The following is a 230,686-nucleotide window of genomic DNA, read 5'->3' on the forward strand; positions in this document are numbered from 1 at the left end:
TCCCAGGGCGGCGCGCTGGGCGCTCCCGTCACCATCAAGGGCGTGGCGGGGCGGCCCGTGTTCCAGTCCACCTTCCAGGCCTCCACTCGCGCGAAGACGGGGCCCGTGGCCTTCACCGTCAAGGCCAGCAACCTCGTGTTCCACAACCTGGAGTTCAGCCACGTGGGCACTTGCTTCAGCTTCAAGGCCGCGACGTCCGTGGCTCACGTCACGCTCAGCCAGTTCCGCGCGGAGAACGTGGCCACCTGCGTGGACGTGGAGCGCTCCAGTCCCACCGCCTTCACCGACCTCACCATCCGCGACGCGATGATCCTCCAGTTCACTCGCGGTGGCATCTTCCTCGCGTCCGGGACGAACCAGTCGCTCGTGGAGGATGTCTACATCGACATGGAGCCGGACCAGATTGGCGGGCAGGGGAGTGATTACCCCGCGGGCATCGCCCTCTACGACACCACCAACAACGTCACCCTGCGCCGGGCCACCGTGATGAACGTCACCGGCATGCAGACCGGCTACACGCAAGGGGACGGCATCGACGGGGAGAGCTCCGCCAGCGACGTCGTCCTGGAGGACAGCTACTTCCGCGGCAGCGAGGACGGCTGCGTCGACACCAAGGTGCGCAACATGCTCATCCGAAACACCGTCGCCGCCGAGTGCAAGCGCAACTTCCGCCTGTGGCAGTCCGTCACCTCGGGCCCTCGCGTCGAAAACGTGAGCAGCTACCAGCCTCGCGACGGCCACTTCTTCATGCACTCCGGCACCACGACGGCCAAGGACATCGCCGTGTACTCCAGCAACGGCGCGAAGCTCGTGGCCTATGACTGCTCGTCTTCATCCCCGTGCACGTTCAACGCGCAGAACATCCGGGGGACCCTGCTGGACGCGACGAAGCTCAACGCCACCGGCACCGTGACGGGCAACACGCTGGTGTACGGCCAGGCCGTCACCATCCCACCTGTGCCCAACACCACTTCGTTCACGCCGTAGAAACGACAAGGCCCCCGGATCCGCTCAGGGATCCGGGGGCCTTTCTCGTGGCCGTTGCATCAGGCCAGGTCGAACAGCAGGGCCTCCAGCGGCTCGGAGGCGGTGAGCACGAGGCTCGACTCGTCGGACACGGCGACTCCGTCACCGGCCTTCAGGGCCACGCCGTTGAGCGTGCCCGTGCCGCGGGCGATCTGCACCCAGGCGTGGCGCCCCTTGGCCAGCGTGTACTCCGCCTTCTCCCCCGGGCTCAGCAGCGTGCTGTTGAGCACCACGTCCTGGTGCACCGTGAGGCTGCCGTCCCGGGCGTCGGGGCTGGCCACCACGCGCCAGCGTCCCTGCCGGTCCTTCTCCGGGAAGAACTTCTGCTCATACTCGGGCTTCAGGCCCTTCTTCTCCGGGATGATCCAGATCTGCAGGAAGTGGACGTCCTCGTTGGAGCCGTTCATCTCACTGTGCATCACGCCCGTGCCGGCCGTCATGCGCTGGACCTCACCGGCGCGCAGGAGCCCCTGGCCTCCCGTGCTGTCACGGTGCGCGATGGCGCCGCTCAGCGGGTAGGTGATGATCTCCATGTCCCGGTGCGGGTGCGTGTCGAAGCCCTCGCCAGCCTGCACGCGGTCCTCGTTGATGACGCGCAGGGCGCGGAAGCCCATGTTCTCCGGGTCGAAGTAGCTCGCGAACGAGAAGGTGTGATGCGAATCCAGCCAGCCGTGGTTGGCGTGACCGCGTGCTTCGGAAGGGCGAACGTTCATCATGGTGTGTGCTTCCTTTCGAGACACAACATGCGCTTGTGAACGCCCCCTGGCCAGACACGAACCTCGGGACACATCGTTCCATCCGCGGAACGAAACGCCGGCACTGTCTCAGCGCTTCGCCCGCTTGAGTGCTTCCGGGTTCTGGGGCCAGTGCTCGCGCAGCACCTCCACGAAGGCCATCACCTTGGGTACATGGTGGCGCGTGGGCGGGTAGACGGCATGCACCGGCGCGCCCGTGGAGCTCCAGTCCGGCAGCACGCGCTGGAGCCGCCCGGACGCCAGGTCCTCGATGCACTGCTGGCCCGGGATGAGCGCCACCCCGGCGCCCAGCGTCGTCACCGCGCGCAGCATGTCCGGCTCGTTCACCACCAGCCGCCCGGAGACCTTCACGTCGACGGAGCGCCCGCCCGCGTGCAGCGTCCAGACGTTGCCCTGCACCGCCTTGCCGAAGAAGAGGCAGTCGTGCTTCGCCAGGTCCGCCGGCGTCCTCGGCGCGCCCCGCGCCTGGAGATACCCGGGCGAAGCCACCACGAGCCACTCGATGTCCCCCAGCCGCCGCGCCATCAGCGAGGAGTCCGGCAGCTTCCCGGCGCGCACCGCCAGGTCGAAGCCCTCCTCCATCAGGTCCACCGCGCGGTCCGTGCACAAGAGCTCCACCTGCACGTCCGGGTACTGCTCCATGAAGCGCGCCACCAGGGGCGCCAGGAAGTGCACGGACAGGGGCGTCGTCACGCGCAGCAGGCCCTGGGGCCCCGCCTGCATGCGCGTCACCGCCAGCTCCGCGGCCTCGGCCTCCGCGACGATGCGCTCGCAGTGCGCGTAGTACGCGCGGCCCACCTCCGTCAGGTGCAGCGTGCGCGTGGTGCGCTGGAGCAGCTGCGCTCCGACGCGCTCCTCCAGCTCCGACACCTTCCGGCTCACGGTGGACTTGGGCATGCGCAGCGCCTTCGCCGCCGCCGTGAAGCTGCCCGCCTGGACCACCCGGGCGAAGACGAGGAGTTCGTTGAGGTCCATGGCCCTTGCCTCGCGCGGGAAGAGGACTGTTCCAGCCGTGGAACAGTGCTTCCTGTCCGTCCCGTCTAATCCGGAACGTGGGGGGCCGCTACCTTACGCCTCGTTGAAACACACCGCCGCCCACGCGGCGCTCACGACAAGGAAGACGACCATGGCCACCACCACCTGGAACATCGACACCACGCACACGGGCATCCACTTCAGCGTCCGCCACATGGTCGTGGCGAAGGTGCGCGGCAACTTCACGAAGTTCAGCGGCACCCTCACGCTGGACGACGCGAACCCGGCGGCGTCGGCGGTGTCCGTCTCCATCGAGGCGGCGAGCATCCACACCGGCGTCGAGCAGCGCGACAACCACCTGCGCTCGCCGGACTTCTTCGACGTGGAGAAGTTCCCGGCGCTCACCTTCCAGAGCACGAAGGTGGAGCCCTCCGGCAAGCACCTGAAGGTGACGGGGCAGCTCACCATCCGCGGCATCAGCCGCGAGGTCGTCCTGGAGGCCGAGCAGCTGGGCATCGCCAAGGACCCGTGGGGCAACACCAAGGCCGCGTTCGAGGCCAAGACGTCCATCAACCGCAGCGACTTCGGCCTGACGTGGAACCAGGCCCTGGAGGCGGGTGGCGTGCTCGTCGGCGAGAAGATCGAAATCGCCCTCGAGGTCCAGGCCGCCCAGGCGCAGTCGGGCGAGAAGGCGGCCTGAACCCCGAAGAGGGACTACTCGACGTCGAAGGACGTCAGCACGAAGTGCACGTCGGACTCCGCGCCCGAGCTGACCGTCGCGGTCGCCGGGCGGGCGATGTCCGTGGTGAAGGACGCGCCCTCCGGTCCCACCAGGTCCACCTGGTAGGTGCCGGGCAGCAGGTACTTGAAGTCCGCCACGTAGGTGGTGGCCGTGCTGGCGGTGAAGGCCATCGTCTCACGGCTGCCGTCGGCGTTGATGAGCACCGCGGAGAAGCTGCCCAGCATCGGCAGGCCCATGGGCAGCGACACGCTGCCGGCCTCCAGCGTCACCTCCACGTTGCCGGAGAACTCCATGTCCGCGCCCTTGATGACGGGACGCATGACCCACTTGCCGGAGTTGCCCGCCTCCTTGCCGAAGCTCTGCGCCACGTCGAAGTCCACCAGGATGACCTTCTGGCCGTCATCGCTGGTGATGGTGACCTCCGCGTCCTTGTCGAACTTCACCTTGAGGCCGGAGCTGCTGGCGCTCGGCATGTGCAGGTCGCCGTCCACCTGGGCGCCCTCGGGCAGGCCCTCGTAGTTGGCGGAGGTGGCGAAGATGCGGCTGACGCCGTCCTGCTTCACCTGGATGTAGCCGCCGGTGATGACGAAGCGCAGCTCCTTGTAGGTGCCCGCCGGAACCTCCGCGTCCTTCACCAGGTCCGAGGTGTCGTTGGCCAGCGTGAGCAGGTCGGTGGTGACGGGCTCGCTCAGGAGCACCACGTCTCCCTTGCCGTCCTTGTCTCCGTCCACGCTGCCCTTCAGGTAGACCTTCGAGATGGTGACGACGGCCTTCTCGATGCCGTCGCCCGGCGCGTCGGTCAGCTTCAGGGTGACGCGGGCGGTGTCGTTGCCGCAGGCCGCGAGGAACAGCAGCCCCGTGGCCATCAGCAGGGTGGAGGTCAGGTGTCGCAGGGTCTTCATGGGTCAGCCTTTGTTGGAATCAGGGAAGAACGCGGGAGGAGACCCTCCCGCGTCCGGACCGGCCACGGCGTTGGCTCAGCCGATGACCGGCCAGCAGCCGCCTTCCTGGCACGACAGTGAATTGCAGCAGGTGTCATCGCCCTCGGTGGAGCACTCGCCGCCTTCGGGGATGCACTGGGGACCGGCGTCGATGCCGCCGCCCGAGCCGCCGTCCGTCGTGCCCGCGTCGGGCTCGCTGGTGCCGCCATCCGTGGGCGTCTCGCCCCCGTCGTCGCAGGGGCCCACCGTGTCGCCGTGGCGAAGGTGCGCGGGCAGCGCGGCCACGCCCACCGTGATGGTGTGCGCGTTGGCGGGGTTGCCGGGCGGGATGTGGCAGAGCGTGATGCCCGAATTGCCGTCCGGCGCGGTGCCGCCATCCGTGGCGGGCGCCTCTCCGGCGGCGCCACCCAGGTTGTCACCGCCCGAGACGAGCGACGGATCCTCCGACTCCGTGGGGCCGCCGCAGCCCAGGGACAGCATCGTCGCGCACAACACCATCCATGCCGCGGAAGCGCGAGCGGTCGGGATACGCATGGTCATCCTCCTGTGTGACGAGGCGGTGGGGGGCCGCTCGGGGAGCGGAGTGCCTCGTTGTCAGGAAGACCCGGGGGCTCGCGAGGTGGCCACAACTCCAGACGGGCCGCGAAGTGTGAGGCGACGGACGGTCTGGATATGTGTGGCTTTGCGGAAAGCTCTCTTCACAGCGGAAGCCGCCGTGAAGGGGCGACGCATTTCAATGGCTGTCTTCAGGGCCCTTCACGCCGGGGCCCTCCATCGCGGAGCGGCTGTCACCGCCACAGCCCGCGAACGCGCAGCGCTCCTCGGCGGAGGAGCCGTTCGGGACGAGCTCCACGTTCAGCACCGTCTGCCTGCCCGCGCCCACGCAGTCCTGCACGGACGTGGGGCTGAAGCCGGGCGCGGAGATGCTGAGGCCGTAGCAGCCTTCCGGCAGCGGCCCCAGGTGCCGGGGGGAATCGTCATCCAGCCCGGACGCCTGGATGGGGGTGCCGTCCACGATGGCCGTCGCCTCGGACACCTTCCGGTTGCCCCGGGTGTGGAGCTTCACGAAGAAGCTGCCGCCCGCGCGCGGCGAGACGTTCGCGACCTCCACGGACTGGCCGCCCTGCACGATGAGCGGCACGCGCGCGGCCTTGTCCGCGGTGGCCAGGACGAAGAGCTCCGCGGGGCCCGAGGGCACGTCCTCCAGCGTGAAGCGGCCCTGCGCGTCCACGCCGCTGCGCACGGTGGGCGCGCCCAGCACGGTCACCAGCGCGACGGCGGGGTCGAACTCCGTGAGCCGGCCGCGCACGGTGCCCGCGCGGAAGGGCTCGTTGTCCAGGCTTCCGCACGCGCCCAGGCCCAGGCCGAGCGACGACAGCAGGATCAGGCTTTGGCGGCGCATCAGAAGCGGTACCCCACGCCGGCGTTTCCGCCGATGAAGCCCACGGCCTGTCCCCGCCCGTCCACCACCACGTACGTCAGCATCCCGTGGCCCTGGGCGGTGAGCTCCAACCGCTCTCCCAGGCGCCACGCCAGTCCGCCCACCACACCGGGGCTGACGGTGAAGTAGCGCTGGCCTCCCGAATAGGCTTCCACGTCGAAAGACCTGCCCAGGTACAGCGCGGCCACACGCGGACCCGCGAACAGCGTCAGCCGCTCCCAGCGCCACAGGTACGGCACCGCCGCGCCCAGCGTGAATGTGGTGTAGCCAAAGGGCACCTCGCTCCCGGGGGCCACCTGGAGCTTCTGGCGCCCGCGTCCCAGCCCCAGGTCCAGCATCAGGCCCAGGTCCTGGAGGGGCAGGTCCTCCAGCCGCAGCACCACGCCCACCTGGGGAGACGCGGGCAGCAGCTCGCGCCGGCTCCGGCCGTCCGCGAAGGACATCATCCCGCCCACGAGCGACAGCGCGCGGCGTGGGATGGCGTCCGACAGCAGGCGCTCCAGCGGCAGGCGCTCGCCCCGGGCCACGTCCACTTCGCGCCGCACGAGGACGGCGTCGCCCTTGGTGAGCTCCACCGTGCGCCGGCCCGGGCCCACCGCGGCGCCTCCCGGCAGCTCCAGGCGCGGCTCGCCGTCCACCTTGAGCAGGAAGCCGTCCAGGCGCGGGTTGTAGGAAAAGAGCTCCGGCTGGCCCGTGCGGTCGATGCGGCCGGCGAGGATGACCGGATCCGCGCCCACCTCCATGATTTCGGCGGACGGGCGCTGGCGGCCTTCGGTGAAGGTGAAGGTGCGGCGGCGCGAATAGTCGTGCGCCTCCGTGGCGGTGACGGCGCCGTCCGCGTTGCGGTCCGCCGCGCCGCCCAGGCCCTCGATGAGGAAGTACGTGTAGATGTCGTTGCGCAGGCCCTCGTCCTCGCGCGCCGTCTCGCCCCAGTCGCTGGCGGCGAACACCATGGAGGCCCGGGAGGACTCCTCCAGAGGGCGCGCGTAGAAGCCGGACTTGATGCCCGCGAGCTCCACCTCCAACTCGCGGGGCAAGAGCGACTTGCCGCTGCCGCTGTGGCAGGTGGCGAGCACCAGGAGCCGCCTGCGGCTGGGCAACTGTTCGAACTCCGCCTTCAGCGCGTCCATGGAGAGCGCCGTCTGCGGGATGGCGCGGTAGGACGCGTCGCGCGTGACGAGGTAGCGCGTGAGTTCCCCGCGGCCGTCGCGCGCGAGCGTGCCGTGCGCGGACAGGTACACCATCACCACGTCGTCGGGCCGGGTGGCTTCACGCCGCAGCTGGCGCAGCGCCGCGAGGATGGCGTCGCGAGTGGTCTCCTCCGGGCGCGTGAGGACGCGCACCTGGTCGAAGTGGCCCCGCGCGGGGTCCTTCAGCGCCGCCGCCAGGTCCGTGGCGTCCTTGGAGGAGAAGCGCAGGGAGCGCCACTGCGGATCATCGAACGACGACACGCCCACGAGCAGCGCGAGCCGCCGGGGAGTGTACGCGCGCGACAGGTCCGCGGCGTCGAGCCGCAGCGGCACGAGCCCGCCCTTGTCTCCGGCCGTGGCGGACGGGCCCGCGCAGGCGCAGAGGAGGACGAGCAGCAGGGGAAGGAGGCGCCTCACGGGGCCAGAGTCTGACCGGATTGGACCCGCACGTCGAACCTCACCACGGTTCCCGGGCGTGCATCCGGGCTGCCGTCCGCGGTGAGCGCGGCGAGTGCGTCCTGCTCCGAGGCGGCCTCACCGGGAGCGAAGGCCACCAGCGCCACCGACAGCAGGCCTTCGTCCGAGTCCAGGCTCACGCCCGCGAGGCCGTCCGGTCCCTCCAGGTCATGGGTGCCCGCCGTCAGGGGGAAGCGGCCCAGCAGCTCCGGCGCCTGCTGCTCCCGCTGCTGGTAGAGCAGCGCGGTGCCGGACTCCGTGGCGTGGTAGCGCAAGAGCAGCACCTCGTCGCTGGTGACGTCCCCGCCGGAGTCCAGCCGGCGCAGGGCTCCGTCGGTGCCGCGCGCGACCACGGCCAGTTCCAGGGAGATGCGGCCCGGGCCCTTCTCACCGGTCCACGCGTTGGCGCCTCGCGCGGGCCCCTTCACCAGCGGCACCAGCACCACCATCAGCACGGAGGCCGCGATGGCGCCGGCCATCCATCCCAGGTACCGGCCGGGCGGCGGGGCGAAGCGGCGGGCGCGGGGCGGGGGGCGCAGCGGGATGACGTCCGCTTCGGCCTTCCTTTCGGGCGCGAGCGCCAGGAGCAGCGCGTCCGTCCGCCCGTCGAGCGCGTCCGTGTGGGTGGCGAGGAACGTCTCACAGACCTCGCAGGGCGAGGCCAGGTGCTCGCGGAACCAGGCAACGGCCGCGGGGTCGCGCCCGGCGAGCTCGGCCATCGCGGTGGCATCCAGGTGTCTCATGGCTTCAATCCCACCGTCCGGCGAGCACCCGCTGGAGGAGCTCGCGCTTGATGCGCCCGCGAAACCGCTCCAGCCGCATGGTGACCGTGCTCTTTCCCACGCCGAGCTGCTCGGCGATCTCCCGCGCTGAGAGCTGACCCTCGATGTAGAAGAGCTGCACGGTCTTCTTCTCCTCGCCTTCGGGCAGCTCCGCGATGAGCTGCCGCACCACCTCGATGTCCCGCTCCACCTGGAGCGTGGGTGGCAGGGCAGGCACCGTCTCCGGCGTAGGGTCCGCCAGTTCCTCCTCCATCCGCTGGAGCAGGCCGCGGCGCTCCAGCCGCGTGCGCGCCCGGTTGCGCGCGATGGTCAACAACCACGGGGTGAAGGCCCCCGCCGACTTCAGCTGGGCCAACCCCCGGAACGCCCGCACGTAGGACTCCTGTAGGACGTCCTCCGCCTCGTCGGGATCCAATGTGCCGAAACCCGCGACCAGCCGGGCCACCAAGGGGCGGGTGCGACGGTAGAGCTCGCTGAAGGCGGACGACTCCCCCCTCGTCGCGCGCCGAACCGCGTCCGTGACATCGTCCGTCTCACCCACCTGCTCAGAAGACCTCCTGTTGGGCGAATCGGCCACGGGCCCGGATTCTTCCACGGCTTTCGCGGCTAGAGTGAGGCCTTCCGCGTCCAGCCGGAGAGGTGGCTCATGCAGCGCAAGTGGATGATGACGCTGGCCGCGGTGGGAGTGTTCCTGACGGCCTGTGGTCCCGCGGACGCTCCGTTGGCGGACACTCCTCCCGGAGACGTGCTGGACCCCTCCGGGGAGGAGCCCGGCACGGCGGAGCATGAGCTCACGCCGTGCCTGAGCCAGTGCTACACGACCTGCGTGGGCAACACGCCCGAGGTCGTCGCGTGCCGGCAGGACTGCCGCGACGCGTGCGCCGGCGGTTGATGCCGGAGCAGGCCTCCTCAGGTCGCGAGCTTCGCCTTCAGCGTGATGTTCACGCCCCCGAGCGCCTTGGAGACGGGGCAGCCCTTCTTGGTCTCCTCGGCGATCTTCTGGAACTGGGCGTCGTCGGCGCCGGGGATGGTGGCCTCGGTGGTGAGGTCGATGGTGGTGATGGCGAAGCCTTCCCCCTGCTTGTCCAGGTGCACGTCCGCGTTCGTCTGGATGCGCGTGGGCTTCAGGCCCGCCTTCTCCAGCCCCACCGACAGGGCCATGGAGAAGCACCCGGAGAGTGCCGCGCCGATGAGCTCCTCCGGGTTGCTGCCCTGCTGCCCCTCGAAGCGGGTGCCGAGCGAGAAGGGCACCTCCGCCGCATGGCCAGGCTTCATCGCGCCCTTGCCGTCCTTGAACCCGCCGTTCCACTGCGCACTGCCCTTGCTGATGCCCATGGCGTTTCCGTCTCCCCATGCGCGGCGCGGCTCCGTGCCGCGCCCGTCTGCTTTCGCGCGGCGCGAAGGGTAGGGCGCTCCCCGGAGCGCGGCGGCCCTGTCGGCGGACAGGGGCCAGGGACTGCCGGGGAGTGGACGCTCGCGCGCGCGAAGGCCTGGGTTCTGGACGGTTGGGGCCGCCGTCAGGGACTCACCGCGGGCCGCAGGAAGAGCAGGTAGTGGTCCGGCAGGTCGTTGTGCTCGGAGACGATGACGTAGCCCGCGGCCTGCGCGGCGGCGGCGAGCGGGGGACGCATGGCCCTCAGGTGTGTCACCGCGATGCGCCCCTGCGGCGTGAGCGCGGGACGCAGCCGGGTGAGGTAGTCCACCCGGTCACCGAAGAAGTGATCCACCTCCGAGAGGAGGATCAAATCGTACGCGCCCGCTTCGAGCCCCGGCGCGTCCGGGGCCACCTTGCGCACCTCGACGTTCTTGCGTCCGAGCACCCGCGCGCGGAGCTGCCGGATGGCTTCGTCGTTGATGTCGGTGGCCACCACCTGGCCCGTGGGACCCACCGCCTCCGCGAGCCGCTGCGTGAAGTACCCCAGGCCCGCACCGACGTCCGCGACCCGCTGCCCCGGGGAGAGCCCCAACGCGGTGATGAACCGGGCGGGCTGACGGGAGCGGTCATACGCGGCATCCACGCCTTCGACGCCCCCCACACCATGCAGCTCCACGGGCGGCTCCGGCGCTTCGGCCTTGCTCTCGGAGCGGCAGGCGCCAGCCGTCGTGACCAGGGCGAGACACAGACTCCACCGCGCCAGGAAAGGGAACACTGTCAGCGGACGAAAGCGTGTCATTGCGGGCACCAGGGCAGGAAAGGAACAGCGAGGTCAAAGTCAAACGTCCCGGTTGCGCAGGATATCGCTTTCTGCCGGACTGCGGGACGCGAGGCATTTCCGCCTCCGTCACCTGGAGCCTCCAGCATGCGAAACATTGTCCGTGGTTTGGTTTTGGCGACCTTCTCCGTGGGCCTCCTCTCCGCCTGCGGCCCGGCCTCGGAGCAGGACGCGCCGCGGCCGGCCGGTGAGGCCGCGCAGGTGGAGCAGGGCATTGGCCGAACGCCCGACTGTGCCATGGGCGAATACGTGGCGGATCAGGTCATCTGGTCGGAGACCTGCGGCGCGTGTCGCGAGGTGGGCGGTGACGGCAGCTGGCCGAATGGCTCCTACGGTCGCGGCGGCACGCTCTACCAGACGTGCTGCGGCGACAACGGCTGCGGTCAGTGGCAGGTCATCCGCCCGGTCTGCATGGGCTGCTAGGCATTGCCCATCAGCGCTTCGCGGTCACCTTCCACAGCGTGTTGCTGGCGTCATCCGCGACCAGCAACGCGCCGTCCGGCAGCACCGTGACGCCCACCGGCCGGCCATGCACCCGGGCCTCGTCCTTGTCGGCGATGAAGCCCGTGAGGAAGTCCTCCGGCGGGCCGGACGGCTTTCCGTCCTTGAACGGCACGAACACGACCTTGTAGCCGGACAGCTCCGCGCGGTTCCACGAGCCGTGCTGCCCGATGAACGCGCCGCCCCGGTACTTCTCCGGGAACGCCTGGGCCTCGTAGAACGCCAGGCCCAGGGACGCGGTGTGGGAGCCCAGGGGCACGTCCGGCACCAGGGTCTTCGCCACCAGGTCCGGCCGCTGTCCCGCCATGCGCGGGTCCTCGTTCGCGCCGAAGTACGCGTAGGGCCAGCCGTAGAACCCGCCGTCCTCCACGTGCGTGAGGTAGTCCGGCACCAGGTCCTCGCCCAGCTCGTCGCGCTCGTTCACGGCCGTCCACAGCGTGCGCGTACCCGGGGCCCAGCCCATGCCCACGGGGTTTCGCAGGCCGCTCGCGTAGATGCGCTCGCCGGTGCCGTCCGGGTTGATCTCCAGGATGTTGGCGCGGCGCTCCTCCTCCTTCAGGCCGTGCTCGGCCACGTTGCTCGCGGAGCCCACGGACACGTAGAGCTTCGAACCGTCCGCGTTTGCCAGCAGGTTGCGCGTCCAGTGGTTGTTGTAGCCGCCCGCCGGCAGCTCCAGGAGCTTCTCCCCGGAGGCCTTCAGCGACGTCTCGCCGGCCGTGTACGGGTAGCGCCAGACGCCGTCCGTGCCGGCCACGTAGAAGCGGTCGCCCAACAGCAGCATGCCCAGCGGCTGCTTCACACCCTCCAGGAACACCTCGCGGACCTCGGGCGTGCCGTCGCGGTCCGCGTCGCGCAGCAGGGTGATGCGGTTGGCGCTGTGGCCCAGGTTCTGCGAGCGCACCTTGCCGGACTCGATGGCGTCCTCCTTGTCCTCCTCGCTCTTGAACTCGGAGCTGGCCTCGGCCACCAGGATGTCGCCGTTGGGCAGCACGTAGGTCCAGCGCGGGTTGCGCAGGCCGTCCGCGTAGCGCGTCACCTCGAAGCCCTCCGGGGCCGTGGGGCGCTTGCCTTCCGGCCAGCCGATGACCGTGCTGTACCGCTTCACCTTGAAGCTGGGGTCGGGCGCGGGCAGCGCGGGTGCCTTCGCGGCGGAGGTGCCGGGGGCGGAGCGGTGCGCGCAGTTCGTCAGGAGGAGCGCGGCACCCAGGCAGAGGGAGGCTCGGAGGATGAGGGGCATTCCCTCTCTCTAGGAGGCCCCTCGCCGTCCGGCGATGACGGACGGATCCGCCCCTCGCACGGTGTTGAGTTGTGGGAAGGGCGCGACGCCCGCGGCTCAAGAAGTGAACACGGCTCGCTTGTAGCCATTCACCTTCTGCTTGATGAGCTCGTAGCCCTTCGGCGTGTCCTCCGTGGAGATCTCCCCGGTCTCCGCCAGGCTCTTGAAGCGGCGCAGCACCTTCGCCACCTGCGTGGCGGGGATGCCGCGCATCCGCTGCGCCAGCGCCTCGGCCAGCGCGCCGCCCGGGGGCTGGAAGGCCAGGTGCAACGTCACCTCCGTGCCACCGCTTTCCGGAGCGGGCCTCAGGCGCACCCAGCCGCTCGACTTCATGGGGCTGTCCTCCGTGGACTCCCAGCTGTGGAACTCCGGCGCGCGCTCCTCCACGAGGCGCGAGTCCCAGCTCACCTCGCGTCCCAGCGGCCCGTGGATCCGGAAGTGGCGGCCCTCGCCGACCGTGGGCGTCACGTCCGCGAAGTGCTCCATCAGGCGGCTCAGCGTGGAGGGTTCACGCCACAGGCGGTAGAGCTCCCTGATCGGACGTCTCACGATGAGCGTGTGCTCCACCTCGACGAGCTGGCCGTGCCGCGTCTCCTCGCCTGTCACCGCGCGGCGGGCCGCCCGGGCGACCGCGGCGAGCGCACGCCGCTGGGATTGCAGGCCCCGGTAGAGCAGGGCACCGCCGGCCAGGGCCACCACCGTGCCCCCGAGCGAGCGGCGCTTCAACCCCACGGACATCATCGTCCCCGCGGCCACCACCGTGCCGGTGAGCTTCCATTGCTCCGCGCGGAGCTGCTCCCGGGCCTCGGCTGTCTGGGCGCGGATGTCCCGCAGGGCCGTCGTTCGTGAACTCGCCATGGTTCCTCCTGGCCTGACGCGCAGGAGGGTGATGCGCGGGCGTCAGGCACTCCCCGCGAAGCTTTAGGCCGCGACGCGTTGAGACAACCGTGCCTGGAGCCGGGGCGGAGGAACTGGCGGTCCCGCGATCCTCAGTGAAGGGGTGGAGCGGCCGGCGTGTGGATGTGTTCGGGGCGGACGCCCAGGCCGATCAGTCGCGCGGGGATGCGGCGCAGGGCAGGGAAGCGCTTCACCAGCCGGAGGCTCAAGGGCAGCCGGCCGTTCATGAAGGCGCGCTTCCGGAGCGCCGGGTCCACCACCCGGTTCTGGATGAGCACCTGCGCTCGCTGGGTGAGGCGCGTGGGGAGCTCCCGGCGCTGCTGGACGCGGCGCAGGTCCTCGGCCGTGACACGCCGGGCGAGCAGGGGGCCCGCGAGCAGGTTGGCGGTGGCCACGGCGTCCTGCACCGCCAGGTTGATGCCCACGCCGCCCACGGGCGACATCGCGTGCGCCGCGTCGCCAATGCACAGCAGACCGGGCTGGTACCAGGTGCGCAGCCGATCCACCCGCACGGTCAGCAGCTTCACGTCGTCCCAGCTCCGGATTTCACCGGCGCGGCCGGCGAGGAACGGCGCCTGCTTCACGAGTTCGGCCCGGAAGGACTCCAGGCCTCGCGCCTGGAGGGACGCGATGCCGCCCTTGGGGATGACCCGGCCGCACTGCCATTGGCCGCCCCGGTTGATGAGGAGGAAGAGCTGGCCGTTCTCGAAGTGGCCCAGGGGCGGGCTGGGGTCGTCGGGCCTGCGCGTCACGCGGAACCAGAGCACGTCCATGGGGGCGCCCAGGTTCTGGACCTCCAATCCGGACCGCTGACGCAGCGTGGACGTCCGGCCGTCCGCCGCCACCACCAGCGACGCGCGCACCTCCAGCGGGCCCTCGGGCGTCCGCGCGCGGATCCCGACGACCTGGCCCGGGTCGCGCACGAGGTCCGTCACCTCCGTGCGGCGGAGCAGCTGGAAGGTCGGGTACATCGCGGCCTTGCGCGCGAGGAAGTCGAGCAGGTCCCACTGCGGCATGAAGGCCAGGTAGCGCGCGTGCGTGGGGAGGTGGCGGAAGTCCCCCACGGTGACGTCGTGTTCTCCGACCTGGAAGCGCAGGTCCAACATCTTCGAGTGGGGGAGGGCGAGCAGCTCGTCCAGCCAGCCGAGCTCGTGCATCAGCTCCAGCGTGGAGGGGTGGAGGGTGTCGCCCCGGAAGTCGCGGAGGAAGTCCGCGTGCTTCTCCAGCACCTTCACCTCCACGCCGGCCCGGGCGAGCAGGAGCCCCAGCATCATTCCCGCCGGACCTCCGCCCGCGATGCAGCACTGCGTGGTGAGCGTGGGCGTGGCCATGGTGGAAAGGATTCAACCCGCCGCGTGCCGCGGCACCTGGAGTGGCGGCCGATGCGCCGTGCGGTGTCCGACACTCATTGCGCGTGTCGTGGACCAGGCCGGACGAACCGTGCGCACTCCACGCGGTTCAAGGCACCCCGCGCCCGCCGATTTCGGGGAAGCGCTCATAGGCCCGTTTGAGCGCTTCCAGGTGGGCGGGGTCGTCCAGGTCCAGCGGGGCCTCCGTCAGCTGGACGATCCACCCCGTCGCCGTGCGCCGGGAGCGTGAGAGCAGTTCGGAGTCGCGAGCAGGGTCGGGGAACCCGATGGCCCGTGCGGCGGCATCCGACCAGTAGTTCAGCCAGCCGAGATAGTAGGGAATCTCGGGCGAGCGGATGTGCTCGAAGAGCTTCAGGGCCGGTAGCCCCCGGGGTGGGGACGGCGGTCCTTCCCGTGTGGGTGCGGTCTGATACGCGATGTCCGTCGCAGCATCCTCTGGCGACGCACGTCCCCAGAACGCGCGCGCGCCCTCCGCAACTGCTTCAAGCAGAGCTGCCGTTGCCGCGAAGATGGCCGCGTCCTGTGGAAGCCTGGCATTTATTTGGAGTTGCGGCTGGTACCCAGCGCTTGCACTTGCAAGGCGTTGCATCCCGGAAACGGTCACGGGGTAGCTCTCGTCGCCGTTGCATAGCAGAGGGATTCTTCCGCGCGTTGCTGCCTCGGTGAGCCAGACTTCGCGGTGCGGTAACAGGATGGGATGCCCTTCCTTGTTGACCTCCCACTCCAGGCGCAAGCCGGGCAGCGCCAGTTCCATGCCACGGACGACAGCGAGTGCACGGCTGCCGTCCCCCGCGAGTGGCGGGGCGTAGACGGTCAGTTCGAGGCGCTTCCGCATGGTCATCGTGTACACCCCGTGACAACGACGTTGAGGCGGGGATCTTGTCGAATCAGCGCCGCTTTGTGTGCGGCACTGCTTACTCCAACAATGAAGTCATACCCACATGCCGCCGCGATGGCGCGATCCTTCTGGAGTTCTTCCATCTGATCTTCAATCACCCGATCCCGCAGGAAGTCACTGTACGTGTCGAACTGATGGGTCTTGATCTCCCACAGCACACGCGCGCCGATTTGTAATGCATCAAAGCGCTTGCCGTTCACGAGTACGTCGTGGCCAGGGTAGCGGTTCGGCGGAAACACATCGGCGCACTCGTTATGCAGGCGATCCTCGCCAGCGTGAGGTACCGGAATTGGCTCGCAGCTGGCGCGACGCGTTCGACTCACGGGTACGGGTGGCACAGGAGGCTGTCTGCCCTGGCCGGCTGGCTCCGGTTCCAACTCAGTCTTCGGCTTCGCCACAGCATCTCGGGACGCAGTCTTCGTTCCTCGCGAAGCCCCTGCTTCCTCGGGATAGTGGTGGCGGAGTTCATATGCTTCCAGTGCCTCGTTGATGACGACGCCGACCACCACCACGCCCAGGACGATGACGGCCCCCACGGCGATTTCAGGAGCCGCCAGCACGCAGAACCCGAGTCCGAGGGTCGCGGCCTCAGCGGAGGCGACCGTGCATCTGCCCGTCGTGTCGTGGAACTCGACCCGGTCATGGTCGAGCGCCGGATAGCACCGCTCCACCAGCTCGGGCCACGGCTGGGACGCTTCGCGAACGACGCACCGGCCACCGTCCTTCCAGGGCAGCGCCGCCGCACGCTGGAGGTTGGCCATCCGCCGTTCGCGGGCCGTGGGCTCCCTCACGATGGGCCCTGTCGAAGCACAGGCCGACAGGAACAGCAGGATTGCGATGCACGCTCGCGAACGCATGGCCACGGTCACCGCCCCACGAAGTCCAGCAGGACAGCGTAGTGCGTGGCGGCCGCGGCGACGACCATGACGTGGAACACCTCGTGGTAGCCGAAGACGTGGGGGATGGGATCCGGCCAGCGGCGCGCGTACACCACCGCGCCCACGGCGTAGAGCATGGCTCCGAAGAAGAGCCAGCCCACGCGGCCCTGGCCCATCACCCCGGGCAGGTTCCAGAACACCGGGGCCGCCACGCAGCCCAGCGCCACGTAGAGCCCCGAGCGCAGGCCTCGCGACGCGGAGATGCCCGCGAGCGTCAGCGTGGCGCCCGTCAGCGCCGCGCCCCACATCACCCAGAGCAGCCGCTGGCTCAGGCCCCCCATGGCGTCCAGCGTCGCCAGCGGCGTGAAGCTCCCCGCGATGAGGATGAAGATGGCCGCGTGGTCGAACCGGCGGATCCGCTGGTAGGTCGCCGCGCTCCAGGTGGGCCAGTGATAGCCGCCGCTCACCCCGAACATCAGCACCAGGCTGCCGCCGAACACCAGGTTCGCCGCGTACTGCACGCCGTGCACCGGCAGCCGCGCAAGCCACACGCAGCCCACCAGCGCCGCCACGAACGCGATGACGTGGGACAGGCCGCGCAACCGGGGCTTCAGACTCTCTTCCATGGGGGTGCTCGTACTTCCCGCACGTCATGGCTTCGTCAGCGCCGTCGCGCCTTCGCGCCCCGGACGTCGCGTTCTCCACGCATCCCCCCGGCCGAGTGTCGCCAGGACGTCAGCGCGCGGCCCGGGATGGCATCCGGCATGCGGCGTGGCCCAGCACGACGTCCCCGTCGACGGTGCTCGTCGGCGTGGGCGTCCAGCCGGCGCGCAGCCTCGCGTCCAGCAGCTCATCCGCGGTAGGGCAGTGGTCCCACACGGAGACCGAGTTCACCCCGCCCAGTCAGGTGGTGTCGAAGACGAGGTAGCGCTCCTCTTCCCAGGGCAGCACCACGTCGTGGGTGAACTCGTCCTGGACCACCACCGCCGCCACGTCGCGCGGCGGCCGGCTCGCGAAGCCCCAGCGGACCACGTCCTGCAGCAGCGTGAGCGGCGCGAGCTGCCGCTCCAGGGCGGCTCTCCGTTCAGGGGACAGCCCGCAGTGGTCGGTCAGGGGCACCATGGCCCGGAAGTGTAGCCGGGCCGGCCCCGGGGTTCACGCCGCCGCGGGCTTCTGCTGGTCGTCCAGCGTGCCGGAGCGCAGCGCCTTGCTCGCGGCCCCCGACATGACCTCCGCCAGCGTCTGCACGGAGTGCGTGACGGTGCGCGTCTCCTCCACGGCTTGGAGCGTGCGCTGCATCTGGCCGGACAACTCCTGGATGGCCTGGGCAATCTGATGCGTGCCCGAGTCCTGCTGCGCCACCGCCTGGGTGATCTGCCGCACGCTGCCCGTGGTGTCGCCGATGATGCTCGTCAGCTTCTGCAGCTTCTCGCCGGAGCCGCGGACCGCGTCCAGGCTCACCTGCACGCGCGCCTCGCCCTGTTCGCTCATCTGCGCGGCCTCGCGCATGCTCATGCTCACGCCGTCGAGCACGTCGCGGATGCGCTCGGTGGCGCGGATGGACTGGTCCGCCAGCCGGCGCATCTCCTTGGCCACCACGCCAAAGCCCTTGCCGCTGTCGCCGTTGCGCACCGCCTCGATGGCCGCGTTGATGGCCAGCATGTTGGACTGGTCCGCCAGCGTCTTCACGTCATCGACGATGCTGGACACCTCGCGGGTGCGCTCGTCGAGCGCGAGGATGCGCGAGGCCATCCCCGACACCTCCGTGCGGATGGCGGCCAGGTCCGTCAGCGTGCGCTCCAGGGCGGCGCCACCCTCGCGCCCCACCGCCTCCGCGCTCTCCGCGGACGCCGCGAGCGCCCGCGCCTTGTCCGCCGTCACGTGCGAGCCCTGGCGGATCTCCTCCACCGTCGTCTCCAGCTCGCGCAGCGCGGCGGCCTGGCGGCTGATGCCCACGGTCTGCTCCTCGCTGGAGGTGTGCAGTTGCTGCACGACGGCGGCCAGCTCGTCCGCGCCACGGCCCATGCCCTCGGCCAGCAGGCGCACGTCCTTGCGGCGCGCGTCCAAGAGGTGCGTGTACTCCGCCAGCGAGCGCACCACCTCCGCGGAGCGCCGCCCCACGATGGCCACGAGCGACAGCGTGAGCGCGAAGAAGCCCCAGTGCACCTGGCTGTCGGTGACTTCCATCACGCCCAGCATCGGCAGGGTGCTCAGCAGGAGCACGACGGTGAGGACGCCCAGGCCCGCGACGAAGATGCGCGCGTCCTTGTTCCCCTTCAAGGCCTCCACCACCGCGACCCCCACGCACACCAGCAGCCCGGGCAGCGAATAGAGGATGAAGGCGGACAGGAGCCGCCACGCGCTCCCCAGGTCGATCACCACGAGGATCGCCTGGAGGATGGCCGGCACGGTGACGACCGCCGCGCCCCGGCGGAACCAGCGCAGCTTGTCCGTGCCCACGGTATCGGAGATGAACCACCCCAATGCGGGCAGGATGGCGTACGAGCCCAGCAGCGTGAGGACGCTGCCGGTGGCCGCCTTGCCCCAGAGCGCGGGGAACAGGCCGCTGGAGCCGAGCAGCAGCGCGCCCGAGCCCGCGGAGAACACCGTCAGGGCGGCGAGCATCCGCCACTGGCGGCGCAGGAGGGCGGCGCCCAGCGCCACCGCGCCAATGCCCACCAGCAGCGTCCCCATGACGAAGGGCGCCAGGCCCACGCGCGTCACCTCCGCGAGCAGCTCCGGGTGCGAGCCCACCTTCGCGGCGCGCGTGACGCCGATGGCGGGCCCATGGGCCTGGATGCGCAGCAGCACCCGGTGGCCCATCGACGCGGGCGGCACGGGCACCAGGTGCCAGACCATGTTCTCCATGAGCTCCTGGCCGGCGGGGTCCACCGTCCCGCTGGCGTAGACGCGCTGGCCGTCCGCGTAGAGCTCGAAGGCGTTGGCGACGTTGCCCAGGAAGAGGGCGGGCTCCAGCCACGGCCCCTGGGGAAGGGGGATGCTCAGCCAGAGGAACGTGTTCGTCCCACGGCCCGGCGGCTCCTGGAGCGCGGTGACGGCCTGCCAGCCCTCCGCGTCCTCCGGCTCCGTCGCCCACACGGGGACGCCGTCAGGGCCCTGCGGCGAGTCTCCCCAGCGGTAGCGCCACCCGTCGAGCGCGGGCTGGGCCGCCGCCGCCGTCGCCGCTCGTGCCACGGGCGCGAACGCGAGGAGCATCAGCAGCACGGAGCCCACGGCCGCGAGCCGCGAGGCGAGGGGCTTCCGGGAGCCGCGGAAGTCAGTGAGCCGGGTCTGCATGTCGAGAACGAAAACTCGGGAGCGACGCATTCGCGACACATGCTCCAGCGCGAGGGGGTCAAAAGTAAAATGGGTCCCTGATGCCTCCCCGCCGTGCCTCCAGCCACTGCGTTCACGCGCTGTTCAAAACACAGACGGAGTGGACCGGACAGCTTCGTAAAACATGAAATTGTTCTCAGGGTCGGCGTGATGCCGGTCCTGTCTGGGAACCCTACTCCGGAGGTCCACCGCTCCTCTGGAGCGCGCTGGCCTCCGGGTGTGGAGGGCCCGAGGATGCCGAAGGGGGCCGGGCTTGCGAGGGGCCGGCATGGCGCCGCCTCCGACGGGGCGAAGAGACACTCCTGGTCCGCCTGTACCCAGGTCCCATGCGTCACTTCAACACAGGACCTTGTCCGCCCCTCGGCGCCTCTTCACGGAGCGTGGCACGCCGGATGCTCTGTCCTCCCACTCAGGGGGAGCGCCGGCATGACGAAGATCCAGAGGGTCCTGACCACGGCGCTGCCGCTGTTGCTGCTGTGCGTGGCGGCGTACGTGCTGCACCGCGAGCTGTCGCACTACCGCCGCGAGGACGTGAGCGCGGGGCTCAAGGCCGTGACGGCGGGGCACATCCTGCTGGCCCTGGCCGTGACGGTCGTGAACTACGTGGCGCTCACGCTGTACGACGTGCTGGCGCTGGGGCACGCGGGGCACCGGATTCCCTATCCGCGCGTGGCGCTCACGTCCTTCGTCGGTTACGCCTTCGGGCACAACCTGGGCGCGTCGTTCCTGAGCGGCGGGTCGGTGCGCTACCGGCTGTATTCCGCGTGGGGGCTCAGCGCGCTGGATGTCGCGCGGGTGTCCGCGTTCAATGCGCTCACGTTCTGGCTGGGCCTGGCCGCCGTCACCGGCGTGTCGTTGCTCGTGGAGGGCGGGGGCGGGGTGCTGTCCCTGTCCACGCCCGTGGCGCACGGGGTGGGCGCCGCGCTGGGGTTGCTGCTCGTGGGCTACTTCGTGGCGTGCGCCACCGTGCGCGGGCCGCTGCGGGTTCGCGGCCTGGAGTGGACGCTGCCCACGCCCGCGCGTGCCCTGGCGCAGCTGGTGGTGTCATGCGGGGACTGGATGCTGGCGGCGGCGGTGCTGTGGGTGCTCTTGCCTCCGGGCAGCGTGTCGCTGCCGTCGCTCACCGCGCTGTTCGCGCTGGCGCAGCTGGCGGGCATCGCCAGCCAGGTGCCCGCGGGCCTGGGCGTCTTCGAGACGGTGATGCTCTCCGCACTCACGCCCCACGTGCCCGCGCCACGGGTCGTGGGCGTGCTGCTCGTGTACCGCTTCGTCTACTACCTGCTGCCCTTCACGGTGGCGGCGCTGCTGCTGGCGGGGCATGAGCTGCTCCAGCGCCGTCACCACCTCACGCGGCTGGCGAAGGTGGTGCACAGCTCGTTCGCGCCGCTGGTGCCGTGGGCCGCGTCGGCGGGGGCGTTCGTGGCGGGCACGGTGCTGCTGTTCTCCGGCGCGACGCCGGCCGTCGCCGAGCGCCTGGCGCTGCTCCGCCGGCTGGTGCCGCTGCCGCTCCTGGAGGTGTCTCATCTGCTGGGCAGCCTGGCGGGCGTGTCGCTGCTCCTGCTCGCGCGCGGGCTCCAGCGGCGCCTGGACGCGGCCTACGTGCTGACGCAGGTGCTGCTGGTGGCGGGCGCGGTGTTCTCCCTGGTGAAGGGCGTGGACTACGAGGAGGCCACGCTGCTGCTCGTCCTGGCCCTGGCGCTGGCGCCGTTCCATCAGCAGTTCTACCGGCACACGTCGCTGTTCGCGGAAGCCTTCAGCCCCGGGTGGTTCCTGGCCACGGCGGCGGTGGTGGGCGCGTCGGTGTGGCTGGGGTTCTTCTCCTACCGGCACGTCGAGTACCGCGACGACCTCTGGTGGCGCTTCGCCTTCTCTGGCAACGCGCCGCGCTTCCTGCGCGCCAGCGTGGGCGTGCTGGGGGCGACGGTCGTGGCGGGGCTGGCCGCGCTCCTGCGGCCGGCAGGGCCGCGCACGCACCCTCCGACGGCGGAGGAGCTGCGACGGGTGCGTCCCCTGGTGGCGCGCTCCCCGGAGTCCATGGCCTCGCTGGCGCTGGTGGGAGACAAGTCCCTGCTGCTCAACGACGCGGGCACCGCGTTCCTCATGTACGGCGTGTCGGGGCGCGCGTGGGTGTCCATGGGCGACCCGGTGGGGCCGCCGGACGCGGCGACGGAGCTGGCGTGGCGCTTCCTCGAACTGGCGGACCGGCACCATGGCTGGGCGTGCTTCTACCAGGTGGGGCCGGGCGCGCTGCCGCGCTACCTGGACCTGGGGCTCACGCTGCTCAAGCTGGGAGAAGAGGCCACCGTGCCGCTCCAGGACTTCACCCTGGAGGGGCCGGAGCGCCGGGGCCTGCGCCACGGCATGCGCCACATGGAGCGCGACGCGTGGACCTTCGAGGTCCAGCCGCGCGAGGCCGTGCCCCAACTGCTGCCCCAGTTGCGGGCCATCTCCGACGCGTGGCTGGCGGAGAAGCACACGCGGGAGAAGGGCTTCAGCCTGGGCGCGTTCTCCCCTCGCTACCTGGAGCAGGGGCCGGTGGCGCTGGTGCGCAGGAGCGGGGTGCTCATGGGCTTCGCCAACGTGTGGGCGCCGGACACGAAGGAGGAGCTGAGCGTGGACCTCATGCGCTATCAGCCGGGCAGTCCCCATGGCGCCATGGACTTCCTCTTCACGTCGCTGATGCTGTGGGGCCGCCAGCAGGGCTTCCAGCGCTTCAACCTGGGCATGGCGCCCTTCAGCGGCTTCGAGGCGCGCGCGCTCGCGCCCATGTGGAACCGGCTGGGCGCGCTGCTGTTCCGGCACGGCGAGCACTTCTACAACTTCCAGGGGCTGCGCCAGTACAAGGAGAAGTTCCGTCCGGACTGGGCGCCGCGCTACCTGGCCTCGCCGGGCGGGCTCGCGCTGCCGGGCGTGCTCGCGGGCGTGGCCTCGCTGGTGTCGCGCGGGCTGGGTGGGGTGGTGGCGAGATGAGGCGGCGCGCGAAGGGGGGCCTGCTGGGGGCCGTGCTGGTGCTGGCGCTCATCTCCGGGGCGCGCATGTGCGCGGCGCCCTCCGTCGCTCCAGCCCCCGTGGCGGTCCCCGTGCCCCCGCCCGCGGTCGCGCCGCGCGTGGAGACGCTGCGGCTGGGAGGCCGCTTCGGCCACGTCACGGTGGTGACGCCCCCGGCAAGGCCCGGGACGGTGGTGCTCCTGCTCGCGGAGGGGCCCGCTGACAGGGGCCGGGCGCTGGAGCTGTCCATGGCGCTGGCCTCGCACGGCGCGTTGGTGCTCGGGGTGGACGCCGGGGCCTACCTGCGCGCCCTGGAGAAGGGCACCCGGTGCGCGTACCCGGCGGGGGACCTGGAGGTCCTGAGTCAGGGCTACCAGCGGCACGCGGAGCTGCCCGAGTACCTGCACCCCGTCCTCGTGGGGGACGGCACCGGCGCGGCGCTGGCCTACGCGGCGCTGGCCCAGGCGCCGCCGGGCACGTTCCGGGGCGCGGTGAGCGTGGACTTCTCGCCGGAGGTGACGATGTCCGCGGCCTTCTGCCCGGGCGCGGGGCTCGTGCGCTCACGCGCGGACAAGGGCAGACAGGAGCGGCTGGAGCCGCCGCGGGAGCTGAGTCAGCCGTGGGTGCTGCTTGGCGCGGAGCAGGATCCGGTTCATCCGGTGAAGGCGGCGCGCGACTTCACCCGCTCCCTGACGACGGCCCGCGTGCTGACGGTGCCGGGGCCGGGGTTGGCCCGCATGCCCGTGGACACGTGGCGGGGGGCGCTGCTGGCCGCGCATGATGCCGCCGCCGCGCCGCTCTCCTCGGAGGTGCTGCCGCCGGTCTCCACGTCCGCGTCGCCTCCAGACGCAGGCACCCGGGCGCTCTTGGGGGACGCGTCGGTGGAGGGCCTGCCGCTGGTGGAGGTCCCCGCGACGTCGCAGCCCCCGGGCGACACGCTGGCGCTCTTCGTCACCGGCGATGGCGGCTGGGCCAGCCTGGACCAGAAGGTCTCCGAGTCGCTCGCCGCGCAGGGCCTCCCCGTCGTGGGCTTCAACTCGCTGCGCTACTTCTGGAAGCGCCGCACGCCGGAGGAGACGTCCGCGGACGTGGCCCGCGCGCTGCGCCACTACCTGGCCGCGTGGGGCAAGCAGCGCGTGGTGTTGCTGGGCTATTCGCGCGGCGCGGACGTGGTGCCGGCCATCGCCGCGCGCCTGCCGGAGGACCTGCGCGGGCGCGTGCGGCTGGCCGTGCTGCTCGCGCCCGGCAAGGAGGCGGAGTTCGAGGTGCACGTCACGGACCTCTTCGGTGGCAGGGGCCGGCCCACGGCGGCGGTGCTCCCGGACGTGCAGGCGCTGAAGGGGACGCCCGTGCTCTGCGTCTACGGTGACGAGGAGCTGTCCGACAGCCTCTGCCCCACGCTGTCCGGCGTGCCCGGCGCTCGCGCCGTGCTGCTCAAGGGTGGACACCACTTCGACGGGGACTACGACGCCATCGTTCGGGTCGTCCTGCGGGAACTCGGTATGGCATTGCCCTGATGCTCCGCGGTCGGGGTCCGCGTCGGCTGGCGGACGGGTGATTGCCTTTGAGGGTCCATGCATTGACTTGCATGGATGAAACCTCTACTTCGCACCGGCCCGGCCCTGGCGCCGGGTCTCGTGGGGGGTTCCAAACATGGTCCAGCAGTCGGCTCCTGTCGTCAGCACCGTCGAAGGACAGCTCCAAGGCCTCGTCGAGGAAGGGGTGTATGCCTTCAAGGGCATTCCCTACGCCCAGCCTCCCGTGGGCGCGCTGCGGTGGCGGCCTCCCGCTCCGGTCGTTCCCTGGAAGCACATCCGGCAGGCGTCAACGTTCGGCAAGTCCTCGCTCCAGTCGCGTGAGGGCTGCATCGCGGGCGGCGGCGGTGACCCGTTCCCGATGGACGAGGATTGTCTCTACCTCAACGTCTGGACGCCTCGCGTAGACCCCCAGGCGAAGCTGCCCGTCATCGTGTGGATCCACGGCGGCGCGTATGTGATTGGCGCGAGCGGCCTGCCCCCGTACGACGGCGTGCCCCTGGCGTCCCGGGACGCTGTCTTCGTCACGCTCAACTACCGCCTGGGGCACCTGGGCTTCCTGGCCCACCCGGCGCTCCTGAAGGAGCCGGGGGGCGGCGCGGCCAACTTCGGCCTGATGGATCAGCTCGCCGCGCTCCAGTGGGTGAACCGCAACATCGCGAAGTTCGGCGGGGACGCGGGCAACGTCACCCTCATCGGCCAGTCCGCGGGCGCCAAGAGCGTGCTGTCCCTCTTCTGCATGGAGTCCGCCAAGCCCCTGTTCCACCGGGGCGTGGCGATGAGCGTGTACGGCCTGGACGAGATGCCGCTGGAGAAGGCGTGCCTCAAGGGCGAGGCGCTGATCCGCGACATGGGGGTGACGGACGCGACGCCGGAGCGCATGCGCGAGCTGCCCGCGGAGTCCTTCTGGCAGCAGGCGCCGGAGCACTCGCTGGCGCCCGTGGCCGTGTGCGGCGACACGGTGCTGCCCCAGTCCATCCTGTCCACCTTCAAGGCGCAGCAGCAGGCGCGCGTGCCGCTCATCCTGGGCAGCACCAGCGACGACGTGAGCGTGATGACCGCCATGGGCCGCGACCCCATGGAGATCCTCCAGGCGCTGCGGGACAACAACGTGCCCATCGGCCTGCTCTACCCGGGCGTGTCACCGGACGAGGAGCTGGCGCGGCAGGCGTGCCGCGACATCGTCTTCACGCTCATCCCCCGGCAGGTCGCGGACCTGCACCACAAGGTCTCCGACGCGTGGCGCTTCTACTTCGAGTACACCACCGCCGAGCTGCGCCCGGAGTACCCCGACGGCGTCCCCCACGGCGCGGACATCCCGTACTTCCTGGACACGGTGGCCCGCTGCCCGCCCCACCAGGACGTGCTCACCGACGAGGACCGCGCCTACGCACGCCAGGTGAGCGGCTGGCTGCTCCAGTTCGCCCGCTCCGGCGCGCCCGCGTCCGCGACGGAGTGGCCGAAGCACCAGCAGGGCGAGGACCGCACCCTGCGCATGCAGCAGCCGCCAAAGGTGGAGCACAACTTCATGCAGCTGCGCCTCAATGCCTTCCTGATCGCCAGCGCCATCATCAACAACCCGGACGGCCGCGCGAGCGGGAAGCCCGGCGCGCAGCGCAACGTCCGCCACACGGGGGCCACGCCCCAGAAGACGGGCCGGCCTGAAGGCGCGCCGTAGCCTCTGGAAGAGCGAAGGGCCCGGGCGCGAGCATCCGCGGCCGGGCCCCACCTGTGCTCTGCGTGCGCTTCTATGTGCTGAAGAGCACCAGCACGAAGGTGCTCGACTGGGGCAGCTGGAACACGGTGCCCTGGCGCAGCGAGCCCTTGAAGAAGGGGGCCGCGTCGTAGGCGGTGGCGCCCTTCAGGGCCTCCTTCGTGGCCTCTGGGAGCCACCCGCCGTCGTCCAGCTTCACCGTCAGCCGCGTGGGCTTCAGCGCGGCCTGGAGCGCCTGACCTTCCGCCGCCGGGTACTCCAGCACCGCGAGGAACTGCGTGTCCGTGGGGCCCAGGCCGCCCGGGACGCCGCGCGGAGACTGGCGCCACTGCACCGCCTGGGGGCGGCGCGGCAGCGTCACGGTCTTCTCCAGCGTCTCCAGGTCCGTCCCCGTCTTCGCCGCGGGCGCGGCCGTCTGTGTCGTCATGGATGCATTCCCCCCTGAGAGCTTGTCGCAGGCCAGCGAAACACACCCCGCGAGCAGGGTGGTAGCCAGCGTGCGCCTAACGGCCACCGATGGGACGCGACGTCGCATTCTCGGGGCTCCCCTGGTCCCACGTCACGTGCCGCTGGAGCGTGCCGTAGTTGGTGTACTGGTGCCCCAGGCCCGTCTGCTCCAGCCGGCCGTTGGCCGCGTCCGGCGTGCCGGTGTTGATGTCCGCCTGGCCCGGGTTGAAGTTGTAGCGGTCCTCCGCGTGGAGCGTCATGTCCATCTCGAAGCGGGGCTTCCCGCCCGGCGTCTCCGGCGGGTAGACCGTCACGGTCGCGCTGTTCCAGACGGAGTGGCCGCCAATCGCCTTCTGCCAGTTCTCCGTCTCCGGGTAGGGGAACTGCTCGCTGGAGCCGACGCCAATCTGCGAGCCGGTGATCTGGAACGTCACCGGCTTGCCCGCAAGCGACGGGTCCTGGGCGATCATCTGGTTGTAGGTCGCCTCCGCCGCCTGCTGCGTGTCACGCGTGGAGTTGGTGAGCACCGCCTGGCCGGCGGGGTCCGTGCTGACGAAGCGCTCGTAGTCGAAGTGCCGGTCCGCCCCGTTGCCGTGCAGGAAGTGGTCGTACGTGTCCAGGCCGTCCGGGATGTCGTTGTGCGGCACGCCCGGGATGCCCTGGATGGCGCGCGCGGCGTTGAGCTTCAACTCCCACTCGGCCCGCGCCGCGTAGTCGCTCAGCCCCGGGCTCTCCGTGGGCAGGGGCGTGGGGTCGTTGGGGTCGTTGGGGTTCTGCAGGAAGCCGTTGTCGTGGTGGATGTCCGGACGGCGGGGAGGACCCACCTGGTAGTCCGCCACCGTGGCGCCGTTCGTCTGCACCGCCGTTCCAGACGTGCCCACCGGGGTGGGCGTGGCCGCGGGCGCGGGCGTCCCCAGGGCGGGGCCTCCCCGGCGGGCGGCGGGCGCGGACTCGAAGGTGTCGGCGGGGCGCCGGGCCACGGGCGCGGCCGGGGGCTGCGGGGTGGGGCGGACCTGCGGGGTCAGCGCCTGCTGCACTCGCGCCGCGATGGCGCCGCCAATCGACTCACCGATTCTGGACATGTCGGGTCTTCCCCCTCGAACCACCGAGACGGTGGACGTTGATGGATTATCGACCCTTGTCACCGGGAGTTGCCGGGTTTTCCATGCCTACATTGGCGCCCAACGCCGGCCTTCAGCGCCGGGACCGGTAGCGGTCCACGGCGGCCAGGAGCACCTCCGTGCGCACCGGCTTGCCCAACAGGCCCACCGTCCCGGGCGGGGCCCCCTGGAGGTCCGGGTCCGCGGTGAGCGCCAGCACCGGCAGCCGCGACGTGAGGCCCAGGTTGCGCAGCCGGGTGAGGAAGCGCCGGTCCTCCGGGTTGCGCAGCATCAGGCTGAGCAACACCAGCGAGGGCATGTCCGGGATCCGGGACAGCACGTCCAGCGCCTGCGTGGACGTGGGCACGGACAGCACCGTGTAGCCCTCCAGCACGAGGAGGGCCACCAGCGCCTCGCGCAGGTCGTCGTAGCTTTCGACCACCAGCACGGTCGAGGGTGTGTCCAGGGCAACCACCGTCAAAACATATACCGCCCAGGCCCCGGGGCGTACGCGCCCTGGGGCCTGGACCTGGGGACAAGGCCCCTCAAGCGCGAGCCTTGGGGCTCAGCTGGGGCTTGAGGATGACCTTGGTGTAGCCGTCCCGGCGGGCGTCGAACTTCTTGTACGCGTCCGGGGCGTCCTGGAGCGGCAGGCGGTGGCTGACGATCATGCTCGGCCGGGCGCGGCCCGCGATGATGAGGTCGCGCAGGAAGTGGTTGTAGCGCTTCACCGGCGTCTGGCCGGTGCCCACGGTGATGCCCTTGTCGAACACCTTGGCCCACGGCAGCGGGTAGATGCCCTGCTTCGCGTTCTCGTCCGGCGCGCCGGGGTCCGGGGCGATGTAGACGCCGATGACGCCAATGGAGCCCGTGGGGTTCACCAGCTCCACCAGCTGCTCCAGCACCTGGGTGGGCTTCTCCTTGCCGCCGTGCGAGTCCGCGCCCTTGATGTCGCGCGACTGGTAGCCCACGGCGTCGATGCCGCACATCACGCCCAGGGCCTTCTCCTCACCGGGGCGCAGCGCGCCCATGATGAGCGGGTTGCCGCGGCGCAGGTCCAGGATCTGCTTCACCGGGTCGCCCTTCGTGAAGTCGATGGGGATGGCGCCCATCTCCTTCACCTTGGCCAGGCGCTCCGGGACGCTGTCCACCACGTAGACCTCCGAGGCGCCGCGCAAGAGCGCGCAGTAGCCCGCGAGCAGGCCCACCGGCCCCGCGCCGAAGACGGCCACGGTGGCGCCCGGCCGCACGTTCGCAAGCTCGGTGCCGTGGTACGCGGTCGGGAACACGTCCGACAGGAGCAGGAAGTCGTCCTCCAGGTCGTCGCCCGGCTGCCCAGGGAGCTTCAGGCAGTTGAAGTCCGCCCAGGGCACCCGGAGCAGCTCCGCCTGTCCTCCGCGGTACGGACCCATGCCCGCGTAGCCGTAGCCCGCGTGGGGCGCCTCCGGATTGGCGACGAGGCAGGCCTCGGTGCGGCCACGCACGCAATCGAAGCAGGTGCCGCAGGCGATGTTGAAGGGCAGCACCACGCGGTCGCCCTTCTGGATGCTCCTGACGCCGGGGCCCACCTGCTCCACGACGCCCATGTTCTCGTGGCCGAACACCTGTCCGGCCTTGGACGTGGTGCGGCCCTCGTACATGTGCAGGTCACTTCCACAGATGCCGGCGGAGGTGACGCGGATGACGCAGTCGGTGGGAGATTCCAGCTTCGGATCCTCGACCTCCTCCACCTTCACCTGGCTGTTCTCTTTGTAGACGACGGCGAGCATGCGCTCCTCCTGGATGGGCCTGTAACGCGGCTCACCAAAAGTGGGATGCGCCGGGGCCAGCGGAAGGGGCCTGGGATGCAACGCGCCCGGCCGCCCCGTGCAGGCGTGCAGGGCGGGCGCGCCTTCAAGCCCTCTTCAGTGCGCCATCACCACCGGCGCCTCCGCCGGGGACACCAGGGACTGGCGCTCCCAGGCGCGGCTCTTCCAGCGCATCCACATGGCCAGGCCGCGCGTCCATTCATCCGCGGCCACCGCCAGCCACACGCCCGCGAGCCCCAGGTGCAGGTGGAACACGAGGTAGTAGCCCAGGGGCAGGCTCATACAGACCATGGAGAGCACCGCCATGATGACCGGGAAGGTGGCGTCACCCGCGGCGCGCAGCGCGTTCACCAGCACCAGGTTGAACGAGCGCCCCGTCTCCAAGAGCAGGCTCAGCACCAACACCTGTGACGTCAGCCGCAGGATGTCGCCGTCATGCGTGAAGAGGCGGATGAGCGGCTCGCGGAAGAGGATGGCCGTCAGGTCCACCGCCACCGTGATGCCGATGCTCCACTTGAGGCTCTTGAGCACGCGCGCGTACGCGTCCTGGGAGCGCCTCGCGCCGACCAGCCGTCCCACGAGGATGGACGTGCCCATGCCGATGGCCAGGCTGCACAGGAAGACGTACTGGGACATGGCGTTGGCGTACTGCCGCGACGCCAGCGACACCGGGCCCAGGTACGTCACGTAGTACAGGAACACCGTCTGGCACGCGTGGTACGTCATCTGCTCCACTGCGGACGGCACGCCCACGCGCAGGATCTTGCGCACGTATTCGCGCGTGAGCGCCACGAAGTGCGTGGGCTTCATCTTCACGTCCATCACCCGCCAGAGCATCCACGCGAAGACGCCCACCGCCATCGCGCGGCTGAAGACGGTGGACATGGCCGCGCCCGCCACGCCGTGCGCCGGCATGCCGAAGTGCCCGAAGATGAGCACCCAGTTGCCCACCACGTGCACCACGTTCATGCCCAGGGCCACGTACATGGACTGTCGCGTGAAGCCGTACGTGCGGATGAGGCTGGAGAAGACGTTGATGAGCGCCTGCAGGAACAGGAAGCCGCCCGCGATGTGCCAGTAGGTGCTCGCGTACGCCAGCGTCCGGGGCTCCAGGTTCATTCGCCCCAGGATTGCGTCCGCGGACAACAAGAGCCCGCCGCTCACCGCCAGGCCCAGGAGGAAGTTCATCGTGATGGCCTGCGCCGCGATGCGCGCCGCCTCCGTGCTCCGCTTCGCGCCCAGATATTGCGACACGACGATGGACGCGCCGTGGCTCACGACCTCCATCACCAGGATGCAGATGAAGACGTACTGATTGACGACGCCCACCGCGGACACGGCGGCGTCCGACACACCGCTGAGCATCAGCGTGTCCGCCGTGCCCATCAGCATGAAGAGGAAGATTTCGAAGAAGATGGGCCAGGTGAGGCGGAACAGGCCCGGCTCGCGGGAGGGCGTCGTCTCGACTTCAGTGGGCATGGATGCGTCGCGTCAGGTGCACCCACTGTGCGCGCGCGATATTGCGATTTCAACCGGAAGCACCCGCGCCGGCTGCCTGCCCGCCGCGGGTGCTTTGAGCTGAAATCGTGAGACAGCCACCTACGACGGCGTCAGCCTCGCCACGGTGTCCACCAGGTCTCTCAGGGAGAAGGGCTTCTTGAGGAAGCCGGCCCACTGCTGTTCCTCCATCTTGGCCCTGGGCGGCTGGATGGCGCTCATGACGAGGATGGGGAAGTGGTGGGTGCCGTCCTTGCGGATGGCGTCGATGGTCTCGTAGCCGTTCATCACCGGCATCATCACGTCGATGATGGCCAGGTCGGGCTTCTCCTCCTTGAGCCTGGCCAGCGCCTCGCGGCCGTTGCCGCAGATGACGACGCGCAGTTGCTCCTCTTCCAGGATGGCCTGGATGGCTTCGGCGATGTCCAGCTCATCGTCCACGACGAGCACGGTCTTCATGAACGCCTCCGCCGGGACGCGCCCGCCGGAGCCTTCTTCGCGGCTGGCTTCTTCTTCGCGGGCGCCTTGCGGCCCTGCTTCTTCCTCGCGCCCAGGGGGGCCTTCACGCGGCCGGGCTGGGCGGCCTCTCCGCCGGACAGGCGCGCGTGGCCGGTGAGGATGCTCTCCGCGCTCTCGAAGGTCTCCGCGACCCGGATGCCCTTCTCGGAGATGGAGAACTCGCGGATGCCGCTGTCGTAGGCGCTCTCCCGCATCTTCATGATGGAGAGCAGCCGGTAGAGCTGCGAGCGCAGCTCCACGTAGCGCACCAGGATGACGTTCTCCACGGTGGACGCGGCCTCTGGCTGGGGCATGTCCACGCCGGGGCTGAACAGCGGCGTCTCATCCGAGTACAGCGTGGTGACGTCCATCATCCGCAGCTGGTGCGTGAGCGCGGAGAAGAAGCGGCTCAGGCGGTCCGGGTACACCGCCGCGGAGCGGAAGCCGGACACGCCGTCGATGAAGAGGCGCAGGCGGTCCACCTTGCGCTCCTCGATGCGCTCCAGGAGCTTCTCCGCCAGCGAGTCCATGTTGTGCTCCAGCGGCGGCTGCCACTGGATTTCGATGAGGCCCTCGTCCACGTACTTCTTGAGGTCCCCCATGCCGGTGCCCTCCGCCTTCTCGATGAGGCGGGGGGGCGTCTCGAAGAAGCCGAAGTAGACGCCCGGCTGGCCCTCGCGCGCGCCCTGGAGGAGGAAGTGCAGCCCCAGGAGCGTCTTGCCCGTGCCGGGCGCGCCCAGCAGCAGCGTGGTGGAGCCTGACAGCACGCCGCCCCGGAGCGCTTCGTCCAGGCGGGGGATGCCGAAGGGCATGCGGATGCGGTCCTCGCGCCCCTCCGCGGCGGGGTGGGCGAACTGCACCTCCGTGCGCGGGTGGATGACCATGCCCTGGTTGGAGATCTCCACCTCGTGGCGGCCCAGCAGGGACGGTCCGCCGCGGAACTTGATGGCGATGAGCTCGCGCACCGCGCGGGGGCCGTGCAGCCACAGCGACAGTTCGAAGATGCCGTCCACCGCGGTGTTCTCCGGGTGGATCTCCCCTTCATGGTGCGGGGCGAGCAGCAGCGTGGTGCAGCCCAGGATGCTGCTGAAGGTCTGCAGGTCCTGGAGGAAGCGCTTGAAGGAGAGGTCCGAGCGGGCGAACTCCTTCGCCGCGTCCATGCCGTCGATGATGAGCAGCGTGGTGCCGTGGGCCTGGGCGTTCTTGCGAAGCAGCTCCAGGAGGCCCTTGAGCCCGTCGCGCTCCAGGTCGCGGTAGCCGCTGAGGTACTGGAGCCGGTCCGGGATGACGCTGGCGTCGAAGAACGTCATCTGCGACAGGTTCTCCAGCATGCGCCCGTGCGACTCCGACAGCAGCGTCACGTAGAGCGCCTTGCCGCCGTTCTTCACGTGCTGGAAGGCGATCTGGTTGGCCAGCACCGTCTTGCCGGAGCCCGGGGGCCCGATGATGGCGTAGGACGAGCCCTGGATGAGGCCGCCCTTGGTGATGAAGTCCAGCCGGGGCACGTTGGTGACGAGGCGCTTCGCCGGGCTCTTGCCCTCGCCGGACGGTTTGCTCCCGTCCGCGTCTTCGGTGTTCGACACGAATCCTTCTCCTCTGGAGACGTCAGTACCTCTGGGTGCGATGCAGGGGGAGCCTCAACTCGAAACACGCGCCCTGGCCCAGGGCGCTCTTCACGGTCAAGGTGCCGTCGTGCGCGGCGGCGATCTCCTGGGCCAGGAAGAGCCCCAGCCCCAGCCCTTCGAAGCGGCCTCCGGAGGGCACGCGCTCGAAGCGGTGGAAGATGCGCGCGTGGTCCTCCGGCGCGATGCCCACGCCCTGGTCCTCCACGGCGAGCACCGCGTGGTCCTCGTGCGTGGACAGGCGCGCCTTCGCGGGCCGGTCCTCCCCGAACTTGATGGCGTTGGACAACAGGTGGCCCACGGCCTGCTCCAGCAGGCGCCGGTCTCCGAAGAGGAGGACGGGCGCGTCCGGCAGCTCCGCCGTCAGGGCCACGTTCGCGCTGCGGGCCGGGGCCTGGAAGCGCTCCACCTGTTCGCGCACCAGCTGGGACAGGTCCACCGTGTCCACCACGAGCGCCACGTCCTGCGTGGACAGGCGTGTCACGTCCGCCAGGCTCTCCACCAGGCCTTGGAGCCGGGTGAGCTGGCGCACCGCGGGGGCGAGCCGCTTCTGCATGGGGCTGCCCGCCTCCGCGTCGGCCGTCACCATCTCCACCGCGCGCTCCAGGTTGAGGCGGAGCACGGTGAGGGGCGTGCGCAGCTCGTGCCCGGCGACGCGGAGGAAGCGGTCGCGCGCGCGCACGGCATCCCGGGCGCGGGCCTGCAGGCGCAGGAGCGCTTCGATGTTGGCGAGCAGCTCGTCCTCCGCCAGTGGGCGCGTCCAGTACGCGTCCGCGCCCTGGGCCAGGCCCCGCACGCGGTCCTCGCGTTTGACGGACACGGACGACAGGTGGGCGATGAGCAGGTCGTGCGTGGCCTCGTCCGCGCGCAGGCGGCGGCAAACCTCGTAGCCGTCGATGTCCGGCATGTGCACGTCCAGCAGCACCAGGTCGGGCAGACCCCGGGCAAGCTGGAGCGCCTCGCGGCCCCCCGCGGCCTCGAGCACCTGGTAGCCGCCCTGCTTCAGGGTGAGGCTCAGCAGGTACCGCGTGGCCGCGTCGTCATTGACGTTGAGGACCGTGATAGCGGTGCGGCCGTGGGCGTTCTTCACGTCGGAGGAATTCACAGGCGTACGGCGGGAACAGTGGGGGCGCGGACGGCGAATGGAACCACCCGCATCGAAAAAGATTGGCGGGAGTGCGCCGGGCGGCCCCTCGGATGTTGCCCCCAGGACGGATCCTCCGCTGGAACCGTCAGCCTTTCCCCAGGCGGGCTGACGGACGCAGGGGGCCGGGCATCGGCGCGTGGCCGGCTTGCCGCCCGGAAGGTCAGGCGCCCTGATCAGGGCACGGCTTCCAGGCGGAACTGCTGGCAGTCGTTGTTGGACCAGACCCACTGCTGGACAGCGGCCCCGTCGCCGCTCGTCCAGCAGTTGCTGACATCCAGCACCTTGCCGCTGTGGCGGGCCTCGAAGCGGGTGTAGCCGCCAGGGGTGGCCACCGGCTTGAACTGCTGGTTGGCGCCGCCCGCCCAGGACCACTGCTGCACGCGCGCGCCGTCCGCGGGGCTCGCGTCCGCCACGTCCACCGCCTTGCCGCTGTAGCGAGACACCAGCCGCGAATAGCCGCTGTCCGTGGCCACCAGGGACCACTGCTGGCTCGAGCCGGTGTGGCACGCCCACTGGTGCAGCCCGGTGCCGTCCGCCGCGGACGGGCCCACGATGTCCACGCACCTGCCCGTGGCCTTGTTGACCAGCCGGTACCACGGCCCCTGCGGGCTGGACGTCCCGCCCCACTGGAAGGACGCCACCGAGCGCGGCGGCAGCGTGTACTCGAAGGCCTGGCCGTTCCAGCGGACCTTGAAGGACAGCGTGGCGCCGTCATTCGAGTTCAGCGCGATGAGCGCGCGCGAGCCGTCCGGGTTGCGGAAGGCGAGCGTCTCGATGTTGTTGTTGCCCAGGGACGTGGCGCCCACGCGCACCGCGCCCGGCCGCACCACCTTCGCCAGGTGTGCCCACGCGTAGTACTCCTCGTTGCGCGTGTACGTGCCGTTGGCGTTGTCCACGGTGAACATGCCCCGGCAGTCCGCGCAGCCGCCCACGCGCGGCCCGTGGTTCGGATCCAACGCCAGGTTCCAGTAGAAGGACGTGCGCGACCAGTGGCGCAGCGGCCCGAAGAGGTTGTTCTGCAGCGCCCACTCCAGGTTCGCCGCGGCGTTGGTGGCCCAGAAGCCGCCGGTGCACTCCGTGAAGTGCACCTCCTTGGTGGGGTACGCGTCGTGGAAGGCGGACTGGACGCTGTAGCTGCCCTCGGGGCTCTCGTAGCAGTGGTAGGCCACGCCCGCGACGGCGCTCTGCGCCTGACCGCCGTTGTAGGCCATCACCTCATGCGGGTAGCCCGCGGGGCCCGAGCCGTCGTACCAGTTGTGGTCCCACGCAATCACCTTCACGCCATTGAAGCCCGCGGCGTTGAGCGCGGGGCGCAGGTGCTGCGCCGCGAAGACGGATTGGTCGTTGGACTCCATCTGCATGGTCGCGTAGCCGCCGTTGGCGTTGTGCGGCTCGTTCTGGAGGCTCAGCGCGTGGATGGGCACGCCGTTGGCCTGGTAGGCCTGCACGAAGCGCACGAAGTAGTTCGCGTAGGTGCCGTACAAATCGTTGCGCAGGTAGCCGCCGCCGGTGAGCGAGTTGTTGAACTTCATCCACGCGGGCGCGCTCCACGGCAGCGCGAAGACCTTCACCTCCGGGTTGATGGCGCGCGCCTGCTTCAGCAGCGGCAGGATGTACGCCGTGTCGTGGCCCACGGAGAAGTCGTTCAGGTCGCAGCAGGTGTCGTCGTAGGTGTAGTGGTTGCGAGCGAAGTCGGACGCGCCCATGGGCAGGCGGATGGCGCTCTGGCCCGCGCCCGAGGCCACGCTGAACAGGTCGTTCATGATGGCCGTGCGCTGCGGCGAGTTGAAGATGAGCCACGCGGACGAGTCCGTGAGCGCGCCGCCGAACCCGTCGAGGGTCTGGTACGTCACGCCCTCGTTCACGTCGATGGCCGTCGCGCTGCCCGTCTCCGGGCCGAACGTCTTGTTCGCCTCCGCGTTGAGCTTCTTCGCCAGCGTGCCGCCAGACGTCGTCGTCAGCCACACCCGCACGGTCTCGTTCGCCGCGCTCGCGGAGGGCGGCAGGAGGGTGGAGGCGGTCAGCAGCAAACCCGGAAGGGAAACGCGGGACAACCAGGCAGACATGGGGGACTCCAGACGCCAAGGGGAGTCTCGCAGTCTATTCTGGCTGTTCTACTAAAGCTCATTAATCGCGGATGGCCTCCAGGCGGCGCATGGCGGCGGTGTGGAGCACGGTGAGCTGGCGCTTCAGCCGCTCCAACTGGGACTGGAGCAGGGGGGCCTCGGCGCCCAGCGCCGCGCCGGCCGCGTCCGGGGTGGGGATGTTCCAGCCGATGAGCGCGTCGAAGGCGGGCAGGGGCTTGGGGCGGCGGCCGTGGTGTACGGAGTCCGCCAGGTCCTCCATGCTCGCGTCCATGGCGCGCGCGAAGCGCGACAGGGCCTCCTGCACCGCCGGGGTGGTGGGCACGGAGCGCCGCGACGCGAGCAGGGTGCAGACGGCGGCGAAGCGGCGGGTGAAGGTGAGCAGCGTCATCAGCGGCTCCACCGCCTCCATGCGCCAGCGCGGTTCGGTGAGCAGGCGCTGGAAGGACGTCTCCGCGTTGATGGTGGCCAGCCCCAGCTTGCGGCGCGCCTCCGCCAGCGCCGCCGGGTCCGGTGGCCCGCCCTGCCTCCAGGCGCGGGCCAGCACGTCGAAGAACTCGCGGTCCGCTCTCAGCGCGTCCGCCATCTGCGCCGGGAAGCGCTGGTGCTCCGAGCGCTGCCACAGGAAGAAGGTGCCCGCGAGCGCCAGCGCGCCGCCGATGAGCGTGTTGACGATGCGCACCGGCGCCAGCGTCCAGTCCCCGCTGCCCATCTCCGCCAGCAGCACGAAGGTGAGCGTGGCGAAGATGGTGTACAGCCCGTAGTTGAGCGGGATGAGGCTCACGCACAGGGCCGCGGTGCAGAACAACAGGCCCATCATCGCGCGTGGGTCCTGGAGCCACGACGCGACGGCGATGGCCAACAGGCCGCCCACCACCGTGCCCAGCACGCGTTGGAGCGCCTTGAGGAAGGTGGGCCCGGTGTACGGCTGCATGATGGTGAGCACGGTGATGGTCACCCAGTAGCCGTGGTTCGGACGGAACACGCTGGCCACGTACACCGCCGCCGTGGTGGTGAGCCCCGCGCGCAGCGCGTGCCGCAGCACCTCTGAATCCAGCGTGAGGTGCGCGCGCACCGGATCCCACAGGGACGCGTGCGACTCCTCGGCCAGCTCGCGCGCGGGAGGCGGGGCGCTGGTGAGGGGGCCGGGCAGCCGGCACGCGGTGTCCAGCGCCACGTCCGCGCGCTCGCGCAGCTCCGTGAGCAGCCGCGCGATGTCCGACAGCCGCGCCCGCTCCAGCCGCGTGACGAGCCCGCGCGCGTCCAGGTCTCCCAGCGCGTCGCGCAGCGCGCGTCCGTCCCACTCCGGCTGGGGCCTGCGGCTGCGGCCCTCCTGCTCCACCAGCCGCACCAGGTCCCTGGCCGTGTTGGCGCAGTCCAGGAGCGCCACGGCCACCGCCGCGCGCGGGTCGCCCACGGGGCCGCTCACCGGTGGGCCCAGGCTTTCCAACTGTTCGCCCAGCGCGATGAGCCCCATGAACATGGCGTCCACGGACTCCAGCAGCACCAGCAGCCGCTCGCCCCGGCCTCGCTCGCCCCGGCCCTTGCGCGTGGCCGCGAGCGTGGTGCGCGCCAGCTCCAGCAGCTCGCGGATGCGCCCGTGCTGCTCCTGGATGAGCGCCTGCCAGGCGTCCTCGCGCGCGCCCTGGACCGTGCGCGACAGGCCCTCCGCGTAGTCCGCCACCGCGTCGAAGCACGCCGCCACCGCCTTGCGCGCGGGCCGGTAGGGGCGGATGGGCCAGAGCACCAGCGACAGCACCATGGCCCACGCGGAGCCGCCCAGCACCGCCAGGCCGGACTCCAGCGCCTGCACGGCGCTGTCCGCGGGCAGCCCCAGGGCGATGACGAAGGTGGTGGCGGCGATGTTGCCGGTGAGGTTCGCCGCCGCGCCGTACACGCCCGCGAAGCTGCACGCCGTCACCCACAGCAGCGTGGCGGGAATGGCCAGGGCCGGGTTCATTCCCGCCAGGCCCCCCAGCACCGCGGACACCGCCGCCGCGAGCGCCGTGCCGCCCATGGCGCGGAAGCGGGCATGGTAGGAGCCGCCCTTGTCCACGAAGGACGTGTTGAAGCCGCCAATCGCCAGCCACAGGGTCGCGGGCAGGTGCAGCGCGGTGCCCACGACGGTGGGGACGAAGAACGCGAGCGCGGCGCGCAGGCCCGCCTTCACCGCGGGCCGCACGGGCGCGAAGCGGGCCACGGCCTTCGCATGGTCCAGGAACTGACGGTGGAGCACGCCTCCCCCATAGAGCAACGCCCCTGGCCGGGCCACCGGAATCCGGGCCCGGTGCCGTGGGGGCGTCACTCCCGCGCGGGACGTCTGGCGCGGGCTTTCAGTGCGGGGCGGGAGCCGGCTCCCTCGGGGGCGCACCGGCCGTGGCCTTGGGCCCCACGCCCAGGCCGTAGCGCCGGGCCGCGGTGTCCACGATGCGCTGCACGAGCGCCTCGTAGCTCACGCCGCGCTCCTTCGCCCCCATGGCCACCTCGCACTGGGTCTCCAGGTAGGGGTTGGGGTTCACCTCCAGGAGGTAGGGCTCGTTGCTGCGGCTGGACACGCGGAAGTCGATGCGCGCGTAGTCGTGCAGCTTGAGCGCGCGGAACGCCGTGATGGCCGCGCGCTCCATGCGGCCCCGCAGCTCGTCCGACAGGTCCGTGGGCAGCACCAGGTGCGGGCTGCCCGGCGTCTCCGGGCCGAACTTCACCTCGCGGTTGGCGATCTTCATCCGCTTGCGGTTCCACCGGGAGCCGAAGTCCAGCTCCACCACCGGAAGGACCTCGGGCGCCGCCGTGTCCCCCACCACGCCCACGTACAGCTCGCGGCCCTCGATGTACTCCTCCGCCAGCGCCTCGTCGTCGTACTCCTGGCGGATCTTCTTCACCCGCCGGGCCAGCCCCTCCATGTCCTTCTCCACGCCCAGGCCCATGGAGGCATCCGAGCGCGCGGGCTTCACCACCAGCGGGAAGGACAGGTCGCCGCTCGTCTGGAACGACGTGCCGTCGAAGGTGGCGAAGCGGGGCGTGAGCACGCCGTGGAACTGGAGCAGCTGCTTGGTGAGCACCTTGTCCTGCGCGAGCAGCAGGCCCGCGGTGCCGGCGCCCGTGAAGGGCACGCGCGCCAGCTCCAGCACCGCCGCGACGTTGACCTCCAGCCGGTAGTCCTCCGCGAACGTCTCGCAAAGGTTGAACACCAGGTCCGCGCGGGTGCTGGTGACCTTGCGCACCAGGTCGGAGACGCTCTCGTCCACGCGCACCTCCGAAAGCTCATGGCCGGCCGCGCGCAGCGCGGCTCCCACCTGCTTCACCACCGGGTCGGGCGGATCCTCCTTGGACTGGTAGTGGAGGATGGCGATGCGAAGGGACTTCACGGGCATGGTCAGTCCTCGAAGAAGCGGTCGGTGTGCAGGTAGTTCATCGCGAGCACGGTGACGAGCGACGCGAGCTGCATCGCCGCCTCGCGGCTGTCGTCCGGGTGCAGGGTGAGGTTCAGCGCGGCGGTGCGCTCCGCCAGGTGGTCCACGAGCGCGCGCACCACGCCCCGGCTCACCCCCGCGTAGTGGCCCACGGTGGAGAGCAGCCGCTGGCGCTCCGCCTGCACCAGCGTCGACGCGCTCACCGGCGCCTCACCCGGGCCCCAGAAGATGTCCTCCAGCGCGTGGTCGAAGGCGTTTCTCAGCTCCACGTCCACCTTCTCGTCCAGCTCGCGCTGGCGGTAGTGGTCCTGGACGGTGCCTTCCATCTCCTCGGTGGTGAAGTCGGGCTCGGCCAACTGCACGGGCGGCGTCGTGCGGCCCAGGCGCTTCGCGGTGTCCTCCACGTACTGGAGCTTCTTGAGCGCGCCCCAGCCCTGGTAGCGCTTCGCCCAGTCGCTGTCCGGCGTGAGCCACACCGCGAAGGTCTCCGCGAAGTCCTCGTCCGGGTGCTTCTGCGCGTACCAGCCGGAGATGTGGAAGACGTACCGGCGCGAGAAGGGCCGGGGCTTGTAGTCGTCCTGGTACGGCCGACCGTAGTCGCCGAACACGCGGCGCCACTCGTCTGTGTCATAGAGGCGGTAGGCGTAGTTGAACGCGTGGCCCGCCTCGTGGCGCAGGTACATCAGGATTTCGGCCTCTGTCTCCGCGCTCCCACCCAGCTCCGCCTCGATGGACAGGAGCTCCGGATCCGCCAGGTAGAAGGGCAGGCCGATGACGGGCACCCCTGAGGGACAGCCCCACTCGTCGGACAGGTAGCACTGGGGCTTGAAGGAGATGCCCTTCGCCTCCAACTCGGCGTGGAGCTGCGCGATGTAGCGCTCCAGGGGCGTGCCCCCCAGCCGAAGGGACAGGTCCTTGATGCGCGCCTGGAGCAGCGCCTCCCGGCGGGGCGACAGCCGGCCTCGCTCCGCCCCCTCGGTGGGATGTTTCTCGCGCAGTACGCGGGACTCGGCCTGCGGGGATGTCATCATCCCCTCCAAGGTGGGACCGGTACCCGGCGGAGGACAGCCCGCCCGCCTTCCGGAGGCAGGCGGCCAGCCGGGCGCCCGGGAGGTGCTCCACTCCGAACGGATGGGCAAATTTCCAGTGGGAAGCCACCAGGACCCGGCATAGGGGAATGGCTCGCTGATGTGAGGAGCAACGCCCGCGATGAGCCAGGACGTTCCGCCGCAGACGCCGGAGACCCTCTTCACCGGCGGCAGCCAGATGCACGCGCTGGTGCGCACGCACGACTGGGCCGCGTCACCCGTGGGCCCCGTGGCCTCCTGGCCCACGAGCCTCAAGATGCTCGTGAAGACGCTGCTCGGGTCGCGCTACCCCATGATTTTGACCTGGGGACCGCGGCTCACCCAGTTCTACAACGACGCTTATTCGCTGGTGATTGGCGACAAGCACCCGGCCGCGCTGGGCACGGACATCCGGGACACGCTCGCGGAGGCGTGGGACTCGCTGGAGCCGCTGGTGCGCGAGGCGATGACGACGGGCGTCGCCAGCTGGGTGCCCGCGCTCCGGCTGCTGCTCAACCGCAGCGGCTACCGCGAGGAGTCCTACTTCGACGTGAGCCACGCGCCCGCCTACGACGACACGGGCGCCATCGGCGGCATGCTCGCGGTGTGCGCGGAGGTGACGCCCCAGGTGCTGAGCGAGCGGCGCACGCGGCTGCTGCGAGACCTGTCCGCCCAGGCGGCGGACACGCGCAGCGTGACGAAGACCTGCGGCGACGTGGTGACCGCCCTGGCGGACCATCCCCTGGACGTGCCGTGCGCGCTCCTCTACCTGCGCGAAGCGGACGGCAGGTCGCTGACGCTGTACGGGGCCGTGGGCATCGAACGCGGCGGTCCCCTGTGCCCGGAGTCCGTGCCGCTGGACGCCAGCTCCCGGATGGCGGCGCCGTTCCTGCGCGCGCTCGCGGGGGAGCGGGTGCTGCGCGACGGGCTGGAGGCGCTCCTGTCCCTGAAGGGCGGGCCGTTTGGTGACGCGGTGGGCACGTTGCTCCTCCAGCCGCTCGCGGGCTCCAGCACGGCCGCGCCGCTGGGGGTGCTCGTCACGGCGCTGTCCCCCAACCGCGCCTTCGATGAGGGCCATGCCTCCTTCAGCGAGCTGTTGAGCGCGCAGGTGGCCGCGTCGCTGCGCAACGCGCGGGCCTACGAGGAGGAGCGCCAGCGCGCGGAGGCGCTGGCGGAGCTGGACCGGGCGAAGACGGCCTTCTTCCACAACATCTCCCACGAGTTCCGCACGCCGCTCACGCTGATGCTGGGGCCGCTGGAGGACGTGCTCGCGCAGGTGCCGGTGACGGAAGGCGCGCGCAAGGACCTGGAGCTCGTCCACCGCAACGCGGGCCGGCTGCTGCGGCTGGTGAACACGCTGCTGGACTTCAGCCGGCTGGAGGCGGGCCGCATCGACTCCAGCTTCGAGCCCACCGACCTGGCCGCCTTCACCCGGGACCTCACGGGCCACTTCCGCTCCGCCATCGAGCGCACCGGCCTGTCCTTCAGCGTGGCGTGCGCCGAGCTGCCGGAGCCCGTCTGGGTGGACCGGCAGATGTGGGAGAAGGTTGTCTTCAACCTGCTCTCCAACGCCCTCAAATTCACCTTCGAGGGCGGCATCATCGTGCGGCAGGAGCACCGGGGCCACGACGTCCTCCTGCGCGTCACCGACACGGGCACGGGCATCCCCCAGGAGGAGCTGCCCCGCCTCTTCGAGCGCTTCCACCGCGTGCGCAACGCGCGAAGCCGCACCCACGAAGGCACCGGCATCGGGCTGGCGCTGGTGCGCGAGCTGGTGGCGCTGCACGGCGGCGACGTGAGCGTGGAGAGCGGGGAGGGCAGGGGCACCACCTTCACCGTGCGCCTCCCCCGGGGCCACGCGCACCTGCCCGCGGACCGCATCCAGGCCGCGCGCCAGCAGGACTCCACCGCCCTGGGCGCGCGCCCCTTCCTCCAGGAGGCCGAGCGCTGGTCGGAGGCGGAGCCCGTGCGCCGGGCGCTGGAGCCGGTGCCGGCGCCGAGGGATGAGGAGGCCCCGGGCGTGGAGGCCCCCAGGGCGCGCGTGCTGGTGGTGGACGACAACGCGGACATGCGCGAGTACGTGGAGCGCGTGCTGTCACCGTCGTTCGACGTGACGCTGGCGACGGACGGTCAGGCCGCGCTGGCCGCCGCGCGCGCGAGCCCGCCGGACCTGGTGCTGACGGACGTGATGATGCCCCGGCTGGGCGGCTTCGGGCTCTTGCGCGGCCTGCGCGAGCGGCCCTCCACGCGCGCCGTCCCCGTGGTGATGCTGTCCGCCCGCGCCGGAGAAGAAGCCGCGGTGGAGGGGCTGGAGGCGGGCGCGGACGACTACCTGGTGAAGCCCTTCAGCGCCCGGGAGCTGGTCGCGCGCGTGCGCTCCATGCTGGAGCTGTCGCGCACCCGCCGCGAGGTCCTGCGCCAGGAGCTGCTGTCCCAGTCGCTGCGCGAGAGCGTCCAGGCCCGGGACGACTTCCTCGCGGTGGCGAGCCACGAATTGAAGACGCCGCTGGCCGCCTTCCGCCTGCACCTGGAGCGGCTGGAGCGCAGCCTGGGCGAGGACGCGCTGGGCCGCGCGAAGAGCCCGCTGGAGTCCGCCGGCCGGCAGGTGCGGCGGCTGCACGCGCTGATGGAGACGCTGCTGGACGTGTCGCAGCTCACCACCGGCCGGCTCGCGCTGGACCTGAACGACGTGGACCTGAGCGCCGTGGTGGGCAACGCGGTGGCCCGGCTGCGCGAGGAGATGGCGCGGACGGGGGTGACGGTGACGCTGGACGCGGGCGCGCCGCTGGTGGGCCGGTACGACCGGCTGCGCATCGACCAGGTGGTGACGCACCTGCTGACGAACGCGGCGAAGTACGGCCAGGGCCGCCCCATCGCGGTGCGCGTGGCCGCCGGGGAAGGCACCGCGCGCCTCATCGTGCGCGACGAGGGCATTGGCATCAGCGAGGCGGACCGCGCGCGCATCTTCGAGCGCTTCGAGCGCGCGGTGCCCGGGCGCAACTACGGCGGCCTGGGCCTGGGGTTGTGGATCGCCCGGCAGGTGGTGGAGGCGCACGGCGGCCGCATCTCCGTGGACAGCCAGCCGGGCGCGGGCTCCACGTTCGTGGTGGAGCTGCCGCTCGAAGGGCTCGAGGCGGCCTGAAGCACGAAGGGGACCCGGGCATGGCGCCCCGGATCCCCTCCTGTGTCACTTCATGTCAGCCGCCGCCTACTGGACGGTGAACATCAGGTCGTCGCGGTCGTTGTACTCGCCGGAGACGCACGCGCTCGTCGGGCTGCCGGTGCCGTAGCGCATCTGCGCGCGCACGGCCTGGTTGGCGCCGGAGGGCAGCGTGTACGTGGCCGAGATGGTCTGCAGGTTCGCGGCCGACGGCGTGACGGAGGTGATGAGCGTCCAGGTGGGCGTCGTCGCGGTGGCGTTGGCCGTGTAGTACAGGTCCAACCGGTCCGACGCGGGGTTGGCGTAGGCCCAGATGGTGGCCTCCACCTTCACCTGCTTGCCGGCGGCGAAGTTGGAGCCGTCCACGGTGGACACCTTGAGGGCCTCCATGGACTCGTCGCTCTTGTAGGTGCCGGTGCTGCCGTCCTTGCAGGTGCCGCGCAGCGTGTTGGGCGTGTTCAGCTCCGGGCCCCGGGTGCCGCGGCCGTTGAAGAGCGTGCCGCTGTCGCAGGTGGCCGCCGCCGCGTTGCAGCGCAGCGTCTTGTACGTGCCGTCGTAGGTGCCGGTCGTGGACACGTTGGCCACCGTCACCGTGCGCGCCGTCGTGGTGGCGGTGTTGCCCGAACCGTCATGCGCCTTCGCCGCCACCGTGTGGCTGCCGTTGGCCACCGTGCGGCTGTCCCACGCGAAGGCGTAGGGCGAGGCGATGGCCGTGCCCTTCACCACGCCGTCCACCAGGAACTCCACCTTGCTGACGCCCACGTTGTCGCTGGCCGTCGCGGTGATGCTGGTGGTGCCGTTCACCGTCGCGCCGCTGGCCGGCGCGGTGAGCGACACGGTGGGGGGCGTGGTGTCCGTGGGCAGGCCCGGGATGGTGCCCTTGCCCAGCTCCGCCAGGTACGCGGCGCCAATGCGCGCGAACTTCAGCGCGTTGTTGGCGTTGCCGTCCGTGCTGTTGGCCAGGGTGTCGTTGGCCGTGTGGATGTTGGGGTTGTCGTTGTTCATCTGCGCTTCGAACGGCATGGACGCCGGGTAGCCCTGCGCGTTCCACGACGCGTGGTCCGAGCACCCGTAGCCGCACGTGATGTTGGTGCGCGAGTAGCCCGTGTACGTGTCGATGAGGTTGCCCAGGAACGCGTTCTGCGCCGCGTTGGTGTTGTCCGTGACGAGCGTCAGGTCCCACGTGGAGCCGCGGTAGTTGGTCATGTCCAGCTGGAGCACGCCCACCACGTTGGCGCCCGCGGACTTGTGCGCCTGCGCGATGGCCTGCGAGCCGTACAGGCCCACCTCCTCCGCCGCGTACGCCATGAACTTCACCGTGCGCGCCGGCTTGTAGCCCTTGGCCATCGCCACGCGGAAGACCTCCGACAGCGTGGCGACACCGGAGGCGTCGTCATCCGCGCCCGGCGCCGTCGCCGTGGGGCGGCTGGAGGAGCCCACCGTGATGTTGATGGAGTCCAGGTGGCCGCCAATCACCACCACCTCATCCGGGTAGACGGTGCCGGTGACGGTGGCGATGACGGACGGCTGCGTCCAGCCGGAGTGCGTGTACAGCTGCACGCTCACGTCGTCGCGTCCGCTGGCGTAGGACGTCCAGGTGTCGCGCAGCCAGCTGGCCGCCTGCGTGCCGCCGGTGGAGTTGTTGTAGTAGCGGTTCGTGTAGCTGGACAGCTGGATGATGGTGCCGCGCAGGCTGGCCTCCTGCAGGCCGGAGAACAGCGAGTTGACCACCGGCGCGTTGTCCAGCGTGTAGCTCACCAGCGACTGCATGGGCTGCGCGGGGCCGAGCGCCGCGAGCGCCGCCTCCTGCGTGTCGTGCGCCATGAAGCCCGCGCAGCGGTGATACTGGTCGTGCATGATGGCGGACACGTCGCCCAGTTGCGACTCGGTGAGCTTCAGCACGCTCACCCCGTTCGCCTCGCGCACCAGCGTGGGCGCGCTCCCGCCGCGGAACGATGAGCGCACCGTGTCCACCGTCTCCGAACCGAGGGTGATGAAGACCTCCTTGTCACGCGGCTCTTCGGCGGAAGCGGTGGCGCAACACAACGACACGACCACGGGGACCACTCTCTTCAAACGCATGTTCCGCTCCGATTCCTGGCGAGGGGCGCACTGACGGGAGGCACGGCCAAGGGACCCCCACGTTCAAGTCCAGGCCGGTCGGCCAGACTTCGTGGGTTGGGCGCATCCTGTGGAATTCAAGACACCGCCGTCAAGACGGAGAGCGGCGTGAAACAGGATGAGACAGCTTTTGCCGCCAACAGTGACGCACCCCGGCCACGCCTGGACGCGCCGCGGAAGGGCTCACGCGCGCGTCACGGGCAGATGATTGGAAAATGGGAAAGGCGAGGGGGGAGGCCGCGGGGGACGGGCGGCGCTCAGGTCTGCAGGTTCATGCTCAGCGAGCGGCCGGCCGCGAAGCGGGGCTCCGCCTGGAGCTTCTCCAGGACACGGTCCGAGGCGACGAGCGTCACCTGGAGCAGCAGGCCCGGCTCGCTCATCCACTTCACCGCGCCCAACAGGTGCTGGGCCTTGATGAACTCCAGCACGGCGCCATGGAAGGCCTTGCCCTCCTCGCGCCACGCCTGGGCCAGCTCCGCCCGGCCGCGCTTCTCCGGTGCCGGGGCCTTGGAGGCTTTCGCCCCACGCTGCCTCGGGGACTGCTCTTCACGGGGCAGGACGATAATTTCGATGAACATCGCGGCACCCTCCTGAAGGCAAGAACAGCGAAGTGGCGCGGACTATCGCACGAAGCTGCGTCGTCCCGCCGCCGCGCGCCCGCGCTTTTGTGGAAGTCGCTGCCGCTTTCACGACTTCCCGGGCGAAGGCGTCTTGACATACGTGAATTGCAGCTCTGATGGTGGCGCGACCGCGCGGTGTTGAACGACACCCGACACGCAAATCACGCGAGGCAGACCATGGAACTGCACCACGGCCGCATGTTCGACCACGTCCACCTCCAGGTGAAGGACCTGGAGGCAAGCAAGCGCTTCTACCGCGCGGTGCTGGAGGTGATGGGCATCCCGGTCTTCAACGAGAGCGAGCGGCACCTGGCCGCGGATGAGCTCTTCCTCAGCAACGACCGCGAGCCCACCGCGCGCGTGCACCTGGCCTTCCAGGCGAAGGACCGGGAGATGGTCCACCGCTTCCACCAGGCGGCGGTGGCCGCGGGCGGCCGTGACAACGGGGCCCCCGGGGAGCGCTCCTACCACCCGGGGTACTACGCGGCCTTCGTGTTGGATCCGGACGGCAACAACATCGAGATGGTCCACCACGGGCCCGCGAAGCGCTCGGCGCCGTCCGTCGTGTACACGTGGTAACGCCGTGAAAAGGCACGGGGGCCCCCGGCGTGGACCGGGAGCCCCCATGTCACTTCAGGGATGACTAGCGCGCCGTCACGGCCCGGCCGCGCACCTGCTTCGCGGACGGGGCGGTGGGGTTGGCGGCCACCGCGGACGCGACGTTGAAGACCAGGTCGTCGTGGTCGTTGTAGCTGCCCGTGACGCAAGCGCTGGAGGCGCTGCCGCCGAAGCGGAACTGCGCGCGCACGGCGTGGTTGCCGGTGGTGCCGCCCACGGTGACGGGGATGGAGAACGTCTTCAGCCCCACCGCGGTGCAGGCCTGGGCGGTGGCGACGGCCGTCCACGCGGGCGTGGTGGTGTTCGTCGTGTAGTACAGGTCCAGCTGGTCCGTGGTGCCGTAGCACCACACCGTCACGTCCACGGTGAGCTGCTTGCCCGGGGTGATGGTGCCCTGGTCCACCGTCTTGAGCACGATGCGGTCGATGCTCTCATCCGCGTGGTAGCTGCCGGAGGCGCCGTCCGTGCAGGTGGCGCCCAGGGTGTTGGGCTGGTTCGGCTCGATGCCGCCGGACATCGTGCCGCGCCCGTTGACGAGCGTGGGGCCGGTGTCGCAGCCGCACACGGAGCCGCAGGCCGGGGTGCGCAGGCTGGAGTTGTACGTGGCCACGGTGGGCGTGCACACGTTGGTGGTGGTGAAGCTGAAGGCCGTGCTGTACGCGCCCGCGCCGCAGCTGTCGGTGGCCCGCGCGCGCCAGTAGTAGGACGTGAGGTTGGACAGGCCCGGCGTCACGTTCCACGCGCTGGAGGACAGGCCGGTGGCGCTGCGCACCACGTTGGTGAACGCGCTGTCGGTGGCCACCTGCACGTCATAGCCGGCCGCGCTCGTCACGTCGGACCAGTCCAGCGCGGGCGTCAGGGCGACGCCCGTGGCGCCGTTGGCGGGGGCCGTCAGGGTGGGGGCCGCCAGGGTGACGCAGCCGCGCGTGGTGAAGCTGCGCGCCGCGCTCCAGGAGCTGGTGCCGCCGCACGAGTTGAGCGCCCGCACGCGCCAGTAGTAGGCGGTGTTCGCCGTCAGGCCCGGGGACACCGTCCAGTTGCTGGCCACGAGCGAGTTGGCGCTGCGCACCACGTTGGTGAACGCGCTGTCGGTGGCCACCTGGACCTCGTAGCCAGACACGCCCGTCACGTCCGCCCAGTCCAGCGCCGCGAGCAGCTCCACGCCGGTGGCGCCGGAGGCGGGGGTGGACAGCGTGGGAGCACCGGGCGCCGCGCAGGTGGGCGTGGTGCAGGTGCAGCTGGACGCCGGGCCGAAGCACGCGTTGCTGCTCGCGGGAACCACGGAGTAGCAGTACTGGCGGCCGTTGGCGACCTCCGGGTCCGTGTAGCTGGTGCCGGTGACGGTGGCCACGCGCGCCTTGCCGAAGTCACAGCCCGCGAAGCCCTCCGTCTTCATCACCCAGTACTGGCTGGCGCCCGAGGACGCCGTCCACGACAGGCTCACCTGGCTGTCGCCCGGGGTGGCCGTGGTGGTGGGGGCCGCCGTGGGCGCTGAAGCGCAGCCGCCGTTGGTGGGCGCGGGCGTGGAGCAGGCGATGTTGTGGCGGTTGTACGCGGCGTAGATGGCCGTCATGTGCGGCGTGCCGTCCGCCAGGTTGCCGTTGTCGTCATCCGCGGCCAGCCACTGCATGTAGCCGTTCGTCGCGCCGCAGCCGTCGGACGTGCCGGCGGTGCAGTTGCAGGCGTGCCACGTGCCGATGTTGCCGGAGCCCTGGTAGAAGAGCTTGTTGCCCAGGAGGAACGCGTCGTTGGAGTCGTAGTTGAAGGGCGCCGCCGTGAGGTCGCGCGTCACCAGGTCCCACGCCGCCTGGCGCACGGGGGACGCGGCGCAGTGCACCTGCTTGCTGCACGGGCCGGAGCCGGACGAGCACATCTTGCAGGTGAAGTTCTGCGGGGTGGCCGGGATGTTCGGCGCGCTCGCCGCCCAGTCCGCGTCACGCACGCCCGAGCAGCGCAGGTTGCACCAGGACTGGCCCGCCACCTGCGACTCCTGCTGGTTGTAGCCCGTGCCGTCCGGCGTGAGGCCGCAGCCCGTGTTCGTCGTCTGGAAGAAGCCGTAGCCCACGCAGGACGTCTGCAGGCGCAGGATGCCCGCGATGTCCGCGTAGCCCTCACTGGAGTTGGAGAGCGAGCCGTTGGCGTCGAAGTTGTCCATGCCGTGGCCCCACTCGTGGTCGAACACCGCGCCAATCTCACCGGTGTTCCGGCAGCCACCGCCGGACTTGTAGAAGTTCACGCTGCTGCCGTTCCAGAAGGCGTTGCAGGTGCTGTTCAAGTTCACGTTGGACGTGAGCTGGCCCTGCAGCCAGGTGTTGCTGGGCAGCCAGCCGCGGGCCACCTCTTTAATCTTGTTCAGCTCGTAGAAGCTGGAGCGCGCCGCCGGCGTGTTGCCCGCGGACGTGCCCGCGGGCACCGTGCAGTCGTGGTCGTTGTTCACGCCGCCCAGGTCCAGGCTGCCCGTGGCGGAGCTCACGTTGATGGCGCCGCAGCTGTCGGCGATCTTCACGTACTTGCCGGACAGCGTCGTGTTGAAGGTGCCGGCGCTGTAGTTGTAGATGCCCGCGCCGTCCGTGAAGTTGTTGGGCGACGCGAAGCCCGTGTTCGCCCACGGCATGGGCGTGTTGGGCTGCATGGTGCCGCACGTCTCCTTCGACGTGCAGGTCCCGATGTTGGTGGACGGGTACACGCCGCCCTTCACCTGCGCGTCGAAGTAGTGGTTGTCATCCTCCACGGCGAGCACCTCGCCGGAGTTGGCGTCCACCGTCACCTTCCAGCGCTCGTGCTCACCGGGGTTGGAGAAGCCGTAGGCCCACACCAGCGCGTGTCCGTAGCCCTGGCCAAAGGCCGCGCCCGTGCGCGCGTAGGGGGCCACCTCCAGCGTGGGCTGCTGCCACAGGCTGGTGGGCGTCAGCGTCTGGCCCAGGAACGTGCTGCCCGCGGCGAGCGCCTGGTTCGCGCTGAAGCGGGGCTTCGTGTCGATGCCCACGTTGGCCCACGCCTCCGTGCCCAGGAGGATGAGGTTGCCGTGGCTGATGGTGGCCGCCAGCCGGCCGTGCCGCACCGTGATGCCGTTCACCACCTGCGGGATGTGCACCTGCCACAGCGTGTCCGTCACCTGCGTCACGCGCGGCGAGCCCAGCTGCAACAGGTCCACCCCAATGGCGTCCTGGTGGTCCGCGACGAACTTGAAGACGAGCTCGCCCACCACGGACTCGTCCACGCTGCCCACGGAGCGGCCCAGCCCCTGGCGCACGGACTCCAGCGTGACGCTGTTGCGGAAGCCGTCACCCGGGATGAGGGGGAAGCTGCCCTGGATGCCCGTGGGCATGCCGGACAGCGGATCCAGGTACACCTGCACGTTGCCGCCAAAGCGGGTGACGAACCCCGCCCACCGGTCCGCGCCCGCGCGCGGCATCAGCGCCCGCGCCTTCTCCAGCGGCACGTTCTGGATGGGCAGGTACAGCTCCGGCTTGAAGAAGGCCTTCTTCGCCACCGCGCTCTGCTGCTCGGGCTGCGAGGGTTGGAATGCATACGTCGTGGAGGACACCAGGAGGGCAAGACAACACAACGCGGACCGCAGGGGGCGCATGACGTCTCCTCGGGTGATGCCGCCGGACGGGACCGGCGGGCTCCGGGGTGGAGCGCCCTCCTGCTTAGGTCATGCGCTTTTTAAGTTGGTATTGCGGTTATTCCTGATTAGGGCCGTATTCCAGAAAGTGGAGTGGATTCAATGCCTTGAAGTGTTCACTCGCTCAGGGGCGGGGCCAGAGCCGGACGCGGTCGTCCTGGATGAGCTTGCCATTCACGGCGTCGGTGGTGCCGCTGGCCATGAAGCGGCGGGGCGTCTCTTGCGTGGCGACGAGCGCGGCCTCCGCCCACACGAGCAGCAGCAGCGCCCCGGCGAGCGCGGGCAGCCTCCGGGCCACGGGGGCGTGGCGCTCGCCCAGGACCTTCAGGGGCAGCACCAGCAGCGGCAGGAGCGCGGGGAAGATGACGAGCAGCCCGCGCGCGTAGCCGAAGAAGGCGAGCGTGACGAGCACCCGGTGCAGCACCACCAGCGACAGCAGCCGGAAGGGCGCGTGCGCGGGCCTGAGTGACAGCAGCATCCCGGCGAGGAGCAGCGCCGCCAGCGGCCACTTGAGCCACGCGGCGTCGGGGATGAACACGTCCACCGGGGCGCGCTCGCCAATGAGGCCTCCGGGCACGTCCGACACGCCGACGCCCAGGCTCAGGCCGTCCAGCCACAGGCCCAGCTTCGTCCAGAAGAGCCGGGCCGCGTCGCCGGGCGAGGCGGCCATCCAGCGCAGCCCTTCCGCGTAGCCGTGCAACAGCAGGCGCCGGTGCTCCGGGCGGGAGGGGTCCAGCTGGCCGTTGCCGCCGCCCTGGTTGATGAGCGCGGGCGTGAAGCCCCCGGTGGCGCCGGCGTGGTTCGCCATGGCGAAGTTGAGCGGCCCATACACCGTGACGGGCACCCACTCCGGCAGCGGCTCCAGGTGCGGCGCCCGCGCGTTGAGCTCGCGCATCGTGTCCAGGTTGCGCAGCGCGGACGGGACGAGCAGCAGCAGGGACACGCCCATCGCCGCGCCCCAGCGCAGGGCCCACGGCCTCCAGGGCGCCCGCTCGCGCGCCGTCCACGCATACACCAGGAGGAAGGGCCACAGCCCCAGGTGCTCCGCGCGGGTGAGGGTGCCCCAGCCCATCACCGCGCCCAATCCCAGCACCGCGGGCCAGGACGGCACCGCGCTGGCCATGCGCAGGGCCAGCGCGCAGGTGAAACACAGCCACAGCGCGGACAGTGTTTCATTGCTGTACGTGGTGGAGAGCACCAGCCACCCGAAGCTCGTGGCGTACAGCCCCGCCGCGACGAAGCTCCACGGCGTCCCCAACAGGCGCCGCCAGAAGCCCTGACAGAAGGCCACCGTGGCCGCGCCCAGACCGGCGAGCGCCAGCTTGTATGGAAGCGCGCTGCCCTGGGGCTCTCCCAGCACCCGGTACAAGAGGCCCAGCAGCGCGGGGAACAGGGGCGGGTGGTAGGGCAGGGCGGCCGGGGCTTCGCGGCCCCGCGCCAGGTCCAGCGCGGCGGTGTGGAAGAAGCGCGCGTCGCCCGCGAAGAAGACGGAGAAGGGCCAGTCCCGGTCCGGCGCGCCCGCCAGGTACAGCCCGCGCAAGAGCAGGCTGGCGGCGAACGTGGCCGCCATGCCCCAGGCCGCCGGGTGCCGCCGGACGGCGTCTGGCAGGGAAGGGAAGGCCACGGGCTCCTCCAGGGCGGAAAGGCGCCGCACTCTACATTGGTCCGCGCACCGGCCCGGGGCTGGGATATGGACGGGGTGCGTCAAAACGGGAGGACATACATGAGCCGGGTGCTGGATGAGCTGTTGGGGCTCCTGAAGCTGGAGCCCATCGAGGAGAACCTGTTCCGTGGCGCGAGCCAGGACCTGGGCTTCCGGCAGCTCTTCGGAGGGCAGGTGCTGGGGCAGTCCGTGTCCGCTGCCAGCCAGACGGTGGAGGAGCAGCGCACGGTGCACTCGCTGCACGGCTACTTCCTGCGCCCCGGGGACGCGGGCCTGCCCGTCGTCTACACCGTGGACCGCGTGCGCGACGGTGGCAGCTTCACCACCCGGCGCGTGGTGGCCATCCAGAAGGGGCAGCCCATCTTCACGCTGATGGCGTCCTTCCAGGGGGAGGAGCCGGGCTTCACGCACCAGGCCACCATGCCGGACGTGCCGCCGCCGGAGTCGCTGCCCACGGACCTGGAGCTGCTGGGGCGCCACGCGGGCCGCATGTCCGAGCGGCACCGGGAGAAGTTCCTCTCCGCCAAGCCCATTGAAATGCGTCCGGTGACGTACGTGGACCCCTTCGAGCCCACCGCCGAGCCGCCCGTGAAGCACGTCTGGTTCCGCGCCGACGGCGCCATGCCCGACGAGCCCCAGGTGCACCGCTACGTGCTCGCGTACGCCAGCGACTTCAACCTGCTGGGCACGGCGCTCCAGCCGCACGCGCAGACGTTCCTCCAGCCGGGCTTCCAGATGGCCAGCCTGGACCACGCGCTGTGGTTCCACGGCGACCTGAAGGTCAACGACTGGCTGCTCTACACCATGGAAAGTCCCTGGGCCGGCAACGCCCGGGGCCTCGCGCGCGGGCACGTCTTCACCCGGGACGGGCGGCTCGTGGCCTCCGTGGCCCAGGAGGGGCTCTTGCGCCAGCGCAAGGACGCGCGCTAGCGGGAGGTCAGAACGCCAGGCCCTGGTACAGCCGGGGCTGGGGACCCAGCTCGATGACGCCGCCCGGGCGGTCGTCACCCGAGCCGGTGGTGGGCTTGAAGAGCTTGCTCACCAGGACCAGCGACCCCATCAGCGCGACGCCGATGGTGCCCGTCAGGATCAGCGTCTTGCCCAGGCTGAACTCGCGCAGCCGGGCGTGGTCCACCTCCGACAGCGCCACCACCGTCGCGGGCGCGGGGGCGCTGGAGGTGGAGCCCTCCAGCGGCACGCCCCGGAAGTGCTCGCCGTCCACGCCCACCTCGATGAAGCGCTGGAACTCCACGTCCGCCTGGGCGGAGACCCGCGCCAGCGCCAGCGGCGTTTCGGAGGTGAACGGGTGCGGCTGGCCCTCCACGTCCCGCACCGTGCGCTTGCGCTCCGTGACGCGGTTGAGCATCACGTCGCCCAGCTCCCGCATCAGCGCCGCGTTGTCGTCCCGGAAGCCATCCAGCCGCGTCAGCTCCGGCTTGGGAATGGCATAGGTCGTGGTGCAGGACGCCAGCAGGGACAGCGCGGTCAGCGCGGCGCACAGACGCATGGAACGGCTCCTCGGGGTGGGCTCGTGAAAGCCTATCCCGGAGCGTGCCCCGGCGCCTACCGGGGCACGCGGCCGGTGTCTCACTTCAACTGATAGTTGGCGTCCAGCACGTCCGCCTTCGAGCGGCCCATCACCCAGCCGTCGTGGTAGACGACGCCCACCGGCGCGATGGTGTCGTTCCGGTACAGGCCGATCTTCAGGTAGTTGAGCTGCCCGGAGTACTGCGTCGCGATGTAGCGCTTGGGCAGCACCAGGTTGCCGTCGTAGTACAGCTCCACGAAGCCCACGGAGGCGTTGGGCGACCACTTCACGTGGAAGATGAAGTCGTGCCAGGCGTTGCGCACCAGGGGCGTGCGCCAGACGATGGTGCCCGGGGACCCGCCGATGTTGAGCCGCATCTCCTCGCCGTAGACGTAGAACTCCACCGGCGGAGAGCCGCAGCAGCCGTCGTGGTGCCACTGGGTGAAGAGCTGCCAGGTGTTCACGCTGGGGAAGTCCGGCGCGAAGCGCGTGCTCCAGCGGTACCAGTACTCGGAGCCCGAGGCCTCCTTCGTCTGCTTGAAGATTTCGTTGCGGTTGCCGCTGGAGTTGATGGGGTCATCGCCCTGCTTCACCGTGGCCTTGAGCGCGTAGCCGCCCTCGCGCAGCGGTGACGAGACGACCTGGAGCCGGTCCGCGGACATCATCTGCGTGCCGTCCCACTGGCTGCGGTCACCGGACTCGAAGTCACCCCGCCACACGATGCCGCTGGGGCTGGTGGGCGGGGGCGTCGTCGCGGTGCCGGCGCAGGGGCGCGCCTCCGCGATGCTGGCCCAGTCGTTGAGGGTGTTGCCCTGCACCGTGACGCGCACCCGGCGCGCGCTCACCGGCGTGAAGGTGTACGTCTCCGACGCGGTGGTCGTGCCCAGGCTCTTGCCGCTGTACACCTGCGTATAGGTGTAGCCGTCCGGCGACACGGAGACGGTGAACGTGTTCGAGCGCTTGTTGCCCTCGTGCCAGGCCACCGCCATCGCGCCCACGCTCTTGGTGGAGCCCAGGTCGTAGTCGATCCACTGGCCCTTGCCCAGGCTGCTCCAGCGGGTGGTGAGCTGATCATCCAGCGTGTTCGCCGCGACGCTGCCGGTGCCATCGTCGCCGCTGGCCTTCACGCTGGCGGGGGTGAGCTGCGTGCAGCCCGTGGTGGTGAGGTCCTCGCCGGACGTCTCGACCGACGGCTGGCGGTCTTCCGCCGGAAGGGAACCATCCGGAGCGCCACAGCCAGCGGCGCCCAGGACGAACAACGTTTCAACCAGGAGGAGGGTTTTCTTCAAGGGGTTGGCCCAGGGGGAAAGGACAGGCAGTGAAAGGCCATGCTCCAACGACAGGAGACAGGGGCACGGCTGGGGGATGTCTGGCTTTACGGCGGGGCAATCCCCTCTCGTGCTCCCGGACCTGTTCGACAGGGCCGCGTCGACGGGAGGAGAAAGACAACGGGATGTGGGGTTCGGTGCTCCATCCGGCAGCAGGGAAAAAGCCTGCCGTACTCCAAGGTGATAAACCGAATACCGAAGTTCTATTTCGAACACAAGCGACGTTGAACCCGCCTGGATGCTGGGCAGGTTCGGAGCTGAAAGACAGACATCAATTTCAGACGGCCCGGTTGGAATCCTTCAACACACCGGCAGGGGCGATACGGCCCGTCGCGTGGGATGCGCACCGCCGGAGCACGGATGTTTCGCGTCGCGGGTTGTGGTGCGGTGTGGGGGGAGGGGGCGCCGCGTTCCAGACAGGGCGTTTTGGACCCGTGTCCACTTGCGACGTGCTGGGGGGACATCCCCTTTGCCGCCGACTTGCGATGACGGGAGAATCAGGCAGAAACCCCGTCCGCAATGTCCGTATTTTTCCAGGAAGCCCGCCGCGCGGCGGCCATGAGGCCGGTCGAGTGACGCACCCCATGTCGCGCTCCGCGTCCGAGCAGGTGCCCCGGAGCGAGCGCAAGCCGTTGTACGTGAAGGTGGTGACCCAGCCGGCGCTGCATGGCTGCTGGTCCGTGAACATCAGCGAGACGGGCATCGGGCTCATCGCCACGCCGCGCCGGCCCTCCGAAGGCCCGCACGAGAACGAGCCGGTGGAGATGGCCTTCTCGCTGCCGGACACGGGCGCGCACGTGCGGGTGCACGGCACGGTGCGCTGGCGCCACGACACGGCGGGCGCCGGAGGCACGGTCGCGGCGCTGGGCATCAGCTTTGGCGCGTTCGACGCCGCGGACGGCGTGAAGCTGGCGCGCTACCTGGCCACGTCCCACCTGCAGGTGGTGGCCGCCTTCGCGTCGGACGACGAGTCACGCGCGGTGCGCCAGGCCCTGGACGGCGTGGCCACGCCGCACTTCGCCGCCACCTCGGAGGACGTGCACGCGCTGCTCACGCGCGGTGACATGGCGGTGCTCCTGGTGTGCGGCCAGGACGAGTCGCGGGCGCTCGCGCTGGTGGAGTCCCTGGCGGAGCTGCGCGCGGAGGTGGACCCCACGGGGGCGGGGCCGCCCAGCGACCTGGCCTCGCGCATCGTCTACTGCGCCCCGGCGGCCCCGGAGCGGCTGGTGGCGCTCTTCAACACCGGCCGCATCTACCGGGCACTGGGGGCGTGGCCGGACCCGGACACCATGCGCGAGGCGGTGCTCCAGGCGGGGCGCGAGCACGGCTTCCGCACGGAGCAGTGGCGCATGGCGCTGGAATTGGAGCGCAACCTCCTGCGCGAGCGCGCGCTGGCCCAGACGCCGGTGGTGGGCGTGGGCCGCCACGGCGAGGACGTGGGCTTCCGCAGCCCGCCCATGCAGCGGGTGATGGAGATGGTGCGCCTGGTGGCCCCCCACCGGGTGGCGGTGCTGCTGCAGGGCGAGACGGGCACCGGCAAGGAGGTGCTGGCGCGCATCCTCCACCGGCTCTCCGGCCGCGGGGACCTGCCGCTCGTGGTCCAGGACTGCGGCGCGCTCACGGAGACGCTGCTGGAGAGCGAGCTGTTCGGCCACGTGAAGGGGGCCTTCACCGGCGCGGTGTCGGACCACCCGGGCCTCTTCGTGCTCGCCAACGGCGGCACCATCTTCCTGGACGAGATTGAAAACACCACGCCCAACCTCCAGGCGAAGCTGTTGCGCGTGCTGGAGACGGGCGACATCCGCCCGGTGGGCGGCACCCAGGTGCGCCACGTGGACGTGCGCGTGGTGGCCGCGAGCAACCGGGACCTGGGCGAGGAGGTGCGCGCCGGCCGCTTCCGTGCGGACCTCTTCTACCGGCTCAACAGCTTCACCATCGACATCCCACCCCTGCGCGAGCGCCCGGAGGACATCCCGGAGCTGGCCCGCGCCTTCGTGGAGCAGTTCAACCGCACCCTCAAGCGCTCCGCCACGGGCGTGGCCCCGGACGCGGACGAGGTGCTGCACGGCTACGGCTGGCCGGGCAACGTGCGGGAGCTGCGCAACGTGGTGGAGCGGGCGGTGCTCCTGTCCCGGCCCGGGGAGATGCTCACCCGGCGCCTGCTGCCGCCCGCGCTCCTCAGCAACACGCTGCCCCGGGCGGACCCCACCGGGGATGGGTCGCTGAGGGCCCGGCTCCAGCAGGTGGAGCGCGACCTCATCCGCGAGGCCCTGGAGCGCCATGGCGGCGTCCTGCGCCGCGCCGCCGTGGCCCTGGGCATGGACCCGGTGACGTTGGGCCGCCGGGCCCGCCGTCACGGGTTGTGGAAGGCGGAGTAGCCCTTTTAGCGCGCCCGCATCCACTGGAGGATGGGCTGCCACACGCGCACGCGCGCGTCCCGGGCGAGGAACAGGTCCGCGTGGCCGAAGTCCAGCGCGCGCTCCCCCTCCGGCCGGCTGCGCACGATGAGGTGGGTGACGTCCGTGCTGCCCAGGAGGCGCGTGGAGTACTCGCCGTAGCGCCCCACGCCGCCCCCCGCGCCCACGTACAGCACCGGCACCTTCACGTCCTTCAGGTGGTCATCGAAGGGGACGTCCAGGCCGCACAGCTGCTTCTCCGTCTCCACCACCTCGTTGAGGCTCTGGTAGGGCACCGCCAACTGGAGGTAGTCGAACAGGGTGGGCTCCGACGTGTAGGCCGTCCGGTCCGGGAGGCCGGTGATGTCCGGCACGCTGCCCGCCAGGTGGTAGCCCGGCGTCAGCGGCTGGAGCGGCGCCAGGAGCGCCCCGGTCCGCCCGGCGGCGATGACGGCGAACTTCCGGTTGGTCACGCCACTGAGTGACTCCGGCGCGCCAGGAGGGAACCCATTGGGATCCTGGTCCGCCCGCAGGCCAATGTCCTTCACCGGCATCCCCGGCGCGGGCCCCAGCAGGCCGCCCTCCGTGCGGCCCTGGTCACGCGCGGTCTGGAGCGCCTCGTACCGCTCGCACGCCCACTGGCGCTGCTGGACCGCGTCCGGCGCGAAGCGCAGCACCATGTCCATGGGCACGAAGCCATCCACCCGGCGCAGGGCGCGCGGACGCTGCGACTCCGCGTCCAGGTACGCGTACCCGATGGTCGCGCCCCGGCTCCAGCCCAGGAGGAACATCCGATCATTGCCGCCGTTGCCGCCCAGCCGCCGCACCACGTCCGCCAGCGCCAGGCCCGTGCCCACGTCCTTCACGTGCGACTGCATGTTCCAGTCCGCCATGAACCCGAAGTCCGTCTCCGACTCCGGCACCGCCACCCAGCGCAGGTCCAGGCCCCACACGTCCACGTCCTGGCTGGCCAGGTACGCCGCCAGGGAGCGGTCCTCCGGCATCGTCGTCACGCAGGTGTTGGTGAGGAACGCGGGCACGAAGCCCCACAGGTCCCCGTGCACCATGAACACCGCGCGGTGGGTGCGCGCCGGCAACCACGGGGCCGCCTCACGCACCACGCGGTGCACGGTGATGGCGTCGTACTTCCCCGCGCCCACCCGCACCTTCCAGCTGTAGTGCGCCAGCCCACCGCCCAGCACCTCGCGCTTCGTGCTGGAGGCCACCATGCCCGCCGCCACCAGCGGCCGCGTCCATGGATCCACCTGAATCGCCAACGTGTGCGCGTCCCCCGGATTCGCGCGCAGCGCCACGAACAACGCCACCATCACCCACAGGCTCGACGTCCTACGCATACCGACCTCGACTTGCATTGAGGGTCCCCCACGCAGACAAGCGCCAGGCTCTGACACCCGGTGCCTCCCGATGCAGGCCTTCCCAGAGCACCTTCCGCGCCAGGGCCCAAGTGGTTGATTTCATTGGTATTGCCCCGCAGGGCAAGCTTCACCGGTGAAGGCCACCGGACGCAGGCGCCGGCATCCTCCGAGTGAAGAAACGCAGGACTCCGCGTGCTTCAATGCTGAGACATGCGGACCACGGATGTCTCAGGTGCCTTGGGACTGAACGGACACCCCCGCCGGCCCCCGGGGGTGTGTTTGTTCATTCAATCCAACACATACATCTGAAACAGGCAAGTCCTGGATGGTAGGGGAAGACGGCGGGGCAATCGCTTGGGGGGCGGGGGACGGGGGACAACAACAGGTCTCACCCTGACTCCCCTTGGAGGGGGAGGACCCATGCCCGAGACCGTCTTCGTCGACAACATCTGGAATGACTTCGCGCACAGCTACGATCAGATGATCCCCGAGCTGCCGTGCTACCAGCGGCAGCGCGAGAAGATCCTCCGGGACACCCGGGAGCGCTCCTACGTCATCGACGCGGGGTGCGGCACGGGGCTCGTGAGCGAGCCCCTGGTGCGGCGGGGGCAGCGCGTGGTCGGCTTCGACAACAACCAGGCCATGCTGGCCCTGGCGGTGCGCCGCCGCGCGAAGGAGCCGGAGGCGGTGCGCGCCCGCTGGACGCTGTTGCCCGGAGACGTGGCGCAGTTCCCCCTGGAGGTGGAGGGGGCCGCGGACGCGGTGGTGATGAACAACGTCCTCTTCTACGTGAAGGACCCGGAGTCCGTGCTGCGCGAGGCCTGGACGCACCTGAAGCCCGGCGGCGTCCTGTGCATGACGAGCAACAAGCGGCCCCGGCCCGACCTGGAGAAGGTGCTGAAGAACTCCATCCGGGAATGGGAGGCGCAGGGACGGTGGACGGAGGCGCTCCAGCGCGCGGTGAACCACCACCGCACCTGCGCCCAGAAGCTCACCACGGACCCCAACGAGATGGTCACCTTCCTGGACACGGAGCAGGCGGTGAAGCTGCTGGAGAAGGTGGGCTTCAGCGAGGCGCTGGTGGCCGACGGCGACGACTACTACGGCGAGAACTTCTACGTCTGCATGCGCAAGTAGGGAGCCCTCCTCATGACGAACGTGAACCCCCGTTTCCAGCGCAACCTGGGCGTCCTCCACCCGCAGACCATGGACAAGCTCGCCAGCACCCACGTGCTCGTCGCCGGCGTGGGCGGCGCCGGAGGCCAGTGCGCGGTGGACCTGGCGCGCCTGGGCTTCGGCTGCCTGACGCTCGCGGACTTCGACGTCTACGAGCGCCACAACATCAACCGGCAGATCGGCTGCTTCGAAAGCACCCTGGGCCAGCACAAGGTGGACGTGGTGGAGCGCATGTGCCGGGACATCCACCCGGACCTGCGCGTGCAGAAGGTGAAGGAGGGCATCACCGACGACAACGTGGCGGACGTGCTCAAGGGCACCGGCGGCCTGCCGCCGGTGGACTACGTGGTGGAGGTCATCGACATCGCGGGGGCCCGCGCCAAGGAGTCGCTCCACCAGACGTGCCGGCAGCAGGGCATCCCCATCATGACCGGGCTGATGCTGGGCTTTGGCGCCGCGCTCCACGTCTTCCAGCCGGACGCGCCGCTCTACGAGGAGCTCTTCATCCTCCCGGACGGCCGCATCGACCTGCCGAAGATCATCCCGCACCTGGGCAGCTACATGCTCCAGGAGTACATGGATGCCTGCTACCAGGGCAGAGGCCACGCGCCCACGTGCGTGATTGGCGCCACCACCGCCGCGGGGCTGATGGTGAGTGAAATCATGCGGGGCGTGATGCTGGGGGCTCGCGCGATGGTGTCCTGGCCCGAGTACCTCTACGTGGACCTCTTCGACCACCGCTACGTGCGCGGCTCCGTCGGCGCCACCCGTCCGGCCCGCCCGGTGGGGCAGGGCGCGAGGGGCTGAAGGTCGCCCGCGCGAAACGCTTCTCTCTCCGGGGCCGGGGGCCCTTTAAAGGGCCCCCGAATCCCCCCGGGGACTACATCACCACGCCGCGCGACCGCGCTTCGTTCACCACCTGTGTGCCATCCACGCCCAGCCGCCGGGCGATGAAGCCCGCCGCCCCATCCGCCGTCTTGTGCACGCGGATGAACTGGTCGTCATACGTGCGCGTGACGATGAGCATCCCCGACACGATGACGCGCTGGAGGTTGTGCTGCAGTTCGTTGCCTTCGATGATGACGTGGATTTCGGAGAACAGCGCCCGCGCGTCCGACAGCATGTTGGACAAGTGCCGCCGCTGCTCGCTGTTGGGGACCGCGGACTTGGCTCCCGCGATGGTCACCAGCACCAGCGGCTGCTGCTGATGCTGCTGGTAGGCGGCCTGCATCTTCTGGAACACCGCCTGAATCTCTTCCGGCGTCGGTGGAGCATCCCAGCGCAGGAAGAACACCTTATCGATGACGTCTGTCTTGTAGACCGGAAGTGCCATGGCGTTCGCGACTCCTTCGTGTCGGACCCAGCGGACGTCCCGGTCGGTACGCGTCCGGGCTTCCTCCCTGGGCCTGAGGGACATCCTGCTCTTCAGCCGCGGTCAAGAAACTAGCCCTGAAGGCTGACATTGCCGGGACGACACATCCCCTCCGCCCTGACGGCGTCACAAACTGTGTGTTCGCCTCAAAGGTCCCCTGGGGTGTTCGTTAACGGATGTTGAACCCAGACGCCAGGGCCGGCGGCCCTGTCTGGTTATTCCGTTCCATGTGACAAGTTTCACCGGCGACTCCCCCTGAAAACAAGAAGGCCCCGGGAGCACGGTGGCTCCCGGGGCCCTCCAGAGGCTTTCAGCCTGTCAGACGGAAGCGGTTACCCGCCGGAGACGGTGGTCTCCACCAGGTTCGCGTCGCCATTGATCTGCGCGTCCGTGAAGAGGATGGGGCGCCACTGCTTCTGGGAGTACAGCTGGGTCTGGTCCGCGTAGTTCGCGGACTTGGGGTCGCCGGACTGGCTGTAGGTCAGCACGGCGTTGGCGCTGGGGCCCGCGTCGGTGAACTGGAGCGCCATGACGAAGGAGCTGCCGTTGTTGATGGGGTAGCCCTCCTTCGCCAGCAGGGTGTTGCTGTTGAACGTGGCCGTGTGGGGCTGGGCGAACTCGAACACCGTGGTGCGCGAGGCGCCGAAGGACATCACGTTGCTGACGCCCTCGCGGCTCATGCCGCCGTGCAGGGGGATGGGGCTGCCCGTGCGGGTGGTGAACTGCACCTCGCCCAGCGTCTTGTCCAGCGCGTTGCCGGAGCGGTTGATGGTGAAGACGGCCTGCGCCAGCTTCACGAGCACCGGGTCGTCACCCGTGGCCGGGGCCGGCGTCAGGGTGTTGGGCGTGGCGATGGGGTTGGCCGGGTCGAAGGCCACGTCGAACAGCGGGCCCTTGTTCGCCAGCTGCGCGCCGGTGTACGCGCCCAGGAACTCGCGGAAGATGAACGCGCCCTTCTGGTCCACGTCGTAGCGGCCATTCCAGCCGGCCAAGAGCGCGCAGGCCTGGCTGATGTCCACGGCGGTGCCGTTGTAGGTCACCGTCGTCTTGCCCGTGCAGCGCTCCACGACGGACGCGCGCAGCAGCTCCTCCAGGGAGCTGCGGTTGCTGAACACGGCCGTCTTCAGCTCGTCGAAGCTGAACTTGCCGTCCGCGCCGGAGGCGCCCGTCGCGCTCGTCTCCGTGAGGACCATGGCGTTCATGCGCGTGCGCGGCGTCTGGGGCACGTTCGCGAAGCCGTGCAGCGGGGAGAAGCCGGTGAGCGGCGCGGCGGGGTTGGCCAGCCAGTAGCTGTCGTTCGCGTTGAAGACGAAGTCCGTGCGGTCCAGCTGCGGCACCTTCGCGAAGGGCACCAGGCCGGGGCTGCGCGAGCCCGGCTCCACCTGCCACTCATTGGCGGGGTCGCTGCCGTTGAGCACCACGAAGCCCAGGGCCTGGTAGATGCCGTAGGTGACGTTGAGGGCGGGCGTGTTCGCCTCGGCCGCCCACTTCGTGTACGCGTCCTTCGTGAGGTTGGGCGTGGGCGTGGCGTCCGTGTACCAGGTGTTGCCCTCCTTGTCGGCGAACATGGTGTTCACCCAGGGCAGGCCCTGCTCGGTGGCGTAGACGGTCTTGAACTCGGCCAGGCTCTTGGCCTTGTTCATGCCGTGGAACTGGTCCAGGAACTTGGTGTTGTCGATGTTCGCGTCACGCAGCGTGAGCGCCGTCTGGCTGTTCCAGCCCAGCGCGCCCGGGGGGAAGCCCGCCGGGGCGGCCGAGTCCGGGAAGGCGATCATCGGGCCGTAGTGGCTGAACCAGACGGTCTGCGAGTAGTTCGTCAGCGACCCTTCCGACAGCTTCACCAGGATGGTGAAGGTCTTGGAGGTCATCTGGCGCTCTTCGGTGCCGTACTTGTAGACGGTCGGCTTCCCCGGCACGAGCTGCAGCTGGTAGATGGTCGCGCGCTGGCCGGAGGAGAACGTGTGCGTCCAGCCCACGTTCTCATTGAAGCCGATGAGCACCGCCGGCACGCCCATGAGGCCCACGCCGTAGACGTTCATCTGGCCCGGCACGGTCAGCTGGCTCTCCCACAGGCGCAGCTCGCCTTCCCAGGGGAAGTGCGGGTTGGCCATCACCATGCCCTTGCCGTTGTCCGTGCGCTCACGGCCAATGGCCCAGCCGTTGCTGCCGAAGTCGGACGTCTTCAGCTTGTTCAACTGGTCCAGGGTGGGCGGCTGCGGGCGCAGCGCCGCCTGCTCCGGGTCCACGGACTGCGCGCTCACCGCGGGGGGCGTGGCGGACGGGATGGTGAGCGCCAGCGCGTTGATGCCCGCCAGCAGCGTCAGGTCCGTGTTGTACGCCAGCAGGTCCACGGGGGTGATGGGGCGCACCCAGGCCGCGTTCGCGCACTCGGCGGGGCGGGCGTCCGCGGGCACGTCCTCCAGGTACTTGTTGTAGCCGGCCGCGTAGCCGGTGACCATGTCCTGCATCTCCTGGGACAGGGTGGGGAAGGCCGCCTCCGCGCGCCCCATCAGGTCCATGGCCAGGTACGCCAGGTCGCTTCCCACGTGCTTGTTGCCCGCGCCCTGGCCCAGGAAGCGCGCGCGCTCGCCGCGCACCTTGAGGATCTGATCCGCCAGGGTGCAGACGTGGTCCTGCGCGAAGGCATAGCCCTGGCCGAAGCCCAGGCTGCCGTAGTTGTCCGCGGTGATGTGCGGGATGCCGTAGGAGGTGCGCTTGATCTTCGCCGTGTACTTCGGCGTCGACGGGCCGGGGCCGGGGTCGACGGGCTTGGGATCGTCCTCACATCCGGTGCTGAACGCGGCGAGCGCCAGGGAAGCGAGGAGGGAGAAAGAAAGACGGCGGGTCCGGACAGAACGGAACCCACCGCGAGGAGGGAGATTATCGGGGATGTGCTCGGGCATGGCGGCCCGGAGACTAGGAAGGTGGCGATTCGCCGGTCAATGTTTCTGGGATTTGACTTTTCCACGGAGATGAAACGCGCGGATGCGTCGCGTCGTGGGTTTGGGAAAGCCGGAAAGACGGTGTGTGTTACATGTGAGCCATGACGCCCGAGCCCTCGTCGCCGCCCGCGGCCCGCCGCCAGCGCCGCCACTTCTCCATGATTCGCACCTTCGTGCTGGCGGACTTCGTCACGCTCGGCAACGGCTTCGCCGGCGCGGGGGCCATCCTGGCGGCCATGCAGTCGCTGGCCACGAACAACCCACGCTGGCTGTGGGTGGCGTTCTGCCTGATGCCGGTGGCGCTGGCCATGGACGTGGCGGACGGCCGCATCGCGCGGTGGCGCTTCCGCAAGTCACCGCTGGGCGCGGACCTGGACTCGCTGGCGGACGTCATCTCCTTTGGCATGGCGCCCGCGGCGCTGGCGTTCGCGGTGGGCCTGCGCGGCAACCTGGACGTGGCGGCGCTGCTCTACTTCGTCGCGTGCGGCATCAGCCGCCTGGCGCGCTTCAACGTCACGTCCGCGGAGCTGTCCGACGGAACCGGCAAGGTGAAGTACTTCGAGGGCACGCCCATCCCCACCAGCCTGCTGCTGGTGATGGTGCTGGCGGCGGCCACCTGGCAGGGCCGCATTGGCGAAGCGCTGTGGGGCGGGGTGTGGAACCTGGGACCGCTCACGCTGCACCCGCTGGCGCTGCTCTACGTGGCCAGCGGCAGCGCGATGATCAGCAAGACGTTGCGGATTCCGAAATTCTGAAGTCTTCCGCCGGGGCGGGCATGGAGGTGCCATCCAGTGGACGTTCTGGAGGGCAATTCCCCTGTTTTTCCCACGGTGAGGCGGTTGGCAGTCCCGGGGTGGGTGCCTAGCTTCGCCACCTGATCCGCGAGGGCCACACCCGGACGGTGTGGCCGCTGCCGCGGCTTCAAGGCTTTTGGGCGAGGCGGGAGGGAAGGGTGGGTGCCATGACGGGGCGCTGGGGCCTGCTGGGCTTGGTGGTGGTGGGACTGCTGTCGGGCTGCGCGGACCGGGAGCGCTCGTCGCTCGCGGATGGCCGGCTGACGGCGACGCCGGGCGGCGTCGACTTCGCGCGGGTGGCTGTTTTCGACGCTCGCGAATCCACGGTGACGTTGCGCAACGTGGGCCGCGCGCGCATCACGGTGGACGAGGCCTGGGTGGAGGGGCCGGAGGGCGCCTACAAGGCCGAGTTCACCCACGAGGGGCCTCACAGCCTGGTGCCGGGCAGCGAGTGCACGCTGAAGGTGCGCTTCGCGCCGCTGGCGCAAGGCGGCCTGCCCGCGGTGCTGGTGGTGCGCTCGGACACGCGCATCGAGCCCTTGATGCGCATCCCGCTCAACGGCGCCGGCGTGGACGCGTGGGCGCGGGTGACGCCGCGAGCGCTGGACTTCGGCCGCATCGAGGCGGACTCCACCAAGACGCTGGGCGTGACGCTGGACAACCCCACGGAGCTGCCCGTGGTGGTGACGCCCAAGCTGGTGGGCGCGGACAAGGATGAGTTCGTCGCGGCGCCGCTGACGGTGAACCCGGGCGAGCGCGTGGAATTGCCCCTCACCTTCAACCCGGTGAAGGTGGGCAAGAAGCAGGTCGCCCTGGCCATCTCGCCCTGCACCGGGTGCGCGGACGTGCCGGTGACGGTGACGGCGGAGTCGCTGGAGCGCGCGGTGGTGGCGGAGCCGGAGGTGGTGGACTTCGGCGCGGTGCCGGTGGACCGCGACGCCATCAAGGCCTCCAGCCTGCGCAACATCAGCACGGAGCCGGTGACGGTGACGTCGCTCGTGCTGGATGGCACGGACGCGTCCTTCAGCCAGAACAACACGGGCCTGCCGCTGGTGCTCCAGCCGGGCGAGGTGCGCGCCTTCGAGATCCGCTACAGCCCCGGCCACATGGGCGCGGCCACGGACCGCGCCGTCTACACCGTGGTGAGCAAGCGCCACCCCACGCTGCCCGTGCCGCTGCGCGGCTTTGGCGGCGCGTCCGAGCTGTGCGTGTCGCCGATGATGCACGACTTCGGCGAGCAGCCGCTGGGCTCCAAGGTGCGCGTGGTGGTCAACGTGAAGAACTGCGGCACGGACAACGCGGGGCCGCTGACCATCAACACGCTGGACTGGACGCCGGACGCCACGGGCGCCCAGCTCCAGTTCAACCACAAGCCGGTGGCGCTGCCGTTCACCCTGCCGGCCAACGGCGAGCTCAACCTGGAGGTCTTCTACGAGCCCATGCGCGAGGGCAGCGCGTCCGGCGCGCTGGTGATGACCACGAGCGCGTTCTCCGCGGCCACCGTGCAGCTGGACTTCTTCGGCAGCGCGAAGGCGCACGCGCCGTGTGACCTGACCGTCACGCCGGAGCTGGTGGACTTCGGCACCATTCAGCCGGGCCGCGGCGCGGTGCTGGGCGTGAAGCTGGAGAACAAGGGCACGGACCTGTGCCCCGTGAAGAACATCCGCGTCGCCAACGACGGCGGCGGCGTGTTCAAGATGCCCGGCGGCGAGCTCTTCGGCGGCATCATCTACCCGGGCGACTGGTTCAGCTTCCAGGTGGCGTTCCAGGCGCCCTTCACCGGCGGCAACTTCGCGGGGGAGCTGCAGGTGGAGCAGTACAACCCGGTGACGCCGGTGCGGCAGGTGCCGCTGCTGGCGAACTCGCAGGCGACGTGCCTGGTGGCCTCGCCCTGGTACCTGGACTTCGGCCTGGGCCGCAAGGACTGCCGCCCGGCGCCGCGCGAGGTGAACTACCTCAACGCGTGCACCACGCCCGTCACCATCTCCAACGTCTTCATCGGGCCGGGCACGACGGACACGGAGTTCGAGCTGCTGGACCACCCGGCGCCGCCCGCGTTCGAGCTTGCGCCGGGCGAGTCCTTCACGGTGGGCGTGGACTACCTGTCGCAGGTGACGGGCATGAACCTGTCGCCGCTCTACGTGGACTCCAGCGACCTGCCCATCCCGCTGATGGTGCCGCTCATCGGTGAGTCGTCGAAGAAGACGGACAAGACGGACAACTTCGTGCAGCAGGACGTGAGCAAGGTGGACGTGCTGTTCGTCGTGGACAACACGGCGTCCATGGTCGAGGAGCACCCGAAGCTCGTGTCCGCCATCCCCGCGTTCGTGGACGCCGCGCGCAACAAGGCGGTGGACGTGAACATGGCGGTGACGACGACGGGCATCTCCGCGGTGTCCGGCGCGTGCCCGGGCGGCGCGCTGGGTGGCGAGGCCGGCCGCTTCTTCCCGGCGGACAACAGCCGCCAGCGCATCCTCACCCTGAACACGGCCAACGTGACGCAGGTGCTCCAGCAGAACGTGCAGGTGGGCCAGTGCGCCCAGGTGGAGCAGGGCTTTGAAGCGATGCGCCGCGCGCTCACGTCCCCGCTGGTGAACAACGTGGATGATCCGCGCACGCCGCTGGCCAACGACGGCAACGCGGGCTTCCTGCGCGACTCGGCGGCGCTGGTGGTGGTGTTCGTGGGCGACGAGGACGACCACTCGCCGGACGCGGTCGCCACGTACGTGCAGTGGGCGCAGCAGCGCAAGGGTGAGAACCAGCCGCAGCGGGCCACGTTCTTCGCCATCGCGCCCACCAAGACGTCCTGCGCCACGGCGGGCGGCACCGGCACCCGGTACGCGGACGCGGCGGCGCAGACGGGCGGCGAGGTGCTCAACGTCTGCGCGGCGGACTACGCGCCGCTGCTGCGGCAGGTGGCCAACAAGGCGTTCAGCGCGCAGGACCGCTTCCCGCTGAGCGAGGAGCCGGACGCGGGCACGGTGGTGGTGAGCGTCAACGGCACCGCGACCACCAGCGGCTGGACCTACGACGCGGCGACCAACAGCGTGGTGTTCAGCGTGGTGCCGCCGCCGGGCTCCAAGGTGGCCATCACCTACCGCCGCGCCTGCGCCAACGACTGAACGGCGGGAACCCCGTGGTTGTGGACCCCGTGACGGGCCGGCCATCCGGCCCCGAACGGGGGTGTCAGACCCCGGTGCTACAGCACTGCATCTGCCTGTGCGGATGACCAGAAAATTGGAGGCGCTCCCTCGGTGTGTACCCTGCGGAGCGTCTGCACGCTGTTGCCCTGGAGGCGCTGTGAACACCTGGACCCCTGATGAGCCCATGAAGTCCTCTCCGCGCGCCGGTGCGCCGGGGCTGCGGGTCATCCGCGGGGAGGGACAGCGCAAGCAGGAGCCGCTCGCGGACCGCAACGCGGTGGCGCGGGTGCTGATGGAGGCCGGGGCGGACCTGCTTCTCAAGCGCATCAGCCCCGTGAGGGCGCAGGAGATCGAGCGCAAGGTGGACCGGGTGCTGGACCTGTTCGACCGGGTGGACGCGGCGCCGGTGCTGATGCCGGTGCTCAAGCGGCACCTGGACGAGCTGGAGGCCCTGATGCGGGAGACCCGCGAGGTCCGGGCCGCCCGGCGCTAGGACGCACGCCCGGTGGAACCGGGAAAAAGCCCAGGGGGATTCGATGTTTGATTCCCCTGGCCCGGCCGCTTACGCTTGGGGTTCGCCTCCTCGCGTCCGGCCGTGTCCATCGAAACCTACGGCAGCTACCAGCTCCTGAAGCGCCTCGCCACGGGCGGCATGGCGCAGATCTACCTCGCGCGCCGGCCGGGTTCGGATGCTCCGGACAAGCTGCTGGTGTTGAAGCGGATCCTCCCGCACCTGTCGGAGAACGACGAGTTCGTCCGGATGTTCCTGGACGAGGCGCGGATCGCGGCCCGGCTCGCGCACCCCAACGTGGTGCAGATCTACGACCTGGGGGCGGAGGGGGACACCTTCTTCATCGCCATGGAGTACATCCATGGGGTGGACGCGCGCCGGCTCTGGAAGCGCTCGGAGACGGCGGGGCGTCCGCTGCCGGTTCCCCTGGTGTGCCGCATCCTGCTGGAGGCGTGCGCGGGGCTGGACTACGCGCACAAGAAGACGGACGCGGCGGGGCGCCCGCTGGGCATCGTGCACCGGGACGTGTCACCGCAGAACATCCTGGTGACGTTCGACGGTGGCGTGAAGGTGGTGGACTTCGGCATCGCGAAGGCGGCGGATCAGGCCACCGTCACGCGCTCCGGGGTGCTCAAGGGCAAGTATTCGTACATGTCGCCGGAGCAGGCCTCCGGGCAGCGCGTGGACCGGCGCTCGGACGTGTTCGCGCTGGGCGTGGTGCTGCATGAGCTGTTGACCGGGGGGCGCCTCTTCAAGCGCCACAGCGACATGCTGACCCTGTCGGCGGTGGCGGAGTGCAACGTCCCGGCGCCGTCGCAGGTGGCGCCCCGGGTGCCGGTGGAGCTGGACGCCATCGTGCTCAAGGCGCTCGCGAAGGATCCGGAGGCGCGCTACCAGCACGCGCAGGAGCTGCAGCGGGCGCTGGAGGGGTGGCTCGCGTCGCAGCCGCAGCCGTGTGGCACGCCCGCGGACCTGGCCGGGTTCATGCGGGAGCTGTACGCGGACCGGCTCACGGAGGAGGCGCGCTCCGGCGAGGTGCAGGTGACGGACGAGGAGGCGGGGGTGGCTCCGCCGGCCGCGCCGCGCCGTTCGGTGATGCGGCCGGCGACACCGCCCGCGCGCACGGAGAACGAGCCCACCACCACGCTGCGTCCGAACCGGCCCAGCCGCCCCAGCGGGAAGGTGGAGGCGCGCCGCGATGACGCGGAAGGAGACGGGGCGCGCTCGGAGGTCCGCGGCCCGGACACCCGTCCGGAGGGCCGCAACGCGGAGGCGCGGGTGGACGCGCGCAACGCGGAGGCCCGGGGTGTCGACGCCCGGCCGGAGCCCCGCTCGGAGGTCCGCAACGCCGACCCGCGAGGGGATGCCCGCACCGTCGATGCCCGGCCGGAGCCGCGCTCCGAAGTTCGCAACGCCGACCCGCGCATGGATGCCCGCGCCGTCGATGCCCGGCCGGAGCCGCGTTCGGAGGTCCGCAACGCCGAGCCCGCCCGGGGCATGACGGGCTCTCGGCGGGCCCTGGAGTCGCCGCCCTCGCGGAGCACCCGGCCGGTGCGACTGGAGGAGCCCTCCCTTCCGACGGTGACGCAGGACGAGGACGGTCCCACGCTCGCGATGGTGGACACGCAGCGGAAGCTCTCCGGCGGGTTCCAGATCGAGGAGGACGGCCCCACGCTCGCGATGGTGGACACGCAGGGGAAGCTCTCCGGCGCGTTCCAGATCGAGGAGGACGGTCCCACGCTCGCGATGGTCGACACGCAGGGGAAGATCTCTGGCGCGTTCCAGATCGAGGAGGACGGTCCCACGCTGGATCAGCGCTCCATGACGACGCTGACCCAGGATGACGAGGACGACTCGACCCTGGACATGCGCGCGGTCTCCCGCGCGGACGTGGACGAAGGCCCCACGCAGGACATGCGCGCCGTGCCGCGCTCCGAGATTCCAGTCCCTCGTCCGGGCGGGCCCACGCCGTCCGGCGAACACCGGGGCCACCGGCTCCCCGTGCCCGCGCCCCACGCGACCTTCGAGGAGATGACCGCGTCCACCGCGCCGCGCTCCGCGTCCCGCGCGCCCATGCCGCCGCCGGCCCGCACCGGCACGCTCACCGAGCAGTCCGCCGTGGAGCCACCGAAGCGCCGGGGGCTCCTGTACGGCGCCATCGTGCTCGTCGCGATCCTGGTGGGCGTGGGCCTCGTGTGGAGCCTGGGGCCGGGTGCCAGCGGCGTGCACGTGGAGTCCGAACCCACTGGCGCGCGCGTCGTGTTCGAGGACCGGGTGCTCCCGGAGCGCACGCCGCTGACGCTGCCGACGGTGAAGCCCGGCCGCTACTGGGTCGTGCTCATCAAGGAAGGCTACCGCGAGCTGCGCACGCAGATCGTCATCCCGCCGTCCGGCCGGCTGGACGTGGGGCCGCTGAAGCTCATGCCGATGCCGTCGTCCGGGAAGCCCGGCACGGAGCCGCCCGCGCCGGCGCCCCCGGCACCGGAGCCCGGCGTCGGACCTTCCGGCGTGGCCGATCCCCGTGCGCCGGACGCCGCCACCCCCGAAGTGAAGCAGGCCCAGGAGTCCCCGGGCGCCCAGGCTCCCGCGCCGGGGGGGAAGGCCCCCGTCGCCACGGCGGCCACGGTGGTGCCCGCGGCGGAGGTGCGTGACGCCGCGCGCGCCGCGGAGCGGGCCGCGTCGGTGAGCTTCGTGGTGACGCCCTGGGCGGAGGTGTCCTGCAACGGCCGCAAGCTGGGGGAGACGCCGTTCCAGCCGGTGGAGCTGCGGGTGGGCCTCTATGACTGCAAGTTCACCAACCCCGAGCTGAAGCGCACCGTCAGCCGCCGCATCGAGGTGCGTCCCATCGACCTCAACGTGGTGACGGTCAAGTTCGAGTAGGCGCGGCCTTGGACCCTTCCGTGACGCTCGAGGCAGGCACCCACGTCGGCAAGTACGTCGTGCGCCGCAAGCTCGCCGAAGGGGGCATGGCGGAGATCTTCCTGTGCACCGCGCGCGGGCCGGAGGGCTTCGAGAAGGAGGTCGTGATCAAGCGCGTGCGGTCGTTCCTCGCGAGCGACCCGGACTTCGTGCAGATGTTCATCGCGGAGGCGCGGCTGGCCTCGCGGCTCAACCACGCCAACGTGGTGCAGATCTTCGACTTCGACAAGCACGAGGACACCTACTACCTGGCGATGGAGTACGTGCGCGGCTGCTCGCTGTGGGAGCTGCGCAAGCGGAGCAAGGAGGCGATGACGCCGATGCCGCCCGTGCTGGTGGCGCACATCGGCGTGGAGGTCGCGCGAGGGCTGCACTACGCCCACCGCCTGCGGGTGAACGGCGAGCTGTTGAACCTGGTGCACCGGGACGTCACGCCGCACAACGTGCTCGTGTCCTACGACGGCGCGGTGAAGCTCACCGACTTCGGCATCGCGAAGGCGGGCAACAAGCTGACGAACCCCGGCGTCCTGAAGGGCAAGTTCGCGTACATGTCGCCCGAGCAGGCCCGGGGCGAGAGCGTGGACGTGCGCACCGACGTCTTCGCGCTGGGCGTGGTGTTGTGGGAGTTGCTCACCGGCGGGCGGCTGTTCCAGGGGGATTCGGAGATCGCCGTCCTGCGCGCGGTGCAGGAGAGCACCATCGTGCCGCCCGCGCGCCTCAACCCGGACGTGCCGCCGGACCTGGACGCCGCCATCCGCCGCGCGCTGGAGCGCGACCTGTCCAAGCGCTTCCAGACGGCGGGGGAGCTGGAGCGCGCGCTGGCGCAGTGCGTGTTGAACCACGCGCGCTCCGTGGATGACACCGACGTGGGCGCGTTCGTCCGTCCGCTGTTCCCCATCGCGGCCAGCAACCAGGCGCTGCCGGCGCTCCCTGAGCGCACCGCGCTGCAGGACGGAGCGCTGCCCGCCCCCGGAGAGCCGCCCCGCGAGCCCACGGCGGTGATGCCGTCGCGCGAGCACGCCTCGGGAGCGAAGCGGGGCGTCTCGCCGGACGAGGACCGCCACGGGACGACGCTGGTGCTGTCGCGGGACGAGCCGGCGCAGAACGGCCGTCCTCCGCAGCCCACGCCGCAGATGCCGTTGCAGTCCATGGGAAGGGAAGCGCCGCTCGCCAGGCGCAGCGAATCCCGCGAGGTCCCCGCCGCCAGGGACAGGGCCGCCGAGGACGACGGTGCATCCGCGAGCCATTCCGAGGACTGGGCCGGCTCTTCCGAGGACGACAGTGCGTCCGCGAACCATTCCGAGGACTGGGACGGCTCTTCCGCCGCCGGTGCGCTCGCGAGCCATTCCGAGGACTGGGCTGGCTCTTCCGACGCCGGTGCGCCCGCGAGCCGCCGCTCCGAGGACGGAGGCTCGCGGTCCGCAGCTTCCGCGCGCCGGGCGGAGGCCTCGAGCCGCAAGCCCGACACTGCCTCCGAGCGCCAGGCCGGTGCCTCCGGCAGGCCCGATACCGCCTCCGCACGCCGGGCCGGTTCCTCCGGCAAGGCCGACGCCGCTGCCGCGAGCCGGGGCGCGCTCGTCGGTGACGACCTCTCCGGAGCCGATGACCGGGAGCTCGACACGGTCTCCGCCACCGAGCCGGGGCCCCCCGTCGCGCCGGGCCGCAAGCGCGCCCTGTGGGCCGGAGCCGCCGCGCTGGGCCTCGCGGGCCTCGTGGGCGTCCTCGCCGTGGCGCGCTCGAACACCGGTGCCCGGGACGCGGGGCAGGGGAGCCCTCCCGCCCAGGCCACGGCCCCGGCGGTGACCCCTCCGCCCACGACGGCCCCCGCCGCGAACCCGCCTCCGGCCGAACCCGCCCGCGCGCCTTCCACGGAGGCCGTCAACGCGGAGCTGGAAGGGCAGCGGCGCGAAGCCGCCCTGACGCCGCCCCCGTCCACCGAACCGGCCACCCCCGCCGCGACGCCCACGGCGGACCCCGCCACGGAGCCGCCCGCCGCGGAGGCGGCGAAGGCCATGGGCACGCTCCAGGTGAAGGCCACCCCCTACGCCACCGTCTTCCTGGGCGCGAAGCGGCTCGGGGACGTGCAGGGCCGCGCGTCCTACAAGGTGCCGGCCGGCACGTACTCCGTGACCTTCCAGCACCCGACCAGCAAGAAGACGTTCACCGTCGTCGTCCCCGCCGACGGCACCGTGCAGCAGGAGTTCCGCGCGTCCCGCGGCCGCTGACCCGAGCCGGGCTGAACCCGCTCCCTCCCGTTCCCTTCATCCCCTGAAGCCCCCGGCAGCCGGCGCCCAGCGTCGGCCGGACGACGTCCGTCCGCCCGCCTGCTCGTCATCCTTGACGAGTGACGCGCGAATCTGGCACCTATGCCATCCATTCAGTAGCCTCTATTCAATGGAATCGATGGACCTGCTTGCGCCCGAGGAACTCGAGCGCATCGAGCGCGAAAACGCGGGAGGCCTGCCCGCGAACGCGATCCTGGAAATCTTCCGGCCCCGGGGCGTGAGGCTCTCGGAGGCGACGTTCCGGAAGTACGTCCAGGCCGGTCTGCTCCCCCGCAGCCGCCGTGTGGGCCGCAAGGGGAAGCACCAGGGCAGCCTGGGCCTCTACCCGGTGGAAGCGGTGCGGCGCATCAACGTCATCAAGAAGATGATGGCCGAAGGACACACCCTGGAGGACATCCGCCGCTCCTTCGTGTTCCACCGCAACCACATCGACCAGCTCCAGAGGGACCTGTCGGAGGTGCTGGATGGGTTCCAGGAGGAGCTGGGAGGACGGCCCCTGGGAGGAGAACGCAGGAGGTCACTCGAAGCCCAGTTGGCAACGCTCAGGCAACGGGCGCAGGATCTGGTCCGGGATGTCGCCCGGTTGGGCAGCGCCGTCACGGCGCGCGAAGACGAAACGCTCCGGCCACAATAGGATGCCCCCCAGGGTCCTGTTGAACCGGGTAGACTCCACACATCTGGAGGACGACACATGTCGGAAGTGAAGCAGCTGCAGGAGGGCGAGGGGGGGAATGAGGAGGAGCAGCCCGCGGAACGCCGGCGCTCCAAGACGATGTCGCGCAAGGAGATGGCGCGCGACCTGCGCCGGCGCAGGCTCGCCGGCCAACTGGACCCGGAAGAGGCGGAGACCCTCAAGCTCGTGGACGAGCAGCGGCCGCGCACCCGCGCGGACTGCATCAACGGCCCGCGCCCGTGCCTCTTCGTGTCCTGCAAGCACAACCTCTACCTGGACGTGAACCCGGAGACGGGCTCCATCAAGCTCAACTTCCCGGACAAGGAAATCACGGAGCTGGAGCACACCTGCGCCCTGGACGTGGCGGAGAAGGGCGGCATCACGCTGGAGGAGGTGGGGGAGATCATGAACCTCACCCGCGAGCGCATCCGCCAGGTGGAGACGCGCGGCCTGATGAAGCTGCGCGAGGCCACGGAGGCCGAGCCTCCCGTGTCTGCTCGCAAGCCCTAGAGGGCAGGGCACTGTTTCGCTTCAGGGCCTGGGGTGACGTGTTGCGTTGACACCCCAGGGGGTGGTTGCTAGGACCCGCGCCACCCCCACCCATTGCGAGGCGCACACGTGCTGGCTCTCCTGAGCGTTTCCGACAAGCGCGGTCTGGTCCCCTTTGCCCAGGGCCTGGTGCGGCTGGGCTACCGGCTGCTCTCCACGGGCGGCACCCTGGAGGCCCTGAAGGCCGCCAGCATCCCCGCCACCCAGGTGTCCGAGCACACGAAGAGCCCCGAAATCCTCGGCGGCCGCGTGAAGACGCTCCACCCCCGCATCCACGGCGGCATCCTCGGCCGGCCCGACCTTGAGAGTGACAAGGCGGAGATGGCGGCCCACCACATCGAGCCCATCTCGCTGGTGGTGGTAAACCTCTACCCGTTCCGCCAGACGGTGGCGTCCGGCGCGGGCGAGGACGACGTCATCGAGAACATCGACATCGGCGGGCCGGCGATGGTCCGCGCGTCCGCGAAGAACTTCAAGCACGTGGCCATCGTGGTGGACCCGGACGACTACGCGCCGGTGCTCGCGGAGATTGAAGGCCAGAAGTCGGTGGGCCTGGAGACGCGGCGCAGGCTGATGCGCAAGGCGTTCGCGCACACGGCGGCCTACGACGCGTCCATCTCCGGGTGGCTGTCCGGCGAGGCCCAGGAGCCATTTCCTGACGAGCTGTCGCTCGCGTTCCGCAAGGTGCAGGGCCTGCGCTACGGGGAGAACCCGCACCAGCGCGGCGCCTTCTACAAGGAATACGCCGCGCCGAAGGAGCCGTCCGTCGCCTTCGCGAAGGTGCTCCAGGGCAAGGAGCTCTCGTACAACAACATCCTGGACCTGGACGCGGCCCTGGGGCTCGTCCTGGAGTTCCCGGAGAAGCCCTGCGCGGTGGTCATCAAGCACAACACCCCGTGCGGCGTGGCGGTGGACGACGCGTTGGAGAAGGCCTACCGCACCGCCCGCGCGGTGGACGAGGTGAGCGCCTTCGGCGGCATCGTCGCCTTCAACCGCGAGGTCGACGAGGCCACCGCGAGGGCCATGGCGGAGACGTTCCTGGAGGCGGTCATCGCGCCGTCGTACTCGGCGGTGGCGCTCCAGGTGCTGGCCGGGAAGAAGAACCTGCGCCTCCTGGAGGCGGGCCCCGCGCTGGCGTCCCCCACGGCGGCGCCCCGGCCCCAGGTGGACGCGCGCAGCGTGTCCGGGGGCATGCTGCTCATGGACCGCGACGCGGTGGAGCCGCCCCTGGAGTGGAAGGTGGTGTCCAAGCGCGCCCCCACGCCGGAGGAGGAGCGGGCCCTGCGCTTCGCCTGGAAGGTGTGCAAGCACGTGAAGAGCAACGCCATCGTCTTCGCGGCGCCGGCGCAGCTCTTGGCCCAGGGCGGCGGGCAGACGAACCGGGTGGACTCCGTGCGCATCGCCATGACGCGGGGTGGCGAGGCCCTCAAGGGCAGCGCCGTGGCCTCGGACGCCTTCTTCCCCTTCCGGGACGGGCTGGACGAGGCGGCCCGGGCCGGGGCGACGGCGGTCATCCAGCCGGGTGGGTCCGTCCGGGACGCGGAGGTGATTGCCGCCGCGGATGAACATGGGATGGCCATGGTGGTGACGGGAGTGCGACACTTCCGCCACTAACTTCATGCGCATCGTCTGCCAGAAATGCGCGGCGGCCTACGCGATCGACGATCGGTTGATCACGCCCAAGGGCGTCCGCGCGCAGTGTCCCCGCTGTCGTCACCTCCAGCTCGTGAAGCGGGAGGCCTCGGCCGCGTCCGTGACGGCTCCCGCTGAAGGGGCCGCGCCTCCCGCCGCCGAGCCGAAGCCGCCCGCGGCCGCACCGGCGCCTCCGGTCGCGCGCGAGCCCCGGAGCAATCCGGTCGCCGCGGCGAAACCGCCCGCGCCCCTGGCCGCGCCGAAGGCGGCCGCGAAGTCGGACCTCTTCGGGGACTTCGGCGACATGCCGGAGCTGGGGCCGCCGGGGAGCGTGGACCCGTTCGCGGACCTGGGGCCGCCCGCGTCGCAGGCCCCCGGGGGCCTTCCCTCGGACCCGTTCGCGAACCTGGGCCCGTCCTCGCCCAGGCCGGCGCCCGCCGCGAAGCCCGGCCCGCCCGTGCCGGATGCGCCTGGAGTCGCGGCTCCGGCGATGTCGGCTCCCGCGACGCCCGCGCCCGCCGCGGCGGACCCGCTGCTCGACTTCCTGGGCCCGGCTCCCGGAGGTCTGGAGCCGGAAGCCCCGCGAGCGCCCTCGCCTGGGCGGCCCTCCTCGGCTCCCGCGGGGGCGGTGTCGCTGGGCCGCATGTCCGCCCGCGCGCCCGCGCCGGTCGTCCCAAAGCAGGAGACGCACACGAATTGCCGCTCGTGCGGCAAGGACCTGACGGACCCCTTCGACCAGGCCCTGGGCACCTGCGAGGCCTGCAAGCAGCGCGAGGCCGCGTTCCCCCGGGAGTCCACCGTGCTGGTGGCCCCCGAGGTGGCCCCGCCTCCGTCCGACGGCGGCGGCCTGGTGGAGCTGCCCTTGATGAGCGGCCTGGAGGGCGCCGCGTCCGGGGATGAACCCCTGTCCGAGGGCGCCACGGCGCTGGCGACGGATTCACGCGTGAGCTCGGTGAAGCCCGCGCGCACGTCGCACATCACGGCCGCGCCGGCCCGCAGCGCGCAGCGTGGCGGAAGCGGCGGTGGCAGCCGCGCGGGCGTCTTCGGCCTGCTGACGCTGGCGGTCCTCGGGGCCGGCGGCGCGGGCTACTACTTCCTGGTGCACAAGCCCCAGCAGGAGCAGCGGGTCCGGGACGCGCAGCCCGCCGCTCCGGCCGCGGTGCCTCAGGAGGTGCTGGCCGCGGTGGGCCGGTGGAAGCTCCAGTTCCTGGAGGTGGAGGGCACCAGCGCGGAGCACCTGGCCGCCGGCCAGAAGCAGCTCGAGCTGGACCAGCGCGTCGCCTACGCGGAGGCCGAGGAGTCCTTCCAGCAGGCCTTGCTGCTCGACCCCCGCAGCACGGACGCCATCGCCGGGTACGTGCAGGCGCTGGCGCTCGGGCGCGGTCCGGGCATGGACGACAACTCCTTCCAGGAGGCGCGCGAGCTCATCGAGGCCGCGACGGGCATGGCCGGACAGACGCCCGCGCTGCTCGTCGCGCACGCGAACCTGCTGCTGGCGCGCTCGCGTCAGGCCGGCAACCTGGAGGAGGCGGCGCGGCTGGCGACGGAGGTGCTGTCCCAGCCGAAGGCCGCGGACGCCTACAAGGCCGAGGCGCACCTGGTGCTCGGCCGCTCCCATGTGGCCACGTCGCGCGAGCTGGCGAACCAGGAGTTCGACGCCGCGCGGAAGCTGGCGCCGAACCTCCAGCGCGTGGACTACTACAGCGCGCTCGCGCACGAGCAGGCCGGCCAGTACGGGCTGGCGCTCAAGCAGCTGCGCCAGCGGATGGAGCTGGATCCGCAGGACTGGAACAGCCTGTCCGCCGCCGCCCGCATCTACGTGGAGGTGGGGGAGACGGCCCGCGCGCGCAAGCTCTACGAGGACCGGCTGAAGGCGAAGGCGGGCGACGTGCGCGCCTCCCTGGCGCTGGCGGTGCTGCGCTACCAGGCGGAGGGCAACGCGCGCGAAGCCGTGCGCGCCCTGAAGGACCTGTCGAAGAACGCGTCCCGCTACGGCCCGCGCGACGCCTCCGAAATCTTCAGCCACCTGGCCGCGGCGGAGCGCACGGCGGGCAATGACGCGGGCGCGGCGACCGCGGCCGCGGCGGCCCTGAAGGCGGTCCCGGCGATGCCGGAGGCCCACCTGCAGTGGTTCATGGTGGCGCTGGCGCAGAAGGACGCGGCCCTGGCCCGTGAGCACCTGAAGGGCTTCCAGGGCCGGCTGGAGGACGCGGCGCTGGAGAAGGTGCTGGAAGGGCGCGTGCACCTCCTGGAAGGCGACGTGGCCGGAGCCCAGCAGCGCTTCCAGCAGGCGGTGCGGCTGGACGACCGCCGCATGGACGCGAAGCTCCTGGAGGGCGTGGCGGCGGCGAGCGCGAAGAAGCGCGACGAGGTCTTCCGCCTGTTCTACCCGGTGCTGGAGGCGCGCGAGTGGGATCCGCTGCGGCTGGCGCCCCGGCCCGCGCTGTCTCGCTTCTGGCTGCGGCCGGGCGACACGCTGGTGGGCGTGGAGAACGTGGTGAAGTCCCTGGGCGACCGCCCGGAGGACGTGCAGCCCCTGCTCTACGAGGCCCTGGTGCGCTTCCATCAGGGGGACCGGCAGACCGCGGAGCGGCTGTTGCACTCCGTGGTGGAGGTGAACGCGAACAGCGGCGGTGCGCAGGCGTACCGGGCGCTCATCGCGCTGGACACGAAGGGGCCGCAGGCCCGGAACCTGGCGGAGCGCGCGGTGGGCGTCGAGCGCGGCCTTCCGGTGGCGCGCCTGTCGCTGGGGCTCGCGCAGGCGGCGGACGGGGACGTGGCGAGGGCGATGCGCACGTTGCAGTCCGCGTTGGACGTGGCGCCGAAGATGCTGTCCGCGCAGACGAAGCTGGCCGAGCTGCTGATGAAGTCGAAGCCGCAGGAGGCGCGCGCGATGCTGGAGAAGGTGGTGGGGTTGGACCCGTCCTACTTCCCGGCGAAGAAGCTGCTCTTCAAACTCGACGAGCGAGGTTGACGTGAAGGTCTTGTTGCTGGGGTCGGGCGGCCGCGAGCACGCGCTCGCATGGAAGCTGGCCCAGAGTCCTCGTCTGTCGCGGCTCCTCGTGGGCCCGGGCAACCCGGGCACGGCGCGGTGGGGCACCAACGTGCCGCTCCAGGCGGACTCGCCGGAGGCGGTGGTGTCGCTGGCGCGCCGCGAGCGCGTGGACCTGGTGGTGGTGGGCCCGGAGGCGCCGCTCGTCGCGGGCGTCGCGGACGCGCTGGCGCAGGTGGACATCCCGTGCTTCGGCCCCGTCGCGGCGGCGGCGCGCATCGAGGGCTCCAAGGCCTTCGCCAAGGAAGTGATGGACGAGGCGGGCGTGCCCACCGCGGCCTTCCGCGTCTTCACGGACGCGGCGGAGGCGGAGGCGTACGCCGTGGCGCAGGGCCGCATCGTGGTGAAGGCGGACGGCCTGGCCGCGGGCAAGGGCGTCATCGTCGCGCCGGACGCGAACGCCGCGCGCGACGCGGTGCGCGCCGTGGCCCGGATGGGGCAGGCGGGCCAGCGGATGGTGCTGGAGGAGCTGCTGGAGGGCGAGGAGGTCTCGCTCATGGCCCTGTGCGACGGCGAGCGCTACGTGCTGCTGCCGCTGTCGCAGGACCACAAGCGCGTGGGCGAGGGCGACACGGGCCCCAACACCGGCGGCATGGGCGCGTACTGCCCGGCGCCGTTCCTCACGCCGGAGCAGCTGGCGAAGGTGGGCGAGCAGGTCATCGCGCCCACGCTGGCGGTGCTCAAGAAGCGCGGCACGCCGCTGCGCGGGGTGCTGTACGCGGGGCTGATGCTCACGGCGTCCGGCCCGAAGGTGCTGGAGTTCAACGCGCGCTTCGGCGACCCGGAGACGCAGGTCCTGATGATGCAGGTGGACGAGGACCTGCTGCCGCTGATGGAGGCGTGCGCGAAGGGGACGCTGGAGCCCCGGCCGCTGAAGCAGTTCCCGGGCGCGTCGGTGGGCGTGGTGCTGGCGGCGGAGGGCTACCCGGAGGCGCCGAAGAAGGGCGCCCGCATTGAAGGGCTGGACGCGGTGGCGTCGAACGCGCCCGTGTTCCTGGCGGGCGTGGAGAAGCAGGGTGGCGCGCTGGTGACGGCGGGCGGCCGGGTGCTGACGGTGTGCGCCCGGGGCGACAGCCTGGCGACGGCGCGCGAGCGGGCCCTGGAGTCCGCGGACGCTGTGCGCTTCGAGGGCAAGCACTTCCGCCGGGACATTGGCGCGCGGGGGCTGCGGGCGCGGCCGTGAAGCTGCTGGCGCGCTACCTGCTCAAGGAGCTGCTCGTCCCCCTGGGTGTGTGGGTGGCGTTCATGTTCCTGCTGCTGTTCGTGATGCAGTTCCTGCGCGGCACGGACGTGCTGCTGGGCTCGGCGGTGACGCTGGTCGACCTGGGCCGGCTCATCGCGTACCTGGCGCCGCACTTCCTGGTGATGGCGCTGCCCATCGCGTTCCTGCTGGCCATCCTGCTGGGCCTGGGGCGCCTGGGCGAGGACCGGGAGCTCACGTCGCTGCAGGCCCTGGGCATCAGCCCCATCCAGCTCTTGGCGGCGCCGCTGGGCGTGGGCCTCGTGCTGAGCGCGTTCATGGTGCTCTTGACGTCCACGGTGGAGCCGTGGGGCCTCACGGGCGTGAAGGACCTGGTGGGCGAGGTCATCCAGAAGAACGTCGCGGGCGACGTGAAGTCCGGCGTCTTCTACGAGGACCTGAGCGACCTGACGCTGTACGCGCAGAAGGTGGCGCCCAAGGGCGGCGGGTGGACGAACGTGCTGTTGCACGACGACCGCGACCCCAGCTCGCCGCTGCTGGTGCTGGCGCACAAGGGCAGCGTGGGCACGTCCGAGCGGGGCGAGGCGCTGCGCATTGAATTGAAGGAAGGCGAGGTGCACCGCGCCAACCGCTCCTCGGTGGACGCGAGCGTCGTCGCCTTCGAGAAGGCGGAGATCAACGTGGGGCTGGGCGGGTCGCTGTCGCGGCGCAACCGGTTCCGCTCGCCGAAGGAGGAGCTGACGCCGGTGGAGCTGCTGGCGGCGGCGAAGGACGCGGAGGAGCGGCGCGAGGATTCGCGGCCCTTCCTGATGGCGCTGCACAGCCGGATGGGCAACGCGGTGGCGCCGGTGGCGTTCGCGCTCCTGGGCACGCCGCTGGCGATTGGCCGCAGGCAGGCGGGCCGCGCGTGGGGCTACCTGCTGACGTTGGGCGGCTACGTCCTCTACTACCTGCTGAGCCGCGCCTTCGAGCAGATGGGACAGAAGGGCCAGATGCCGGTGTTCGTCGCGGGACAGCTGGCGAACGTGCTCTTCATGGTGGTGGGGGCGTTCGCGCTGTACCGCGTGACGCGTTCGGGGACGGTGCGATGAAGGGCACCCTCTTCCGGTACGTGGTGGGCGCGTACGTGCGCTACACGCTGGGCATCCTGGCGGGCGTGGTGGCGGTGTTCCTGGTGGTGGACTTCGTGGACCGCGCGAAGGCCTACGGGGGCGAGGGCTGGGTGTGGGACGTGCTCAAGCTCTACGGCTACAAGGCGCTGGTGACGGTGCAGCAACTGGGGCCGGCGGCGCTGCTGCTGGCGGCGGGCACCACGGTGTCCGCGCTGCGCAAGAAGGGCGAGGTCACGGCGCTGCGGGCGCTCACCTTCGGGCCGGCGGCGCTGTACCTGCCGGTGGCGGTGTGCGCGCTGGTGGCGTGCGTGGGGCTGGTGGTGTTCGACGAGACGGTGGCCGCGCGAGCGGGCCGGCGCGTGGATGAAATCACCACGCAGCGCTTCAACCGCTGGGGCGACTGGCGGATGTATTACACGCCGAAGCAGTGGTTCCGGCGCGGGGACTCCATCTTCTTCCTGCGAGGCGGCAACCCGCAGGAGGGCTTCGAGAACGTCTCCATCTTCACGCTGACGCCGGAGTTCAAGCTGCGCCGCCGCGTGGACGCGGGGCGGATGCGCCCGGTGGAGGGCACGCGCTGGGAGCTGACGGACGTGGTGGAGCGCACGTTCACGGAGGACGGGCGCACGTCCGTGACGCAGCAGCCGGCGGCGGAGTACGAGCTGGGCGTGGGAGCGACGACGTTCCGCATCCGTCCCGGCCGTCCGGAGCAGATGCGCCTGGGAGAGCTGGGCGAGCAGATCGTCGCGCGAGCGGAGGTGGGGCTCGCGACGAAGGCCTTCCAGCTCGCGTGGCACAACCGCTTCGCGTATCCGCTGGCGGGGCTGCCCGCGGCGCTGCTGGCGGTGGGCCTGGCGCTGCGGACGAACCGGCGAGGCCACCTGACGGCGGCGGTGGTGGAGGGGCTCCTCATCGCCGTGGCGATGTGGGGCCTGATGGTGGTCTCCCGCACGCTGGTGCTCACCGAGCGCCTGGCGCCCGCGATAGCGGCCTGGATGCCCACGACGCTGCTGACCGTGGTGGCGGCGGCCCTGTGGCTGCGCCGCGAAGGCCTGCTGCACCTCCCTCGCCGAACCGTGACGCCGCGGGCCTAGCCGTACTCAACCGCGGAGGAGCCGGCGCGTGTGGCGGGCGAGCTGAACCTCCTCATCGCTTGGCAGCACGCGCACCGGACACGGTGACGCATCGGTCGTGATGACCTCCGCGCTCGCTTCGTTCCGCCGCGCGTCCAACTGGATGCCCAGGTGGCCCAGCCTCGCGCATGCACCTTCGCGGACCCGCGCGCTGTTCTCCCCGATGCCGCCCGTGAACACGAGCAGGTCCAGCCCGCCGAGCACCGCCGCATAGGCACCCACCGTCTTCGCGATGCTTCGCGTGAAGACGTCCACCGCCAACGCAGCCGCCGCGTTGCCCGCCGCCGCGTCGCGCGTGAGGGCCTGCATGTCGCTGGTCCCCTCCGACAAGCCCCGGAGCCCGGCGTCGCGGTTCACCAGCCGCTCCAGCGCATCCGCGTCCATTCCACCCGTGCGCATCAGGAACAGGAGCACGCCTGGATCCAGGTCGCCCGTCCGGGTGCCGCTGGGAATCCCTCCCGTGGGCGTGAAGCCCATGGAGGTATCCACGGAGCGCCCGTGATCGAGTGCCACGAGGCTCGCGCCGTTGCCCAGGTGGGCCACCACGGTGCGCGCGGGCACCTGGGGTTCGAGCCTCGCCACGATGGACTCATACGACAGGCCATGGAAGCCGTACCGCTGCACGCCCTGGTCCCTCACGGAGCGGGGCAGGGGGAACGTCGACGCGACCTCCGGCATCGTCGCGTGGAAGGCCGTGTCGAAGCAGATGAACTGCGGCACGCCCGGGAACTGCCGCTGCGTGGCCCGGATGAGCCGCAGCGCCGGAGGGATGTGCAGCGGCGCGAAGTGCGTCGCCTCCTCCAGCGCCTTCATCACCTCCGGCGTCAGGGCCTGATGCTTGCGCAGGTGGGGCCCGCCATGCACCACCCGGTGCCCGATGGCGCGGGGCCGCTCTCCGCCCAGCTCCTCCAGGTGGCGCACGGCCTCATCGAGCGCGTCCTCCTGTGACGGATGCCGCACGTCCACCGCGCGCACCGGCTTCCCCGCGCCGTCCTTCACGACCAGCCGTCCCTGCTCCGCGCCGATATGGGTCGCGCTGCCCTTGAAGCGCACCGTCTCCTGGCCGCCCTGTTCGACGTAGAGGCCGAACTTCAGCGACGACGAGCCGCTGTTGATGGCCAGCACCGCGCCCGGGTCACTCATCGCGCGGTCCATTTCCAGTCGGCCACCTCGGGCATGTCCTCGCCGTGCTCCGACACGTAGAGCTTGTGCCGCTGGCGCACCTCGGAGAAGCGCTGCTCCGCGTCGTCCAGCCGGTGCCTCGCGGCCTTCGAGTGCCGGATGGCATCCAGCGCCAGGGTGAAGCGGTCCATGTCGTTGAGCACCGTCATGTCGAACGGCGTCGTCGTGGTGCCCTCTTCCTTGAACCCGTGCACGTGGATGTTGCCGTGGTTGGCCCGGTTGTACGTGAGCTTGTGCACGAGCGTGGGGTAGCCATGGAACGCGAACACCACGGGCTTGTCCGTGGTGAACAGGCGGTTGAAGTCCTCCTCGTTGAGCCCGTGCGGATGCACCTGCACGGGCGCGAGCGTGAACACATCCACCACGTTGACCACGCGCACCTTGAGCTCCGGGGCCCACTCGCGCAGCAGCGTCACCGCGGCCAGCGTCTCCATGGTGGGCACGTCACCCGCGCAGGCCATCACCACGTCCGGGTCGCCGTCGTCATTGCCCGCCCAGTCCCACGCGCCAATGCCCGCCGCGCAGTGGCGCACCGCGCTCTCCATGTCCAGCCACACCGGCGACAGCTGCTTCCCCGCGATGATGAGGTTCACGTAGTTCTTCGAGCGCAGGCAGTGGTCCGTCACCGACAAGAGCGTGTTCGCGTCCGGCGGCAGGTAGATGCGCACCGTGTCCGCCTTCTTGTTGGCCACGTGGTCGATGAAGCCCGGGTCCTGGTGGGAGAACCCGTTGTGGTCCTGCCGCCACACGTGCGAGCTGAGCAGGTAGTTCAACGACGCGATGGGCTTGCGCCACGGCAATTCCTTCGCGCTTTTGATCCACTTGGCGTGCTGGTTGAACATCGAATCGATGATGTGGATGAACGCCTCGTAGCAGGAGAAGAAGCCGTGGCGTCCGGTGAGCAGGTACCCCTCCAGCCAGCCCTGGCACAGGTGCTCGCTCAGGACCTCCATCACGCGGCCGTCGACGGAGAGGTTCTCGTCCGTGGGCTCCTGCTTCGCGTCCCAGGCCTTGCCGCTGACGGCGTACACGTCCTGGAGCCGGTTGGACGCGTTCTCGTCCGGGGCGAACATGCGGAAGTTCCGGGTCGCCAGGTTGTGGCGCATCACGTCCCGCAGGTACCCGCCCAGCACCCGGGTGGCGCTGACCTGCCTGGAGCCGGGCACGCCCGGGTCGACCGCGTAGTCCCGGAAGGCTGGCAGCACGAGCGGCACCAGCAGCTGTCCACCGTTCGAGTGCACGTTGACGCCCATGCGCAGCCGGCCCTTGGGCGCGATGTCCGCCAGCTCCTCGCGGAAGGTGCCATTCGCGTCGAACAGCTCGCGCGGTCGGTAGCTGTGGAGCCACTCTTCGAGGATCTTCAGGTGCTCGGGGTTGTCGCGCACCTCCTCCAGCGGCACCTGGTGCGCGCGCCACGTGCCCTCCACGGGCTTGCCATCCACCACCTTCGGTCCCGTCCACCCCTTGGGCGTGCGCAGCACGAGCATGGGCCAGCGGGGCCGGGTGGGGTCGTTCTTCTCGCGGGCGTGGCGCTGGATGCGCGTGATCTCCGCGTAGAGGGTGTCCAGCACCTGCGCCATCCGCTGGTGCATGTCCTTCGGGTCGTCGCCCTCCAGGAAGTAGGGCGTGTAGCCGTAGCCCTTGAAGAGGGCCTCCAACTCGTCATGGTCGATGCGGGCGAGCACCGTGGGGTTGGCGATCTTGTACCCGTTGAGGTGCAGGATGGGCAGCACGGCGCCGTCGGTGATGGGGTTGATGAACTTGTTGGAGTGCCAGCTCGCGGCGAGCGCGCCTGTCTCCGCTTCACCGTCGCCGACGACGCACGGGACGATGAGGTCCGGGTTGTCCAGCACGGCGCCGTACGCGTGGAGGAGCGCGTAGCCCAGCTCGCCGCCTTCGCTGATGGAGCCGGGGACCTCCGGCGCGTCGTGGCTGGGGACGCCGTAGGGCCAGGAGAACTGGCGGAACAGGCGCTTCATGCCGTCGCGGTTGCGCTCGATGTTGGGATACAGCTCCGTGTAGGAGCCTTCGAGGAACGTGTTCGCGATGATGCCGGGCGCGCCGTGTCCGGGGCCAATGAGATACATCATGTTGGCCCGGTGGTTCCGGATGATGCGGTTCAGGTGGACGTAGATGAAGTTGAGGCCGGGCGTGGTGCCGAAGTGGCCCAGGAGGCGCGGCTTGATGTCCTCGCGGGTGAGGGGCCGCTCCAGCAGCGGATTGTCCTTGAGGTAGATCTGCCCGATGGACAGGTAGTTCGCCGCGCGCCAGTAGGCGTCGATCTTCCCAAGCTCCTCGTCACTCAGCGGACCCGCCATCGTTCATCTCCTGAAGTGAAGGCCGTGCATCCCCCGGGGAGACCACACTCCAGCCCGCACGTGTCGTGCAATGCCCTTGATGTGAAAAGACAAGCGCGTCGGTTTTCCGACAGCGGCGGCGGGCCCGGGTGGGCGTTGGATTCGCCACACGGCCGAACGCCTCCGGGACCCATTGGCGGCCACCGGCCCGCGTCCCACTGTCCCGTGCTTTTGGCTGACAAGGAGTCGGACCATGCGTTTGCGATTCGGATGGTTGCTGGCGGGGCTGGCGTTCATTGGCTGTGGCGGAGCGCAGGACATGGAGGGGCCGGCGGCGGAGGAGCGGCCGGTCCAGGCCCAGGCGTGCACGCCCGCGCTGGCGGCCACCAAGCTGAAGGACATCCTCGCTCCGGACGCGCCGCTCCCTTCACCGTTCCGGCCGATTCCGACAGGGCTGACGAACGTCGCTGGCACGCTGTTCTTCTCCTCGGATCCCTACCAGGGGCCGGCGGCCCTCTGGCGCAGTGACGGAACTCCCGCGGGCACCGTGCCGTTCGTGGAGTTCCCTTCCGACGGGCTGACCTTCCGCGAGTTCGGCTCCTTCACCGCCGTGGGCTCGCGCCTCTTCTTCACGATGAACGCCCCGGTGGTCGGTGGCGAGCTGTGGGTGACGGACGGGACGGCGGCGGGGACGCGGCTGGTGAAGGACATCACTCCAGGAATCGAGAGCTCCATCCTGTCGCATCCCACCTCCCTGGGGGGCGCGCTGAGCTTCTTCCTCACGACGGCGAGCGGGATGGAGCTGTGGCGCTCGAACGGGACGGCGGCGGGGACCTACCGGGTGGTCTCCTTCGGACCGGAGGAGTCCATGCCCTTCCCCACGTTGCGGACGCATGGCGCGCTGCTGTTCTTCCTCCAGGACGCGGTCCACGGCACGCGCCTGTGGCGGACGGACGGCACCGCGCTGGGAACCCGCGTCGTCAAGCGTCTGGACGCGGGCCAGCCGCCCGTGACGTCCGCGCGGCCGAGCTACACCGGCCTGGGGCTGTTCACGCTGGAGGACACGTCCGGGACGGAGGTGTGGCGGACGGACGGCACGGCCGCGGGCACCGTGCGCCTGGACACCTTCGGCAAGCAGGTGACGTTGCTGGGCTCGGTAGGGCCGTACGTCGTCGTGGCCCGGCGCACCGAGGACAACGAGCACTTGAAGCTGTCCCGCCTGTTGTTGGCGGGGGACGGGAAGGCGACGGTGACGATTCTGCCCAACCCCTTCGAGGGCCAGCCCTCCATCGAGCCCTACGTCCAGGATTCGCAGGAGGCGGGCGGGAAGCTCTACTTCTCCGAGTGGATCAGCTCCCCCGGCCCCGCGGCTCGCCAGGTCAGCCTGTGGGTGACGGACGGCACGGCGGGAGGGACGCGGCAACTCAGCACGCGGCTCATCACGTCCGATATCCGCAGCTCGCCCCTGTTCGACACGGGCGCCGGCACGCTGCTCTTCAGCGCGGGGGATGGCGACCTGGGGATCGCCCCACAGGTCACGAACGGCACGCCCGCGGGCACGGGCGTTGTCACCACCTCCAGCCCGGGAGGCGGCATGCCCGAGGAGTTCACCCGCGTGGGCAACACCGTCTTCTTCCGGGGGTACTCCGGCGTCCACGGGGACGCGCTGTGGTCCGTGCCCGCCAACGTGATGTGCACCCCGCTGAGCGCGAGTCCATTGTCAGTGCAATGATGGATGTCTGTGATAAGTGGCTGGGATTCCATCTGGCCCGGCCCGTGCACTGTCTGTGATGGGGAAGCCGACCGCCGTCGGTTTCCAGACAGCGGGTCCGCCTTCGCGCGGCCCTCGTGTTGATTACGAACCCTGCCGCGCCCGGATTGCATTGGCAGTCATCCGCATGCGTCCCACCGTCCCTTGTCTCCGTCTGACAAGGGGTTGGGCAATGCGCATGCGATTCGGGTGGGTCCTGGCGGGTGTGTCGTTCGTGGGCTGTGGTGCGGCGCAGGACCTGGAGCTGCCCGCGGCCCAGGAGCCTCGGGTCCAGGCCCAGGCGTGCACACCCGCCATGGCGGCCACCAAGGTGAAGGACTTCCTTGCGCCGGGTGACCCCTTGCCGTCGCCGTACCGGCCGATTCCGTCGGAGCTGACGAACGTGGCGGGCACGCTGTACTTCACCGTGGATCCCTACCGGAGCACGGCGGGGCTGTGGCGCAGTGACGGCACCCCGGTGGGCACCGTGCCGGTGAAGGAGTTCCCCTATGAGGGCCCGGACTACCGGACCTTCGAGTCCCTCACGGCCGTGGGCTCGCGGGTCTTCTTCACGATGGAGGACCCGGCGGCGGGCTCCGAGCTGTGGGTGAGTGATGGCACCTCGGCGGGGACCCAGCTCGTCAAGGACATCACGCCGGGGGCTTCGGGCTCCTCCCTGTCGGACCTCACCGCGCTGGGCGGCGGGCTGACCTTCTTCCGGCGCGCGGGGAGCGCGGTGGAGCTGTGGCGTTCGGACGGCACGGCGGCTGGGACGTACCGGGTGGTGGACTTCGGCTCGGGCTCCTCCCTGGCCTACTCCACGCTGCGCACGGGGAGCGCGCTGCTGTTCTTCCTCCAGGACGCGACCCAGGGCACGCGCCTGTGGCGCACGGACGGCACGGCGGCGGGCACCTCGCTCGTCAAGCGCGTGGACGCGGGGACTCCCCTCGTGACAGGGACGCGTGCGCTCGCGAGCGGCGACGGGGTGTTCACGCTGGACGACTCCTCCGGGACGGAGGTGTGGCGCACGGATGGGACGGCGGCGGGCACGGTGCGCCTGGACACCTTCGGCAAGCAGGTGCGGCTGCTCGGGTCGCTGGGCTCCTCCGTCTACCTGACCACGCTCAGCGATGATGGCGAGCAGTTGAAGCTGAACCGCCTGTCGCTCTCCGGAGGCGGGAAGGCCACGGTGATGACGTTGCCCAATGCCTATCCCGGCCAGCCGGACAACACGCCCTACGTGCAGTCCTCGGCGGAGTCAGGAGGCAAGCTCTACTTCTCCATGGCGATCGGCTCGCCGGGCCCCGCGCCTCGCGAGGTCGGGCTGTGGGTGACGGACGGCACTGCGGGAGGGACACAGCAGCTCAGCCGGCGGCTCACCACGGCCGACGAGTACAGCTCGCCCCTCTTCGACACGGGGGCCGGCACGCTGCTCTTCAGCTCCGGGGATGGCGACCAGGGGCTCATGCCGCAGGTGACGAATGGCACGCCAGCGGGCACGGGGCGCGTCACCCTCTCCAGCCCGGGAGGCAACAGGCCCGAGGAGTTCACCCGCGTGGGCAACAGCATCTACTTCCGCGGGGACTCCGACGTCTGGGGTGACGCGCTGTGGTCCGTGCCCGCCAGCGTGACCTGCACGCCGCTGAGCACCCGCGCGAAGTGACAAGGCCGCCGGGCGTCAGTGGGAGGCGGTGACGTCGGACATGTCCACGGGCGTGGTGACGCGCTTCACCTTGGGGAAGAACAGGCCCGCGGCGAACGCGGCGATCATCGCCGAGCACATGATCCAGAAGTTGATGGACAGCCCGGTGTTCAGCGCGCCGCCGAGCGTATCGAGGACAGCGGGCGCCAGCCCGCGTCCGTGCTCGGGGCCGAGCAGCTCCGTGGCCGCGCTCACGGGGACGGTGGGGTCCTTCATGAGCTGACTCACCAGCACGCCGCCCATCACGCCCACGCCCAGCGACCCGCCGATGGTGCGAAAGAACATGCTGCTCGCGGTGGCCACGCCACGCAGCTCCCAGCCCACCGTGGTCTGGACCGCCACCATGGTCGCCATGGCGGCGAAGCCCAGGCCAATGCCAAACAACCCCATGGCGATCTGCGGCACCAGCATCGAAGCCCCGGGCTTGAGCAGCAGCGCCATCAGCACGGTGCCAATGGAGGCCAGCCCCAGCCCGCCGACGATGAGCGGCCGGAAGCCGGTGCGGACCATGAGCCTGCCGCCGATGAGGCTCGCCAGCGGCCAGCCGACGATCATGGGGGTGATCATCCCGCCCGCCATCGTGGCGGAGCCACCGAGCACGCCCTGCACGTACAGGGGCACGTAGGTGGTCGCGCCGAACTGGGCGGCGGAGAAGAGGGCGCCCGCCACGTTGGAGATGGCGATGGTGGGGATCTTGAAGATGCTCATCGGGATGATGGGCTCGGCGGCGCGCAGCTCCACGAACACGAACGCGGTGAGGAGCACCGCGGCGAGGGGAAGAGCGAGCAGTGTCCGCCCGGAGCCCTGCACGCCGAACAACAGCGCCACGACGCCCGAGGACAGCAGCGCCGCGCCCGCGTAGTCCAGCCGGACACGCACCTTGGGCTTGAGCTGCTCGTGGAAGAACGCGACGAGCAGCACCATGGACGCGATGCCGATGGGGATGTTGATGAAGAAGATCCAGTGCCACGTGAGGTACTTCACGATGAGGCCGCCGGTGAGCGGGCCCGCGAGTCCGGCGATGCCCCACACGGCGCTGAACGCGCCCTGGACCTTCCCGCGCTGCTCCAGCGTGTAGATGTCCCCGATGATGGTGATCGCGATGGGCTGCATGGCACCGGCGCCCAGTCCCTGGAGGACGCGGAACGCGATGAGCATGTTCATCGACGTGGAGAACCCGCACGCCACGGACGCCAGCAGGAACAGCGTGGACCCGAAGAGGAGGATGGGCTTGCGGCCGTAGAGGTCCGCGAGCTTCCCGTAGATGGGGACGGTGATGGTGGAGGACAGCATGTACGCGGTGAAGACCCACGCGTAGTGCTGGATGCCGCCCAGGTCGCTGACCACCGTGGGCATGGCGGTGGAGACGACGGTCATCTCCAGCGCGGCCACGAAGAGGGACAGCGCCAGGGCCAGGGTGGTGAACGGTCGATGGGTGGTGCGCATGTCGGAAGGGGGGACCCGGGAAAGGCCCCTGGGTAACGCGTGCCCGTCCGGAGCGCCAACGTCAAGCGCGTGAAAAGGAGTGACGGGGCCATTGCCGGGGATTCCGGGCCCAGTCGGGAAGGGCAGGGGAGCACGAGGTGGGATAGGGTCCACCGGCCTCGCGAGTTCGAGGCGCACGGCATGGGCACGGAAACGAAGACGGTCGAGTCAGGGCGCTGGAAGACGGCGGTCGCCGCGGTGTTGGGGCTCTACGCGGTGGGGCTGGTGCTGGCGGAGGCGGTGCTCCAGGCCGGAGCCATCCTGGCCACGGCGCTGGCCCTGGCGCTGGTGGCGACGAAGCGGCTGCGCCTGGAGAGGGACGTCAGGGCGTTCGTGCTGGCGAGCGTCGCCCTGAGCGTCTGGCAGCTCGTGTCGCCAGCGGTGGCGCTGATGACGGGAGCCGCGACGAAGTGGCCCCGGGGCGCGAGGTACGGCCAGGCGCTGGACACGGTGGCGGGAGCGGCGGTCGCGTGCATCGGGACGCTGGGAGTGCCGTGGCTGATGCTGGGGAGCCTCGTCGCGGGAGGCTGGCTGCTGGCGGCGGCGCTGGGCTTCTACCAGCACCGCGTGCAGTGGCCCTGGGAGCCGCCGAAGTTCCTGAAGCTGAACCTGTCGCGCCTGCACGAGAACTTCGGAACGGAGGAGAACCCGAGGTACGCGGCGGGAGGCTTGTTCTTCCACCGGCTGCGGTTCGCGCACGGGGCCATCGCGGTGCTGGGCCCGGCGCTGGCGGTGATAGGCCGTTCGAAGGTGACGCGGCGGAGGGTGCTGGCCGGGGTGATGGTGCTGGGGCTGCTGCTCTCCATCTACGGCGCGTTCGCGCGAGCGGCGTTGGGAGCGGCGCTGGGCGTGTGCGTGCTGGCGCTGCTGCTGTTGCTGCGGGGAACGGCGAGGCAGGCCGGGCTGGGCGTGGCGGCGGCGCTGGTGGGCCTGGTGCTGCTGACGCCCGCGTGGCGGGAGCGGTTCGGCAAGGCGGTGGACAACCTCTTCGGCAGCGGAGAGCGGTCGCTGGCGATGTCCGTGGGCTGGAGGCTGGTGCGGGAGCACACCTGGGTGGGCGTGGGCTTCGGCAATCACAAACCCGCGGCCCTGGCGACGCAGGCGGAGACGGGCATCACGGACCTGTTGGCCACGGACTCCCACAACATCTGGCTGACGACCTGGGCGGAGACGGGGCTCGTGGGCCTGGTGCTGCTGGCGACGATGCACTTCCTGTTGGCGAAGGCCCTGGTGCGAAGGCACCGCGCGGGGTCGATCCCGGCCACGGGAGCGCTGCTGTCCTTCGTGGGCTTCCACGTCCTAGCCCTGGTGCACTACCTGCCGTTCCACCCCAGCGTGCATCTGTCGTTCATGTTGGTCTGGGGCTTGGGGTTGTGCGAGTTCAATACGCCGCTCCGACATGAACCCGATTGAGCATTCAGGCTGACTGGGGGCGCATGATGGAACCCATTGCGGTCACCGAAGTCGGAGCACGCGACGTCAAGTCGCAGGAACTCTTCTGTGACTACGTGCCCCAGGTATTCCGTCGCGCGGATTTCCGTCGTTGGCGTGCATGGGGCGAGTGGAACGACGACTATCGCGCGTTCACCCTGCTGGAGGCCGGACGCGTGGTGGCCAATACCTCCGTGATGCGGATGCGCCTGCTGCTGGAGGGACGCGAGGTGACGGCCTACCAACTGGGCGCCGTGGGCTGTGTGCCGTCGCATCGTGGGAGGGGACTGGCACGGGTGGTCATGAACGCCGCGCTGGACGCATGCGGGGATGCGCCCGTGCTGCTCTTCGCCAACCCCACCGTGCGCCAGTTCTACCCGCGCTTCGGGTTCCAGCCTCAAAGGCAGACGCTGTTCGCAGCCACGTATGATGCCGTGCCGGAAGGTCCGCCCGCGCCCATGCTCAACGTGGATGATGCGAAGGTGCGTGCGGGACTCGCCGCGCTCTCCAGCGAGGGGCTTCCGTCAACCGAACGCTTCGGAGCGCGTGGCTACGCAACGGTGGCGAGCTGGCCCGTGGCCAACGGCTTCGCGAGGCCCCTGCGTCAACTGGGCTCGGACGCCTGGGTGTTCGCGGGCGTCGAGGGAGACACGCTCTACCTCGACGATGTCTTCGCGCGGGAGCCCTTCGACCTGCGGGCCTGGATCCCCCGGTTGATTGACCGGCCCATCCGGGCCATCCGCTTCGGTTTCACTCCGGAGCGGTACTGGCCCGGCGCCGTGGAGGCCGGTGAGGATACGGAGGCCGACCTGTTCGTGCGGAGCCTCCGGCTCTCACCGGAGGCCCACCGGTTCCCGATCATGGCCCACACGTGACCCTGTCCCCATTCCCATGAATGGGGACAGGGGGCGCGTCACTGGCAGAGCTTTTCGACCGACTTGATCCGAACCACGCCGTCGACGTTCGCATCGTTGGTCTGATCTCCGATGGCGATGGTGCCGTTCGTCACGAAGTTGTTCCGCGTGAGCTTCGCGACACCGTCGACGCTCAGCGTCGCCACCTTGGCGGCATCCACCGCGAGCTCGTAGACGTGGTACGCACCATCGGTCACGGCGAACGCCGAGGACTGCGTGTCATCCGCCCAGCCAATCGCCGCGCTGTCCAGGTAGATCATCTGCGAGCGATCCGTCTGGTTGCCGACCGAACCGGTGATGCTCCCCAAGATGGCCGCGCCGCTGTCGAGCTGGTTGTGCCTGCTCACCGACTCGACCTGCATTGTCACGCGGAGCGTGAACGGCTGCGTCGGGTCGAGTGCGTTCGTCTTCGCGAGGAGCAACTGCCCGCCCGAATTGGCACCGCTGTTCGTCGACGTCGCGAGGCGCACGTAGTCCTCGCCATACGTGAGCGTGTTCGGCCCCTGTGTGTACGTCGTCCAGCCCTGCGCCACGATGTCGGTGCCGCCGACCAGCAGGGGAAGGGCCTCGCGCGGCGACCACGCCGTCGTTGACGTCGCGGGCGTGCAGACCTCACAGGCGTTCGTCGGATTCGGCGTGCCCTCGTCGTAGAACGTGCCGTTGATGAGGCACTGGGGGCTGCATGCGCCCGCCGAGCAGAGTTGACCCGTGCCGCAGGTCGTCCCGTCCGCGAGCAGTGTCCAGGTGGTCGCGGACATCTCAGGCACGCACTGCTCGCACGCGTTCGCCGGATTCACCGCCCCAGCCGCGAACTGCTGTCCGTCGATCCGACAGACCGCGACGCAGGCGCCGGCCTCACAGGCCTCGGTGCTCGTGCAAGCCTGACCGCACCCGCCACAGTGAGCCGGATCACTGTCGGTGCTGACGCAGGTGTCGCCACACTGCGTGGTGCCAGCGTCCGTGCACATCTCTGGAGTGGATGCGTCCTCCACGGACGCATCGGGGACGGATGCGTCCTGCACGGACGCATCGGGTGTTCCACCTGGGGGATTGGAGGGGTCGTCACTGCAGGCAGCAAAGAGGCCAAGCACGGCGACGATTGAGAGAGCGATGGAGCGAATGGAGATCATGAATGTAGGTGACTTTCGACCCGCGTCACGGATCGCAGAGAGCCCCCGTCAGAGTCCAATTTCCAGGCCAATGCCCGGGGCCACGGACCAGAGCGTCTTCCGGGAGCTACTTCCCGGGTACCACTCGCCGACCACCTGGGCCCGGAGGAACTCCAGGAAGGTGATGCCCACGAGCCCCTGGACGACAGGCCGTGAGCACGCGGTCACGTGGCTGGCGCCTCGGTTCGTGCAGAGGCTTGTTCCATAGCCGTCCTTCGCGCTGAACAACCAGCCTGCTCGAAGCGCGAGACGGCTTTGCGAGAGGAAGGTCTGCTCCGCGCGGGGCTGGAACTCCAGTCCTCCCACGACGATCACGCCAAAGGGATCGCTGTTGCTACCGGAGGAGAGAACGTCCTCAAGTCCCCGGAACCCGAGTGCTCCCGCGAACCGGAGCCCAGACGACAGAGGAGTCTCGGAGGCCCCGACGCTCAAGCCCAGCTCGCTCTCCGTGGGCCCCATCGTGATGTGCAGCGACAGGCGCTGGGGCTCGTAGCTGATGCTGTCCACCGCGAGCTTGCTGGCGAAACGGACCGTGGGCTTGTCCGCGGCGGGTTGCACCGCAGCGAGCCGGTGGGCAGCAGTCCCGAGTGCATGGCGGATGCGCAGGACGGCCTGGTCTCCTTGGCCCTTGGGTACGCCCAGGTCCTGGAACCCGAAGCCATAGGCCCCCAGGAGGCGCATCGAATACGCCAACTCCGACTCTTCCTTGCCCTGCTTCCAGTCCGGCCATGCGTTGGGCTGGAGGCCCGGGACATGGGGCGGTGGCTGGCCCGCGATGGCGCGGTCACAGTGCGCGTTGCGCCAGGTTCCAGGGGGAAAAGTCCCGGCGGACCTACTGCATGCGTCGTAGAGCTGGTCCAAGGACATCTGCAGCAGCGCCCGGAAGTCCTCCAGCGCTTCGCCCTGACACACCTGCTCCGCGCTCGGCAACGAGTCATAGACGGCGCTCATGCAGGCGAAGGGCTGCCATCCGCCAATGCCATCCATCGCCGCAGCGCGAGGCCGCTCTGCCTGCGTTCGGCCTTCACGGAACGCGTCATCCATCATCCTCCGGGCGTCATACATGCCCAGGTAGAAGTCGAAGACACGGAAGCTCTTTTCGAAGAAGCCCAGGAACGCGAAGAGAGGCGCACCGGCCGCGGGGAAGTGCCGGCGGGGAAGGGTGAGTCGCTTGGCGATCTCCGGCTCTTCCTCCAGCAGCATGGCCAGCTCCTTGGACCGCGCCGTGTCCACGAAAGCCGCCAGGAGCTCCGCGAGTGTGCCCGGCAGCGAGACTGGTCTGGTGCCCTCCTGAGGAGGCGCGATGGGGTACTCCGTCGCATCCGGGTCGAGGAAGGCGAACGCGATACCGGGAGGCGTCGTGCGCGTGTCGGGTTGTGGAATCGGTCGCCACTCCAGCTTGCCGTCCGTGGTTTCGCGAAGGCCATCACGGGCGAGCCCCACGGCCAGACGCAGGGGCGTGTTGTCGAAGACGCCACCGTCGATGAAGAACTCTCGCTGCGCCTCCGAAGGCCGGCAGACCCCAGGCTTCGCGGAGGCCTTCGGCGCGCAGGTCCGCAGGGGCTGGGGCGGGAACGCGATGGGGAAGGACATGGACGCGAGCAGCAATTCGCGCAGGTTCGCGAAGGGAATCTCCCCTTGGTCGTCCGTTTCGAGCAGCAGCTCCAGCCGGCGGCCCTCGCGCGTGGTGTAGTTCGTCGCACGAGGAGGGCGTCCGGGCCCGCGTCCCTGAATGCGGATGGCGAACTTCTCCTCGAGTCGAGGCAGGTCGAGCCGTCCGTTCGCGGCCTGAAGGGCACGAGGCGAAAGGCGCGTCGTCGAAACCCCGAGCACCACGTCGCAGGATCGGTCCAGGCCTCGGCTCCAGGCCTGTTCGACATGGGAGGCACGCCGTTCCAGCGCCTCCCGCGAGAGGACACCGAGCGGCGTCGTCGATGTCGGGACGAAGAGGTCGTTGAACCCGATGGGAACCCAGATGTCCCAGAACAGGGATTGGCCTGGTGTGGACGCATCCACGCCACAGGTCGCCATGATCGCCAGCAGGGCATTGAGGCTCCCCGCGGATGCGCCCGTCACGAGCCGCAGGTCCACGGCGCGCTCGCCCTGGGAGGACGTCCCCGCGTAGTACAGGAACCCTGCCTCGTACGTGCCCAGCGATACGCCGCCACTGACGGTGAGGGAGACGGCCTTCGGCCCCGCGGTCTGGACCAGGGGGGATGCCTGCGCGCTCGCGTTCGATGCGAGCAAGAGCAGCGCTCCGGCGAGGACACGCGCCACCAGGAACACGCCATCGCGGAGGATCGAAGTCGCGGGACTTCGCGTGGACTGCATTTCGGGGATGACTTGGGCCATGTCCAGGCCCGGTCTAGACTGGAACGCATGCTCCCGTCATCGTCGCGTCTTGCGCTGCTGCTGTCGTGCTGTGCCACATTTGTTGTTGGCTGTGGGCCGTCCCACGAGGGGGCGTGTCAAGGAACTCACCTCGGACAGTCCATCAATTGGCCTCTGGATTCCGACTCGAGTTCGCTCGCCCGGTCGAATACGGATCGATACGGCAACAAGTGGACCTACTTCCGTTTGACGTATGTCACGGATTCGCTCAACGACAGGGGCATCCGTGCTATGGGCGTGGATATCAAGTTCCGCGGAGACCCGAGGATTGACTCCTCGGAGTCATACGACTGGGTTCCGGATCCTCAGGCGGAGAGGGGGCCGGACGAGAATTTCAAAGGCGCGGATGAATGGACGCCCCATGTCGTCTCAACCAATGACAACTCGGTTGAGGAGTATTTTGAACCCGGGCCGCCAAAGTCCGCGACCTTGACCCTTGAACACGTGGATACCGCTGACGCGCAGGGTCGCTTCGTCTATCGATATGACGATGGCAGTGAGCTGGAATGCACTTTTGATTTGAGCTATCTTTAAGCCGGTGGCCCGCCCTGCCGGGGTGAATTCGCTCCCTCGAGGGCCCTGCGAAACACCCCCAAGGTCCGCAAGGCACAGGCGTCCCAGGTGAAACGCGCGGCCCTCCCTCTGCCCAAATCCATCAGCTCCTGGCGGAGGGCGTCGTCGCGCAACAGTCGCAAGGAGGCCTCCTTCCACATGGAGGCCTCCGTCGGCTCCAGCCGAAGCGCCGCATCGCCAACAACCTCGGGAAGGGCCGTGGTGTCCGCGGCGATGACCGGACAGCCTGATGCCATGGCCTCCAGCGCGGGCAGGCCGAAGCCTTCGTAGCGCGATGGCAACAGCAGCATGGATGCCGCTCCATAAAACAACGGCATCTCCGACTCAGGCAGTTGCTCCAGGTCGATGACGTTCTCGTGCAGGCCCACTTCATGCGCCACCGCTCCCTTGCCCGCGAGCAGCACCAGGGGCACCGGTAGCTCCGGCGCGAACTTCGCCAGCATCGCCAGGTTCTTGAACGGCTTCGCGTTGCCCACCACCGCGATGTACCGCTCCGGCAACTCATGCCGGTCCCGGAACGCCTTCGCCTCGCTCGCAGTGGGGGGCTGGAACCGCTCATCCACACCGTTGTGGATCACCTGGAACCGGTACGGCGACATCTTCAGGTACTTCCCCAGCTCCTCCCGGGAGAAGTCAGACACGGTGATCAACGCCGTGGCCAACCGCGCCCGTGGGCCCACCACGGCCTTGTAATAGATGGCTTGCACCGGCGTGTACTGGTCCGCCAGCGCCAGGTGGTTCGCGTCGTGCAACGTCCCCACCAGCTTGCCCGGCCAGAACAGCGGCAACGAGAACGACGTCGCGTGGAACAGGTCCGGCTTCAGCTTCGTCAGCTCGTATGCCAACAACGGCTGCTCCGTCGGTGACAGGTAGCCAGCCCTGGAGCGGTGCAGCGGAATCCTCGGCGTCAGCTCTCCCAGGTCGTCCGGCAGCCCCTTCGCTGGCACCAGCGCGGAGAACTCCAGGTCCGTGGCCAGGGCGGGCAGACGGCGCGCCAGCTCCAGCGCGTACCTCGCGATGCCGTGGAGCTGACCGCGCACCATTCTCAAGTCGAGCAGGACAGAAGGCACGCTCCCTGGCCTACCACACGCTGGCTTACCCCCGCACCGCCGCGCCAGTGCTAGAAGTCCCACCCGTGAAGGTCGCCCTCGTCCACGACTGGCTCGTCACCCACCGCGGCGGAGAACGCGTCCTCGACGCCCTCTGCGAACTGTTCCCCTCCGCGGACCTCTACACCCTCATCCACCAGCCGGGCAGCCAGTCCCCGCGCATCGAGGACCGGCGCATCACCACGTCGTTCCTCCAGCACATCCCCGGCATCCACTCGCGCTACCGGCACTTCCTGCCGCTGTTCCCGCGCGCCATCGAAGCCCTGCGCATCACCGGCGACTACGACCTCGTCCTGTCCTCCAGCCACTGCGTCGCCAAGGGCATCCACGCGCCTCCCGGCGTGCGCCACCTGAGCTACGTCCACGCGCCCATGCGGTACATGTGGGACCTGTTCGACGAGTACTTCGGCCCCGGCCGCACCCGCCTCCCCGTGCGCGCCGCCGCCCTCGCCGTGCGGCCCTACCTCCAGCACTGGGACCGCACCTCCACCCAGCGCGTGGACCGCATCGTCGCCAACTCCCGCCACATCGCCGGGAAGATCCGCCGCTTCTGGGACCGCGACGCCTCCGTCGTCCCGCCCCCCGTGGAACTCGAACGCTTCACCCAGGTGCCGCTCGAAGGGGGAGGGCAGGGCGGCTACTTCCTGTGGCTCGGCGCCTTCGCCCCCTACAAGCGCCTGGACGTCGCCCTGGAGGCCTTCCGCACCCTCGACACCCCGCTGTGGGTCGTGGGCACGGGGCAGGAGGCCTCGCGCCTCACGTCCGGGCCGCTCCCGCCCCACATCCGGTTCCTCGGCAACGTGCCGGACAGCGCGCTCCCCGCCCTCTACCGCGACGCCCGCGCGCTCCTCTTCACCCCCGAGGAGGACTTCGGCATCACCCCCCTGGAGGCCCAGGCCACCGGCCGCCCCGTCATCGCCTTCGGCAAGGGCGGCGCCCTGGAGACCGTCACCCCCAGGACGGGCCTCTTCTTCCCGGAGCAGACCCCCGCGTCCCTCGCCGCCGCCGTGCGCCAGTTCGACGCCTGGGAGCCGTCCTTCCGCCCCCAGGACGCCCGCGCCCAGGCCGAGCGCTTCAGCCGCGCCCGCTTCCAGCAGGCCATCCAGGCGGAGGTGGACGCCCTCCTGGGCCTGCCCCCGTCCTCCCCAGCGGTGTGACAGCGCTGTCCTCGCCCTCCCCAGTTTCCCGAGGCCTGCCCGCCCGGCGTGTCGGATTGTGTCCGCTGCCCTCCGGTGCAACCCATTGGTTTCACGGGAAAACCCATGGTAGGACGCCGCGCCGGGGGAGGGGCCCGGGCGCTTGAGGGTTCCCGGGGCTCAGGGTGCGTGTCTTGCATCCGACGGACGGTCCTCGTCCCCCGTCAGGAGTCATCGCGGTGTTCGGTCGCCTGCAGCGCTTCTACACGTCCATCAAGGTCGCCGCCGACGCGGGGATGCTCGCGGTGGCGTTCGTGCTCGCGTACTTCACCCGCTTCAGCGGCGTGTTCCCCATCACCGAGGGCATCCCGCCCCCGGCCGAGACCTTCGTCTCCCTGGTGATGGTGCTGGTCATCTTCCCGATGACGTTCCAGCGGGCGCGGCTGTACGCGACCAACCGCGCGCGCTCGCACATGGGGGAGCTGTTCGAGCTCTTCAAGGCCACCATCACCGCGACGCTCGTCCTGGTGGCGGTGACGTACTTCATCCGCGAGCGCTACTCGCGCCTCACGCTGGCCATCTTCGTCGTCTACGCCTTCACGCTCATCGCGCTGTCGCGCATGGTCATGCGCCACCTGCTCAGCGAGGTGCGCCGGCGCGGCTTCAACCTCAAGTCCATCCTCGTCATCGGAGAGGAGGAGCTGGGGCTGCGCACCATCGAGACCGTGGAGAGCCACCGCGAGCTGGGCTTCCGCGTGACGGGCGTGCTGTCACTGAAGGAGGAGAAGGTCGGCCAGTGGGTGGGCGGCGTGCGCGTGGTGGGCCACGTGGGCGAGGTGGAGGCCTACCTGGATGCCCACCCGGTGGATCAGGTCATCATCGCCGTGCCGCTGGAGGACCAGGCGCGGGTGAAGCCGCTGATGGAGCAACTGGCGTTGCGCACCGTGGACGTCAAGGTGGTGCCGGACCTGTACCAGTACATCACCCTGTACGGCGGCCTGGAGGAGTTCGGCGGCCTGCCCATCATCAGCCTCCAGGGTGACCCCATGGACGGCTGGAGCCGCGTGGCCAAGCGCGTGTTCGACGTGCTCTTCTCCCTGGTGGCCATCGCCGCCAGCGCGCCGCTGATGGTGTTCACCGCCCTCCTGGTGCGCCTCACCAGCAAGGGCCCCATCCTCTACCACCAGGAGCGGATGGGCATGGACGGGCGGACCTTCCACATCCTCAAGTTCCGCACCATGCGCGTGGATGCGGAGGCCCAGGGCGCCACCATGGCCAGCGCGGTGGACGCGCGCCGCACGCCGGTGGGCACGTTCCTGCGCAAGTACTCGCTGGATGAGCTGCCCCAGTTCTTCAACGTGCTGAGGGGCGACATGAGCCTCGTGGGCCCGCGCCCGGAGCGGCCCGTCTTCATCGAGGAGTTCAAGCGCCAGATTCCGCGCTACCACCTGCGCCACAAGGTGAAGGCGGGCATCACCGGCTGGGCGCAGATCAACGGCCTGCGCGGCCAGACGTCCATCCAGAAGCGCATCGAGTACGACCTGTACTACATCGAGAACTGGTCGCTCTTGATGGACCTGAAGATCCTCCTGCGCACCGCGCTGGGCGGCTTCCTGTCGAAGAACGCGTACTGAGCCGGGCGCCACCGGGCAGGCGAGCAGGACGGGTGCGCAGGTCGTATTCGTGCGCACCCTCTCATTGGCACCGCGAAGCCGTTTAGACTGCGGGCCGACATGGGCGACAAGCTGGGATTGACGCTGGTCCGCAAGGGCCTCCTGACGCAGGCGCAGCTCGACCAGGGCATGAGCGCGCAGCTCGTGCACGGAGGCCGGTTGGGCTCCCGGCTGGTTGAGCTGGGGTTCCTGGACATCGAGACGGTGGGCATGGTGCTGGGGGAGCTGACCCGGTTGCCCGTCGCGATGGAGGCGGACTTCGACGCCGTCACGGACGCGACGCTGAAGCTGCTCACCGCGGAGCAGGCGGAGAAGCACCAGGCGTTCCCGCTCGCGGTGGAGGGCCGGCGGCTGAAGGTCGCGATGGCCAACCCGCTGGACCTGCAGACCACGGATGCGCTCGGGTTCATCACCGGCATGCGCATCGTCCCGTACGTGGTGCCGGAGCTGCGGCTGTACCACTACCTGAGCCAGCGCTACGACATCGACCGGCCGACGCGCCCGTTGAAGCCGGCCATTCCGCTGCCCGCGCGCCGTTCGGTGTCCACGGCGGCGGTGGCGCCCGTGTCCATGGCGGCGCCGCCGGTGGTCGTGCCGCCGCCGGCCGTGCCGCCTCCGCCCGCGCCCGTGCGCGCGGAGCCGGAGGTCGCGGGGATGTTCGGTGGGCTCGCGCCGGGACAGTTCCTCAGTGATGACTCGGAGGACCCGGAGGCCGACGCGGACATCGCCGACGCGGCCATCGTTGGCGAGGAGCTCCCGGACATCGTGATGGGCGAGCCGATGCGGGCTCCGCCTGTGCTTGAGGCGGCTCGGCCCGGTGGGAGTCCTCCGGCCGCGCCGCCCCGGTTGGTGGCACAGCCACAGCCTCCGGGGATGGTGGCCCGACAGGGGGGGCTGCCGCCGGTGGCTCCGGGCATGCCTGCGCCCGCGCCGGTGGCTCCGGGAGCGCCTCCGCCGGGCGCTGCGCCGATGGGAGTCGCGCCTGGGATGGTTCCGCCTGGAGCGGTTCCGCCGGGCGCTGCGCCGATGGGAGTCGCGCCTGGGATGATTCCGCCTGGAGCGGCGCCGATGGGAGTCGCGCCTGGAGCGGTTCCGCCGGGGGCCGGAATGCCTCCGCGTGCGGCGCCTCCGCCAGGAGTGCAGCCTCCCGGGATGATCGGCCGGGGCGGTCCCGTGCCTCCGGCGGCTCGGCCTTCCGCGACGGGGATCCCCGCTGTCTCGAAGACTCCGCCTCCGGGCATGCGTCCCGCTGCTCCAGGTGCTCCGGGACCGCGACCGGTGGGGCCTCCCGGCGCACCGATGCCTCCGGGCGCCCCGATGCCTCCGGGCATGGTCCGGGCAGGGCCTCCGCCGGGAGCTCCAGGCATGCCTCCGGGAGCGGTGCCTCGGCCTCCTCCGGGCATGAACGCGCCGGTGATGATGACGCCCGGTGGCGCGGGGCCTGTTCCTCCGGGACAGCGTCCTCCGACCGCGCCAGGGGGGCCCGGTGTCGGGGCTCCTCCGGGCGCGCGTCCGATGGGGCCTCCTGGCGCCGTGCCTCCCAACGCCGTGCAGGGACGGCCTGTCGCGGGTGGCCAGCCGCTTCCTCCGGGTGCGCCTCCGCGGCAGGGGCCTCCATCGGGAGTCGTGCCTGCGGTTGCTGCTGGCGCGCCGGGCGTCGCCGTGTCTCGTCCGGGTGCTCCTGGCCCTGCCGCCGTGCCTCCGGCCTCGATGGCTCCGGGCGCGACGAATGCGCCGGTTGGAAGCCTGTCGTCCACGACGGCTCAAGGCCTGTCTGGGAACGCGACCGCCGCGGTGGGCCTCGCTCCGGACAACGCGCAAACGGCCCAGGCTTCTCCAGAGGCGATTGCCCAGGACAGCGCGAGTGCCTCAATCCCTGTCATGGACATGGCTCCCGGGGGCGCCCAGCCCCCAGCGGCTCGACGTCCATCTGGAGTCACTCAAGCCATTCCGGCGGCCTCTTCCGTGCAGGTCCCGGCAGCCAGCGCTCCGGTGCCGGACCTCGGAGGAGAGTGGGGGGATGCATTCGCGGATGCCTCTCCCGCGAAGCAGGTGACTTCGGACGTCGCGGTTGCACCGGTGGAAGCGAAGGCTGACGCCGCCGGGCCCGCTCCGAGTTCGTCGTTGTCCGAGCTGGTGCTGGACGCCGAGCTCCTCGTCGACGCCGACGTCAATCCGAGCCCTGCGCCGCTCGACGCCGCACCTGTGGCAGCCGCTCCCGAGCCCGCGGCGGTGCTGACCGGAGATGATCTCTCCGACGACGACATCCTCGAAGATGTGGACGCCGTGTCCGCGGAGTCGCCTACCGCCGATGCCGCGGATGTCCTCGACGTCGAAGACTTGGTGTCCGCCGCGCCGCGAGAGGCCCAGGCCGTTGATGCCGCGGATGTCCTCGACGTCGAAGAGGTGCTGTCCGCCAAGCCTCACGAACCCCAGGCCGTTGATGCCGCGGATGTCCTCGACGTCGAAGACGTGGTGTCCGCCGCGCCGCGAGAGGCCCAGGCCGTTGATGCCGCGGATGTCCTCGACGTCGAAGACGTGACGGCCGCGAAGCCGCATGCGCCCCAAGCCGCCGACGCCGCGGACATTCTCGATGTCGAAGACGTGATGTCCGCCGGGCCGCAGGCCGCCGGAGCCACGGACGTCCTTGATGTCGAAGACGTGGTGTCCGCCGTGCCGCACGCCGCCGGAGCCACGGACGTCCCCGGTGCCGAAGGCGTGATGCCCGCCAGGCCGCCCGAGTCCCTGCCCATTCCCGAGGCGGAACCCGTCTTGGCTGCCGCGCCTGACGCCGCCGCGACTGGCGCGAAGGAAGCACCCGTGCAGGACCCCGCTCCCACTCCTACCGCCGCTGACGCCCCGAAGGATGACGGGCTGTTGGATGCGCCCGTCGCCGTCGAAGCCTCGAAGCAGGAGAGCCTCTCCCCGGTCCCGTCACCTGAAGCTCCGGACGCGTCTGTCATTGCCGCCTCCGCCCCACAAGACGCCGAATCCGACGCGCTCGAGTTCAGCCTGGCCGGAGACTCGCAGAAGCCCTCCGCGTCCCCGGAAGCCGAGTCCTGGCAGGTCGCCGCCGCGCCGAAGGCCGAAGCCGTGAGCTCCGCGCCCGCCGAGGAGCACCGGGCCGAAGTCCCGCCAGAGTTCGACGTCGCGCTCGTCTCTTCCCCGGAAGCGGCACCCGCGCCCGCTGCCCCTCAGGCGGAAGCCCCCAGCCCCTCGGACGCCGAGGAGCCCGTGGCCCCGCCGAAGCCGCGCCTCGTGGCCGCGCCCCCGGCGCCCGTCCGCGACCGCACGCCCATCGCGCTCGACGACCTGCCCACCTCCTCCGAGGAACCCATGCAGCTCGCCTCCACGTGGGAGTTCGTGGGCTGGCAGGGCGGCGGGGAAGGGGAGGGCGCCGTGGGCCACGACGCGGAGACCACCTGGGCGGACCGCGTCGTCGACCTGGACGTCCCCGCCGCCGCGCCTGTCGCCTCCGAGGACGGCGTGGCCCTGGCCTCCGCGTGGGAGTTCATGCAGCAGCCGTGGCAGCCGCAGGCCGCCGCGCAGGTAGACCCCGCACAGGCCCTGCTCGCCGCCGCCAGCGCGTCCACCGACACGCCAGCGGACGGTCCCGCCGTCACCGCCGAGCAGGTCCTCTCCGCGCTCGACACGGCGGACTCGCAGGGCATGGTCGGCAAGGTGCTGCTGGCCTACAGCGCGGGCCGCTTCCGCCGGGCGTTCCTGCTGGGTGACAGCTTCGGGCTCGCGCGTGTGGGCCGTGCCTGGGGTCCTGGCTGCGACCGTCCGGAGGTCACCGCCCTCAAGGTGGACCTGGACACGCCGTCCCTCTTCACCTCCGCGCTGAACGGCCCCAGCCCCAGCGTCTTCAGCGCCCCGCAGGTGCCCCAGGACGAGGCCATCTTCTCCGCGCTGTGCGGCGAGTCTGAGTCCCACCTGCTCGTCTTCCCGCTGCACTCGCGCGGCCAGCCCGTGGCCTTCTTCGTCGCCGAGCACGGCCCCGCGCCCCTCGAAGTCGCCATGCTGGAGGAGCTGGGCCGCATCGCGGACCGCGCCGTGGAGATCTGCACCCGCCTCCACCGTTTCCCCTGAAACACGAAGCGCCCCCTGAAACACGAAGGGCTCCGGAGCGTGAAGCCCCGGAGCCCTTTCTCACGTCACGTCACGGCCGCGCTCAGCTGCAGCCGGTCGTCGTGCCGCAGTTCGTGCACTTGTAGCAGGCGCCGCTGCGCACGGTGATGGCGCCGCACTGGTGGCAGGGCGGGGCGTCCGCCTGGTTCAGGTACGTGCTGCGCGAGTTCATCGCGGACAGCTGCAGCGTCCCCACCTGCGCCGGCACCGCCGCCTGCGTCATCGGCTCCGGACGGGCCTCCTCCACCGGCGTCACCTCCACATCGTCCGCGCAGGGCTCCGTGGGCAGGAACTTCAGCGACAGCCACCGGAAGATGTAGTCCGTGATGGACTTCGCGATGGGGATGGCCGGGTTGCCCGTGAAGCCGCTCGGCTCGTAGCGCGTGTGGCAGAACTTGTCCGCCAGCACCTGCAGCGGCACGCCGTACTGGAGCGCCAGCGACACGCTGGTCGCGAAGCTGTCCATCAGGCCGCTCACCACCGAGCCCTCCTTCGCCATGACGACGAAGAGCTCACCCGGCTTGCCGTCCTCGTACATGCCCACCGTCAGGTAGCCCTCGTGGCCGCCGATGGAGAACTTGTGCGTGATGGACTGCCGCTCGTCCGGCAGACGGCGGCGCAGCGCCTTGGGCTCCGGCGTCACGGCGGGGACGGGCTCGGCGGCCACGGCGCGCTTCGCCTCCGGGGCCTTGCTGTCCTGAGAGGTGTTGAGCGGCTGCGTGCGCTTGCACCCGTCACGGTACACCGCGACGGCCTTCAGGCCGCTGCGCCACGCCTCGATGTACGCCTTCTCGATGTCCTCCACCGTGGCGTCATTGGGCAGGTTCACCGTCTTGGAGATGGCGCCGGAGAGGAACGGCTGCGCCGCGGACATCATCTCGATGTGGCCCATCCAGTGGATGCTGCGCTGGCCCTTGGACGGCTTGAACGCGCAGTCGAACACCGCCAGGTGCTCCGGCTTCAGGTGCGGAGCGCCCTCGATGGTGTCGTGCTTGTCCAGGTACGCGATGATGTCCTGCGCCTGCGTCTGCGGGTAGCCCAGCTTCTCCAGCGCGAGCGGCACCGTCTGGTTGACGATCTTCAGCATGCCGCCGCCCACCAGCTTCTTGTATTTGATCAGCGCGATGTCCGGCTCGATGCCGGTGGTGTCGCAGTCCATCATGAAGCCGATGGTCCCCGTGGGCGCCAGCACCGTCACCTGGCTGTTGCGGTAGCCGTGCTCCGTGCCGCGCGCCAGCGCGTCGTCCCACGCCTCCTTCTGCGCCGCGTGCAGCTCCGCGCTCACGCCGTCCACGGACAGCTGGTACGCCGCCTTGCGGTGCTTGCGGATGACGCCGAGCATGGGCTCCGCGTTGTTGCCGTAGCCCGCGAACGCGCCCTGGCGCTCCGCGATGCGCGCGCTCATCGCGTACGCCTCGCCGCACATCAGCGACGTGATGGCACCCGCCAGGTTGCGGCCGGCGGGGGAGTCATACGGCAGGCCGGACGCCATCAGGAGCGCGCCCAGGTTCGCGTAGCCCAGGCCCAGCGGGCGGTAGTCGTGGCTGTTCTTCGCGATGCGCTCGGTGGGGTAGCGGCTGAAGCCGACGATGATCTCCTGCGCCAGCAGCACCACGTCCACCGCGTGCTTGAAGGCGGCCACGTCGAAGCCACCCTCCAGCGTGCGGAAGTGCATCAGGTTCAGCGACGCCAGGTTGCAGGCCGAGTCATCCAGGAACATGTACTCGGAGCAGGGGTTGGACGCGTTGATGCGCGCCGTGCCGGAGCACGTGTGCCACGCGTTCACCGTGGTGTCGTACTGGAGGCCCGGGTCGCCGCACAGGTGCGCCGCCTCCGCGATTTCGCGGAACAGCTCACGGGCCTTGTAGGTCTCCAGCACCTGGCCGTCGCGCACCGCGCGCGTCTGCCACGGGCCGTCGTTCACCACCGCCTTCATGAAGTCGTCGGTGACGCGCACGGAGTTGTTGGAGTTCTGGAAGAACACCGACCCGTAGGCCTCGCCGTTGAAGGACGGGTCGTAGCCCGCTTCAATCAGCGCCCAGGCCTTCTTCTCCTCGTTCGACTTGCAGCGGATGAACTCGAGGATGTCCGGGTGCTCGGCGTTGAGGATGACCATCTTCGCCGCGCGCCGCGTCTTGCCGCCGCTCTTGATGACGCCCGCGAACGCGTCGAAGCCGCGCATGAACGACACCGGGCCGGACGCCGTGCCGCCGCCCGCCAGCAGCTCCTTGCTGCCGCGGATGCTGGACAGGTTGGAGCCCGTGCCGCTGCCGTACTTGAAGAGCATGCCCTCCGTACGCGCGAGCCCCAGGATGGACTCCATGTTGTCGTCCACGCTGTTGATGAAGCACGCCGAACACTGCGGGTGCTCCTCCACGCCCACGTTGAACCAGACGGGCGAGTTGAACGCCGCCTTCTGGCGCAACAGCAGGTGCGTCAGCTCCGCGTGGAACGCCTCGCGGTCCACCGCCGACGCGAAGTAGTTCCCCTCCTGACCCCAACGGGTGAGGGTGTCCACCACGCGCGCCACCAGCTTGCGCACGCTGTTCTCACGCTCGGGCGTGCCGGGCGTGCCCCGGAAGTACTTCGACGCCACGACGTTCGTCGCCAGCATCGACCAGGACTTGGGGACCTCGATGTCCTTCTGATCGAAGACGACCTTGCCGTCCTCGCCCTTGATGCTCGCGCTGCGGTACTCCCACGCCAGCTCGTCCGCCGGATCCACGCCGGGCGTCGTGAAGAAGCGCTCCACGGTCAGCCCCGTGGAGGCCGTCGCCGCCTTGCCCTTCGCACGGCCACCGCGCCGCGGCTCCCTGCCACCCACCACCGGCTTCCCACTCAGTTCCTTCTCCATGACGCCCACCTCCAGATTCACTGAGAGTGCTGATGCAAAATTTGCAAAATCGCCAACGCCGCGAGATCCCAGGGGATCCGATGATCACTTCCAGGCACGGGGACGGCAGCGTTGGGATGGTCCGGGATGGGCAGAAGCCAGCGGGCCCACTGCTGGAATCCGGGCCCGGGCCTGACTGCCCACCCGCCGGGCGGGCGGATCCATATGATCGCTGGTGGGGTCCGTCAACATCCCCTGCTCCCCTATACCTAGTGTCAGGGCGCCGCTTACACACATCATTTGGTGGACAGTCCGAGGCGCTCTGATCTGCGTCCAAGGCTGATCTAATAACCCCGGCCCGGGTGGCAATGGCTGCCGTGGCTGGCAATGTATGGCCATGGCCATGCAAAATCGGACAGGAAGGGAAGGGCGCCTGTCCAAGCGCTTGTGATCACTGACGGATGTTTGCTGCCAGTCCGTGCGCCGAGCGTAGGAGCGCTCCAAGGCCCCCGCGACAAAAGGGCCGGGTGGGGCGGGCCTGGACGGTCGCCTGCTGAACGGCGGCATCGATTTCGACGCCCGGCCGCGTTAGGAGGCGAACCATGCCGCCTCCCTTCGAACGCCACGTCTTCATCTGCACCAACCGCCGCCCGGACGGCCACCCCAAGGGGTGCTGCGCCACCAAGGGAGGCGAGGAGGTGCGGGCCGCCTTCAAGGAGGAGCTCGACAAGCGCGGTCTCAAGCGCAGCATGCGCGCCAACGCGGCGGGCTGCGTGGACACGTGCGCCTTCGGCGTCTCCGTGGTCGTCTACCCGGAGGGCACCTGGTACGGCGGCGTGAAGGTGGAGGACGTGCCCACCATCGTGGAGGAGCACCTGGTGCAGGGCCGCCCCGTGGAGCGGCTCCTGATGCCCTTCAACAAGAAGGCGGAGCGCTGAAGGCGGATTCGCGCCTCGCGCCCCGCCTTCGCGGTCTCACGCTGGAGCCTGGAACTAGTCGCGGCGGTTGCCCAGCAGGCGCAGCAGCGACAGGAACAGGTTGATGAAGTCCAGGTAGAGGGTGAGCGCGCCCACGATGGCCACCGAGGTCGCGCTCTTGAAGCCCGTGCCCGCGTGGTAGTCGCGCAGCTTCTGCACGTCGTAGGCGGTGAGGCCCGCGAACACGAGCACGCCCGCGCAGGCCGTCACGAACGACACGGCGCTGCTCTTGACGAACATGTTCACCAGGCCGGCGATGACGATGCCGATGAGCCCCATGAAGAGGAACGTGCCCCAGCTGCTCAGGTCCTTCTTCGTGACGGTGCCGTAGACGGCCATCGCGCCGTAGGTCGCGGCGGTGATGAAGAACACCTGGCCAATGGAGCTGGTCGTGTAGATGAGGAAGATGACCGACATCGTCACGCCGGTGAGCGCCGCGTAGCCCGCGAACATGATCGCGGCCACCGGGCCGGACAGCCGGGGCGCCAGGATGGAGAGGCCGAACACCACGCCCAGCTGCACCAGGAACAGGGCCATCCGGTTCTGCACCGCCATGCGGAGCAGCGTCTCACTGGCCAGCGTCACCATCGCCATCACGCCGGTGAGCGTCAGGCCCGCGAACATCCAGCCGTGCACGCGCGACATGAACGCGCGCTGCGACTCCTGCACCAGGACGTCGTCCACCGAGCCTGCCTGCCCGCCCTGCCAGCCACCTGAAGATTCCCACGCCATGTATTTCGTTTCCTTTCGGGCCGGGGACCGCTTCAGTCCCAGCCCTTCTCTAACGATGACCCCTGGAGGACGCCTTAAAGGGCCTTCCAGGCCAGCAAAAGCTTCGAAGCGACTTCCGTGGTGATGAGGGGTAGCACGCCACCGCCGCCCACGATGTTGACGATCTCCGACATGGACCCACGGCACACCCCGCCCCACGCAGGCTGCTTCGCGAGCCCAACAGACGCGTACGCGGAGTAATCCACGAAGAAGGAGGTGGGCAGCACCTGGTTCGTGCCGCAGACCAGGTGCTCCTCCGGCTGCGTGTCCACCACCTCCTGCACCACGAAACCGCCCTGCGGCTCCGTGGCGGCGCGCTCGCACAGCTGCTCCCACGTCTTGGATTCGCCGTAGGCGCCCTTCACGCGCTCCTCATAGGGCACGGTGCCCACGGAGCGGCCGAGGAAGACGGCCTTGCCGCCATAGTCCCACGCGCGCTTGAGCACGAAGCGCGCGGGCTCCCGGGCCACGCGGTCCACGATGTCGTCCACCTTCGCGCCGTCCGGATCCACGCCGGGCCCGTGGCGGAAGGGGCGCGTCCAGGGCACGGACTCGCGCACCGCCTCCAGCTCCTCCGGCGTGAGGCCCGCGCCTTCGGCGAGCGCCGCGTCCGTCACCGCCTGCGACAGGAGCGCGAACGTCGTCTTCACCTCCACCTGCGAGGCGGGCGGGTTGAGGAACACGGCCTTCCTGCCCGGGACGACGGAGAGGAAGTCCTCCACCCAGGGGGCGGGGTTCTGCTCCAGCCGGCGCACGAAGAGGTGGCGGTAGACCAGGTCGTACTTCTTGCCGTTCACCGTGAAGGCGTCGTCGCCGGACACGTCCTCCGGATGCACCACGTCCGCGTCCGCGCCGAACTCACGGAAGCGCTCGCACAGCCAGCGCAGCTCCGAAATCTGCGCGTCGTTCTTGCGGCACAACAGCGCCACCGTGTCCGGCATCTTGCCGTTGCGCTCGGCCGCGTAGCCGTCCAGCAGGGCACGATAGAGCGCCAACGCGTTGTTGCCGTTGAGCGTGAGCAGCGTGGGAATCGCCTTCTCCGGATAGCGCAGGTGCCGCGCCACCACTTCGATGAAGGTGCGCGCCGCGATGTCCGAATAGCCCTGCATGGCCGGGATGGTGGCGTTCACCTCCAGCGCCCAGGGCCGGCCACCGGACACGAAGTAGTCCACGCGCGTGGTGGCGAGCTTGCGGCTGGCCTCCCAGGTGGCCAGCGCCATGCGGCGCTCCAGCGGCGACAGCGCGCCCAACAGCAGCTCCGCGTCCGGGCCGCCGAGCACGGCGCGCGTCATCTTCACCGTGGCGGAGGCCAGCTTCGCGGACAGGAGCGAGCGGCGTTTGATCTCCTCGGCGTCCAGGATGACCGGCGTGGCGGTGATGGGGATGGGCTGGGTGCTGCCATCCAGCTTCGTCACCGCGAGGCCGCGCTGGTAGGCGGTCTTCGCCAGCTCCGGTCCGAAATAGTGTGCCTGCCTGCGCAGGACATCCATGAGCTCGTGCACGGCGCGGAACCTACGACCCCAGGGGCTCGTGGGTCCACAACCCGCGGGTCCCTTGGCGGCTCCCCGTGTCCGCCACCTCGCCCTCCAACCCGAGCCAGGGCCGGAGCCAGGGGCGTCCCGGCTTGCACCGCGCGGGGAGGTCGCTTAAAACAACTCAGTTGCTTTTCGAGACCGAGTCGACGTGAGCCGCCTCCGACGCCACCCCAGCACGAGTCGCTCCCTGCCGCGCCTGCTGGCGCTGCCGTGGGTGCTCGTGTGCGTGCTGGTGTATGTGGGCAGCGTGCTCCACTTCGCGCTCGTGCAGCACACCACGTGCTTGGAGCACGGGGACGTGATGCACGTGAGCGATGCGTCTTCCCATGGCGGCCCGTTGGAGGAGGAGCTCTCCTTCGACGACGCGCGCGTGGCCCGGGCGCCGGTGTCGAAGGCCACGCCCCATGGTGGTGAGGCCCACTGCCACCACGCCTTCTTCCGCCGTGAGGCACCGCCTCCGGCCGAGTCCGCGCCCGTCATGGCCGCGGTCTCCACGCGCTCCAGCCCGGCGCTGGCGGTGTTCCGCTTCCACGCGGCACCCGTCGCGCTGTTGAGGCTCGCGCCCAAGTCGTCGCCGCCGCGCGTCTAGTCTCCGCCGCTGTCGCCCGCCGTCCTGGCCCCCCGTGTCTTCGTGGGCCGGGGTGCGCCGTGGCCACCGGAGTCCAGGTCCAGGCCGTGCGCGTTCCCGTTCGTTGAACGGATCCGCGACACGCGCATGGGCCCTCCGGCCACGTGCACCGGTGCGCGCTTCGTGCCGCGGTCCCTCCTTCCAGTCCCGTCCGTTCCGTCGCCGTCGCTCCTCTCCGGGGAGCGGTGCGCGTGCGGCCCGTGCGGCTGGAGTTCCCGCAGTCCACATCCCCGTGTCCCTGGAGTCCCCATCATGAAGAAGAAGCTTCTGTCCGCCTTCCTGCTGTCCACCGCCCTCCTCGCCGCCGGTTGCGGTGGCGGCGACGAAGAGGAGGCCCACGTTGACGAGGAGGGCTGCGAGCACCTGCAGAAGGGCCCTGCCGCCGCCGTCACCGCCGCTGCCAGCGGCGCGGGTCCGGCCGTGAGCAACGACCACAAGCGCTACGACATCACGCTGGTGGACGTCGCGGGCGGCAAGGGCGGCGCGGTGTCCTTCGCCGTATCCGAGGCCACGGACTACGTCCTCTACACGAGCGCCACGGTGCCGGTGACGGTCACCAACGGCAGCGGCGCGACGGTGGAGATCGAGGAGAGCGCCACCAGCTCCTCGCTCTGCACGGACATCCAGGGCCGCTACGTCGTGCCGCTCACCGTGGGCACGCACACGCTCACCTTCGGGCCTTCGACCCTGTCCTCGGTGTCGCTCGTCATCGAGGAGTCGGGCGAGCACGACCACGACCATGACTGACCCCCGGTCGCATTCCTTCCCATGAAGCACGAGGCGCCCCATGTCCAAGGTCTCTTCTGGCAGTGCCGGTTCCCTGCTTCCCTGCGACGTGCGCCGCGACGGCGACCGTCTGTTCGACGTGGCCATGTGGTGCCTGGGCCAGGACGTGCGCTGCCCCGACGGCAACGTGCTGCTCCGGCACGGGCTGGTGCGTGAAGCGCGTCCGCCGGGAGTGGAGGGACAGAGCGCCTACCAGGGGCGTCTGTTGGACGGGGGGCGCCTCACGCTGTGGGGCTTCGGCGCGCTGTGCGAGTCGTGCGGCGCCGCCATCTTCGTGCCGCGCGACGGCTTCGTCCCCCGGTGGGTGGAGGACGCGCGCGGCCCGGCCTTCCGCGTGGAGGACGTGGGCGCCCGGCGCGACGTGGCCACCGGGCCGGAGCGCAGGGCGGCGCGGGCGGGGCTCGCGCGGTTGGCGGACTGGCTCGCGGAGTACGAAGCGTGGGTGGCCCGCGACGTGGGCCTGGCCTGGCGGCGCGAGTGCCTGGCGGCGCGGCGCAAGGCGTCTCCCATCCCCGCCGAAGAGTTGTCCACCGCCTGGAGGCGGCTGGCCGTGCGCGTGCGCGCGACCGATGCCTCCGTCACCCAACACCCTGCCGCTCCGATGTCCGGAGCGTGAGGAGGACACCATGCTGGCACGTCTGTTCCGAGCCGATGCCCCGTCGGTCCACTCCCACGTCGCGTGGGAGGACCTGCCGGACGAAGCCCTTCCCACGCCGCCGCTCCTGCACGGGTTGGGAGACGCACACCTCCAGGTGACGACGCAGGTCCCCCTGGCGCAGGCGTACTTTGATCAGGGCCTGCGCCTGGTGCACCTGGGCTGGGCGCTGGAGGCGCGGCGCGCCTTCGCGGAGGCCGCGCGGCAGGACCCGTCCCTCGCCATGGCCTGGTGGGGGCTCGCGCTCGCCCGGGGCGTGGGGCAGCGCTTCACCGCGGACCGCGCGGAGGCCATCCGCAAGGCGCTGACCCTGGCGGAGGGCACCACCGACCTGGAGCAGCGGTTGGTCGTCGCGGCCAGCCTCCTCGCGGACAAGGGCCCCGCCAATGGCAGACATGCCTTCGTGCGGGAGATGGAGTGCCTCATCGACCGGTTCCCCCAGGAGCCCGAGCCGCGCCTGCTGCTCGCGGGCTTCCTCCTGGACGGGTACGAATCCGATGGCCGTCCCGGACAGGGACAGCCGTACGCGCAGCTGCTCCTGCGCGACCTGCTGCGCACGCACCCGAATCACGCGGGCGTGCACGTGGCCTGGGTGCAGGCGTGGCTGCCCAGCGCCCGGCCGGAGATGGCGCTGGAGAGCGCGGAGCTGCTTCCGTCGCTCGTGCCCGCGGGGAGCCCCGCGCTGCTCGCCGCCGGACGCTTGCTCTTGCGCATGGGCAAGGCGGTGGAGGCCAACCGCATCCTGGAGTCAGCGGTGACGGCGGATGACGCGTACCTCGCGCGAGAGTCGCTGCCCCTGGACGTGGCGCCGAGCGCGGACACCGCCCTGCGCCTGCTCAGCGAAGGCTGCGTGGAGGTGGGGCAGTACCGGGGCGCGCAGGCCTGGGCGCGCAAGCTGCGGCAGCGCGTGGAGGCCTCGGGAGGCCAGCCGCAGGCGGTGCTCTTCGCCGCCACCACGCTCGTCGCCGCGCACCTGCGCTTCGGCTTCAGCCGCGCCGCGGCGGAGGTCCCCATGGAGCTGGGAGACGCCGCCACCGTCGCGGAGGCGGGACTGCGCGACGCCGTGCGCCTGTACGCGAAGGGCGTCTGTGCCCTGGAGACGGGACGGCTGGGCGACGTGGAGCGCGCGTGCGGCAACCTGGATGCGCTGGTGGACACCCTGTCGGAGGCACCACGCTCCGAAGGCCGTGCCCTGTGCGCTCGCGACGTCGCGCGCACGGTGGAGGTCGCCGCGCAGGAGCTGAGGGGCACGCTGGATGCGCGCCGGGGAGACTCCGGCCGGGCGGAGGCCGCGCTCACGCGGGCGCTGCGCCTGGAGCGCCGTCTGCGCCCCGTGGGCCCCGCGCTCTTCTGCCGGCAGCCCCGCGAGACGCTGGCCCGCATCCGCATGCGCTCTGGCCGCGAGGAGAAGGCGTTGGAGCTGGCGCTCGAGCGGGCAGGGGAGCGGCCCGGCTGCGGCCACTGCATGCTCCTGGTCGCGGAGGCCCACGTCGCCTGCGAGTGCATGTCCGAAGCGGCGCACGACTTCGCCGTGGTGTTGGACCTGTGGCGCGACGCGGATCCGCACCTGCCGGGCCTGCAACGCGCACGGGGCTTCGCGGCCCGGGGCCACCGCGGCCGCACGGCGCTCCGCCGGGTGCCGGACGTGGCCTCGGTGGACACCGGGCCCGTCCCCCGGGGTGGAGAAGCGCCCTGGACCGTTCACGGGGCCTGAGCCCGCACGCCGCCGCGCTTGACTGGAGGCGCGGCCTTCGCGTCACTAGGGGCATCCTCCAAGGAGCCGCCCCATGCCGTCGTTCCGCCTGAAGCCCGAGCAGGCCGCGCTGCTCGTCGTCGACATCCAGGAGCGCCTGTGCGCCGCGATGGACCGCGACGCTTTGGACCGCATGCTCGCGCGCACGGGCGCCGCCGTGGAGGGTGCTCGGGCCCTGGGGCTGCCCGTCATCGTCACGGAGCAGTACCCGCAGGGGCTGGGCCGCACGCACTCGCTGCTCAAGCTGCGCCTGGGGGAGTTCAAGCCGCTGGAGAAGCTGGAGTTCTCCGCCGCTACGCCGGACGTGCTCTCCGTGCTCGGGGACCGCAAGCAGGTGCTGATCACCGGCATGGAGACGCACATCTGCGTCTTCCAGACGGCGCGCGACCTGGCGGACAGCGGCCGGGAGCCGTGCCTGCTCGCGGACGCGGTGCTGTCGCGCTCGGAGGAGGACCGCCGCGTGGGGCTGGAGCTGTGCCGCGACGCGGGCGCGCGCATCCTCACCGTGGAGTCGGCCCTGTTCGACATGCTGGGCCGCGCGGGCACGCCCGAGTTCAAGAAGGTGTCCGCCGCCGTCCGCTGAACAAGGGACGACGGCGGCCGACTGCTTACGCCCGGCGCGTGAAGGGCACGCGAATCAGGCGCACGAGCATCATCAGCAGCACCAGCACCCCGGACAGGACGGTCTGCGAACCGCCCACCGGGAAGTCGTAGAAGTACGCGAACAGGTACCCGCCCGCGCCCGCGATGCCGCCCAGCACGGTCGCCGTGAAGAACGTCCACGGCAGCCGCAGGTCCAGCACGAGCGCGGCGATGGCCGACAGCGTGGAGAACGCGAAGACGGGCAGGGCACCCAGGGCCCGCGCGCACACGCCCACCATGATGCCGATGGACACCATCAACACCGTGTCCAGCAGCTTCACCGGCAGCCCCTGCACGGTGGCGCCAATGCGGTCGAAGCTCACGAAGGCGATGCCCCGGAACCACCACAGGTGCAGCACCATCAGCACCGCGCCGGACACCGCCACCGCCTGGAGCTGATCCGGCGTCACCAGCACCGCGGTGCCGAAGAGGATGCCCTGGATGTCGTGCGCCTCCTGCGCGATGCGGTCACCCACCAGGATGGCCGCGCCGCCCGCGAAGGCGAACGCGCACCCCAGCAGGCTCTCCCGCGACAGCCGCAGCCGCGCGGGTTCGATCATCAGGAGCAGCGTGGCCGCCACGGACAGCACCACCGCGCCCACCAGGGGGTCGACGTGCACGCCCAGGTGGATCTCCGCGAAGAAGGCCAGCGCCACGCCCAGGCCGGCGGTGTTCGTCACCGCCGCGCTGACGAACACCATGCGCCGCAGCACCACGTAGACGCTGAGGAAGCCCAGCACGCACCCGGCGATGAGCGCGCAGAGGATGGGGTCGCGGAACAGCTCCCAGCCTGCCTGGAACTGTTCCCACTTCGAGGGCTCAAGCAGGGTTGTTTCCACGGTGGGGTCCCTGGGGCGCGGAGTGGCAGTAGTCGTCGCCGTACTGGCGGCGGAAGGCGGGGTGGCAGAACACGGTGCGCGCATCGCCCATGACGAAGCAGCGGTGCTCGCGGTCCACGAAGAGGATGACGTCGGCGTGCTCGGCGGCGACGGACAGGTCGTGGCTCACCACCACCACGCCCAGGCCGCGGTCATGCGCGAGCGCGCACAGCCGCAGCATCGTCTGCTTCTCCGCCACCGCGTCCATCGCGGCGGTGGGCTCATCCAGCAGGACGACGTCCGCCTCGGTGGCGATGACCCGCGCCAGCAGCGCGCGCTGCTTCTCGCCGCCGGACAGGTCGCGGAAGGGCCGCTTCGCGATGCCGCGCGCGCCCGCCGTATCGAGCGCCGCCTCCACCTTCTGCCGGTCCGTCTTGTTGGGGAAGGGCCGCAGGAAGTTCCAACCGGACAGCCGTCCCCAACTGGTGAGCTCCCGCGTGTGCACGGGCAGCAGCGAGTCGATGGCGGACATCTGCGGCACGTACGCGCTGCGGATGTGCGGCGCGCCCAGGGTGATGCGGCCGGACACCGGGGGAATCAGGCCCAGCAGCGTCTTGAACCAGGTGCTCTTGCCAGAGCCGTTGCGGCCCACCACCGCCACGAACTGGTGGCGGCGCACCACCAGGTCCATGGGCGGCAGGATGTCCTTGCCCCCGTAGCCGATGACGAGCTGCTCGCACTTGAGCAGCGGCTCGCCAGGCTCTGGCACCGCGGCGCGGTGGCCCCGGTCCAGCTCCGTCTCGTGATCACCGTGAGCCACGGCTCACCTCCGCGGTGGGGCTCAAGCCGGCCACCTTCTCCAGCAGCGCGGTGCGCACCGCCGCGTTCTCGGGAGCGTCCAGGTCCACCACGCCGTCAGCGCCTGGCGTCGCGGCGGACCAGTCCACCGCGTCGAAGAGGGCCGGCGTCACTTCCAGCTTCAGGCCCAGCGCCACGCGCGGGTCGTTCTCACGGTCGGACGGCACGTCCAGGCCCCCGGTGAGCACCGCCACCGGCGTGGCCTCCGCGCCCGTCACCGTCGCGGTGAAGCGGAAGGGCAGGGCGCCCGCGAAGCGCGCCGGCACGCGGCCATCCCGCACGCTGCCCGTCATCCGCAGGCCCGTGACGGCCCATCGCCCCCGGGACAGCGTCGTCTTGCCCAGCTCGCAAGCGGGCTCACACGTGAGGTCTCGCGTCGCGGGCGCCAGCAGGTCCAGCTCCGCGTCCACCGGCAGGTTGGCCACGGTGACGGTGGTGCTGCCACCGCCGCCCAGCTCCGCCTGGATGTCCTCGTAGTCCACGAGCGCCCCGGAGTCGCTGTGGCAGTGCCCGTTGTGGCACAGCGTGTAGCCGGGCGGCGGCGAGGACGGATCGAACGTCGTGGAGCCTCCTCCACCGGAAGAGGCCAGCAGGTCGATGCTGCCCAGGCTCACCGCGCCGGTGTCCATGCGCAGCTGGAAGTCGGACGCGAGCGCCTGGTAACCGTCACCCGCGTCGCGGCCGGACACCGGCGTGTACGCGGCCTGCACGGAGGGCTCCAGCACCGCGAAGCCCTCGCCCTCGTTGAACGCGCACCCGGACAGCAATGCGACAGGCAGCAACCACGCCTTCGAGGAAATGCGCTTCATGGCGTCATTCCCCCTTCCCGGAGAGGCCCTGCTCCAGCCGGCCCACCATCAACTCCAGGCGCTGCACGTACGTCTGGCCGGAGCGGAAGTCGGTGCCACCGGGCAGCGTGATGAGCGCGGCGGGGATCTTCGACGCCACGAGCTTCGCGATGTTGTCCGGGTAGTAGTCCTCCTTGAGGACCAGCTTCACCTTGTTGGCCTTGCCCTGCGCCAGCACCTGCGCGACGTGGGACGGGTTCGGAGGGATGCCCGGCTTGGGCTCCAGGAAGGCGAGCGTCTTGAAGCCCAGCCAGTCCTGCAGGTACGCCGTCGTGCGGTGGTACGCGATGACCGGCACGCCCTTGAGGCCCGCGAGCCGCTTCTCCCAGCCCACCTGCGCCGCCTGCAGCTCCTGCGTGAACTTCGCCAGGTTGGCCTTGTAGGCCGCGGCGTTCTTCCCATCCAGCTGCGACATGCGCGCTTCGATGGCCGCGGCCACCTTGAGGGCCTGCCGCGGATCATAGAGGTAGTGCGGGTTGCCGCCGGGGTGCACGTCGCCCTGGCTGCGGTCCACCTGCCCGGCGGGGACCTCCTGGAGGCTCACGAACCGGGACGCGTCCAGGTAGCCCGGGTTGCCCGACTGGATGCGGCTGTTGCGCGCGCCCAGTTGGAGCGTGGGCAACCAGCCGATCTCCAGGTCCAGGCCCGCGGCGATGAGCAGGTCCGCGCGGTTGAGCGCGAGCGCCAGGTTCGGCTTGGCGTCCACGAAGTGCGGGTCCTGCGTGGGCAGCGCGAGCGCGGTGACCTCCACCTTGTCTCCGCCCACGGCCTTGGCCAGTGCGGCCAGGTCCGGGAGGGTGGCGACGACCTTCAAATCCGCGCGAGCGGGGACGGCGGTGAGGCTGACGACGGCGGCGCACAGGGCCGCGAACAGGCGAAGGGAACGCATGGAAGGGCTCCAGAAGAAGGGGTCAGAACGCATGGGCACCGTGGGCGCCGGTCACGACTTCAAGGGCGAGGAAGGCCGAGTAGTCCGGCGATTCGCGCCAGCCCACCCGGTCCGTGGCGGCCTGCAGGCGCAGGCGGGAGAATTCGGTGGGCCAGAACGTCACCTCCGCGGTGATGCGCTGGCGGTCGGAGATCCATTCGGGGTCGAGCGGATCATTCGCCACGCGGCCCTCCAGCGTCTTCGCCGCCGAGCCGAACTCGTAGCGCAGGCCCGTGGCCCAGCGGTTGGAGAAGCGCCACACCGTCTGCGCGTAGCCGCCCCAGTCGGACAGCACGTCCTCCGGCACCTGCCGGCGGCGGTAGAGCACCTCCGCCTGGAGCACCAGCTGCTGCGAGCTCTGCGACGTGATGGGCCGGAACTTCAGGTACACGTCCGTGCCGTAGATGCTGGTGTAGTTACGGTAGCCCGTGGGGTTGGGGCCCGTCGCGGCGGACAGGCCCCAGAGCAGCGACAGGTCGTCCGACAGCGGGAAGAACTGCTTCACCGCGCCGGTGAGCTGGAAGTCCAGCGGTGACAGCACGCGCTCCGCGGAGGCGCCGAAGAAGCTGCGCGCGGTGGCCTCGCCCGTGGCGTCGGTGGCGCTGCCAATCACCTCCACGTACCAGGGCAGCGGCGTGAGCCATGAGCCCTCCACGCCCAGGCCGCGGTTGCCCTCCGCGCCGAAGTAGCGGCTCATGATGAAGGGCTGATCCACGAAGTCCCACGCGTGCGGGTGCGTGGCGTTGATCCGGCCGAAGCGGGTGAGGAACTGGCCCGCGCGCACCTGGAGGTTGGCGGGCAGGTCCAACGTGGTGACGTACGCCTCTTCAATCTCCACGCCGAACTGGCTGAAGACGAGGTTGCTGTCGAAGCGGAAGTACGGGTCCACCACGGAGCCGATGGACAGCTCCAACTGCTGGAGGTTGAAGCCGTTCTTCGTCGGGTCGTGCGCGCCGCCCTGCAGCGGCTCCTTGTTGGAGAAGGCCGCCAGGGCCATGTCCAGGATGAAGCTCAGGTTGAGGAAGTTGGTGCCGCCGGAGATGGCGTTGGGCAGCTTGAGCGGCGTCACGCCGGAGTCGTTCGTCGCGGTGGGGGACACCGGAGACGTGTCGCCGGACGGACGCGCGCGTGTGCTCGTGTCCGTGCCCAGCGCCTTCTCAATCTCCTCCATCTCCTCCGGGCTCAGCGCCGGAGTGTCCTCCGAAGCGGGCGGGGACTCGGTAGCGGGGGGCGATGACTGCTGGGCCCACGCGGCGCTCGCGGACAGCTGAGCGGCGAGCACGACGGCGAGGGCGCGGGGATTCCTGCGCGGAAGGGGGGACACGGATGTTTGCTCCTCGGAACCGGCCGGCCGTGGAGCATGCGCATGCACGCCCCGCGACGAGCTGTCGACCTGATGACCTGCTTCACGACACGACACGCGGAACTACGCGTGCGTCGGAGGCGAGGCCTTGGGCGCGGTGTCGAGGACGGCGAGCGGCGCGAAGGAGCGGGGGGGCGCGGTGGCCGGGTGGTCGCTCTCCACGCACGCCGAAGCGGGCGTGACGTCCGCGCCCGGGAGGGCCCCCACCTGCGGGGCGGCCGTGAGCAGCGGGCACGTCTCGTGGTTGAGGCCCGTCGCGTCCGCCACGGCGGGCGGGACGGAGGCGACGACGGGGGCGCGCTCGGTGAAGCGGGACAGCGCGGGGTTCGCGCGCCGCGCATCCTCTTCGAACGTCTGGTGCTGCGGACAGAACCGGTGCGCGTGCTGCTCCACGTGCAGCGCCAGACCCAGCGGCTGGGCACCCCAGAGCGCGACGAGCAGCATCGCGGTGAGGCGGGCAAGGGTGTGGGCGCGCGAGAGCATCAGAGGGTCCCGGCTGGCTTACTGTCGGCCCCCGGGAGTGTCAAGGCAGGCAGGGTGCATGCGTCTCCCGGGGCTCCCGGGCATGGACGGCGGGAGCGGTGCGGCGATTCAACCTGGCGCGCCGCAGAAACACGACGACAAGGGAACGTTGTTTTCATTCCGGACGTCCCTCCTGGCCGCATCGGTTAGGTTGGGCGCGCGCCACCGTCACGCCCCTCGCGCCAGGAGCTCCGCCGCCCGTGCCTCCCTCCCGTTCCCGTCGCCGCGCCCCCGCCGCCAAGGCCCCGGCCCCTCGCGCCGTGCGCCCCGACCCCGCCGGCATGGCCCGGGCGGTCCGCGACTTCCTCACTGCCGCCGGCCTCGACCTCCAGGACGTGAACCTGGTGGACACGCCCACGCGCGTGGCCGACGTGTGGGCGAACGGCTTCCTTGACGGCTACGGCCGCACGCCCGAGGAGGCGCTCGGGAAGACCTACCCCGCGCCCGCGGACTCCTCCGGCGAGCTGGTCGTGGTGACGGACCTGCGCTTCCACTCCATGTGCCCGCACCACCTGCTGCCGTTCACCGGCCGCGCCCACGTGGCCTACGTGCCGGGTTCGCGCGTGGTGGGCTTCGGGCGCATCGGCGCGCTGGTGGACCTCTTCGCGCACCGGCTCATCCTCCAGGAGGACCTGGCCCGGCAGGTGGCGCGCTCGCTCGCCCGCGTGCTCGGCAGCCCCGCCACCGCCTGCATCCTGGAGGCGGAGCAGGCGTGCCTGCGGCTGCGGGCCGACCATCAGCGTGACGCCGTCACCCACGCGGAGGCCTATGAAGGACGCCTGCGCCGCGACGGCCCCCTGCGCCGAGAGCTGTGGGCCCGGCTGGGGGCTCGCACGGGGGCGGGCCGATGAACCCCGCCGCCCAGACCTTCGAGCGGGTGGCGCCCGAGCTCGTGGCGAAGGTGCTGGAGGCCCTGGCGGAGGTGCTGTCCCAGGGGCAGGTGAAGCGCGACGAGGCCACGCTGGAGGCCTACGCGCGCGACGAGTCCGACAGCGGCGTGTACCGGCCGGACGCCGTCCTGCTGCCGGAGACCACCGCGCAGGTGTCCGCCATCTTCAAGGCGTGCCAGGCGCACGGCGTGCCCTTCACCCCCTGCGGCGCGCGCAGCGGCAAGAGCGGCGGCTCGCTGCCCCTGAAGGGCGGCATGGCGGTGAGCCTGGAGCGCATGAACCGCATCCGCTCCATCTCCAAGGAAGACCTCACCGCGGTGGTGGAGCCCGGCGTGGTGACGGGCGACCTGATGAAGGCCGTGGAGGCGCAGGGCCTCTTCTATCCACCGGATCCGAACTCCTGGGAGTTCTGCACGCTGGGCGGCAACGTGGCGGAGAACGCCGGCGGCCCGCGCGCCCTGAAGTACGGCGTCACGCGCGACTACGTCATCGGCCTGGAGTGGGTGATGCCGGACGGCGAGGTGCTGCGCGTGGGCCGGCGCACCATCAAGGGCGTGGCCGGCTATGACCTGGTGGGGCTCTTCGTGGGCTCCGAGGGCACGCTCGGCGTGGCCACCGAAATCACGGTGCAGCTGATCCCGCTGCCGCGCCAGGTGATGACCGCGCTGGTGGTGTTCCCGTCCGTGCTGGACGCGGCGAAGGGCGTCTCCGCGGTGCTCGCCGCCGGCATCCTGCCGCGCTGCCTGGAGCTCATCGACGAGGTCGCCGTCCAGGCCATCGTGCACCGGGGCAGCTTCCAGTTCCCCCCGGACGCGGGCGCCGCGCTCATCGCCGAGGTCGACGGCAACACCTCCGAAGGTGTCCTCGCGGAGCTCCAACTGTTGGGGGACATCTGCACCCAGCACGGGGCCACCCAGACCCTGGTGGCCCAGGACGACAGCCAGCGCGAGAAGCTCTGGGCGGCGCGGCGGGTGATCTCCCCGGCGCTGCGCGCGCTCAAGCCCGCCAAGATTTCCGAGGACATCGTGGTACCCCGCTCGAAAATTCCCGAGATCATCGAGCGGTTGAAGAAGATGGGCGAGGAGCTGGGGCTCACCGTGGCCACGTATGGCCACGCGGGCGACGGCAACCTGCACGCCAACATCCTGTACGAAGGTCCCAGCCAGCGCCCCCTCGTGGACGAGGCGCTGCGCCGCATGCTGGTGCTCACCGTGGAGTTGGGGGGCACCATCACCGGTGAGCACGGCGTGGGGCACGCGAAGCGGGAATATCTGGCGCTGGAGCAGGCGCCCGCGCTGCTGGAACTGCAGCGCCGCCTGAAGGCCTTTTTCGATCCATCAGGTCTGCTCAATCCCGAGAAAATCTTCCCCGCGCTCAAGCGTTGAAGACTTCGTGACCGGAAACGTAGGTGCTGTCCCACCCGTCGCGTCGTGCCCTTCCAAGCGCCCGGAAGTGCGAGCGCGTGATGGGCTTTTGACAAGGGTAAGAGGGGGAAATGCCCTTCTTGGAAGGAATGAGAAACCCTTTCCGCCGTTGCGCGTCCTAGTGACAGATGGACGCGGTTCGTCGGGGGATTCATCGCGTCCGGCAGTTACGAACGGAAGGACGGGAAATCATGGCCAACTCGACGAAGTACGCGGCAGAGGGCCTTTCGCATTACCTGCGTCACCTGGGCGGGCACCAGCAGCTCACGCGTGAACAGGAGTACGAGCTGGCCCGCCAGGCCCGCAAGGGTGACGAGAGCGCCCGACAGACGCTCGCCAGCTCCAACCTCGCTTTCGTGGTCGCCGTGGCGAAGAAGTTCGCCAACCGCGGGGCCCGCCTGGACGACCTCATCCAGGAAGGCAACGTCGGCCTCATGAAGGCCATCGAGCACTTCGACCCGAAGAAGAACGTGCGCTTCGCCACCTATGCCGTGTGGTGGATCCGCGCCTACATCACCCGCTACCTGAAGGACAACCGCAGCCAGGTGCGCGGCGGCGAGGCGGAGCGCGGCAGCATGGTGGACTTCTCGCTGGACGCCACCATCGACGAGGAGGGCGAGACGACCTTCCTCGACCGGCTGGAGGACGGCGGTCCCTCCCCGCAGGAGTTGTTCCTCTCCCGCGAGCAGGACACCGAAATCCAGGACGCGCTCGCCAAGGTGCGCAAGCGCATTGGCGACCTGGGCTGGGACATCCTCCAGGAGCGCCTCACGCAGGACAAGCCGCTGACGCTGGAGGAGCTGGGCCAGCGCTGGGGCGTGTCGCGCGAGCGCGTGCGCCAGGTGGAGCTGAAGACGAAGAACTTCCTGGAGCGCTACCTCATCGCGTTCAACGAGAACGAGGAGCACACCGCCACGGCCGACGCGGCCTGAAGCGGCAAGCCGGAAGGCAGCGTCTGTTGCATCGCCGACGGGACCTAGCGGGGTGTTCGCACCTTGCCGGTCCCGTCTTCGTTTTTGCCGCGCTGCGTCTGGTACGTTCGGTTGATGGTAGGCGAGCGTGCGTGCTAAGGCTTTTCGATGCGCTTGAAATTGCTTGCCCTTTGGGTGCTTTGGGCCATCCCGGCACACGCCGCGGATCCCGCGCTGCTCGACCAACTTGACGCGTTGTACGCGAAGCGCAATGACGCGGAGTCCGTGAAGGCGCTGGACAAGCAGGTGTCCGAGGCGCTGAAGGCCGCGCCGGACGACTTCGACCTGGCGTGGCGCAAGGCGCGCATCCTCCAGTGGCAGGCGGACGGCGCCTCGGAGAAGAAGCTCAAGATGGTCCTGGGCAAGCAGACCTGGGAGGCCGGCGACCTGGCCGCGAAGCTCCAGCCGGCGCGCGTGGAGGGCTACTACTTCGCCGCCTGCGGCATCGGCTCCTACTCTCAGGCCGTGGGCATCATGAAGGCGCTGGGCGACGGTCTGGAGGGCAAGTTCAACGAGCGCCTGGACACCGCGCTGAAGCTCGACGCCACGTACGAGTACGGCGGTCCCTGGGTCGTGAAGGGGCGTTACTTCTATGAGCTGCCCTGGCCCAAGCGGGACCTGGGCAAGTCCGCCGAGTACTACCAGAAGGCCATCGCCAAGTTTCCGCAGTCGCTGCGCGCGCACTACTACCTGGCCGAGACGTTGCTGAAGGACGGCAAGGCCAAGGACGCGAGCGCGGCCATCGAGAAGGTCAAGCAGGGAAGCACCGCGTACAACCCCGCTGAGGGGCAGCGTGTGCAGCAGTGGGCCAAGAAGGTGGATGCCGACATCCAGGAGGAGCTCAAGTGAGGGCAGAGAGTCAGGTCACGACGGCTCCCGCGGCGGGCGGGACGCAGGAGCAGAACCTCGTCCAGTTGCTCGTTCAGCGGGCCCAGAACGCCTCCAAGGTAGGCGTGACGCACAAGAAGGACGGGCGCTGGCAGGACGTCACGTTCGCGCAGGTGCTGGAGGACGTGAAGGCGCAGGCGGCGGGCCTCATCGCCCAGGGCGTCCAGCCCGGGGACCGGGTCGCCATCTTCGCCAACACCAGCCTGCAGTGGATCATCGCGGACCTGGCCATCAGCGCGGCCCAGGCCATCACGGTGCCCATCTACGGCTCCAACACGCCGGATGAGTGCCGCTACGTCCTGAACCACTCGGAGACGAAGCTGCTGCTCGTCGACAATGACGAGAAGGACGCCAAGCAGGCGGGCCGCCTGTCGCGCGTGCGCTCCAAGCTGGGGGACATCCCCACGCTGGAGAAGATCATCGTCTTCGAGGGCCCCATCTCCGGCGACAAGGAGATGTCGCTCGCGGACCTGGTGGCCTCCGGCAAGGGCATCCCCCAGGCCGCCGAGTCCGCGTTCACCGAGCGCGTCTCCCAGGTGAAGTCGGACGACACCAACCTGCTCGTCTACACCTCCGGCACCACGGGCGACCCCAAGGGCGTCATCCTCACCCACGGCAACTGGGCCTACGAAGCGAAGGCCACCCAGGCCATGGGCATGATGAAGCCGGAGGACTCCGTCATGCTCTTCCTGCCCCTGGCGCACGTGTTCGCCCAGGTGGTGAAGGCCGCGTGGCTGTCCATGGGCTTCCGGCTGATCATCGCGGAGTCGGTGGACAAGCTGCTCGCGAACCTGGCGGAGACGCGCCCCACGGTGCTGCCGTCCGTGCCGCGCGTGTTCGAGAAGGTCTACAACAACGTCGTGGCCAACGGCTCCGCCGCGCCCGGCGTGAAGGGCAAGCTCTTCAAGTGGGCCTTCGGCCTGTTCGACGAGTACGCCGAGGCCAAGGGCCAGGGCCGCGAGTACAACTCGCTCCAGTTCAGCCTGGCCAAGAAGCTCGTCTTCTCCAAGGTGCGCAAGACCCTGGACGAGAAGCTGGGCGGCAACATGCGCATCTTCATCTCCGGCGGCGCGCCGCTGTCCCGGAAGATCGCCTACTTCTTCGACCTGCTCGACCTCAAGGTGCTGGAGGGCTACGGCCTCACGGAGACGAGCGCCCCGTGCAACGCCAACCGGGTGGAGAAGATCAAGATCGGCACCGTGGGCCCGCCGGTCCCGGGCACGGAGATCAAGATCGCCGCGGACGGCGAAATCCTGGTGCGTGGCCCCTGCGTGATGAAGGGCTACTACAAGAACCCCGCCGCCACCGCGGAGGTGCTGGAGCCGGACGGCTGGTTCCACACCGGCGACATCGGCGAGGTGGACTCCGACAACTACCTGCGCATCACCGACCGCAAGAAGGACATCATCGTCACTGCGGGCGGCAAGAACGTGGCGCCGCAGAACATCGAGAACACGCTCAAGACCTTCCCGCTCATCAGCCAGGCCATGGTGTACGGCGACAAGCGCCCGTTCCTGGTGGCGCTGATCACCGTCTCCGAGGATCCGGCGCGCAAGCTGCTGGAGGACAAGGGCATCGCGGTGGGCACCTACGCGCAGAACTCCCAGCGGCCGGAGATCAAGGCGGCCGTCGAGGAGATCATCAAGAAGGTGAACGCGGAGATCCCCCCGTACTCCAGCATCAAGAAGATCGCCGTCATGGACGCCGACTTCACGCAGGAGTCCGGTGAGCTCACGCCCACCCTCAAGGTGAAGCGCAAGGTCGCCAGCCAGAAGTACATCAAGACCATCGACGCCATGTACGAAGGCGCCAAGGTCATGGACTGACGCACCAAAGCCCGACGCCCGTCCCTGGCCGCTTTCGAGCGAGCAGGGTACGGGCGTCACGGGTGAACGTTCAGCGATGATTTGACGTCAGGGGCGGGGCCTTCCCGGGCCCACCCGGACGGACCCGCGCTCAGGCGTGGGAGCTGGGCGACTTCGCGGCGACGTCCTTGTCCACGGTGGTGGACGCGGACAGCGTGCCGGGCTTCTTGTCGGAAGCGTCGTCCTTGTCGTCGTCGCTGGAGAAGCCGCGCTTGAAGTTGCGGAGCGCGCTGCCCAGGGACGAGCCGAGCTGCGGCAACCGCGAGCCGCCGAACAGCAGCAGCAGCGCCGCGAAAATCAGAAGAATCTCAGGAAGCTTCAATCCCATGGCTTCGCTCCTCACGAAATGCGCGGGGGAGCATACCGGTGGGAGGTGGGTCGCGCTAGCAACTCCGGCGGCCGGGGCTCATGCCTGCCAGCCCGCTGGATGCCCGAGTTCCTCTGGCAGCGATAAGGGCAACGTGAGGAAGAGGGTGGTGCCGCCCGGGTCCGCCTGGGCGCCCACCTGGCCGCCGTGGGCCTCCACCTCCTGCCGGGCCAGGAAGACGCGCAGCGGATCCTCCAGCTTGCGCTCGCGGAAGGCCCGCGCCTCGCACTGGAAGACAGCGTCGACGTCCTCTTCCGGAACGGCCGCGCCCTCGCGGCGCACCTCCACCCGCACCTGGTGACCCAGGCGCTCGGCGCGCACGTGCAGCGCTTCCCCCGGCTGCGCGCGGGCCAGCAGGTGGTGCACGAAGGCCTCCACCGCGTGCTGGATGCGGCCCGCGTCCACCGTCACCTCGGGCAGGTCCGGCAGCGGGTCCAGCACCAGCCCCACGTTGGCGGCGGACGCCGCGGCCCGCGTGCGCTCCACGGCCGCGTCCAGGATGGGCAGGAGCTGCTGGCGCTCGCGCTCACACGCCAGCGCGCCCAGGTCCGCGCGGCTGGAGTCGAAGAAGTCCTGGGCGAAGGAGAGCGCCCGGTCCGCGTTGCGCAGGATGGTCTCCAGCCCGCGCTGCGCCTTGGGCTCCAGCGGGATGCGCCCGTTGAGCAGCAGCGCCGCGTACGAGCGGATGTTGGCCAGCGACCCGCGCAAGTCATGCGACGCGAGCGACAGGAAGCGCACGCGGTCCTCCACGCGCTCGCCCGACGGTGAAGCCTGGGGCACCCGGGGTGAAGCCGGATCCGGGCTCCAGGGCACCGGCAGCGCCCAGACCAGGCGTCCGCCGTCCTCCAGGGGCTCCTCGCCCACCAGGAGGACGCGGTCCTGGCGCTCCCACAGGTTGCGCTCGCCGCTCCTGCGGCCGAACCCCGCGGCGGCCATCAGCCCGTCGATGCCCGTCACGGCCGGCATGGGGGGCAGGGCCTCCAGCCCCAGGTAATCCAGGAGCAGGGGACCGAGCAGGCGGGGTGTCCCCTGACGGGGCAGCAGCGCGAGCCCCGGCGCGGTTTCGTTGCCTCCAGGCGTCTCCCCCATCCACGTCACGCGGACCTCCCCTGGCCTTGCCTCGAATCAACGGAAGGGTGGGCAGTGACTGTCGGTTTTGCAACGGGCTCCGGCTCCGTCCTCGGGGCCCTTGATTTCTTGCACCCGGGGGGCCAGTGATGGTGGAAGATCGACCCCCGGAAGCGGCATCGAGGAGACACGTCTGACCTCGCTCAACGCACAGCATGCTGATGCACCCGTGGTGCTCGTCGTGGACGATGATCCCGACATCCTGGAGGCCCTCTCGGAGATCCTGGAGGCCGAGGGCTTCGAGATCCGCCGTGCCCGCAACGGCAAGGAGGCCCTGGAGCGCCTGGAGCCGGACCCTCCGCACCTCATCCTCCTGGACCTGATGATGCCGGTGATGGACGGCTGGGAGTTCGCCCAGCGCATGCGCCAGAAGCCGGACTTCGCGGGCATCCCCATCATCGTCCTCAGCGCGGACCGCAACGTCGGCAGCAAGGCGAAGGACATTGGCGCCATGGGCCACCTGGCCAAGCCCTTCGAGCTCAACGACCTGCTGTCGATGGTGCGACAGTCCCTCAACCCCTCGACGGACACGTCGCGCGTCTGAGCGCGGCGCCCATGGCCGTGCTTGACCGGGGCAGTGGGGCGCCACTACGGTCCGCGCAGGCCTGATTCACCAATCAACGCTGACTACCAAGGAGCGAGTCATGGCGACCGCGAAGGACATCATCGAGGGGCAGATTCCCGAGAAGCTTCAGGCGAAGCCGGAGCTGGCGAAGGACATCAACGCCATCATCCACTTCGACGTCTCCGGCGACGGTGGCGGCAAGTGGACGCTGGACACCACCAAGTCGGAGGGCTGGGTGTCCGAGGGTCTCAACGGCGCGTCGAAGATGACGGTCTCCGTCAGCAACGACGACTTCGTGAAGATCCGCGAGGGCAAGCTGAACCCGCAGATGGCCGCCATGCAGGGCAAGCTCAAGTTCAAGCCGATGGACATGGGCCTCGCGATGAAGCTGGCGAAGCTGCTGGCCTGAGCCTCTGCGTATCGTGTCGTACCGACGGCGCGTCACCCTGATGGGGACGCGCCGTCCGCATGTCTCCACCTCCCCCTGGAGCCCCCCTCCATGCCTGAGTCGTCGTCCCCCCTCGCCGGCCTGCGGGTGCTGGACCTGTCACGCCTGTTGCCCGGCCCGTACGCGACGCTGGTGCTCGCCGACCTGGGCGCCACCGTGGACACCGTGGAGGATCCGGAGGTGGGGGACGCCACCCGCCACATGCCGCCGCACCGTGAAGGGGAGGGCGCGCTCTACTACGGCCTGCACCGCAACAAGCGCTCGCTCACGCTGAACCTCAAGACGCCGGAGGGGCGTGACGCGCTCCTGCGGCTCGTGTCCCGCTACGACGTGCTGGTGGAGAGCTTCCGCCCCGGGGTCATGGACAAGCTGGGCGTGGGCGAGGCGGTGCTGCGCCAGAAGAACCCGCGGCTCATCTACTGCGCCATCTCCGGCTACGGCCAGACGGGGCCGGACCGGCTCAAGGCGGGGCACGACCTCAACTACGTGGCCCGCGCGGGCCTCCTGGGCTACGGCGGCGAGGCCGGTGGCGCGCCCGCGTTCCCGGGCGTGCAGGTGGCGGACATCGGCGGAGGCAGCCTCTTCGCGCTGGTGGGCATCCTGGCCGCGCTGCACGAGCGCGAGCGCACGGGCGTGGGCCGCTTCGTGGATGTGTCCATGACGGACGGCGCGCTGGCGTTCCTCCACCTGCACCTGGCCTCGCGCCTCTTCATGGGGAAGGAGGGCACGCCGCTCGCGCGCGGAAGCGAGGCGCTCAACGGCGGCTACCCCAGCTATGGCCTGTACCGCACCGCGGACGACCGCTGGCTCGCGGTGGGCGCGCTGGAGCCCAAGTTCTTCGGCGCGCTCTGCGCGAAGCTGGGCCGCCCGGAGCTGCTGGACGACGCCTACTCGGGCGGCGAGGACAGCGCGCGCGTGAAGGCGGAGCTCACCCGCGTCTTCGCGAGCCAGCCCCTGGCGCACTGGCGCGAGCAGCTCTCCGGCGCGGAGTTCTGCGTGGAGCCGGTGTCGGAAGGCGACGAGGTGCTCGCGGATCCGCAGCTGCGCGCGCGCGGCCTCTTCGTGGAGACGGATGATGCGCAGCGCGGCATCCGCGTTACGCACCTGCTCACGCCGCTGCGCATGGGCGACGTCGCACTGCGTCCACCGCCCACGCTGGGACAGCACTCGCGTGTCATCCTGGAAGACGCGGGTTTCACCGCCGAGGAAATCTCGCGCCTGATTGCATGAATACCGCGTGAAACGAACCCATGAAGGTGGGTTCGTGCGCGGATCCAAAGTGACCCGTTGCTGATTGACAGCACTGGAGTCACAGTTAGTCTTTTCCTGTTTTCTGACTGGGAAATCGACTTTCAAGCCCTGGGAAGGAAGGTCCCCCGTGCCCGACGCGCAGGAGCTCGAGTCATACATCCGGAAGAAGTTCGCGGAAAACGTGGGTCTCACGGAAGAAGAGTTGTTCTCCGAAGAGCTCACGCTCGCGGCGCTGATTACACGCTCGGAGCGCATGACCAACAGCGTGGACTTGATGGAAGCCTTTGCCCGCACGTCCAACGGGCTGCGTAAGGATTTTGGACTCAGGGTGCGCCTGCCAGCACTGTCCCTGGACACACCGGTGTCCTCGGTCCTGGCGGTGTTCATGGGCGAAGTCTCGAACCCGGAGCGGAAGTCGGCATGAGTGTCCTGGCGCGCAGCGTCGAGCACGAAGAAGCGACCGCCGTCCACTCGAAGGTCCTCCCGCAGGAAGGCCGCCCGGCCATCCAGGCGGAGCTGTACGAAGCCCTCACCCAGCGGGGCCTGTCGTTGGTGGACATCACCTGGGAGCAGCAGCGCCTGCACGAGTCGCGGCGCTGGAGCGTGGTGGAGATGCTCGCCCAGGTGGACTTCACGCACGTGGGTGAAGCCGACCGGCACCTGGTGTGGAACGCGGGGCGGGCGGAGCTGACGACGAAGCCGGGCGCGGACCGGCTGGAGCGGCTGGCGGACCTGGAGTGCCGCCGGTGGCAGGAGCAGAAGAACCCCACCGTCGCCGCCATCATGCAGGCGTGCGGCACGTGGAGCCGCTACTGGAACGAGGAGGAGGCGCACCACGAGACGGCGTTCAACCGCCTGTCCACGGTGTTGAAGCTGGAGCCCATCACCGACGCCACCTTCATCGAGTTCCGCAAGGTCTTCCCCGACGACGACATGCTGCGCACGCTCACGCTGCTGTCCATCTCCGAGGTGGTGGCGGCGGTGGACTACGGCCAGTGCTCGCAGATGGTCCAGGACCCGGGCCTGCGCGCGCTGTTCAAGCAGGTGGCGGCGGACGAAGTGCAGCACATGAACTACTTCATCGCCTTCGCCAAGGCGCTGGTGGACAGCGGCGCGTACAAGGCGAAGGAGGCGTTCGCGGTGGCGCACCTGTTCCTGCGCGACGGCGGCGAGGTGCACGGCAGCAAGCGCGAGCGCGTGGAGTCTCGCGACACCCACGTCAACTGGTGGGATCAGCTGGAGCACCGCGAGGGCTTCTACGCTCCGGACGCGCTGCGCAAGAAGGAGCAGCTCATCTTCCACGCGCTCAAGCGCATCACCGGCATCACGGTGAACTCGCGCGACGAGGTGGAGGACACCTGGATGGACCTCGTCGGGTGCTGATGGGCCTGGGCCACGACCTCCAGGCCGTCTCGGAGCTGGAGGCCGCACGGGCCCTGCGGGAGCCGGACGTCTTCTTCACCGCCGCGGAGCTCGCCCACTTCGAGCGCGCGGCGGACCCGGAGCAGAGCCTGGCGGCGGGCTTCAGCGCGAAGGAGGCCCTCTTCAAGGCGCTGCCCGCGGTCGCCGGCTGGTTCTGGACGGACGCCGAGCTCGTCCACGACGCCCGGCACGCGCCGCGCTTCCGGTTTCACGGCACGCTCGCGGCGCACCTGGCGCGCGAGGGCCTGCAGGTCGCAGTCTCGCTGTCGCATAGCGGAGGGTTCGTCTCGACGGTGGTCATCGTGACGCGCGCTCCGTCCCCCTGAAAATCGCTGTCATCCCCCCGGCAGCCGAAGGACATCCCCCGTGCACTTCGAAGAGTCGTCGCTCACGCTGCGCGTGCGTCCCAATGACCTGGACATCCTGGGGCACGTGAACAACGCCACCACGCTGGAGTACCTGGAGGCCGGCCGTTGGGCGTGGCTGGAGCGGCAGGGGCTGACGCGCGGGGGGCCGGTGGTGGCCGTGGTGTCGCGCGTGGAGGTGGACTACCGCCGGGAGATTCCCCCGGGCGACGTGGTGGTGCACACGGAGCTGGAGTCGCCGGCGGCGGACGAGCTGGAGCCGGACGGCCTCAACTACCGCGCGCGCTTTCGTCAGCGCGTGTTCCTGGCGGCGGACGGGCCGGTGGCGGTGGAGGCGCTGGTGAGCGTGGCCTTCCTGGACGCGAGGGCCCGGTCGCTCGCGTCGCTGCAGCAGTTCCTGGACGCCGCGCGCGCGCCGGCGGCCACTGTCGAGGAGCCGCTTCCATGAGCACGAACGCGAAGCAGGAGCTCGCGTCGCGGGAGTTCTGGGTGCCCACGTCCCAGGAGCACGCGCTGCACGTCGTGGACGCGCGCCTGTCCACGACGCCGGACTCCGCGCCCGGCATCCTCTTCGTGCCGGGGCTGTTCTCCGACGGCCGCTTCTTCCTGGGCGGGCAGGGCGACGGGGCCGCGCGCACGTTCGTGGACGCGGGCTGCGTGGCGTACGTCGCTTCCCTGCGCGGCCATGGCCGGAGCCGCTGGCCGGCGAAGCGCGCGTACGACTGGAGCTTCGACACGTACGTGCGCCACGACATCCCGGACCTGGTGCGGGCGGTGCGCGCGCGCCACACGGGGCCGCTGTTCCTCCTGGCCCACAGCATGGCGGGCTACGCGGCGCTGGCGGCCCTGGGGGTGGACCCCTCGCTCCAGGCGTCGCTGTCCGGCGTGTGCACGCTGTCCTCGGCGGTGAACGACTACAGCGACGGCGGGTTCAAGAAGCGCTTCCAGCTGGGGTTCTCCTCCGCGGTGGCGGGCGTGTTGGGGCGCTTCCCGGCGAAGGCGCTGAAGCAGGGGCCCTGGGACGAACCGGCGGGCGTGATGCGGCAGTTCACGGACTGGGCGCCCACGGGCGCGTTCCGCAGCGCGGACGGCGCGACGGACTACTGGAGCGCGCTCGGCAACGTGACGCTGCCGGTGTTCGCGGGCGTGGGCGCGGCGGACGTGTTCCATGCGTCACCGCAGCGCGCGCAGAAGCTGGTGAGCCACCTGGGCAGCGCCCACAAGGACCTGTTCGTCCTGGGGCGCGCGCAGGGGCTGAGCTGGGACGCGGGCCACTTCGACGTGGTGCGCGGAGAGCGCGCCCGCGCGGAGGTGTTGCCCCGCGTGCTCGCATGGATGCGCCAGGTGGCGCCTTCGCACTGAAGAACCCGCAGGGGAAGGGAGGCTTTTCGCATGCTCGACATCATCCAGAGGCTGGAATCGACGGATCCGCGGCGCGGCCTGTTTCTCTACGACGACTTCGTCGGGCCGCCGGAGTTCGTGCCCTACCGGGAGTTCGCTGCTCGCGTGGCCGGGGCGGCGGAGCACTTCCGCGCGCGCGGCGTGGGGCCGGGCACGCGCGTGGTGCTGCCCTTCGAGACCTCATCGTCCGTCATCTTCGCCTTCCTGGGACTGATGGAGCTGGGCGCGGTGCCCCTGTCCGTGAAGCCGTACATCCTGAGCACGCCGAAGGGGCCCTACCGGGACTTCCTCGCGCGCATCCGCGAGCGCTATGACGCGCGGCTCATCCTGGACGTGCCTGGCCTGTCCGGACTGGAGCTGCCGCTGGAGCGCCTGCCGTTGCAGCCCGCGGGCGCGAAGCGTCCCGGTGTGACGCTGCGCCAGGTGGCGCCCGGGGAGCTGGCGTTCGTGCAGTTCTCGTCGGGGTCCACGTCGTTCCCCAAGGGCGTGCCCATCACCCACGAGAACCTGGCCGCGAACCTGCGGATGATCATCCGGCACGACGGCCGCACGGCCGAGGACCGGGTGACGAGCTGGCTGCCGCTCTACCACGACATGGGGCTCATCGGCGGGCTGCTCACCTGCATCACGGTGGGCAACGATCTGCTGTTGTCCCAGCCCGCGTCATTCCTGATGGACCCCCTGGGCTGGCTGGAGCTCATCTCCACCGAGAAGGTGATGGGCTCCGTCATCCCCAACTTCGCCATCGACTACGCGCTGAAGTCGCTCAAGTCGGCGGACGCGGACGACCTGAAGCGGTTGGACCTGTCGCGCGTGCAGAGCATCTACCTGGGCAGCGAGCCCATCAACATCCCCAACCTGGAGCAGTTCCTGGACATCCTCGCCCCGTGCGGTCTCAAGCGCGACGTGTTCATGCCCTGCTACGGCATGGCGGAGACGGTGCTGATGGTCGCGAGCGTGCCGCCGCGCCAGACGGTGCGCGTCATCACCGCGCCCAATGGCCAGCCGGCCATCTCCGTGGGCCGCCCGCTGACGGAGTTCGAGGTGCGGCTGCGCGCGGAGGACGGCCACCCGTGCGGCGAGGGTGAGATGGGAGAAATCGAGCTGCGCGGCGGCAGCCTGGCGCCGTCGTACTACCTGGACGACCGGCCCCTGCGCGGCGAGGACGGCTTCTACGCCACGGGCGACCTGGGCTTCCAGAAGGAGGGCGAACTCTTCATCACCGGGCGCATCAACGACCGCATCAAGGTGAACGGCCAGAGCTTCTTCTCCGCGGACTTCGAGCAGGCCGTGGAGCGGCTCTCCTTCATCCGCCCGGGCCGCACCGCCGTCATCCAGGTGAAGGGGCGCCTGGTGGTGCTGGCGGAGGTGAACCACCCGTCCGCGCTGGAGCGCCTGGAGCACAGCCGCAAGCAGGTCTGCCAGTCGGTGCTGGAGACGGTGGGCGTGACGCTCGCGCAAGAGGACGTCCTCTTCATCCGCTACGGCCAGCTCCAGAAGACGAGCAGCGGCAAGCTCCAGCGTCGCGCCATCACCGAGGCCTACGAGCAGGGCCGCATCCGCACCGTGACGCCCATGGAGCTGCGCGCGGACCTGCTCCAGATGCGCGCGCAGCGGCTGGTGCTGGGCTCGGTGATGGTCGCGCGGCAGCGGGGCCGCCGGTGGATGGCCTCCGGGAAGGCGGCGCTCTCCGCGGGGCTCCTGAAGCTCAAGCCGGGAGGCCAGCGTCAGGACGGGCCCTGAGCCCGTGTTTCAACGGGCCTTCGCGGAGGCCCACAGGTCCCAGCCGCGCGCCGCGTGGCACGCATCGCCCACCAGGTCCAGGGCGAGCTGGGGCTGCGTCCTGGCCAGCGCCTCCGTGTCGCGGAAGGCGCCCGTGGCCTCCAGCCTGAGCGTGGCGTGCTCCAGCGCGGCCCTGGCCTCCGCCACCGCGCGGGCCTGCGCGGGCGTGGGCTTCCAGCCCGTCTCGTCCCGGTAGCGTCCCAGCGCCTCCAGGAAGTGGCCGTGGAACTTCACCATCTGCACCAGCACCGGGACGCGGTACGCGGGCGCGGCGGTGAGCGCGGCCTCGTACTGTTTCGCCTCCGAGCCCAGCCGGTACACCAGCACGTCCACCTGCGCGTCCAGCCTGGGGCCCCACGCCTTGCGCACGGAGGGGAAGCGCGCCCAGCCCGCGACGGCCTGGAAGAAGTGGAGCCCGCCACACGGGTGCGCGTAGATGCCCTGCTTGTTCTTGGGCACCTGGGGAAGGCCCGCCTTCATGCCCCGGACGAGCTCCGCGTTCGCGGACTCCAGCGTGGCGAGCGCGGTGTCCATCACCGCGTCCATGCGCACCGTCTCCCCCGCGCCGTTGACGAACGAGCCTCCGGGCTCCAGCACGTGTGACAGCGCGTCCAGCGCCCACGCTCCCTCCGGCGACGCGGCGAGCGCGGGGCGGAAGTCATGCTGGAGCGAGCCCACCAGCTCCCGCAGCGTCACCTTGCCCCACGCCGTGGGGAACGCATGCGAGCGCGGGTAGCCCGCGAGCAGGAGGGTCTTCACCTGGAGCGCCGGGTGCGGCTCCACGGGCGTGCCGTCCGGGGTGAAGGCGTCGAAAAAGTAGCGGGCCGGGGCCCCCGCGTCCGGGGCGTCGCGGCGCAGGAACCCCGCGACGATGGCGTCCGAGGCCGGGCGGCCGTCCCGCGCGCGGAAGGCCTTCCCGTCCAGGTCCATGCCGTGCGCGAGCGCCCAGGGACTGGAGGGATCCGCCGCGTGCGCGCGGCACTGCGCGTGGAGCACCGCGGGCGCGGAAGGAGGGGAGGGCGGGGGAGCGGCGCTCAGGCCAAGCCCGAGCAGGGCCACGAAGGAGGGGAGCATGGGCGCGGGCAGTGTCGCAGCCCGCGCCCGTCCACGCACCTGGGGGCCGTCTTCAGCGCGGCGGGGCGCCGGCCTTCATCCGGGCGAGCATCCGCTCGATGATGCCGAACAGCGCCTCGCGGTCATCCTCGGGAAGCAGGCCCATCAACCGCCGGATGCCCGCGTCCGTCATCAGCTGGATGACCTTGTAGATTTCACATCCCCGCTCGGTGAGCTTCGCGGTGACGGCGCGGCGGTCCTCCGCGTCCCGGCCGCGCTCCACCATGCCCATGTCCTCCAGGCGGTCCACCACGCCGGTGATGGTCTTCTTGGTGATGCCGATGCGCTGCGCCAGCACGCCCACCTGGATGGGGCCGTCCATGCCCAGCCACCCGAGCGCGTGCACCTGGGTGGGGGTCAGCCGCATGTCGTCGCAGAGGCTCGCCAGCGGGTCCCTCAGGGAGCGGAAGTGGGCCAGCTCCCGGATGAGCCCCATGAAGCGGCGCGAGTCCGGCGTGGACTGGTCCCCTTCCTGGAGCAGGCGCTCCATCACGGCCTTCTCGTCGGGGGCCTCGTCCTTCCCCTCGGAGCGCACTTCGGACTCCGAGGGGGAGGTGATGGAGGTGGGGCGGCGCATCAGGCCGTCTCCACCCGCGCCGCGGCGGCCGCGGCGGCTTCCCGCTCACGGTCCTGGTTGGACGGACCGTGCGCCGTGCCGGAGCCACCCGCGAAGCCGGGGTCGCTCTTCTTGTTGCGCTTGAAGCGCGCGGCCAGCTGATCCAGCAGCGAGTACACCACCGGCACCACGCCCAGCGTGAGGAACGTGGAGGTGACGAGGCCGCCGATGATGGTGATGGCCATGGGCGCGCGCGTCTCCGCGCCGTCACCCTTGGCGATGGCCACCGGGATCATGCCGGCGATCATCGCGATGGTCGTCATCAGGATGGGGCGCAGACGCACCGGAGCGGCCTCCAGGAGCGCCTCGTGCGCCGTGCGGCCCTTCTCACGGACCTGCAGCGTGAAGTCCACCAGGAGGATGCCGTTCTTCACCACCAGGCCCATGAGCATGATGACGCCGATGAGGGCGAACATGGACATGTACTGGCCGGTGATGAGCAGGCCGCCAATGGCCCCGATGAAGGCGAAGGGCAGGGACAGCATGATCGTGAACGGGTGGATGAGGCTTTCGAACTGCGCCGCGAGGATCATGTAGATGAGGATGATGCCCAGGAGCAGCGCCGTGCCGAACGCGGCCACGGACTTGCCCAGCTCCTTCGCGTTGCCTTCCAGCTCGCCCGTGACGCTCTTGGGCAGCTCCGTGGCGGCGTAGCCCTGCATGTAGGTGATGGCGTCGGAGAGCGCGTAGCCCTCCTTCAGGTTCGCCAGCATGGTGATCTGCCGCCGCTGCGCCTGCCGGTCGATCTGCACCGGACCCTCCGCGGGGACGATGCGGGCCAGGTTGCGCAGCTCCACCAGTTGCCCCGTGGGGGAGCGCACGGACAACTGACCGAGCGCGTCCGCGGAGGCCAGCGTCTCCGGAGGCAGGCGCAGCTTCACCTCGTACGTCTCGCCGCCCTCGCGGTAGTCCAGCACCTTGTCGCGGCCCAGGTAGGCGCGCAGCGTCTGGCCCAGGGCCGCGGCCGGCACGCCCAGCGTGGCCGCGCGGTCGCGGTCCACCTGCACGTCGTACTGCGGCTTGCCGGAGCGGTACGTCATGTCCACGTCGGTGAGGCCCGGGTTCTTGAGCATCGCCTGGCGCATCTTCTCCGCGGACTCCGTCAGCTCCTTCCAGTTGTCGCCGCGCAGGTTGAACTGCACCTGCTGCGACTTCGCGCCACCGCCCGACACCGCGGCCACGTCCTGCACGGCCACCACGATGCCCGGGGGGGCCTTGAGGGTCTGGCGCAGGTAGGCCTTCAGCTCGCTCTGCTTGAAGGCGCGCTCGCTCACCGGCTTCAGGTTGATGAGGACCTCGCCCTTGTGGACCTCCTCCTGCACGCCGCCGCCCGCGGTGGTGAACGTGGAGGCGATGCCCGGCAGCGCCTGGACCTGCGCCGCGTAGGTGTCCAGCTGCGTCTGGGTCTCCTGGATGGTGGACCCGATGGGCAGCTCCACCGTGAGCTTGATGTTGCCGTTGTCCTGCTCCGGGATGAACGTGAACTTGAGGAAGCGGGCCAGGCCGAAGGTCGCGAAGAGCACCACCACCGCGACGATCATCGTCAGCGCGCGGTGACGGAGGATGCCACCCAGGATCTTCCGGTAGCCGTTCTCCATGCCCACCAGCACCTTCTCCACGGAGGCGGAGATGCCCGTCGGGTGGCCGTGCTCACGCAACAGGCGCGAGGACAGCATCGGCGTGAGCGTCATGGACACCACGTAGGAGATGAGCGTGGCCACCGCCACCGTGACGCCGAACTGGTAGAAGAACTTGCCGATCATGCCGTCCATGAAGGCCACCGGGATGAACACCGCCACGATGGCCAGCGTCACCGCGAGCACCGCGAGGGCAATCTGTCCGGCGCCCTCCAGCGCGGCCTGCATGGGCGTGGCGCCCTCTTCCATGTGACGGACGATGTTCTCGATGACCACGATGGCGTCGTCGATGAGCAGACCGATGGACAGGGTCAGCGCCAGCATCGTGATCATGTTGAAGGTGAAGCCCAGCGCCGCCATCACCGCGAACGTGCCCACCACGGACACCGGCAGCGCGATGGCCGCCACGATGGTGGAGCGCAGGTTGCGCAGGAACACCAACACGATGAGGACGGCGAGCACGCCGCCCAGGATGAGGTCCTCCTGCACCGCGTGGATGGACGAACGGATGAAGCGCGAGTTGTCCGTCACCGTCTCCACCTGGACGCCCGCGGGCAGCGACTTGTTGATCTCCGCCAGCGACTCCTTCACCAGGTCCGCCACCTGCACGGTGTTGGAGCCGGACTGCTTGCGCACCACCAGCGCCACCGCGCTGCGCTCGCCGCTCTTCGCGCCCGAGCGCTGCTCCGCGGGGCCGTCCACCACCTCCGCGATGTCGCGCACGCGGATGGGCGAGCCGCCCGCGCTGGTGATGATGATGTTGCGGATGTCCTCCACGCTCTTCGCCTCGGAGGTGAGGCGCACGATGCGCTCACGGCCGCTGTCCATGCTGCGGCCACCCGGGACGTCCAGGCTCTGGGCCTTGAGCGCCTGGCTGACGTCGCTGACGGCCAGGCCGAAGCCGCGCAGCCGCTGCGGGTCCACCACGAGCTGGATCTCCCGCTCACGGCCACCGACGATGTCGATGCTGCCCACGCCCTGCTGGCGCTGGAGGGCCGGCTTCACGACGTCATCCGCCACGCGCGTCAGCTCCTCCACCGGCAGGGCGCCCGCGAGCGCCAGCGTGATGATGGGGGCCGCGCCGATGTCGAACTTCTCCACGACGGGCGTCTCCACCTCGTCCGGCAGCTTGCTCAACGTGGCCTGCACGCGGTCGCGCACGTCCTGCGCCGCGATGTCCACCTTGGTGGACAGCTTGAACTGCACGACGATCTGCGAAACGCTTTCGACGTTGATGGACTTGAGCGTGTCCACGCCGTTGAGCGTGTTGAGCGCCTCCTCCAGCGGGTCGGAGACGTTCTTCTCGATGGTCTCCGGGTCCGCGCCCGGGAGGATGGTCGTCACGGTGACGACGGGGAAGTCGACGTCGGGGAACTGGTCCACGCCGATCTTCGGATAGGCGAACAGGCCGAACACCACCACCGCCAGCATCAGCATGGCGGTGAAGATGGGCCGTGAAATGAAGGTCTTGAGCATTCAGGTACCCAGGAAAGAAGAGGGGAGGGGAAGGACCGCTACTGCGCGACGCGCACGGCGGTCCCCTCCTTGACGTCCAGCGAGGCGTCGGCGAGCACGCGCTCCTCCGCCGTCAGGCCCTGCAGCACCTTCACGTAGCCCGGCAGCACGCGCTGCACGCGCACGTCGCGCTTGCGCACGGTGCCGTCCTGCACCACCCACACGAAGCCGTCCTGGCCCTTGCTGCTGACGGCCTGCGCCGGCAGGAACAGGCCGTTGCCCGCGTCACCCGCGGCCTTGGAGAAGTCCATCTCCACCAGCGCGCCGGGGCGCAGCGGGTGGTCCGTCTTGCCCGTCACGTCCGCCAGCACCTCCACGGTGCGGCTCTGCGCGTCGATGACGGCGCCCACGTTGGCCACCTTCGCCTCGAAGCGCATGCCGCTGGGGTTCACGGTGCCCGGCGTCACGGTGCCCGGCGTCACGGTGTCGATGACGGACTCCGGCACCATCATCCGGATCTCCAGCCCGTCCGTGTCCACGATGGAGAACACCGGGGTGGAGGGCGTCATCGCCACCGAGTCACCCACGTTCTTGGTGCGCGCGGTGATGATGCCGTTGAAGGGCGCCACGATGCTGTGGTCGCGCAGGTTCTCCAGCGCCAGCCGGTAGGCCGCGCCCGCCTGGGCCGCCTGGGCCGCGGCCTGCTTCTGGCCGATCTCCACCTGCTCCAGCGCGTTGGCCGCGACGCCGCCGGACTCGGCGACCTTGCGGGTGCGCTCCAGGTTGCTGGTGGCCAGCTGCAGCGCGGCCTCCGCCATGTCCTTGGCCGCCTTCGCCTGGTCCACCGCGATGGCCACGTTGGACGTGTCCAGCTGCGCCAGCACGTCGCCCTTCTTCACCTTGTCGCCCACCCGGACGTTCACCTTCGCGAGCGTGCCCGTCGCCTGGGGGCCCAGGACGGCCTCCTGCTTGGAGCGGACCTGGCCCGTGACGCGCGTCACGTTCTGCTCCAGCTCCGTGGCCGGGGTGATGGCCTTGACGCCCAGCGCGTTGGAGCCTTCCTGCTGCGTCGGAAGCTGCGCCTTCTCCGCGCCCGCCTTCGAGCACCCCGCCGTCGACACCGCCACGGCCACCACGGCAGCCAAGATTCGCTGATTCACGCGTCCGAACTCCTGCCGGGTCGCCGGCGGGACACCCGCCCTGGCTCCTGCTCCGGCTAATTCTTTGTGGGCTAGAAATTACCGACGCTCGATTATCTGTCAAGAGGATACTCCGGAGTGCGGACTATCCACTCTCCAGTCATCCCGCGGGGTTGGCCGCCTGCTCTCCGGGCCTTCAGACTTCTTCACAACACCGCTGCCGTCGCGCCGCGTCACCAGGAAGGCGGGCGTCGGGCGGGCTGGAGACGCAGGGCGTCGCTTGTGGCTGACGGCGGGGGCCTGTTATTGACTCGCGAATCAACCCACAGCGGGACAACCCCTTAAGGACTCGCGATGCTCAACCCGTTCACCGAGGAGCACGAGGCGTTTCGCAGGTCGGTTCGCGCCTTCGTGGAGAAGGAGATGGCGCCCCACGGTCTGGAGTGGGACCGGGCGGGCATCTTCCCCAAGGAGCTGTTCAAGAAGTGCGGCGAGCTGGGCTTCCTGGGCATCAACCACGACCCGAAGTTCGGCGGCAGCGGCCTGGACTACTGGTACGTGACGGCGTTCGCGGAGGAGCTGTCGCGCAGCCGCAACGCGGGCGTGAACATGGCGCTGCTGGTGCAGAGCCAGATGGCCACGCCCATCATCAATGAGATCGGCACGGACGAGCAGAAGCGCGAGTTCCTGGAGCCCGCGCTCAAGGGCGAGCGCATCGCGGCGCTGGGCGTGAGCGAGCCGGGGTGCGGCTCCGACGTGGCGAGCATCAAGACGACGGCGCGCCGGGACGGTGACGACTACGTCATCAACGGCTCCAAGATGTGGATCACCAACGGCACGCGCGCGGACTTCATCACGCTGGCGGTGCGCACCGGTGAGCAGGGCTACGGAGGCATCTCGCTGGTGACGTTCCCCACGGACGTGAAGGGGTTCAGCATCTCCAAGAAGCTGGACAAGATTGGAAACCTGTCCTCGGACACGGCCATCCTCTACTTCGAGGACTGCCGCATCCCCGCGCGCTACGTGCTGGGCGAGGAGAACGCGGGCTTCTACCACATCATGACCAACTTCCAGGGTGAGCGCCTGGTGGGCGCCATCACCACGGTGGGCGGCATGGACCGGATGCTGGAGGACGCGCTCCAGTACGGCAACGAGCGCGAGGCGTTCGGCCGGCCCCTCATCAAGTTCCAGGTGTGGCGCCACAAGTTCGTGGAGCACCTGACGGCGGTGGAGGCGGCGCGGCGGCTCAACTACTACGCGGTGGACCTCTACGACCGGAAGGAGAACCCGGTGAAGGAGATCTCCATGGCGAAGCTGTTCGCCGGAGACCTGGCCCAGCGCGTGGCCTACGACTGCCAGCAGTTCTTCGGCGGCATGGGCTACATCGAGGAGACGCCCATCGCGCGGATGTGGCGCGACGTGCGGCTCATCACCATCGGCGGCGGCACCTCCGAGGTGATGAAGGAGATCATCTCCAAGCTGTACGGCTTCTAGCTACTTCCTGCCGAAGAGGGCCTCCGCGGCGCTGAGCATCGCGTCGCGGGAGGCCTTCGCGTGCAGGCCGCCTTCACCCAACTGGAAGAGCTCGCAGAAGTTGGCCTCGTCCTTGTCGCGGGGCACCTCCGCGAAGGGCTCCTTGCAGGCCTTGGCCACGGACGCGTCGAAGTGCCGGCAGTTGCGGCACGAGCGCAGGTCCTCTTCACAGCTGGGGCACGTGGCGCTCCGGCCGACCTGATTCGCGATGATGTCGAGTGCGTGTCCGCAGTGCGCGCAGCCGGGCATGGCGGTCCTCCCCGTCAGACGGTGACGGGGACATCCTGCCAGAGTCCGGGCCTAACGCTGGACGCTGGGCGCGAACGCCGGGGCGGGCAGGGAGGAGGCTTCCTGGGGCCGGCGCAGCTCGCCGGTGGCGTCCAGGAGCTGGTCGTCCAGCCGCTTGAGGAGGAAGAGGACGTAGGCGGACAGGCCGGACAGGACGGCGGCCATGATGCCCAGCAGCATGCCCCGCTGCCAGCGGTGGGCCTGCTCCATCACGCCGCGGCGCTCCTTGAAGGTCTTCAACTGGGCGTCCACGGAGGTGCCGTCCAGCTTCTGGGCGAAGTCGGAGGCCTGGGCGCTGCCCCGGGCCATCAGCCAGCGGCCTTCCGCCTGGAGGGCCTCGGCGCGTGCGTAGCAGAACGCCGCCCCGCCCGCGAAGAGCAGGGAGATGCACAAGGCCGCTGTCACGCTCCGGGTGCCCATGCCACCAACCCTCCGGCGAAGTCCGTGGGCGCGGCCAGCCAACAGGCCGCGACTGCTCCGGCTTTCCGAAGACAGTAGCGGATGCTAGGGACGGCTTCTGACATGGGCAAGCCCTACCGTCCTAAAGACCACTATTTCCAGAAAGCCAAGCAAGAGGGACTGCGAGCGCGTTCCGCGTTCAAGGTCGATGAGATCCTCAAGCGCTTCCCCGGGTCCGTGAAGAAGGGCGCGGCGGTGCTGGATCTCGGCGCGGCGCCGGGCGGGTTCCTCCAGATTCTGGCGGACGCGGTGGGGATGAACGGGCGCGTCGTCGGCGTGGACATCGCGGCCATCCGTCCGTTCTCCCAGAAGTGGGTGACGACGGCGGTGCTGGACGTGCTCGCGGACGACTTCGACGCGAAGCTGGCCGCGCTGTACGACGGCCCCTACGACGCGATCATCTCCGACATGGCGCCCAAGACGTCCGGCATCAAGGGCACGGACGAGGCGCGCAGCCTGCGGCTCGCGGGCAAGGCGCTGGAGGTGGCCGCCACGCGCGGCCGGCCCGGCGCCACGTTCGTGGCCAAGGTCTTCATGGGCGGCGACTTCGAGGCCTTCCGTGACGAGGTGCGCAAGCACTTTGAAGAGGTGAAGATCGTCCGTCCCGAAGCGACGCGCGGCGCCAGCATGGAGGTCTACGTGGTGGGGCTGCGGCGCCGGGCCCCCGCGGCGCCCGCGGCCACCTGAAACGGAGAAGGGAACGCCAGCGGCGCGGGCGGCGTCTAGAGTGCCGCCCCTATGTCTTCTCCACCGCGCCCGCGTACCGCCGCCGTCGTCCTGTGTCTGCTGTCCCTCGCGCTGTCCTCCGTGTCCGTGGCGGCCCCTGCCGCGAAGGGGCCCCCGACGTGGAAGGCCATCGACGCGCTCGTCGAGGACGACCAGGTCGAGTCCGCCGCGCAGGGGGCCGAGGCCCGACTCGCCGCGGCGAAGGCCCGGGGTGACGCAGACGAGTGGACGCGCGCGCTGGTGCGCACGGTGCAACTGCGCTCGCGGCTGCATGGCCATGAGACGGCGGTGCGCTTCCTGCGTGAACAGCCCTGGCCGGAGGGGCTTCGGCAGCAGGCCACGCTCCAGCTGTTCTACGCGGCGGTGCTCGCGAACTACCAGCAGGCGTACAGCTACGAGATTGGCAAGCGCGAGCAGGTGGTGTCCTCCGGGCCGGTGGACCTGAAGGCGTGGACGAAGGATCAGCTTTCAGCGGAGATCCAGCGCACGTACGCCGCCATCTGGGAGTCACGGCAGAAGTTCGGCACCGAGCCCGTGAAGGGGCTGTCCGAGTACGTCCAGCCCAACACGTATCCCGAGGGCATCCGCTCCACGGTGCGCGACGCGGTGACGTACCTGTGGGTGGCCTCGCTGGAGGACACGAACCTGTGGCGCCCGGAGCAGGAGCAGGGCGTGTACCGGTTGGACCTGGGCGCGCTCCTGGAGGGCACGCCGAAGGTGGAGCTGAAGGACCCCTCCGCGCACCCGCTGATGAAGGTGGCGGCGGTGCTGGGGGACCTGGAGGCGTGGCACCAGGCGGCGGGCCGGCGTGAGGCGGCGCTGGAGGCGCGGCTGCGGCGCTACGAGGTGCTGTCCACGTCGTTCAAGGACGCCGCGGACAAGCGGCGCATCCAGGAGCACCTGGCCGCGCACCTGAAGGGCTTCCGGGACGTGCCGTGGTGGTCCAAGGGGCAGAACCAGCTCGCGGTGATGGAGGAGGAGGCGGGCCGCGCCATCACCGCGCATGCCCTGGCGAAGGCGGGCGCGGAGGCGTGGCCCAAGTCTGTGGGCGGCATGCAGTGCGCGGCGCTGGTGGGCAGGCTGGAGGCCCCGGAGTTGTTCGCGACCGGGATGCAGGTGGACGGGCCGGGCAAGCGCTCCATCCTGGTGGGCCACCGCAACGTGGGCACGGTGTACTTCCGGGCGTACGCGGTGGACCTGGAGGCACGGCTCGCGAAGCCCGGCGAGGACCTGTCGCTGTACCCCTCCACCGCGGAGATGCTCCGCATGGTGGCGTCGCGCAAACCGGAGGCTGTGTGGAGCACGGCGCTGCCGCCCACGCCGGACTTCCAGCCGCACCAGACGTTCGTGACGCCGCCGGCGCTCAAGACGGGCGCGTACATCATCGCCCTGTCCACGCGCGAGGACTTCGCGAAGAAGAACAGCCGCATTCTCGCCCTGCCGATGTCCGTGTCGACCTGGGCGGCGACGGTGCGCAAGGCGACCCCCAACCAGGTGGAGGTCCACGTGGTGGACGGGGCCACGGGAGCGAGCGCTCCGAACGTGGAGGTGCGGCTGGTGAAGTCGGACTACGGCACCCGCCGCTTCAACATCGTCAGCCGCCGCACCGACGCCAACGGCGACCTGTTGCTCACGGGCAAGAACGCCGACCGCTACGAGGACATGGAGCTGGTGCTGGGCCGGGGCAAGAACGTGATGGTGCTCCCGGGCTCGGTGTACCTGTCCCCCCTCCACGACTGGACCCCGACGGACCAGACGCTCATCTACACGGACCGCGCCGTCTACCGTCCCCAGCAGAAGCTGCTGTGGAAGGTGGTGGCCTACCGCACGGATGAGGCGTCCAAGCGCTACCGCGTCCTGCCGGAGTCGCCGGTGACGGTGACGCTCGTCGACCCCAACGGACAGGAGGTGGCCAAGCGCGAGGCGCGCACCAACTTGTTCGGGTCGGTGGCGGGCGAGTTCGACCTCCCCTCGGGGCGGCCCCTGGGCCAGTGGACGGTGCGCACGAGCCCCAGCGGCTACGCGGGCGTGCGGGTGGAGGAGTACAAGCGGCCCACCTTCGAGGTGACGCTGAAGGACGCGCAGGAGCCGCTGCGGCTCAACCGGCGCGCGACGTTCAAGGGCGAGGCCCGCTACTACTTCGGCCTGCCGGTGGCGAGCGGCGCGGTGAAGTGGCGCGTGTCGCGCGAGCCGGTGCTGCCGCGCTGGTGGTTCTGGGAGCGCATCCCGGCCACCACGGACCTGGTGGCCTCCGGGACGGCCACGGTGGGCGAGGACGGCGGCTTCACCGTGGCGTTCACCCCGGAAGCGGACGAGCGGCTCGCGAAGGCGCAGGGCATGTCGTGGCGCTACCGCGTGGAGGCGGACCTGACGGACGAGGGCGGTGAGACGCGCTCCGCGAGCCGCGCCTTCCGCCTGGGCTTCGTGTCGGTGGAGGGCCGCGTGGACTCCGACGTGGGCTTCGTCCGCGAGGACTTCCCGTCGGAGGTGCGGCTCGTCCGCTCGAACCTGGATGGCGCGCCGCAGGCGGGCCCCGGCCGCTGGCGGCTCGTCGCCTTGAAGGCCCCGGGCCGCCCGCTGATGCCGTCCGAGCTCCCGGTGGAGAAGCCCAGGCCGCTGGACGCGGACACCCAGTCGGCGAGGGAGACCTCTCCCACGCCGGGGGATTCGCAGAAGGCGCGCTGGGACACGGCCTACGACGTGGAGCAGACGCTGCAACGCTGGGACGACGGCGCGGAGGTGGCGCAGGCGGCCGTGACGCATGGCGCGGACGGTGTCGCCACCGTGAAGATTCCGGCGCTGCGCGCGGGGGCGTACCGCCTGCGCTACGAGACGGCGGACGCGTTCGGCCAGAAGGCCACCGCGCAACGGGACTTCGTGGTGGCGGGGGCCCACGCCCCAGCGGGGTTGCCCGCGGTGCTGGCGGCGGAGCGCGCCTCCGTGCGCGTGGGCGAGGTGGCGCGGCTGATGGTGGCCTCCGGCTTCGACGGCCAGCCGCTGGTGATGGACGTGTACCAGGGGCGCAATCGCGTCGAGCACCGCCAGTTGACGGCGGGGCAGGGGCGCGCAGTGGTGGAGCTTCCGGTGACGGAGTCCCTGCGCGGCGGCTTCACGGTGGTGCTCTCGATGGTGCGCGACTGGCAGACGCTGAGCTTCCAGCAGACGGTGGCCGTGCCCTTCGATGACAAGGAACTCAGCCTGGAGTTCGCCACGTTCCGCGACACGCTGCGGCCCGGCGCGAAGGAGACCTTCCGCGTGACGGTGAAGGGACCGAAGGGCGCGAAGCTGGAGGCCGGGGCCGCGGAGCTGCTCGCGTACATGTACGATCAGTCGCTCAACGTCTTCGGGCCGCACACGCCGCCGCAGGTGGCGCAGCTGTATCCGCAGCAGATCGTCTACGTGGACTTCAAGGCGTCCGGTGGCGTCTTCGGCGCGGATTGGCTCTTCGACGCGCTCGTCCGGGAAGGGCCCTCCGCGCCGGCTCTCAGCGAAGACACGCTGAAGTTCGAGGACGGCTACGGGCTGGGCGGTCCGGGCTACCGCAGCTACTACGGCGGCCACCGCATGCGCGCCATGAAGCCCGGGGCCGTCCAGCCGCAGTCGGACGGTGCACCGCCTCCGCCTCCGCCTCCGTCGCCCGCGCCGTCCGCCGCGGAGTCCGCGCCGAAGGTCGGCAGGGTGCTGGAGGAGAAGCGGCGGGAGATCATCCAGATCATCAAGGGCGCTCCCGGCGCCCCGGAGCCGGGGGAGGGGCCGGAGGGGCCGCTGCGCTCCAACTTCGCGGAGACGGCGTTCTGGATTCCGCAGCTGCTCACCGGGCCGGACGGAGCGGCGGTGCTGGAGTTCACGGTGCCGGACTCGGTGACGGCGTGGGACGTCTGGGTGCACGCGCTCACGCGGGACCTGCGCGGCGGCTCCACGCAGCGCACCACCCGCACCGTGAAGGAGCTGATGGTGCGCCCGTACCTGCCGCGCTTCCTGCGCGAGGGTGACCGCGCGGAGCTGGAGGTCGTGGTGAACAACGCGGGGACCCAGACGCAGCAGGGCCAGCTCACGTTCGACATCGTGGATCCGGACACGCAGAAGAGCCTGCTCACGGAGTTCGGCGTGAAGACGACATCGCAGGCCTTCACGGTGGCGGCGGGGAAGGGCACGAACCTGCGCTTCCCCATCACCACGCCCGCGCGGGTGGGGCCGGTGGCCTTCCGCGTCGTCGCGAAGACGGGCGCGTTCAGCGACGGCGAGCTGCGGCCCCTGCCGGTGCTGCCCGGCCGCATGCACCTGGCGCAGTCGCGCTTCGCCATGCTGAACAACACGGATCGCCGGACGCTGACGTTCGACGACCTGAAGAAGTCGGACGACCCCACGCGGGTGAACGAGCAGCTCGTCGTGACCGTGGACGCGCAGCTCTTCTACTCCGTGCTCCAGGCGCTGCCGTACCTGGTGGACTACCCCTACGAGTGCACGGAGCAGACGCTCAACCGCTTCGTGTCCACGGGCATCGTCTCCAGCCTCTTCACCAAGTACCCGGCGGTGGCGAAGGTGGCCAAGGACCTGAGCGAGCGCAGCACGCGCTTCGAGACCTTCGACGGCCTGGACCCGAACCGGAAGATGACGCTGGAGGAGTCGCCCTGGCTCAACGAGGCGAAGGGCGGCGCGGACTCGGACCAGGCGCTCCTGCGCGTGCTGGACCCGAAGGTGGCCAATGCCCAGCGCATCTCTTCGCAGCAGAAGCTGCGCAAGGCGCAGAACGCGGACGGTGGCTTCCCCTGGTGGCCGGGCGGTCCGTCGTCGCCGTACATGACGCTCTACATCCTGCATGGCCTGTCGCGCGCCATGGAGCACGGGGTGGAGGTGTCACCCAACATGACGGAGCCCGCGTGGGGCTACCTGGCGAAGCACTTCCGGCAGGACTACGCGAGCCGGCTGATGAAGAAGGACCAGGGCTGGGAGTTCCTCACGTTCCTCAACTTCGTGGCGTCCGCCTATCCGGACGCGCGCTACACGGGCGAGGCGCTCACGGCGGCCGAGCGGCAGCGCATGCTCGACTTCTCCTTCAAGCACTGGAAGGAGCACTCGCCGTTCCTCAAGGGGTACCTGGCGCTCACGCTGAACCGGTCGAAGCGCGCGAAGGACGCGCAGAAGGTCTGGGACAGCGTGATGGACTCCGCGAAGACGTCGCAGGACCTGGGCACGTACTGGCAGCCGGAGGACCGGAGCTGGCTCTGGTACAACGACTCCACGGAGACGCACGCCTTCGCGCTGCGCACGCTGTCGGAGCTGCGTCCGAAGGACCCTCGCCGCGCGGGCCTGGTGCAGTGGTTGCTCCTGGACAAGAAGGTGAACCACTGGAAGTCCACGCGCGCCACGGCGGAGGCGCTCTACGCGCTCGTCAACTACATGGAGGCGGAGGGCTCGCTGGCCGCGCGCGAGGAGCTGAAGGTGACGGTGGGCTCCAAAGCGGTGACCATGACCTTCTCGCCGGACGTGTACACGGGGAAGAAGAACCAGGTCGTCGTCCCAGGTCCGGAGGTGAACGCGAGCACGGCGACCACGGTGGTGGAGAAGACGACGCCGGGCTTCGCCATCGCGTCCGCGACGTGGCACTTCTCCACGGAGCAACTGCCCAAGGAGGAGCGCGGGGACTTCTTCCAGGTGTCGCGCCGCTACTTCGTGCGCCTCCGCGAAGGCAACCAGACGCTGCTGCGCCCGCTGTCGGACGGCGCGACGCTGCGGCCCGGTGACGAGGTGGAGGTGCAGTTGTCGCTGCGCACGAAGCACGCGGCGGAGTACGTGCACCTGAGGGACCCGCGCGCCGCGGGCCTGGAGCCGGAGAACGCGCAGTCCCGCCACAAGTGGGACCTGGGCATCGTCTGGTACGAGGAGACGCGCGACTCGGGGACGAACTTCTTCTTCGAGGCGCTGCCGGCCGGTGAGTACACCTTCAAGTACCGGCTGCGCGCGAACATGGCGGGCACCTTCCGCGTGGGCCCGGCGACGGTGCAGTCCATGTACGCGCCGGAGTTCACCGCCTACTCCACGGGCACGGTGCTCACCGTGGACAAGGCGCGGTAGGCCTCGGAGGGGAAGGGGACCGGCGTCCTTCGCGGCGCCGGTCCGCCGCTACTCCGCGCAGGTGGCGGCTTCGTCGGTGGGGTGCAGCGTGGCGATGCCGTAGGTGCCGTTGCGTGTGCCGCACCAGATGCGCCAGTTGCCGCCCCCCACGTCCGGCGCCGAGTACACGCCGCCCTCCTTCTTCGCCCCGCCCCGCGCACAGCAACGCGCGAACGCCCGGGTTCCGATGGCGGCGATGGAGACCGCGTCCTGCGACGTCGAGAAGCCGCCCGTGCGCTTCACGCCGCAGGACCACGGGGACAGGCCCTTGAAACGGATGAGGTACTGCTCGCCGCGCACCGCCTCTTCGCCCCTGGCCGGGCCCTGGTAGCAGACCTTTCCCTCCGCCTCGAGCTGCGCGTAGCGGGGCAGGAAGTGGAGGCCGCCAATCGGGCCGTGCCGCCAGTCGTCCCCGCAGAAGACGTGCGTGAACGCGTTGCGCGGGCCGGTGCTCACCCACAGGCTGGTGAGCCATTCGATGTTCGCCTGCTTCGTACCCGGACGGCCCGCCGCGGACAGCGCGCGCTGCACCCGTGCGTCGTCGTAGTGCTTCGCGAAGAAGCGCTGCACGTCCCCAGCGCTCACGCTCGCGTCGGGCCGCGCGGGGCACAGGTCCAGCACCTCGCGGTCCATCGCGGACAGCGCCGGGGCCTTGGCGAAGAGGGGTGGTTGGTCACACGTGCTCGCGCACGCCGCCGCGTCGCCTGGAGCCGGCGCGCGGCCCGCGGGGGCTCGCACCGCCACGGTGACCTCTTCTTCGTCGTCCGGCTCCGCCGCGGGAGCACCCGCGCTGGCTCCGCTCCCAATGGGCTTCGCCTCCGCGAGGGACACTCCGCCACCTCGCGATGCCTGCTGCTGGCGCGTGTTCTCATGGTCCGCGCGCACGAGCGCGTCCGTGTCCGGTGCCTTCTGGACGGCATCCGTGGGCGTGCCATCGCAGAGCACCCAGCCCTCCGCCTTGGGCCCCTGGAGCTTGCACCACGCGCGGTCGGGGCCGCCCTTCTTCATCAGCGGATAGGACACGCCCGGCTGCACGGAGAAGACGACCTTGGAGGACTCGGGCTGGTCCACGGCGTCCACGGCATCGTCGGTGACGAAGACGCCGCTCCCCGCGAAGGCGGCGGGGGCGGTGGAGAGGGCCAGGAAGAAGCAGGCGAGCGACCCGGAGAGGCGCATGGTGCGCCGGACTCTAACAGGGGCGCCCGAAGCTCGCTGTTCCCCGGTTGCGCCCGGCGCCGCGCCGCGAAATAAACGCGCCCGATATGAAACCGATGAATTTCCGAGGCCGCTGGGTGCTCATCACCGGCGCGTCGTCCGGCCTGGGGCTGGAGATGGCCCGCCTGCTCGCGAAGGAGCACGGCGCCCACATCATCGCCGTCGCCCGCCGCGAGGACCGGCTCGCCGCGCTCAAGGCGGAGCTGGAGTCCGCGCACGGCGTGCAGGTGCTGCCCCTCTCCGCGGACCTCACGAAGCCGGGCGACGCCGAGCGCGTCTTCCAGACCGCCACGTCCGGCCGCACCGTCGACGGCGTCATCCTCAACGCGGGCGTCACCTACTTCGGTCACGCGCTGGAGCAGCAGCCCGAGTCCTTCGACGCGATGCTCGCCACCAACATCACCAGCGTGGTGCGCATGGCCCAGCTCTTCGGGGCGCACTTCGCGAAGCGGGGCGGGGGAGGGGCGCTGATGCTCGTCGCCAGCACGGCGGGCTTCGCGCCGCTGCCGTACCAGACGGCCTACGCGGCCACGAAGTCGTTCGTCATCAGCTACGGGCGGGGCCTGGCCTACGAGCTGCGCAAGGCGGGCGTGTCCGTCACCGTCTTCGCGCCCGGCGGCATCGCCACGGAGATGCTGTCGGTGTCCGGCCTGGACCGGAAGTTCAAGGCGGGCGACGTGGGCATCATGTCCGCGGAGGCCTGCGCGCGCACCGCCGTGGAGGCCTTCGTGCACCGCCGCGAACTCTGCGTGCCCGGCGTCCTCAACCGCTTCCTCGCGACGATGATGAAGCTCTTGCCCCACGGCTTCATGATGGGGCGCTCGGCCGCGCTGTACGAAGGCGCGCTGCCGAAGGAGCCGCCCGCGCCCTGAAATCAGGCCCGGGCGGCACCAGGGCACGTCAGGACAGCTTCACCCGCGTGACCTTCAGCTTGCCCACCTGCACGGTGTACTCGCCGGCCCCCAGCTCCGCCTTGGGGTCGGTGACCTTCTCACCGTTCACCTTCACGCCGCCCTGGCCCATCATCTTTCGGGCCTCGGTGGCGGAGGCGACGAACTTCGTCTCCGGCAGCAGCTTCGTGACGAGCAGCTTCTCCGCGCCCGCGAGCGAAACCTCCACGAGCGGCAGGTCCTCCGTGGACAGCTCCTTCTTGGCGAAGCGCTTCTCGAAGTCCTCCGCCGCCTTGCGGCCGGCCTCCTCACCTTGGAAGCGCGCGGCCATCTCCTGGGCGAAGGCGACCTTGGCGGCCTTGGGGTGCGCCGCGCCGGACTTCGTCTGCTCCTCCAGCTCCAGCACCTGCTTGAGCGGCATGGCGGAGAGCAGCTTGTAGTACCGCCACATCAGGTCGTCCGTGATGCTCATCAACTTGCCGAAGATGTTGTCCGCCGGCTCGTCGATGCCCACGTAGTTGTCCAGGCTCTTGGACATCTTGTTGCCGGTGATGACGCCGTCCACCAGCTTCGCGTCCAGGCCCTCCAGGATGGGGCCGGTCATGATGACCTGCGGCTCCAGGCCCTCTTCCTTCATCAGCTGACGGCCCACGAGCAGGTTGAAGAGCTGATCCGTCGCGCCCAGCTCCACGTCCGCCTTCAGCGCCACGGAGTCGTAGCCCTGCAGGAGCGGGTAGAGGAACTCGTGGATGGCGATGGAGGTGTTCTCCCGGTAGCGCTTCTTGAAGTCGTCGCGCTCCAGCATGCGCTGCACGGAGTAGCGCGCGGCCAGGCGGATCATCCCCTCGGTGCCCAGCGCGTCGAGCCACTCCGAGTTGAACTTCACCACCGTCTTGTCCGGGTCCAGGACCTTGAAGACCTGCTGCTTGTACGTCTCCGAGTTGACCTTCACCTGCTCGCGGGTGAGCGGAGGCCGGGCCGCGTTCTTTCCGGACGGGTCCCCGATGAGGGCGGTGAAGTCACCGATGAGGAACACCACCGTGTGGCCGAACTCCTGGAAGCGCCGCATGCGCGTGAGCAGCAGCGTGTGGCCCAGGTGCAGGTCGGGACGGCTGGGGTCGAAGCCCGCCTTGATGATGAGCGGCTTGCCCTTGTCATACGAGCGCTGGAGCTTCTTCTTCAGGTCCTCCGGCACGTGCAAATCCACGGTGCCGCGAGTGACTTCTTCGAACTGCTCTTCGGGGGTCGCCTTGCGCAGTGCGTCCGGGTTCATGGCGCCGCGGACACTAGCCCAAAAAAGACGACGGGCAGGACGGGACTTCTCAGTCCCACCCCACCCGTGAAGCTGCGCCCGTCCGCCCGAAGGCTCAGGTGTCCAGGAAGTCGAAGCTGCGGCACAGGCCGCGCAGCGTCTGGCTCTCCGTGACGATCTGGTCCATGTCCACGTCGTCGCTCGTCGTGGGCAGCACCTGGACGATCTGGTCATTGAAGGCCAGACCCACCCGGCGGCTGCGCGAACTGGCCGCCTTGAGGGTGGCGTCGTAATAGCCACCGCCGCGCCCCAGCCGCTTGCCGTCCGGGCTGAAGCCCAGGCCAGGCACCACGAACAAATCGATCTGGTCCACCGCGATCAGGTCCGAGGAGTTCGTGGGCTCCCGGACGCCCAGGCGTCCCGGCTCCAACTCGCTCTCCGACTTGATGGCCCGGAAGGCCAGGATCCGCCCGTGCACGTGGGACAGCGGGTAGCAGACGATCTTCTCGTCCTGCAACGCCGCGATGAGGATGTCCCGGGTAGGCACCTCGCCCCGGATGGGGGCGTAGAGCGCTACCGTCCGCGCATTCTGATAGTAGGGCGATGCCAGGAACCGAGACTGGACCTTGAGGCCCCGCTCGTCGATGAGGTCGTTGGTCATCGCCTTGCGGCGCGCCGTCAGTTCCTCACGAAGCGTTACCTTCTTCTCCGCCGCCGCCGCCACCGTATCCGCCGCCGTCTCGCTCACCGCCGCCGCTCCAAAGAAAGAGTCCCCCGCCGAGCCGTGTGTCCAGCGTCCATTGAACCCTTAGAAGCCAGGTGGGGACCGAAATCATGTCACCGCAGGCTTCCCTCATCCCCGGTGAAGGGGGAGGGCTTGCACATGGCGACCGAAACGGACCCCGGAATGGACGTATCGGTTCGAATTTCTGCTGGGCATCACGCACCCCGCAGGGAACAGACCTTTACCGCTCAAATCTTGCTGCAAGTCCTTAGAATTACTGGGAAAATCCCAGGGCGTTCTGGGAAAATGATAAGGACGGAGAAGCGTGCGGTCAAGCCGTCCTCGCGCGTTTACAAGCCGCCCCGTGGACTTCTATGATGCCCGGGTCCCCGACATGTCGCTCCCGACCCCAACATTGGCTCTCGCGGCGGTAGCCTGCCTCACCTCCGGATTCGCCTGGGCGGGTCCGCAGATGAACAGTACCTATCAGGCAGATGCCTTCGGCCCCATCGAGTTGCGCTCGGACGGGGACCACCTGGTCGGCATCGCGCCGGCCGGGGGGCCCTGCCAGCGCCCTGAAGCCGGGCCGATCCTGGTGGGGGACTTCCAGGGCAACGTCTTCCTGGGCGAGCTGACGCTCTGTCAGACGGGGGACACCTGCACCCCGACCCAGAGCTTCCCGGTGATGCTCGTCTACAACGTGGAGGAGCGGGCGCTGGGCGGCGTGGTGAAGATCGAGGCCAGTTGCGAGTCTCCGGCGCTGCCCAAGAACCGGATGCTGGTGCTCCGGGAGACGGAGCAGGGGGCCGCCCTGACGCCGACACCCGCGACGGCGCAGGCACCCGAGCAGCGCCAGGCGCAGGCGCCCGTGCCCGCTCCGCCGTCCGGTGGGGCCGCGCAGATCGCGGCGCAGCGCCGGCTGGAGCCGCTGGACGTGGCGGCCACCCTGAAGCTGGGCCAGTCGCTGCTGCTCAGCAATCCCTTTGGGGCGTCGCAGCAGTTCCAGTTGGTGCTGTCCCAGGAGAAGGAGAAGAACAACGCCTGGGCGCTGACGGGCATGGGCGTGTCGCACCACCTTCGCAAGCAGTCGCCGGAGGCGCTCAAGTTCCTGGATCAGGCGCGCATCGTGGGCAGCGGCGCGGCGCGGGCGGAGGCCTTCTTCTGGACCGCGTGCGTGAAGCGGTCGGCGCAGGAGTCGGCGTTCGCCCAGGCCGCGCTGAAGCGGGCGCTGCAGGAAGGCTGGTCTCCTCCGGAGGGCAACACGCTGGTGGAGCGCGAGCTCCAGCAGTTCGCCAATGCGGGACCGTTGTACGAGGCGCTGGTGAAGCAGGCCCGTGGCCGCAAGCCGCGGGTCCAGGGCCGTGATCCGCAAGGAGCTGGAAGTTCCAGCCCGTGAACGCGCCGACTCCCGTGTCGAAGCCCATCCGCGTCTTCGGCAACTACGAAATCCAATCGCTGCTGGGCAAGGGCGGCATGGCCGAGGTGTACCGCGCGCGCGTGCGCTCCGGTCCCTATGAAGGCTGGACGGTCGCGCTCAAGCGGCTCCTGCCCGCGCTCACCCGCGACCCGGCGTCGGTGGACCTCTTCCGCCGCGAGGCGCAGCTGTCGCGCCAGTTGGACCACCCGAACATCGTGAAGGTGCTGGACGCCGGGATGCTGGACGACGTGTCCTTCCTGGTGATGGACCTGGTGGACGGGCGCGACCTGGGCCACATCCTGCGCCGGTGCAAGGCGCGCGGGATTCCGCTCCCCGTCGACTTCGCGGTGTACCTGGCGAAGGTGCTGCTGGAGGCGCTCGCGTACGCGCACACCGCCACCGGCCCGGACGGCAAGCCGCTGGGCATCGTCCACTGCGACGTGTCCCCGTCCAACCTGTTCATCTCCCGCGTGGGGGAGATCAAGCTGGGCGACTTCGGCGTGTCGCGCGTGCTGGTGGACGGCAAGCTCCAGGGCGGCGAGGTGCTGGGCAAGCCGTACTACCTGTCCCCGGAGTCGCTGCAGGGCGCCGTCACGCCGGAGGCGGACCTGTGGGCCGCGAGCGTGGTGCTCTACGAACTGCTCACGCTGGGCCGGCCCTTCGTGGGCACGACGCCAGAAGAGGTCTTCGCGGGCATCCTGTCGCGCAAGTACCGGCTCCTGCGCTCGGTGCGTCCGGACATCCCGCAGGCGCTGGACGACGTGCTGGCGCGCGCGTTCGCGGAGAACCCCGAGGACCGCTTCCCGACCGCGGAGGAGTACGCGGCGGCGCTGGCGCCGCACTTCGACGAGAACGTGGGGACGCCGCTGGCCATCGCGGCGGTGGTGCGCGGCCTGTTCGGCACCACGGACGAGATGCCCGCGTACCGGGGCTCGCCGTCCAATGGCTCCTCCGGCGACAACGGGTAGCCGGGCGGGCAGGGCCCTGTCACCCGGGCCCCCATCCGGTGGAGCCCGCTGCGGCGCCTGCCCCGGATGATGACCTTTCCTCCCGCGAACATGCACCGGGAGGAATCCATGGCGACCGAGCGAAAGCAGCAGCAGCCCGAGCAGGAGCAGCCCACCCGCGAGACGCGGCAAGGCGACGAGCGGCTTCCGCCCAAGGCCGACGAGGCCAAGGAGGGGATGCCCGGCTACGGACAGCCCGACCCCGAGGTCCGCGAGAAGAACCTGCCAGACCAGAAGTGGTGAGGCGCCCCTGACGACGGCCCGAGGCGTGAGCGTGCCTCCGGCCTCGCGCTGGGACGGGCGCGGGCCTCAGCCTCCGAGGGCGCGCACCCGGGGCACGTGCGTGCACAGCGCGTCCACGACGCGGGAGACCTCCGCGCCGGTGGTGCCGGGGCCCAGGCTGAAGCGCAGGCTTCCGCGCGCCTCGGTGGGGGAGAGGCCCATGGCGCGCAGCACGTGGGATGGGGACAGCGTGCCGGACGCGCAGGCCGCTCCGGAGGACACGCGGATGTCCTCCAGGTCCAGCGCCATCAACAGCGCTTCGCCCTCCACGCCGTCGAAGCGCAGGTTGCTGGTGTTGGGCACCCGGGGCGCGCCCGCGCCGTTCACCGTCACCCCGGGCAGCCGCTGGAGCACCTGCTGTTCGAAGGTGTCGCGCAGGTCCGCCACCCTCTCGGCGGTGGTGGCCTGCTCCGCGGCGGCCAGCTCCAGGGCCAGGGCCAGGGCCTCGGCGTAGGGCACGTTCTGCGTGCCTCCGCGCCGGCCTCCCTCCTGGTGTCCGGGCGTCAGCGCCCGCACGTCCACGCCCTTGCGCACCACGAGCACGCCCACGCCCTGGGGGCCGCCGAACTTGTGCGCGGAGAGCGAGAGCAGGTCCGCGTCCACTTCGCGCAAGGTGAGAGGCACCTTGCCCGCGGCCTGTACGGCGTCCGTATGGAAGAGGATGCCGCGCTGACGGCAGGCGCGCGCGGTCTCCGCCACCGGCTGGAGCACGCCCGTCTCGTTGTTGGCCCACATCAGCGAGCACAGCGCGGTGTCCGGCGTGAGCGCCTCCAGCACGGACTCGAGTGGCACCCGGCCATGGGCGTCAGGGGACAGCCGCACCACCTGGGCGCCGTCCTTCTCCAACTGCGCGAGCGCGCCCAGCGCCGACGGGTGCTCCACCGTGGTGGACACCACGCGGCGGCGGTCCTTCACCGGGCGGGCCGCGTACGCCCCCACCAGCGCGAGCGCATCTGCTTCGCTGCCCGACGCGGTGAAGGTGATCTCCTTCGGCTCGCAGCCCAGGACGCGCGCCACCTTCGCTCGCGCCGCGTCCAGCCGGGCCCGGGCCTCGCGCCCGCCACCGTGCACGCTGGACGCGTTGCCGAAGCCGCCCTGCGTGAAGGCCCGGGCGAGCAGCGCGCCCACCTCCGCGCGCACCGGCGCGGCGGCGTTGTGGTCCCAGTAGATCACGTGTCCTGCGCGGACAGCAGCGACTTCGGCCGCTCCTCGGAGACGCCGAAGGCTTCGAGGAAGCGCGACACCACCTCGCGCTTGAGCGCCTTGCGCTTGTTCGCGCTGCCGGACAGGGGCAGCCGCGCGCCCGCCATGCTGCCGTGGCCGCCGGACGAGCCGCCCAGGTCCTCGCACAGCTCGCGGATGAGGCGGCCCGCGTTCATGCGCCGGTCCTTCACGCGCAGGCTGAGGAAGAGCTGGTTGCGGTACGTCCCGTAGGCCAGGGACCACTTCATCCCTTCCAGGTACATCATCCGCTCGGCGACCTCCGCCACCAGGTCCGGGGAGTAGACCTCCTCCAGGTCGGTGATGATGGCGGTGCCGTAGACCTTCGCCTTCTCGATGGACGTGTGGAACAGCTGGAAGAAGCGCGCCGGCAGCTCCGGGTGCTCAATCTGTCCCAGGAGCTGCTTGTCACAGCGGGGGAACAGCCACAGGTAGCTGTCCACGTCCGTCTGGGTCGTCTCACGGCCCAGGTCCCGCGTGTCCGCCTTGATGCCGTAGAAGAGCGCGGTGGCGATCTCCACGGACGGCTCCAGCCGGGCGGCCCGCAGGTACTCCACCAGCATGGTGGAGGTGGCGCCGAAGTCGCCGCCCACGTCCGCGAAGGGGGCCAGCAGGCTCTCCTCGCGCAGCGGGTGGTGGTCCACCACCAGGTCCGCGCGGTAGCGCGCCGGCAGCGAGTGGTTCCTCACCGGCGGCTGCGTGTCCACCAGGCCGAAGAGGTCGTACTGGCTGAAGTCGATCTGCGACACGTGCGACACCGGCAGCTTCAGCACGCGCACGAAGGCGACGTTCTCCGCCCGGCCGATGATGCCGCCGTAGCCCACGTGGGCCTCGAGGCCGGCCTTGCGCTCCAGCAGATGCGCGAGCGACACCGCCGCCGCCATGGAATCGGGGTCCGGGTTGTCGTGCGTGAGGATGAGCGCCCGGCGGTGACCCTTGGCCACCTGGAGCAGGCGGGCCAGCTTGTCGGTGGCGGGCAGCTTAGCCAACCGCGCTGGCGGAGGCTCCGTGAGCTCGCTCCCGGCAGGCAACTGGGCGCGGCGGCTTTGGAGGGATGGGGTGACAGGCATGGGGACTCTTCTTTTACTTCCTCCGGCACAGGGATTCGAGAAGTCGGATGTTCTCCCCGTAACGTTCCGGAAAGGGTGTTTCCAACACCCCAATGGTGTCGACGAACCGCGCGTCCTTCATGAGGCAGCGGAAGGCCGTCAGTCCGATCGCCCCCTTGCCCGGTTCCTCGTGCCGGTCTACCCGGCAACCCAGGTCTTTCTTGCAATCGTTGAGGTGGAAGGCGCGCACCCGGTGCAGGCCCACGCGCCGGTCGCACTCGTCCATCACCGCCGCGTAGCCGTTCGGCGTCCGCAGGTCGTACCCGGCCGCGAAGAGGTGGCATGTGTCCAGGCACACCGCCAGCCGCGCTTCGTCCGCGACGCGTGAGAGCAGCTCCTCCAGGTGCTCGAAGCGCCAGCCCAGCGCGTTGCCCTGGCCCGCGGTCACCTCCAGGCAGACGCGGGCGGTGTAGCCGGGGCAGCGGCGGTGCACCTCGTCCAGCCCTTCGGCGATGAGGTGCAGGCCCCGCGCTTCGTCCGGGTGGGAGCCGGGGTGGAGGATGAGCAGCGGGATGCCCAGGCGCTCGCAGCGGGTGAGCTCCTCGGCGACGCACGCGAGCGACTTCTCACGGGCCTCCGGCGCCTCACCGGCCAGGTTCACCAGGTAGCTGCCGTGGGCGATGACGGGGAGGCCCGTGCGGCGGGCCTCGGCGCGGAAGGCCTGGGCCTCCGCGTCCGTCAGGGCGGGGGCGCTCCAGCCCCGCGCGTTCTTCGTGAAGATCTGCAGGGCGCGGGCGCCGTGCGCTTCGGCTCGCTGGAAGGCCTGACTCACGCCTCCGGCGATGGATTCATGAGCCCCGATGCGCACGGCTTCGACTTCGTCCCTCTTCGGCCGCTACTCGACGGTCTTGTACTTGCGGCCGAGGTCGCGGAAGTACTTCACGCCGTTGTCCAACGAGTTCTCCATCGCGTCCATCAGCACCGTGCGGAACGTGGCCACGGGCGCGCGGAAGGACTCGTAGTAGCGCTGCCGGTCGATGGAGTGGATGACCGCGGGCATGTAGCCGTTGCGCAGCAGGATGAGGTTGCTGCACATGCGCCCCACCTTCCCGCTGTGCTCGGTGAAGGGGAAGATCTGCAGGAACTCGTGCTGCACCACCGCCGCCTGTTTGATCGGGTGGAACTCGCGGAACTCCGCGCTGGCGGTGTGGTCCACGAGCTTCTCCAGCCGGGCCTGGATCTTCGCGGGCTGGGTGATGTCGTGGAAGTAGGTGCGGTGCAGGGGCATGTCCTTGCGCAGCCCCGCGCGGTCGCGCTCCTTGGCCAGCTCCTTCTCCGTGCGCTCGCGGCGCTCCATGCGCGCACGCTCGGCCAGCGCTTCCGGCGTGTTGCCCAGGAAGAGGTCGTGCATCCGCTTGATGGTGGTGAGCGTGAGCGCGGACTGCTTCTTCGCGCCCGCGGCCTCTTCGCGGATGTAGTCCGCCACGGCCTTGTGGTTGCGGATCTCCAGCACCACCGGGATCATGGAGGCTTCGGCCGCGGTGCGCTCCGGGAAGAGCGCGGCCATCAGCTCCTGGTGCGTGTACACGACGCCTTCGAGCGCGGCGTCGTGGTAGATCCACGACATCTCGAAGCGGTCGAGGTACTCACGCGCAGGCGGCTTGCCCTTGTAGATCTCAAGGTACTCGCGCAGCTGCTCGTTCTTCTCGTCGATGTCCTGGTAGCGTTCCTTCACGGACTGCGGCTCCTTCTCGCCCCGGCCCGCCCCGGGCGCTGGTTCCCAGAGGCTGCGCCGGGAGGTACAACGGCACGGAGAGTCTAGAAATTCCGCGCGGTTGGAACAAATAAAACCTGACTACAGATTCACCAGGAACACTTCGCAGGCCTGATCCAGCAGATCTTTTGAAAGGGCTGGCGGGATTTGCCGGTATCGGGCGGCGTCCCGGATGAGCGACACGAGGTCGCGGGGGTGGCAGGAGCGCATCTCCATGCTGCGCGGCTTGTAGTAGTGCTCCACCAGGTAGGTGATGGCCTGGTCCACGTAGGGGATGCCCGCCGCTTCGCAGACCCGGCGGAAGATCTCCCGGTAGGACTCCTCGTCCGGATTGCCCACTTCAATCTTGTACTTGATGCGCCGCAGGAAGGCCTCGTCCACCAGCTCCTTGGGGTCCAGGTTGGTGGAGAAGACGAGCAGCTGATCGAAGGGGATCTCGAACTTCTTGCCGGTGTGCAGGGTGAGGAAGTCCACCCGCTTCTCCAGGGGGACGATCCACCGGTTGAGCAGGTCCGTGGGGTGGACCTTCTGGCGGCCGAAGTCGTCGATGAGGAGCATGCCCCCGTTGGCCTTCACCTGGAACGGCGCCTCGTAGAAGCGGGTGCTCTCCGAGTAGATGAGGTCCAGGGTCTCCAGCGTCAGCTCGCCGCCCACCACCACCGCGGGGCGCCGGCAGAGCGACCAGCGCTTGTCCATTTCGAAGGTCTGCCGGCGGCCGTTGGCGTCGCGGCCCACCTCCAGCGACACGGGCGTGTGGATGATGCGGTCGAAGACCTTGATGATCTGGTTGTCGATTTCCAGGCAGTGCGGGACGAAGACCTCGCCGCCGAACATGTGGGAAATCGCCTCGGCCAGGCTCGTCTTGCCGTTGCCGGGCGGGCCGTAGAGGAAGAGCGAGCGGCCGGAGTTCACCGCCGGGCCCAGCTTGTCCATCAGCTCCGCGGAGACGGTGAGGTGGCCCAGGGCGGCGACCAGGTCCTCCTGGCCCACGACGGGCGTCTCCTCCGTCTGGCTGCTGATGAGCGCGTTGTACTGCTCAATGGGCACGGGGGCCGGGCCCACGTAGGTGGAGCGGGTGAGGGCGTCGCGCGCGTACTCGCGGCCCTTCTCCGTGAGGGCGAACTCCACGGACGCGCGGCCAAAGCCCTTGCCGCCGCGCAGGTCCACGAGCTTCTCCGCGGCGAGGAAGTCCACCACGTGCTCCACCACGCCGGACCAGGGCAGGCACATGCTCTCCGCGATGGCCACGCCCGTCCCGGTGCCGGCGTAGTAGAGGAACTTGAGGCCCAGGTCCGCGAGCAGACCCATCCTCAGTCCCGTGTCCTCCAGCGACTTCGGCTCACCTGGAGCGATGTCGAGGACGGACGGGTTCTCCAGCTTGAAGGGATTGTCTTCGTACGCGTAGCCGGCGGGAGGCATCGGGTACGGGTTCTACCCGATTCCCCCGGCCGCCGGGACTTCACGTCCGCCGACTGTCCTCAAACGTAGGTCAGCCAGTCCGCATAGCGGGCTTCCTGGCCCCGCACGACGCGGAAGTACATGTCCTGGACGAACTTGCTGATGGGGCCGGGCTTGCCGTCGCCAATCTGGCGGTTGTCCACCTCGCGCACGGGGGTGATCTCCGCGGCGGTGCCGGTGAAGAAGACCTCGTTGGCGATGTAGAGGGCGTCACGGGTGACGGTGACCTCCTCGATGGTGGTGTGGCCGGCGTCGCGCAGGAGCTTCAGCACCGTGTCCCGGGTGATGCCGTCCAGCACGGGGGAGGAGAGGGGCGGGGTCTTGATGATGCCCTTCTTGTTCACCATGAAGATGTTCTCGCCGGAGGCCTCCGCGACGAAGCCGCTGACGTCCAGGAGGATGGCCTCGTCGTAGCCGGCCATCACCGCCTCGCGCTTGGCGAGGATGGAGTTCACGTACTGGCCGGTGATCTTCCCGCGCACCATGTTCACGTTCACGTGGTTGCGCGTGAACGAGCTGACCTTGGCGCGGATGCCCTCCTTGATGCCCTTGTCACCCAGGTACGCGCCCCAGTCCCAGGCGGTGATGCCCACGCGGGTGGGGTTCACCGCGCCCAGGCCCATGGCGCCATCACCCATGAAGGCCACCGGGCGCAGGTACGCGCCGTTGGCGAACTGCGCCTTCTGCTTGCGCAGCAGCTCCAGCGTGGCCTCCACCAGCTCGTCTTCGCTGTAGGGCATCTGCAGCATGATGATGTGCGCGGAGTCGAGCAGTCGGCGGATGTGCTCGCGCAGCCGGAAGACGGCGAGCCGGCCATCATGGGTCTTGTAGGCGCGGATGCCCTCGAAGACGCCCAGGCCGTAGTGGAGGGCGTGCGTCATCACGTGCACGTTGCCCTCGTCCCATTTCATCAGCTTCCCATCGAGCCAGATGTGTTCGGCGCGCAGCACGGTGGATGAGGTCGAGCTCATCGGGAAGTACCTCTCGGGCTAGGGGTGGGACAGCTCAGGGACTTGTACCCAGGCACACTGGGGACGCAAAGCGTGAAACGCCAACGATCGACGCTCCGTTCGCGGCGCTTTGCGTCAGGCCTGCGCGATGGTCGGCAGGTTGGCGCGGGCCTTCTCGATGTCGCCCTCGTATTTGAGGACGAGGTTGAGCGTGGCGGCGACGACGTCCGAGCTGAGCGCTTCCGCGTTGAGCAGCGCCAGGCTCTGCGCCCAGTCCAGCGTCTCGCTGATGGACGGGGCCTTCTTCAAATCCAGCGCGCGGATGGCGGCGATGGCCTCCACCACCTGCTCGGCCAGCACCTGGGGGACCTCCGGCAGGCGCGAGCGGACGATCCGCAGCTCGCGCTCGCGGTCCGGGAAGTCGATGTGCAGGTGCAGGCAGCGGCGCTTGAGCGCGTCCGACAGCTCCCGGGCGTTGTTGCTGGTGAGGATGACGCGCGGGACATGCTTCGCGCGGATGGTGCCCAGCTCCGGCACCGTGACAGCGTTGTCAGAGAGGACCTCCAGCAGGAAGGCCTCGAACTCCGGATCCGCCTTGTCGATTTCGTCCACCAGCAGCAGGGCCGGCGTGTCCGACAGCTGGGCCTGGAGGATGGGGCGGGGGAGGAGGAAGCGCTCGGAGAAGAACACCGCGTCGCCGGACGCGAGCCGGTCCGCGGCCTCCGACAGCGTGGCCGTGCCCTGGGTCAGCTCGCCAATCTTGTCCTTGAGCAGCTGGGTGTAGAGCAGCTGCTTGGCGTACTCCCACTCGTAGAGGGCCTTGGCCTCGTCCAGGCCCTCGTAGCACTGGAGCCGGATGAAGGTCCGGTCCAGTGCCTGGGCCAGGGCCTTGGCCAGCTCCGTCTTGCCCACGCCGGCCGGGCCCTCCACCAGGATGGGCTTGCCCATGCGGTCCGCCAGGAACACCGCCGTGGCGATTTCAGGGGACGACAGGTAGCCCACCGCCTCCAGGCGACGCGCCGCGTCCTCCACGCTGGTGAACGAGCGAATCTCCGGAGTCAGTTGAGGGGGGCTCACGCTCGTCAACTTAACCGACGGTTCCGTGGCCACTGCGGCAAAAATGCCAGGGTTGTGGGGGCGCCGTCCGCACTCTTGAGGGCCGTGGGAGCTGTAAACCTGCGGAATCAGAGTGCGTAATTATTTTCGCACCGCGGGCATGCACCGTGCATCTATGCGGGCGTATCTCAGGACGACGAGGTCGCGGGTCATGTGGGCGTGGCTGAAGCTGGCGATGGCGGTGCTGGTGGTGGTGATGCCGGGGGGCTTCCCCCTCGTGCTGGCGTACATCGCGACGCGGACGTTGCTGGAGCGCTGGCGGGTGGCGCAGGCGCAGGCTCGGGAAGAGGGCCGGCCGGTGTCGGTGGTGCGGGACGTGGTGGGCGCGCTGCACTTCCGGGACCTCATCCGTGAGGCGAAGGCCGCCACGGCGCTGTAACCGGCAGGGAAAAAGCCTTGAGATGGACGAAGGGCCCGGCACTCCAGGGAGTGCGCGGGCCCTTGTCGTTTCCAGCGGAGGGGAGGGCTACTTGTCGAGCTCGTCGACGAGCGCCGTCCAGTCGTCCTCACCGGCTTCGGGGGCGGTGGGCAGCTGCATCACCATGGTGCGCTCCGGGGCCTCCTCGTCCAGGGGGACGGGGGTGGGCGCGGCGGCGGCCTTCTTCGCGGCGGGCTTGGCGGCGGCCTTGGCCGGGGGCTTGGCGGCGGCCGGGATGACCGGGTTCGCCTGGACGGTGGCGGCCAGGTGCTCCTCCTCGGTGGCCTTGGCCTTCGCGGCGGGTGCGGCGGCGGCCGGGGCCTTGGTCTTGTAGCGGGCCAGCTCCAACTCGGCGACCTTGAGCGCCTTGCTCTTCTCCTGGACGGACGTCTGGAGGCGGGCGACCTCCTGGGCCTTGATGGCCTCGCGGCGCTCGAGCTCCGCCTTCTGCTTGGCGTTGAGGTCCTCCAGCTCCTTGGCCTGACGGGCCTCCAGGTCCTTGCGGTCCTTCTGCGCCGTGGCGAGCCTGGCGGCCGCCTCGTTGGCCTTGGTCTCCGCCGCGGCGACGCGAGCGTTGAGCTCCTTCTCCGCGCGGGCGCGGGTGCTCTGGGCGTTCTCCAGCGCCAGCTCCAGGTCCTGGGCCTTCTTGGTGCGAGCCTGCAGCTGGGCCTGGGAGTCCTTGAGCTTCGCCTCCGTGTCGGCGGCGAACTTCTGGGCCTCCTGGGAGAGCTGGGCGATGCGCTGCTCGGCCTGGGCGAGCTTCGCGGCCAGGCTGTCCGACTGCTTCTTCGCCTCGGCGGCGGCGGCCTGGGCCTGCTGGGCCTGCTGTTGCGCCTGGGCCTGGGCCTGCTGGAGCTGTCCGGCCAGCCCGTCGCGCTCGCTGGTGAGCTTCTTCTGCTGGTTCGCGGCCTGCTGGAGCTGTCCGTCGCGGTCCGCGATGGCCTTGCGCGCGCCGTCCAGCTCGCCGGAGACGTTGGCGATCTGCTGGTGGAGCGCGTCCGCCTGCTTCTTCGCCTCGGAGGCCTGGTGCTCCAGCTGGCCTTCCAGCTGCTTCACCTGCTCCGTGCGGGTGGTGACCTCGCGGTTGAGCACCTCCGCCTGACGCATCTTCTCCTGCGTCACGTGCGTGAGCTTGCGGAGCGTGTCCGACAGCTCCTTGCCCTTGGTGTCGACCTCGTTCTGGAGGAGCTCCTCACGGCGCTGCGACTCGTGGGTGAGCGTCTGGAGGCGGTCCTCCAGGTGGTGCCGCGCGTTCTCCGTCTGCGCGAGCGTGGAGGACAGCTGCGTGACTTCCGACACGCGCGTGCCCAGCTCGTGCTTGGTGACGATGAGCTGTTCGGCCAGGTCCTCGCCGTTGGCCTGGGCCTCGGTGAGCTGGCGCGTAAGCTCCTCCTGGGCGCTGGCGGCGGCCTGGCGGGACTGCGCGTGGGCCTGCTCCTCGCGGGCCAGCGCGTCCTGGGTGCTGGCGAGCTGGCCCTGCGTGTCGGCCAGCTGCTGCGAGGTGGCGTTCAGCTCCGCGGTGAGGTTGTCGCGCTCGCCGGTGAGGGCGTGGATGCGCGCGGTGGTCTCCTCCGCGAGCGCCGCGTGGGCGGTGCGCTCCGCGTTGTAGAGCCCCTGCGTCTCCGACAGGTCCGCGCGCAGCTGGCCAATCTGGCCGGTGAGGTCCTGCTCCAGCGCGTCCTTCGCCGCGTTGAGCGCCGCCAGCTCCGCGATGCGCGCGTCGCGCTCCTCGGTGGTGCGGGCGAGGAGGCCGTTGGTCTCCTGGAGGATGTCGCGCGTCTCGTTGAGCTCCGCGTCCAGCTCGTCGCGGTGCTGGGTGACCTTCGCCAGGTCCGCGCGCGTCGACTCCAGGGTCTCCTGGGTCTGCGTGAGCGTCTGGCTGGTGGCCTCCAGCTCGCCGCGCGTCTCCGCGAGCGTGCCTTCGGTGCTGGAGAGGGTGGCCTGCGTGTCGGCGAGCGTTCCTTCCGTGCGCGCCAGCGTGTCCTGCGTCTGCGCGAGCGTGGACTCGGTGGTGGCCAGCGTCTGGCTGGTGGCCTCCAGCTCGCCCTGGGTGGACGCGAGCGTCCCTTCCGTCTGCGCGAGCTTCGCCTGCGTGTCCGTCAGCGTCTGGCTGGTGGCCTCCAGCTCCCCGCGCGTCTCCGCGAGCGTGCCCTCCGTGCTGGAGAGGGTGGCCTGCGTGTCCGCCAGGGTCTGGCTGGTGGCCTCCAGCTCACCGCGCGTGGTGGAGAGCGTCTCCTCCGTCTGCGCGAGCTTGGACTGGGTGTCCGCCAGGGTCTGGCTGGTGGCCTCCAGCTCGCCGCGCGTCTCCGCCAGCGTGCCTTCGGTGCTGGAGAGCGTGGCCTGCGTCTCGGAGAGCGTAGCCTCCGTGCGCGCCAGCGTTTCCTGCGTCTGCGCGAGCGTGGACTCGGTGGTGGCCAGCGTCTGGCTGGTGGCTTCGAGCTCACCGCGCGTGGTGGAGAGCGTCTCCTCCGTCTGCGCCAGGCGCGTCTGCGTCTCGGAGAGCTGCTGGCTCGTGGCCTCCAGCTCGCCGCGCGTCTCGGAGAGGGTGGCCTCCGTGTTGGAGAGCGTGCCCTGCGTCTCGGAGAGCTGCTGGCTGGTGGCCTCCAACTCGCCGCGCGTCTCCGCGAGGGTGGCTTCCGTGCTGGAGAGCGTGCTCTGCGTCTCGGAGAGCTGCTGGCTCGTGGCCTCCAGGTTGCCGGTCAGCTCGGCGATGCGGGCGTCGCGGTCGGAGACGTCGGTCTGCAGGCCCTCGATGGTGCCGTCGCGCTGGGAGACGGTGTCCTCGAGCGAGGCCACGCGCGCGGAGAGCTGTTCGCCCTGGCGCTGGGCCGCGTCCAACTGCTCGGTGAGCGCTTGAATCTGGCCGTTGAGGTCCGCCTCCAGGGCGTCCTTCGCCGCGCGCAGGTCCTCCAACTGGCTGGTGAGGTCCTGCTCCAGCGCGTCCTTGGCCTGCTGCAGCGCCTGGAGCTCCGCGGTCAGCTCGTTCTCGCGGTCCTCCAGGTGCGTCTTGACGGCCTCGACCTCGCCCTCCAGCTCACCGATGCGCTCGCGGTGCTGCTGGATGGTGGCGTTGAGCTCGGCCTCGCTGTTCTCGTTGCGGGCGATGGTCTCCTGCAGCTCGCGGTCGAGCGCGGACAGCTTCCCGTCCCGCTCCTCCACGCGCTGCGTGAGGTCCTGCTCCAGCGCGTCCTTGTCCAGCCGGAGTTGGTCGCGCTCGCCGGTGACGCGCGAGATGTCGGACTCGAGGTCCGCCACCTGCTGCGTGAGGCGCTGCTCCAGCGCGGCACGCTCGGCGTTGAGGCGCTCAATCTCCGCGTCCGAACGGCTGGCGTGCTCCTCCGCCGTGGTGGCCCGGGCCTCCAGGCCGCGCACGGTGGCGTCGCGCTCCTGCTCCGTCTGGGTCAGCCGCTCCTGGAGGGCCTGAAGCTCACCGTCCAGCTCGGCGTAGCGCTGGTCGCGCTCGCTGACGGTGCGGGACAGCTCGGACTCGAACTGATCGCCGCGCTCACGCAGCTGGAGGATGTCCGCCTCGTTGGCGCGGACGGTGTCCTGGAGCTTCTGCTCCTTGACCTCGAACTCCAGCGTGACGACGCCGAGGTGCTTCTCCAGCTTGTCGAACTCGTTGCGCCAGGACTCCAGGTCCGCGCCGCGCCGGGCCAGCTCCTCGTCGCGGAGGTTGACCTCCTTGCGCAGGACGTTGATGTCCTTCTCCTTGGAGGCGACGACCTCGATGAGGTCCTTCTCCGAGGAGAACTTCTGGAGCAGCAGGTCGTCGACGGTGGCGCCGTGCTCGCGCTCCTTCTGGACGATGGACTGCTGCGCGTCGTTGAAGCGCCGCAGCAGGTCGTCCACCTGCATCTTCAGGCCCTGCAGTTCCACGTCCTTCTCGTGGAGGCGGTCCTCGACGGAGAGCAGCTCGCGCTCGCGGACGCTCCAGATTTCCGACAGGCGCGCGAGCTGGGCTTCGCGCGTCTTCAATTCGTCCCGGAGGATCTGGATCTTACCCTCGGGCGTGCCCATCAGCTCGCGGCGCGGGGGCGGGCGCTTGAGCTGACGCGACTCCGCGAGCAGCTCCGCCTTGCGGTCCGCGATGGAGGAGAAGGCCCGGTCCATGAAGGACTTGTCCTCGTCCGTCATCGCGCTGCGGCGCTCGCGCTTGGGCAGCTTCGGCGGAGCGCCCGTGCGCACGCCGGGCATGGGGGGCGGGGCTTCGCGCGGGGTGCCGGAGAGCGCGGCGTCCAGGTCCGCGTCGGACTCGTCGGAGCCGGGCGGCACGATGCCGGCGCTCATGGAGGCCAGCTCGCCCATCTCGAACGGGATGACGAGGTAGCCGTCCGCGGCGGCCGGCGTCTCACGGTGTTTGTTCAGACCCTCCACGCCGGAGTCGGAGGAGAGCAGGAGGACCTTGAGGTTCTGGCCCCACTTGCCCTTCTTGATCTGCCCACAGAGGGCGAAGCCGGACTGGTCCGGCAGCTCCGCGCGCACGACGACGAGGTCGGGTCGGCGCTTCTCCAGCTCCCGCTGCGCGTCTGACGCAGTGGTGGCCATGGCCGTGTTGTAGCCCGCGCTCTTGAGCACGGAGGCCATGCTGAGTGCGAAGTCGTTCTGGCTTTCGACGATGAGGACGCGACGCTCCATGAAGCCCTTCACCCAGCAAAAAGTGCAGTGAAAACCGCCACATCCTATCGGGCGGGCGCAAGGCTTGGGAAGTTTCCGAGCGGTGCTCGGTCGGCTGCCTCACGAGTTCTTGCCGCGAACCGCTCCCTGGCCGACAGGGGGGACCGACCCGGGGGACACGCCTGCTTCCGGATCCCGCCCGGGGAAGTTGGTGGGCGGGGTGGGTCGGGCGAAGCGGGCGCCCTCGGGGGGACAGTACCCGTGCGCCAGCTGGGCGAACCACGGGTTGAGGGTGGAGTCGGGCGGCGCGGGCGGCGGCCCCGGGTCCTCGGTGTCCGCGGCCTCCACGTCGAGCGAGTCCGCGTCGTGGACCTCGTCCGCGCCGATCTCCTCGGCCTCGTCCAGCGCCGCGCTGGCGTTGGCGGGCGTGTGCCCGGCGTCGTCGTCCAGGGACTGGGCCTCGTCGGCGGCGATCTCCTCCGGCTCGTCGTCCGAGGCCGTGGCCGTGGAGGGCTTCAGCACGGGCGGCGTGGGGCTCAGCCGGGGCGGCGGTCCCTGGCGCGGAACGGGCGGCGGCGCGACGGCGCGGGGCGGCAGCTGCGGCGGGCGGTCCGCGTCGGAGATGGAGCCTCCCCGGATGGGCGGCTTGTCGGACTCCGTGAGCACCGGAGGGCGGGAGGCGGGCCGGCCTGGATCCGCGGCGAGGCCGCCACGGATGGGCGGTTTGTCCGCGTCGGCCATGGGAGGGGGAGTGGGGAAGAGACGCGGGGGTTCAGAGGGAGCGGAGTCCTGCGGCCGCTGCGCACGGCCGGCGTTCGTGCTTCGCGCGCCGGTCAGCAACGAGCGCATGGGCACGATGGGCGTGGGCGCGGGGGCCTCCTCCTCATCGCGCATGACGCCGGCCCGGCGCACGACGGGCGTGGGGGCCCGCTCCTCATCCTCGGAGGGGGAGGTGGGGCGCCGCACGATGGGCGTGGCCGCGGGAGGCTCGTCTTCCGGCAAGGGCCTGCGCACGACTGGCGTGGGCGCGGGGGCCTCGTCCTCGGAGGCTGGCTTGCGCACGACGGGCGTAGGGGCGCGTTCTTCGTCCTCGGAGGCTGGCCTGCGCACGATGGGCGTGGGCGCGGGGGCCTCGTCCTCGGCGGCTGGCCGGCGCACGATGGGCGTGGGGGCTGGCGCGCTCGTGTCGTCCTCGGCGACCTCCACCGGCCGGCGCACCACCGCCGTCGCTCCAGCGGAGGCATCCTCGGAGGCGCGGGCCTCCGCATCCCCGGCGTCGTCCCCACCGGCATCCTTCAAGCCGAGGGCCTTCACCAGGGGGCTCGTCACCATCTCCGTGGGCGGCGCCGGCTCCGAGCCACGGCCTCCCAGCGGTTCCGGCTCCTCGTCCTTCGCGGTGGCGGCGGTCGTCTGGGGCGCGGCCGGGGGCTCCGGAGGAGGCGGCGTGGCGTCCCTGCTCTCGGAGGCCGGAGGGGCCTTGGCGGACTCGCGCAGCGGCAGGCCCATGACCATGGGCACTTCGTCCGGCCGCATGTCCGGCTCGGTCTTGACGAGCCGGGTATCCATCCCGTCGTCCAGGGCCATGCCCATCACCACGGGCGCGTCCTCCGCGCCATCCTTCGCGGGGGGCGGGGCGGCTTCGTCGGACGTGGCCTGGGCCGCGGGCTTCGCGGGCGGCTTGGGCGCCGCGGGCTGGGACGCCTCCGGCATGCCCAGGCTCGCGAGCCGGTTCGTGGGCGTGCCCGTCATCGTGACGTCGGGCGGTTCGCTGGCGGCCTCGACCGGGACGTGGCCGCGCTTCTCCAGCAGCGAGTCGTAGAGGTCCAGCAGCTGGCCCCGGATGAGGCCCGCGTCCAGCACCTTCTCCGCGAACGCGCGCCCGGCCTTGCCCAGCGCCACGCGGCGGGGCACGTCGCGCGCCAGGTCCAGGATGCGCTCGGAGAGCGCGCGTGCGTCGCCCGGAGGGAAGAAGAGGGCCGCGTCCTTCGGAAGCAGCTCGCGGGTGACGGGCAGGTCCGCGGCGATGACCGGCCGGCCGGCGGCCAGGTACTCGGAGACCTTGGCCAGCGGTCCACCCTGGAGCCGGTTGCGCTCCGAGTCGTCCAGCGGCAGCACGCCCACGTCCGCCAGCGCCAGCACCTTGACCAGGTCGTCGTGCGCGACGGGCGGCTGGAAGTCGACCTTCTCCTTGATGCCCAGGTCGTTGACCAGGTCCTCCAGGTGGGGCTTCCAGTCCGGATGGTGCGCGCCCACCAGCGTCAGGCGCACGTCCACCTGCTGGGCCGCGAGCGCCGTGGCGCGCAGGAGGGTGGGCAGGCCCTGCCAGCCCACGTGGCTGCCCAGGTACATCATGCGCAGGGGCGAACCGTCCGGGGCGCCGAGCACCTCCGGGTCGTACGGCTTCAGGTCCACGGGCGCGCGAATCGTCCGCAGCTGGTCCTCCGCCGCGCCCAGCCCCTGGATGAACGCGCGCGTCGTCTGCGAGCCGGTGACGACGAGGTCCGCGTTCATCAGGCAGAACAGCTCCTGGCGGCGGATCTTCGACAGGAAGCGGCGGTCCCCGTCCGTCTGAGGATGGGTGTAGCGCAGCTCCTGGGACGGGAACGTCTGCGCCTCATAGATGAGGCGGTAGCCATAGTCCGCCTTCAGCTCGCACAGCGCGTACCCCCCGAAGGGGTCCGTGAAGTGGGCGAGGGCGTAGTCCTCGCTTTCGAGCTGGCGGCGCACGGCCCGTTCAAAGGACTGGATGCGCGACGCCAGGTCCCCGGAGCCTACCGGGACGCGGAGCAGCCGGGCGCCCTGGTACTTCTCGATATGGGAGTGGTCGGGCGTCTTCGCCGACAGCACCACCACGGAGAAGCGATCAGGCAACGCCTTCAGATACTCGGTCAGTCGGCGTGAGGAGCCAGACGGGCCGGGGATGACGTCAAAGCTGCACAGGAGAAGTCTGGGCAGGTCACTCAAGCGGTCGCAGGATACTTGGACAGGGGTGAGGTGTCATCGGCCGTGACGGATGAAGAAGGGGGTCGGCGGAACAACACATCCCGTGACGGATGCGTTGACCCCCTGTATGCCGCGTCATAACGAGGCGAGGTGTCCATGGATGAGCGGAAGGGCGTCACCGTGAGCTACCTGCGGCAGCTGGCCCGGAAATACCTCCGGGAAGGAGCTGGCGCGTCCCGCGGGCGGGAGCTGGTCACCTCGCTGGCCGAGCGCATTCCCGCCCTGGGGCGGCTCGCGCGCATGGCCGGGCTGGCGACGTCCCGGCGGGGCTCCGGTGCCGTGGGGGGCGAGGAGCGGACCCTGGATTCCGGCCCGGCGGAGTCCCAGTCCGCCAAGGCTCCGACCTCCGGGTCCGTGCCCCTGCCTCCGCCCGAGAGCGCCGCCGCGCCGCAGGCACGAGAACTTTCCGAGGAGCCCATCACGGAGCCTGGCGGAGGCCCCAAGACGCGGCCCGCGCGCGTGGTGACGTTCCCTGCCCGCGGGAAGGCGCGCCGCGATCCGGACGACGAGGACACGCTGTCCCTGTCGCCGGAAGCGCCCACGCCGCGCCCGTCGAGCGCTCCCAGTGAGGACCCGCCCGCCGCCGCGCCGCCCTCGCCCGCGAGTGAGCCGCCGCATGCCGCCGAGCCCCTGGTGGAGGGGTTCTTCGTGACGAAGATGGCGGGAGAGAAGGAGGCGCGCCGCCATCACCTGTTGGAGGAGCACGCGCCGCGCCTTCCTCCGGCGGACGTGTCGCCCGAGCGCGACGAGCACCTGGCCATGCTGCCCCTGGACTACCAGGACGACGCGATGGTGCTGCTCGCGAGGGATCCGCACACGCTCTTCGTCTTCTGGGACTTCAGTGACGCGAGCCGGAGCCGGGCGCTGGATGGCCTGCCGGTGCCGCGCGCGGTGATGAAGGTGTTCGACGGCGAGGGCGTGTCGCGCGAGGTGGACTTCGCGCTGGAGTCGCGCAGCTTCTATCTGCAGGGCATGACGCCCGGGCGCACGTACCGGGTGGAGGCACACTTCGTCGGTTCGGATGGCCGGTCGCGCCGCATTGGACATTCGTCCAATCGGGCCACGCTGCCGCCCGCGGGGCCATCGGAGGACACGTCCATCCGTTTCCTGCGCATGCCGCCTCCGCCGGTGGTGGACCGGTCGCGCGAAGCCGTTCCCGCCGCGGCGACCGCGCGTGGTCCCCGGGTGGAGGAGCGCGAGTACGTCACCTGGCGCCGGGTGAAGTTGCCCGGGAGCGCCGGGGTGGCGGATGTGCCGGAGGTCCACCGCGAGCGCACCGAGGCGTATGTCGACGCGCCGCGCGTCCCCGGGGCGTCGGATCAGCGCTACGTGGAAGAGGCGTATCTGGAGAGCGCGCCGCGAGCGCCAGGGGCGTCGGATCAGCAGTATGCGCGCGTGGGGGAGGCGACGCTCGGTGAGGGCGCGGTGCTGGCCCCGTCCCGCGCACCCGGGGCGTCGGATCAGCGCTACCTGGCCGTGGAGTTGGCTCCGGGCGCGTCGGACCAGCGCTATGACGTGGCGTCTCCGTATCTGGAGGTGCCGCGCGCACCGGGTGCCTCGGAGCAGCGCTACGACGTGGCGTCTTCGTATCTGGAGGTGCCGCGTGCGCCGGCCGCTTCGGACCAGCGGTACGGGGAGGCGCTGCCAGGTGGCGTTTCGGAGTACCGGTATCTGGAGGTGCCGCGTGCACCGGGCGCTTCGGACCAGCGATACGTCGCGGGAGGGCAGGGGACCCAGGGTGCGCGGCATGCGCCGGGGATTTCGGATCAGCGGTACCTGACCGTGCCTCGCGCGGCGGGTGCGTCGGACCAGCAGTACTTGAGTGTCCCTCGTGCCGCGGGCGCTTCGGACCAGCAGTACCTGACCGTGTCTCGCGCGGCCGGCGCTTCGGACCAGCGGTATCTGTCCGCCGAGCGCGTCACGGGCGCATCGGATCAGCAGTACCTGACCGTGCCGCGTACGGCTGGGGCTTCGGACCAGCGGTACCTGTCCGCGGAGCGTGCCACGGGCGCATCGGACCAGCAGTACCTCACCGTGCCACGGGCGGCGGGCGCTTCGGATCAGCGCTACCTGTCCGTGGATCGCGCCACGGATGCGCCGGATCAGCAATATCCCACGGCGCCCCGAGCGGCAGGGACTTCGGATCAGCGCCACCTGTCCCTGGATCGCGCTTCGGATCAGCCCGGGGTATCGCGTGCGGCCGGGGGCTCGGATGCCTGGTCTCCAGAGACGCCGCGCTCACAGGGCGACGCGCTCGAAGCGCGGGACCTCTCGTCGTCGCGTCCCGCCGCGCAGGCTCCGGGTTCGGTCTTGTCCGCCCCATCAACGCAGGAAATGGCCTCCACGGATTCGTGGCGGCCCACGGAGCCGGAGCCTCCCAAGGACCCGTGGGCCTTGAGCGTGGCTCGCGGTCCCTCCGCGTCCGAACAGCGTGCCCTCGACAAGGCCCGCGAGGCCACTGAAGCCGCGCGACGGGCCGCACCTGCCTCCGTGCCCGCGAAGGTGGAAGGCCCGGCGGCTCCGAGCACTCCGCCCGCGAAGACGCAGGCCGTGAAGTCCCCACCCGCCGAGCCCGCGAAGGCGGCCCCGAAAGCACCGGAGCCCCAGCCCTCGGGCTCCAAGTCCTCCTCCAAGTCCCGGCCCTCGCGCCGTGGACGGAAGTGAACCCGCACGGCTTCTCCGACCGACCTATGAGCCTGGGCTCCCTCGCGCTGGTCCTTCACGCGCACCTGCCGTTCGTCCGCCATCCCGAATACGAAGACTTCCTCGAGGAGGACTGGCTCTACGAGGCCATCTCCGAGACGTACCTGCCGCTCTTGCGCGTGTTCGACAGACTGGTCGAGGACCGCGTCCCCTTCCGGGTGACGATGACGCTCTCGCCCACGCTCGTGTCGATGCTCAACGACGACCTGCTGCGGGAGCGCTACGCGAAGCGGCTGGATTCGCTCTGCGAGCTGGGCGCGCGCGAGGTGCACCGCACCCGGGACGACCCCACCTTCCACCCGCTGGCCGTCTTCCACCGCGACCACTTCGAATCGCTGCGGCTCGCGTACCACAACCACTACCGGCGCGACCTGGTGGCCGCGTTCCGCAGGCTCCAGGACGCAGGCCACCTGGACATCCTCACCTGCAACGCGACCCACGGCTTCCTGCCGCTCATGCAGCAGACGCCGGAGGCCGTGCGCGCGCAGGTGACGGTCGCGGCGAACCACTACCGCCAGAACTTCGGCCGCGACCCCGCCGGCATCTGGCTGGCCGAGTGCGGCTACTACCCGGGCCTGGAGCGCATCCTCTCCGCCGAGCGCATCCGCTACTTCTTCGTGGACACGCACGCGCTCACGGACGCCACGCCGCGCCCGCTGCACGGCCCCTACGCGCCCATCTTCACCGAGCCCGGCGTGGCCGCCTTCGCGCGCGACCCGGAGAGCAGCCAGCAGGTCTGGAGCACCGAGCACGGCTACCCCGGCGACCCCGTCTACCGCGAGTTCTACCGGGACATCGGCTGGGACCTGGACCTGGACTACATCCGGCCCTTCATCCAGCCCACCGGCGACCGTAAGAACACCGGCTTCAAGTACTTCCGCATCACCGGCAAGACGAACGACAAGCAGCCCTACAACCCGGCCGCCGCCCGCGAGCGCGCCTGGGTCCACGCGGGCAACTTCCTCTTCAACCGCGAGCGCCAGTTCGAATACCTCGCGTCGCGCATGGGCGGCCGCAAGCCCGTGGTCGTCGCGCCCTATGACGCGGAGCTCTTCGGCCACTGGTGGTTCGAGGGTCCCCACTTCATCGACGCCCTCATCCGCCAGGCCGCGCGCAACCCCAGCCGCTTCACGCTCATCAGCCCGCTGGACGACCTGCGCGAGCACCCGGAGAACCAGGTGGCCACGCCGCCCCTGTCGTCCTGGGGCGCGGGCGGCTACGCGAACATGTGGCTGGATGGCACGAACGACTGGATCTACCGGCACCTGAACCACGCCGCGCGGCAGATGGTGGAGCTGGCCCGGGACTTCCCGGACGCGCCGTCGCTCAAGCGCCGGGCCCTGAACCAGGCCGCGCGTGAGCTGCTGCTGGCGCAGTCCTCCGACTGGGCCTTCATCATGAAGACCGGCACCATGGTGGACTACGCCGTGCGCCGCACGAAGGAGCACCTCCAGCGCTTCCTGCGCCTGCACGATCAGGTGCGCGCCGGAACCGTGGACGAGTCCTGGCTGTCCCACGTCGAAGGACGCAACAACCTGTTCCCCGAGCTGGACTACCGCGTCTACCGGCCCGGTTGAGCGGTTCGGGAACAGGCGGCCGGGCCGGGGGTTCACCTTCCGTCACCGGACACGGTCGTTCCGGTTGCGGGGCTTCGTTTCCGCTTTAGGTTGAGGAAATCCATGACCCACACGCTCTCTTCGTCCCGTCGCAAGCTCGTGGCCGCCGTGCTGGTGCTGGCGTCGCCCACGCTCGCCCTCGCGCAGGCTCCCGCTCCCCAGCCGGCCGCGCCCAAGACGCAGCAGGCGGTCACCGGTCAGGCCGGCAACCTCCAGCCCGCCACGCGTGAGGCCCAGTCGCTGGCCTCGCTGGCGCCCCTGGTGGAGTCGGTGAAGTCCGCCGTGGTGAACGTGGACGTGCAGGCCCGTCCGGAGGTGCCGGAGGGCATGGAGGACAACCCGCTCTTCGACCGCTTCTTCGGAGGCAACGGGCGGGGCCGGGGCGGCCGCAGCGAGCGCGAGCAGATCCGCCAGGGCGCCGGGTCTGGCTTCATCATCGACCCCAAGGGCCTGGTGCTCACCAACAACCACGTCATCGAGGACGCGGTCACCATCACCATCCGCCTGGACGACGGCCGCTCGTTCACGGGCGAGGTGGTGGGCCGCGACCCGCTCACCGACGTGGCCGTGGTGAAGATCAAGGAGAAGGTGGATCAGCTCCCTAGCGTGAAGCTGGGCGACTCGGACGCCGTGCGCGTGGGCGACTGGGTGCTGGCCATCGGCAACCCGTTCGGCCTGGCCTCCAGCGTGAGCGTGGGCATCCTGTCCGCGCGCGCCCGTGAAATCGGCGCCAGCGTGTACGACGACTTCCTGCAGACGGACGCGGCCATCAACCCCGGCAACTCCGGCGGCCCGCTCTTCAACATGAAGGGCGAGGTGGTGGGCATCAACACCGCCATCGTCGGCGGAGGCACGGGCATCGGCTTCTCCGTGCCCAGCAACCTCATCAAGGCGCTGCTGCCGCAGCTGGAGAAGGAGGGCGCCGTCACGCGCGGCTGGCTGGGCGTGGGCATCCAGCCCCTCACGCGCGAGCTGGGCCAGGCGCTGAAGCTGTCGGTGAGCGAGGGCGCCATCCTCACGCAGATCACCCCCGACTCCCCGGCGGCGAAGGCGGGCTTGAAGCCGGACGACGTGGTGGTGGCCGTGGACGGCAAGCAGGTGCGCTCCGACAGCGAGCTCACCCGCACCGTGGCGCTCAAGAAGCCCAACAGCGTCGCGACGCTGACCCTCTACCGCGACGGCAAGAAGCAGGACGTCAAGGTGACCATGGGCACCCGGCCGGACCTGGAGGGCCTGTCCAAGAAGAAGCCGTCGACCAACGACGAGCAGGACAGCTCGCGCCGCGTGGGCGTGTCCCTGCAGGACCTGGATGCGCGCACGGCGTCCCAGGCGGGCTTCACCGAGCGCGCCGGCGCGCTCATCACCGACATCGTCCCGGGCTCGCCCGCGGACCGCGCGCAGCTGACGCCGGGCATGCTGGTGGTGGAGGCGAACAAGAAGCCCATCGCCAGCGCGAAGGAACTGGCCGCGGCCATCCGCGCCGCGCCCAAGGGCAGCACGCTGCTGTTGCGCGTGGCCGGCCCGGGTGGTGGACGCCTGCTGCGCGCATTGACCGTGCCCTGAAGTGGGGATGAATGAGCGTCAACTACGTCTCGTTGGGTGACAGCACGGCGGTGGGGGTGGGGGCGTCGCAGGGCGGGGGCTACCCCGACCGGCTCGCCTCCCGCCTCCGGAAGGACGGCCTCCCCGTGGGCCATACCAACCTGGGGCAGAGCGGTGCGCGCGTGCGCGACATCGTCAATAACGCCCTCAAGCGCGTCGTCGCGTTGCAGCCCACGCTCATCACCCTGGGCGTGGGCACCAACGACGTCTGGCGCGGCACCGAGGTGGCCGAGTTCCAGGACGACCTGGACCGCATCGCCCGGCGGCTGAAGCAGACGGGCGCGTCCATGGTGGTGGTGAACCTGGCGGACATGGCGCTCGCGCCGGTGGCGAAGATGGTGCCCAGCGCGCTGTACGAAGGGCGCATCGAGCCGTTCAACGACGCCATCGCCACCGTGGCCCGCGCGCACGGGCTGCACCTGGTGGACCTGTTCACCGCCAGCCGGGAGATGATCCCCCGGCGCCCGGACTTCTTCTGCTCGGATGGCTTCCACCCGTCCGCGGAGGGCTACGAGGAGTGGGCGGACCTGATGCTCCCCGTGGTCCGCACGCTCGTGCGGCGGTAGGGGAGGGCGCCTTCGCGCGCTTCAGGCCTTCGCGATGCCCGAGGGCGCGGGCGGCGTGGAGGGCGCGTCCGCGGGCGGCGTGCTGATGCTGCGCTCGCGGCCGGGGTGGACCTCCATGCCGGGCTCGAACGCCGTCACGCGGTTTCTGCCGGTGCGCTTGCTGCAATAGAGCGCCGAGTCCGCGCAGTCCACCAGCGTGTCCTGCGCCGTCGCGTCCGTGGGGAAGTGCGAGACGCCGATGGACACCGTGACGTGGCCCCCGGGCAGCCCCGGACGGCTGAGCGTGACGGAGTCCGCCACCGCGCGGCGCAGCGTCTCCGCCACCTCCACCGCCGTGGCCTTGGACACCTGCGGCAGGAGCAGCACGAACTCCTCGCCGCCGTAGCGCCCCAGCGTGTCCACCTTGCGAGCGCGCGTCCGGAGCACGTCGGAGACCCGGCGCAGCGTCTCGTCCCCGGCGCGGTGTCCGGCCAGGTCGTTGAGCCGCTTGAAGTGGTCCACGTCCACCATCAGCAGCGCCATGGGCACGCCGAAGCGCTGGGCCCGCGCCAGCTCCAGGTCCAGCCGCTGGAAGAGGTGGCGGCGGTTGGGCACGCCCGTGAGCGCGTCCGTCAGCGTGAGCTTCACCGTCTCCGCGTGCAGCCGCGCGTTCGTCACCGCCGTCGCGGCCTGGTCGGCCACCGCGGTGAAGAGCTCGATCTCCTCCGCGGAGATGCTCGCCGTCTGGGGGCGCTGGAAGTTGATGACGCCCAGCAACGTGTCCGCGTGCACCATGGGCACCGCCAGCAGCGACCCCTGCTCCGAGCCGCCGCGCAGCCCGCGCCGCGCGAAGATGCTGGTGCTGTCCGTGAGGTCCGGCAGGTACACGGCCTTGCGCGCCTGGGCGGCCCGGCCGCACGCGCCCTCGCCCATGGCGAAGGTGTGGCCCTCCAGGCCCCGGCCCTGCGGCCACGCGTGCTTCACCTCCAGCAGGCCCTCCTCGTTGAGGAGCATGATGGAGAAGTCCGGGATGTGCAGCCGCTCCACCACCATGCGGGTGATGCGCGCCAGGAGCTCATCCAGCTCCAGCGTGGTGTTGAGCGAGCGGGCCACGTCGAACAAGAGCGACAGCTCCGTCAGGCGCTCCTCCAGCTCGTCCTTCAGCGCCAGCTTCTCCTTCACCAGTTGCAGGTCGCGGTGCGTGTCGATCTCCTCCACCTTCATGGAGGTGAGCCGCGCGAGCATCTGGTTGAAGGCCGCGCCCAGCCGGGAGATTTCATCCGTGCCCCGGGCCTCCGCGCGCACCAGCAGGTCGCCGTCCGCCGCGCGGCCCATGGCCTCGCTCAGCCGCTTGAGCGGCGCGGTGAGCACGAAGCGCAGGGACAGCCAGGTAACGAGCCCCAGGATGCCCACGAAGAGCACCATCGCGCCCAGCGCGTCCTGGAACACCGTCTGGAGCTGGCGGGTCAGCGCGGGCTCGCCCATGCGCACCTGGAGCACGCCCATGCGCTGCGCGGCCTCACCCGTGTGACAGCCGGAGCACTCCGGACCGCCCAGGGGCCGCACCACCTCCGTGCCGTGGTCGCTGGAGCGCGCCGTCTCCGGTCCCGTCGCGGACAGCCGCGCGGCCTCCGGGTGCGGGTGGCCCTGCTCCGCCGGCCGCCGGCTCCAGCGGATGCGCCCGTCCGGCGTCAGGACCCGCAGGTCCTCCACGGAGCGGAACAGCCGCGTGTCCGACGCCAGCACCTCCGCCACCGCGCCATGCGGGGCCGCGCCCGGCGTCTGCGGCAGCGTGAAGGTGGAGGCCACCGCCTCCGCCAGCGCGAGCGCCTCCAGGTGGGTGCCTTCCCGGACCGCCTGGCGTGCCTCGCGCGAGAAGTGCCCCACGCCCAGGAGCGCCACCACCAACCCGGGCAGCGCGATGCTCCACAAGAGCTTCCTGCCAATCGTCTCGGAACCGAGGGCCATGTGCGGGGCGCAGTGTGCTTCGTGCACTCGCGTTCTGTCCGCGAGTGACGGAGTGTTCAAAATTGTCAGGGGCGTGACACGCCCTGTCAAACGTACCGGTGTCGAAATATTGAAATGGGGGTGTTGTTCCTCGGCATGTTCCTGTTTTCACGGGCTGTACCCGTGACACGGTGGCGGTACTCCCGAAGCCGCCGCTGAAAAGAGGAGTTCCCGCCATGGCCACGCCCCAGTTCCTCACGTCCGCGCTGCTGCCGGTGCCGCACGGCTTCGCCACTCGCGCGGGTGGGGTGTCCGAAGGGCCCTACGCGTCGCTGAACCTGGGCTTCTCCGTGGGCGACGAGCGCCCCCGCGTGGAGGAGAACCACCGCCGGCTGGCCCGGGCGGCGGGAGCGCAGGTGGGCGCGCTCTGCCGGGTGTCGCAGGTGCACGGCGACACGGTGCTGGAGGCGCGCGGTGAAGCGGATGACGTGCTGCGCCCGACGCTGGGCGAAGCGGACGCGCTGTGGACGCAAGGGGAGGGCAGCTGGGTGGCGGTGGGCACCGCGGACTGCGTGCCGGTGCTGATCGTGGATCCGCGAGAGAAGCGCGTGGCGGCGGTGCACTCCGGATGGAAGGGCACGGACCTGGAGATCAGCGCCCGCACGGTGGAGGCGCTGGTGGCGCGGGGCAGCCGCCCAGAGGACCTGCTGGCGGCGGTGGGCCCCTGCATCCAGGCGTGCTGCTACGAGGTGTCCCCGGAGCTGGGGGACCGCTTCCGCGCGCGCTTCGGCCCGGACGTCGTCCGCGCGGGGGGCAAGCCGCACCTGGACCTGTCACTCGCGGTGAAGTCGTCCCTGCTGAAGGCGGGCCTGAAGCCGGCGCACGTGGACGTGCTACAGGCCTGTACGGCGTGTGATCCGGACAGGTTCTTCTCCCACCGCCGGGACGCGGGGCGCACCGGGCGTCACCTCAACTACGTGCTGCACCGCTTCTAGCGGAGGCCCTCCGGGGTCGTTTTCTTGACGGTCTCCGACCGGCCTTCCTATCCTCGACCTGGAATTCCCTCCGTCCAGGCTCGTGCCGGTGCGTCCCTTCCTCTTCCGCCTGTTTGCCGCCGTCGCGCTGTCCGCGCCGACCGCCTGCGCCACCACCGCTGCTTCGCAGGCGGAGGTGGGCCGGCTGGAGGCGGAGGTGCGCACGCTGCGCGCCTCCCAGGCGTCGCTGCAGGAGCGCCTGGAGCGGCTGGAGAACCGCGACGCCGTCTCGCGTGCCCGCGCCGTCGCCCCGGCTCCCGCCACATCCCCGGCGGCCAGCGCGAAGCCGGAGGCCGCCTCGCCGGAAGCGGGCGAGTCGCTGGGCCTGGCGCCGGCGGAGCTGACGGTGGTCCGGCTCAAGCCGAAGAAGGAACCCGCGCCGCGCATCAACACGGCGGTGGCGGTGATGGAGCCGGACGCCGACCAGATGGAGATGTTCATCTCCCCGGTGGAGGGCTCGTCGGGGACGGGCTCGGTGGGCCTGGGCAGCGCGATGGGCTCCACGACGGCCGCTCGCATGGAGCCGCCGGAGAAGGACCCGGACATCCTCGACGCCGAATACGAGCGCGCGGTGGCCATGCTGCGCACCGGCAACGTGGAAGGCGGCGTGGAGACCCTCACGCGCTTCGCGGCGGAGAACCCCCGCCACCCCCGCGCCGACAACGCGCTGTACTTCAGCGGCCTGGGCCAGATGGGGCTCAAGGACGCGGCCGGCGCGGCCAGGACGTTCGAGAAGCTCATCAAGAACTACCCCGCCGGGGACGCCGTCCAGGACGGCATGCTCCGGCTCGCGGAGTGCCGGGTGCGGCTGAACCAGGCCGTGGATGCCCGTGCCCTCTATACCCGCGTCGTCACCCAGTTCCCGGGGACGGCCGCCGCCACGCAGGCGGAGCAGCGGCTCGCCGCGCTCTCGCCTTGAGCTCTTTTGTGAAAGGACGTCGTCCGATGCGCTCCCGGATCCTCGCCTCCCTGCTCGTGCCCCTCACCGTCGCGCCGGCATGGACGGCTTTCGCCCAGGACGCGCAGGAGGAAGAATCCCAGCCGTCCTCCGAGACGGAGGGGCAGGACATCTCCGACGACGTGGAGCAGCGCCCCACCTCCGTCACGCTGCCGCCCGGCGCCCCGCAGGGCCGTGAGAGCGCGCCCGGCCAGGTCCACACCGTGGAGACGGGCGACACGCTGTGGGACCTGTCCCAGCGCTACCTGGGCAGCCCCTGGTACTGGCCCAAGGTCTGGTCCTACAACCCGCAGATCGCCAACCCGCACTGGATCTACCCGGGCAACAACGTGAAGTTCTTCGCGGGTGGCGAGGAGGTGCCCGCGCGCGTGGAGGGCGGCGACCTTCCCTCCGACGACGTGGCGGCGCCCACGGACGTGAGCGGCGGCAGCCTGGTGTCGGTGGTCGGGAAGATTGGCTTCGACCCGTCGAAGTCCAGCCCGGTGACGACCAAGGGCTTCGTGACGACGCGCGAACTGGACGAGGCGGGCCGCATCGAGGGCTCCACCTCCGAGGCGCTGATGCTCTCCGCTCCGGAGAAGGTCTACCTGCGCTTCAAGAAGCGCGGCGCCGCCAAGATGGGCGACCGCTACGTCATCTTCCACACCGTGGAAGAGGTGAAGCACCCCATCACCCACGCGCGCACGGGCTACCTCACGGAGCTGCTGGGCACGGTGCAGGTCGTCGCCATCAACAACGACGTGGTCACCGCGCGCATCATGGAGACCTGGGACCCCATCGCCCGCGGCGACCTGGTGGGCCCCTCCAGCGAGAAGCTGTCCGAGCGCATCGCCCCCAAGCCCAACAGCAAGGAGATCCCCGGCTTCGTGCTCACGCCGATGACGCCGGGCCAGACGCTGCTAGGCGAGCACAACTTCATCGTCGTGGACCGCGGCACCGCGGACGGCGTGCAGGTGGGCAACACCTTCACCATCGAGCGCCGCGGCGACCCCAGCAAGGACGTGCTCGGCCGCAGCGACTACAAGATGGGCGACGCGGGCAAGGGCCAGAACGCCTACCCCTGGGAGGCCGTGGCCCAGTGCATGGTCACCGAAGTGCGTGAGCGCACCTCCAACTGCCTGGTGACCCGCTCCATGGTGGAGATCTCCGCTGGCGACCGCGCCACCATGCGCAAGGACGGAACGTCCACCGCCAGCCGCTGAACGCGGGCGGCGATCGGCAGGAATGCTGCATTCCGGCCCGCCCGGGAAGGGCGGGTCGCTTGACCCCCGAAGAACCGGTGTTATGTGTCACGCCCCTCCCGGGACCACCTCTATATAGGTGGGAATCAGGCGGGGGACGGCATGGCGGACATAAACACGGATACGCACGTACACTGGGACGAGCAGCGCGCCACCCTGGCGCTCTGGGCCATTGCCGGCCTGGGGCCCCGGACGTTGGACGCCGTGCGCGCGTTCGCCGGTGGGGCGCTGTCCCGGCTGGCGTCCACGCCCGTGCGGGACTGGGTGGCGGACGTGCCGGTCCCCCCCACCGTCCGCCAGCGGCTGGCCACCGTCGCATCCCTGGACGCCCTGGCGTCCCGGACGGAGGAGGCCTGTGCGCGGACGGGGCTCCAGGTGGCCTTCGCGGGCTCGCCGGCCTATCCCGCGCGGCTGGTGGGGCTGGAGGACGCGCCCCCGCTGCTCTTCTTCCTGGGAAACCCGGGGCCGCCCCGGCGCAGGCTGGCCATGGTGGGCAGCCGGCATCCGGACCAGGGCTTCCTGCCGTTCGCTCGCACGTTCGCCCGGAAGGTGGCGGAGGCTGGCGTGGGGGTGGTGTCGGGCGCGGCGGAGGGCGTGGACCGGGCCTGCCACTGGGGCGCGCTGGATGTGGGCGCGGAGACGTGGGCCTTCCTGGGCTCCGCGCTGGACGCGTTGGACCCCGCCCAGGCCCGGCTCCTGCCCCACTTCCTCGAGCGGGGAGGGGTGTACTTCAGCGAGCTGCCGCCTGGGGTCCGGGCGAGCACGACGACCTTCCCCCGGCGCAACCGGCTCATCGCTGGCGCGTCGGACGCGGTGCTGGTGATGCGGGCCGGGGAAGGTTCCGGTGCGCTGTACACGGCGGAGGCGGCGCGGGTACAGGGCCGGCCGGTGTTCGCGCTGCCCGGGGACGTCTGGCAGCCGGCCGCGGCGGGCTGCAACGCCCTGCTGGCGGACGGGCTGGCACGCGCTTGTACGTCCGCGGAATCGATTTGCGCGGTCGTGGGCGTTCATCCGGTCCGTGCGGTCCCCGCGGGGCGGGACAGTGGGTGGTGGGAGGCGTTGTCGGCGGAAGCGCGCGGGGCCTATGGGCTGTTGGACCGGGTTCCCCGTTCGTTCGACGAGGTGCTCGCCCAGAGCGCGCTGTCACCCGCGGCGCTCACGAGCGCCCTGGTGGAGTTGGAATTGTCGGGGCTGGTGGTCCAGCACCCGGGTAAACGGTACGAGAAGGTCTAGAGGCAGTTCGAGGTAGGAGAGCCATGGCCACGCGGAAGAAGACACAGGCGGCGCAGACGGAGGCGGCGGCGGAGGAGACGCCCAAGAAGGCGGCCGCGAAGAAGCCGGCGGCCAAGAAGGCCGCCAAGAAGAAGACGGCTGCCAAGAAGGTCACCGCCAAGAAGAAGACGGCGGCCCGCCGCCGTGGCGCGGACGCCGACGAGCTCCCCACCGTGGACGCGGACGCGGACGCCGAGGAAGAAGTGCCCGAGCGCCGTGGCAAGGGCCCGCACTACCTGGTGGTCGTGGAGTCGCCCGCCAAGGCGAAGACCATCAAGAAGTACCTGGGCTCCGGCTACACGGTGAAGGCGTCCGTGGGCCACGTGAAGGACCTGCCCAAGAGCAAGATCGGCGTCGACGTGGAGGACGACTTCAAGCCCGAGTACACGGTCATCAAGGGCAAGGAGAAGGTCCTCAACGAGCTGAAGAAGATGGCCAAGACGGTGGACCGCGTCTTCCTGGCGACGGACCCCGACCGCGAGGGCGAGGCCATCGCCTGGCACATCAAGGAGGAGCTGGGCCACCCGGACTCGCTCCGGGTGACGTTCAACGAGATCACCAAGCGCGCCGTGCAGGACGCCATCGCGCAGCCGCGTGAGCTCAATCAGGACAACTACGACTCGCAGCAGACCCGCCGCATCCTCGACCGGCTCGTCGGCTATCAAATCTCGCCGCTGCTCTGGAAGAAGATCCGCCGCGGCCTGTCCGCCGGCCGCGTGCAGTCCGTCGCGGTGCGCCTGATTGTCGAGCGCGAGGCGGAGATCAAGGCCTTCCAGCCGGAAGAGTACTGGACGCTGGACGCGCTGGTGCAGGGCCCGCAGGGGCCGCCGCCCTTCAAGGCGAAGCTGTCCCGCGTGGACGGCAAGAAGGTGGAGCTCAAGGACCGCGCCACCACGGACGGGCTCGTCGCGGAGCTGAAGGATGCCCCCTTCACCGTGGCGAAGGTGGACCGCAAGGAGCGCCGCCGCAACGCGCCCGCGCCCTTCATCACCTCCAAGCTCCAGCAGGAGGCGGCGAACCGGCTGCACTTCACCGCCAAGAAGACGATGACGCTGGCGCAGAAGCTGTACGAAGGCGTCCCGCTGGGTGAAGAGGGCCAGACGGCGCTCATCACGTACATGCGTACGGACTCCACGCGTCTGTCCGACGACGCCGTGACGCAGGTGCGCGAGTTCATCGGGCAGAAGTACGGCGCGGACTACCTGCCGCCGGAGCCCATGGTCTACAAGAGCCGCAAGAGCGCCCAGGACGCGCACGAGGCCATCCGGCCCACGTCCCTGGAGTACCCGCCCGAGCGCGTGAAGGCCTTCTTCGAGGCCATGGACGAGCTGGACATGTTCCGGCTCTACGAGCTCATCTGGAACCGCTTCGTCGCGTGCCAGATGAAGCCCGCCGTCTATGATCAGACGGCCGCGGACATCACCGCGGGCCGCGCCACCTTCCGCGCGTCCGGCAGCACGCTGAAGTTCCCCGGCTACCTGGGCGTCTACGGCGCCGGCCTCACGCCGGAGGAAGAGGCCGCGGCGGAGAAGGCCAAGGCCGCGGGTGAAGAGGCCGCCGAGGACGCGGTGGGCGAACTGCCCCCGCTCAACGAGGGCGAGGTCCTCACGCTGGACAAGCTGCTCAACGAGCAGCACTTCACCCAGCCCCCTCCGCGCTTCAGCGAAGCCACGCTGGTGAAGGAGCTGGAGGAGCGCGGCATCGGGCGTCCGTCCACGTACGCGGCCATCCTCTCCAACATCCAGGACAAGAAGTACGTGGAGAAGCTGGAGAGCCGCTTCCGTCCCACCGACCTGGGGCAGATGACCAACGAGCTGCTGGTGAAGCACTTCCCCCATGAGCTGGACGTGTCGTTCACGGCCAGCATGGAGGAGAAGCTGGACCAGATCTCCGACGGCGGCGCGTCCTGGAAGACGGTGCTGCACGACTTCTACGGCCCCTTCAAGGAGACCCTGGAGAAGGCCGAAGCGGAGATGCGCGACGTCAAGCGCGAGGAGATCAAGACCGACATCGCCTGCGAGAAGTGCGGCAACCCGTTCGTCATCAAGTTCGGGAAGATGGGCCACTTCCTCGCCTGCTCGAACTACCCCGACTGCAAGAACACCAAGGACTTCAAGCGGGACGCCGAGGGCAAGATCGTCATCGTGGAGGAGGAGACCACGGACGAGAAGTGCGAGAAGTGCGGCAAGCCCATGGTGATCAAACGCGGCCGGTTCGGGCGCTTCATGGCGTGCTCGGGCTACCCGGACTGCAAGACGTCCAAGCCCATCTCCATTGGCGTCAACTGCCCGGAGTGCAAGGTGGGGTACCTCACCGAGCGCCGCAGCGGCCGCGGGAAGATCTTCTTCGGCTGCAACCGGTATCCGGAGTGCAAGTTCGCCGCGTGGGACCGGCCGCTCGCGGAGCAGTGCCCGCAGTGCGCGTCGCCCTACCTGCTGCAGAAGTTCTCCAAGCGGGACGGCGCCTACATCGCCTGCCCCAATAAGGAGTGCGACTACCGCCGCGAGGTGGTGGAGCCCGCCATTCCGGGGGCTTCCGCGGAAGGCGCGCCTGCTCCCACGCCCACCGTGGAAGCCTGAGGGGAAAGCCCAGTCATTCCAGGGGGGTAGGCCCGGCCCCCTGGCTTGACACCCTCGCGCACGAAGTCCTAGAAGTCCGGATTGCTCCCGGCCCACCAGCATGCCTCCTGCCCGTTTCGCGGCAGGGGTGCGCGCGGGGGCAGCGAAAGGACGCGGTCCGCGATGATTCCCTCCATGAATGAGTTGCTGCGTGTGGTGGTGGCCGAGGCCGCACCCGCCGCGGCGGGCCATGCCTCTTCGGGAGGGCTGGGGGACTTCATCGTCGGCGCCTTCAAGGCCGGCGGCCCGTTCATGTTCGTGAACCTGTTCTGGCTGGCCGCCTCGCTGGCGGTGATCGGCGAGCGCGCGGTGACGCTGCTCTACCGCTACCGCCTCAACGCGACGGCGTTCATCGAGCAGGTCCACAAGATGGTCCGCAGCGGCAACCTGGACCGCGCGGTGAAGTTCTGCGGCATGGCGCCGCGCTCGCCCCTGGCCCGCGTCATCCGCGCGGGGCTGATCAACGCGAACCGGGGGGAGCTGGAGGTCGCCAAGGCGGTGGAGGAGGCGCTGGCGGAGTACACGCCGCACGTGTCGCGCCGGGTGCAGTGGCTGTGGTCGCTCGCGAACATCGCGACGCTCGTGGGCCTGGTCGGCACCATCGTGGGCCTCATCGGCACCTTCCGCGCGCTGGGCAACGTGCCGGCGGAGCAGAAGCAGGCGCTGCTCTCCAACGGCATCTCGGAGGCCATGTACAACACGGGCTTCGGCCTCTCCATCGCGGTGCTCTGCATCGTGTCGCACCTGTTCTTCAGCAACTACGCCAAGAACATGGTGGAGCTGGTGGAGCTCAACGCGCTGAAGCTGGAGAACCTGCTGTCGCGCCGGGGCTCGCTGGAAGTCATCCCCTCGGACTCCGACGTCCGCGCCGCGTCGTAGCAGACACGCCATGGCGTTCCACTACTCGCGCCGGAAGCTGAAGCCGAGGGAAGAGGAGGAGGCGGGCGAGCTGAACATCGTCCCGTACCTCGACATCCTCATGAACCTCATCATCTTCATGCTGCTGTCGATTACGGGCCTCACCGCCTTTGGCGCGCTCAACGTGAACGCGCCCAGCTACGGCGCCACCGCGGGGGCGGGTGGGGACGCGGACGCGCCCAAGCTGAACCTGTCCGTGCTCATCTCCCAGAAGGGGCTCATCGTCCGGGGCAACAGCGCGGAGATCCCCGCCACGGAGGGCGGCGCGCCCACGCTGCCCCTGCGCGCGGACGGCACGCAGGACTACGCCGCGCTGAACGCGCAGATGGTGAAGCTCAAGGCCGCCTTCCCGCGGGAGACGAAGGTCATCGTCGCGGCGGATCCGGACATCCCCTACGACGCGCTGATCCAGACGATGGACGCCCTGCGTGAGACGACGGGCACCGTCGCCGAGCGCAAGCTGCTCTTCCCCGACGTCACCCTGGGCGTCCTCTAGCCATGGCCGAAACCGCGCCCCTGTCCGCCGAAGAAGCCGACCAGCTCGCGCGCATGCGCTACCGCCGGGCGCTCGCGCGCAAGAAGCGCAAGGAGCGCGAGGCCGCCAGCGAGGTGAAGGAGCTCAACATCACCGCGATGATGGACATGATGACCATCATCCTGGTGTTCCTCCTGAAGTCCTTCGCGTCGTCCTCCGCGGCCATCACCGCGTCGGAGGACGTCCGGCCGCCGGTGTCCTCCACGCGCGCCTCCCCCAAGGACACGGTGGCCATCACCATCACCCCCAAGAACATCCTCGTGGGGGACAAAGAGGTGGTGCGGCTGAAGGACGGCCGCATCCCGGAGGCCCAGCTCCAGGGGCGCCTGGTGGCGGGGCTGGACGCGCAGCTGAAGAAGGAAGTGGCGAAGCTCAAGTACATCGAAGAGCGCAACCCGGCGGCGCCCTTCACGCACGAGCTGTCGGTCATCGCGGACAAGATGGTCCCGTACGACCTGCTGCTCACGGTGCTCTACACGGCGGGCGAGAACGAGCTTCAGAACTACCGCTTCATCGTCCTCCAGCGCGACGCGGAGTAGCCGCCGGACACACGACTCCCCCGCGCGGGATGGACGCACGGGGGAGCGCTCCAGACGGCTTCGCTAGAGGGACAGGCTGCCCACGTGGCGCGCGGCCTCTCGCGTCTCCTGCTCGTGGATGGCGGCGTCCTCTTCACAGCGGATGGCGAAGGGCATGGCCTCCAGCCGGTCCAGCGAGATTTCGTTGCCGCAGTCCACGCACTCACCGAACACGTCGTTGTCCATGCGGCTCATCGCGGCGTCGATGAGCATGATCTCCCGGCGCTGCGCTTCAATCAGCGTGCTGAGCGTGTAGTCCGCCAGCTCTGCTTGCGCCTGCTCCTCGTACTCGGGATCACGCTCCTGATCCTTCAGGGCGGCCAGCTCACGGCGGGCGCCTGCCTGCGCGGTCTCGGTCGTCCTGCGACGCTCCTGCAACAGGCCCCGGATCTTCAACAAGTCGTCGGCTCGGCTCATGGCTGCGTCACTCCCATCCCAGATTGGCGGTTGTAGGGCGCTCGCCCGGACGCTTCCCGTCCCGAGCGAAGACCGCGAGAAACCTAGGGTTGGATCCGAGGTGGGGAAACCTCACCTCCCATTCCGCACGCATGGTGGGACGCAGGGCAGGCGGGCGGACGTGAAAGGGCGTGGCCTCTCTGCTAACAGGGCCCTTTGGGTCCCCGGTACGAGGGGGCCCGGAGGCATGCATGTCGGACGTGAAGCAGCAGCGGGTGACGGTGATTGGCGGCGGCCTGGCGGGGACGGAGTGCGCGTATCAGCTGGCGCGGCGCGGCGTGCCGGTGGTGCTGCGGGAGATGAAGCCGCAGAAGCGCTCCCCCGCGCACAAGTCGGACTCGCTCGCGGAGCTGGTGTGCAGCAACTCGCTGCGCTCGGACAACCCGGAGAGCGCCATTGGCCTCCTGCACGCGGAGCTGCGCGCGCTGGGTTCGCTGGTGCTGTCCAGCGCGGACCTGCACCGCGTGCCCGCAGGTGACGCGCTGGCGGTGGAGCGCGAGGGCTTCTCGCGCGAAATCACCACCCGGCTGACTTCCGGCGCGGGCGTGGAGCTGGTGGGCGGTGAGGTGGAGAAGCTTCCGGAGGACGGCGTGGTGGTGGTGGCCACGGGGCCGCTGACGTCGGAGGCGCTCACGGCGGACCTGGAGCGCCACGTGGGCACGAAGCTCTACTTCTACGACTCCATCGCGCCCATCCTGAACGGCGACTCCATCGACATGGACATCGCGTTCCGCCAGAGCCGCTACGGCAAGGGCGGCGGGGACGACTACCTCAACCTGCCCATGACGAAGGACGAGTACTACCGCTTCGTCACCGAGGTGAAGGCAGGGCAGAAGGTGGTGCCGCACAGCTTCGAGGAACCGAAATACTTCGAAGGGTGTCTGCCCATCGAGGTGATGGCCGAGCGCGGCGACGACACGCTGGCCTACGGGCCGATGAAGCCCGTGGGGCTGAAGGACCCGCGCACGGGGCAGGACCCGTACGCGGTGGTGCAGTTGCGCATGGAGGACCGGGCGGGCACGGCGTGGAACATGGTGGGCTTCCAGACGCGTCTGACCTGGGGTGAACAGAAGCGCATCTTCAGCACGTGCATCCCGGGCCTCCAGAATGCGGAGTTCCTGCGGATGGGGCAGATCCACCGCAACACGTTCATCGACTCGCCCCGCCTGCTGGCGGAGGACCTGTCGTTGAAGACGGAGCGGCGGGTGTTCTTCGCGGGACAGGTGACGGGCGTGGAGGGCTACGTGGAGAGCGCGGCGTGCGGCTACATGGTGGCGCTGGCGGTGCACGCGCGGCTGACGGGCACCGCGTTCGTGCCGCCCCCGGCCACGACGGCGCTGGGGTCGCTGTACCGGCACCTCACCGGGGAAGCGCACCCGCCGGATCACCCGCACCAGCCCACCAACGTCATCTACGGCCTGTTCCCGCCGCTGTCCGGGCGGATGAAGAAGGCGGACAAGCGCGCGGCCTACTCGGCGCGGGCGAAGCAGGACCTGGCGGCCTGGCTGCCACTCGCGGGCGTTGTCGCCCAGACGGAAGGACAGACGAGCGCATGAAGCGAACCGGGATGGTGGGCCTGGTGGCCCTGCTGGCGGTGTCAGGGTGCAAGAAGGGCGAGGACAACGCCGCGCCCTCCCAGCGCAGCGCCGCGCAGGGGGACACGGTCCGCAGCGCGGCCAAGGGGACCGCGGTGGTGGGCGGGCAGGGGCAGTTGCTCGCGGCGGGGCGCGCGGCGGACCTGCGCCTGTCTCCGGACGGGCAGTTCGCCACGTTCCTGCTCAACGGGCAGAAGCCCCGGCTGGACGGCATTCCGCCGCAGATGCTGGTGGGCTCGCTGCACATCGTGCCGACGGCGGGCGGGAAGTCGCGCGCGCTGGGCGACGGCGTGACGAACGTGCCGGGCAGCCTGCTGTTCACCCAGGACTCGAAGCACCTGTTGTACGTGACGGGCTACAACCCGGCCTCGCAGTCCGGTGAATTGAACGTGCTGCCGCTCACGGACGCGGCCGCGGAGCCGGTGAAGCTGGGCACGGCGGTGAGCTACCTGTTGCCGTCGCCGGACGGCGCGCACGTGGCCTTCGTGGACGCGGGCACGCTGAAGCTGGGCAAGCTGCCGCAGGGGCCGTTCCAGGACGTGGCGGGCGAGGTGAGCACCGCGCAGTTCACCCCGGACGGCAAGACGCTGCTCTTCAAGCGCCGGCTGTCGGCCGCGGGCGGGCTGGCGGCGGTGACGGTGGGCTCCACGGAGGCGCCGCGCAAGCTGGCGGATCAGGTGGGCGACTACCAGGTGTCCTCGGACGGAAAGCACGTGGCCTACCAGGTGCGCAGCGAGGCCGTGCGCGGGATGTATGACCTGTACCTCGCGGACGTGCCCGCGCTGAAGGGCGCGAAGCTGGCCACGGGCTCGAAGAACTTCAGCTTCTCCCCGGATGGCCAGTGGCTGGCGCGCACGGAGAACGGCAAGCCGGAGCAGCTGGGCGACCTGTACGTGGGCCCGGCGTCCGGCGGCGCGGGGCGCAAGCTGGGCGAGGCCGTGGAGGAGCTGGCGTTCGCGCCGGACTCCAAGGCGGTGGGCTTCCTGGAGAAGTACGACCAGCCGTCTCGCGCGGGGGGCCTGGCCGTGGCGTCGCTGCCGGACGGCGCGCCCAAGCGCGTGGGGGACCGCGTGCCCAACTTCGTGTGGGGCTCGGACAGCCGATACGTGGCGTTCCTGTCGCGCTTCGTGAAGCCGGTGTTCTCCGTGGACCTGATGCTGTACGCGCTGGGCCAGGAGAAGGCGGAGAAGGTGCAGCCGGGCGTGTTCGGCTACGGCTTCGCGCCCCACAACGCCGCGGTGGTGTTCCGCACCAACTGCATCCGCAACGGCCGCGCGTGCGACTTCAAGGCCGTGGACCTGAACCAGAAGCAGGCCGAGGCGAAGACGTGGCTGCAGGGCATCTTCAGCTACAAGATTTCGGAGGACGGCGCCCGCGTGCTCGCGACGTACGCGCGCATGGACTCGGACACCTACGACGTGGCCGTCTACGACGTGAAGTCGGGAGCGCGCAAGACGCTCGACCAGGGCGTGCAGGTGCCCGTGTACTTCGCGGGCAAGGATGACGCCCGGGCCGTCTACATCATCGGCCAGGGGCAGAACCCCGGCGTGTACAGCGCCGTCGCCACCGCGCAGTAGCGGGTGACCCAGGGAAGGGAGGCCGCCCGGGCCTTCCTTCCCGGGCGCGGCGTGATGTTGAGGCGTGCACACCCGGACGGGGTGTGCTGTCTTCGTCCGACGCATGGCACAGCTCGTCTATCGCCGCTACGGCGGCTCGCTCCAGGTCGACATCCCTGACTTCAACACCCTCACCGAGGCGGTGAGGATCCCCGCGACGCAGTGGATGGCGCTCGCGTGCCCCATGGAGGGCATCGCGTGTGATCCGCGCTTCCTCACGCTGATGGACGCGGACGGCAACCGCCGCATCCGCGTGGAGGAGCTGCGCGCCGCGGTGGACTGGACGGCGGCGCGGCTTCAGGACCGCAAGGGCGCGGACGCGGGCAGCGACGTGCTGGAGCTCTCCGCGCTCTCCGAGACGGGGGCCAACCTCCGGGGCGCGGCGGAGCTGGTGCTGCGCACGCTCAACGCGCCGGACATCACGAAGCTGTCGCTGGAGCAGCTGCGCACCAGCGACAAGGCGCTGCGCGACGCGGGCAAGAACGGCGACGGCATCATCGCGCCGGTGTCGCTGCCGGAGCGGCTGCGGCCCCTGGCGCAGTCCATCATCGCGGCCTTCCCGCAGGTGACGAACCGCGCGGGCCTGGCGGGCGTGGACGTGGGGCTGGTGAAGCGCTTCCGCGAGGAGCGCGCGGCCCTGCTCGCGCACCTGGGCGGCAAGGACGCGCTGTTCACCTGGGGCACGGCGAGCCTGGAGCAGGCGAAGCGCGTGCGCGACGTGGCGCCGCTCCTGGATGGCTACTTCGTGCAGTGCCGGCTGGTGGCCGCGCAGCCGGAGGCCGCCGCCAGCCTGCGCCTGCGCGCGGACCGGGTGGAGGGCGCGCTGGGGGACCTGGGCGCCATGGGGAAGGCCGCGAACGAGCTGCCCATCGCGCCGCCGGACCCCAGCGGCGTGCTGGTGTGGGCGCGGCTGTACCGCGGCGCCGGCTACGAGAAGCTGGAGGCCTTCCACCAGGAGGTCGCGACGCCGCTCTTGGGCGACGGCGTGAAGCTGACGGACACGGCCTGGCGCGAGCTGTCCGCGAAGGCGGAAGCCATCCTCGGCTGGCAGGCGAAGCGCGACTCAAGCCCGCTGCACGCGGTGGCGGACACGCTGGCTGCCGTATCGGACGAGGAGCTGGACGCGCTGGAGTCGGTGAGCCGCGAGGACCTGTCGCTCAAGCCCACGCTGGACGTCATCGCGGAGCTGGAGCGGCTGGTGCTGTACCAGCGCTGGCTGCTGCAGTTCGCCAACAACTTCATCAGCATGCCCAACCTGTACCTGCCCAAGCGGCGGGCGCTGATGGAGCGGGGCTCGCTCATCATGGCGGGGCGCAAGTACACGCTGTCCGTGCTGGTGACGGACCGCGCGGCGCACGCGGCGCTGACGGGGCAGGGGACCACCTGCATCCTCTACGTGAAGGTGCTGCCCCGCGACGCGACGGACGGCTACGAGGTGGCGGTGCCCGTCACCGCCGGCCGCAGCACGGAGCTCGTCGTGGGCAAGCGCGGCGTGTTCTACGACGTGGACGGCAAGGAGAGCGACGCCATCGTCACGCAGATCGTCCGCCAGCCCGTGTCGCTCTGGGAGTCGATGACCATGCCGTTCATGCGCATCGGCGCGTTCATCACCAGCAAGGTGGAGGGGCTGGCCGCGTCCGGTGAGAAGGACTTCGATGCGTCGCTGGAGTCCGGCTACAAGCAGACGGTGACCGCGCCTCCGCCCCCCGCGGCTCCGGCCCCGGCGGGTGCGGCGCCCGCGGCGGCTCCGGCGGGAGGCGGCCTCGCGGGCGTGCTCGCGGCGGGCGGCATCGCGTTCGCGGCGCTGGGCTCCTCGCTGGCGTTCATCCTCACGCAGGTGAAGTCGCTCACGCTGGTGGACGTCATCACCGCGGCGACCATCCTGGCCATCGTGGTGATGGCGCCCGCGGGCCTGCTGGGGTGGTTGAAGCTGCGCAGGCGCAACCTGGCGCTGCTCCTGGAGGGCTCCGGCTGGGCGCTCAATGACCGGCTGATGCTCACGCGCGGCGTGGCGACGCTCATCACCCGCAGGCCCAAGCTGCCGAGCAACGCGCGCGTGGATCACGCGGACCTGGTGCGCGGGGCGCTGCGCCACACGCAGGACGACGACGAGACCGAGAGCATGTCGCTGGGCGCCCGCCTGGGGCTCACGCTGCTCATCCTCTTCGTGCTGGGCTGGCAGGTGCGCGTGCCCGTCACGGAATGGCTGTGCACGTACCACTGGCTTTCCGAGGACGCCTGCCGCGTGCTGTTGCCCAAGCTGGTGCCGTCCGAGCTGCCGGGCGCGCCCGCTCCCTCGGGGACCGCGCCCGCTCCGGCGCCCGCGAAGTAGGGAAGGGGACAGGAATGGCCAGGCGCAACGGCGAAGTCGACCAATTCATGGCGGAGCTCGAGCACCCGCTGAAGGCGGAGATCCAAGCCGTGCGCACGGCCATCCTGGACTCGGACGACAGCATCACCGAGCGGATCAAATGGAAGGCCCCCAGCTTCGTCCACGCGGGTGATGACCGCGTGACGTTCCGCCTGGCCCCCAGGGGCATCTTCCAGGTCATCCTCCACCGGGGCGCGAAGGTGAAGGACGCGGAGGGCTTCGCCTTCGAGGACGACTCCGGCCTGGTGGAGTGGCTGGCGAAGGACCGGGGCGTCGTGACGCTGCCGGACGCGAAGACGGTGAAGGCGAGGAAGGCGGCCCTGATTAAGCTCGTGGGCCGCTGGATGAAAGCGACCGCGACCTGAGCGCCTGTCGCAGGGTGAGGGAGCGGACAGCCGCGCGGTTTTTGTGGGTCGCGGCCGGGTGGTCTTGTTAAACCCCCGGTCATGTTCCACGGAACCACCATCCTCTGCGTCCGCCGCGAAGGGAAGGTCGTCATCGCGGGTGACGGCCAGGTCAGCCTCGACAAGACCATCATGAAGAACACGGCGCGCAAGGTGCGCAAGCTCGGCGAGGGGCAGGTGCTCGCCGGCTTCGCGGGCAGCACCGCGGACGCCTTCACGCTCTTCGAGCGCTTCGAGGCCAAGCTCAAGGAGCACCAGAAGAACCTGGCCCGCGCGTGCGTGGAGCTGGGCAAGGACTGGCGCACCGACCGCTTCCTCCGCCGCCTGGAGGCGCTGCTGATCGTGGCGGACAAGGAGAAGACCTTCATCCTGTCCGGCGCGGGCGACGTCATCGAACCGGACCACGGCATCGCCGCCGTGGGCAGCGGCGGGCACTACGCCCTGGCCGCCGCGCGCGCCCTCCAGGCGCACTCCAACCTGTCCGCCCGCGACATCTGCACGCAGGCCATGGCCATCGCCGCGGACATCTGCGTCTACACCAACGCCAACGTCTCCTACGAAGAGCTCTGAGAGGACCGCCCCGTGGCCGAATCGCGCAAGTTGTCCGCCTTCACGCCTCGCGAGGTCGTCAGCGAGCTGGACCGTTACATCGTCGGGCAGAACGACGCCAAGCGCGCCGTCGCCATCGCGCTGCGCAACCGGTGGCGCCGCCAGCAGGTGCCGGACGACCTGCGGGATGAGATCTACCCGAAGAACATCATCATGATCGGCCCCACCGGCGTGGGGAAGACGGAGATCGCCCGCCGCCTGGCGAAGCTGTCCCAGGCCCCCTTCGTCAAGGTGGAGGCCAGCAAGTTCACCGAGGTGGGCTACGTGGGCCGCGACGTCGAGTCGATGATCCGCGACCTGGTGGAGGCCGCCATCGCGCTGGTCCGCGAGGAGGAGACGGAGAAGGTCAAGCCGCGCGCGGAGGAGCTGGCCGAGGACCGGCTGATGGAGCTCATCAAGAACGGCGGGCAGACGCGCACGACGTCCTCGCCGCCCTTCGGCTTCGCGCCGCCGCCCACCCCCGCGCCCACGCCGCTGGGCGACAACGAGCGGGAGAAGCTGCGCGCCCAGCTGCGCGCGGGCACGCTGGATGATCAGACCGTGGAGGTGGAGACCAGCGAGAGCTCGCCCACGTTCATGCGCAACTTCAGCGGCCAGGGCATGGAGGAGATCGGCGTCAACCTCCAGGACCTGTTCAAGAACATGCCGGGCATGAAGAACACCCGGAAGCGCAAGCTGCGCGTGCCGGAGGCGCTCCAGGTCCTGCGCGCGGAAGAGGCGCAGAAGCTGGTGGATCCAGACCGCGTCCAGCGCGAGGCCGTGGCGCGCGCCGAGTCCAGCGGCATCGTCTTCATCGACGAAATCGACAAGATCGCCAGCCGCGAGGGCGGCAAGGGCGGCGGGGGCCCGGACGTCTCGCGCGAGGGCGTGCAGCGCGACATCCTGCCCATCGTGGAGGGCTCGGCCGTCAACACCAAGTACGGGCAGGTGAAGACGGACCACATGCTCTTCATCGCCGCGGGCGCCTTCCACGTCGCCAAGCCGGCGGACCTCATCCCGGAGCTCCAGGGCCGCTTCCCCATCCGCGTGGAGCTGGAGGCGCTGTCCGGCGAGGACCTGGTGCGCATCCTGCGCGAGCCCAAGAACTCGCTCATGCGCCAGTACACCGCGCTGCTCTCTACCGAGGGCGTGCGCCTGTCCTTCACGGACGACGCGGTGGTGGAGATCGCCCGCATCGCCCAGCAGGCCAACGAGCGCACGCAGAACATCGGCGCCCGGCGGCTGCACACCGTGCTGGAGCGCCTGCTGGACGAGGTGTCGTTCACGGCCAGCGAGATGGGCCCGCGCGACTTCCAGGTGGACGCGGGCTATGTGCGCGAGCGCCTGGCCCCCATCGTCCAGGACGAGGACTTGTCGCGCTACATCCTCTAGCGCGCTAGGGTCCGCCGCGTCGTCCCACCGCGTCATCAGGAAGAGAGAGGTACCCCACCTTGCAAACGCCGTCCCCCGCATCCGCCCCTGGTAACGAAGGCCTCATCCAGAAGGCGAAGCAGCACCTGCTGCAGAACTACAAGCAGCAACCCATTGCCCTGGTCCGCGGGCAGGGCACGCGGGTGTGGGACGCGGATGGCAAGGCGTACCTGGATTGCATTGGCGGCATCGCCGTGTGCGCGCTGGGCCACTGCCACCCGGAGGTGGTCGCGGCGGCGAAGGCGCAGCTGGAGACGCTGTGGCACGTCTCCAACGTCTTCTACTCGCAGCCGCAGATCGACCTGGCCGCGCAGCTCACCGACTGGGCGGGCCTGCCGCGCGCGTTCTTCTGCAACTCCGGCGCGGAGGCCAACGAGGCCCTCATCAAGCTGACCCGCAAGGTGATGAAGGACCGGGGCCAGCCGGAGCGCTTCGAGATCCTCTCCTTCGAGAAGGGCTTCCACGGCCGCACGCTGGCCACCGTCACCGCCACCGGCCAGCCGAAGTACCACGCCGGCTTCGAGCCGCTGCCCCAGGGCTTCCGCCACCTGCCGTTCGGCGACCTGGACGTCGTGCGCGACGCCGTGGGGCCGTCCACCGCCGCCATCCTGGTGGAGCCCATCCAGGGCGAGGGCGGCGTGCGCATGGCGCCCCCGGGCTTCTTCCAGGGCCTGCGCGCCCTCTGCGACGAGAAGGGCCTGCTCCTGCTCGTGGACGAGGTCCAGACGGGCATGGGCCGCACCGGCCAGCCCTTCGGCTTCATGCACCACGGCATCCGGCCGGACGCCATCAGCATCGCCAAGGCGCTGGGCAACGGGCTGCCCATGGGCGCCATGCTCTGCCACGAGGAGCTGGCCGGCAGCCTCTCCGCGGGCACCCACGGCTCCACCTTCGGCGGCAACCTGGTGTCCGCCGCCGCGGGCAACGTGGTCATCCGCCTGATGCGTGAGCCCGGCTTCCTGGAGGAGGTGCGGGCCAAGGGGGAGCACTTCCTCGCTGGCGCGCGGGCGCTCCAGGCCGCGCTGCCGGAGGGCCGCATCAAGGCCGTGCGCGGGCAGGGGCTGCTGCTGGGCGTGGAGCTGGACCGGGAGGTCGCCCCCGTCATCGCGAAGCTGCGCGAGAACGGCCTTCTGGTGAATTCCGCAGGGGAGGTGACGCTCCGGTTCGCCCCGCCCCTCATCATCACGCGGAACGAACTGGACGAAGCGCTGGGCATCCTCCAGCGTGTCCTCTCCACGCTGTAGAAGGGGGAGCGGTTTGACGGTCCCGGGAGGTTTGACGCCCTGCTTCCCGGACACCTACACTTGGGGATTCGCCAGCCCGCGGAACTGACACCTTGAGCGCGCCCAACCCCATCGTCGGCCTGGGGGGCAGGACCGACCACATCGCCACGGTGCCCCACCTGGACCCGGCCCGTCTCCAGCTCAGCCCGGAAGAGGGCTCCGTGCTGGCATTGGTGGGCCGCGTCGAGCGCATCGACGCCGTGCTGTCCCGCTCCTCGCTGGGCGAGGCGCGCACCATCGCCGTGCTGCTGGCGCTGCGCGCCAAGGGCGCCATCGTGCCCGCGCGGGTGGTGCCGCGCGCCGCGCCCGCCGCCCCGGCGGTGGACGCCGCCATGGCGGAGGAGGTGGACCTGTCGCCGGACCAGAAGCGCGACATCATCGAGATGGAGCGCTCGCTGGACGGGATGGACCACCACGCGGTGCTGGGCGTGGCCCGGGGCGCCAGCGCCCAGGAGGTGAAGCAGGCGTATTACAACGCCTCCCGCCGCTTCCACCCGGACCGCTACTTCGGCAAGAACCTGGGCAGCTTCCGCGCCCGGCTGGAGCGCATCTTCAAGCGCCTCACGGACGCCCACAACGCCCTCGGCCGCCAGGAGCCGTCCCCTGCTGCACGGTCCCCCGCGACGCCGCCCGCGGCCCCGCCCGCGCGCGTCCCGACGACGCCTCCTCCGGCCGCCGCGCCCCCGCGCACGGTGTCCGGCAGCGGCTTCGCGGCGGTGCCGCCCCCCGCCGCTCCGGGGACTCGCCCGCCCTCGGGGTCCTTCGCCACGGTGCAGCCCTCCGCCGCGCCGCCGCCAGAGGACACGGAGTCCGAGGCCCGCCGCGCCGAGCGCCAGGCCCGCTTCGCCCGCCACCCGTACATGGCGCGCAGCCACAAGCTCACGGAGCTCATCGCCCGGGGCAGGGCGGCCACCGCGCGCGGCGACTTCGAGCGGGCCTACCAGGACTTCAACCACGTGCTGGGCCTGGACCCGAAGAACCGAGAGGTCTCTCAGTTGCTGGTGGAGGCGCGCCGCAAGCACGACCTGGCGCGCGCGCAGGCGGAGGTGGATCGCGGCCAGCAGCTGGAGATGCGCGGCGACTTCGCCGGCGCGCAGGCCGCGTACAAGCTGGCCGTGTCGCTCAACGGGGACAACCCGGAGGCGGCCTACCAGGCGGCGCGCGTGGGGCGGGAGCTGGCGCAGGACGCGCAGGAGGTGCTGAAGCTCGCGCAGCGCGCGGTGGAGCTGAAGCCAGGGCGCGCGGACTACCAGCTGCTCCTGGCCCAGGTGCTCCTGGTGGCGGGGCAGAAGAAGCAGGCCAAGCACCACTTCGAGGAGGTCGTGCGCCTGGACCCCGACAACGCCGATGCTCGCGCTGGCCTCAAGAAGCTGCGCTGGACGTTCACGTGATGAGGTGCATGCGTCCCCATGGCTGCTGAGCCCGAACCGCTGATTGGCATCGACCTGGGGACGACGAACAGCCTCGTCGCCACGGTGCAGGACGGTCAGCCCATCATCATCAAGAACCGCACCGGCCAGCCCCTCACGCCGTCCGTGGTGGCGGTGTCGAAGAACGGCAAGCGGCTGGTGGGCGGCATCGCCAAGCGGCAGGCCATCACCAACCCGCAGGAGACGGTGTCCGCGGCCAAACGCCTCATCGGCCGCAAGTTCTCCTCGCACCCGGTGCAGGACGCGCTGCGCGCGCTCACGTACCAGGTGGTGTGCGGCGCGCATGACGACGTGCGCATCCGGCTGGCGGGCCGCGACCTCGCCGTGCCGGAGGTCAGCGCCATGATTCTCGCGGAGCTGAAGGCGGACGCGGAGGCGCACTTCGGCCGGCCCGTCACCCAGGCCGTCATCACCGTGCCGGCCTACTTCAACGACGGACAACGCCAGGCCACCAAGGACGCGGGCCGCATCGCGGGGCTGGACGTCCTGCGCATCATCAACGAGCCCACCGCCGCGGCGCTGGCCTACGGCTTCGGCCGCACGGTGAACGGCAAGGTCGCCGTGCTGGACGTGGGCGGCGGCACCTTCGACGTGTCGGTGCTGGAGATCAACAACGGCGTCTTCGACGTCGTGGCCACCGGCGGCGACACCTTCCTCGGCGGCGAGGACTGGGATCACCGCATCATCGAGTGGATGGTGTTCGGCTTCGCCAAGGAACACGGCATCGACCTGCGCAAGGACCGCATGGCGCTGCAGCGGCTGAAGGACGCCGCGGAGAAGGCGAAGGTGGAGCTGTCGTCGGTGAAGGAGACGCAGGTGCACCTGCCCTTCATCTGCACGCCACCGGGCGGAGGCGCCGCGCTGCACCTGCAGTCCACGCTCACCCGCGAGAAGCTGGAGGAGCTCACGGCGGACCTGGGCGAGCGCCTGGTGGGCATCACGTCGGAAGTCCTGGGTGAAGCGAAGGTGCGCCCCTCGGACCTGAAGGAGGTCATCCTCGTGGGGGGCATGTCGCGCATGCCCCGCATCGTGGAGCAGGTGCGCCAGTACTTCCGCCGCGAGCCCTGCAAGGGCGTGCACGCGGAGGAAGTGGTCGCCCTGGGCGCCGCCATCCAGGCGCACGCGCTGGTGGGCCACGAGAGCGAACTGCTGCTGCTGGACGTCACGCCGCAGAGCATGGGCGTGGCCATCGCGGGCGGCTACGTGCGGCGACTGATTCCGCGCAACACCACCGTGCCCACGTCCGCCACGGAGGTGTTCGCCACCTCCAAGGACTTCCAGCGCACGGTGAAGATCATGGTGCTCCAGGGCGAGCACGAGCTCGCGCACCACAACGAGCTGTTGGGCGAGTTCCTCCTCACCGGCCTGCGCGAGGCGCCGCGCGGGCAGGTGGAGATTGAAGTGACGTTCGACATCAACGCGGAGGGCATCGTCTCCGTGTCCGCGCGCGACCGCGACACGGGCCTGCGCCAGTCCATCACCGTCACCGCGTCCAGCGGCCTGACGGAGGACGAGCTGCGCCGCATCATGGACGAGCAGCGCGACTGGCTGGTGGCCGCGCGCAACACGGAGGAGCTGAAGGCCAAGCGCGTGGAGCTGGACATCCTCGCCCGCGACCTGGTGGACGCGCTCTCCCGCGTGCGGCTCATGCCCGGGGCCGGAGGCCTGTCGCCGGACGTCGTCGCCCGCGCGGAGGCCGCCCTGGATTCCGCGCGCCAGGCGCGCGGCGCGGACGACGTAGGCGTGCTCACCCGGGCCTGCGATGCCCTGGCGCAGAGCCTGCCGCTCTTGCGCTCCGCGGGCCCGCGCGGAACGCCGGGGAGGTAGCCCATGAACGCGCTCCGGGCCAAGGCGCTGGTCGAAGCCGGGTTGCTGCTGCGACTGAGTGGCGACATGTCCGGCGCGGAGAGGCTGTTCGCCCGGGCCCTGGAGCTGGACCCGGCCAACGCACGCGCGCGCCGGCTCCTGGGGCGGGACGGCCCGGTGGAGCCCGGTGGGGACACCGGGTGGAACCTGGCGGGCCCGGAGCAGGAGGCGGACTGGGGCGCCTGGGCCGGCCCCACCGCGCCCGGCCCGGTGGAAGCCCCCTTGCGTGAATCCGTGAGCCTGCCCGAGGGCACGGGCATGCGCGGCGATGCGTTGGACCTCATCGCGGAGGCGCACCGCACGCAGGAGTTCGGGCTGCCGGACACCTTCGCGCCAGCGGGCGGGCTGCCGGAGGGCTCGGAGGTGGAGAGCCTGCTGCGCGGCGCGGAGGACCTGCTGGCGCTGGATGACCACTCCGGCGCGGTGGAGCTGTTGCGCCGCGCCCAGTCCCTGGCGCCGGAGAACCCGCGCGTGGAGGCGCTGAGGGATCGCAGCGAGCGCATCCTCGTGTCCATGCTGGAGGCGCGGCTGGGGGATTTGCACCGCAGGCCGCGCGTGCGGTTGCAGCCGGATGACATCATCTGGCTCAACCTGGACCACCGCGCGGGCTTCGTGCTGGCGCAGATTGACGGCGCGGTGAGCTTCGACGACCTCTTCGCGCTGTCCGGCATGTCGCGCCTGGACACCGCGCGCATCCTCGCGCAGCTGCTCGACGAGGGCATCATCGCCCCCGGCGAGTAGCCGCGCGCGGCGCTGACGTCACGCGGGGCGGATGACGGCCGTCCACACGCCGCGCACCACGGGCTCGCCCTTCGCGTTGCGCGTCTCCGTGGTGACGACGAGGAAGTCCATCCCCGCCTTGCGGTACAGCTCCGTGATGGAGCCCGTGGTGGTGAGCACGTCCCCGGGGCGCATCACGCCCAGGAACTCCAGCTCCTGCTCCCCGTGCACCAGCCGTACGCGGTCCACGCCCAGCTCCGGATCCGCGATGGCGGCGCTGAAGGGGCGGATGGCGAACACCACCGCGAAGCTGGGGAAGGCGATGACGTCGCCGTACGGGCCCGCCTGGGCCGCCTCCCGAGAGTAGAGCAGGGGGCTCACCTGCGCGGGGGGCTCGCCGAAGGTGCCCGCGGAGGGCACGGCGCCGCCGAGGATGAGGGAGAACTCGCGCAGCTTCTCCCGGCCAATCTCATAGGTGAAGGGGCCGTACGCACGGCCGACGAACTTGGGGTCCAGGGCCATGGCTATCCGAGCGAGGTTTCGACGACGGCGCCCCGGAGGACGGGCTCGCCGCGCTGGTTGGTGGCGGTGACTTCGGTGGTGAGCCGCCCTTCCGCGATGGCGGTGACGCGGCCCTGGAAGGTGACGGTGTCCTCCGGCAGCACCGGCCGGGAGAATCTCACCTTCACCCGGCGCACCAGGCCCGGGTCTCCCACGAAGACGGCCACGGCCTCCACCGCCCAGCCCAGCGTGCAGAGCCCCTGGAGGATGACGCCGTTGAAGCCGGCCTGCCGGCCCACCTCCGGGTCGATGTGGATGGGGTTGTAGTCCCCGGAAGCGCCCGCGTAATACACCGGCCGCAGCCGGTCGCACTGGCGGACGTGCGTGAAGGTGTCTCCCACCTGGAACGTGCGTGCCATGAGGCGCGGAAGCCTACCGCATCAAATGAAGAAGGGGCGGCCCCCACGCTTCGTGAGGACCGCCCCCCATCACTTCAGGGCTTCAGGATGAAGCGCCGGCTTTAAGCCTTGCGACGGCGCGCGAGCGCCATCGCCGCGAACAGCGCCATCAGCGGCGCCATGCCACCCGCGGAGCCGCCCGTGGAGGAGCAGCCACCGCCGTCGTCGGCCTTCGGCACGTTGACCGTGATGTTGGCGGTGCTGGAGGCACCCGCCGCGTCCTTCACCGTCACCTTGAAGGTGTAGTTCTCCAGCGTCTTCTTCGCCGGCGGGGTGAAGCTGGCCTCGGCGGAGTTGGCGCCGGTCAGCGTCACGGACGGGCCACCCGTCTGCTCCCAGGTGTAGGTCAGCGTCTCGTTGTCCGGATCCGTGGACGTGGAGGCGTCAATCTTCACCAGCTCACCGCCGCGCACGCCCGAGATGACCCGGACCTTGGCGACCGGCGCCTGGTTCACCTGCTTCACGTTGACCGTGTAGACGTACGGGCCCGAGGCGGCGCCGTCGACGTCCGTCACCGTCAGGCTGAAGGCCACGGCCGTGTCGGCCTGGACCTGCGGCGCGGTGAACGCCAGCTGCGCCGTGCCCGCGCCCGTCGTCTGCACCGTGGGGCCACCGACCTGGGCCCAGACGTAGGTGAGCGCGTCACCGTCCGGATCCGTGATGCCGGAAGCGTCCAGCACCACGTTGCTGCCCTCGTCCGCGTCCATGGAGGCCGGAGCCTCGCCCACCGGGTGGCGGTTGGCCTTGCGCACCGTCACGTTGACCAGGTCGGACGCCGACTGGCCGCCCGAGGACACCGTGAACTTGAAGGTGAGCTCCTTGGCGGCGTTGACGTCCGGCGCCGTGAAGGTCGCCGTCGCCGTGTCCGCGCCGGTCAGCGTCACCGCGTCACCGGCCGTCTGCTCCCACAGGTAGGTGACCGCCGTGCCGTCCGGATCCGTGCCCGTGCCGGCCAGCGTCACCGTGGAGCGCGCATCCGCGTCGATGTCCGCGCCGGCGTTGGCCACCGGGGCGCGGTCCACGTTCTTCACCGTCACGGCGACGGACTTGGTGGACTTCGCGCCGCTGCTGTCCGTCACGGTGACCGTGAAGTTCAGCTGCGTGTCCGCCGTCACTTCCGGAGCCGTGAACGTCGCCTTCGCCTTGGTGGCGTTGGTCAGCGTGGGCTTGGGCGAAGCGGGGCTCGTCTGGGCCCAGGAGAACGTCAGCGTGTTCGCGTGGATCACGTCCGCGTCGGTGGAGCCGGAGGCGTCCAGCGTCACGTTCGTGTCACCCTCGTTCACCGTGGCCGGCGCGGTGGCGGCGGCCACCGGGGGCTGGTTCACGTTGTTGACCTGGATGTCCACCGTCTTCGGGGCGCTCGCCTTGCCGGACGCGTCGGTGACGACGAGCTGGAAGGTGAGGGTGTCCGTGTAGTCCACGTCCGCCACGAAGCTCGGCGTCGCCGTGTCCGCACCCGTCAGGGAGACGGGCGTGGCGCCACCGGTCTGCGTCCAGCTGTAGGTGAGCGCGTCACCCACGGCGGCGTCCGGGTCGAAGCTGCCCGTGCCGTTCAGGGTGATGGTGTTGCGGTTGAGGACGCCGTTGACGAGCGTGCCCTCGGCGACCGCCGCCGTGCCCACGCGCGACGGACCCGCGTTGGCCACCGGAGGCACGTTGCACGCGCCCGCGGAGGCCGGCTGATCCGCCTGGTCCGAGAACACCGCCGTGGCGCCCTCGAACTTCACGTTGTCGATGTCCAGGCCGTACCCGCCGACCGCCACGTCACCGCCGATGCGGAAGCGGAAGCGGACGTTCTTGAGCTCCAGGTCGGGGAAGAAGGTCCCGAAGTTGATGCTCGCGGACGTGAAGGCCGGGAAGCCCGCGCTCACCTGCGCCATCGCGGCGCGGTCTTCCAGGGGGTTGCCACCGCCCGCGGCGATGTAGTCCACGTAGCCCGGATCCGCGTCCACCACCGGGTACAGGTCCCACGGGTCGATCCAGTCGATGCCGTCCACCGTGAACTCGAGCACCGCGCCGTCGTAGGAGGCGTTGGAGTCGAACTCGAAGGAGTGGCGGTAGTTGTAGCTCATGACGAAGTCGGCCGCGTCATCCACCGTCAGCCAGGGGCTGGTGATGGTGGTCTCCGCGATCGTGCCCGGGTCCTTGCCGTGCGCGTAGCGGTTGGCCGTCGAGCCGGACAGCGTCCAGTCGCCCGAGGACGACAGGTTCTGCGACACCGTCCAACCGGTCAGCCCGGACTCGAACGTCTCCGTGTTGCTGGTGGTGGGGACGTTGTCGTAGTTGATGCGCGGGTCGAACGTCGCCGTCTTCGCCGCCGCCGGGATCTCCGTGGAGTCGAAGGCGACCTTGATGCCGGCGCGCGCGGGCGTACCGGACACCGCGGTGACGTTGACGGGCACGGTGACCGTGGCGGAAGCACCGCGCGACAGGGCGGGGACGTTGATCGCGCCGCCGTTCGGGAACTCCAGCGTCGCCGTGGTGCTGGTGCTGCTGACGGTGCCGGAGAAGGAGCTCAGCCCGTTGCCGCCCACGTTGCGCACGGTGATCTTCAGCTCACCCTGCTCGCCGATGTCCAGGATGCCGTCGTGGTCGCAGCCGGCGATGCCGTCGGTCAGCGTGATGCTGGTGACCTCCAGGTTGCCGCCCGCGGAGAAGCTCTCCGTCACGCCGATGTGGTCGAACGCGTCGCGGTCCGGCGACTTGGCGCCGAAGCCGAGGCCGCGCTTGGCGAAGGCCGCCACGAAGCGCTGGTAGTCCGCCGGGTCGCTCGCGAGCGCGACGGCCAGCACCGCGTCACGCGCTTCCGTGAAGGTCGGCGCGTTCGGCGTCGCCTTGTAGGCCGCGACCAGGTACTTCTTCATGCGGTCCTGCGCTTCCGCGAACGGGTGCGCGTTCAGCAGGCTCGCGTAGCACTCCCACAGCGCCGTGGCCCACACCTCACCGCTGTTGTGGACTTCGGCGTTGTTGGCGGTGGACGCCGTCGCCAGCTCGTTGGGCAGGGCGGTGAAGTTGGCGATGTGCCGGAACGTGTAGCCGTTCTTGCTCATGTCCGTCGAGTAGGGCAGGCGACGGATGCCGTAGTAGTAGCCCTGGTTCTTGCCACCGCTGGTGACATAACCGGCGGTGCTGTAGACGCCCTGCCAGTTGTTGTTGCCCGCAACGTTGCGGTCGGACTCGCGGACCTGCATCAGCATGGCGTGGAAGTCGCCCCAGCCCTCGCCCATCGAGCGGCCCTGGTTGTTGCTCAGGCCCGCGGCGTTACCGATGAGGCGGTTGCTGATGTAGTGACCCCACTCGTGCGCGATGATGCCGTTGTCGAGCGTGCCGTCGCGGTCCTGGTCCGGCGTGCGCAGGAACTTCACGGACACCGGGCTGGTCGCCGCCGCGGCCTTCCACGCGTTGGCCGCGTCCAGGGTGATCATCAGGGACGGCGTGGTGACCTTGGCGTCATCCACGTTGTTGCCGCCCATGCTGATGGTGCTGCCGGCCGTGTTGTTCGCGATGACCGTGGCGATGGCGCCACCGTTCTGCGCGTTGAGCGACTTCACGACGAAGTTGCACGTCCCGCGGTCGATGAGGGCGATCTTCCCGGTGAAGGTGCCCGCGGGGAACGCGGCGCAGCCGTCCTTGTTGGTCTCCGGGATCTGGATCTCACCGGTCACTTCGTACGCCTGCTTGCCGTAGCTCGCGGAGCCGGCCTCGTAGACACCGGCCAGGGTCGCGGGAGCCGTCACGGACAGCTCGGGCGTGCCGTCGAACACGTACATCTGCATGCGCGGGGACGCACCGTCCGCCGGCGTGCTCATGTTCGCGTTGTTGCGGCCGCCGTAGTCCTGCGCCTGGGCCTGGATGGGGTCGCCCTCCACGCCGCCACGGCCGAAGTTGAACGCCTGGGCGTTGGCCGAGGCCTCGTCGAAGCCCGCGTCGTAGAACCAGTCGTGCAGGAAGTTGTTCACGTAGAACAGGTTCACCACCGAGGCCTTGATCTGCTCGGGGCTGGAGCCCGGCCTCTTGGTCGTGTCGTAGACGTACGCGAAGGTGTTCTCGCTCGTCGTCTCCGCGCGGAGGTCGTTCGTGCCGGGCTGGAAGCCGTCCGGCGCGTTCAGGTCCGCGTACGCATCCACGTTGTTACCCGTGGTCTGCGTGGCGTTGGCCGGCAGCCAGGGGTCGTTCTTGCTGTAGGGGCTGTTGGCCAGGGTGATGTCGTGCGCCGGGCGGTTCAGCGGGGCCTGGTAGCCGTCGCGCGTGCCCGTGGGGTGCGGGGTCGCGTCGTTGCCCTGGGGACCGTCCTCCGGGATGAACGGGGCCGCCTGGTCCGCCCAGACCTTGTACGTGAACGCCGCGCCGGCGTCCGCGGTCAGGTCGCTGCGGAAGAGCACCTTGCCGGTGGCCGCGGAGACCACGTAGCCGAAGTACTGGCTGGAGCGCGCGGCCTTGGGGCCGGCGTTCACTTCCACGTACCAGGCCGGCTCCAGGTTGCCGGCCAGCATGAAGTACACCTGCCGGGCGCGGGCCGGGACGGCCAGGTCCTGCGGCAGCGCGGACTTCGCGGCGGGGGCCAGCTCGAAGAAGGTGAAGTCACCCTTCGTGCCCGCGTTGATGAACGACGTGGCCTGCGTGCCGGAGCCCGTCAGGTCCTGGAACGCGCCGGACACCGCTTCCGCGGCGCCCAGGTTGAAGCCGGCGCGCGCCTTGGTGCGGGCGGAGAGCGCCAGCTCGGACGGGGCCAGGTAGCCGCTCACGGCCACCAGGCGCAGGTCCTGGCCCATGACGACCTTGATCTCGTTGCGGAAGACGGGGATGCCACCCACCGACTGGTTGAAGGTCGCGATGATGGCGCCCTTGCCGGTGTTGTGCAGCGAGCGCAGGTTGGCGCCCGCGACATCGTCACGCGTCAGGCGGTAGTTGTCCGCCACGGCCTGCAGGTGCGCGCGCGCCGCGCTCTCCGCCGTCATGCCGGAGCGGATGACGGACTTGGACTGCGCGCCGTCCTGCGTCGCCCAGGCGAACGTAGGCACGCCGAGCCGCTGCTCGGTCTGCTCGATGCGAAGCCCGCGGGACACCGCCGTGTTCGAATCCACGGCGAGAGAGCGGGAGTCCCGCTGCTCCAGGAACGCGTCGTAGTTCGACCGCTCCTTGGCCCACGCGCTGGTACCCGCGATGGGCACCAGCAGCAGGCTGGTCAACAGCTTTTCCCTGAGACGCATGCGCCTTCCTTCTTGGGGGTGATGTACTGCCGGACGAGGGGACTGCGAGAGACGACGACTGCACGAGGAGAAGCCCGCCGGGGGAGGCGGGCCGCTCCTTACGGATGGCGGGCCGCGGGTGGACGACAGCCCGATAGGAAACGCTGCCCAACGCCCCAGGTCGCATGGGCGGCGTGCGCGGGGCTCTCAGCGTGGAAAGGCGGGACGCGCGAGGCGCTCAGGGCGGGGGCGCAGCGCCGCGACAGGCTGGACAGCCGGGGCGCCACACCCGAACCCGGGGCGGCCCATCCGAATCGACTGTCAACGGTCTCCGGCAAGCGCTGCTCTCCAACCCACTCTTCCAGGCGCGGTTGTCTTCACCGCGCCGGCTTCAGTGGGAGCGCATGCTAACCAGGACACTGTTTCGTTGAAAAGAGGGGGCCCGCGTAACTTTGCGTTAGCAACCCAGTAACAATTGGCAGTCTGGAATAAGCCGTAGCAGCCAGGCGGACGCGAGCGTGAAACACGTGCCGCGCCGCCCCTTGCCTGCGGACCCAAACCCTGCTCAGCGGCGCGAGCGCGGCGGCGGCGCGGCGTCATCCGAAGAGGGCAGGGGACCGTGGTCCAGCGGGTCCTCGATCTCCGCGCCCTCCTTGCGCTGCTTGTACTGTTCACGCACGTAGGCGACGAGCTGATCCAGGTACGACGACAGCGGCGGGCAGCGCACGCCGGTGCCGTCGAGCAGCTCCAGCGTGTTGTGGCAGTTGTAGATGGCCAGGTGGTTCACGTAGCTGATGGCGGCGCGCTGGGGCCGGGCCAGCTTCTCCAGCACGGGCAGCCGCAGCATCACGTCCGCGGCGCGCGCGGACAGGTTGAAGCGCGGCAGCCGCTTGTGGGACTTCTCCGCGATGAGCTCGTACACGCGCCGCGCGCTCATGGGGTTGGGGTCCACCAGGTGGAAGGTGCGCCCCTTCGCTCTTGCGTCACGCGACAGGCGCCACACCGCCTCCACCACGAAGTCCACCGGCACGACGTTGAGCGGCGCCACGCCGTTGCCCGGCAGGGGCAGCGGCACCACCAGCGGGGAGGTGACGAGCAGGATGCCCAGGTAGTAGGGGCCCTCGAAGCGATCGATTTCGCCCGTGCGCGAGTCGCCCACCACGCTGGACGGACGGAAGATGGTGACCGGGAGGGTGGCGGAGGCGCGCTGCACCAGCCGCTCCGCCTGGAACTTCGTCTCCTCATAGGCGTTGCGGAAGGACTGGCCCCGGTCCAGCTCGTCCTCGGCGATGACGCCCACGCGGTCGCCGGACACGTAGCAGGTGGAGAAGTGGCTGAAGCGGGAGAGGTTCTCGCAGTCGCGCGCCAGCTCCAGCAGGTTGCGCGTGCCGTCCACGTTCACGCGCCACGCGGTCTCCTTGGGGACCCCCAATTGCGACACGGCGGCCAGGTGGAAGATGTCCGTCACCCGCTCGCACAGGCGCTGGTACTCCTCGCCGGACAGGCCCAGGTGCATGTCCACCGCGTCACCGGTGAGCAGCTCCACGCGCGCGCCCTTCACCTTCGCCGCGAGCGCCTGCGCCTCCTTGAAGGCCTTGGGCTGCACCAGCGCGTAGATGTGCCCCTTCGGGTCCTCCCGCGCGATGTGCTCCACCAGCCGCTTGCCGATGAAGCCCGGGTAGCCGGTGATGAAGTAGGTGCCAGGGCCCTGCCGCGTCTTCGACGTCTCGCTCATGCGCGGCGCAGCATAACCGCCCGTCAGCCTTGCGCGAGCATCGCCCGCCACACCGCTTCCACCTGGGGACGGGTGGCCTCCGGGGTTCCGCTGTTGTCGATGACCCACGTCGCGTGCGCGCGCTTGTCGTCCAGCGGCATCTGCGCCCCGAGCCGCGCCTCCGCCTGGTCCGCGGTGAGCCCGTCGCGGGTCATCAGCCGCGCCTTCTGCACCTCGCGCGGCACCCACACCACGGCCACGCCCTCCATGGCCGTGTGCAGGCCCGTTTCGATGAGCAGCGGCACGTCGTAGACGGCGTGGGTGACGCCTTCGGCCTCCAGCGCCTGGAGCTTCTGGAGGAAGAGGGCGCGCACCTCCGGGTGCACGATGGCGTTGAGGGCGGCCCGCTCCTGGGCGTTCGCGAAGATGTGCGCGCCCAGCTTCACCCGGTCCAGGCGGCCGTCGGGGCCCACCACGCCGGGGAAGCGCTCATCGATGCGCTTCAGGCCGGGGGTGCCGGGCTCCACCACCTCGCGGGCGAGCACGTCCGCGTCCAGCACGCGCGCGCCCAGCTCCCGCAGCATCCGGCTCACGGTGCTCTTGCCGGAGGCGATGCCGCCCGTCAGGCCGAAGACGTGCACGGGCTACTTCGCGGCCTTGGGCGTGGTGAAGACGAAGGACTGCACCGTCTTGCCGTCCTCGTTGAAGAAGATGGCCACGCCCAGCTTCACGTAGAGGAAGTAGGTGCGGAAGTCGTCCGTCAGCTTGCGCAGGTAGCAGGGCGTGGCGGGCATGGCGCCGGCCGGGCACGCGGGGCCGTAGCTGTTCTCGATGGTGTCCTTCTCGATGACGGGCCCGGGGAACACGTCGATGCGCTCCACCAGCTGCGTGGCCGGGTCCACCTTGAACTGGGCCTGGGTGGTGCCCTTGATGGCCTCCTTGGCGAAGTAGGCCAATATCTCCTTGCCGTCCTGGCTCATGGTCCGGGAAGGCTCCCCGAACTTCTTCAGGACCTCCTCCTTCTTGGAGCTCCCGGGCTCGATGCCCTGCCACGGCTTGGCGGAAGCAGGCAGGGAGACGACAGCGACGGCAACGGCGAACAGGACGGCAATCACGGGGGTCCGCATCTCGACTCCTCCCTAGCGGATCAGGCAGGCGCGCCTCAAGGTCCGTTACCTCAAGCCACGCACCTGTCCACCCGGTATTCAATCACGAACGAGACGCCTTGCCCCCTCCAGGGGCCTCTGCTACGTGCTCAAGGCATGTCTTCTCGTGCCTTCCGGGTCTTTTCCGCCCTCCTGCTCGCCGTCTCCGGCGGCCTCGCCGGCGCCGCGGACTTCACGGGCCCCGACAGCTGCAAGGGCTGCCACCCGGAGGCGTACGACGCGTGGATGAAGTCCAAGCACGCCCGGGCGACGGAGACGCTGGCGGACACCCAGAAGAAGGACGCGCGGTGTCTGTCCTGCCACGCGCCGGACCAGGCCGAGCAGCAGCTGGCGGCCGTCACCTGTGAGACGTGCCATGGCGGCGGGCAGTACTACTCGCCGTCCTATGTGATGAAGGACCCGGAGTTGGCGCGGCTGGTGGGGCTGGTGGACCCGTCGGAGAAGCAGTGCCGCACCTGCCATGACGCGTCCTCGCCGTCCCTGCGCCCGTTCGACTTCAAGGAAGCGCTGAAGGCCATCGACCACTGGTCCGCCGAACGCGCCCGCAAGCAGACCCGCGCGGACGCGGCCCCCTCCACGCCGGCTCCGGCCACGGCGAAGAAGTAAGTGACCTCCGCTTGATCAAGATCCTCGACTCCCGTTTCGTCACCACCGCCGTGGAGCTCAAGGGGCTGCCCACGGACCACGCCGCGGAGGTGGCCTTCGTGGGCCGCTCCAACGTCGGCAAGTCGTCCATGATCAACGCCCTGACGAACCGGCGGAAGCTGGTGCGCGTGTCCAACACGCCGGGGCGCACCCGCACGCTCAACTTCTTCGACGTGGACCTGGACCGCGACGGCGTGCGCCACACGGTGCGCCTGGCGGACCTGCCCGGCTACGGCTTCGCCAAGGCGAGCAAGGCGGACAAGGCCCAGTGGCAGGCGATGATCACCTCCTACCTCAAGAACCGGCACCGGTTGGAGGTGGTGGTGAGCATCATCGACGCGGAGGTGGGGCCCACGCCGGAGGACCTGCAGACGCTGGACTACCTCCAGGAGCACAACCGCCGCATCCTCGTCGTGGCCACCAAGGTGGACCGGCTGACGAAGGCGCAGCGCAAGCCCCGGCTGCACAAGCTGGCGGAGCAGCTGGAGCTGCCCCGCGAGGCGGTCATCCCGTTCTCCTCCACGGAGAAGCTGGGCGTGGAGGACGTGTGGGGCACGCTGCTGGACACCTTCGGCAAGGCCACCCGCGTCTGAGGCTGCCGGGGCCGCTCCCGCTGTGGTAGCACCCCCGCCGTGTCCCAGAACGGCAAGACGAACGGTGGTGTTTCGCCCCTCGCGCCTCGCGAGGAGCGTCAGCGGTTGATGCGCCTGTCCCCGCGCCAGCGGGTGGCGGCGCTCTACGACGCGGAGGACACGCCCGCGCTGGTGCGCTCGCTGCCCGCGGAGGACCTCTACGTCACCATCCAGGAGGTGGGGCTGGCGGACATGACGGAGCTCGTGCAGCTGGCGTCGCCCGCGCAGTTCCGCACCTTCGTGGACCTGGGCGGCTGGGCGAAGGACAAGCTGGACCCGCACGCCGTCCTCACCTGGCTGCGCGCCGCGCGCGGCGACGAGCAGGAGGACTTCCTGCGCAAGGTGCACGCGGTGGACCTGGAGGTGGTGGAGACGCTCCTCAAGGAGTTCACCGTCGTCCACGACCTGGAGGAGAACCCGGACGTCAACCCGCAGGGCGTGACGCTGGAGACCCCGGAGGGCCGCTACCTGGTGGAGCTGAAGGTGGAGGGCATCGAGATGTCCGCCATGCGCGCGCTCCTCAATGATCTGATCGCGGAGAACCCCTTCGAAGCGGTGCGCCTCTTCGAAGCGGTGCGCTGGGAGATCCCCTCCGAGCTGGAGGAGACCGCGTTCCAGTTCCGCCGCGCGCGCCTGTCCGACCTGGGCTTCCCGTCGCTGGAGGACGCGCTCGCGCTCTTCAGCCGCGTGGACGTGCCGCCGCGCCCCACCGGACCGGGGACGCCCGCGCTCACCGCCGCCGGCGGCCACGTGGACTACCTGGAGGCGGCCTTCCGGGACCTGTCCGACGTGGAGCGGATGAACGCGGAGGACGAGCTGCGCGAGGTGGCCAACGCCGTCCTCGTCGCGGAGCTGTGCGACCCGGGCGACCTGGACGCCGTGCGCCGCGTGGGCGAGTGGGTGCGCGACTACCTGTCTCTGGGCCTGGAGCACCTGACGGGCGGCGACCCGGCGAAGGCCCCGGAGGCGCTGCGCGACACGCCCCTGCGCCGCGTCTTCCAGGTGGGCTTCACGCTGACGCTCCAGCTCAAGTACCGCGCGGACCGCCTCTTCAAGGTGCCCTTCGTGAAGCTGGACGACGTGCCGCTGGTGCTCCCGGAGGAGGCCGCCGCGCTGGAGGCCCTGCGCCGCAAGCGTCCCCGCAGGGCGCTGCGCGTCCCAGGCGCGGAAGCCGTCCCGTTCCGTTCGCTGCGGGAGGTGGCCGGTTCGGAGGCGCTGCTCGCGCGCGCGGAGGGCCAGGTGGCGGCGCTGGGCGCGCTCCTGGGCGGCTCCGAGGACGCGGCGCACACCGTGCTGGCGCGCTTCGGCGTGTCGCTGGACGTGCTGGGCGTGGAGCGGCTGTGGGCGGCCGTGGTGGGCATGGCCGTGCTGGAGGAGCGCGTGGACGTGCGGCCCGTGCCGCTGGGGCGCACGGTGGAGCTGGGCCAGCGCCTCTTCGAAGGCACCCCGGAGGCGCCCCGCCTGCGCCCGAGCGCGGCGGAGCGCGCGGTGGCGGCGCTTTCGCCCGAGGTGCCGGAAGCGGCGCGCGAGGAGCTGCGTCGGGTGGTGAACGTCACGCTGGCGCGCCTTTTGTCGGAGCTGGGGCCGGCGTGGCTGCGCGAGGGGCGCCTGGACCTGATCGCCTCCGCGGTCCTACCGATGGAGAGCGCTCCGGTCCCGTAGGTTTTTCAGCCTTGCCCGGCCCGGCGGTCGCGGGCGGGCGCGCAACCTCCCGAAGATACAGGCCTCCCGCGTTGCCATCCTCTGGCACGCGCGCTGCTTTGCCCCTCGCCCGCTAGCTGTTCGCGAACCGTGGTTCGCGCACGGCAACGGAATTCCACGAGGGCCAGGGGCACGCGTGTGACGGGACGAGCGACCGACAGCGAAGGGGTGGCGTACATGGGACCGGGCGCGGTGGAGCAGCGTCGCGACGTACTGGCTTTCTACATGCTCGCGGGGTTCGCGGCGGTGATGTACGCGGTGCCGGGTGAGTGGATCCCCGCGCTGGAGCCGCTGCGGCTCGCGCTGCTGACTTCAGGGTTGGGCGCGGGCCTGATGGTGATGCGCCGCATCGGCAGGGCGGAGCCCATCTTCTTCGACGGCGCGCGGGGCATCGCGCTCTTGGCGTTCTCGTCGCTGGCGTTCTGCTCGGTGGCGTGGAGCGTGAACCCGGAGGTGACGCGCTTCCAGGGCGTGGAGCTGCTCAAGCTCACGGCCATCTACCTGACGCTCGTCAACGTCATCACCACGCCCAAGCGGCTGGCGGTGGTGTGCGGCGCCATGGTGCTGGGCGCCATCGTGACGTCCATTGGCGTCATCAACTGGTACATCGTCGGCGAGAACATGGTGGAGGGCTTCCGTTCGCGCTGGGTCGGCGTGTACGCGGACCCCAACCACATGGCCATGAACATGGTGCTGGTGGTGCCGCTCGCGGTGGCGTTCATCGCGCGCAAGAGCACCCCGTGGGTGTTCCGCCTGCTGTGCGCGGCGTCCGCGGTGCTGGCGGTCATCGCCATCGTGCTGTCGCACTCGCGCGGCGGCTTCATCGGCCTGTCCCTGGCGATGGCCATGTGGGCCATCCGTGAGAAGCGCCGCATGCAGGCCATCGTGCTGGGCACGGTGTTCGTCGCGGGCCTGGCGGTGTTCGCGCCCAAGAGCTTCTGGCAGCGCAACGAGACGGTGGCGTCGTTCCACGAGGACGCGTCCGCCATGGGCCGCGTCTACGCGTGGCAGGTGGCCAGCCGCATGAGCCTGGACAAGCCGCTGCTCGGCGTGGGCGCGGGCGGCTTCCGCTACGCCTGGTTCCAGTACGCGCCGCCGGAGGCGCACCGCGCCTACGTGGCGCACAACATCTTCCTCGACGTCATCGGGGAGCTCGGGTGGATTGGCCTCCTGTGCTTCCTGGTGTTCTCGGGGGGGGCCGTGGGTGGGGCGGCGGCCGCGTCCTCGGACCCGGAGATGGGATGGCTGGCACGCGCCCTCCTGGCGTCCGTGGCGGGCTACCTCGTCTGTGATTTGTTCTCGGGCTACATCCTGTCCGCGCATTGCTACGTGCTCTTCGGCCTGGCCGCGAGCGCGCATCGCATCGCGCAGGCACGGGAGCGCGCCCTGGCGGTGGGGAGGCAGCCGGCGATGAACCCTTCGCCGGTGGCCACGTGGGAGGGGTCTGGGCATGCGGCGTGAGGATGCGCGGCTGGGGCAGGAGCCCCTCCGTCTGGTGCAGTTCACCCGGTCGTTCCACATTGGCGGCACCGAGGTCCAGGTGCTGGAGCTGCTGCGAGGCCTGCCCTCCAGCTATCAGTTGCAGGTGTCTGTGTTGGAGGACGCCGGGCCCTTGATGGGTTCGGTCTGGAAGCTGGGGCACGCGCCGGAGGTGTTCTCCCTCAAGGGCTCGCTCGTGCAGCCCAACACGCTGATGCAGATCCACCGGATGTCCCGGTGGCTCAAGGCGAACCGCGTGCAGTTGGTGCACGTGCACGACTTCTACTCCAGCATCATCGCGGTGCCGGCCGCGAAGCTCGCGGGCGCGAAGGTCATCGTCGGCCGGTTGGACCTGTCCCACTGGCAGGGCAAGGCCCGCCGCCTGCTGCACGCGCAGATGACGCGCATGGCGGATCACGTCATCGCCAACGCGGAGGCCATCCGCCAGCTGCTCATCCACGAGGAGGGGCTGCCCGAATCGCGCATCTCCGTCATCCACAACGGCCTGGACCTCCAGCGCTTCGACGCGAGAGCGGCGGAGGGGCTCAAGGACACGCTGCCCGACACCCGCGGCGCGCCCACGGTCATCCACGTGGCCAACATGAACCACCCCGTGAAGCGGCAGGAGGACCTGCTGCTCGCCCTTGCCATGCTGCGTCATGAGGGGACGAAGCTGAACGCGTGGTTCGTGGGGGACGGGCCCCGCCGGCCGGCGCTGGAGAAGATGGCGCACGAACTGGGGGTGGCGGACGGGGTGCACTTCCTCAAACACCGCACGGACGTGCCGGCCCTCTACGGGCAGGCCACCTTCGGCGTCCTGTGCTCCACGGCGGAGGGCATGTCCAACGCGGTGATGGAGGGCATGGCGGCCGGGCTGCCCATGGTGGTGACCCGGGTGGGCGGCAATCCGGACCTCATCCAGGACGGCGAGCGGGGCCTGGTGGTGGAGCCGGAGCGGCCCGCCCAGCTGGCCCAGGCCTTCCGCCGGCTGCTGGCCAACCCCCAGGAGGCCCACAAGATGGGCAAGGCCGCCCGGGGCTTCGTCGCCCGCGAGCTGTCCCTGGAGAAGATGGTGCGCCGGCATGACGCGCTGTACCGCCAGGTGGCAGGACTGCCCCCAGGCTGAAACCCGCCCCCCGGGGCAGGGAAGTGTCAGACCGATCCGGATAATCCACGCCCGTCCTCAGCAATTGGGGGCGGGCGCGTTCGTAGAAATGGGGAGGCGGCTTTCCCGCAGGCCCTGCGTGTGTGCAGGTTATAGATGGGAATAGCTCGATTTTCGTGGAGATTGATGGGCAAGGCGTGGTAATGGCGCCTCGGGCATTGCCGGAAGAGGCAAGCGTGCTCACCCTGGGTGTGGCGGATCAGACGGGGCAGGAATCACCGCTGGAACGCAGGGGTTTTTGAAGGAAACGGACGCCGAGCGCGGGGCCCGGAACACGGGACGCGGGGCGGACGGCAGGAAACATGAAGGTGGCGTGGACAGGCCCGAGGGCCGCTCCACATCCGCCGCGACTTTACGAGGCCCTGCCAGTCGGCACGAGGCCCGGGGCGCTCGCCGGTAAAACTCCAAGGTGCCGGCGAGCGCTCTCTTTTTTCCTCACAGCGCCGCACCCGTGTGTCCCCCGGGGTCGTCCCCGCGGGGAGGACGTACCGGGTGGGATACGGGCATCAGGCTTCGTCGACCAAAGCGAACTTCTGCCCCACGCCCTTCGCCAGGGCGACGTCGTAGAGCGCGCGGGCCAGGGCCACGTCCTGTACGGCGAGGCCGGTGGAGTCGAAGACGGTGACCTCGGTGCCGGTGCGGCCGGGTTTGCGGCCGGCGATGACCTCTCCCAGGGTGCCGGCGAGCTGCTCGGCCTGGATGAGCCCGTCGTGCAGCGGGACGTTGACCTCGCCGGAGTGGAGCGCCTGATCCGGGTCGTCGATGAAGACGCGCCCTTCGACGAGCAGGCGCGGGTCCAGCTCCTGCTTGCCGGGGGCATCCGCGCCCATGGCGTTGATGTGGGCGCCGGCCTGGACCCATTCACGGCGGACCACCGGGGCGCGCGCGGGCGTGGCGGAGCAGACGATGTCCGCGCCGGAGGCCTCCTGGAGGCTCACCACGCGGCCGCCCTTCTCCTTCTGGAGGGCCTCCGCGGCGGGGGCGGACACGTCCGCGAGCAGCAGCTCCAGATCCCCGAACAGGGCGCGGTGCGCGTCGATGAGGACGCGCGCCTGCACGCCGCAGCCCACGAGCCCCAGCGTGCGGGGCTGCTTCCTGGCCAGATACTTGGACGCGATGCCGCCAGCGGCGCCGGTGCGCCATGCGGTGAGCAGAGTTCCGTCCAGGATGGCCAGCGGGGACGCGGTGTCCGGATCGCTGAGCACATACACGGCGCGCACCGTGGGCAGCCCGTGCTTGCGCGGGTTCTGGGGATGGGCGTTGACCCACTTCACGCCGGCCGCGCCGTCGAGGAACGCGGGCATGGCGCGGAAGTCGCCGTCGTGCTTCGGCAGGGACAGGTACACCTTGGGAGGCATGAGCGCGTCGCCGCGGCCATGGGCCAGGAAGGCACGCTCGACGGCTTCCAGTCCGAGCTCGACGGTGTAGAGGCCGCGCAGGTCCCTGGCGCTGAGGAGGAGGGTGGGCATGGGCGCCGCTATAACCAACCGCCCATGCCCACGCACGCGCCCGCTGTGCAATGTCTGCCATTGGCCATTGTGACAGCCACAACCCGGAGCAGGTAGGCAGGCGCGGATAATGGGGAAAGGCGGGTTCGGGGTAGGCTGGGAGTGATGAAGACCTCCCGGCCTACTGAAGACACCGGTTCCCAGGCGCCGAATACAGGCCACCCGACGGGTGACTCCAGCGCGCCGGAGCGTCCGCTCCACGCGACGCGCGTGGGCCGCTATGTCTTGCTGGCGCGGCTGGGCAAGGGCGGCATGGGCGAAGTCTTTGAAGCCTTCGACCCGGAGCTGCGCCGCACCGTCGCCATCAAGCTGCTGCACGAGCGGCGTCTGCCGGACGAGGAGGAGGACGCCCGCGCGCTGCGGCTGGTGCGCGAGGCCCAGGCCATGGCGCGCCTGTCCCATCCGAACGTGCTCACGGTGCATGACGTGGGCACGCACGACGGACGGGTGTTCATCGCCATGGCGCGGGTGGAGGGCGGCACGCTGCGGCAGTGGCTGCGCGAGGGACCGCATCCCCAAAGACAGGTGCTGGCGGTGTGCCGGGCGATGGGGCAGGGGCTCGCGGCGGCGCACGCGGCGGGGTTGGTGCACCGCGACTTCAAGCCAGACAACGTGCTCCTGGGCCGGGACGGCGGCGTCTGGGTGACGGACTTCGGCATCGCGTCCGACGCGGGCGTGGGCACGGAGGCCGGGCCCGCGGTGCCTCCGGCGGCGCTGTTGGAGGGGCCGCTCGACACGCGCCTCACGGCGACGGGCGCGCTGGTGGGGACGCCCGCGTACATGGCGCCGGAGCAGTACGCGGGGCGGGGCCCGGACGCGAGAGCGGACCAGTTCAGCTATTGCGTGTCCGTCTACGAAGCGCTCACCGGCCAGCGCCCCTTCGAGGAGGGGACGCTGCGGCGCATGGCCGTCACCCTGCTGGATTCGCAGCGGGCGCCCCAGGGCGCGGTGGTGCCCCGGGTGGAGCTGGAGCCGCCCGCGCATCCGTCCGTTCCAGGCTGGGTGCACCGCGTGCTGGCGCAAGGCCTGGCGGTGGCGCCGGAGCAGCGCTTCGCGTCCATGGAGGCGCTGCTGGCGGCGCTGGAGCGCGACCCGGAGGCGGGACGCAAGAAGCTCGCGGGCCGCTCCATCGCGGTGGTGGCCGGGCTCTTCCTGGGCGTGGGCGTGGCGTGGGTGCGTCCCACGCCGTGCAGCGGCGCGCCCAAGCTGTTCGCCCGCGTGTGGGGCCCCGCGCAGAAGGCGGCGGTGGCGGAGGCCTTCGAGAAGAGCGGCGCGAGCGACGCGGACGGTGCATTCGAGCGGGTGGAGCGCGCGCTGGATGCGTACGCGTCGGAGTGGAGCCGCATGCACCGCCAGGCCTGCGAGGCCACGCGCGTGACGGGAGAGCAGCCGGAGGCGCACCTCGCGCTGCGCATGTCGTGCCTGGACCGGCGCCTGCGCGCGGTGGACGCGCTGAGCACGGAGCTGGCGCACGCGGATGTGGCGCTGGTGCAGCGCAGCGCGGAAGCAGTGGACTCGCTGCGTGGCGTGTCCGGCTGCGCGAACGTGGAGGCGCTGTCCGCCACGGTACCGCCTCCGGAGGACCCGACGGCGCGCGCCCGCGTGGAGGCGGTGCGCCAGGACGTGGCGCATGCGCAGGCGCTGCTCGACACGGGCCGCTACTCGCAGGCGGTGCCCGTGGCCAGGGCGGCCGTGGAGGCGGCGCACGCGACGCACTACCGGCCGGTGGAGGCGGAGGCGCTCCACGCGCTGGGCTGGGCGCACCACCGCATGAGCCAGTCGCGCGACGCGCGGGCCACGTGGCACGAGGCCATGGCCGCCGCCACGGCGGGACGGCATGACGAAGTGGCGCTCCAGGTGGCCACGGAGCTGGTGCTCGGGCTGAGCGGGGACCCCGAGTGGTTCCCCGAGGCCCACCTGTGGAGCGCCCAGGCGCACGCGCTCATCGAACGGCTGGGCTCCGCGCCGGACCTGGAGGGGCGGCTCGCCAACCACGAGGGCATCCTCGCGATGAACGAGGCAGCGCTCGACGCGGCGGCGGAGCACTACACGCGGGCCCTGGCGCTGCGCGAGCGCACCCTGGGGCCCATGCACGTGGACACCGCGAAGGTCTACAACAACCTGGGCATGGTGATGCTGCGCCAGGGCAGGAGGGCGGAGGGCACCGCGCTGTACCAGAAGGCGCTCGCCATCTACGAGGAGCGGCTGGGGCCGGTGCATCCGCTGCTCGTGGGCCCGCTCATCAACCTGGGCTTCGCGGAGCAGGATGCGGGAAACCTGCCCAAGGCGCTGGAGTGGTTGCAGCGCGCGTACACGCTGCGGCAGCAGACGCTGGGGCCGCTCAATTCCCAGACATTGCTGCTGCTCCACGACATCGCGCTGGTGCAGGAGTCGTTGGGTGCGCCGGACCGGGCGCTCGCGCTGCACCGGCAGGCGCTGGAGGGCATGCGTCAGGGCTTTGGCGCGGAGAGCCGCGAGGCAATTGATTCGCTGAAGGCCCTGGCGGGCGCGGAGGAGCGTCTGGAGCGGGACGCGGACGCGCTCGCGCACTTCCAGGAAGGACTGGCGCTCCAGCGCAAGGTGCTGCCGCCGGACGAGTTCGCGGTGGAGACCCTGGAGGAGGACGTGGGGCGGTTGATGGTGGCGCAGGGCCGTCCGAAGGAAGCGGTGCCGCTCTTGCGCGCGGCGCTGGAGTCCAAGTCGCGCGCGCTGGGCGCGGACCATGCGCGGACCATCCACAGCCGCACGGCGCTGGGGCTCGCGTACTTCCTGCTGGGGCAGGGCGACAGCGCGCGTGACTTGCTGGAGACGTCGGAGCGGGTGCTGGCGCCGCTGGGCTGGAACCCGATGGACGCGGCGATGACGCACTTCGCGCTCGCGCAGGCGCTCTGGAGTCAGCCGGCGGAGCATGCACGGGCGATGACGCTCGCGAAGAAGGCCGAGGAAGGCTTCACCCAGGGCGGCTCCATGATGCGACGCGAGCTGGCACAGGTGAAGCAATGGATTGCCAGTCGCTGAGTCTCACAGTCATTGGATTTGGCCGTTATTGACGGAATTGCCGTGAAGACATGGAATTGTCTGGGAAATCCGGATTGCCTAACATGAGGCCTTGTCGGAAGGCCGGGCGCCATGCCGGCGTCCTCCTCGGACCAGGGAGTCATCCATGAAGCCTGGAGTCGCGTTGCTGCTGTGCACGGGGCTGGCATTGACGGCGTGCGGTGGAGCGATGACGCACGAGGAGGCCACCGCCGGGGAGACGACGCTGGCCACCTCGGAGGCCGCGCTGATCACGTGTGGCGATTGGGTGGGATGGAGTGACACCGGTGTGGTCAGGTGTTTGTCCAATCCAGACTGTGGGACCACCTGGGTTTGTGAGCCGAGGCTGAAGGCGGACGACGCTCCGTCCCTCGATGATGGACCCCAGCAGAGGCCGCCGGTGTGCCCCGCGGGCCAGGTGGCCGTCCCGTACGTCAATTCCGGCATGATGCGTTACCAGTTCCAGTACCGGGCTTGCTACGACGAGGCCCTCAACTACACGCACACGGAATATCAATACCGGAACTACGCCAGCAGTTGCATCAACTGCTGACGCTGGCGGACGGCGTCAAGAAAGGCATTGTGCAGGGCGGCAAATCGACGTGGCGCAATCATGGAGTCATGAAGCAATGGATTGCAGGCCGATGGATTTGCCGCCTTTTGAACGGACGGGTCTTGTCGGAGGGCTGTTGAAAGGCCTGTGCTGGTCTGGCATGCCGGGATTGTCTAATGTGAATTCCTGTCTGATGGCCGGGCGCCATGACGGTGCCCCCTCGGACAAGGAGTCCCCATCATGTCTGGATTTTCATTGCTGCGCGTCGTAGGCGTCTGCACGGGTCTGGCGTTGACTGCGTGTGGGGGGCCCATGACGGCCGAGGAGGCCGCGGCCGAGGAGGCGTCGCTCGCCACGGCGGAGGCCGCGCTCGGCTCGTGCGCGACCTGGTCCGAGTGGAGCAACACGGGCGAGCAGATTTGTACGGACAACCGCACCTGTGGCTACTACTGGTATTGCGAGGGTGATCCGATGGCGGTCAATACCCGTTCCCTCGCGGGTGGGGGCGGGCCCGAGACCCTCCCTCCGCCGTGTGACGATGGCAGCTATCCCTACCAGCGCGGCAAGCCGGGCCTGTCCAACCTGCAGTCCAGCTATCGCGTGTGCTTCGACGCGTCCGGCACCTACACGCACACGGAATATCAATATCAGTACGCCTTCAGCGGGACCTGCGGCTGCTGATCAGCTCCACCACCAGGCCGCCGCGGCGAGCAGGCTCCCCGCCACGGACACGGCCACCCACTTGAGCCACGGCGCCTGTGGGGACGGTGGCGGCTCCTCGGAGGACCGGAACCGCTTCACGGGTTCCGGGAGCCGGGCCTGCTCCTTCACGGGAGCGGGCTCCGGCGGCTGGGACACGGGGCGCCGCGGCCTCAGCGCCTGGGTCGGCACCTCCGAATGTTGTGGGGGCGCGGGCTCCAGGGGCAGGGTGGGCAGCGCCTCCGGCTTCATCACCTCCGTGGGCTCGGGAGAGGGCGGCTCGGGCAGGGCCGGGCGGAGCCTCCGGGGCTTCGCCGGGACGCCGGTCGGGGGCTCCATCAGCCGGGACGGGAAGAGCGGGGACTCGCCCAGCCGGGCCAGCTCCGCGCGGAGCTCCTTCGCCACCGCGGTGGCCTCCGTGGGCCTGCCCTGGCGGTCCTTGGCGAGCAGCGCTTCCACCAGCGACACCAGCGACGCGGGAATCCCCGGACGCTGCGGCGTGAGCGGCGGCGGAGCGTCATACAGCACCGACTCCATCACCGAACGGCCGCGCTGGATGGGGAATGGACGGCGTCCGGCGAGCAGCTCATAAAGACAGACGCCCAGCGAGTACAGGTCCGCGCGCGCGTCCAGGACGTCGTCGCGGATCTGCTCCGGGGACATGTACGCCAGCTTCCCCATCACCACGCCGGACGTCGTCTGCGTGCCTTCGGACGTCTTCACGATGCCGAAGTCCGCGATCTTCACCGTGCCGGTGTAGGACAGGAGAAGGTTGTCCAGGGACACGTCGCGGTGGATGAGCTCCATCCACTTGCCCGACTCCGGGTTGACGAAGCGGTGCACGTACGCGAGTCCGTCACACGCCTGGGCAATGGCATCCAGGATGGGGCCCAGCGGCAGCAGCTCCGGCCGGCTGGCCGCATGGACATGCGCGAGGCTGGAGCCCGCGACGTACTCCATGGACAGGTACACCTGGTCGTCGATGACGCCCGTCTCCAGCACGCGCACCACGTTGACGTGATGCAGTCCGGCGGCGACCTCCGCCTCCCGCAGCAGGCGGCGGCGGAAGCGGACGTCGGCGGCGTGCTCGGAGTGGATGCGCTTGAGGACGACCGGCGCTTCCCAGCCCTCGCGCTCCGCGAGCGAGACGCGCCCCATGCCGCCTTCGCCGATGTCCCGCAGGACGCGGTATGGCCCGAATCGCTGGACGTCGTTCATTCCGGCGCAAGCCTACCGTCACTCACGGCAGGAACGCAGGATCAGGCCCGGGGTTCGCGGCTGGACCGGGACGAGCCGTCGGCCTGGAGTTCCTCTTCGGCCCCGATGCGGCCCTGGCCGCTGCCGGAGTGCGTGGAGCCCGAGGACCGGGAGCTGTCGCCCGTCGCCAACCGGCCGCGGCGAGAGCCCTCCGGCAGGTCTCCGCCCAGCAGCTTCGAGAACAGGTCGCGGAGCTTCTCGGCGAACTTCTCCAGGGGGGTGGACGGCTTCGACCCGGCCGGGCCCGCCGCCCCGCTGTCCGCGGGCACGAAGCTGCACGAGACGGAACCCGAGTGTCCGCCGCCCCGCGCGCTGGAGCCGGAGGCGCAGGGCCGCGCCTCGCCGCCGTCGCCGACCGGGCCGCCCTGGAACTGGTCCGGCGGACCCCGGTAACCCTGGGCGCTGCTGGAGGAGCCACGTCCTCCCGCGAAGGTGCTCTGCCCGGACGCACGGCCGTCAACCGGCGGGGGGGACTGCTCGGGCAGCGAGAGGCTCGAAACAGGGCGGCCAATCTTCATGGGGTACCTCAGGACGGAGTTCCTGAATCCATCATCGGACCCGGCACGTTCTGAGTTTCCTTGAAGTCCAGGAATCCCTTGGAGGCGCCTGGGATGCGGTGCGTCAGCGTTCACCGCCGGACAGCGGAGGACCGTCGCGGACGGAAATGCAAAAGAAATCCGGGGGGGACTTCCAAGGGGACAAGCAGCACCGTTTCCAACTGTTTCCGGGAGCATCCCTTTGATCCAGAACCTGACGGCCCGCCGCGCAGACAGCTCCCAGCTGGCCAACGCCAACAAGAGCGTCAGCGCTTCCGGGGGGAGCACCGCGTCGCAGGTCGTCTACGACGCTGGCGAGTCACTGAAGCGCGCCGTCCAGTCCGTCATCACGAATGACACGAATGGCCACATCAACGCGACCACGGCCCAGCTCGAGTCGACCCTGCGCCAGAATGGCATCAAGGACACGCGCTTCGTGGGCCAGCTGCTCTACAGCCTCCGCGGCGTGCAGCAGGGCGTGCCAGGTGACCTCCAGAAGTTCAAGCAGGCCGTGCAGATGGCGCGAACGGCGGGGGCGCTGGGGCCGCGAGGTGCCACGGCGCTGCTCGGCATGGTGAACGAGGTCGCGCAGCGGCAGACCCAGAAGGCGGCCGTCGACAACAGCATCCTCAACGTCAAGAACCAGCCGGCTCAGCGCAAACCCTTCGAGAGCGTGTTCGAGTCCGTGCTGCCCAAGCCGCCGCGCTCCATCGGGGCCGACCTCTTCGAAAACGCGCCCCAGCGCAGGCCGCAGGCCCCGGCCCCGGCTCCGGCGCAGGCCCAGCAGCCGAAGCCTGCGAAGCAGCCCGAGGCCCTCTCCCCTGCCGTCAATCGCGCGATCACCAGCATCGATGTCGCGTCGAAGTCGTTGCCAGGCGGGCTCCTGAAGGAGAGCCTGGCCGCCGTTCACGCAGCGGTGAAGCTCGTGACAGACGCGCAGACGATGGGAGACAAGGAAACACACCAGCGCGCGATCATCGACCTCACCAGCAAGACGTTCAAGCTCATCGGCGAGATCGCGAAGACCATGGGTCAGCATCCGGAGCTGGCGGAGAAGGCCGCGGGTCAGCTTGGGAATATCGCCAAGGTGCTCGGCGACCAGATCGCCAAGCCCCTCAAGGTGCTTGAATATGCCTCGCGTGCCTTCGGAGGCCAGACGCTGGATGGCACGCCGGTTGACAACAAGAAGCGTGTGGATGCCCTCTACGAGCTGCTCGGCATGCCCTTGCCGCCAGTGGTCCAGGGCGCCATGCTCATCGCCAAGGAACAGATCCAGGCCATCTACACCTACCTCGGCGTGCCCGCGCAGCGCTCCATCGAGACCATCGGCCTGAAGGGCCTCTTCAACGGCAAGTCCGCCGAGCAGCTCAAGGCCGACATCCGAGCCCTCCCCACGGCGGACGCGGCGAGCGCGAACGGCACGGTGCGCAAGCTCGTTCACTTCTTTCCAAACACCGGCGCCTACGGCTCCAGCAACGCGACCGCGAATGACCTCTGGCGCAAGTCCATGGCCACCGAGATGAAGCCATTTGCCGACGACCTGCGGGCCATGGTCACGCTGAGCAAGGATTCCAGAGGCTTGCTCGATGAACGGCGAACGCAGGTCGCGGAGCGAATGAAGGAGGCCGCGGTCCGCTTCATCGACGAGCAACTGACCGACGCGCGCGGCAACTGGTAGGCCCGCGCGGGCGACGCCTCGTCGTCCGGATGGCTCAGCGGGCGTCCACGCCAATCACGTCGCGCACGGAGGCGAAGCCGTCCCGGGCCAGCAGGGCGCCCAGCTCCGGGAGGATGCGGTCCACCATTCCCGGGCCTTCGTAGATGAAGCCCGTGTAGACCTGGACCACGGTCGCGCCCGCGCGCAGCTTCTCGTAGACGTCCTGCGCGGTGAACACGCCGCCCACGCCGATGAGGGGCAGGGCGCCCTTGCCGCGCTGGTACGCGCGGCGGATGACGGCGTTGGACAGCTCCCGCACGGGGGCGCCGGACAGGCCGCCGGCCTCCTTCGAGTGCTTGTGCTCGAAGGGGCGGGTGAGGGTGGTGTTGGTGGCGATGAGCCCGGACAGCCCGCGCGCCATCGCCACGTCCACGACCTCATCCACGGCCTCGGGCGTGAGGTCCGGGGCGATCTTCAGGAACAGCGGCGTGCCCGGGGCCACCGGGTCCATGCGCTCGCGCACGGCGAGCAGCAGCGCGGACAGCGCCTCCGGCTCCTGGAGCTTGCGCAGGCCCGGCGTGTTGGGCGAGGACGCGTTGACGACGACGTAGTCCCCCAGCGGCGCGAGCGCGTCCACGCACGCCACGTAGTCGTCCACCGCGCGCTCCAGCGGCGTGTCCTTGTTCTTGCCGATGTTCACGCCCAGCGGGCCGGGCTTCCACTCGCGGGCCTTGAGGCGCTCCGCCGCGGTGGCCGCGCCATGGTTGTTGAAGCCCATGCGGTTGATGACCGCGCGGTGCTCCGGAAGGCGGAACAGCCGCGGCTTCGGGTTGCCCG

General features: G+C 70.3%; 178 protein-coding genes and 1 other RNA gene (2 of these 179 only partly in view). 91 read left to right on the top strand and 88 right to left on the bottom strand.

Going from position 1 to position 230,686, the window contains the following annotated elements:
* On the top strand, positions 1-987 hold the 3' portion of the coding sequence (locus JYJ93_RS17070) for a fibronectin type III domain-containing protein (protein WP_206792589.1). The gene continues 579 nt to the left of window position 1, outside the view; 987 of the gene's 1,566 nt are visible here — the last part of the coding sequence; its start codon lies off the left edge, out of view; its stop codon occupies positions 985-987.
* Between the two features lie 59 nt (positions 988-1,046).
* Here JYJ93_RS17070 and JYJ93_RS17075 read toward each other — a convergent pair whose 3' ends face one another.
* Entirely contained in the window at positions 1,047-1,742 is a 696-nt protein-coding gene (locus JYJ93_RS17075) for a pirin family protein (protein ID WP_206792590.1), read from the bottom strand.
* 108 nt (positions 1,743-1,850) lie between these two features.
* Positions 1,851-2,756 (bottom strand): LysR family transcriptional regulator, encoded by a 906-nt coding sequence (locus JYJ93_RS17080; RefSeq protein ID WP_206792592.1) that lies wholly within the window; start codon positions 2,754-2,756, stop codon positions 1,851-1,853.
* 151 nt (positions 2,757-2,907) lie between these two features.
* Between JYJ93_RS17080 and JYJ93_RS17085 the strand changes: the two genes are divergently transcribed.
* Positions 2,908-3,456, top strand: a complete 549-nt coding sequence (locus JYJ93_RS17085; protein ID WP_206792594.1) for a YceI family protein — start codon at positions 2,908-2,910, stop codon at positions 3,454-3,456.
* 14 nt (positions 3,457-3,470) lie between these two features.
* Here JYJ93_RS17085 and JYJ93_RS17090 read toward each other — a convergent pair whose 3' ends face one another.
* From JYJ93_RS17090 to JYJ93_RS17115, 6 genes are all read right to left on the bottom strand, one after another.
* Entirely contained in the window at positions 3,471-4,400 is a 930-nt protein-coding gene (locus JYJ93_RS17090; protein WP_206792596.1) for a DUF4382 domain-containing protein, read from the bottom strand.
* Between the two features lie 75 nt (positions 4,401-4,475).
* On the bottom strand, positions 4,476-4,973 hold the full coding sequence (locus JYJ93_RS17095) for a hypothetical protein (protein ID WP_206792598.1): 498 nt from the start codon (positions 4,971-4,973) through the stop codon (positions 4,476-4,478).
* A 199-nt stretch (positions 4,974-5,172) separates the two neighbouring features.
* Positions 5,173-5,841, bottom strand: a complete 669-nt coding sequence (locus tag JYJ93_RS17100; RefSeq protein ID WP_206792599.1) for a hypothetical protein — start codon at positions 5,839-5,841, stop codon at positions 5,173-5,175.
* Positions 5,841-7,487: a caspase family protein gene (locus JYJ93_RS17105; RefSeq protein WP_206792601.1), complete on the bottom strand. Its 1,647-nt coding sequence runs from the start codon at positions 7,485-7,487 to the stop codon at positions 5,841-5,843. Before JYJ93_RS17105 ends, JYJ93_RS17100 begins: the two co-directional genes overlap by 1 nt.
* Entirely contained in the window at positions 7,484-8,269 is a 786-nt protein-coding gene (locus JYJ93_RS17110; protein ID WP_206792604.1) for a hypothetical protein, read from the bottom strand. Before JYJ93_RS17110 ends, JYJ93_RS17105 begins: the two co-directional genes overlap by 4 nt.
* 4 nt (positions 8,270-8,273) lie before the next feature.
* Complete coding sequence (locus JYJ93_RS17115) at positions 8,274-8,849, bottom strand: RNA polymerase sigma factor (protein WP_206792607.1); 576 nt, start codon at positions 8,847-8,849, stop codon at positions 8,274-8,276.
* A 105-nt stretch (positions 8,850-8,954) separates the two neighbouring features.
* On the opposite strand from JYJ93_RS17115, the gene JYJ93_RS17120 reads away from it, so the two are divergent.
* Positions 8,955-9,200: a hypothetical protein gene (locus JYJ93_RS17120; protein WP_206792609.1), complete on the top strand. Its 246-nt coding sequence runs from the start codon at positions 8,955-8,957 to the stop codon at positions 9,198-9,200.
* 17 nt (positions 9,201-9,217) lie between these two features.
* Here the strand turns inward: JYJ93_RS17120 and JYJ93_RS17125 are convergent, their stop codons facing one another.
* A complete protein-coding gene (locus tag JYJ93_RS17125; protein WP_206792611.1) occupies positions 9,218-9,643 on the bottom strand; it encodes an OsmC family protein in 426 nt (141 codons plus the stop codon).
* A gap of 182 nt (positions 9,644-9,825) precedes the next feature.
* Complete coding sequence (locus JYJ93_RS17130) at positions 9,826-10,359, bottom strand: methyltransferase (RefSeq protein ID WP_269012490.1); 534 nt, start codon at positions 10,357-10,359, stop codon at positions 9,826-9,828.
* A gap of 249 nt (positions 10,360-10,608) precedes the next feature.
* Here JYJ93_RS17130 and JYJ93_RS17135 point away from each other — a divergent pair, with 249 nt between their 5' ends.
* Complete coding sequence (locus JYJ93_RS17135) at positions 10,609-10,944, top strand: hypothetical protein (RefSeq protein WP_206792615.1); 336 nt, start codon at positions 10,609-10,611, stop codon at positions 10,942-10,944.
* 10 nt (positions 10,945-10,954) lie between these two features.
* Here the strand turns inward: JYJ93_RS17135 and JYJ93_RS17140 are convergent, their stop codons facing one another.
* The 9 genes from JYJ93_RS17140 to JYJ93_RS17180 all read right to left on the bottom strand — a co-directional run bounded on the left by JYJ93_RS17140 (position 10,955) and on the right by JYJ93_RS17180 (position 19,668).
* The gene (locus tag JYJ93_RS17140) at positions 10,955-12,259 is read right to left on the bottom strand and encodes a sorbosone dehydrogenase family protein (RefSeq protein ID WP_206792617.1); all 1,305 of its coding nucleotides are present in this window, start codon (positions 12,257-12,259) and stop codon (positions 10,955-10,957) included.
* A gap of 96 nt (positions 12,260-12,355) precedes the next feature.
* Entirely contained in the window at positions 12,356-13,156 is an 801-nt protein-coding gene (locus JYJ93_RS17145) for an SRPBCC family protein (protein WP_206792619.1), read from the bottom strand.
* Positions 13,157-13,287: 131 nt separating this feature from the next.
* On the bottom strand, positions 13,288-14,526 hold the full coding sequence (locus tag JYJ93_RS17150; RefSeq protein ID WP_206792621.1) for an FAD-dependent oxidoreductase: 1,239 nt from the start codon (positions 14,524-14,526) through the stop codon (positions 13,288-13,290).
* A 127-nt stretch (positions 14,527-14,653) separates the two neighbouring features.
* Positions 14,654-15,406 carry a DUF5953 family protein gene (locus tag JYJ93_RS17155; RefSeq protein WP_206792623.1) on the bottom strand — a complete coding sequence of 251 codons (753 nt, stop codon included), beginning with the start codon at positions 15,404-15,406 and terminating at the stop codon, positions 14,654-14,656.
* Complete coding sequence (locus JYJ93_RS17160; RefSeq protein ID WP_206800339.1) at positions 15,403-16,320, bottom strand: DUF6310 domain-containing protein; 918 nt, start codon at positions 16,318-16,320, stop codon at positions 15,403-15,405. The genes JYJ93_RS17155 and JYJ93_RS17160 overlap by 4 nt, the downstream gene beginning before the upstream one ends.
* A gap of 8 nt (positions 16,321-16,328) precedes the next feature.
* A complete protein-coding gene (locus JYJ93_RS17165; protein ID WP_206792629.1) occupies positions 16,329-16,967 on the bottom strand; it encodes a hemolysin III family protein in 639 nt (212 codons plus the stop codon).
* Positions 16,968-17,076: 109 nt separating this feature from the next.
* Complete coding sequence (locus JYJ93_RS17170) at positions 17,077-17,235, bottom strand: hypothetical protein (protein ID WP_206792632.1); 159 nt, start codon at positions 17,233-17,235, stop codon at positions 17,077-17,079.
* A gap of 9 nt (positions 17,236-17,244) precedes the next feature.
* Positions 17,245-17,463 carry a hypothetical protein gene (locus tag JYJ93_RS17175; protein WP_206792634.1) on the bottom strand — a complete coding sequence of 73 codons (219 nt, stop codon included), beginning with the start codon at positions 17,461-17,463 and terminating at the stop codon, positions 17,245-17,247.
* Positions 17,464-17,496: 33 nt separating this feature from the next.
* Positions 17,497-19,668 (bottom strand): methyl-accepting chemotaxis protein, encoded by a 2,172-nt coding sequence (locus JYJ93_RS17180; protein ID WP_206792637.1) that lies wholly within the window; start codon positions 19,666-19,668, stop codon positions 17,497-17,499.
* Positions 19,669-20,103: 435 nt separating this feature from the next.
* On the opposite strand from JYJ93_RS17180, the gene mprF reads away from it, so the two are divergent.
* From mprF to JYJ93_RS17195, 3 genes are all read left to right on the top strand, one after another.
* Positions 20,104-22,647 carry a bifunctional lysylphosphatidylglycerol flippase/synthetase MprF gene (mprF, locus tag JYJ93_RS17185; RefSeq protein WP_206792640.1) on the top strand — a complete coding sequence of 848 codons (2,544 nt, stop codon included), beginning with the start codon at positions 20,104-20,106 and terminating at the stop codon, positions 22,645-22,647.
* Positions 22,644-24,182: a virulence factor family protein gene (locus tag JYJ93_RS17190; RefSeq protein WP_206792643.1), complete on the top strand. Its 1,539-nt coding sequence runs from the start codon at positions 22,644-22,646 to the stop codon at positions 24,180-24,182. Before mprF ends, JYJ93_RS17190 begins: the two co-directional genes overlap by 4 nt.
* Before the next feature lie 136 nt (positions 24,183-24,318).
* On the top strand, positions 24,319-25,878 hold the full coding sequence (locus JYJ93_RS17195; RefSeq protein WP_206792645.1) for a carboxylesterase/lipase family protein: 1,560 nt from the start codon (positions 24,319-24,321) through the stop codon (positions 25,876-25,878).
* Between the two features lie 70 nt (positions 25,879-25,948).
* On the opposite strand, the gene JYJ93_RS17200 is transcribed toward JYJ93_RS17195, so the two are convergent.
* From JYJ93_RS17200 to JYJ93_RS17255, 12 genes are all read right to left on the bottom strand, one after another.
* Positions 25,949-26,341 (bottom strand): hypothetical protein, encoded by a 393-nt coding sequence (locus JYJ93_RS17200; RefSeq protein ID WP_206792647.1) that lies wholly within the window; start codon positions 26,339-26,341, stop codon positions 25,949-25,951.
* Positions 26,342-26,417: 76 nt separating this feature from the next.
* Positions 26,418-27,443 (bottom strand): hypothetical protein, encoded by a 1,026-nt coding sequence (locus JYJ93_RS17205; RefSeq protein WP_206792649.1) that lies wholly within the window; start codon positions 27,441-27,443, stop codon positions 26,418-26,420.
* Positions 27,444-27,555: 112 nt separating this feature from the next.
* A complete protein-coding gene (locus tag JYJ93_RS17210; protein WP_206792652.1) occupies positions 27,556-27,909 on the bottom strand; it encodes a response regulator in 354 nt (117 codons plus the stop codon).
* A 97-nt stretch (positions 27,910-28,006) separates the two neighbouring features.
* A complete protein-coding gene (locus tag JYJ93_RS17215; protein ID WP_206792654.1) occupies positions 28,007-29,230 on the bottom strand; it encodes a glutathione-independent formaldehyde dehydrogenase in 1,224 nt (407 codons plus the stop codon).
* Between the two features lie 135 nt (positions 29,231-29,365).
* Positions 29,366-30,748, bottom strand: a complete 1,383-nt coding sequence (locus JYJ93_RS17220; protein ID WP_206792657.1) for an MATE family efflux transporter — start codon at positions 30,746-30,748, stop codon at positions 29,366-29,368.
* Between the two features lie 120 nt (positions 30,749-30,868).
* The gene (locus tag JYJ93_RS17225) at positions 30,869-31,225 is read right to left on the bottom strand and encodes a response regulator (RefSeq protein ID WP_206792659.1); all 357 of its coding nucleotides are present in this window, start codon (positions 31,223-31,225) and stop codon (positions 30,869-30,871) included.
* Complete coding sequence (locus tag JYJ93_RS40805) at positions 31,222-32,847, bottom strand: ATPase domain-containing protein (protein ID WP_206792660.1); 1,626 nt, start codon at positions 32,845-32,847, stop codon at positions 31,222-31,224. The genes JYJ93_RS17225 and JYJ93_RS40805 overlap by 4 nt, the downstream gene beginning before the upstream one ends.
* Positions 32,848-32,869: 22 nt before the next feature.
* A complete protein-coding gene (locus JYJ93_RS17235) occupies positions 32,870-33,976 on the bottom strand; it encodes a hybrid sensor histidine kinase/response regulator (RefSeq protein WP_269012484.1) in 1,107 nt (368 codons plus the stop codon).
* A gap of 230 nt (positions 33,977-34,206) precedes the next feature.
* Positions 34,207-36,099: an RICIN domain-containing protein gene (locus JYJ93_RS17240; protein WP_206792664.1), complete on the bottom strand. Its 1,893-nt coding sequence runs from the start codon at positions 36,097-36,099 to the stop codon at positions 34,207-34,209.
* A 61-nt stretch (positions 36,100-36,160) separates the two neighbouring features.
* Complete coding sequence (locus JYJ93_RS17245; RefSeq protein ID WP_206792666.1) at positions 36,161-38,353, bottom strand: FUSC family protein; 2,193 nt, start codon at positions 38,351-38,353, stop codon at positions 36,161-36,163.
* A gap of 97 nt (positions 38,354-38,450) precedes the next feature.
* Positions 38,451-39,488: an ATP-grasp domain-containing protein gene (locus JYJ93_RS17250; protein WP_206792668.1), complete on the bottom strand. Its 1,038-nt coding sequence runs from the start codon at positions 39,486-39,488 to the stop codon at positions 38,451-38,453.
* A gap of 2 nt (positions 39,489-39,490) precedes the next feature.
* Positions 39,491-40,558 (bottom strand): putative zinc-binding metallopeptidase, encoded by a 1,068-nt coding sequence (locus tag JYJ93_RS17255; protein WP_242543841.1) that lies wholly within the window; start codon positions 40,556-40,558, stop codon positions 39,491-39,493.
* Positions 40,559-40,736: 178 nt separating this feature from the next.
* Here JYJ93_RS17255 and JYJ93_RS17260 point away from each other — a divergent pair, with 178 nt between their 5' ends.
* A complete protein-coding gene (locus JYJ93_RS17260; RefSeq protein ID WP_206792671.1) occupies positions 40,737-43,736 on the top strand; it encodes an ATP-binding protein in 3,000 nt (999 codons plus the stop codon).
* 66 nt (positions 43,737-43,802) lie between these two features.
* Here the strand turns inward: JYJ93_RS17260 and JYJ93_RS17265 are convergent, their stop codons facing one another.
* Together JYJ93_RS17265 and JYJ93_RS17270 are read right to left on the bottom strand one after the other, a co-directional pair.
* A complete protein-coding gene (locus JYJ93_RS17265) occupies positions 43,803-45,836 on the bottom strand; it encodes a M20/M25/M40 family metallo-hydrolase (RefSeq protein ID WP_206792674.1) in 2,034 nt (677 codons plus the stop codon).
* Positions 45,837-46,132: 296 nt separating this feature from the next.
* On the bottom strand, positions 46,133-46,453 hold the full coding sequence (locus JYJ93_RS17270; protein WP_206792676.1) for a hypothetical protein: 321 nt from the start codon (positions 46,451-46,453) through the stop codon (positions 46,133-46,135).
* 219 nt (positions 46,454-46,672) lie between these two features.
* Between JYJ93_RS17270 and JYJ93_RS17275 the strand changes: the two genes are divergently transcribed.
* Positions 46,673-47,074, top strand: coding sequence for a VOC family protein (locus JYJ93_RS17275; protein WP_206792679.1), 402 nt, complete (start codon positions 46,673-46,675; stop codon positions 47,072-47,074).
* Between the two features lie 64 nt (positions 47,075-47,138).
* Here the strand turns inward: JYJ93_RS17275 and JYJ93_RS17280 are convergent, their stop codons facing one another.
* A complete protein-coding gene (locus JYJ93_RS17280; RefSeq protein WP_206792681.1) occupies positions 47,139-50,702 on the bottom strand; it encodes an endopeptidase in 3,564 nt (1,187 codons plus the stop codon).
* Positions 50,703-50,865: 163 nt separating this feature from the next.
* Positions 50,866-52,311 (bottom strand): glycosyltransferase family 39 protein, encoded by a 1,446-nt coding sequence (locus JYJ93_RS17285; RefSeq protein ID WP_206800341.1) that lies wholly within the window; start codon positions 52,309-52,311, stop codon positions 50,866-50,868.
* Positions 52,312-52,464: 153 nt separating this feature from the next.
* Here JYJ93_RS17285 and tesB point away from each other — a divergent pair, with 153 nt between their 5' ends.
* A complete protein-coding gene (gene tesB, locus JYJ93_RS17290; protein ID WP_206792684.1) occupies positions 52,465-53,334 on the top strand; it encodes an acyl-CoA thioesterase II in 870 nt (289 codons plus the stop codon).
* 7 nt (positions 53,335-53,341) lie between these two features.
* On the opposite strand, the gene JYJ93_RS17295 is transcribed toward tesB, so the two are convergent.
* Positions 53,342-53,911, bottom strand: a complete 570-nt coding sequence (locus tag JYJ93_RS17295) for a hypothetical protein (RefSeq protein WP_206792687.1) — start codon at positions 53,909-53,911, stop codon at positions 53,342-53,344.
* Between the two features lie 80 nt (positions 53,912-53,991).
* Positions 53,992-55,221, bottom strand: a complete 1,230-nt coding sequence (locus JYJ93_RS17300; protein WP_206792689.1) for a heparin lyase I family protein — start codon at positions 55,219-55,221, stop codon at positions 53,992-53,994.
* Positions 55,222-55,844: 623 nt separating this feature from the next.
* Here JYJ93_RS17300 and JYJ93_RS17305 point away from each other — a divergent pair.
* A complete protein-coding gene (locus JYJ93_RS17305; RefSeq protein WP_206792692.1) occupies positions 55,845-57,638 on the top strand; it encodes a sigma 54-interacting transcriptional regulator in 1,794 nt (597 codons plus the stop codon).
* 5 nt (positions 57,639-57,643) lie between these two features.
* On the opposite strand, the gene JYJ93_RS17310 is transcribed toward JYJ93_RS17305, so the two are convergent.
* Positions 57,644-59,011, bottom strand: a complete 1,368-nt coding sequence (locus tag JYJ93_RS17310; RefSeq protein ID WP_206792695.1) for a hypothetical protein — start codon at positions 59,009-59,011, stop codon at positions 57,644-57,646.
* A 441-nt stretch (positions 59,012-59,452) separates the two neighbouring features.
* Here JYJ93_RS17310 and JYJ93_RS17315 point away from each other — a divergent pair, with 441 nt between their 5' ends.
* Both JYJ93_RS17315 and JYJ93_RS17320 read left to right on the top strand, forming a co-directional pair.
* Positions 59,453-60,169: a class I SAM-dependent methyltransferase gene (locus JYJ93_RS17315; RefSeq protein WP_206792696.1), complete on the top strand. Its 717-nt coding sequence runs from the start codon at positions 59,453-59,455 to the stop codon at positions 60,167-60,169.
* Between the two features lie 12 nt (positions 60,170-60,181).
* The gene (locus JYJ93_RS17320; RefSeq protein ID WP_206792698.1) at positions 60,182-61,015 is read left to right on the top strand and encodes a ThiF family adenylyltransferase; all 834 of its coding nucleotides are present in this window, start codon (positions 60,182-60,184) and stop codon (positions 61,013-61,015) included.
* A 73-nt stretch (positions 61,016-61,088) separates the two neighbouring features.
* Here the strand turns inward: JYJ93_RS17320 and JYJ93_RS17325 are convergent, their stop codons facing one another.
* Together JYJ93_RS17325 and JYJ93_RS17330 are read right to left on the bottom strand one after the other, a co-directional pair.
* Positions 61,089-61,541: a DofA protein gene (locus JYJ93_RS17325; protein ID WP_206792700.1), complete on the bottom strand. Its 453-nt coding sequence runs from the start codon at positions 61,539-61,541 to the stop codon at positions 61,089-61,091.
* A 371-nt stretch (positions 61,542-61,912) separates the two neighbouring features.
* Positions 61,913-64,483, bottom strand: a complete 2,571-nt coding sequence (locus tag JYJ93_RS17330; RefSeq protein WP_206792702.1) for a penicillin acylase family protein — start codon at positions 64,481-64,483, stop codon at positions 61,913-61,915.
* A 140-nt stretch (positions 64,484-64,623) separates the two neighbouring features.
* Here JYJ93_RS17330 and JYJ93_RS17335 point away from each other — a divergent pair, with 140 nt between their 5' ends.
* The 12 genes from JYJ93_RS17335 (at position 64,624) to JYJ93_RS17390 (ending at position 83,487) form a co-directional block, all read left to right on the top strand.
* On the top strand, positions 64,624-65,277 hold the full coding sequence (locus JYJ93_RS17335; protein ID WP_206792704.1) for a CDP-alcohol phosphatidyltransferase family protein: 654 nt from the start codon (positions 64,624-64,626) through the stop codon (positions 65,275-65,277).
* A gap of 206 nt (positions 65,278-65,483) precedes the next feature.
* On the top strand, positions 65,484-68,438 hold the full coding sequence (locus JYJ93_RS17340; RefSeq protein ID WP_206792706.1) for a choice-of-anchor D domain-containing protein: 2,955 nt from the start codon (positions 65,484-65,486) through the stop codon (positions 68,436-68,438).
* Between the two features lie 205 nt (positions 68,439-68,643).
* Positions 68,644-68,952 carry a hypothetical protein gene (locus JYJ93_RS17345; protein WP_206792708.1) on the top strand — a complete coding sequence of 103 codons (309 nt, stop codon included), beginning with the start codon at positions 68,644-68,646 and terminating at the stop codon, positions 68,950-68,952.
* Positions 68,953-69,054: 102 nt separating this feature from the next.
* Entirely contained in the window at positions 69,055-71,850 is a 2,796-nt protein-coding gene (locus JYJ93_RS17350; RefSeq protein WP_206792710.1) for a protein kinase, read from the top strand.
* Positions 71,851-71,870: 20 nt separating this feature from the next.
* A complete protein-coding gene (locus JYJ93_RS17355) occupies positions 71,871-74,114 on the top strand; it encodes a serine/threonine protein kinase (RefSeq protein WP_206792711.1) in 2,244 nt (747 codons plus the stop codon).
* A gap of 169 nt (positions 74,115-74,283) precedes the next feature.
* Positions 74,284-74,808: a MerR family transcriptional regulator gene (locus tag JYJ93_RS17360; protein ID WP_014397953.1), complete on the top strand. Its 525-nt coding sequence runs from the start codon at positions 74,284-74,286 to the stop codon at positions 74,806-74,808.
* Between the two features lie 57 nt (positions 74,809-74,865).
* Positions 74,866-75,357: a sigma factor-like helix-turn-helix DNA-binding protein gene (locus JYJ93_RS17365; RefSeq protein WP_014397952.1), complete on the top strand. Its 492-nt coding sequence runs from the start codon at positions 74,866-74,868 to the stop codon at positions 75,355-75,357.
* Between the two features lie 108 nt (positions 75,358-75,465).
* Positions 75,466-77,010: a bifunctional phosphoribosylaminoimidazolecarboxamide formyltransferase/IMP cyclohydrolase gene (purH, locus tag JYJ93_RS17370; RefSeq protein ID WP_206792713.1), complete on the top strand. Its 1,545-nt coding sequence runs from the start codon at positions 75,466-75,468 to the stop codon at positions 77,008-77,010.
* 4 nt (positions 77,011-77,014) lie between these two features.
* Positions 77,015-80,002: a zinc-ribbon domain-containing protein gene (locus tag JYJ93_RS17375; protein ID WP_206792715.1), complete on the top strand. Its 2,988-nt coding sequence runs from the start codon at positions 77,015-77,017 to the stop codon at positions 80,000-80,002.
* A gap of 1 nt (position 80,003) precedes the next feature.
* Positions 80,004-81,263: a phosphoribosylamine--glycine ligase gene (gene purD, locus JYJ93_RS17380; protein WP_206792717.1), complete on the top strand. Its 1,260-nt coding sequence runs from the start codon at positions 80,004-80,006 to the stop codon at positions 81,261-81,263.
* Entirely contained in the window at positions 81,260-82,372 is a 1,113-nt protein-coding gene (locus JYJ93_RS17385; protein ID WP_206792719.1) for an LptF/LptG family permease, read from the top strand. The genes purD and JYJ93_RS17385 overlap by 4 nt, the downstream gene beginning before the upstream one ends.
* Positions 82,369-83,487 carry an LptF/LptG family permease gene (locus tag JYJ93_RS17390; protein ID WP_206792721.1) on the top strand — a complete coding sequence of 373 codons (1,119 nt, stop codon included), beginning with the start codon at positions 82,369-82,371 and terminating at the stop codon, positions 83,485-83,487. Before JYJ93_RS17385 ends, JYJ93_RS17390 begins: the two co-directional genes overlap by 4 nt.
* 6 nt (positions 83,488-83,493) lie before the next feature.
* Here the strand turns inward: JYJ93_RS17390 and JYJ93_RS17395 are convergent, their stop codons facing one another.
* Positions 83,494-84,669: an acetate/propionate family kinase gene (locus JYJ93_RS17395; protein WP_206792723.1), complete on the bottom strand. Its 1,176-nt coding sequence runs from the start codon at positions 84,667-84,669 to the stop codon at positions 83,494-83,496.
* Positions 84,666-87,026, bottom strand: coding sequence for a phosphoketolase family protein (locus tag JYJ93_RS17400; RefSeq protein ID WP_206792725.1), 2,361 nt, complete (start codon positions 87,024-87,026; stop codon positions 84,666-84,668). The genes JYJ93_RS17395 and JYJ93_RS17400 overlap by 4 nt, the downstream gene beginning before the upstream one ends.
* Before the next feature lie 232 nt (positions 87,027-87,258).
* On the opposite strand from JYJ93_RS17400, the gene JYJ93_RS17405 reads away from it, so the two are divergent.
* Together JYJ93_RS17405 and JYJ93_RS17410 are read left to right on the top strand one after the other, a co-directional pair.
* Positions 87,259-88,737, top strand: coding sequence for a hypothetical protein (locus JYJ93_RS17405; protein ID WP_206792726.1), 1,479 nt, complete (start codon positions 87,259-87,261; stop codon positions 88,735-88,737).
* A gap of 211 nt (positions 88,738-88,948) precedes the next feature.
* Positions 88,949-90,418: an ELWxxDGT repeat protein gene (locus JYJ93_RS17410; RefSeq protein ID WP_206792728.1), complete on the top strand. Its 1,470-nt coding sequence runs from the start codon at positions 88,949-88,951 to the stop codon at positions 90,416-90,418.
* 15 nt (positions 90,419-90,433) lie between these two features.
* Here JYJ93_RS17410 and JYJ93_RS17415 read toward each other — a convergent pair whose 3' ends face one another.
* Positions 90,434-91,903, bottom strand: coding sequence for an MDR family MFS transporter (locus JYJ93_RS17415; protein ID WP_206792730.1), 1,470 nt, complete (start codon positions 91,901-91,903; stop codon positions 90,434-90,436).
* A gap of 180 nt (positions 91,904-92,083) precedes the next feature.
* On the opposite strand from JYJ93_RS17415, the gene JYJ93_RS17420 reads away from it, so the two are divergent.
* Positions 92,084-93,355, top strand: coding sequence for an O-antigen ligase family protein (locus JYJ93_RS17420; RefSeq protein WP_206792732.1), 1,272 nt, complete (start codon positions 92,084-92,086; stop codon positions 93,353-93,355).
* Positions 93,356-93,378: 23 nt separating this feature from the next.
* Positions 93,379-94,248 carry a GNAT family N-acetyltransferase gene (locus JYJ93_RS17425; RefSeq protein WP_242543842.1) on the top strand — a complete coding sequence of 290 codons (870 nt, stop codon included), beginning with the start codon at positions 93,379-93,381 and terminating at the stop codon, positions 94,246-94,248.
* A gap of 38 nt (positions 94,249-94,286) precedes the next feature.
* Here JYJ93_RS17425 and JYJ93_RS17430 read toward each other — a convergent pair whose 3' ends face one another.
* The 3 genes from JYJ93_RS17430 to JYJ93_RS17440 all read right to left on the bottom strand — a co-directional run bounded on the left by JYJ93_RS17430 (position 94,287) and on the right by JYJ93_RS17440 (position 99,463).
* Positions 94,287-95,309: a hypothetical protein gene (locus JYJ93_RS17430; RefSeq protein ID WP_269012476.1), complete on the bottom strand. Its 1,023-nt coding sequence runs from the start codon at positions 95,307-95,309 to the stop codon at positions 94,287-94,289.
* A 156-nt stretch (positions 95,310-95,465) separates the two neighbouring features.
* A complete protein-coding gene (locus JYJ93_RS17435; protein ID WP_242543843.1) occupies positions 95,466-97,808 on the bottom strand; it encodes a patatin-like phospholipase family protein in 2,343 nt (780 codons plus the stop codon).
* A gap of 569 nt (positions 97,809-98,377) precedes the next feature.
* Positions 98,378-99,463, bottom strand: coding sequence for a glycosyltransferase family 1 protein (locus JYJ93_RS17440; RefSeq protein WP_206800344.1), 1,086 nt, complete (start codon positions 99,461-99,463; stop codon positions 98,378-98,380).
* Positions 99,464-99,555: 92 nt separating this feature from the next.
* Here JYJ93_RS17440 and JYJ93_RS17445 point away from each other — a divergent pair, with 92 nt between their 5' ends.
* The 3 genes from JYJ93_RS17445 (at position 99,556) to JYJ93_RS40615 (ending at position 106,430) form a co-directional block, all read left to right on the top strand.
* Positions 99,556-100,686, top strand: coding sequence for a glycosyltransferase (locus JYJ93_RS17445; protein ID WP_206792736.1), 1,131 nt, complete (start codon positions 99,556-99,558; stop codon positions 100,684-100,686).
* Positions 100,687-100,904: 218 nt separating this feature from the next.
* The gene (locus tag JYJ93_RS17450; protein ID WP_206792738.1) at positions 100,905-102,299 is read left to right on the top strand and encodes an undecaprenyl-phosphate glucose phosphotransferase; all 1,395 of its coding nucleotides are present in this window, start codon (positions 100,905-100,907) and stop codon (positions 102,297-102,299) included.
* Between the two features lie 99 nt (positions 102,300-102,398).
* Positions 102,399-106,430, top strand: coding sequence for a hypothetical protein (locus tag JYJ93_RS40615; protein WP_206792740.1), 4,032 nt, complete (start codon positions 102,399-102,401; stop codon positions 106,428-106,430).
* 82 nt (positions 106,431-106,512) lie between these two features.
* On the opposite strand, the gene JYJ93_RS17460 is transcribed toward JYJ93_RS40615, so the two are convergent.
* A complete protein-coding gene (locus tag JYJ93_RS17460) occupies positions 106,513-109,323 on the bottom strand; it encodes a vitamin B12-dependent ribonucleotide reductase (RefSeq protein WP_206792742.1) in 2,811 nt (936 codons plus the stop codon).
* Between the two features lie 581 nt (positions 109,324-109,904).
* On the opposite strand from JYJ93_RS17460, the gene JYJ93_RS17465 reads away from it, so the two are divergent.
* Positions 109,905-110,240, top strand: coding sequence for a (2Fe-2S) ferredoxin domain-containing protein (locus JYJ93_RS17465; RefSeq protein WP_206792744.1), 336 nt, complete (start codon positions 109,905-109,907; stop codon positions 110,238-110,240).
* A gap of 54 nt (positions 110,241-110,294) precedes the next feature.
* Here JYJ93_RS17465 and JYJ93_RS17470 read toward each other — a convergent pair whose 3' ends face one another.
* A complete protein-coding gene (locus JYJ93_RS17470) occupies positions 110,295-111,011 on the bottom strand; it encodes a Bax inhibitor-1/YccA family protein (protein ID WP_206792746.1) in 717 nt (238 codons plus the stop codon).
* Positions 111,012-111,085: 74 nt separating this feature from the next.
* Positions 111,086-112,552, bottom strand: coding sequence for a hypothetical protein (locus JYJ93_RS17475; protein WP_206792748.1), 1,467 nt, complete (start codon positions 112,550-112,552; stop codon positions 111,086-111,088).
* Between the two features lie 181 nt (positions 112,553-112,733).
* Between JYJ93_RS17475 and JYJ93_RS17480 the strand changes: the two genes are divergently transcribed.
* The 5 genes from JYJ93_RS17480 to JYJ93_RS17500 all read left to right on the top strand — a co-directional run bounded on the left by JYJ93_RS17480 (position 112,734) and on the right by JYJ93_RS17500 (position 116,990).
* Positions 112,734-113,174 carry a hypothetical protein gene (locus JYJ93_RS17480; protein ID WP_269012471.1) on the top strand — a complete coding sequence of 147 codons (441 nt, stop codon included), beginning with the start codon at positions 112,734-112,736 and terminating at the stop codon, positions 113,172-113,174.
* Positions 113,175-113,465: 291 nt separating this feature from the next.
* Complete coding sequence (locus tag JYJ93_RS17485; protein WP_206792750.1) at positions 113,466-113,960, top strand: hypothetical protein; 495 nt, start codon at positions 113,466-113,468, stop codon at positions 113,958-113,960.
* Between the two features lie 40 nt (positions 113,961-114,000).
* Positions 114,001-114,615 carry a hypothetical protein gene (locus JYJ93_RS17490; RefSeq protein WP_206792752.1) on the top strand — a complete coding sequence of 205 codons (615 nt, stop codon included), beginning with the start codon at positions 114,001-114,003 and terminating at the stop codon, positions 114,613-114,615.
* Between the two features lie 10 nt (positions 114,616-114,625).
* Positions 114,626-116,368 (top strand): hypothetical protein, encoded by a 1,743-nt coding sequence (locus JYJ93_RS17495; protein WP_206792754.1) that lies wholly within the window; start codon positions 114,626-114,628, stop codon positions 116,366-116,368.
* Positions 116,369-116,441: 73 nt separating this feature from the next.
* Positions 116,442-116,990, top strand: a complete 549-nt coding sequence (locus JYJ93_RS17500) for an isochorismatase family protein (RefSeq protein ID WP_206792756.1) — start codon at positions 116,442-116,444, stop codon at positions 116,988-116,990.
* Positions 116,991-117,015: 25 nt separating this feature from the next.
* Here the strand turns inward: JYJ93_RS17500 and JYJ93_RS17505 are convergent, their stop codons facing one another.
* From JYJ93_RS17505 to JYJ93_RS17530, 6 genes are all read right to left on the bottom strand, one after another.
* Positions 117,016-117,888: a metal ABC transporter permease gene (locus JYJ93_RS17505; protein WP_014397920.1), complete on the bottom strand. Its 873-nt coding sequence runs from the start codon at positions 117,886-117,888 to the stop codon at positions 117,016-117,018.
* Complete coding sequence (locus JYJ93_RS17510; protein ID WP_206792758.1) at positions 117,869-118,687, bottom strand: metal ABC transporter ATP-binding protein; 819 nt, start codon at positions 118,685-118,687, stop codon at positions 117,869-117,871. The genes JYJ93_RS17505 and JYJ93_RS17510 overlap by 20 nt, the downstream gene beginning before the upstream one ends.
* On the bottom strand, positions 118,674-119,534 hold the full coding sequence (locus JYJ93_RS17515; RefSeq protein ID WP_206792759.1) for a hypothetical protein: 861 nt from the start codon (positions 119,532-119,534) through the stop codon (positions 118,674-118,676). The genes JYJ93_RS17510 and JYJ93_RS17515 overlap by 14 nt, the downstream gene beginning before the upstream one ends.
* A 4-nt stretch (positions 119,535-119,538) precedes the next feature.
* Positions 119,539-120,462, bottom strand: a complete 924-nt coding sequence (locus JYJ93_RS17520; protein ID WP_206792761.1) for a zinc ABC transporter substrate-binding protein — start codon at positions 120,460-120,462, stop codon at positions 119,539-119,541.
* Between the two features lie 22 nt (positions 120,463-120,484).
* Complete coding sequence (locus JYJ93_RS17525) at positions 120,485-121,825, bottom strand: zinc-regulated TonB-dependent outer membrane receptor (protein ID WP_206792763.1); 1,341 nt, start codon at positions 121,823-121,825, stop codon at positions 120,485-120,487.
* 102 nt (positions 121,826-121,927) lie between these two features.
* Positions 121,928-122,347 carry a hypothetical protein gene (locus JYJ93_RS17530; protein WP_206792764.1) on the bottom strand — a complete coding sequence of 140 codons (420 nt, stop codon included), beginning with the start codon at positions 122,345-122,347 and terminating at the stop codon, positions 121,928-121,930.
* Positions 122,348-122,667: 320 nt separating this feature from the next.
* On the opposite strand from JYJ93_RS17530, the gene folE reads away from it, so the two are divergent.
* The 5 genes from folE (at position 122,668) to JYJ93_RS17555 (ending at position 128,385) form a co-directional block, all read left to right on the top strand.
* The gene (gene folE, locus JYJ93_RS17535; RefSeq protein ID WP_043321844.1) at positions 122,668-123,237 is read left to right on the top strand and encodes a GTP cyclohydrolase I; all 570 of its coding nucleotides are present in this window, start codon (positions 122,668-122,670) and stop codon (positions 123,235-123,237) included.
* Positions 123,234-124,661, top strand: coding sequence for an FAD-linked oxidase C-terminal domain-containing protein (locus JYJ93_RS17540; protein ID WP_206792766.1), 1,428 nt, complete (start codon positions 123,234-123,236; stop codon positions 124,659-124,661). Before folE ends, JYJ93_RS17540 begins: the two co-directional genes overlap by 4 nt.
* Positions 124,662-124,891: 230 nt before the next feature.
* Positions 124,892-125,632, top strand: coding sequence for a sigma-70 family RNA polymerase sigma factor (locus JYJ93_RS17545; RefSeq protein ID WP_206792768.1), 741 nt, complete (start codon positions 124,892-124,894; stop codon positions 125,630-125,632).
* A gap of 147 nt (positions 125,633-125,779) precedes the next feature.
* Positions 125,780-126,520 carry a tetratricopeptide repeat protein gene (locus tag JYJ93_RS17550; RefSeq protein ID WP_206792770.1) on the top strand — a complete coding sequence of 247 codons (741 nt, stop codon included), beginning with the start codon at positions 125,780-125,782 and terminating at the stop codon, positions 126,518-126,520.
* A complete protein-coding gene (locus JYJ93_RS17555; RefSeq protein WP_206792772.1) occupies positions 126,517-128,385 on the top strand; it encodes an AMP-dependent synthetase/ligase in 1,869 nt (622 codons plus the stop codon). The genes JYJ93_RS17550 and JYJ93_RS17555 overlap by 4 nt, the downstream gene beginning before the upstream one ends.
* A 130-nt stretch (positions 128,386-128,515) precedes the next feature.
* Here the strand turns inward: JYJ93_RS17555 and JYJ93_RS17560 are convergent, their stop codons facing one another.
* Positions 128,516-128,752 carry a twin-arginine translocase TatA/TatE family subunit gene (locus JYJ93_RS17560; RefSeq protein ID WP_206792774.1) on the bottom strand — a complete coding sequence of 79 codons (237 nt, stop codon included), beginning with the start codon at positions 128,750-128,752 and terminating at the stop codon, positions 128,516-128,518.
* A 78-nt stretch (positions 128,753-128,830) separates the two neighbouring features.
* The gene (locus tag JYJ93_RS17565) at positions 128,831-129,880 is read right to left on the bottom strand and encodes a HAMP domain-containing sensor histidine kinase (RefSeq protein ID WP_206800348.1); all 1,050 of its coding nucleotides are present in this window, start codon (positions 129,878-129,880) and stop codon (positions 128,831-128,833) included.
* Between the two features lie 208 nt (positions 129,881-130,088).
* Here JYJ93_RS17565 and JYJ93_RS17570 point away from each other — a divergent pair, with 208 nt between their 5' ends.
* From JYJ93_RS17570 to JYJ93_RS17610, 9 genes are all read left to right on the top strand, one after another.
* Complete coding sequence (locus JYJ93_RS17570; protein ID WP_206792776.1) at positions 130,089-130,463, top strand: response regulator; 375 nt, start codon at positions 130,089-130,091, stop codon at positions 130,461-130,463.
* A 100-nt stretch (positions 130,464-130,563) separates the two neighbouring features.
* Positions 130,564-130,893 (top strand): SCP2 sterol-binding domain-containing protein, encoded by a 330-nt coding sequence (locus JYJ93_RS17575; protein ID WP_206792778.1) that lies wholly within the window; start codon positions 130,564-130,566, stop codon positions 130,891-130,893.
* A gap of 90 nt (positions 130,894-130,983) precedes the next feature.
* Positions 130,984-132,162, top strand: coding sequence for a CaiB/BaiF CoA-transferase family protein (locus JYJ93_RS17580; protein ID WP_206792780.1), 1,179 nt, complete (start codon positions 130,984-130,986; stop codon positions 132,160-132,162).
* A gap of 148 nt (positions 132,163-132,310) precedes the next feature.
* On the top strand, positions 132,311-132,607 hold the full coding sequence (locus JYJ93_RS17585) for a hypothetical protein (protein WP_206792782.1): 297 nt from the start codon (positions 132,311-132,313) through the stop codon (positions 132,605-132,607).
* Positions 132,604-133,566, top strand: coding sequence for a ferritin-like domain-containing protein (locus JYJ93_RS17590; RefSeq protein WP_206792784.1), 963 nt, complete (start codon positions 132,604-132,606; stop codon positions 133,564-133,566). Before JYJ93_RS17585 ends, JYJ93_RS17590 begins: the two co-directional genes overlap by 4 nt.
* Positions 133,566-133,931 (top strand): 4'-phosphopantetheinyl transferase superfamily protein, encoded by a 366-nt coding sequence (locus JYJ93_RS17595; protein WP_242544494.1) that lies wholly within the window; start codon positions 133,566-133,568, stop codon positions 133,929-133,931. The genes JYJ93_RS17590 and JYJ93_RS17595 overlap by 1 nt, the downstream gene beginning before the upstream one ends.
* Before the next feature lie 40 nt (positions 133,932-133,971).
* Positions 133,972-134,418 carry an acyl-CoA thioesterase gene (locus tag JYJ93_RS17600; RefSeq protein WP_206792787.1) on the top strand — a complete coding sequence of 149 codons (447 nt, stop codon included), beginning with the start codon at positions 133,972-133,974 and terminating at the stop codon, positions 134,416-134,418.
* Positions 134,415-135,332 carry an alpha/beta fold hydrolase gene (locus JYJ93_RS17605; protein WP_206792788.1) on the top strand — a complete coding sequence of 306 codons (918 nt, stop codon included), beginning with the start codon at positions 134,415-134,417 and terminating at the stop codon, positions 135,330-135,332. The genes JYJ93_RS17600 and JYJ93_RS17605 overlap by 4 nt, the downstream gene beginning before the upstream one ends.
* Positions 135,333-135,362: 30 nt before the next feature.
* The gene (locus tag JYJ93_RS17610) at positions 135,363-137,114 is read left to right on the top strand and encodes an AMP-binding protein (protein ID WP_206792790.1); all 1,752 of its coding nucleotides are present in this window, start codon (positions 135,363-135,365) and stop codon (positions 137,112-137,114) included.
* 9 nt (positions 137,115-137,123) lie between these two features.
* Here the strand turns inward: JYJ93_RS17610 and JYJ93_RS17615 are convergent, their stop codons facing one another.
* Genes JYJ93_RS17615 through JYJ93_RS17630 form a run of 4 tightly spaced genes read right to left on the bottom strand, consistent with a single transcriptional unit; the run spans position 137,124 to position 143,134 of the window.
* Positions 137,124-138,227 carry a hypothetical protein gene (locus JYJ93_RS17615; protein ID WP_242543844.1) on the bottom strand — a complete coding sequence of 368 codons (1,104 nt, stop codon included), beginning with the start codon at positions 138,225-138,227 and terminating at the stop codon, positions 137,124-137,126.
* A 52-nt stretch (positions 138,228-138,279) separates the two neighbouring features.
* Complete coding sequence (locus JYJ93_RS17620) at positions 138,280-138,843, bottom strand: MarR family winged helix-turn-helix transcriptional regulator (protein WP_206792792.1); 564 nt, start codon at positions 138,841-138,843, stop codon at positions 138,280-138,282.
* On the bottom strand, positions 138,843-141,995 hold the full coding sequence (locus JYJ93_RS17625; protein ID WP_206792794.1) for an efflux RND transporter permease subunit: 3,153 nt from the start codon (positions 141,993-141,995) through the stop codon (positions 138,843-138,845). Before JYJ93_RS17625 ends, JYJ93_RS17620 begins: the two co-directional genes overlap by 1 nt.
* 38 nt (positions 141,996-142,033) lie before the next feature.
* Positions 142,034-143,134, bottom strand: coding sequence for an efflux RND transporter periplasmic adaptor subunit (locus JYJ93_RS17630; protein WP_206792796.1), 1,101 nt, complete (start codon positions 143,132-143,134; stop codon positions 142,034-142,036).
* Positions 143,135-143,467: 333 nt separating this feature from the next.
* Between JYJ93_RS17630 and JYJ93_RS17635 the strand changes: the two genes are divergently transcribed.
* Positions 143,468-144,607: an acyl-CoA dehydrogenase family protein gene (locus JYJ93_RS17635; protein WP_206792798.1), complete on the top strand. Its 1,140-nt coding sequence runs from the start codon at positions 143,468-143,470 to the stop codon at positions 144,605-144,607.
* On the opposite strand, the gene JYJ93_RS17640 is transcribed toward JYJ93_RS17635, so the two are convergent.
* Both JYJ93_RS17640 and JYJ93_RS17645 read right to left on the bottom strand, forming a co-directional pair.
* Complete coding sequence (locus JYJ93_RS17640; protein ID WP_206792799.1) at positions 144,608-144,895, bottom strand: hypothetical protein; 288 nt, start codon at positions 144,893-144,895, stop codon at positions 144,608-144,610.
* 51 nt (positions 144,896-144,946) lie between these two features.
* On the bottom strand, positions 144,947-145,354 hold the full coding sequence (locus JYJ93_RS17645; protein ID WP_014397878.1) for a hypothetical protein: 408 nt from the start codon (positions 145,352-145,354) through the stop codon (positions 144,947-144,949).
* Between the two features lie 81 nt (positions 145,355-145,435).
* On the opposite strand from JYJ93_RS17645, the gene JYJ93_RS17650 reads away from it, so the two are divergent.
* The gene (locus tag JYJ93_RS17650) at positions 145,436-146,080 is read left to right on the top strand and encodes an RlmE family RNA methyltransferase (protein WP_206792801.1); all 645 of its coding nucleotides are present in this window, start codon (positions 145,436-145,438) and stop codon (positions 146,078-146,080) included.
* A gap of 51 nt (positions 146,081-146,131) precedes the next feature.
* Complete coding sequence (locus tag JYJ93_RS17655; protein WP_206792803.1) at positions 146,132-152,194, top strand: alpha-2-macroglobulin family protein; 6,063 nt, start codon at positions 146,132-146,134, stop codon at positions 152,192-152,194.
* A 48-nt stretch (positions 152,195-152,242) separates the two neighbouring features.
* Here the strand turns inward: JYJ93_RS17655 and JYJ93_RS17660 are convergent, their stop codons facing one another.
* A complete protein-coding gene (locus tag JYJ93_RS17660) occupies positions 152,243-153,409 on the bottom strand; it encodes an EndoU domain-containing protein (RefSeq protein ID WP_206792805.1) in 1,167 nt (388 codons plus the stop codon).
* Positions 153,410-153,504: 95 nt separating this feature from the next.
* On the opposite strand from JYJ93_RS17660, the gene JYJ93_RS17665 reads away from it, so the two are divergent.
* The gene (locus JYJ93_RS17665) at positions 153,505-154,320 is read left to right on the top strand and encodes an SDR family NAD(P)-dependent oxidoreductase (RefSeq protein ID WP_242543845.1); all 816 of its coding nucleotides are present in this window, start codon (positions 153,505-153,507) and stop codon (positions 154,318-154,320) included.
* A gap of 28 nt (positions 154,321-154,348) precedes the next feature.
* On the opposite strand, the gene tyrS is transcribed toward JYJ93_RS17665, so the two are convergent.
* From tyrS to ssrS, 3 genes are all read right to left on the bottom strand, one after another.
* Positions 154,349-155,611 carry a tyrosine--tRNA ligase gene (gene tyrS, locus JYJ93_RS17670; protein ID WP_206792809.1) on the bottom strand — a complete coding sequence of 421 codons (1,263 nt, stop codon included), beginning with the start codon at positions 155,609-155,611 and terminating at the stop codon, positions 154,349-154,351.
* A gap of 94 nt (positions 155,612-155,705) precedes the next feature.
* Positions 155,706-156,338: a 5-formyltetrahydrofolate cyclo-ligase gene (locus tag JYJ93_RS17675; RefSeq protein WP_171424632.1), complete on the bottom strand. Its 633-nt coding sequence runs from the start codon at positions 156,336-156,338 to the stop codon at positions 155,706-155,708.
* A gap of 19 nt (positions 156,339-156,357) precedes the next feature.
* Positions 156,358-156,550: non-coding RNA, 6S RNA (gene ssrS, locus JYJ93_RS17680), on the bottom strand.
* 236 nt (positions 156,551-156,786) lie between these two features.
* Here ssrS and JYJ93_RS17685 point away from each other — a divergent pair.
* From JYJ93_RS17685 to JYJ93_RS17695, 3 genes are all read left to right on the top strand, one after another.
* Positions 156,787-157,710, top strand: coding sequence for a hypothetical protein (locus tag JYJ93_RS17685; RefSeq protein ID WP_206792811.1), 924 nt, complete (start codon positions 156,787-156,789; stop codon positions 157,708-157,710).
* Between the two features lie 77 nt (positions 157,711-157,787).
* Complete coding sequence (locus tag JYJ93_RS17690) at positions 157,788-158,699, top strand: serine/threonine-protein kinase (protein ID WP_242544497.1); 912 nt, start codon at positions 157,788-157,790, stop codon at positions 158,697-158,699.
* A gap of 108 nt (positions 158,700-158,807) precedes the next feature.
* Positions 158,808-158,981 carry a hypothetical protein gene (locus JYJ93_RS17695; protein WP_206792815.1) on the top strand — a complete coding sequence of 58 codons (174 nt, stop codon included), beginning with the start codon at positions 158,808-158,810 and terminating at the stop codon, positions 158,979-158,981.
* 66 nt (positions 158,982-159,047) lie between these two features.
* Here the strand turns inward: JYJ93_RS17695 and JYJ93_RS17700 are convergent, their stop codons facing one another.
* From JYJ93_RS17700 to JYJ93_RS17730, 7 genes are all read right to left on the bottom strand, one after another.
* Entirely contained in the window at positions 159,048-160,193 is a 1,146-nt protein-coding gene (locus JYJ93_RS17700; RefSeq protein ID WP_206792817.1) for a cysteine desulfurase family protein, read from the bottom strand.
* On the bottom strand, positions 160,190-161,311 hold the full coding sequence (locus JYJ93_RS17705; RefSeq protein WP_206792819.1) for a DHHA1 domain-containing protein: 1,122 nt from the start codon (positions 161,309-161,311) through the stop codon (positions 160,190-160,192). Before JYJ93_RS17705 ends, JYJ93_RS17700 begins: the two co-directional genes overlap by 4 nt.
* Before the next feature lie 13 nt (positions 161,312-161,324).
* Complete coding sequence (locus tag JYJ93_RS17710; protein WP_206792821.1) at positions 161,325-162,158, bottom strand: deoxyribonuclease IV; 834 nt, start codon at positions 162,156-162,158, stop codon at positions 161,325-161,327.
* Between the two features lie 27 nt (positions 162,159-162,185).
* Positions 162,186-163,025 (bottom strand): Fic family protein, encoded by an 840-nt coding sequence (locus JYJ93_RS17715; protein ID WP_171413429.1) that lies wholly within the window; start codon positions 163,023-163,025, stop codon positions 162,186-162,188.
* A 120-nt stretch (positions 163,026-163,145) separates the two neighbouring features.
* Positions 163,146-164,483 (bottom strand): AAA family ATPase, encoded by a 1,338-nt coding sequence (locus JYJ93_RS17720; protein WP_206792823.1) that lies wholly within the window; start codon positions 164,481-164,483, stop codon positions 163,146-163,148.
* Positions 164,484-164,542: 59 nt separating this feature from the next.
* Positions 164,543-165,493, bottom strand: a complete 951-nt coding sequence (locus JYJ93_RS17725; protein ID WP_206792826.1) for a branched-chain amino acid transaminase — start codon at positions 165,491-165,493, stop codon at positions 164,543-164,545.
* Positions 165,494-165,607: 114 nt separating this feature from the next.
* On the bottom strand, positions 165,608-166,549 hold the full coding sequence (locus tag JYJ93_RS17730; RefSeq protein ID WP_206792828.1) for a MoxR family ATPase: 942 nt from the start codon (positions 166,547-166,549) through the stop codon (positions 165,608-165,610).
* Positions 166,550-166,739: 190 nt separating this feature from the next.
* On the opposite strand from JYJ93_RS17730, the gene JYJ93_RS17735 reads away from it, so the two are divergent.
* On the top strand, positions 166,740-166,967 hold the full coding sequence (locus tag JYJ93_RS17735) for a hypothetical protein (protein ID WP_206792830.1): 228 nt from the start codon (positions 166,740-166,742) through the stop codon (positions 166,965-166,967).
* Between the two features lie 87 nt (positions 166,968-167,054).
* Here the strand turns inward: JYJ93_RS17735 and JYJ93_RS17740 are convergent, their stop codons facing one another.
* Entirely contained in the window at positions 167,055-171,644 is a 4,590-nt protein-coding gene (locus tag JYJ93_RS17740) for a response regulator (RefSeq protein WP_206792832.1), read from the bottom strand.
* Positions 171,645-171,743: 99 nt separating this feature from the next.
* Positions 171,744-174,587 carry a glycosyltransferase gene (locus JYJ93_RS17745; RefSeq protein ID WP_206792835.1) on the bottom strand — a complete coding sequence of 948 codons (2,844 nt, stop codon included), beginning with the start codon at positions 174,585-174,587 and terminating at the stop codon, positions 171,744-171,746.
* Between the two features lie 135 nt (positions 174,588-174,722).
* Between JYJ93_RS17745 and JYJ93_RS17750 the strand changes: the two genes are divergently transcribed.
* The 4 genes from JYJ93_RS17750 (at position 174,723) to JYJ93_RS17765 (ending at position 181,113) form a co-directional block, all read left to right on the top strand.
* Entirely contained in the window at positions 174,723-177,290 is a 2,568-nt protein-coding gene (locus tag JYJ93_RS17750; RefSeq protein ID WP_206792837.1) for a DUF4912 domain-containing protein, read from the top strand.
* Positions 177,291-177,316: 26 nt separating this feature from the next.
* Positions 177,317-178,906: a 1,4-alpha-glucan branching protein domain-containing protein gene (locus JYJ93_RS17755; protein ID WP_206792839.1), complete on the top strand. Its 1,590-nt coding sequence runs from the start codon at positions 177,317-177,319 to the stop codon at positions 178,904-178,906.
* A gap of 102 nt (positions 178,907-179,008) precedes the next feature.
* The gene (locus tag JYJ93_RS17760) at positions 179,009-180,508 is read left to right on the top strand and encodes a trypsin-like peptidase domain-containing protein (protein ID WP_206792841.1); all 1,500 of its coding nucleotides are present in this window, start codon (positions 179,009-179,011) and stop codon (positions 180,506-180,508) included.
* An 11-nt stretch (positions 180,509-180,519) separates the two neighbouring features.
* Positions 180,520-181,113, top strand: a complete 594-nt coding sequence (locus JYJ93_RS17765; protein WP_206792843.1) for an SGNH/GDSL hydrolase family protein — start codon at positions 180,520-180,522, stop codon at positions 181,111-181,113.
* A 21-nt stretch (positions 181,114-181,134) separates the two neighbouring features.
* Here JYJ93_RS17765 and JYJ93_RS17770 read toward each other — a convergent pair whose 3' ends face one another.
* Positions 181,135-183,060, bottom strand: coding sequence for a diguanylate cyclase (locus JYJ93_RS17770; RefSeq protein ID WP_206792845.1), 1,926 nt, complete (start codon positions 183,058-183,060; stop codon positions 181,135-181,137).
* 215 nt (positions 183,061-183,275) lie between these two features.
* Between JYJ93_RS17770 and pgeF the strand changes: the two genes are divergently transcribed.
* The 8 genes from pgeF to JYJ93_RS17810 all read left to right on the top strand — a co-directional run bounded on the left by pgeF (position 183,276) and on the right by JYJ93_RS17810 (position 192,154).
* Entirely contained in the window at positions 183,276-184,034 is a 759-nt protein-coding gene (gene pgeF / locus JYJ93_RS17775; protein ID WP_206792847.1) for a peptidoglycan editing factor PgeF, read from the top strand.
* An 82-nt stretch (positions 184,035-184,116) separates the two neighbouring features.
* A complete protein-coding gene (locus JYJ93_RS17780; protein WP_206792849.1) occupies positions 184,117-184,992 on the top strand; it encodes a tetratricopeptide repeat protein in 876 nt (291 codons plus the stop codon).
* 26 nt (positions 184,993-185,018) lie between these two features.
* Positions 185,019-186,233, top strand: a complete 1,215-nt coding sequence (locus tag JYJ93_RS17785) for a LysM peptidoglycan-binding domain-containing protein (RefSeq protein WP_206792851.1) — start codon at positions 185,019-185,021, stop codon at positions 186,231-186,233.
* Between the two features lie 141 nt (positions 186,234-186,374).
* Complete coding sequence (locus JYJ93_RS17790) at positions 186,375-187,505, top strand: DNA-processing protein DprA (RefSeq protein ID WP_206792853.1); 1,131 nt, start codon at positions 186,375-186,377, stop codon at positions 187,503-187,505.
* A 23-nt stretch (positions 187,506-187,528) separates the two neighbouring features.
* Positions 187,529-190,123, top strand: coding sequence for a type I DNA topoisomerase (gene topA / locus JYJ93_RS17795; RefSeq protein WP_206792855.1), 2,595 nt, complete (start codon positions 187,529-187,531; stop codon positions 190,121-190,123).
* A gap of 162 nt (positions 190,124-190,285) precedes the next feature.
* A complete protein-coding gene (locus JYJ93_RS17800) occupies positions 190,286-191,041 on the top strand; it encodes a MotA/TolQ/ExbB proton channel family protein (protein ID WP_206792857.1) in 756 nt (251 codons plus the stop codon).
* Between the two features lie 10 nt (positions 191,042-191,051).
* The gene (locus JYJ93_RS17805) at positions 191,052-191,576 is read left to right on the top strand and encodes a biopolymer transporter ExbD (RefSeq protein ID WP_206792859.1); all 525 of its coding nucleotides are present in this window, start codon (positions 191,052-191,054) and stop codon (positions 191,574-191,576) included.
* Between the two features lie 2 nt (positions 191,577-191,578).
* Positions 191,579-192,154 (top strand): biopolymer transporter ExbD, encoded by a 576-nt coding sequence (locus JYJ93_RS17810; RefSeq protein ID WP_206792861.1) that lies wholly within the window; start codon positions 191,579-191,581, stop codon positions 192,152-192,154.
* 63 nt (positions 192,155-192,217) lie between these two features.
* Here the strand turns inward: JYJ93_RS17810 and JYJ93_RS17815 are convergent, their stop codons facing one another.
* Positions 192,218-192,610: a TraR/DksA C4-type zinc finger protein gene (locus JYJ93_RS17815; protein ID WP_206792863.1), complete on the bottom strand. Its 393-nt coding sequence runs from the start codon at positions 192,608-192,610 to the stop codon at positions 192,218-192,220.
* 230 nt (positions 192,611-192,840) lie between these two features.
* Between JYJ93_RS17815 and trmFO the strand changes: the two genes are divergently transcribed.
* The 10 genes from trmFO (at position 192,841) to JYJ93_RS17865 (ending at position 205,974) form a co-directional block, all read left to right on the top strand.
* Positions 192,841-194,205, top strand: a complete 1,365-nt coding sequence (gene trmFO, locus JYJ93_RS17820) for a methylenetetrahydrofolate--tRNA-(uracil(54)-C(5))-methyltransferase (FADH(2)-oxidizing) TrmFO (RefSeq protein ID WP_206792865.1) — start codon at positions 192,841-192,843, stop codon at positions 194,203-194,205.
* Entirely contained in the window at positions 194,202-195,821 is a 1,620-nt protein-coding gene (locus JYJ93_RS17825) for a PD40 domain-containing protein (RefSeq protein ID WP_206792867.1), read from the top strand. The genes trmFO and JYJ93_RS17825 overlap by 4 nt, the downstream gene beginning before the upstream one ends.
* A gap of 103 nt (positions 195,822-195,924) precedes the next feature.
* Entirely contained in the window at positions 195,925-198,192 is a 2,268-nt protein-coding gene (locus tag JYJ93_RS17830; RefSeq protein ID WP_206792869.1) for a kinesin, read from the top strand.
* 14 nt (positions 198,193-198,206) lie between these two features.
* Complete coding sequence (locus tag JYJ93_RS17835) at positions 198,207-198,596, top strand: DUF1801 domain-containing protein (RefSeq protein ID WP_242543847.1); 390 nt, start codon at positions 198,207-198,209, stop codon at positions 198,594-198,596.
* 81 nt (positions 198,597-198,677) lie between these two features.
* A complete protein-coding gene (gene hslV, locus JYJ93_RS17840; protein WP_120547868.1) occupies positions 198,678-199,205 on the top strand; it encodes an ATP-dependent protease subunit HslV in 528 nt (175 codons plus the stop codon).
* Positions 199,206-199,217: 12 nt separating this feature from the next.
* Entirely contained in the window at positions 199,218-200,615 is a 1,398-nt protein-coding gene (gene hslU, locus JYJ93_RS17845; protein ID WP_206792870.1) for an ATP-dependent protease ATPase subunit HslU, read from the top strand.
* A 59-nt stretch (positions 200,616-200,674) separates the two neighbouring features.
* Entirely contained in the window at positions 200,675-201,898 is a 1,224-nt protein-coding gene (locus tag JYJ93_RS17850; RefSeq protein ID WP_206792873.1) for an aspartate aminotransferase family protein, read from the top strand.
* 92 nt (positions 201,899-201,990) lie between these two features.
* On the top strand, positions 201,991-203,328 hold the full coding sequence (locus JYJ93_RS17855; protein WP_206792875.1) for a tetratricopeptide repeat protein: 1,338 nt from the start codon (positions 201,991-201,993) through the stop codon (positions 203,326-203,328).
* 18 nt (positions 203,329-203,346) lie between these two features.
* On the top strand, positions 203,347-205,194 hold the full coding sequence (gene dnaK / locus JYJ93_RS17860; RefSeq protein WP_206792876.1) for a molecular chaperone DnaK: 1,848 nt from the start codon (positions 203,347-203,349) through the stop codon (positions 205,192-205,194).
* Between the two features lie 3 nt (positions 205,195-205,197).
* On the top strand, positions 205,198-205,974 hold the full coding sequence (locus JYJ93_RS17865; protein WP_206792878.1) for a tetratricopeptide repeat protein: 777 nt from the start codon (positions 205,198-205,200) through the stop codon (positions 205,972-205,974).
* An 18-nt stretch (positions 205,975-205,992) separates the two neighbouring features.
* On the opposite strand, the gene JYJ93_RS17870 is transcribed toward JYJ93_RS17865, so the two are convergent.
* The 6 genes from JYJ93_RS17870 to JYJ93_RS17895 form a co-directional block, all read right to left on the bottom strand.
* Positions 205,993-206,475 carry a MaoC family dehydratase N-terminal domain-containing protein gene (locus JYJ93_RS17870; RefSeq protein WP_206792880.1) on the bottom strand — a complete coding sequence of 161 codons (483 nt, stop codon included), beginning with the start codon at positions 206,473-206,475 and terminating at the stop codon, positions 205,993-205,995.
* A gap of 2 nt (positions 206,476-206,477) precedes the next feature.
* Complete coding sequence (locus JYJ93_RS17875) at positions 206,478-206,873, bottom strand: MaoC/PaaZ C-terminal domain-containing protein (RefSeq protein WP_206792882.1); 396 nt, start codon at positions 206,871-206,873, stop codon at positions 206,478-206,480.
* Between the two features lie 101 nt (positions 206,874-206,974).
* Entirely contained in the window at positions 206,975-212,122 is a 5,148-nt protein-coding gene (locus JYJ93_RS17880; protein ID WP_206792884.1) for a myxosortase-dependent M36 family metallopeptidase, read from the bottom strand.
* 544 nt (positions 212,123-212,666) lie between these two features.
* Entirely contained in the window at positions 212,667-213,836 is a 1,170-nt protein-coding gene (locus JYJ93_RS17885; RefSeq protein WP_206792886.1) for an SDR family oxidoreductase, read from the bottom strand.
* 23 nt (positions 213,837-213,859) lie between these two features.
* The gene (coaE, locus tag JYJ93_RS17890; RefSeq protein ID WP_206792888.1) at positions 213,860-214,456 is read right to left on the bottom strand and encodes a dephospho-CoA kinase; all 597 of its coding nucleotides are present in this window, start codon (positions 214,454-214,456) and stop codon (positions 213,860-213,862) included.
* A 3-nt stretch (positions 214,457-214,459) separates the two neighbouring features.
* A complete protein-coding gene (locus JYJ93_RS17895) occupies positions 214,460-214,942 on the bottom strand; it encodes a hypothetical protein (RefSeq protein WP_206792890.1) in 483 nt (160 codons plus the stop codon).
* A 135-nt stretch (positions 214,943-215,077) separates the two neighbouring features.
* On the opposite strand from JYJ93_RS17895, the gene JYJ93_RS17900 reads away from it, so the two are divergent.
* The 5 genes from JYJ93_RS17900 to JYJ93_RS17920 all read left to right on the top strand — a co-directional run bounded on the left by JYJ93_RS17900 (position 215,078) and on the right by JYJ93_RS17920 (position 220,564).
* A complete protein-coding gene (locus JYJ93_RS17900) occupies positions 215,078-215,587 on the top strand; it encodes a multiheme c-type cytochrome (RefSeq protein WP_206792892.1) in 510 nt (169 codons plus the stop codon).
* Positions 215,588-215,598: 11 nt separating this feature from the next.
* Complete coding sequence (gene yihA / locus JYJ93_RS17905) at positions 215,599-216,219, top strand: ribosome biogenesis GTP-binding protein YihA/YsxC (protein WP_206792894.1); 621 nt, start codon at positions 215,599-215,601, stop codon at positions 216,217-216,219.
* 39 nt (positions 216,220-216,258) lie between these two features.
* Positions 216,259-217,920, top strand: a complete 1,662-nt coding sequence (locus tag JYJ93_RS17910) for a DUF6178 family protein (protein WP_206792896.1) — start codon at positions 216,259-216,261, stop codon at positions 217,918-217,920.
* Between the two features lie 216 nt (positions 217,921-218,136).
* Positions 218,137-219,420: an O-antigen ligase family protein gene (locus JYJ93_RS17915; RefSeq protein WP_206800354.1), complete on the top strand. Its 1,284-nt coding sequence runs from the start codon at positions 218,137-218,139 to the stop codon at positions 219,418-219,420.
* Entirely contained in the window at positions 219,410-220,564 is a 1,155-nt protein-coding gene (locus JYJ93_RS17920) for a glycosyltransferase (protein WP_206792897.1), read from the top strand. Before JYJ93_RS17915 ends, JYJ93_RS17920 begins: the two co-directional genes overlap by 11 nt.
* Before the next feature lie 545 nt (positions 220,565-221,109).
* On the opposite strand, the gene JYJ93_RS17925 is transcribed toward JYJ93_RS17920, so the two are convergent.
* Positions 221,110-222,072, bottom strand: a complete 963-nt coding sequence (locus tag JYJ93_RS17925; RefSeq protein WP_206792899.1) for an ornithine cyclodeaminase family protein — start codon at positions 222,070-222,072, stop codon at positions 221,110-221,112.
* Between the two features lie 144 nt (positions 222,073-222,216).
* On the opposite strand from JYJ93_RS17925, the gene JYJ93_RS17930 reads away from it, so the two are divergent.
* From JYJ93_RS17930 to JYJ93_RS17940, 3 genes are all read left to right on the top strand, one after another.
* Positions 222,217-225,129 (top strand): serine/threonine-protein kinase, encoded by a 2,913-nt coding sequence (locus JYJ93_RS17930; RefSeq protein ID WP_206792901.1) that lies wholly within the window; start codon positions 222,217-222,219, stop codon positions 225,127-225,129.
* A 145-nt stretch (positions 225,130-225,274) separates the two neighbouring features.
* On the top strand, positions 225,275-225,700 hold the full coding sequence (locus JYJ93_RS17935) for a hypothetical protein (protein ID WP_206792903.1): 426 nt from the start codon (positions 225,275-225,277) through the stop codon (positions 225,698-225,700).
* 312 nt (positions 225,701-226,012) lie between these two features.
* The gene (locus JYJ93_RS17940) at positions 226,013-226,381 is read left to right on the top strand and encodes a hypothetical protein (RefSeq protein WP_242543848.1); all 369 of its coding nucleotides are present in this window, start codon (positions 226,013-226,015) and stop codon (positions 226,379-226,381) included.
* Here JYJ93_RS17940 and JYJ93_RS17945 read toward each other — a convergent pair whose 3' ends face one another.
* Entirely contained in the window at positions 226,382-227,617 is a 1,236-nt protein-coding gene (locus tag JYJ93_RS17945; protein ID WP_206792906.1) for a serine/threonine-protein kinase, read from the bottom strand.
* A 41-nt stretch (positions 227,618-227,658) separates the two neighbouring features.
* Entirely contained in the window at positions 227,659-228,174 is a 516-nt protein-coding gene (locus tag JYJ93_RS17950; RefSeq protein WP_206792909.1) for a hypothetical protein, read from the bottom strand.
* A gap of 220 nt (positions 228,175-228,394) precedes the next feature.
* On the opposite strand from JYJ93_RS17950, the gene JYJ93_RS17955 reads away from it, so the two are divergent.
* On the top strand, positions 228,395-229,870 hold the full coding sequence (locus tag JYJ93_RS17955) for a hypothetical protein (RefSeq protein WP_206792911.1): 1,476 nt from the start codon (positions 228,395-228,397) through the stop codon (positions 229,868-229,870).
* 34 nt (positions 229,871-229,904) lie between these two features.
* Here the strand turns inward: JYJ93_RS17955 and JYJ93_RS17960 are convergent, their stop codons facing one another.
* On the bottom strand, positions 229,905-230,686 hold the 3' portion of the coding sequence (locus JYJ93_RS17960) for a quinone-dependent dihydroorotate dehydrogenase (RefSeq protein WP_206792913.1). The gene runs 292 nt beyond the window's last position; only the last 782 of its 1,074 coding nucleotides appear in the window; its start codon lies off the right edge, out of view; the stop codon is at positions 229,905-229,907.

The sequence above is a fragment of the Corallococcus sp. NCSPR001 genome, assembly GCF_017309135.1.
GTDB lineage: Bacteria > Myxococcota > Myxococcia > Myxococcales > Myxococcaceae > Corallococcus.

Coding starts and splice junctions, on each gene's coding strand:
- JYJ93_RS17075 (WP_206792590.1), bottom strand. CDS start 1,742: ATGATGAACGTTCGCCCTTCCGAAGCACGCGGTCACGCCAACCACGGC.
- JYJ93_RS17080 (WP_206792592.1), bottom strand. CDS start 2,756: ATGGACCTCAACGAACTCCTCGTCTTCGCCCGGGTGGTCCAGGCGGGC.
- JYJ93_RS17085 (WP_206792594.1), top strand. CDS start 2,908: ATGGCCACCACCACCTGGAACATCGACACCACGCACACGGGCATCCAC.
- JYJ93_RS17090 (WP_206792596.1), bottom strand. CDS start 4,400: ATGAAGACCCTGCGACACCTGACCTCCACCCTGCTGATGGCCACGGGG.
- JYJ93_RS17095 (WP_206792598.1), bottom strand. CDS start 4,973: ATGCGTATCCCGACCGCTCGCGCTTCCGCGGCATGGATGGTGTTGTGC.
- JYJ93_RS17100 (WP_206792599.1), bottom strand. CDS start 5,841: ATGCGCCGCCAAAGCCTGATCCTGCTGTCGTCGCTCGGCCTGGGCCTG.
- JYJ93_RS17110 (WP_206792604.1), bottom strand. CDS start 8,269: ATGAGACACCTGGATGCCACCGCGATGGCCGAGCTCGCCGGGCGCGAC.
- JYJ93_RS17120 (WP_206792609.1), top strand. CDS start 8,955: ATGCAGCGCAAGTGGATGATGACGCTGGCCGCGGTGGGAGTGTTCCTG.
- JYJ93_RS17125 (WP_206792611.1), bottom strand. CDS start 9,643: ATGGGCATCAGCAAGGGCAGTGCGCAGTGGAACGGCGGGTTCAAGGAC.
- JYJ93_RS17135 (WP_206792615.1), top strand. CDS start 10,609: ATGCGAAACATTGTCCGTGGTTTGGTTTTGGCGACCTTCTCCGTGGGC.
- JYJ93_RS17140 (WP_206792617.1), bottom strand. CDS start 12,259: ATGCCCCTCATCCTCCGAGCCTCCCTCTGCCTGGGTGCCGCGCTCCTC.
- JYJ93_RS17145 (WP_206792619.1), bottom strand. CDS start 13,156: ATGGCGAGTTCACGAACGACGGCCCTGCGGGACATCCGCGCCCAGACA.
- JYJ93_RS17150 (WP_206792621.1), bottom strand. CDS start 14,526: ATGGCCACGCCCACGCTCACCACGCAGTGCTGCATCGCGGGCGGAGGT.
- JYJ93_RS17155 (WP_206792623.1), bottom strand. CDS start 15,406: ATGACCATGCGGAAGCGCCTCGAACTGACCGTCTACGCCCCGCCACTC.
- JYJ93_RS17160 (WP_206800339.1), bottom strand. CDS start 16,320: ATGCGTTCGCGAGCGTGCATCGCAATCCTGCTGTTCCTGTCGGCCTGT.
- JYJ93_RS17165 (WP_206792629.1), bottom strand. CDS start 16,967: ATGGAAGAGAGTCTGAAGCCCCGGTTGCGCGGCCTGTCCCACGTCATC.
- JYJ93_RS17175 (WP_206792634.1), bottom strand. CDS start 17,463: ATGGTGCCCCTGACCGACCACTGCGGGCTGTCCCCTGAACGGAGAGCC.
- JYJ93_RS17180 (WP_206792637.1), bottom strand. CDS start 19,668: ATGCGTCGCTCCCGAGTTTTCGTTCTCGACATGCAGACCCGGCTCACT.
- mprF (WP_206792640.1), top strand. CDS start 20,104: ATGACGAAGATCCAGAGGGTCCTGACCACGGCGCTGCCGCTGTTGCTG.
- JYJ93_RS17190 (WP_206792643.1), top strand. CDS start 22,644: ATGAGGCGGCGCGCGAAGGGGGGCCTGCTGGGGGCCGTGCTGGTGCTG.
- JYJ93_RS17195 (WP_206792645.1), top strand. CDS start 24,319: ATGGTCCAGCAGTCGGCTCCTGTCGTCAGCACCGTCGAAGGACAGCTC.
- JYJ93_RS17200 (WP_206792647.1), bottom strand. CDS start 26,341: ATGACGACACAGACGGCCGCGCCCGCGGCGAAGACGGGGACGGACCTG.
- JYJ93_RS17205 (WP_206792649.1), bottom strand. CDS start 27,443: ATGTCCAGAATCGGTGAGTCGATTGGCGGCGCCATCGCGGCGCGAGTG.
- JYJ93_RS17215 (WP_206792654.1), bottom strand. CDS start 29,230: ATGCTCGCCGTCGTCTACAAAGAGAACAGCCAGGTGAAGGTGGAGGAG.
- JYJ93_RS17220 (WP_206792657.1), bottom strand. CDS start 30,748: ATGCCCACTGAAGTCGAGACGACGCCCTCCCGCGAGCCGGGCCTGTTC.
- JYJ93_RS17225 (WP_206792659.1), bottom strand. CDS start 31,225: ATGAAGACCGTGCTCGTCGTGGACGATGAGCTGGACATCGCCGAAGCC.
- JYJ93_RS17240 (WP_206792664.1), bottom strand. CDS start 36,099: ATGTCTGCCTGGTTGTCCCGCGTTTCCCTTCCGGGTTTGCTGCTGACC.
- JYJ93_RS17250 (WP_206792668.1), bottom strand. CDS start 39,488: ATGCCCGTGAAGTCCCTTCGCATCGCCATCCTCCACTACCAGTCCAAG.
- JYJ93_RS17255 (WP_242543841.1), bottom strand. CDS start 40,558: ATGATGACATCCCCGCAGGCCGAGTCCCGCGTACTGCGCGAGAAACAT.
- JYJ93_RS17260 (WP_206792671.1), top strand. CDS start 40,737: ATGAGCCAGGACGTTCCGCCGCAGACGCCGGAGACCCTCTTCACCGGC.
- JYJ93_RS17265 (WP_206792674.1), bottom strand. CDS start 45,836: ATGCGTTTGAAGAGAGTGGTCCCCGTGGTCGTGTCGTTGTGTTGCGCC.
- JYJ93_RS17270 (WP_206792676.1), bottom strand. CDS start 46,453: ATGTTCATCGAAATTATCGTCCTGCCCCGTGAAGAGCAGTCCCCGAGG.
- JYJ93_RS17275 (WP_206792679.1), top strand. CDS start 46,673: ATGGAACTGCACCACGGCCGCATGTTCGACCACGTCCACCTCCAGGTG.
- JYJ93_RS17280 (WP_206792681.1), bottom strand. CDS start 50,702: ATGCGCCCCCTGCGGTCCGCGTTGTGTTGTCTTGCCCTCCTGGTGTCC.
- JYJ93_RS17285 (WP_206800341.1), bottom strand. CDS start 52,311: ATGGCGGCCACGTTCGCCGCCAGCCTGCTCTTGCGCGGGCTGTACCTG.
- tesB (WP_206792684.1), top strand. CDS start 52,465: ATGAGCCGGGTGCTGGATGAGCTGTTGGGGCTCCTGAAGCTGGAGCCC.
- JYJ93_RS17295 (WP_206792687.1), bottom strand. CDS start 53,911: ATGCGTCTGTGCGCCGCGCTGACCGCGCTGTCCCTGCTGGCGTCCTGC.
- JYJ93_RS17305 (WP_206792692.1), top strand. CDS start 55,845: ATGTCGCGCTCCGCGTCCGAGCAGGTGCCCCGGAGCGAGCGCAAGCCG.
- JYJ93_RS17310 (WP_206792695.1), bottom strand. CDS start 59,011: ATGCGTAGGACGTCGAGCCTGTGGGTGATGGTGGCGTTGTTCGTGGCG.
- JYJ93_RS17315 (WP_206792696.1), top strand. CDS start 59,453: ATGCCCGAGACCGTCTTCGTCGACAACATCTGGAATGACTTCGCGCAC.
- JYJ93_RS17320 (WP_206792698.1), top strand. CDS start 60,182: ATGACGAACGTGAACCCCCGTTTCCAGCGCAACCTGGGCGTCCTCCAC.
- JYJ93_RS17325 (WP_206792700.1), bottom strand. CDS start 61,541: ATGGCACTTCCGGTCTACAAGACAGACGTCATCGATAAGGTGTTCTTC.
- JYJ93_RS17330 (WP_206792702.1), bottom strand. CDS start 64,483: ATGCCCGAGCACATCCCCGATAATCTCCCTCCTCGCGGTGGGTTCCGT.
- JYJ93_RS17335 (WP_206792704.1), top strand. CDS start 64,624: ATGACGCCCGAGCCCTCGTCGCCGCCCGCGGCCCGCCGCCAGCGCCGC.
- JYJ93_RS17340 (WP_206792706.1), top strand. CDS start 65,484: ATGACGGGGCGCTGGGGCCTGCTGGGCTTGGTGGTGGTGGGACTGCTG.
- JYJ93_RS17345 (WP_206792708.1), top strand. CDS start 68,644: ATGAAGTCCTCTCCGCGCGCCGGTGCGCCGGGGCTGCGGGTCATCCGC.
- JYJ93_RS17360 (WP_014397953.1), top strand. CDS start 74,284: ATGGAATCGATGGACCTGCTTGCGCCCGAGGAACTCGAGCGCATCGAG.
- JYJ93_RS17365 (WP_014397952.1), top strand. CDS start 74,866: ATGTCGGAAGTGAAGCAGCTGCAGGAGGGCGAGGGGGGGAATGAGGAG.
- JYJ93_RS17375 (WP_206792715.1), top strand. CDS start 77,015: ATGCGCATCGTCTGCCAGAAATGCGCGGCGGCCTACGCGATCGACGAT.
- JYJ93_RS17390 (WP_206792721.1), top strand. CDS start 82,369: ATGAAGGGCACCCTCTTCCGGTACGTGGTGGGCGCGTACGTGCGCTAC.
- JYJ93_RS17395 (WP_206792723.1), bottom strand. CDS start 84,669: ATGAGTGACCCGGGCGCGGTGCTGGCCATCAACAGCGGCTCGTCGTCG.
- JYJ93_RS17400 (WP_206792725.1), bottom strand. CDS start 87,026: ATGGCGGGTCCGCTGAGTGACGAGGAGCTTGGGAAGATCGACGCCTAC.
- JYJ93_RS17405 (WP_206792726.1), top strand. CDS start 87,259: ATGCGTTTGCGATTCGGATGGTTGCTGGCGGGGCTGGCGTTCATTGGC.
- JYJ93_RS17410 (WP_206792728.1), top strand. CDS start 88,949: ATGCGCATGCGATTCGGGTGGGTCCTGGCGGGTGTGTCGTTCGTGGGC.
- JYJ93_RS17415 (WP_206792730.1), bottom strand. CDS start 91,903: ATGCGCACCACCCATCGACCGTTCACCACCCTGGCCCTGGCGCTGTCC.
- JYJ93_RS17420 (WP_206792732.1), top strand. CDS start 92,084: ATGGGCACGGAAACGAAGACGGTCGAGTCAGGGCGCTGGAAGACGGCG.
- JYJ93_RS17425 (WP_242543842.1), top strand. CDS start 93,379: ATGATGGAACCCATTGCGGTCACCGAAGTCGGAGCACGCGACGTCAAG.
- JYJ93_RS17435 (WP_242543843.1), bottom strand. CDS start 97,808: ATGGCCCAAGTCATCCCCGAAATGCAGTCCACGCGAAGTCCCGCGACT.
- JYJ93_RS17440 (WP_206800344.1), bottom strand. CDS start 99,463: ATGGTGCGCGGTCAGCTCCACGGCATCGCGAGGTACGCGCTGGAGCTG.
- JYJ93_RS40615 (WP_206792740.1), top strand. CDS start 102,399: ATGGGCGACAAGCTGGGATTGACGCTGGTCCGCAAGGGCCTCCTGACG.
- JYJ93_RS17460 (WP_206792742.1), bottom strand. CDS start 109,323: ATGGAGAAGGAACTGAGTGGGAAGCCGGTGGTGGGTGGCAGGGAGCCG.
- JYJ93_RS17465 (WP_206792744.1), top strand. CDS start 109,905: ATGCCGCCTCCCTTCGAACGCCACGTCTTCATCTGCACCAACCGCCGC.
- JYJ93_RS17470 (WP_206792746.1), bottom strand. CDS start 111,011: ATGGCGTGGGAATCTTCAGGTGGCTGGCAGGGCGGGCAGGCAGGCTCG.
- JYJ93_RS17485 (WP_206792750.1), top strand. CDS start 113,466: ATGAAGAAGAAGCTTCTGTCCGCCTTCCTGCTGTCCACCGCCCTCCTC.
- JYJ93_RS17490 (WP_206792752.1), top strand. CDS start 114,001: ATGTCCAAGGTCTCTTCTGGCAGTGCCGGTTCCCTGCTTCCCTGCGAC.
- JYJ93_RS17495 (WP_206792754.1), top strand. CDS start 114,626: ATGCTGGCACGTCTGTTCCGAGCCGATGCCCCGTCGGTCCACTCCCAC.
- JYJ93_RS17500 (WP_206792756.1), top strand. CDS start 116,442: ATGCCGTCGTTCCGCCTGAAGCCCGAGCAGGCCGCGCTGCTCGTCGTC.
- JYJ93_RS17515 (WP_206792759.1), bottom strand. CDS start 119,534: ATGAAGCGCATTTCCTCGAAGGCGTGGTTGCTGCCTGTCGCATTGCTG.
- JYJ93_RS17520 (WP_206792761.1), bottom strand. CDS start 120,462: ATGCGTTCCCTTCGCCTGTTCGCGGCCCTGTGCGCCGCCGTCGTCAGC.
- JYJ93_RS17530 (WP_206792764.1), bottom strand. CDS start 122,347: ATGCTCTCGCGCGCCCACACCCTTGCCCGCCTCACCGCGATGCTGCTC.
- folE (WP_043321844.1), top strand. CDS start 122,668: ATGGCCCGGGCGGTCCGCGACTTCCTCACTGCCGCCGGCCTCGACCTC.
- JYJ93_RS17540 (WP_206792766.1), top strand. CDS start 123,234: ATGAACCCCGCCGCCCAGACCTTCGAGCGGGTGGCGCCCGAGCTCGTG.
- JYJ93_RS17545 (WP_206792768.1), top strand. CDS start 124,892: ATGGCCAACTCGACGAAGTACGCGGCAGAGGGCCTTTCGCATTACCTG.
- JYJ93_RS17550 (WP_206792770.1), top strand. CDS start 125,780: ATGCGCTTGAAATTGCTTGCCCTTTGGGTGCTTTGGGCCATCCCGGCA.
- JYJ93_RS17560 (WP_206792774.1), bottom strand. CDS start 128,752: ATGGGATTGAAGCTTCCTGAGATTCTTCTGATTTTCGCGGCGCTGCTG.
- JYJ93_RS17565 (WP_206800348.1), bottom strand. CDS start 129,880: ATGGGGGAGACGCCTGGAGGCAACGAAACCGCGCCGGGGCTCGCGCTG.
- JYJ93_RS17575 (WP_206792778.1), top strand. CDS start 130,564: ATGGCGACCGCGAAGGACATCATCGAGGGGCAGATTCCCGAGAAGCTT.
- JYJ93_RS17580 (WP_206792780.1), top strand. CDS start 130,984: ATGCCTGAGTCGTCGTCCCCCCTCGCCGGCCTGCGGGTGCTGGACCTG.
- JYJ93_RS17590 (WP_206792784.1), top strand. CDS start 132,604: ATGAGTGTCCTGGCGCGCAGCGTCGAGCACGAAGAAGCGACCGCCGTC.
- JYJ93_RS17595 (WP_242544494.1), top strand. CDS start 133,566: ATGGGCCTGGGCCACGACCTCCAGGCCGTCTCGGAGCTGGAGGCCGCA.
- JYJ93_RS17605 (WP_206792788.1), top strand. CDS start 134,415: ATGAGCACGAACGCGAAGCAGGAGCTCGCGTCGCGGGAGTTCTGGGTG.
- JYJ93_RS17610 (WP_206792790.1), top strand. CDS start 135,363: ATGCTCGACATCATCCAGAGGCTGGAATCGACGGATCCGCGGCGCGGC.
- JYJ93_RS17615 (WP_242543844.1), bottom strand. CDS start 138,227: ATGCTCCCCTCCTTCGTGGCCCTGCTCGGGCTTGGCCTGAGCGCCGCT.
- JYJ93_RS17620 (WP_206792792.1), bottom strand. CDS start 138,843: ATGCGCCGCCCCACCTCCATCACCTCCCCCTCGGAGTCCGAAGTGCGC.
- JYJ93_RS17625 (WP_206792794.1), bottom strand. CDS start 141,995: ATGCTCAAGACCTTCATTTCACGGCCCATCTTCACCGCCATGCTGATG.
- JYJ93_RS17635 (WP_206792798.1), top strand. CDS start 143,468: ATGCTCAACCCGTTCACCGAGGAGCACGAGGCGTTTCGCAGGTCGGTT.
- JYJ93_RS17640 (WP_206792799.1), bottom strand. CDS start 144,895: ATGCCCGGCTGCGCGCACTGCGGACACGCACTCGACATCATCGCGAAT.
- JYJ93_RS17645 (WP_014397878.1), bottom strand. CDS start 145,354: ATGGGCACCCGGAGCGTGACAGCGGCCTTGTGCATCTCCCTGCTCTTC.
- JYJ93_RS17650 (WP_206792801.1), top strand. CDS start 145,436: ATGCTAGGGACGGCTTCTGACATGGGCAAGCCCTACCGTCCTAAAGAC.
- JYJ93_RS17655 (WP_206792803.1), top strand. CDS start 146,132: ATGTCTTCTCCACCGCGCCCGCGTACCGCCGCCGTCGTCCTGTGTCTG.
- JYJ93_RS17660 (WP_206792805.1), bottom strand. CDS start 153,409: ATGCGCCTCTCCGGGTCGCTCGCCTGCTTCTTCCTGGCCCTCTCCACC.
- JYJ93_RS17665 (WP_242543845.1), top strand. CDS start 153,505: ATGAATTTCCGAGGCCGCTGGGTGCTCATCACCGGCGCGTCGTCCGGC.
- tyrS (WP_206792809.1), bottom strand. CDS start 155,611: ATGAACCCGGACGCACTGCGCAAGGCGACCCCCGAAGAGCAGTTCGAA.
- JYJ93_RS17685 (WP_206792811.1), top strand. CDS start 156,787: ATGAACAGTACCTATCAGGCAGATGCCTTCGGCCCCATCGAGTTGCGC.
- JYJ93_RS17690 (WP_242544497.1), top strand. CDS start 157,788: ATGGCCGAGGTGTACCGCGCGCGCGTGCGCTCCGGTCCCTATGAAGGC.
- JYJ93_RS17695 (WP_206792815.1), top strand. CDS start 158,808: ATGGCGACCGAGCGAAAGCAGCAGCAGCCCGAGCAGGAGCAGCCCACC.
- JYJ93_RS17705 (WP_206792819.1), bottom strand. CDS start 161,311: ATGCCTGTCACCCCATCCCTCCAAAGCCGCCGCGCCCAGTTGCCTGCC.
- JYJ93_RS17720 (WP_206792823.1), bottom strand. CDS start 164,483: ATGCCTCCCGCCGGCTACGCGTACGAAGACAATCCCTTCAAGCTGGAG.
- JYJ93_RS17725 (WP_206792826.1), bottom strand. CDS start 165,493: ATGAGCTCGACCTCATCCACCGTGCTGCGCGCCGAACACATCTGGCTC.
- JYJ93_RS17735 (WP_206792830.1), top strand. CDS start 166,740: ATGTGGGCGTGGCTGAAGCTGGCGATGGCGGTGCTGGTGGTGGTGATG.
- JYJ93_RS17740 (WP_206792832.1), bottom strand. CDS start 171,644: ATGGAGCGTCGCGTCCTCATCGTCGAAAGCCAGAACGACTTCGCACTC.
- JYJ93_RS17750 (WP_206792837.1), top strand. CDS start 174,723: ATGGATGAGCGGAAGGGCGTCACCGTGAGCTACCTGCGGCAGCTGGCC.
- JYJ93_RS17755 (WP_206792839.1), top strand. CDS start 177,317: ATGAGCCTGGGCTCCCTCGCGCTGGTCCTTCACGCGCACCTGCCGTTC.
- JYJ93_RS17760 (WP_206792841.1), top strand. CDS start 179,009: ATGACCCACACGCTCTCTTCGTCCCGTCGCAAGCTCGTGGCCGCCGTG.
- JYJ93_RS17765 (WP_206792843.1), top strand. CDS start 180,520: ATGAGCGTCAACTACGTCTCGTTGGGTGACAGCACGGCGGTGGGGGTG.
- JYJ93_RS17770 (WP_206792845.1), bottom strand. CDS start 183,060: ATGGCCCTCGGTTCCGAGACGATTGGCAGGAAGCTCTTGTGGAGCATC.
- pgeF (WP_206792847.1), top strand. CDS start 183,276: ATGGCCACGCCCCAGTTCCTCACGTCCGCGCTGCTGCCGGTGCCGCAC.
- JYJ93_RS17785 (WP_206792851.1), top strand. CDS start 185,019: ATGCGCTCCCGGATCCTCGCCTCCCTGCTCGTGCCCCTCACCGTCGCG.
- JYJ93_RS17790 (WP_206792853.1), top strand. CDS start 186,375: ATGGCGGACATAAACACGGATACGCACGTACACTGGGACGAGCAGCGC.
- topA (WP_206792855.1), top strand. CDS start 187,529: ATGGCCACGCGGAAGAAGACACAGGCGGCGCAGACGGAGGCGGCGGCG.
- JYJ93_RS17800 (WP_206792857.1), top strand. CDS start 190,286: ATGATTCCCTCCATGAATGAGTTGCTGCGTGTGGTGGTGGCCGAGGCC.
- JYJ93_RS17805 (WP_206792859.1), top strand. CDS start 191,052: ATGGCGTTCCACTACTCGCGCCGGAAGCTGAAGCCGAGGGAAGAGGAG.
- JYJ93_RS17810 (WP_206792861.1), top strand. CDS start 191,579: ATGGCCGAAACCGCGCCCCTGTCCGCCGAAGAAGCCGACCAGCTCGCG.
- JYJ93_RS17815 (WP_206792863.1), bottom strand. CDS start 192,610: ATGAGCCGAGCCGACGACTTGTTGAAGATCCGGGGCCTGTTGCAGGAG.
- trmFO (WP_206792865.1), top strand. CDS start 192,841: ATGTCGGACGTGAAGCAGCAGCGGGTGACGGTGATTGGCGGCGGCCTG.
- JYJ93_RS17825 (WP_206792867.1), top strand. CDS start 194,202: ATGAAGCGAACCGGGATGGTGGGCCTGGTGGCCCTGCTGGCGGTGTCA.
- JYJ93_RS17830 (WP_206792869.1), top strand. CDS start 195,925: ATGGCACAGCTCGTCTATCGCCGCTACGGCGGCTCGCTCCAGGTCGAC.
- JYJ93_RS17835 (WP_242543847.1), top strand. CDS start 198,207: ATGGCCAGGCGCAACGGCGAAGTCGACCAATTCATGGCGGAGCTCGAG.
- hslV (WP_120547868.1), top strand. CDS start 198,678: ATGTTCCACGGAACCACCATCCTCTGCGTCCGCCGCGAAGGGAAGGTC.
- dnaK (WP_206792876.1), top strand. CDS start 203,347: ATGGCTGCTGAGCCCGAACCGCTGATTGGCATCGACCTGGGGACGACG.
- JYJ93_RS17865 (WP_206792878.1), top strand. CDS start 205,198: ATGAACGCGCTCCGGGCCAAGGCGCTGGTCGAAGCCGGGTTGCTGCTG.
- JYJ93_RS17870 (WP_206792880.1), bottom strand. CDS start 206,475: ATGGCCCTGGACCCCAAGTTCGTCGGCCGTGCGTACGGCCCCTTCACC.
- JYJ93_RS17875 (WP_206792882.1), bottom strand. CDS start 206,873: ATGGCACGCACGTTCCAGGTGGGAGACACCTTCACGCACGTCCGCCAG.
- JYJ93_RS17880 (WP_206792884.1), bottom strand. CDS start 212,122: ATGCGTCTCAGGGAAAAGCTGTTGACCAGCCTGCTGCTGGTGCCCATC.
- JYJ93_RS17885 (WP_206792886.1), bottom strand. CDS start 213,836: ATGAGCGAGACGTCGAAGACGCGGCAGGGCCCTGGCACCTACTTCATC.
- JYJ93_RS17895 (WP_206792890.1), bottom strand. CDS start 214,942: ATGCGGACCCCCGTGATTGCCGTCCTGTTCGCCGTTGCCGTCGCTGTC.
- JYJ93_RS17900 (WP_206792892.1), top strand. CDS start 215,078: ATGTCTTCTCGTGCCTTCCGGGTCTTTTCCGCCCTCCTGCTCGCCGTC.
- JYJ93_RS17915 (WP_206800354.1), top strand. CDS start 218,137: ATGGGACCGGGCGCGGTGGAGCAGCGTCGCGACGTACTGGCTTTCTAC.
- JYJ93_RS17920 (WP_206792897.1), top strand. CDS start 219,410: ATGCGGCGTGAGGATGCGCGGCTGGGGCAGGAGCCCCTCCGTCTGGTG.
- JYJ93_RS17925 (WP_206792899.1), bottom strand. CDS start 222,072: ATGCCCACCCTCCTCCTCAGCGCCAGGGACCTGCGCGGCCTCTACACC.
- JYJ93_RS17930 (WP_206792901.1), top strand. CDS start 222,217: ATGAAGACCTCCCGGCCTACTGAAGACACCGGTTCCCAGGCGCCGAAT.
- JYJ93_RS17935 (WP_206792903.1), top strand. CDS start 225,275: ATGAAGCCTGGAGTCGCGTTGCTGCTGTGCACGGGGCTGGCATTGACG.
- JYJ93_RS17940 (WP_242543848.1), top strand. CDS start 226,013: ATGACGGCCGAGGAGGCCGCGGCCGAGGAGGCGTCGCTCGCCACGGCG.
- JYJ93_RS17945 (WP_206792906.1), bottom strand. CDS start 227,617: ATGAACGACGTCCAGCGATTCGGGCCATACCGCGTCCTGCGGGACATC.
- JYJ93_RS17950 (WP_206792909.1), bottom strand. CDS start 228,174: ATGAAGATTGGCCGCCCTGTTTCGAGCCTCTCGCTGCCCGAGCAGTCC.